Here is a 227,361-nt window from a genome sequence, read left to right as displayed (position 1 = left end):
CGACCCGCGCCTGAAGACGTGGCTCGCGTTCGCCGACCAGAAGATCGGCCAGATCGCCGTGCTCGCGCGCGGGCTGCGCGAAGGCCGCGACGCCGTCGAGCCCGAGATCGCGGCGGCGGCGGCGGCGCTCGCGGACCGCCGCTCCGCGCCCGGCGTGCACGACGATCGCGTGCGGGCCCGCACCGCGGCGCTCGCCGACGCCGACTTCGAGCGCGGGCCGGTCGCCGATCGCGTCGCCTCCCAGCGGAGGGCGCTCGGCCTTCCGCCGTTGCCGACGACGACCATCGGGTCGTTCCCCCAGACCGGTGACATCCGCCGCGCCCGCGCCGCCCACGACCGGGGCGAGCTCGGAACCGACGCCTACGAGCAGGTGTTGCGGGACGAGATCGAACGCGTCATCCGTCTGCAGGAGGAGCTCGGCCTCGACGTCCTCGTGCACGGCGAGCCCGAGCGCAACGACATGGTGCAGTACTTCGCGGAGAACCTCGACGGCTTCGCCGTCACGCGCAACGGATGGGTGCAGTCGTACGGCTCGCGCGCCACGAGACCGTCGATCCTGTGGGGCGACGTGTCGCGCCCTGCGCCCATCACGGTCCGCTGGACCACGTATGCGCAGTCGCTCACGCCGAAGCCCGTCAAGGGCATGCTCACGGGGCCCGTGACCATCCTCGCCTGGTCGTTCGTGCGAGACGACCAGCCGCTGGGAGACACCGCCCGCCAGGTCGCTCTCGCGCTCCGGGACGAGATCGGCGACCTCGAGGACGCGGGCGTGGGCATCATCCAGGTCGACGAGCCCGCGCTGCGCGAGCTGCTCCCGCTGCGGGCCGACGAGCGCGACGCCTATCTCGAGTGGTCGGTCGGCGCCTTCCGGCTCGCGACGGCGGACGCCGCCGCGGCGACGCAGGTCCACACCCACCTCTGCTACTCGGAGTTCGGCACCGTGCTGGAGGCGATCTCGGCGCTCGACGCCGACGTGACCTCCATCGAGGCGGCGCGCAGCCGCGACGAGCTCTTCGACGCGCTGTCGGGCTACGAGCGCGGCATCGGTCCCGGGGTGTGGGACATCCACTCGCCGCGCGTGCCGAGCGCCGAGGAGATCGCGGGCCGCATCGACCGCGCCGTGAGCGTCGTCGACGTCGACCGCGTCTGGATCAACCCCGACTGCGGGCTGAAGACGCGCCGGTACGAGGAGACGGTCGCCTCCCTCGCCAACCTGGTGGCCGCGGCCGGAGAGGCCCGCGAGACGCTCCTCGCGCGCGTCTGACGCGCCGAGGACGGCGAGAGGGGCGGGAGCCGACGGCTCCCGCCCCTCTCGCGCGTCGGGGACTCAGACGGCGCGCAGGATGGCCACGACCTTGCCGAGGACGACGGCCTCGTCCCCGAGGATGGGCTCGAACGCCGAGTTGCGCGGCAGCAGCCAGGTGTGGCCGTCGCGCTGCCGGAAGGTCTTGACGGTCGCCTCGCCGTCGATCATCGCGGCGACGATGTCGCCGTTCTCGGCGGTCGCCTGCGAGCGCACGACGACCCAGTCGCCGTCGCAGATGGCCGCGTCGATCATCGACTCGCCGCTGACCTTGAGCATGAACAGATCGCCCTTGCCGACGAGCTGACGGGGGAGGGGGAAGACCTCCTCGACCTGCTGCTCCGCGGTGATGGGGACGCCCGCCGCGATGCGTCCGACCAGGGGCACGAGGGCGGCGTCGCCCACGCTCGGGGCGGTGTCGGCGGGATTCTCCGTGGCCGTCCCCGGCAGGTCGATGAGGACCTCCATCGCACGGGTCTTGCCCGGATCGCGCCGCAGATAGCCGCTGAGCTCGAGCTGTCCGAGCTGATGCGTGACGCTCGAGAGCGACTTGAGGCCGACGGCGTCGCCGATCTCGCGCATGCTCGGCGGATAGCCGTTGCTCTGGATCGAACGCTGGATGACCTCGAGGATGGCCAGCTGCTTGTCGCTCAGGCTCTTCCGCCGCCGCGTCCGCGGCCTGCCGTCCAGCGTCTCCGCATCCGTCATGTCCATGCTCCTTCGCTGCCCCGCTCGAATGTCGGTGGTGCGTGATGTCGTTGTCCCGTCAAGGAGACGGTATCGGATCCGTGCGCAGTTTCGGGAGATTTGTTCGAGCGTGTCCCCGATCGGCTCGAATACGGTTCGAAGAGAAATCTTGACACGCCCCGAGTTCGAAGATAGGTTCGGAACATCGCTTCGGGTTCGTCTCTCCGGCCGAGACGGCGGACCCGAGGCGTTCCCACGGAAGGAGCCCGACATGAGCACGATCAGCATCGCCCAGGCACCCGCCACGCGTCTGCGCATCACCGCGCGCGGTCGCCGCGTCCTCACGGCTCTCGCGGCGGCGCCGCTCGTCGCGGCGATCGGGATCGGCGCGCTGAGCGGAGGGGCGGCCCTCGCATCGCGGGATGCCGGAGCGCCCGCAGGCACGTTCGACACGGTGACGGTCATGGCGGGCGACACCCTGTGGGGCATCGCCGAGGAGGTCGCGCCCGGCGCCGACCCCCGCGACGTCGTGGACGAGATCGCCCGTCTCAACCAGCTCTCCGGCAGCGGCGTCGTCGCGGGCCAGCAGCTCGCCATCCCGGCGGAGTACTCCGCCGGCGAATAGCGGGCGCCGTCGCGAGCCTTAGCATGGGTGGGGTGACCGTCTCCCTCGATGACCTCCCGTTGCGCGAAGACCTTCGCGGACAGCAGCCGTACGGCGCTCCGCAGGCTCCGCTCCCCGTCGCCCTGAACGTCAACGAGAACACGCACCCCGTTCCGGACGAGGTCGCAGACGACATCGCCGATTCGGTCGCCGTCGCGCTGCGCGATGTGAACAGGTATCCCGACAGGGAGTTCACGGCGCTCCGCGAGGGCTTCGCCGAGTACCTCGGCCACGGCGTGCAGCCCGAGCAGGTGTGGGCGGCCAACGGCTCGAACGAGGTGCTGCAGCACGTGCTCCAGGCGTTCGGCGGCCCCGGCCGCACCGCGTTCGGCTTCGCCCCCACCTACTCGATGTACACGCTGCTCACGCGCGGCGTCGGCTCCGCCTTCCTGTCGGGCGAGCGCGGACCGGGCTTCACCCTCACCGCCGAGAGCGCCGCCGACCAGGTCGCCGCCGCGGATTCCGACGTCGTCTTCCTCTGCGCGCCCAACAACCCCACGGGCACGCCGCTCGAGAACGACGTCGTCGAGGCGGTCTACGACGCGACGGACGGCATCGTGATCGTCGACGAGGCCTATCGCGAGTTCGCACCCCGCGACACCCCCTCGGCCCTGCAGCTGCTGCAGGGCCGGCCGAGGCTGGTCGTCTCGCGGACGATGAGCAAGGCGTTCGCCTTCGCCGGCGCGCGCGTGGGCTACCTCGCGGCCGACCCGGCCCTCGTCGACGCCCTGCGTCTCGTCCGCCTCCCGTATCACCTGAGCGCGCTGACGCAGGCCGCGGCGTCGGCCGCCCTGCGTCACGCGGACACGATGCTGGCGATGGTCGACGACATCGTCGAGCAGCGCGAGCGCATCTCCGCGACGCTCGAGGCGCTCGGCTACACGGTGTACCCGACCTGGTCGAACTTCGTCCTCTTCGGCGGAGTCGCCGATCCCCGGGCGACGTGGCAGGCGCTGTACGACCGAGGCGTCCTCATCCGCGACATCGGCATCCCCGGCCACCTGCGGGTCACGGCGGGCACGGAGGACGAGACGAGCGCCTTCCTCGACGCGCTCGCCGAGATCGGCCGCTGACGCGGGCCGGAGCGCTCCGCGCTGTCGCGGTTAGAATCACGTCATGACCCGAACCGCGCGCCGCACCCGTTCCACGAGCGAGTCGACGATCGAGCTCGAGCTCGATCTCGACGGCACGGGGAAGAGCAGCGTCGACACGAGCGTGCCCTTCTTCGACCACCTGCTCACGGCGTTCGCGAAGCACTCGCTGACCGACCTCACCGTGAAGGCGACGGGCGACACCCGCATCGACGCGCACCACACGGTCGAGGACACCGCGATCGTGCTCGGCCAGGCCATCCGCGAGGCCCTGGGCGACAAGTCCGGCATCTCGCGCTACGGCGACGCGCTCGTCCCGCTCGACGAGGCGCTGGCTCAGGCGGTCGTCGACGTCTCCGGCCGCCCGTACCTCGTGCACGCGGGCGAGCCCGTCGGGTTCGAGCTGCACCTCATCGGCGGCCACTTCACCGGCTCGCTCGTGCGGCACACCTTCGAGGCGATCGCGTTCAACGCGGGCCTCACGGTGCACGTCCGCGTGCTGGACGGGCGAGACCCCCACCACATCGCCGAGGCCGAGTACAAGGCGTTCGCGCGCGCGTTCCGCCAGGCCAAGGCGCTCGACCCGTTCGTCGACGGCGTCCCGTCGACCAAGGGGACGCTGTGACCGGCGGGCGTCCGAGCGTCGCCGTCCTCGACTACGGATCGGGCAACGTCCACTCCGCCGTGAAGGCGCTCGAGGCGGCGGGGGCGGATGTCCGGCTCACGCGCGATCGCGCGGTCGTGCTCGACGCCGACGGGCTGCTCGTCCCGGGTGTCGGAGCCTTCCAGGCGGTCATGGACCAGCTGCGCGCGATCGGGGGCGGCGAGCTCATCGAGCGCCGTCTCGCCGGCGGCCGGCCCGTGCTGGGCATCTGCGTCGGGATGCAGGTGCTGTTCGAACGGGGCATCGAGCGAGGCGTGGAGACGGAGGGCCTCGGCGAGTGGCCGGGCACGGTGGCTCACCTCGACGCCCCCGTCGTCCCGCACATGGGCTGGAACACGGTGGACGCGGGCGAGGGCTCGCGCCTCTTCCGCGGCCTCGAGGGCGAGCGGTTCTACTTCGTGCACTCGTACGCGGCGCAGCAGTGGGATCTCGAGGTGCACCCCCCGTTCCCGCAGCCCGCCGTGACGTGGGCCACCCATGGGACGCCGTTCCTCGCGGCGGTCGAGAACGGGCCGCTCGCGGCGACGCAGTTCCACCCCGAGAAGTCGGGCGAGGCGGGCATCCGGCTCCTCCGCAACTGGGTCGACGGTCTCGGCCGCGCCGCCGCCTGAGCGTCGAGTTGGAGTCGAGGACGAGACCGGTCTAGTCTCTTGACTCGTGCGTCGGCGGGAAATGCCTGCGAGCACGAGGTGATATGAACGATTTCGCGTCCACTCCCGCACTCACGCTGCTGCCCGCCGTCGACGTCGCAGACGGCAAGGCCGTCCGACTGACGCAGGGCGAGGCCGGCTCCGCCACGAGCTACGGCGACCCCTTGGAGGCCGCCGACAGCTGGAAGAGCCAGGGCGCGGACTGGATCCACCTCGTCGACCTCGATGCGGCGTTCGGCCGCGGCTCCAACGCGGCGGTCCTGCGCAAGGTCATCAAGCACGTGAGGGGCGTCAACGTCGAGCTGTCCGGCGGCATCCGCGACGACGACTCGCTCGAGGCGGCGCTCGACAGCGGCGCGCAGCGCATCAACCTCGGCACGGCCGCGCTCGAGAACCCGGAGTGGACCGCATCCGTGATCAGCCGCTACGGCGACTCCGTGGCCGTGGGCCTCGACGTGCGCGGCACGACGCTCGCCGCGCGGGGATGGACGGAGGAGGGCGGCGACCTCTGGGACGTCCTCGAGCGTCTCGAGGAGGCCGGCTGCAGCCGCTACGTCGTCACGGACGTCACGAAGGACGGCACGCTGCGCGGCCCGAACCTCGAGCTGCTGCGCGAGATGACCGCCCGCACCCCCAAGCCCGTCGTCGCATCGGGCGGCGTGTCCAGCCTCGACGACATCGTGGCGCTACGCGATCTGGTCCCGCTCGGCGTCGAGGGCGCCATCGTGGGCAAGGCCCTGTACTCGGGCGCGTTCACGCTCGCCGAGGCGCTGGATGTCGCCGGATACTGACGGCTCCGGAGACTCCGCCGGCGTCCCCTGGGCGGGGCGCCGGTTCCACCCGAACCCGAGCGCGGGCGACGACGGCTCCGCAGACCCGCGCCTCTGGGCGGCGCTGACCGCGTTCCGCTCGGGTGAGGGGGCGCAGCGGGACGTCGTGGACGCGCTGCGCGCGGCGCGTGTGCTCGTGCCGCTCCTCGCGGAGCGGGGTGACGAGGGCATCGGCGCGCACGGTCTCCCCGTCGACAAGACGCAGGAGCTCTCGATCGTGACGGTCGCCGCGCCGGACGGGCGGAAGGTGCTCCCGCTCTTCTCGTGCGTCGAGACGCTGACGGCGTGGGACGCGAGCGCGCGCCCGATCCCGGTGGCCGGCACGCGCGCGGCGCTCGCGGCGGCCGGGGAGGACACCGACCTCATCGTGCTCGACCCCGCCAGCCCGACCGAGTTCGTCGTGCGGCGTCCCGCGGTCTGGGCGATCGCGCAGGATCAGCAGTGGGACCCGGCGCCGGCGAACCCGGATGTCTTCCTCGGACTGCAGGACAGCATCGCCGGCGAGCTCGCGGTCGTCGATGTCGGCGTGGAGCCGGGCGACCCCGGTGCGCGCCTGGCCGGCCCCGAGCTGGTCGTGCGCCTGAAGCTCATCGCGGGCCTGGATCGAGCCGAGCTCGACGCGGTGCTGCAGCGCCTCGCGCGCCGATGGGCGTCGGATGACCGCATCGCCGTCCTCGTGGACTCGCTGAAGGTCACGCTCGACGCCGCCTGATCCTTCCCGCGCCGACCTGCCTCCACCCGTCAGCGCTCCCCGAGCCGCGGCCCCACCCGCGTCGCGACGGCTCACCTGCGCAGCCAGAATCCACATGCGCTGCGAGAGTCCGGTCGCCGGCCGCATCCTCACCGGCGAGCCGGACTCCCGCGGGACCGGATGGCGGGGCTGGGGGAGGGGACGGGCGGGTCAGACGACGGGGCCGGTCCACTTCTCGCCGGGCCCCTTGCCCGGTGCGTCGGGGATGGCCGACAGCTCGCGGAAGCGCAGCTGGAGGGAGCGCAGGCCGTCGCGGATGGGGCGGGCGTGCATGTCGCTGATCTCGGGAGCTGCGGCCGTGACGAGTCCTGCCAGCGCGTTGACGAGCTTGCGCGCCTCGTCGAGGTCGATGAGATCGTCGGCATCGGCCGAGTCGGCGAGCCCGAGCTTCACGGCTGCCGCGCTCATGAGGTGGACGCAGGACGACGCGATGACCTCGACGGCGGCGACGTCGGCGATGTCGCGGACCGCCGAGGTCTCGGCCGCGGCCCTGGCCTGCTCCTCCCACCGGGAGTGTCGTTCGGCGTCGAAGGGGGACTCGTCGGCGGGGATGGCGCTCATGGACCGCTCTCTGGTAGACTGTTGCGGGCTCCGGAGACGTCTTCCGGACGAAAGAGGAATTCAGTTCCCACCCGCGCTTGCCGTTCCAGGCTACCGGGTCACACGCACTCCGCTCGTGCCCGCACGAGTTGTCCAGGGTGTCGAGTCGATGCGTGCCGTCGTGCTCGGGTGGATGCTGATGAATCTCCCGCCCGCGCAGCGAACGTCGCCGTGCGGTGGCTCGAATCACGCACCCAAGGAGTTCCGCATCAGCGATCCCCGCACCAATGAGCGCATTCGCGTGCCAGAGGTCCGACTCGTCGGCCCGGCAGGCGAGCAGATCGGCGTCGTCCGCATCGAGGTGGCCCTGCGCCTGGCGCAGGACGCCGACCTCGACCTCGTCGAGGTGGCCCCCAACTCGCGACCTCCCGTGGTCAAGATCATGGACTACGGGAAGTTCAAGTACGAGGCCGCCCAGAAGGCCAAGGAAGCGCGCCGCAATCAGGCGAACACGGTCCTCAAGGAGGTCCGCTTCCGCCTGAAGATCGACCAGCACGACTACGAGACCAAGCGCAAGCGTGCGGAGGGCTTCCTCCAGGCCGGGGACAAGGTCAAGGCGATGATCCTGTTCCGCGGTCGCGAGCAGTCGCGTCCCGACCAGGGCGTGCGTCTGCTGCAGAAGTTCGCGGAGGACGTCGCGGAGCTCGGTTCGGTGGAGTCCCGCCCGACGATCGACGGGCGCAACATGGTGATGGTGATCGCTCCGCACAAGAACAAGTCGGAGGCGAAGGCCGAGCAGAACGCCGTCCGGGCCGCCAACAGGCAGGCTCAGCGCGAGGCCAAGACGCCCGCCGGGGAGACCCCGGCGGAGTAGTCCCGAGCACTTCCCGCCCCGGCGGGTTGCACACAACGTCGCCCTGCGGGGCGCAGACGTAAGGAATAGAGAAGATGCCGAAGCAGAAGACCCACTCGGGCAGCAAGAAGCGCTTCAAGATCACCGGCAGCGGCAAGATCAAGAAGCAGCAGGCCGGGATGCGCCACAACCTCGAGCACAAGTCGAGCCGCCGCACCCGCCGTCTGAACCAGGACCAGGTCATCTCGGGCAACGATCTCAAGGTCGTCAAGAAGCTCCTCGGTCGCTGAACCGCGACGCACGTTCGTTAGGAAGTATGAAGAATGGCTAGAGTCAAGCGCGCAGTCAATGCGCACAAGAAGCGTCGCGTCATCCTCGAGCGCGCCTCGGGTTACCGTGGCCAGCGTTCGCGCCTGTACCGGAAGGCGAAGGAGCAGGTCACCCACTCGCTCGTCTACGCGTACCGCGACCGCCGTCAGCGCAAGGGCGACTTCCGTCGCCTGTGGATCCAGCGCATCAACGCGGCGAGCCGTGCGAACGGCCTCACCTACAACCGGTTCATCCAGGGCCTCGGCCTCGCCGGCGTGCAGGTCGATCGCCGCATCCTCGCCGAGCTGGCCGTGAACGAGCCCGGCACCTTCGCCGCGCTCGTCGAGACCGCCAGGAAGGCGCTGCCCGGCGACGTGAACGCGCCGAGGTCGGCCGCGTGATCTGACACGATCAACGACAGGAGGGCGTCCCGCGAGGGGCGCCCTCCTTCGTGTCCCTAGACTTGACGCGTGCTCGAGAACCCCCGGTCGCCCCGTGTACGGTCCGTCGCGAAGCTCGCCAGGCGCGCGGCGCGGAAGGAGACGGGGCTCTTCCTCCTCGAAGGCCCGCAGGCGGTGCGGGAGGCCGTCGCCTTCCTCCCCGACGTCATCGTCGAGCTGTACGCCACGCCCACGGCGCTCGAGAAGCACGCGGATCTCCGCACCGCCCTCACCGACGCGGGCGTCGAGATCGAGTTCGTCACGGAGGCCGTGCTCGACGCGATGGCCGACACCGTCACGCCGCAGGGTTTCGTCGCGGTGGCGCGGCAGAACCCGACGGCGCTCAAGGACGTCTTCGCCTCGGAGCCCACGCTCATCGCGATCTGCGAGGAGGTCCGCGACCCGGGGAACCTCGGCACGATCATCCGTGCGGCGGATGCCGTGGGCGCCGACGCGGTCGTGCTCACGGGGCGGACCGTCGACCCGTACAACCCCAAGGTCGTCCGGTCGACGACGGGCTCGCTGTTCCACGTGCCCGTCGCCGTGGGCGCGGATCTCGCCGACGTCGCCGCCCGCGCGAAGGCGGCGGGGCTCGCGGTGATCGCGGCGGACGTCAAGGGCGAGGATCTGCTCGCGGCGCGCGAACGCGGGGCGCTCGCCCGGCCGACGGGATGGCTGTTCGGCAACGAGGCGCGGGGTCTCCCCGACGAGGCGCTCGCGCTCGCGGACGGCGCCCTGCGCCTGCCGATCTTCGGGCGCGCCGAGTCGCTGAACCTCGCCACGGCGGCGAGCGTGTGCCTGTACGAGAGCGCTTTCGCACAGCGCGCGGCGGGATGACGAGCGAACCGGCCCCCGTTACAACTCGGTAAAGCCTCCCGCGCGAAGGACAGCAGATCTTCAGGTTGTGTTTAGGGTAGACCGCATGGCTGAGCCCCTCGTCGTCGTGAAAGACGTACAGAAGCACTACGGCGAATTCCAAGCGCTGAAGGATGTCAACCTCACCGTCGACAAGGGGGAGGTCGTCGTCGTCATCGGTCCCTCCGGCTCCGGCAAGTCCACGCTGTGCCGCACGATCAACCGCCTCGAGACGATCACGAGCGGCACGATCGCGATCGACGGCAAGGAGCTTCCCAAGGAGGGCAAGGCCCTCGCGAACCTCCGCGCCGAGGTCGGGATGGTGTTCCAGTCGTTCAACCTCTTCTCGCACCTGACGATCCTCGAGAACATCACCCTCGGGCCCATCAAGGTGCGCGGCCTGAAGAAGGCCGATGCGGAGAAGGAGGCCAGGGCGCTTCTCGACCGCGTCGGCGTCGGCCACCAGGCGGAGAAGCTCCCCGCCCAGCTGTCGGGCGGTCAGCAGCAGCGCGTGGCGATCGCTCGCGCGCTGGCGATGCGTCCCAAGGTCATGCTCTTCGACGAGCCCACCAGTGCGCTCGACCCGGAGATGATCAACGAGGTGCTCGACGTCATGGTCGGCCTCGCGCAGGACGGCATGACGATGATCGTCGTCACCCATGAGATGGGCTTCGCTCGCAAGGCCGCCAACCGGGTGGTCTTCATGGCCGACGGGCAGATCGTCGAGCAGGCGAGCCCCGAGCAGTTCTTCACGAACCCGACCTCGGACCGTGCCAAGGACTTCCTCTCGAAGCTCATCACGCACTGACGACCCCGGCGCCGAACGACGACGTGCGGCCCGGTGAGACCTCAACCAACCAGGAGGAAGACACATGCGCAAGTTCCGCACCATCGCGAGCGTCGGGATCGCCACGGCGGCCCTGCTCGCGCTCACCGCATGCAACAGCGGCTCGCCCGGCAGCACGGGCGGCGACGGAGACGACAGCTCGACGGAGGACCTCTGGGAGGTCGCGACCGACGTCGACCTCCAGGACAGCCCGACGTACGACGACATGGTCGCGCGCGACGGTGTCGTCATCGGCGTCAAGGAGGACCAGCCCGGTCTGGGATACCTCGATCCCGCGACGAACGAGCGCTCGGGCTTCGACATCGACATCGCGCGCTGGCTGGCCGCGTCGCTCGGCTTCGACGACGACCAGATCACCTTCGAGGCGATCCCGTCGGCGAACCGCGAGCAGGCCATCATCAACGGTGACATCGACTACTACGTCGGCACCTACTCCATCACGGATGCCCGCAAGGAGCAGATCAACTTCGCCGGGCCGTACTTCGTCACCGGGCAGGGCCTCCTCGTGGCGGCGGACAACGACACGATCGAGTCCGACGCCGACCTGACCTCCGACGTGACGGTCTGCTCGGCGACGGGGTCCACGCCCATCCAGAACATCAAGGACAACTACGACGCGCAGACGGAGGAGTTCGACACCTACTCCCAGTGCGTCGAGGCACTGAAGTCGGGCCAGGTCGACGCGGTCACGACGGACGAGGCGATCCTCATCGGATACGCGGCGCAGGAGCCCGAGAACCTGAAGGTCGTCGGCGAGACCTTCAGCGAGGAGCGCTACGGCATCGGCCTCCCGAAGGGCGACACGGCCCTCACGGAGTACTTCAACACCGTGCTCACCGACGGCGGAGACACCTGGCAGGCGATCTTCGACAAGAACCTCGGCGCGTCGGGAGTCACGACGACGCAGCCCGAGGTCGACCCCGTCGACTGAACCGTCGATTCGGGGCGGCCGGACGCGCCGCCCCGAATCCTCGTCCTTGAGAGGATCCGCCTTGGGCATCATCATCGACAACCTCGATCTGTGGGGGGATGCGCTGTGGGGAACGCTCGTGCTGTTCTTCGCCGGCGCGGCCATCGCGCTCGTCCTCGGTCTCATCGTCGGTGCGATGCGCGTCTCTCCCGTGCCGATCGCGAGAGCGGTCGGCACCGTCTACGTCAACGTCGTCCGAAACACCCCGCTGACCCTGCTGTTCTTCTTCTTCGCGTTCGGCGTCCCGCTCCTCGTCGGAACGCGCGTGGACTTCCTCGCGCTGGGGATCTGGGCTCTCGGCCTCTATACGGCGACGTATGTGGCGGAGACGATCCGATCGGGGATCAACACCGTTCCCGTCGGCCAAGCGGAGGCGGCGCGGGCACTCGGCCTGACCTTCAGCCAGGTGATGACGCTGATCGTGCTCCCGCAGGCATCGCGCTCGGTGATCCCGCCCATGATGAGCGTGCTCATCGCCCTCCTGAAGAACACGACGGTCGCGGCGGGATTCTCGGTGCTCAATCTCGGCTCGATCCGGGCCTATCTGTCCGAGCGCGGTGAGAACGCACTCGGCGTGCTGCTCTGGGTCATGGTGATCTTCATCGTCCTCGTACTGCTGCTCGGCTGGTTACAGCGCTGGCTCGAGATCCGCTGGAAGGTGACGCGATGACCTCCGTCCTCTATGACGTCCCCGGACCGCGCGCGGTACTGCGGAACCGGGTCCTCGGCGTGGCGACGGTCGTCGTCGTCGCGGCCCTGATCGCCCTCGTCGTCTGGCGCCTGGCCGTGACGGGCCAGTTCTCGGCCGCCAAGTGGTCGATCTTCACGTACACGAACGTCTGGGTGCAGATCGGGCTGTCGGCGGTGCGCACCCTCGCCGCGTTCGCCGCGGCGGGAGTGGGGGCGATCGTCCTCGGCTTCGTGCTGGCGATCGCGCGCCTGTCCGAGCACCGGTGGGTGCGGATCCCTGCCACGGTCATCGTGGAAGTCCTCCGCGCCGTTCCCGTGCTGATCTTCATGATGCTCCTCTACTACGGGCTTCCCGTCATCGGCATCCGGCTCGACTCCTACTGGGCGGTCGTCATCGCTCTCGTCGCCTATAACGGATCCGTGCTGGCGGAGGTGATCCGTGCGGGCGTCGTCTCGCTGCCCGGAGGGCAGAGCGAGGCGGGGTACGCGATCGGGCTGCGCAAGAGCGGCGTCATGCGTCTGATCCTGCTGCCGCAGGCGCTGAGAGCCATGATGCCGGTCGTCATCGCTCAGCTCGTCGTGACGCTGAAGGACACCGCGCTCGGCTTCATCATCACCTATCCCGAGCTTCTCTACTACGCCAAGCTCATCGGATCGAACGCGGTCTACGGCTCGCCCCTCATCCCCGCCGCGCTCGTGTCCGGCTCGATCTACATCGCGCTCTGCCTCGGCCTGTCCTACCTCGCGCGCGTGGTGGAGAAGCGAACGAGCCGTGCCCCGGGCGTCGCCCGAACAGAGCCGATCGATCCGCGCAGGCATGAGGAGCAGACGGTCACGCAGGTGCTGTCGGCCCAGATCGACCCCCTCGACGTGCCCGGCGACGGCGGCCCATCCCGCTGACACGGCGAGTCCCCTCATGCGGGCCGACTAGACTCGTCTTCCGTGTCTGATGCTCCCGAGATCACCCCCGACGGGGTCGAAGCCGCTGTGGCGGACGCGCTCGCCGCGCTCGCCGCGGCCCCCGACACCGCGGCCCTGAAGGCCGCCCGTGCCGCGCATGCGGGGGAGGGGTCGCCCCTCGCCGCGTTCAACGCGCAGCTGCGGAACGTGCCGAAGGAGCAGAAGGCCGAGCTCGGCAAGCTCGTCGGTCAGGCACGCGGTCGCGTGACCCAGGCGCTCGTCGCGCGCGAGGCCGAGCTCGCCGACGCCGAGCTCGCCGCGCAGCTCGAGGCCGAGCGCATCGACATCACGGCCGTGGCGAGCCGCACCCGCACGGGCGCTCGGCATCCGCTCAACGTGCTGCAGGACGACATCTGCGACCTCTTCGTCGGCATGGGCTGGGAGATCGCGGAGGGGCCCGAGCTCGAGCACGAGTGGTTCAACTTCGACGCCCTGAACTTCGACGTCGACCACCCCGCGCGCCAGATGCAGGACACGTTCTTCGTCGACCCGGTCGAGCGCCATCTCGTCCTGCGGACGCACACGAGCCCCGTGCAGGTCCGCTCGATGCTCGAGCGCGAGGTGCCGATCTACGTGCTGTGCCCGGGACGGGTGTACCGCACGGACGAGTTCGACGCGACGCACCTGCCGGTGTTCACCCAGTTCGAGGGCCTCGTCGTCGACAAGGGCATCACGATGGCGCACCTCAAGGGCACGCTCGACCATTTCGCGAGGCAGCTCTTCGGGCCGGAGGCGAAGATGCGCTTCCGCACGAACTACTTCCCGTTCACCGAGCCGTCAGCCGAGCTCGATCTCTGGCACCCGACCTTCAAGGGCGGCGCGCGCTGGATCGAGTGGGGCGGCTGCGGGATGGTCAACCCCAACGTGCTGCGCGCGGCGGGCATCGATCCCGAGGTGTACAGCGGGTTCGCGTTCGGGATGGGCATCGAGCGCGGCCTGATGTTCCGCAGCGACGTGAAGGACATGCGCGACATGGCAGAGGGCGATGTGCGCTTCAGCGAGCAGTTCGGGATGGTGGTGTGATGCGCGTCCCGCTCTCGTGGCTGCGTGAGTACGTCGATCTTCCGCAGGGGACGACGCCCGAGGACGTGCTGGCCGCGCTCGTGCGCGTCGGCTTCGAGGAGGAGGAGGTCATCCGCTTCGACCTCACCGGCCCCGTCGTCGTCGGCCGGGTGCTCTCCTTCGAGGAGGAGCCGCAGAAGAACGGCAAGACCATCCGCTGGTGCCGGGTCGACGTCGGCGAGGCCGAGCCGCGGGGCATCGTGTGCGGTGCGGGGAACTTCTTCGCCGGCGACGAGGTCGTGGTGACGCTCCCGGGCGCCGTGCTGCCCGGTCCCTTCCCGATCGCGGCGCGCAAGACCTACGGACACGTGTCCGACGGGATGATCGCCTCCGCGCGCGAGCTCGGCCTCGGCGACGAGCACAACGGCATCCTGCGTCTCGTCGAGCTCGGGATCGACGCCGAGCCCGGCACGGACGCGATCGCGCTGCTCGGTCTCGACGACACGGCGGTCGACGTCAACGTCACGCCCGACCGCGGGTACGCCCTGTCCATCCGCGGCATCGCCCGCGAGTACGCGCACGCCACGGGAGCGGCGTTCCGCGACCCCGCCGACCGTCCGTGGGCGGAGGTCGAGCCGGGCGAGGGCTTCCCCGTGACGGTCGACGACCGCGCGCCGATCCGCGGCAACGTCGGGGCGAGGGAGTTCGTCGTCCGGGTCGTGCGCGGCGTCGACGCCTCGAAGCCCACGCCGCCGTGGATGATCACGCGCCTCGCGCTCGCGGGCGTGCGCTCGGTGTCGCTCCTCGTCGACATCACGAACTACGTGATGCTCGAGCTCGGGAACCCGATCCACGGCTACGACCTCGAGACCCTCTCCGGCGGCATCACGGTGCGCCGTGCGGCCGAGGGAGAGAGGCTCGAGACGCTCGACGGCCAGGTGCGCGAGCTCCACCCCGAGGACCTCGTCATCGCCGACGAGTCGGGGCCGATCGGTCTCGCGGGAGTCATGGGCGGCGCGAAGACCGAGATCGGCGCCACGACCCAGGACGTCCTCGTCGAGGCCGCGACCTTCGACCAGATCACGATCGCTCGGACGGCCCGCCGTCACAAGCTCTCGAGCGAGGCGTCGCGCCGGTTCGAGCGCGGTGTCGACCCGCTCGTCCCGTTCGCGGCGGCGCAGCGCGTCGTCGACCTTCTCGTCGAGCTCGCCGGCGGCACTGCCGACGCCCTCGGCGGCGCGCTCTTCTCCGAGCACGTCGCCCAGGGGATCGAGCTGCCCGCGGCGTTCGTCCCCGGCCTCATCGGCGTCGACTACACCGACGAGGAGATCGTCGGAGCGGTCGAGACGATCGGCGCCGAGGTCGCCGCCGTCGACGGGGGATGGCAGGTCATCCCGCCGTCGTGGCGGCCCGACCTCACCGACAAGTGGACGCTCGCGGAGGAGGTCGCGCGCATCCACGGGCTCGAGCGCATCCCGTCGGTCCTCCCCACGCCCCCGTCCGGGCGGGGGCTCACGCCCGCCCAGCAGGGGCGCCGCCGTGTCGCGAACGCTCTCGCGGCCGCCGGCTTCGTGGAGACGCCGTCGTTCCCCTTCACGACGGAGGCGCAGAACGACCTCCACGGCTCGGCGTCGGGCGAGCACCTGCCGAGCGTCAAGCTCGCCAACGCCCTCGACGGCCAGGCGCCGTTCCTGCGCAGGTCGCTCCTGCCCGGGCTCCTGCAGACCGCGCACCGCAACCTCTCCCGCGGGCTCACGGATCTCGCGCTCTTCGAGATCGGCGCGGTCTTCCTCCCCGAGGCCGGCAGGGCCTACGGCACCGACGCCGTCCCGCCGCTCGCCGTGCGCCCCGACGCGGCGACCCTCGCGGCGCTGGACGCCTCCATCCCGCCGCAGCCGCGCCGCGTCGCCATCCTGCTCGCGGGCAGCATCGCCCCCAAGCAGCCGGGCCGCGCCGCGGAGCCGGCAGGACTCGAGGTCGCGCTCGACGCCGTGCGCACGATCGCCGTCGCCGCCGGCGTGGAGATCGAGGTCGTGCAGGGCGAGCGCGCGGCGCTCCATCCGGGTCGCACGGGCGTCCTCTCCGCGCGCGGCGCCGAGGTGGGCTACGTCGGCGAGCTGCTGCCGCGGGTCGCCGCCGACGCCGATCTCGCCGGACGCGTCACGGTCGCCGAGATCGACATCGACGCCGTGCTCGGCCTCGCGGGCGAGCGCGTCGTGGCCGAGACGCTCTCGACGTTCCCCGCCGCGACGCAGGACGTGTCGCTCGTCGTGCCGGCGGACCTGCCGGCCGCCGATCTGCGGGCGGCGCTCGCGGAGGGCTCGGGCGACCTGCTCGAGTCGCTGCGCCTCGTCGACGACTATCGCGGTCAGGGCGTGCCGGACGGGACGAAGAGCCTCACGTTCGCCCTCCGGTTCCGCGCGTCCGACCGGACGCTGACCGCCGCCGAGGCGTCCGACGCGAAGCTCGCGGGCGTCGCCGTGGCGCGCGAGCGCTTCGGCGCGACGCTGCGCGAGTAGCGGAGACCGCGGGGTCGTCCGATGCGGATGGCCGCGAGACCGAGCGCCGGTCGGCGTGCGGGCCAGTGCCTGGTCGGCCGATCGAGCACGCCCTGCCCCTCGATCCGCGTCCCCCATCCGTCGGAGGAGAGGACGATGGAAGCGGTGCCCGCCGACTCGAGCGCCGCGTGCAGCGCCCCCGCGTGGGCGACGACGAGCATCTGCTCCTGCCCGACGCGTTCGCGCTCGGCCTCGAGGAGCGGCGACGTGCTACTGTCGTCCCCATGACCTCGTCCGCGACGCCCCTCACGCTCTCCCCGAGCGTCGTCGTCGCGCCCCGACGTCCGCGCGGCCGCCGAATCTAGGCGGCACCGCGAAGCCTCCGCGCGCACGCGCGGTCCGTCCGCAGGTGTCGCCGTCCCAGGCCCCCGCTCACGGACAATAAGGTAGAGGTCATGTCGTATTCGGTCGCCGTCTCCGGCGCTTCGGGCTATGCCGGCGGCGAGCTGCTCCGGCTGCTCGCCGCACACCCCGACGTCGAGATCCGCACGGTCACCGCGCACTCGAACGCCGGGCAGCCGCTCATCCAGCACCAGCCGCACCTGCGCTCGCTCGCGCATCTCACCCTCCAGGACACGACCCCCGAGAACCTCGCGGGTCACGACATCGTGTTCCTGGCGCTGCCGCACGGGCAGTCGGGCCAGTACACCGACGCGCTCGGCGACGCGGCGCTCGTCATCGACTGCGGCGCCGATCACCGCCTCACGGACGAGCGCGACTGGGACGCCTTCTACGGCGGCGAGTTCCACGAGCCCTGGACGTACGGCGTGCCCGAGCTCGTCGTCGGCGGGGCGAAGCAGCGGGAGCGCCTGGCCGGCGCGACGCGCATCGCGGCCCCGGGCTGCAACGCGTCCACCGTGAGCCTCAGCCTCGCGCCCGGGGTCGCCGCGGGAGTGGTCGACGCCTCCGACATCGTGACCGTCCTCGCCGTCGGCCCGTCGGGTGCGGGCAAGAGCCTCAAGACCCACCTGCTGGGCGCCGAGCTCCTCGGCACCGCGAACCCGTATGCCGTGGGCGGCACGCACCGCCACATCCCCGAGATCGTGCAGGCGCTGCGCGGCGCAGGCGCCACCGGCGATGTGCGCGTCTCGTTCACGCCCGTGCTCGTCCCGATGGCGCGGGGCATCCTCGCGACCTCGACCGCGCCCATCGCCGAAGGCGTCACCGACACGCAGATCCGCGACGCGTGGGAGCAGGCCTACGGGGACGAGACCTTCGTGCAGCTGCTCCCCGAGGGGCAGCTGCCGCGCACAGCCGACGTGACGGGGGCGAACACCGCGCTCCTCGGCCTCGTGATCGACCGCGCGGCGAACCGCGTCGTCGTCGTCGCCGCGGTCGACAACCTCGCCAAGGGCACCGCCGGCGCCGCGATCCAGTCGATGAACATCGCGCTCGGCCTGCCCGAGGGGCGCGCGCTGACCGTGAACGGAGTGGCGCCGTGAGCGTGACAGCACCCGCAGGGTTCGAGGCGGCCGGCGTCGTCGCCGGGCTCAAGTCGACCGGGAAGCCCGACGTCGCCGTGATCGTGAACCGGGGTCCGCTCAAGGCGGGCGCGGCGGTCTACACGTCGAACCGCGCGAAGGCGAACCCGGTCCTGTGGTCGCAGGAGGCGATCAAGGGCGGCGTCGTCGAGGCGGTCGTCCTCAACTCCGGCGGCGCGAACTGCTTCACGGGGGCGTTCGGCTTCCAGACGACGCACCAGACCGCCGAGAGAGCGGCGGAGCTGCTCGGCGTCGGTGCGATCGGCGTCCAGGTCTGCTCGACGGGTCTCATCGGGACGGGCGACGAGGCCTTCCGCGCGAAGGTCCTCGACGGCACCGAGAAGGCGATCGCCGCGCTGAGCGCCGACGGCGGCGAGGACGCCGCACGCGCCATCATGACGACGGACACGGTTCCGAAGATGTCTGTGCTCCGAGGCGACGGGTGGTCCATCGGCGGCATCGCGAAGGGGGCGGGGATGCTCGCCCCGGGCCTGGCGACCATGCTCGTCGTGATCACGACCGACGCCGTCCTCGACTCCGCGCAGGCCGACGCCCACCTGCGCGAGGCGACGCGCGTGAGCTTCGACCGGCTCGACTCCGACGGCTGCATGTCGACGAACGACCAGGTCACCCTGCTCGTGAGCGGCGCCTCCGGCGTCGTGCCCGACGAGACGGCCTTCGCGGACGCGCTCGCCGAGGTGTGCCGCGACCTCGCCCGCCAGCTGCAGGCCGACGCGGAGGGCGCGAGCCATGCGATCACGATCGAGGTCGTGAACGCGGCGAGCGAGGACGACGCCGTCGAGGTGGGCCGCTCCGTGGCGCGCAACAACCTGTTCAAGGCGGCCGTCTTCGGCAACGACCCGAACTGGGGCCGCGTGCTCGCCGCGATCGGCACGACCGAGGCCGACTTCGACCCGTACGACGTCGACGTCCTCATGAACGGTGTCCGCGTCTGCAGCGGGGGCGGCCCCGACCGTCCCCGCGAAGAGGTCGACCTCACGCCGCGCGACACGCACGTCGTGATCGACCTCCGCGTGGGCACGGCGACCGCCACCATCCTCACGAACGACCTCACGCACGACTACGTCCACGAGAACAGCGCGTACTCCTCATGACACCGATCGATCTCCAGGACACGACCCCCGAGGAGGCCGCCTTCAAGGCGACCACGCTCATCGAGTCTCTGCCGTGGCTCAGGCAGTTCCGCGATCAGGTCGTCGTCGTCAAGTACGGCGGCAACGCGATGATCTCCGAGGAGCTGCAGGACGCCTTCGCGCAGGACATCGCCTACCTCCGATACGTCGGGATCAAGCCGGTCGTGGTCCACGGCGGCGGCCCGCAGATCTCGAGCATGCTCGACCGGCTCGCGATCCCGAGCGAGTTCAAGGGCGGCTACCGCGTCACGAGCACGGAGGCGGTCACGGTCGTCCGGATGGTCCTGACCGGCCAGATCAACCCCCAGCTCGTCGCGAAGATCAACTCCTACGGTCCCTTCGCGGTCGGAGTCTCGGGGGAGGACGCCGGCCTCTTCGGCGGACGGCAGCGCGGCGTCGTCATCGACGGCGTCGAGGAGAGCCTCGGGCGCGTCGGCGACGTCGTCCGCGTCGATCCGACGCCGGTGCTCGACCACCTCAAGGCCGACCGCATCCCGGTCGTCGCGGGCGTCGCGCCCGACCTCGACCACCCCGGTCACACGCTCAACATCAACGCGGACGCCGCGGCGTCCGCGCTCGCGGTGGCCCTGGGCGCGCGCAAGCTCGTGGTGCTCACGGACGTGCCCGGTCTCTACGCGGACTGGCCCGACCGGGACTCGCTCGTCTCCCACATCCGGGCGCCGGAGCTGCGCGAGATGCTGCCCACGCTCGAGTCGGGGATGATCCCGAAGATGCAGGCGTGTCTCGACGCGGTCGACGGCGGCGTGCCGTCGGCGGCGATCATCGACGGGCGGGTGCCGCACTCGGTGCTCGTCGAGCTCTTCACCAGCAAGGGAATCGGAACGGAGGTGGTGGCCGAATGACCACCTGGCAGGATGACGCATCACGCGATCTCATGAGCCTCGGCGGGCGCCTCGCGCTGCTCACGCGCGGCGAGGGATCCTCCGTCTGGGACGACGAGGGGCGTCGTTACCTCGACTTCCTCGGCGGCATCGCCGTGAACGGCCTCGGACACGGCCACCCCGTCTTCGTCGAGGCGGTCTCGCGACAGGCGGCGACGCTCGCGCACGTCTCGAACTACTTCGCGAGCCCCGCCCAGCTGGAGCTGGCCGCGCGTCTCAAGCGGCTCGCGGGAACGGGGGAGAGCGGACGGGTCTTCCTCGCGAACTCGGGCGCCGAGGCGAACGAGGCGGCCATCAAGCTCGCGCGCCTGCACGGCGGCAAGACCGGGAAGACCTCCATCCTCGTGCTGAACGGCGCGTTCCACGGCCGGACGACGGGCACGCTGTCGCTCACGCCGAAGGCCGCCTACCAGGACCCGTTCCGCCCGCTGCTCCCGGGCATCCGGGCGATCGACCCGACGATCGAGGCGCTGGAGGCGGCCGTCGACGACACCGTCGTCGCGCTGATCGCGGAGCCCATCCAGGGAGAGGCGGGGGTCGTCCCGCTGCCCGACGGCTACCTCGCACGTGCGAGGGAGCTCACGTCGCGGCACGGCGCCCTGCTCATCCTCGACGAGGTGCAGACCGGGTCGGGGCGGACGGGGGAGTGGTTCGCCTTCCAGCGGGAGGGCATCGCACCGGATGCGGTCACGCTCGCCAAGAGCATCGGCGCGGGCTTCCCGCTGGGCGCGCTCATCACGTTCGGGGCCGCGAGCGACCTCTTCTCCCCCGGCACGCACAACTCGACGTTCGGCGGGAATCCGCTCGCGAGCGCGGTCGCGAACGCGGTCCTCGACCACATCGAGACCGAGGGGCTGCTCGACAACGTCGCCGCCCGCGGCGCGCAGCTGCGCGAGGGCGTCGGAGGGCTCCCCCTCGTGACCGGCACGCGCGGCGCCGGCCTCCTCATCGGCATCACGCTCTCGGCGCCCGTCGCCGGGGAGGTGCGCGCGGCGGCGCACGAGCGCGGCCTCATCGTCAACGCCCCCGCGGACGACGTCATCCGCATCGCCCCCGCCTACACGATCGGCGACGCCGAGGTGGAGGAGTTCCTCGTCCTGTTCGGCGAGGCGCTCGCCGCCGTCGCCGCGACCATCCCGACCCCCACGGAGACCCCCGCATGACCCGCCACTTCCTGCGCGACGACGACATCACGCCCGCCGAGCAGGCCGAGATCCTGGACCTGGCCGCCGAGCTCAAGAAGGACCGCTGGGCCGACAAGACCCTCGCGGGGCCCAAGACGGTCGCGGTGATCTTCGACAAGTCGTCGACCCGCACGCGCGTGTCGTTCGCCGTGGGCATCGCGGACCTCGGCGGCACCCCGCTCGTCATCACGACGGCGAGCAGCCAGCTCGGCGGCAAGGAGACGCCCGCCGACACCGCGCGGGTGCTGGAACGCCAGGTCGCCGCCATCGTGTGGCGCACCTACGCGCAGAAGGGCCTCGAGGAGATGGCGGCCGGCACGAGGGTGCCCGTGGTCAACGCGCTCAGCGACGACTTCCACCCGTGCCAGCTGCTGGCGGATCTGCTCACGCTGCGCGAGCACAAGGGCGAGCTGAAGGGCCTGACGCTGTCGTTCTTCGGCGACGGACGCAGCAACATGGCGCACTCCTATGCGCTCGCCGGCGCGATGGCGGGGATGCACGTGCGCATCGCCTCCCCGGAGGACTACGCGCCGCGGGCGGACGTCGTGGCGGACGCCGACCGCATCGGCGCCTCCACGGGCGGCTCCGTCGTGCTCCTCACCGACCCCCTGGAAGCGGCGGCCGGAGCCGACGTCGTCGTGACCGACACGTGGGTGTCGATGGGCAAGGAGGAGGAGAAGCTCGCGCGCCTGCGCGACCTCGGCGACTACAAGGTGACGCCGGAGCTCATGGGGCTCGCCGACGACGAGGCCCTCTTCATCCACTGCCTCCCCGCCGATCGCGGCTACGAGGTCGACGCCGAGGTCATCGACGGCCCGCAGAGCGTCATCTGGGACGAGGCGGAGAACCGCCTCCACGCACAGAAGGCGCTCCTCGTTTGGCTGATGCGCCAGGCGGACTGAGGAGCAGGATCGCGACCCGTCGGGCACGGCTCGACGGGGCGGGACGCGAGCGCGGCATCGACCTCGCCCGCGGCCTCGCGGTGATCGGGATGTTCGCCGCGCACCTCCTCGACACGTCGCCCTTCGACGGGGACGATCCGACGACGTGGACCGACGTCGTCAACGGCCGCTCCTCCATCCTCTTCGCGACGCTCGCCGGCGTCTCCCTCGCGCTGGTGTCGGGCGGCTCGACGCCGGTGGCGGGCACGCGGATGGACGTCGTCCGCGGACGCGTCGTCGTGAGGGCCGTGAGCATCTGGGCGATCGGGATCCTCCTCATCGCCCTCGAGACGCCCGTGTACGTCATCCTGCCCGCCTACGCGCTCCTCTTCCTCGCAGCGCTGCCCGTCCTGTCGCTGCGCGCGAGCACGCTGTTCGCGATCGCCGGCGCGGTCGCGGTGGCGGGACCGTTCCTCGTCTGGCTCATCGACACGTGGGCGGTCTGGGAGACGCCCGCGGGCGCTGCCCTCGAGCAGGCGACGGGATGGCACTATCCGTTCGTCCTCTGGTTCGCGTTCGTCGCCGCGGGGATGGGGATCGGCCGGCTGGCGTCGTCGAGGCCGTCGACCGCCGGCGCGCTCGTCTGCTTCGGTGCGGCTCTGGCCCTTCTCGGATACGGGATCATCGGTCGCTGGGCTCCCGTCGCGCCCGCCGAGACGGTGTGGTCGTTCGTGCTCTCGTCCGAGGCGCACTCGAGCGGCGTCGCCGAGGCCGTGGGATCCGGGGGGTTCGCGATCGCGGTCATCGGCGCGTGCGTGCTGCTGTGCGCCACGCCCGCGCGGTGGCTCGTCTGGCCGCTGCGGGCCGTCGGGTCCATGCCGCTGACCGCATACGCGGCGCAGCTGGTCGCCTGGGCCCTCCTCCAGCCGGAGCCGACGGTGCTGCAGCTCGGGTCCGACCTCGTCGCCTTCCGCGCGCTCGACCCGTTCTGGCCCCTCACGATCGCCACGATCGCGGCCTGTACGCTGTGGGCGCTCCTCGTGGGGCGGGGGCCGCTGGAGGCGGCGATCGGATGGGCGGCGAAGGCGCTCGTGCCGGCGCGCTGAGCGGTCGGAGGCGCGGTCAGGCGGCGGCGAACCTCTCCCGGCGCCTCCGCGCCTGGACGTCGGGGTCGGGCACGGGCGCGGCGTCGAGCAGTCGCCTCGTGTAGTCGGCGCGCGGGCGTGCGAGCACCTCCACGCGCGGGCCCTGCTCCACGACGACGCCGGCGTGCATGACCGCGACGTCGTCGGCGAGGGCGTCGACCACGGCGAGGTCGTGGCTGATGAAGAGGCAGGAGAAGCGCAGCTCCTCCTGCAGCCGTCGCAGGAGGTCCAGCACCGTCGCCTGCACCGAGACGTCCAGCGCGCTGGTGGGCTCGTCCGCGATGAGCAGCATGGGGTCGAGCGCGATCGCGCGCGCCAGGGAGACGCGCTGGCGTTGCCCGCCGGAGAGCTCGTGCGGATAGCGCCCGGACCAGCTCTCCGGCACCTCCACGGCGGAGAGCAGCTCCCGCACGCGCGTGCGCAGGGCGTCCCCGCGCAGACCCCGGTGGACGCGCAGCGGCTCGCCCACGGCGTCGGCGATCGTCCACCGCGGGTCGAGCGCGCCCATCGGGTTCTGGAACACGACGCCGATGCGGCGACGCAGGACGCGGAGCTCCTTCGGCGACGCGGAAACGACGTCGACCCCGTCGACGACGATCGTCCCGCGCCTCACGGGTGCCAGGCCGATGACGGCACGACCGATGGTCGACTTGCCGGAGCCGGACTCGCCGACGAGCGCGAGGATCCGGCCCTGCCCGATCTCGAGGCCGACCCCGTCCACGGCGCGGGCCGGCCTCCCGCCGCGCCGGTACTCGACGACGAGGTCGGAGACCGTCAGGGCCGGCTGCGAGGGCGTGCGCTCCGGCCTGTCCTCCGCCGTCAGCCGCGGCACGGCCGCGAGCAGCTCCCTCGTGTACGTCGCGGCCGGCCGGGCGAAGAGCGCATCGGTGGGCTGGGACTCCTCGACCACGCCGTGGCGCATGACGACGACACGGTCGGCGACATCGGCGACCACGCCCATGTCGTGCGTGATGAGGAGGACGCCCGTGCCGATCCGATCGCGCAGCCGGATGAGCACGTCGAGGATCTCGCGCTGCACCGTCACGTCGAGCGCCGTGGTCGGCTCGTCGGCGATGAGCACCTGCGGGTCGCACGCGAGGGCCATGGCGATCACCACCCGCTGGGCCTGTCCACCGGACAGCTGGTGCGGATACGCGCGCACGCGCTCCTCGGGGTCGGGGAGCTCCACCATCCGCAGCAGCTCCACGGCACGCTCCCTGCGCTGCGCGCCCGTCGTCTCCGGACGATGCCGCCGGAGCATCTCGCGGATCTGGTAGCCGACGGTGAACACGGGGTCGAGCGCTCCGAAAGGATCCTGGAACACCATGGTCGCCGTCACGCCGCGCACGGACGCGAGCACCTTGTCGCCGGCGCCCAGCACCTCGATGCCGCCGACCCGCACCGATCCCGTGCACACCGCGTTGTCCGGGAGGAGGCCGAGCACGCTCATCGCCGTGACCGACTTCCCCGATCCCGATTCGCCCACGACGGCGACGATCTCCCCGGGCATCACCGACAGCGAGACGTCCTCCACCGCCGGCACGACGCCGCCGTCGGACGTGCGGAACTCGACGTGCAGACGGGAGACGTCGAGCACGGGGCGATCGGGTGACGGCGGCTGCTTCACGTTCACGGTCGGTCCTGTCCTTCGGCCTCGTCGGGCATGTCGCGGTAGGCGCGCCAGTCGGCGACCATCTTGCGGTGGTAGTCCTCGAGCCACCGCATGTAGCGGTCGGCGTTCCGCAGGCGGGTGCGCGGTCCCGCGCTCCGGCCGGCCTCCAGCTGCATGCCCGTGCGGAAGACGTCGGCCATGCGGCGCAGGTAGGCGCGCTCGCCGAGGAGGAACGCTCCCCACACGTCGTCCTCGACCCGGTAGAAGTGCCGGCGGTCTCCCGGCACGGTGTGCCGGGCGATGAACCCCACCTGGGACAGCGCGCGCGTCGACATCGACACGGCGCCCGCGCTCGCGTCGAGCAGGCGGGCGATGTCGGTCGAGGAGAGGTAGGGCGCATCGCCGATGATGAGGAGACCGAGCACCCGGCCGTCCATCCTGCGCCCCTGCTGCACCTCCCAGACGGAGGCGAAGGACTCGATCCACGCCGCCATCGACGCGTCGAGGACGAGGTCCGCCGGACGTGCGCTCGGCTCCGCTCCCGCCTCCCCGGAGGCGGGAGCGGAGCCGGAAGGGTTATGCGTCATAGGGACAGTCTGCCGAGCCGCTCCTGCGGGCGCGTCTGCGACATCGCCTCGTCGAAGACCTCGAAGGGCCAGTAGGTCATGGATCCCAGCCGGATGCGGGCGATGCGGCCGTCGTCGTCGCGCACGACCGACACCGGCTCTCCGGTCTCATGGTACCCGGCGACGGGCTCGCGCACGAGGCGCCCGTCCTCGACGACCAGCCGCGTCGCGCCCGCCGCCGGCTCGGGGGCGCGCGACGCGACGACGTGCAGGATCCCTCCCAGATCGACCACGTCGACGACTCCCCAGAGGTTCGCGAAGCGGCCCGAGAACGCGAGCGCGTCCGGGACGCCCTCCGGCTCCTCCTCCGCCGCCGACCACGCGAGGGAGACGAGGTGCACGATCCCCGCCGAGAGAGGACCGGCCGGGCCGTCGACGTCGTTCGCGAGCACCGTCACCGTGAGGCCGTCGCGAGGATCGAGCCATGTACGCGTGATGTGGCCGGGGTATCCGCCCGAATGCCCGACGAGGTCGATCCCCGCGATCTTCTGCACGTCGAGCCCGAGCCCGTAGACGGACTCGGGCAGGCCGCGCATCGCGATCCGCGACTCTGGCCGCTGCATGAGCCGTTTCGACGCGTCGCTCAGCATCGACTCGTCGCCGTGCACGTGCGCCGCCGCGTAGCGCGTGAGATCGCTCGCGGTGGAGTACCAGCCCGTGGCGGCCGCCAGCGCGCGGGTGTCGACGTGAGGGATCACGCGTCGCGCATCCGCGTGCCCGATGCGGCCCGTGTGGCCGGCCGCGTATGCGTCCGCACGCGAGGGATCGTATTCGGGACCCGTCTCGCCGAGGCCGAGCGGACGGACGACGAGCTCCTCCGCGAGGTCCGCATAGCTGCGCCCGGTCGCCCGCTCCGCGACGAGGCCGAGAAGCGCATACCCGATGTTGGAGTACTTGAAGCGCTCGTTGGACGCGAAGACCCGCCCCTCCCGCCTGAGGATGCCGACGAGCTCTTCCGCGTCGGGGAAGTCGCGACCGCGCTGCCAGAAGTCGCCGTCGGACGAGTCGCGGATGATGCCGGCCTGGTGGCCGAGGAGCTCTCGCACCGTCACGGCGCCGGCCTCCGTCCCGGCGATCTCCGCGACGTGCCGGCCGGCGGCGTCGTCCAGGCGCAGCACGCCTCGCTCGGCGAGACGGAGCACGATCACGGCGGTCATCGTCTTCGAGTGCGACGCGATGCGGAAGAGGTGCCGAGGGGTGAGGGGCTCCTCCGTCTCGGCGTTCGCGAGTCCCCAGGCGTGCTCGAGCACGAGCTCCCCGCGGTAGGCGACGGCCAGCTGCACTCCGGTCGCTCCGCGGTAGCGGGCCTGATAGTCGCTCCACGAGGCGAGGAACGGGGCGATCTCGTGCAGGATCGCGAGCTTGCGCGCAACGCTGAGCGTCATGAACGGCCTTTCGGGTCGAGGGCGTCGCGGAGGATGTCGCCGAGCATGATGAGCGCGACCACCGTGACGGTGAGGAAGGCGGCGGGGAAGGCGAGCATGTGCGGGGCGGTCTGGAAGTACGTCTGCGCCGTGGAGAGCTGCAGCCCCCACGAGAGGGACGGCATCACGAGGCCCACCCCGAGGAACGTCAGCGTCGACTCCGCGACGATGACCGAGCCGACCATCGTCGTGGCGATCGCGAGGACGGGACCGAGTGCGTTGGGGAGGACGTGCGTCATCACGACGCGGCCATGGCGCAGCCCCATGGCGGTCGCCGCCTGGACGTACTCGCTCTCGCGCACGGTCCGGACCGAGCCGCGCACGAGGCGGGCGAGCGTGGGCCAGGAGAAGAGCGCGAGCACGAGGGACAGCAGGAGCGGGGTGCGCTCTCCGATCGCGGTGAGCACGACGATCGCGGCGAGGAGGAACGGGAAGCCCAGGAAGACGTCCGTGAGACGCGCGATGAGCGCGTCCGCCCATCCTCCCGAGTAGCCGGCGACGGTGCCGAGCACGAGCGCGATGACGAGGGTGACCGCCGTCGTGGTCAGCCCGATGAACAACGACGTGCGCGTGCCGAACAGCACGTTCGCGAGCAGGTCGCATCCCTGTGCGTCGGTGCCGAAGAGGTGCGCAGCGCTCGGCGGCTGCCGTGCCGTCGAGAGCTTGCACGCCCGGGGGTCGGGGTTCCCCGCCAGCGCGGCGATGGGCCCCGGGATCAGCGCGACGATCGTCAGGATCGCGAGCGCGGCGGTCGAGAGCCAGAACAGCGGTCGTCGTCTGAGGGTCTGCCACACGCCCCTGGCGCGGAGGGCGGGGGCGTCGACCGGGTCGGAGCCGGTGACGGTCTGGGCTGCGAGGAGCTCGCTCATGGTCGGTCGTCCTTCACTCGCGTCGTATGCGCGGGTCGAGGAGGGAGGAGAGGATGTCGACGACGACGCTCGTGAGGAGGAAGACGAGCGTGAGGGCGGTCGCCACGCCCACGACGGTGGGGCCCTCATGGGCGCGGATGGCCTGGAACATCAGCTGCCCGATGCCCGGGAGGTTGAAGATGCCCTCGATGACGACGGCGCCGCCGAGCAGATAGCCGAGATCGATCGCCAGGAAGGTCATGACGGGCCCGATCGAGTTGCGCATCACGTGGACGCCGACGATGCTCCGCTGCGTCATGCCCTTGGCGACGAGCGTGCGCACGAAGTCGCTGCGCATCGCGTCGACGACGTTGCCGCGCATGAGGCGGGCCACGCTCGCGAGGCCGAAGAGCGCGATGATGAGCGAGGGCAGCAGATAGGCCGTGGGCCACCCGGCGTCGGTCCCCGCGATGGGGAGCCATCGCAGCCAGAGCCCGAAGACCAGCTGCAGCGAGACGCCGAGGACGAACACCGGGACGCTCGTGGCGAGCACGGTGCCCACGAGGATCGCCCGATCGACGCCCCGCCCGTGGCGGAGCCCCGCGATGAGACCCAGCGCCATCCCGATGACGACCTCGAACAGCCACGCCGTGAGCGCCAGGACGATCGTCACGGGCCAGCGGACCTCCATGCGCTCGGAGACCGCTCGGCCGTCGAACGTCTCGCCGAGGTCGCCGGTGAGCACGCCCCCGATGTAGTGGAGGTACTGCACGACGAGCGGCTCGTCGAGGAGGTACTTCTCGCGGATGGCCGCGACCACGGCGCTCGAGAGCGGACGGTCTCCGCCGAGGGCGGCGACCGGGTCGCCCGGCAGCGCGAACACCATGGCGTAGATGAGGAACGTGACGCCGAAGAAGACGATCACGAGCTCGACCGCTCTCCGGAGAAGGAAGCGCCTCATGCCGGGACCTCCGCTCCGCGCGCGTTCAGCGACACCTCGGCGACCGCGAGGAGCGTTCCGTACTGCACTCCGACGAGCCGCTCGATCGGCAGCGCGCGCAGGCCGGTCACGGAGCGCGCCTCGTCGTACCATCGTTCGAGGTGGTCGTCGAGCCGTGCGAGCGCCGTCCTGACCTGCGGCGCCGCGCCGCCCGCCGCCGTCTCCGCCCTCAGCGCGCGTGCGAGGATCGATCCGAACCGCAGCCGGAACATGCGCACGTGGTCGGCGTTGGAGAAGAGCTCGGCCGCGGTGGCCAGCCGCGAGGGATCCTCCCGCGCGGCGCGTCCGCGCACCTCTTCTCCCATCGCCGGCATCATGCGGACGAACGCGACGGCCGCTCGGCGCAGCTGCGAGTCGATGCGCAGATGCGGCTCTGCGCGATCGAGCGCCTCCGAGAGCACGGCGTCGAGCTCGTCGAGCTGGCGGGCCCTGCGCTCCAGGATCTCGGCGTAGGCGAGCGTCGTGGGAGAGGCGTCGGCGCTGTCCGCGTGCGTCCAGTACGGCAGCTCGGCGACGAACATCGCCGCGTCGTGCCGGCCGGCGTAGTCGGCCATCCCGCCGGAGACGACGTGCGATGCCGGTTCGACGCCGAGCTCGTCGAGCACGTCGACGATCGCGCGCGACGACAGGGCCGGGTACACCGCGTCGGCCAGCGGTTCGACCCCGTCGAACTCCGGCTCCCCGCGGTCGAGAGGGATCTCCAGGTGCTCGGCGATCGCGTGCAGGGCGGGGATGGCCGCGGTCTCCCCGGCGGAGAGGTAGTAGTAGACCCCGCCCAGCTCGGCGTTGTGGAGGCCGGCGACGAGAGCGGGCCCCGTCTCGTCGAGCAGGCGCATCACGGCCTGCGCCTCCGGCATCGGGTCGTCGAAGACGATCCCCTTGTAGTCGAACGGGAACGACCACTCGACCTGCTCGGTCGGCGCGGGCCGGTAGAACCCGCGTGCGTACGCGATGCGATCCGACGGGTCGGAGAACCACGACTCGTTCAGCCGCGTGCCGTCGGGATCGATGCACGGGACGATGTGCCACGTCGCCGGGAGCTCTGCGGCGGGGCCGGCGCCCTCGGCCAGGTCGCTCAGCAGCCGCAGCGCCGTGTGGAAGCCGATCGGCTCGTTGGGGTGCACGCCGCCGATCACGACGACGGCGGGGCCTTCGCCGACGCTGTACGCGCGGATCGGCTCTCCGAGCCTGCTCCGTCCGATCCGACGTCGGCGCACCCTGTCCGGGTGCGCTGCGGCGACGGCGTCCGCCGCGGCCAGGAGGGCGTCGACGCCGGGGAAGGAGGCCAGCGGATCGAGGGCGTCGACGCGGGCGAGGACGCGTCGGAGGTAGTCGGGGTCTGTCATGGACGAGGGAGGTCCTTTCGGCCTCGGCGCCCTGCGGTCTCCGCCGGGACGGAGATCGCAGGGCGCTCGGATCAGTCGACCAGGACGATGTCCTTGTACGTCGGGTTGCCCACGGGCGAGTTGACGAGATCCGCGACGCGGTCGCTCGTGACGTAGGAGTAGGTCTCGAAGAACAGGGGGACGGCGGGGAACTCCGCCTGGATCAGCTCCTGCACGGCGACGTAGGCGCTGCCGTCCGTCGAGGGATCGGCGTCGGCGGCCTGCATCGCTGCGGCCACGTCGTCGCTGTACCACGGGATGCAGTTCGCGCAGCCTCCACCTTCGAGGAAGAACACGCGGAGGGTGGCCTGCTGGCTCGGGTACAGCGCTCCCCAGCGGGAGAAGAAGGGCCCGGAGACGTCGGCCTCGGTCCGACGTTCGAGGAACTCGGCCCAGTCGGAGCTCGGGGTCGCGACGGCCTCGACGCCGAGGTTCTGACGGAGGTTGTTCGCGATCGCCGTGTAGAGCTCGTCGAGACCGCTTCCTCCGGGATAGAGGATGTCGATCGTGCCGTCGAATCCTCCGGCCTCGTCGAGCAGCGCCGTGGCCGCCTCCGGGTCGTACTCGCAGTACGCGCCGCAGATGCCCTCGGGCGTTCCCGGCTCGATCGCCGGGGTCCACGCCGTGGCGGGCAGGTTGCCGCCGCCGTAGATGACCCCGTTGATCGTCTCGCGATCGATCGCCATGGAGATCGCCTGCCGCACGCGGATGTCCTGGTAGCGCTCGTCCCAGAGGGGGAGGCCGAGGAACGCGATGCCGGGCGCCTCGAAGCGGTAGAGGCGATCTCCGAAGTCGTCGGGAGCCTGGGCGAGCCGGTTCGCCGGCACGCTCGCCACGTCGATGTTGCCGGCGAGGACGTCGTTGTAGGCGGTCGCCGTGTCGGTGTAGGGCACGAACTCGATCTCGTCGACCGTCGGCTCATCGCCCGTGAAGTCCTCGTAGGCCGTGACCGTGATCGGCTCGGCCTCGACGTAGTCGCCCTCCATCTGGAACGGGCCGTTGCCGATCGGATGGCGGTTGTAGGCGTCCATGTCGTCGTACGCGCTCTGCGGCATGGGGTAGAAGGCGGTCTGAGCCTGGCTGAGCTGCACGGGGAACTGTCCGTCGGGCACCGTGAGGGCGACGGTGAAGGAGAGGTCGTCGTTCACCGTCAGGCCCGACATCTCGGTCGCCGTCGGCTCTCCCCCCGCGGGGTTGAGGTCCTCGTAGCCCTCGATGCCCACGAGGAGGCCCGCGTTCTCGAAGGCGTTCGGGCCGTACGCGACGTGGTTCCAGGCGTCGACGTAGTCCTGCGCGGTGACCGGCGTGCCGTCGTGGAAGGTGAAGCCGTCCCGCAGCGTGACCGTCCAGGTCCGCTGGTCGTCCGACTCGATCGACTCCGCGGCGACGTAGTCCATCGTTCCGTCGTTCTGGATGAACGTGAGAGGCGACCAGACCGCCATGTTGAAGTCGAACGCGACGGTCTGGCGGCCGGGGATGAGCTGACCGGGGTCGGTGACGGCCACTCGGATGCCCTCCGCCCCGGCCTCGCCGGCGTCATCGGCCGAGCCGCCGGCGCCGCACGCCGTGAGCAGGAGGGAGGCGACTGCGACGGCAGCCGCCGCGGTGCCGAGTCGGTGGGCGGCGCGGGGAGAGCGCTGTGGGCGCATGATGCTCCTCTGGGGAAGGGAGGGGATGGGGGAAAGGGAGGCGGAGACGGATGGGGAAGGGGAGATGGAGAACAGTGAACTCCCGCGTCACCGGCAGAACAAGACAAATATTCAGAATTTTCAATCCGCAATGAAAGATTGATCTGGCCGTAACACGGCGCCCTCCTCGCGCGACGCCGTCGACGGGACGGCCGTCGCGACGTCGGTAGGCTGTGGGAGTGAGCACAGGCGAGACGCACGGGACGAACGAAGGCGCGCTCTGGGGCGGACGTTTCGCGGGCGGCCCCAGTCCCGAGCTGCAGGAGCTGAGCCGCTCGACGCACTTCGACTGGCAGCTCGCCCTCTACGACATCCGCGGCTCCCATGCTCACGCCGCGGCCCTCGAGGCGGCCGGCTATCTGACCGCGGACGAGGCCGCGCGCATGCACGCGGGTCTCGACGTGCTCGCCGACAAGGTCCGCAGCGGGGAGCTCCAGCCGCGGCCCTCGGACGAGGACGTGCACGGCGCGCTCGAGACGGCGCTGCTCGACGAGGTGGGCGCCGAGCTCGGCGGACGCCTCCGCGCGGGCCGCAGCCGCAACGACCAGATCGCCACGCTCGTCCGGCTCTATCTCATCGACCACGCCGGCGTGATCGCGCGCGAGCTGCTGCAGCTCGTCGACGCGCTCGTCGCGCAGGCCGAGGCGCACCCCGCGGCCATCCTGCCCGGTCGGACGCATCTCCAGCACGCCCAGCCCGTGCTGCTCGCGCACCACCTGCAGGCGCACGGATGGCCGCTCGTGCGCGATCTGGAGCGGCTGCGCGACTGGCGCGCCCGCGCGGGCGTCTCGCCGTACGGCGGAGGGGCGCTCGCGGGATCGACGCTCGGCCTCGACCCCGCGCTCGTCGCGAGGGAGCTCGGTCTGGACCGTCCGGCGGAGAACTCGATGGACGGCACCGCCGCCCGCGACGTCGTCGCCGAGTTCGCGTACATCGCGGCGCAGATCGGCATCGACCTCTCTCGCCTGGCCGAGGAGATCATCCTCTGGAACACGCGCGAGTTCGGCTTCGTCACCCTCGACGACGGCTATTCGACGGGCTCGAGCATCATGCCGCAGAAGAAGAACCCCGACATCGCCGAGCTCGCACGCGGCAAGTCCGGCCGGCTCATCGGCAATCTCACGGGGCTGCTCGCGACCTTCAAGGCGCTGCCGCTCGCCTACAACCGCGACCTGCAGGAGGACAAGGAGCCCGTCTTCGACTCCGTCGCGGCGCTGGAGGTGCTGCTGCCGGCGTTCACGGGGATGGTCGCGACCCTCCGCTTCGACACCGAGCGGATGGCGTCGCTCGCTCCCGAAGGCTTCTCGCTGGCGACGGACGTCGCCGAGTGGCTCGTGACGCAGCGGGTCCCGTTCCGGGAGGCGCACGAGATCTCCGGCGCGCTCGTGCGCGCCTGCGAGGAGCGCGGCCTCGGCCTCGAGGACGCATCCGACGAGCTCCTCGCGGAGGTGTCGCCGCATCTGGCCCCCGCCGTGCGCGAGGTGCTCTCGATCGAGGGGTCCGTCGCATCCCGTTCCGGCGTCGGCGGCACGGCCCCCGAGAGGGTCGTGGAGCAGCGCGCCGAGCTCGTCGCGCGTGCACAGGCAGCCGTGCACGCTCTCGGCATCTGAGGCCCGCTTCACGACGGGGAGGCGGTGCGGGAAGCCCTAGGCTGGAGGGCATGACCGTCCCCGTGACATCCGTTGCCGCGCAGGCGAACGATCCCGCTTTCGAGAACGTCTGGGATGAGCTCGTCTGGCGCGGCCTCGTGCACGTGTCGACCGACCAGGACGCCCTTCGCGAGCTGCTCGCGGGCGAGCCGATCGTGTACTACTGCGGGTTCGATCCGACGGCGCCGAGCCTGCATCTGGGGAATCTGGTGCAGCTGCTCACGATGCGCCGCCTCCAGCTCGCCGGGCATCGGCCGCTCGGGCTCGTCGGCGGCTCGACCGGACTCATCGGCGACCCGCGACCGACGTCCGAGCGCACGCTGAACACCCGAGAGACCGTCGCCGACTGGGTGCTCAGGCTCCGGGCGCAGGTGGAGCGCTTCCTGAGCTTCGAGGGCGGCAACGCCGCGCGGATCGTGAACAACCTCGACTGGACGGCGCCGCTGTCGGCGATCGACTTCCTCCGCGAGATCGGCAAGCACTTCCGCGTCGGGACGATGCTGAAGAAGGACGCGGTGAGCGCGCGGCTGAACTCGGACTCGGGCATCAGCTACACGGAGTTCAGCTACCAGATCCTCCAGGGCCTGGACTACCTCGAGCTCTACCGTCAGTACGGCTGCGTCCTGCAGACGGGCGGCAGCGATCAGTGGGGGAACCTCACGAGCGGGACGGATCTGATCCACCGGGTCGAAGGGGTGTCGGTGCACGCCATCGGCACGCCGCTCATCACGAACACGGACGGCACGAAGTTCGGCAAGAGCGAGGGCAACGCCATCTGGCTCGACGCCGAGATGTGCAGCCCGTACGCGATGTACCAGTTCTGGCTCAACACCGACGACGCGGATGTGATCGAGCGGCTCAAGATCTTCACGTTCCTCACGCGCGAGGAGATCGAGCAGTACCGGGAGCTCGTCGAGGGCGAGCCGTTCCGCCGCGCGGCGCAGAGGCGCCTGGCGCGGGAGGTGACGACGCTCGTGCACGGGGAGGAGTCGACGGCGGCCGCGATCGCGGCGTCGGAGGCGCTCTTCGGGAAGGGCGACCTGACGGCGCTCGACGCCTCGACGCTCGCCTCGGCGCTGGGGGAGCTCCCGCACGCGAGCGTCGCAGCGGGCACGCCCGTCGCGCAGGCGCTCGTCGAGACCGGGCTCGTCAGCTCGGTCTCGGAGGCGCGTCGCGCGATCGCCCAGGGCGGGGTGGCGCTCGACGGCGAGAAGGTCGACTCGGATGACGCCGTCGTCGGGGGAACCCTCCCGGGCGGGGTGTCGGTGCTCCGCCGGGGCAAGAAGGCCTTGGCCGGCCTCTTCGTCACGGGCTGAGCGCCACGGAGGAGTGCCGTGCGGTCGTGAGCGGGCGTCCCCGCGGGGACGCGTCGTGGGTCGCGTGAGGCGGCGCCCCGCGACACGCCCGGCGGTGGTGCGGTTTGCCGCACCGTTCGCATCGGCGTAATGTTGTCCTTTGTCGCCGCCAAGTGGTGTGGTCGAGCCGGTAGGCTCCCTTCCCCAGGATGGCGGCGGAGAACATGGTCTCTTCCTGGTGGTTCGTTTCGGATCGTCGGGTGGGGGGTGTGGGTGCCCCGGAGGGCTCGGCTGTGTGGTCGGGGGCTGGGTGTGTCTGATCTTTGAGAACTCAACAGCGTGCACTTGTCAAGTGCCAAATTTTATCCTCGTCTCGGTTTTTTCCGGGGTGAGAATTCCTTTGGATCAATGGGGGATCATCTTTTTGGTGGTTTCTTTTTTTGGTCAGTTTCAAGCTCGCTTGTCCTGGTCTTTGGGCTGGGGTGGGTTTTGGTTTTTTTGGAGAGTTTGATCCTGGCTCAGGATGAACGCTGGCGGCGTGCTTAACACATGCAAGTCGAACGCTGAAGCCCCGCTTGCGGGGTGGATGAGTGGCGAACGGGTGAGTAACACGTGAGTAACCTGCCCCTGACTCTGGGATAACAGCCGGAAACGGTTGCTAATACTGGATATGCATCATGGCCGCATGGTCTGTGGTGGGAAAGTTTTTTCGGTTGGGGATGGGCTCGCGGCCTATCAGCTTGTTGGTGGGGTAGTGGCCTACCAAGGCGTCGACGGGTAGCCGGCCTGAGAGGGTGACCGGCCACACTGGGACTGAGACACGGCCCAGACTCCTACGGGAGGCAGCAGTGGGGAATATTGCACAATGGGCGGAAGCCTGATGCAGCAACGCCGCGTGGGGGACGACGGCCTTCGGGTTGTAAACCTCTTTTAGTATCGAAGAAGCCCTTCGGGGTGACGGTAGGTGCAGAAAAAGCGCCGGCTAACTACGTGCCAGCAGCCGCGGTAATACGTAGGGCGCAAGCGTTATCCGGAATTATTGGGCGTAAAGAGCTCGTAGGCGGTTTGTCGCGTCTGCTGTGAAATCCCGAGGCTCAACCTCGGGTCTGCAGTGGGTACGGGCAGACTAGAGTGCGGTAGGGGAGATTGGAATTCCTGGTGTAGCGGTGGAATGCGCAGATATCAGGAGGAACACCGATGGCGAAGGCAGATCTCTGGGCCGTGACTGACGCTGAGGAGCGAAAGGGTGGGGAGCAAACAGGCTTAGATACCCTGGTAGTCCACCCCGTAAACGTTGGGAACTAGTTGTGGGGGCCTTTCCACGGTCTCCGTGACGCAGCTAACGCATTAAGTTCCCCGCCTGGGGAGTACGGCCGCAAGGCTAAAACTCAAAGGAATTGACGGGGACCCGCACAAGCGGCGGAGCATGCGGATTAATTCGATGCAACGCGAAGAACCTTACCAAGGCTTGACATACACCGGTAACGGCTGGAAACAGTCGCCCCTTTTTGGTCGGTGTACAGGTGGTGCATGGTTGTCGTCAGCTCGTGTCGTGAGATGTTGGGTTAAGTCCCGCAACGAGCGCAACCCTCGTTCTATGTTGCCAGCACGTTATGGTGGGAACTCATGGGATACTGCCGGGGTCAACTCGGAGGAAGGTGGGGATGACGTCAAATCATCATGCCCCTTATGTCTTGGGCTTCACGCATGCTACAATGGCCGGTACAATGGGCTGCGATACCGTGAGGTGGAGCGAATCCCAAAAAGCCGGTCCCAGTTCGGATCGTAGTCTGCAACTCGACTACGTGAAGTCGGAGTCGCTAGTAATCGCAGATCAGCAACGCTGCGGTGAATACGTTCCCGGGTCTTGTACACACCGCCCGTCAAGTCATGAAAGTCGGTAACACCTGAAGCCGGTGGCCTAACCCTTTTGGGAGGGAGCTGTCGAAGGTGGGATCGGTAATTAGGACTAAGTCGTAACAAGGTAGCCGTACCGGAAGGTGCGGCTGGATCACCTCCTTTCTAAGGAGCATCTGGGCATCTCTGTTCTCACGTGTGTGGGGGTGGGGGTGTGCAGGGGGCCAGGTCATCACCGGATGTGTGGTGCTGGTCGCTCATGGGTGGAACATTTGACAAGGCGCCTCAGTCGGCTAGGTCTTCTCAGTACGTCATGCTTCGGTGTGGTGGGAACGGGGGGTCTGGTTCGGGTGGGGCGTGTGCACGTTGTTGGGTCCTGAGGGCTCAGGCGTCCCCTGTTGTGGGGGGTGGTTGGTCTTCGTTGGGCCTCGTCTGAACCGGTGTGTGCCGGGGTGGGTGGGGTTCCGCCCGTACTTTGAGAACTACACAGTGGACGCGAGCATCTTTTAGAAAGAATGCGAACACACATTTTTGCTGTGCCCTTTTGGGGGTGTGGTGGGGTGTGTGGCTCATGTTTTGTCAAGTCTTTAAGAGCAAACGGTGGATGCCTTGGCATCTGGAGCCGAAGAAGGACGTAGCAATCTGCGATAAGCCTTGGGGAGCCGATAAGCGGGCTGTGATCCGAGGGTGTCCGAATGGGGAAACCCCGCCAGGCGGTGTGAGTCGTCCTGGTGACTCCTGTCTGAATATATAGGGCGGGTAGAGGGAACGCGGGGAAGTGAAACATCTCAGTACCCGCAGGAAGAGAAAACAATTGTGATTCCGTGAGTAGTGGCGAGCGAAAGCGGAGGAGGCTAAACCGGGCGTGTGTGATAGCCGGCAGGTGTTGCACGTTCGGGGTTGTGGGACCGTTTTGAGACTGCTGCCGTGGTCTCGATGGTATAGAAGCGTATAGGCGAACGGCTTTGAATGGCCGGCCGGAGTGGGTGGTAGCCCCGTAGCCGACATGCGTGTTCTTCCATGAGTGGTATCCCAAGTAGCACGGGGCCCGTGAAATCCCGTGTGAATCTGCCAGGACCACCTGGTAAGCCTAAATACTCCCAGATGACCGATAGCGGACTAGTACCGTGAGGGAAAGGTGAAAAGTACCCCGGGAGGGGAGTGAAAGAGTACCTGAAACCGTTTGCTTACAACCCGTCGGAGCCTCCTTGTTGGGGTGACGGCGTGCCTTTTGAAGAATGAGCCTGCGAGTTAGTGATACGTGGCGAGGTTAACCCGTGTGGGGGAGCCGTAGCGAAAGCGAGTCTGAACAGGGCGTTTGGAGTCGCGTGTCCTAGACCCGAAGCGAAGTGATCTATCCATGGCCAGGCTGAAGCGTCGGTAAGACGTCGTGGAGGGCCGAACCCACTTAGGTTGAAAACTGAGGGGATGAGCTGTGGATAGGGGTGAAAGGCCAATCAAACTTCGTGATAGCTGGTTCTCTCCGAAATGCATTTAGGTGCAGCGTTGCGTGTTTCTTGCTGGAGGTAGAGCTACTGGATGGCCGATGGGCCCGACAAGGTTACTGACGTCAGCCAAACTCCGAATGCCGGTAAGTGAGAGCGCAGCAGTGAGACGGTGGGGGATAAGCTTCATCGTCGAGAGGGAAACAACCCAGACCACCATCTAAGGTCCCTAAGCGCGTGCTAAGTGGGAAAGGATGTGGAGTTGCTGTGACAACCAGGAGGTTGGCTTAGAAGCAGCCACCCTTGAAAGAGTGCGTAATAGCTCACTGGTCAAGTGATTCCGCGCCGACAATGTAACGGGGCTCAAGCACGCCACCGAAGTTGTGGCATTCATATTTTTGACCGGCCTGTTCCTTTCGGGGGGCGGGTCCAGTTGTGTGGATGGGTAGGAGAGCGTCGTGTGCGGGGTGAAGCGGCGGAGTGATCCAGCCGTGGACGGCACACGAGTGAGAATGCAGGCATGAGTAGCGAATGACGTGTGAGAAACACGTCCTCCGGAAGACCAAGGGTTCCAGGGTCAAGCTAATCTTCCCTGGGTAAGTCGGGACCTAAGGCGAGGCCGACAGGCGTAGTCGATGGACAACGGGTTGATATTCCCGTACCGGCGAAGAACCGCCCAAGCTGATCCAGTGGTGCTAAGCGCCCGAGCCATCACACCGGGTCCTTCGGGACTCATCGTGGTGGGGAGCGCGTGACCCCATGCTGGTGCGGTTAGCGTGTTAACAGGTGTGACGCAGGAAGGTAGCCCAAGCCAGGCGATGGTTGTCCTGGTCCAAGCATGTAGCCCGACTTCTAGGTAAATCCGGGAGTCTTACAGGGTGAGATGTGATGGGGATGAAAAGTGGGTGATCCTCTGCTGCCAAGAAAAGCATCGACGCGAGGTTCGAGCTGCCCGTACCCCAAACCGACTCAGGTGGTCAGGTAGAGAATACTAAGGAGATCGAGATAATCGTGGTTAAGGAACTCGGCAAAATGCCCCCGTAACTTCGGGAGAAGGGGGGCCACCCGCTTATACCAGTTTTCCTGGGAAAGGGTGTGGTGGCCGCAGAGACCAGTGGGTAGCGACTGTTTATTAAAAACACAGGTCCGTGCGAAGTCGCAAGACGATGTATACGGACTGACGCCTGCCCGGTGCCGGAAGGTTAAGAGGACCGGTTAGCCCTTTGGGGCGAAGCTGAGAATTTAAGCCCCGGTAAACGGCGGTGGTAACTATAACCATCCTAAGGTAGCGAAATTCCTTGTCGGGTAAGTTCCGACCTGCACGAATGGCGTAACGACTTCCCAGCTGTCTCAACCACGAACTCGGCGAAATTGCATTACGAGTAAAGATGCTCGTTACGCGCAGCAGGACGGAAAGACCCCGTGACCTTTACTATAGCTTGGTATTGGTGTTCGGTGTGGCTTGTGTAGGATAGGTGGGAGACTGTGAAGCGGCCACGCCAGTGGTTGTGGAGTCGTTGTTGAAATACCACTCTGGTCATTCTGGATATCTAACTTCGGACCGTGATCCGGTTCAGGGACAGTGCCTGGTGGGTAGTTTAACTGGGGCGGTTGCCTCCTAAAGAGTAACGGAGGCGCCCAAAGGTTCCCTCAACCTGGTTGGCAATCAGGTGGCGAGTGTAAGTGCACAAGGGAGCTTGACTGTGAGACTGACAGGTCGAGCAGGGACGAAAGTCGGGACTAGTGATCCGGCAGTGGCTTGTGGAAGCGCTGTCGCTCAACGGATAAAAGGTACCTCGGGGATAACAGGCTGATCTTGCCCAAGAGTCCATATCGACGGCATGGTTTGGCACCTCGATGTCGGCTCGTCGCATCCTGGGGCTGGAGTAGGTCCCAAGGGTTGGGCTGTTCGCCCATTAAAGCGGTACGCGAGCTGGGTTTAGAACGTCGTGAGACAGTTCGGTCCCTATCCGCTGCGCGCGTTGGAAGTTTGAGAGGATCTGACCCTAGTACGAGAGGACCGGGTTGGACGAACCTCTGGTGTGCCAGTTGTACCGCCAGGTGCATGGCTGGTTGGCTACGTTCGGGATGGATAACCGCTGAAAGCATCTAAGCGGGAAGCCGGCCTCAAGATGAGACTTCCCTGCCCCTTTGAGGGTGTGAGGCTCCCAGCAGACTACTGGGTTGATAGGCCAGATGTGGAAGCACGGCAACGTGTGGAGCTGACTGGTACTAATAAGCCGACGACTTGAAAACAACATGACTCATCGTCGTTTTTTCGAGAGTGCGTGTTCGCGTCCACTTTGTGGTTCCCGATGTATGGGCACCCGTATAGTTTCATAGAGAAGCTTGATGTTCCGAAGCATCGCAGAGTGTTTCGGTGGTCATAGCGAGAGGGAAACGCCCGGTCACATTCCGAACCCGGAAGCTAAGCCTCTCAGCGCCGATGGTACTGCAAGGGAGACCTTGTGGGAGAGTAGGACACCGCCGGACTAAACCTAGACGAAAAGGCCACCCAACGAAGGATGGCCTTTTCGCATTTACACGGTCGTCAACCAGGAGCGGACATGCCGAACGACGGAGAGAAAGAGCGTCCCGAGGGCAAGCCGGATCGCCGTGGCGGCGCGGATCGGCGCGGTGACCGTGACTCCGGTGAGCGTCGTCCGTACCAGCGCGATGACCGCAACAGCGGTGAGCGTCGTCCCTACCAGGGTGGGGGACGTGATTCGGCGGAGCGTCGTCCCTACCAGGGTGGTAGCCGCGATAACGGTGAGCGTCGTCCCTACCAGGGCGGTGGCCGTGACAGCGGTGAGCGTCGTCCGTATCAGGGTGGTGGCCGCGATAACGGTGAACGTCGCCCGTATCAGGGTGGGGGCCGTGACAGCGGTGAGCGTCGTCCGTACCAGCGCGATGACCGCAACAGCGGTGAGCGTCGCCCGTACCAGGGTGGGGGACGTGATTCGGCGGAGCGTCGTCCCTACCAGGGAGACAGCCGCGCCCACGGCGACCGTCGCCCGCAGAGCCGTGACGGACAGGCGGGCCCGCGTCGTCCGTACGATCGAGACGGACGTCCGTCGCGACCTCGTTACGAGGACGATCCGTCCCGTCCCCCGCAGCGTGTGCGCATCCCCGACCCGGAGCTGCCCGATGACATCACGCCGAGCGACCTCCCGTCGAGCGCACGCAACGAGCTGAAGACCCTCAGCAAAGAGAACGCGGAGCGTGTCGCCCGTCATATGGCGATGGCCGTGCGCCTCATCGACGAGGACCCGGATCTTGCGCATGAGCACGCGCTGGCTGCGGTACGTCACGCCGGCCGGATCGGTATCGCTCGGGAGACCCTCGCGGTCACCGCGTACTCGAAGGGCGACTTCGCGCTTGCGCTGCGCGAGCTCCGCACACATCGCCGCATCACGGGCCGCAACGACAACGTCGCGCTCATCGTCGACAGCGAGCGCGGCGTGGGCCGTCCCGAGAAGGCGCTCGAAGAGGGCCGCTCGGCCGACCGGTCCGTCCTCGACACCGCGACCCGTGTCGAGCTCGCGATCGCGATGTCGGGTGCGCGTCTCGACCTCGGCCAGACCGAGCTCGCGCTGCACGAGCTCGACATCCCGGAGCTCGACCCCGACCGTGCGTTCGAGTGGAGCCCCGGGCTCTTCGGAGCACGGGCGAACGTGCTCGAGGATCTCGGACGCTCCGAGGAGGCCGCGTCATGGCGCCGTCGGGCCGAGATCGCGGAGGAGGCCCTCGGTCTGAACGACCAGGCCGACGCCGACGACTACGTGTTCGTCGACGACACCGACACGGAGCTCCTCGTCGAGGAGGGGGCGCAGCCCGGGCAAGACGAGGAGGACGCGTCGTCGGAGCCCGTCGAGCCCGATGACGCTCCCGACGACGCCGAGGAGCCGACCCGTTCCGCGGACGTCTCCGAGGCGGCATCCGATGTCGTCGAGACCTCCGGCGACGCATCGGGCATCGCCGATGCCATCGACGCGGCGGATGCCGAGGAGGCGGAGCGGACCGAGGACGATTCCGACGACGAAGACGTGCAGAGCGCCGCCGGGGACGCGCCGGACGCCGACACGGATGCGGTCGTGCCCGAGCAGCCCTCCGACCACGGCGACGACACGTTCACGATCGAGGACGAGGTCACCGAGATCCTCGTCGCCGCAGGCATCGAGGGAGCGGAGGACGTCGTCCTCGGGTCCGATGACGCGGCCGACGAGGAGACGCCCGACGCGGACACGGCGCCGGACGACGTCGACCCGGCCGGTGCGCCCGCCGACGGCGCAGACGACGCTCGGGGCCCCGAGGAGGACAAGCCCGATGGCGCTCTTTTCTAGGAGGTCCGACGGCGTCGCGCCCCTCGAGGGCGTCGACGTCGTCCTCGCCGATCTCGACGGCGTCGTGTACGCCGGGCCCGGCGCTCTGCCGCATGCGGTCGAGAGCCTCAACCGCGCGGTGGACGAGGGCCGCCGCCTCGGGTTCATCACGAACAACGCGTCGCGCACCGACGCGTCGGTCGCCGCGCACCTGAGCGATCTCGGGATCCCGACGCGAGCGGATGACGTCGTCACGAGCCCGCAGGCGGCGATGAGCCTTCTCGCCGATCGCATCCCGGCGGGGTCGACCGTGCTCGTCGTCGGGGGAGAGGGACTCGTCGTCGAGGTCGAGAAGGCGGGCTTCGTCGTCACCCGCAGCGCGGACGACGCGCCCGCGGCGGTCGTCCAGGGCTTCGCCCCCGAGGTCGGATGGACGCAGCTCGCGGAGGCCGCGTTCGCGTTGGCCGTCCCCGAGGAGGAGGGCGGCATCCCCTGGATCGCGACGAACACGGACTGGACGATCCCGCAGGCACGGGGGATCGCCCCGGGGAACGGCACCCTCGTGTCGGCCGTGCACACCGCCGTCGGCCGGCTGGCCACCGTGGCGGGGAAGCCCGAGGCGCCGATCTTCCACGCCGCCGTCGCCCGGTTCGGCGCGCAGAAGCCGTTGTTCCTCGGCGACCGCCTCGACACCGACATCATGGGCGCGCAGGCGGCGGGCATCGACTCCGCCATCGTGCTGACCGGCATCGACAGGCCCAAGCACATCCTCGCCGCGCCGTCGCACTCCCGGCCGACGTACATCCTCTCCGATCTGCGCGAGCTCTTCGAGCCGTATCCCGTCGCTCGCGTCAAGGGCGACACCGTGTGGGTGCGGGATGCCGCGGTCCGCATCGACGGCCCCGACGTGCGCGTCGTCAGCGAGGGCGGCAGCGACGTCGACCTGCTGCGGGCGGCGTCGAAGGCGATCTGGGACACCGATCGGCAGATCTTCGGCTTCCGCGTCCCCGAGCGCCTCTACGAGGATCGCTTCTGAGGCGGCCCGGCGCCCGCAGAGCGCCTGCCCGTCGCGTTACCCTGAACGGATGACGGATGAGGACGGCGACACGGGCCTGGTCAGCAGGCTGAAGGTCATCGAGGAACAGCCGCTCGCGACGCGGGCGACGGCGTATGCCGCGCTCCACGACGAGCTCGCGGCACGACTCGAGTCAGCGCCCGGCGAGGGCTCCGCATCGCGATGACGCAGCGGCTCGACGCGGCCCTCGCGGAACGGGGGCTCGTGCGATCGCGAACGCATGCGGCCGCTCTCATCGCCGATGCCGCCGTGCGCGTCGACGGCCGGGTCGTGACCAAGCCCTCGACGCGCGTGGAGGCGGACTCCGACCTCCAGGTGGACGCCGCCGACGACTACGTCAGCAGGGGCGCGCACAAGCTCGTCGCCGCGCTCGACGCCTTCTCGGTCGTCGTGGACGGGCGCCTCGCGCTCGACATGGGCGCGTCGACGGGCGGGTTCACGCAGGTGCTGCGCGAGCGCGGCGCGGCGCCCGTCATCGCGGCGGACGTGGGGCACGATCAGCTTTCCCCCTCGGTGGCGGCCGACCCCGGGGTGCACGCCCTGGAGGGGTACAACGTGCGGTTCATGACGCCGGAGAGCCTGGCCCGGGCGAGCGGAGTCGACGACACCCCGGCCGTGATCACGGGCGACCTCTCCTTCATCTCGCTCACGCACGTCCTGCCCGCCGTGTCTCTGGTCGCCGCTCCCGGCGCCGACGTCCTGCTGCTCGTCAAGCCGCAGTTCGAGGTGGGGCGCACGGGCGTCCGCGGCGGGGTGGTCGTCGATCCCGTCCTTCGCGTCGACGCGGTGCGCACGGTGCTCGCCGCCGCATGGGCCGCCGGGCTCGGAACCCTGGGCGTGCGACGCTCGCCCCTCGAGGGATCGCACGGCAATGTCGAGGTGCTCGTCCACATCTCCCCGGGACGCGGGTCGGATCCGACAGAATGGGAGGACGCCATCGCGCACGAAGGGGGAGGACGATGACCGAGCGCAAGATCCTGATCGTCGCTCACGCCTATCGCGACGACACCGTGCGCGCCGCCTCACGCGTCGTGGAGTCCGTGAGCGCGGAGGGGGCGACGCCCGTTCTCGCGCCGGAGGACCGCGCCGAGCTGTCGGCGGTCGCGCCCGCGCTGGCGGACGTCGACGTCCTCGGCCGCGACATCGCGCTCGCCGACATCGACATCGCCATCGTGCTGGGCGGCGACGGCACCATCCTGCGCGCCGCGGAGCTCGTCCGCGAGGGCACCGCCCCCGTGCTCGGGGTGAACATGGGGCACGTCGGGTTCCTCGCCGAGATCGAGCGCGACGACATGGACGAGGCCGTCCACCGCGCCATCCTGGGCGACTACGCGGTCGAGGAACGGCTCGCTCTCGCCGTCTCGGTGAAGGACAGGGACGGCCACGTCGTCTACGAGACATGGGCGCTCAACGAGGCGGCCATCGAGAAGGACCAGCGGGAGCGGATGATCGAGGTCGTCGTCGAGGTCGATCGCCGCCCGCTCACGGCCTACGGTGCCGACGGCGTCGTCATCGCGACGCCGACCGGGTCGACCGCGTACAACTTCTCCGCCGGGGGACCCGTCATCTGGCCGACCGTGCAGGCGATCTCCGTCGCGCCGCTGTCGGCGCACACCCTGTTCTCCAAGCCGCTCGTCGTCGGTCCCGACCACGCGGTGGCCGTCGAGCTGCGGGCGGGGTCCGTGGGGTCGGCCGTGCTCTGGTGCGACGGCCGGCGCTCCCATCCGCTGCCCGCGGGCGCCCGTGTCGTCGTACGCCGATCGGCGAAGCCGGTCCGCCTGGCGCGGCTGCACCCGGCGGCGTTCACCGACCGCCTGGTCCGCAAGTTCAAGCTGCCCACCGAGGGGTGGCGCGGGCCGAGCGAGCTCAATCCGACGGCGGCCGTGACGCTCCCGGTCACGGGGGCGTCCGAGTGATCGAGGAGATGCGCCTGCGCGACCTCGGCGTGATCGCCGAGGCGGCGCTGCCGATGGGCTCCGGCTTCACCGCCATCACGGGCGAGACGGGTGCGGGCAAGACCATGGTCGTCACCGGTCTCGGGCTCCTGCTCGGCCAGCGGGCGGACTCGGGCGTCGTGCGCGCCGGCGCGTCGCAGGCCTCCGTCGAAGGCGTGTGGGTCGTGCCGGAGGAGGGCGCGGTCGCGGACCGCGTGCGCGAGGCCGGGGGCGAGCTCGAGCCGATCGGCGGCGGGAGCGCCGAGCTCTACCTCTCCCGCTCCCTCGCCGCGGAGGGCCGCAGCCGCGCGAGCGTCGGCGGCCGTGCGGCTCCCGCCGGGGTGCTGGCCGATCTGGCCGACGCACTCGTCGTGGTGCACGGGCAGGCCGATCAGCTGCGGCTGAAGTCGGCGGCGGCGCAGCGCGATGCGCTCGACAGGTTCGCGGGCGACGCCGTGCGGGACGCGCTCGCGGCGTATCGCGAGGCGTGGGACGGGGTCCGGGCGCTCGACCAGGAGCTGGATCTCCTCGTCGCCCAGCGCGCCGCCCGCGCCGCCGAGGCCGAGTCCCTGCGTGCCGCGCTCGCGGAGATCGAGCAGGCGGAGCCCGCCGAGGGTGAGGACGTCGCGCTCGCCGCGCGGGCAGAGCGCCTCGCGAACGCCGAGGAGCTGCGATCGGCGGCCGCGGTCGCGCGCGAGGCGCTGTCGAGCGAGGAGGGACTCGCCGACGTGTCCGGCCTCGTCGGCGAGGCGAAGCGCGCTCTCGAGCGCACGGGCGATCCGGTGCTCACCGGGCTCGCGGAGCAGGTCGCCGACCTCGGATACCGGGCGGCCGACCTGGCGGTCGAGCTGTCGGGGTTCCTCGCCGACCTCGACGAGGCCGGGCCCCAGGAGCTCGCCGCGGTCGAGGAGCGCCGCGCCGTGATCGGAGCGCTCGTCCGGGCGCACGGATCGCTCGACGCCGCCATCTCGCTGCTCGACACGGGGTCGGCGCGCCTCGCGGAGCTGGACGACGACGGGGACCGCGTCGAGCGGCTCACGCTTGAGCGCGACGAGCTCCGCGAACGCCTCGATGCCGCCGCCGGCCTGGTCACGGCCGCGCGGACGGAGGCCGCCGCGCGGCTGGGGACCGCCGTCACGGAGGAGCTGCATGCGCTCGCGATGCCGGATGCGCTCCTCGTCGTGGAGGTGGCGCCGGGACCGGAGTCGGCATCCGGGCGGGACGACGTCGCCTTCCGGCTCGCCCCGCATCCGGGCGCCGAGCCCCGTGCCGTGTCCCGAGGGGCGTCGGGCGGCGAGCTCAGCCGCGTCATGCTCGCGATCGAGGTCGTCATCGCCGAGACCGACCCCGTCCCCACCTTCGTCTTCGACGAGGTGGACGCCGGCATCGGCGGCGCGGCGGCGATCGAGGTCGGCAAGCGCCTCGCCCGTCTCGCGCAGTCGTCGCAGGTCATCGCCGTGACGCACCTCGCGCAGGTCGCGGCGTTCGCGGGCAACCACCTCAGCGTCGTCAAGGCCCACGACGGGTCCGTGACGAGCTCGAGCGTGCAGCGGCTCGAGGGAGCGGCGCGGGAGGCGGAGATGGCGAGGCTGCTCTCGGGGCTGCCCGACAGTGACGCCGCGCTCGGCAACGCCCGCGAGCTCCTCGAGCTGGGGCGCAGGGAGGCTCCGCAGGCCGTTTGACGGTCGACGCCATGCCGGATCCCGCAGGATGCCCGGTCGTCTGTCGATGCTCGTGCACCGGCGCGGGGACGAGGCGTCCCGCGTGACACGATGAGGTCATGATCGACCCCGCCCCCTCGCCCGCCCGACTCGCACCATCCACCGCGCTCGCGGTCTTCTGTATCGTCGCGGGGCTCATCGGATGGGCCGTCTCCTTCCTGCTCTACCTGGAGTACATCGGACAGCTCACGGATGCGGAGCCGCTCATCAACTGCCAGCTGAGCGTGATCGTCACGTGCGGCCCGAACCTCCTCTCGCCGGGCGGCAACCTGCTGGGCTTCTCCAACTCGATCATCGGCATCGTGCTCTTCCCCGGCGCGGTCTACGCCGGCGTCAGCGCGTTCGCCGCGCGGGGCGGGCTGCGCCGCTGGTACTGGCGCGTCTACGTCTCGTTCGTCGCCGCGGCCTTCGTCTTCGTGCACTTCCTCGCGTACCGGAGCATCTTCGAGTACGGCTCGCTGTGCCCCTGGTGCATGGTCGTCTGGCTCGTGACGATCCCGCTGCTCTGGTTCACGCTGGGATGGTCGCTGCGCGACGGCGTCTGGGGTCGCCCCGCGCGCCGCGTCGGCGAGGTGCTGCTCTCATGGGCGCCGCTCGCGGTCGTCCTGGACTACGTCGTCATCGTCGTCGCCGCCCAGCTGCGCCTGGACGTCCTGGGCACGTTCTGACGCCCGAGGGCCCGCTCGGCGGGTGCGGACGATGCGCGCAGACGAGCTGTCGCGCGCCACGTCCGCATCACATCCCGGGCTGTTAGCATTGAAGCCCGTGATGCAGACATCTGAGGCGCGGCGCGACCACACCACCAAGCACATCTTCGTGACGGGCGGTGTCGTCTCCTCGCTGGGCAAGGGTCTCACGGCGGCGAGCCTCGGAAATCTGCTGACGGCGCGAGGTCTGCACGTCGTCATGCAGAAGCTCGACCCCTATCTCAACGTGGATCCGGGCACGATGAACCCGTTCCAGCACGGCGAGGTGTTCGTCACGGACGACGGCGCCGAGACCGACCTCGACATCGGCCACTACGAGCGCTTCCTCGACATCAACCTCTCGCAGGCGGCCAACGTCACGACCGGCCAGATCTACTCGCAGGTCATCGCGCGCGAGCGCCGCGGCGAGTACCTCGGCGACACGGTGCAGGTCATCCCGCACATCACCGACGAGATCAAGCGCCGCATGCGCCTGCAGGCCGAGGATGACCCGAAGCCCGACGTCATCATCACCGAGGTCGGCGGCACGGTCGGCGACATCGAGTCGCAGCCGTTCCTCGAGGCGGCGCGCCAGCTGCGCCACGAGCTCGGGCGCGACAGCGTCTTCTTCGCGCACGTCTCCCTCGTGCCGTTCATGGGCGCGTCCGGGGAGCAGAAGACCAAGCCCACCCAGCACTCCGTGGCCGCGCTGCGTCAGCTCGGCATCCAGCCCGACGCGCTCGTGCTGCGCAGCGACCGGCCCGTGAGCGAGGGCAACCGCAACAAGATCGCGCTCATGTGCGACGTCGACGTCGAGGGCGTCGTCAACACGGTCGACCTGCCGAGCATCTACGACATCCCGTCGACCCTGAACGACCAGGGGCTCGACGCGTACATCGCCCGTCGTCTCGGGCTCGCCGAGAAGGCCGGAGAGGTCGACTGGACGCGCTGGAGCCGGGTGCTCCACGCCGTGCACAACCCGAAGCACGAGGTGACCATCGGGCTCGTCGGCAAGTACATCGACCTGCCGGACGCCTACCTCTCGGTCACGGAGGCGCTCAAGGCCGGCGGGTTCGCGCAGGAGACCAAGGTCAGCGTCCGCTGGATCCCGTCCGACAGGTGCGAGACGCCGGAGGGCGCGAAGGAGCAGCTCGCGGAGCTCGACGGGATCTGCGTGCCGGGAGGCTTCGGCATCCGCGGGATCGAGGGCAAGCTCGGCGCCCTCCGGTTCGCGCGCGAGCAGGGGATCCCCACCCTCGGCCTCTGCCTCGGCCTGCAGTGCATGGTCATCGAGTACGCCCGCGACGTCGCGGGCATCGACGGCGCCTCGTCGAGCGAGTTCGACCCGGAGACGACCGCGGCCGTCATCGCGACGATGCAGGAGCAGGTCGACATCATCGACCACGGCGACCTCGGCGGCACGATGCGCCTGGGCCTCTATCCCGCACGGCTCGCGGAGGGGTCGCTCGCGGCGGAGCTCTACGGCTCGACCGACGTGCAGGAGCGCCACCGCCACCGCTATGAGGTCAACAACGCCTACCGCGAGCAGCTCGCCGACGCGGGCCTCGTCTTCTCCGGCATCAACCCCGACCTCGACCTCGTCGAGTTCGTCGAGCTGCCGCGCGACGTGCATCCGTACTACATCGCCACGCAGGCCCATCCCGAGCTCCGCTCGCGTCCCACCGACCCGCACCCGCTCTTCCGTGGGCTCGTGGGCGCCGCCGTCGAGCGCAGCCGCGCGAGCGAGCTGTTCGACGTCGAGAACGACTGACGGGGGCTCCGATGGCCGATGCGGGGTCGCTGCGCGACGAGCCGTCCGAGGTCGAGGTCGTCTCGCACGACGTCGTCTTCGAGGGCAGGGTGTGGGACATCGTCTCCGAGCGCTTCGCGTACGGGGACGGCGAGCTCACGCGAGAGTTCATGGCGCATCCGGGGGCGGCCGCGATCGTCGCCGTCGACCCGGAGCGCCGGGTGCTGCTCATCCAGCAGTACCGGCATCCGATCGGCGAGCGCGACTGGGAGCTCCCCGCGGGGCTCCTCGACGTGGCGGGGGAGAGCCCCCTCGAGGCCGCGCGGCGCGAGCTCGCCGAGGAGGCCGATCTCACCGCCGGTGTCTGGGACGAGCTCGGCGCCGTGCACCTCTCGCCCGGCGGCAGCTCGGAGCTCATCCACCTCTTCCTCGCGCGGGAGCTGTCCGCGACGGAGGCCGCCTTCGCCCGCGATGCCGAGGAGGCCGGCATCGTCGTCGAATGGATTCCGCTCGACGAGGCCGTGCGGGCCGTGGTCGACGGACGCTTCCGCAACGCCATCACGGGCATGGGCGTCCTGCTCGCCGCGGAGCGCCTGCGCGGAACGGATCGCTAGGCGGACCGGATGCGTCCCGATCGCGCGATCGACGCGTACCTCCGGCATCTGACGATCGAGCGCGGGCTGTCGGATCACACGATCGCCGCCTATCGCCGCGATCTGGACGGCTACGCGCGATGGCTCGAGGAGCACGGCGTCGACGACGCCGGCGCCGTCACCTCCGCCGTGGTGGCCGAGTTCGCGGCGGCGCGGGCGTCGGAGCAGCCGCCGCCCGCGGCGTCGTCGCTCGCACGGCTGCAGTCGTCGGTGCGGGGGCTCCATCGCTTCCTCACGCGCGAGGGGCTCAGCGCCGACGACCCGTCGCAGCGGCTCCGCCCGCCCAAGCAGGCGCAGCGGCTGCCCAAGGCGCTCACGATCGAGCAGGTCGAACGGCTGCTCGCCGCGCCGTCGCCGGAGGAGCCGCTGGGGATCCGCGACAGGGCGCTCCTGGAGCTGCTCTACGCGACCGGCGCGCGCGTCTCGGAGGCCATCTCCCTCGACGTCGACGATCTCGCGGGCGGCGAGGCGCTGCGCCTGCGCGGAAAGGGGTCGAAGGAGCGCATCGTGCCGGTCGGCTCCTTCGCGCGCGCGGCGCTCGACGCCTACCTCACGCGCGTGCGCCCGCAGCTCGCGGCGAAGGGGAGGGCGACCGCCAAGCTGTTCCTCGGCGCCCGCGGCGCGCCGCTGTCGCGGCAGAGCGCCTGGCTCGTCATCCAGGCCGCGGCCGAGCGTGCGCAGCTCGCCGCGCACGTCTCCCCGCACACGCTGCGGCACTCGTTCGCGACGCACCTGCTGCAGGGCGGGGCGGACGTGCGCGTCGTGCAGGAGCTGCTCGGCCACTCCTCCGTCGCGACGACCCAGATCTACACCCACGTCACCGTCGACACGCTGCGCGACGTGTATGCGACGAGCCATCCGCGCGCCCGCTGACGACGTCCGACGATCACGAAAGCATCACGAAGGCCGGCGGTCGGTCAGGATCCCCGCGCGAGCGCACACATCCGATACGAGAGCCTCGTCGCTCGCCGCCTCCGACATCATCCTTCAGGCGGATGCGCCGCGCGACGGGGCGTTGCGACGATGACATGACCAGCCCCGCGCACAGCGCGCTCCTTCGGATAGGGAAACGATGCGAATCACACGCCCCCTCGTGCTCACGGCCTCGGCGGCCCTCCTGGCCGCCACGCTCTCCGCCTGCTCGGAGGGAGGCGGAGGCGGCCTGACCTACGAGGACTCTCCTCTCAACGAGTATCTGTCCGCGGCGTGGGGCGACGACCAGTCGCCCGAGGAGTACGAGAAGCAGTACGAGGAGCAGAGCAGGCAGGCCGAGGAGCTCATCGCGGAGTGCATGGCCGCGGAGGGGTTCGAGTACACGCCCAACACCGGATCGGGCGGCGCCGTCTTCTCCTCGTCCGACGACGAGTGGGATCCCGACTCGCGCGAGTGGGTCTCGCAGTACGGCTACGGCGTCTTCACCGACCCCTGGGCGGACGAGGAGCCGATCGCGGAGGAGGAGTACGTCGATCCGAACGCCGACTACGTCTCCTCGCTGTCGGAGTCGGAGCAGATCGCCTACAACGAGGTGCTCAACGGCGAGCAGCCCCCGGAGGAGGCGTACGACGACCCCGACTTCGACTGGGACGGCTTCGACTGGGACAGCCTCGAGCCCGGCTGCTACGGCAACGCGTGGGAGGAGGTGCAGGGCGAGGACGCCACGCAGGCCCTGTACGAGGAGTACCAGCCCCTCATGGACCGCATCAACCTGATCTACGAGGGCCTCCAGGACTCGCCCGAGATGAGCGACCTGAACGCCGAGTGGGCGTCGTGCATGGCGGATGCGGGCTTCGCCGGCTACACCGCGCAGACGGACGCCTCGCAGGAGTTCTACGACGCGCAGGACGCGTTCTACACCGAGCAGAACGCCCAGTCGGAGGAGCTCGACTGGGACGACGCGACCCAGGAGGAGATCGACGCCTTCTCCGAGGAGACGGATCCGTCCAACTCCCCGGAGTGGAAGGAGAAGGCCGAGCGCGAGATCGAGGTCGCCCTCGCCGACCTCGACTGCAAGGAGGAGACCGGGTACAGCGATGAGAGCCTGCGCATCCAGTTCGCGCTGGAGGAGCAGTTCATCGCCGACAACGAGGCCGAGCTCGAGGCCTTCAAGGCCGCCGCAGAGCAGGCGGGCTGAGTGGCGCTGCGAGGTCGGCGCTCCCGAAAGGGCGAGGGCGCAGACGAGGAGAGCGTGACAGAGCCGATCCCCGCCGAGCGGAGGGACGACGACGTGCCCGTCGTGGAGGGCGAGGCGACCGACCCCGTCTTCGGCGAGGTCGTCACCGGCGACGGCGGCGAGATCGAGAGGGCCGCTCGTCGGGAGGAGGGGGCGGCCAACGGCGGCTGGGGGCGCGTGCTCCGGGGCAACAGGACGCTCTGGATCGTCGCCGGGGCGTCCGCGGTCGCCCTCGTCGCGGGGCTCGTGCTCGGGCGATTCGTCATCTCGCCGCTCGACGCGGCCGCCGGCGCCGGGGCGCCCGAGCCCGGGCTCGTGACGGTGCCGGTGGAGTACGGGGAGCTGAGCAACGACGTCACGCTGCGCGGCGACGTTGGATACGCCGACGCGGTCGAGCTGAAGCTCGACACGACGTCGTTCGAGGGAGCGGCGATCGTGACGGGGCAGGTGCCGGAGGTCGGCGCCGAGCTCTCGGCGCTCTCCATTGCCCTCGAGGTCACGGGACGGCCGGTGATCGTGCTGCCCGGGGAGCTGCCGGCGTACCGCACGCTCACGTTCGGCGTCTCGGGCCCCGACGTGCAGCAGCTCAAGGCGGCGCTCGCCGAGGTGGGCATCGAGCCGGGGGACCGCGAGTCGGACGTCTTCGACGAGGCCGCGGCGAACGCGGTCGGCGAGCTGTACCGCCAGGCCGGCTACCCCGCGCCGACGGCGACCGAGGGGCCGGATGCCGTGCGTGCGGCGGAGGACGGCGTCCGCGGCGCCGAGCAGGCGCTCGCCGACGCGCAGAAGGCCCTGAACGAGGCCGCGGCCGGCCCGAGCGATATCGAGCGCCGGCAGGCCGACAACGAGATCGCGAGCCTGCACCGGCAGATCGCGGCGGTCGAGAGCGAGGGCGCGGACGCGAGCGACCTGCGCGACCAGCTCGCCATCGCCGAGATGCAGCGTCAGGCGCTCGACGCGCCCCGGGACACGAGCGCGGAGCAGTCCCTCGTCGACGGCGCGGCGGCACAGGTCGCCGCGGCGAACGAGGAGCTCGTCTCGGCGCGGCAGGGCGCGCTGCCGTATCTCCCCGCCAGCGAGGTGCTGTTCCTCGCGGAGCTCCCGCGACGCGTCGACAGCGTCGAGGTGGAGCGAGGCTCGTCGCTGGAGGCCGCGGCCATGACCGTCTCGGGCGCGAGCGTGAGACTCACCGGCTCGGCGGCGAACGCGGACGTCGAGCTCCTCGAGGTCGGCGACGAGGTGTTCTTCGAGCTTCCCGACGGAGAGGACCACCGCGCCGTGATCTCCGACATCGCCGAGGGCGACGACGGCGCGCGCTCCACGTTGCAGTTCGAGCCGGATCCGCTCACCCCCGAGCAGATGGAGGCCGTGCAGGGCACGAACGTCCGCATCCAGATCCCCGTCGGCGCGACCGACGGGGAGGTGCTCTCGGTCCCGTACGCGGCGCTGACCGCGGGGCCCGGCGGGGAGTCGCGCGTCGAGGTCGTGACGGGCGACCCCCGCGACGGGGATCGTGCCGAGACGCGTCTCGTCGTCGTCGAGACGGGGCTCGCGGCAGGCGGGTACGTCGAGGTCGCGCCGGTCGACGACGAGCTCGCGGAGGGCGACCTCGTGGTGGTCGGTTCGTGACGGCGCCCGTCGTCGAGCTCAGGGACGTCACGCGCTCGTTCCCCGGGCCTCCCGAGGTGCAGGCGCTCAAGGGCGTGTCCCTCTCCCTCGAGCAGGGGGAGTACGTCTCCATCGTGGGGTCGAGCGGGTCGGGCAAGTCGACGATGCTCAACATCCTCGGACTGCTCGATCGTCCGACGGTCGGGGAGTATCGCCTGTCGGGTGCGCTCACGGGTGCGCTCACGGACGACGAGCGCGCCGCCGTGCGCGCCCAGTTCATCGGGTTCGTCTTCCAGGCGTTCCATCTCATGCCGCGGCGGACGGTGCTCGACAACGTCCTCATGCCGATGCTCTACAGCGGAGTGCCCCGCGCCGAGCGCGAGGAGCGCGCGCGGGCGGCCCTCGACCGCGTCGGGCTGCACCACCGCACGTCCTTCCTCCCCGGCACGCTGTCGGGCGGAGAGCGGCAGCGCGTCGCGGTCGCGCGCGCCGTCGTCAGCTCGCCGCGGCTGCTGCTCGCGGACGAGCCGACGGGGAGCCTCGACGAGAGGACGTCGTCCGAGGTCATGGCGCTCTTCGAGGAGCTCCACTCCGACGGGCTCACACTCGTCGTCATCACGCACGACAGCGCGATCGCCGAGCGCGCCGCGCGCAGCATCCGCATCTCCGACGGCCGGCTGAGCGAGGTGGCATGAGCACGTCGACGGAGGGCGTCGGGACCGAGGAGACGCCGGGTCCCCCGGAGGAGACGAAGACGGCCGGGCGCGCCGCGCGGAAGGCGAAGCGGCGGCGCGGCAGGAAGACGGACGCACCCGTCGCCGACGGGAGCGCGCCGAGCGCCGCCGACCTGCTGCGGCCCGTCGCCCGCCCCGATCGGTTCTCGGCGAGCGACCTCGTCGTCGAGGCGACGACCGACATCGGGTCGCGCCCCGGGCGGCTCGTCATGACCGTCCTCGGCACGGTGCTCGGGATCGGCTCGCTCGTCGCGACCTGGGGCTTCGCGCAGACCGCGGCGGGTCAGATCGCGAGCCAGTTCGATGCGGTCGCCGCCACGCAGGTGGTCATCACGCCCGCGACGACGCAGACGAGCGGCGGCAACTCCGCGGCGACGGGGCGGCTGCCGTGGGACGGCCCGGAACGCGTCGGGCGGCTGGCCGGCGCGGAGGACGCGGCGCTCGTCGGCGAGGTGGACCTCGGCGAGGCCGAGATCACCGCCGTTCCGCTGAACGACCCGTCCGCCGCGACGACGGCGCCTCCGCCGCTGCTGGCGGCCTCCGCGGGGCTGCTCGACACGGTCGGCGGGGAGCTCGTCGGCGGGCGGATGTTCGACGAGGGGCACGACGCGCGCGGCGATCGCGTCGCGGTGCTGGGCGACCGGGCCGCGGAGCGGCTGAGCGTCGCGGGCGTGGACCAGCAGCCGTCGATCTTCATCGACGGCCTGGCATATGCCGTCATCGGCATCGTCGGCGAGACGGCGACCCGGTCCGACGTCCGCGATGCGGTGGTCATCCCGAACGGCGCAGCTCGCGCGGACTTCGCGCTCGGCGCGCCGAGCGAGCTGCTCGTGCGCATCGCCGTGGGCGCGGGGCCGCAGATCTCCGAGCAGGCCGCGCTCGCGCTCGCGCCGCAGAACCCCGACTCGATCGAGGTGCGGGCTCCGGCCGGACGCTCCGAGCTCGGCAGCGCCGTGCAGTCGGACGTGAACGTCGTGTTCCTCATCGTCGGCGCGGTCTCGCTCCTGGCAGGAGGCCTCGGCATCGCCAACGTCACACTCCTGTCGGTCATGGAGCGCGTGGGCGAGATCGGCCTGCGCCGGGCGCTCGGGGCGACCCGACGGCAGATCGCGGCCCAGTTCACGGTCGAGTCGATCGTCATCGGGCTGCTCGGCGGCCTCATCGGCGCGGCGCTCGGCGTGCTGGCCGTGGTGGGGGTCGCCGCGCTCCAGCAGTGGACGGCCGTGGTCGATCCGCTCGTCGCGTGCGCGGGCGTCGTGCTGGGCGCGCTCGTCGGATGGCTGTCGGGCTGGTACCCCGCGCGGCGGGCCGCGCGCATCGAGCCGGTCGACGCCCTCCGCGGGGCCTAGGCCGGTTCGGCGCGAACTTCGCGGCGCCGGGCCCGTCGCACGGCGCGTGCGACGGGTCGGCGACTAGACTCGTCCGGACGGCAGGAATTGGTTCGCCATCGCGAAGGCAGGAGTTTCGGTGACGCGCAAGGCCCAGCAGGACGAGGGACCGATCGGTCCGACCGGTCGTCCGTACCACGGGTTCCCGACGCCGCCGAAGCTCGACAGCCACGGCCCGGCGCGCATCATCGCGCTGTGCAACCAGAAGGGCGGCGTCGGCAAGACGACGACCACCATCAACCTCGCGGCGTCGCTCGCGGAGTACGGGCGGAAGGTGCTGGCGGTCGACTTCGACCCCCAGGGCGCCCTCTCGGCCGGCCTCGGCGTGCCGACCCACGACGTGACGACGGTCTACGACCTGCTGCTGGAGCCCAAGCGCGACGCGCACGACGCGATCGTGCACACGGCGGTGGACGGCCTCGACCTCATCCCCGCGAACATCGACCTCTCGGCCGCCGAGGTGCACCTCGTCAACGAGGTCGCCCGCGAGATGATCCTCGCCCGCGTGCTGCGGGGAGTGGCCAACGAGTACGACGTCATCCTCATCGACTGCCAGCCCTCGCTCGGCATCCTCACGGTCAACGCCCTCACCGCCGCGCACGGCGTCCTCATCCCGCTCGAGTGCGAGTTCTTCGCGCTGCGCGGCGTCGCGCTCCTCATCGAGACGATCGACAAAGTCCGCGACCGCCTGAACCCCGCGATCGAGCTCGACGGCCTGCTCGCGACGATGTACGACTCCCGCACGCTGCACTCCCGGGAGGTCCTCGAGCGCATCGTCGACGCCTTCGGCGACACCGTGCTCGAGACGGTCATCGGGCGCACCGTGAAGTTCCCCGACGCCTCGGTCTCCGGCGTGCCGATCACGGAGTTCGCCCCCGAGCACCCCGCTGCGCAGGCGTATCTCAGGCTCGCACGGGAGCTGGTGTCCCGTGGCGCCGTCGCCTGACGAGGCCCAGCCGCTCGATCCCTCCGCCGCGGCAGGCGAAGGGCAGGAGGACACGACGGCCGAGCCCGGGACCGGCTTCCGCGTCTCCCTCGGGAACTTCGACGGCCCCTTCGACCTGCTGCTCTCGCTCATCTCGAAGCACGAGCTCGACATCACGGAGGTGTCGCTCAGCCGGGTGACGGACGAGTTCATCGCCTACCTGCGCGATCTCGGTCCGGACGAGGAGCTCGAGCAGGCGAGCGAGTTCCTCGTGGTCGCCGCCACGCTCCTCGACATGAAGGTCGCGGGTCTCCTGCCGCAGGGCGAGCTCGTCGACGCGGAGTCGGTGGCGCTGCTCGAGGCGCGGGATCTGCTCTTCGCGCGGCTGCTGCAGTACCGCGCGTTCAAGGAGGTCTCCTCGTGGTTCCGGTCTCGGCTGCAGGCGGAGGACCGCCGGCACGTGCGCACCGTGCCGCTGGAGGAGAAGTACCGCGCGAAGGCGCCGGAGCTCGTCTGGACGCTCACGAAGGAGGACTTCGCCGCCCTCGCGATGCTCGCCTTCGCCCCCAAGGCCCTTCCGCACGTCGGCCTCGACCATCTGCACGCCCCGCTCGTCTCCATCCGCGAGCAGGCGGCGGTCGTGGTGACGCAGCTGCGCTCGCGCGAGACGATGAGCTTCCGCGAGCTCGTGTCGGGCATCGATCAGTCCGGCGTCATCGTCGCGCGGTTCCTGTCGGTGCTCGAGCTCTACCGGCACGCGGCGATCACGTTCGAGCAGCTCGAGCCGCTGGGCGAGCTCACGCTGCGGTGGACGGCGGAGCACTGGTCGGATGAGACACTGGCGACGCTGGGGGCCGACTATGACAGGTGATGCGACCCGTGCGGCGGGACGACGAGCGGATGGCGGAGGAGGACGACGATGAGCGACGAAGGAGCGGAGCAGGCCGAGACGGCGGATGCCCCGCGCCCCCTCGGCACGGTGGCGCAGCGGCTGGAGGCGATCCTGCTGATCGTCGACGAGCCGCAGAGCGTCGTGAGCCTCGCGACGGCGGTCGGCGCGCCGGTGCCGGCCGTCCGGCAGGCGATCGAGACCCTCGTGGCCGACTACGACGGCGAGGGCGCGGGCCCTCTCCGGGGCTTCGAGCTGCGCGAGGTCGGCGGCGGGTGGCGGCTCTACGTGCGCGAGCGGTTCGACGACCTCGTCGCCGAGTTCGTGGGAGGCCAGGCGCCGGCCCGGCTCTCGCAGGCGGCCCTCGAGACCCTCGCCGTGATCGCCTACAAGCAGCCCGTCACGCGGTCGCAGGTGGCGTCCATCCGCGCCGTCAACGTCGACTCGGTCGTCCGCACGCTCCTCGCGCGCGGCCTCATCACCGAGCTCTACGCCGACCCCGAGACGGGCGCCATCAACTACGGCACGACCGACATGCTGCTCCAGCAGCTCGGCGTCAACGCTCTGGACGAGCTGCCGCCCATCTCGCCGCTGCTGGACGACGGCGCCGACGGATTCGAGGAGCTCACCGCATGAGCGAGGCAGAGGGCATCCGCCTGCAGAAGGTGCTGGCGAACGCGGGCGTGGCGTCGCGGCGCGTGTCGGAGCAGCTCATCGTCGAGGGCCGCGTGCGCGTCAACGGCGTGATCGTGTCGGAGCTCGGCGCGCGCATCGACCCGGAGAACGACCTCGTCGACGTCGACGGGACCGCCGTGCAGCTCGACGCGACGAAGCGCTACGTCATGCTGAACAAGCCCACGGGCGTCGTGAGCACCATGAAGGACGAGCGCGGCCGCGCCGACCTCCGCCGCTTCGCGGAGGAGTGGGAGGAGCGCCTGTACAACGTCGGCCGCCTCGACGCCGACACGAGCGGCCTGCTCGTGCTGACGAACGACGGCGAGCTCGCCCACGTGCTCGCGCATCCGCGCTTCGGCGTGACGAAGGTCTACATCGCGAAGGTCGAAGGTCGCGTGACGGCGCAGACCATCGCGAGGCTCACGCGCGGGATCGAGCTCGACGACGGCCCCATCGCGGCGGACAGGGCGCGGCTGCTCGACGCGTCGAGCGGGTCGAGCCTCGTCGAGCTGACCCTGCACTCTGGCCGCAACCGCATCGTGCGACGCATGCTCGCGGAGGTCGGCCATCCCGTCGCCGAGCTCGTCCGACGCCAGTTCGGGCCGCTGCACCTGGGAACCCTCCCAGTGGGACGCACGCGGGAACTGACTAAGGTGGAGCGTGGCGCGCTGCTGACCCTGTCGCGTCGAGAGCCGGATGCTCCGCCCGCCGAAGGCGTCGAGACTCCGGAATCGGAGGAGCAGGAGACCTCGTGAGCGATACCGTCATGCCGACAGGCGCCGCCGGGCACGACGCGGCGTCGCCCGTCGTCCCCGGGCGCGCGGCCCGGGTGAGCGGGACGGTGCGCATCGTGGGGTCCGGCCTGCTCGGCGCGAGCATCGGACACGCGCTGCGCCAGCAGGGCGTCGACGTCGCCCTCGCCGACACCTCGCCCTCGCAGCTACGGCTCGCGGTCGACTACGGCGCGGGGCGTGCGGCGTCGGATGCGGACGAGCCGTCGATCGTCGTCGTGTGCGTGCCGCCGGACGTCGTCGCCGACGTCGTGTCGGCGGAGCTCGCGCGCTTCCCCCGCGCCGTCGTGACGGACGTCGCCTCCGTCAAGCTCGAGCCCCTGCGCGCGCTGCGCGCCCGCGGCGTCGACCTGACGCACTACATCGGATCGCACCCGCTGGCGGGACGCGAGCGGGGCGGGGCGATCTCGGCGCGCGCGGACATCTTCGCCGCCCGCCCGTGGGTCATCTGCCGCGACGGCGAGACGCCGGCGGCCGACCTCGCGCTCGTGGAGGACCTCGCGCTCGACCTCGGCGCCGTCCCGATCGAGATGACGCCGGAGGAGCACGACCGCTCGGTCGCGCTCGTCTCGCACGTGCCGCAGGCCGTGGCCTCCCTCCTCGCCGCGCGTTTCGCCGACGCCCCCGAGCTGTCCCTGAGCCTCGCGGGCCAGGGCGTGCGCGACACCACGCGCATCGCGCACTCCGCGCCGGAGCTGTGGGTCCAGATCCTCGGCGCCAACGCCGGCCCCGTCGTCGAGGTGCTCGACGCGCTCGCGGCCGACCTCGCCGACGTCGCCGACGCTCTCCGCCGTCCCGACGCTCCCGGTGCGCGGCGCGTCGTCGCCGAGGCCGTCCGGCGCGGCAACGTGGGCGTCGAGCGGCTCCCCGGCAAGCACGGACAGCGACGCCGCTTCGAGTCGCTCGTGGTGATGGTCGACGACACGTCCGGCCAGCTCGGGCGCCTCTTCGGCGACCTGGGCGAGCTCGGCGTGAACGTCGAGGACTTCCGCCTGGAGCACTCGCCCGGCGCACCCGTGGGCCTCGCCGAGATCGCGGTCGACCCGTCCGTCCTCGGCGGCGCCGTCGAGGGCCTCGAGAGCCGGGGATGGCGGATTGCGAGCACCAGTGACTGAGCCGTTCTTCGTCGGCATCGACGGTCCCGCCGGCGCCGGCAAGTCGAGCGTGTCCAAGGAGAGCGCCCGCCGCCTCGGGTACGGCTACCTCGACACGGGGTCGGTGTACCGCGCGCTCGCCTGGCACGTGCGCGACGCGGGCGCGTCGACGGACGACCCCGACGCCGTGCTCGCCGCGTTCGACTCGTTCCGGCCGGGCGTCTCGCTCGACCCCGACGTGCGCACCGTGCGCGTGGGGGAGACCGACGTCACCGACGCCATCCGCACGCCGGAGACCTCCGCCGCCGTGAGCGGCGTCGCGCGCGTGCTGCCCGTGCGCGAGCGGGTCAACGCCCTGTTCCGCTCTCTCGTGGCGGCCTCCGGTCTTCCCGGCGTCGTCGTCGAGGGCCGTGACATCACGACCGTCGTCGCGCCCGACGCGCCCGTGCGCATCCTCCTCACCGCCCATCCCGACGTGCGCGCCGCGCGTCGCTCCGCGGAGCTGGGGGACGCGGACACCGCGGGCGTCGCCGCCGCCCTGCGCAAGCGCGACGCCTCCGACAGCAAGGTCGTCGACTTCCTCCATGCCGCACCCGGCGTGGCCGTCGTCGACACGACCGATTTGGATTTCGACCAGAGCGTCGCCGCCGTGCTCTCGGTGATCGACGAGAAGACCCACAGGGGAGGCCAGGATGGCCACTGAGAACGAGTACGAGGGCGCGCCCGATCGCCTTGCCGAGAAGCTCGCGGAGCTGGACGAGGAGCTCGTCGAGCGCCGCGCCGAGACGCTGCGTGCGAGCCTCGCCGACTACGAGCTCGACGACGAGGACGCCGCGCTCCTGGCCGGCCTGCACGACGAGGGCGACGGCATCGAGTACCTGCCGGCGCTTCCGGTCATCGCGATCGTCGGGCGCCCGAACGTCGGCAAGTCCGCGCTCGTGAACCGCATCCTCGGACGCCGCGAGGCCGTCGTCGAGGACACGCCGGGCGTCACGCGCGACCGCGTGACGTACAAGGCCGAGTGGCTCGGACGGCGGTTCTCCGTCGTCGACACGGGTGGATGGGAGCCCGACGCGAAGGGCATCGACCGCTCGGTCGCCCTGCAGTCGGAGGTGGCCATCGAGCTCGCCGACGTCATCCTCTTCGTCGTCGACGCGTCCGTCGGCGCGACCTCGACCGACGAGCACGTCGTGCGCCTGCTGCGCAAGACGTCCAAGCCCGTCTTCCTCGTCGCGAACAAGGTCGACGACGCCCGCCACGAGCCGGAGGCCGCCGCGCTCTGGAACCTCGGCCTCGGCGAGCCGCACCCCGTCTCGGCCATCCACGGCCGCGGCGTCGCGGACCTGCTCGAGGCCGTCCTCGCCAAGACGCCCGATGTCTCCGCCGTCGCGAAGCACGAGATCGGCGGGCCGCGTCGCGTCGCCATCCTCGGGCGCCCGAACGTGGGCAAGTCGTCGCTGCTGAACAAGGCGGCGGGGGAGGAGCGGGTCGTCGTCAACGAGCTCGCCGGCACCACGCGCGACCCCGTGGACGAGGTCGTCGAGCTCGGCGGGAAGCTGTGGCGTCTCGTCGACACCGCGGGCATCCGCCGTCGCGTGCACATGGCGCAGGGCGCCGACTTCTACGCGTCGCTGCGGACCTCCGCCGCGCTCGAGAAGGCGGAGGTCGCCGTCGTCGTGCTCGACGTGACGCAGCCCATCAGCGAGCAGGACGTGCGCATCATCGACCTCGTGCTCGAGTCGGGTCGCGCGCTCGTCCTCGCCTTCAACAAGTGGGACACGCTCGACACCCCCGAGATGATCGACAAGGAACGCCGCCGGTACCTGGAGCGCGAGATCGAGCGGGACCTCGCGCACGTCGCCTGGGCGCCGCGCGTGAACATCTCGGCGAAGACCGGGCGCCGCCTCGACAAGCTCGTGCCCGCGCTGGAGCAGGCGCTCGCGTCGTGGGACCAGCGCATCCCGACGGGCAAGTTCAACGCGTTCGTCACGGAGCTCGTCGCCGAGCACCCGCATCCGCTCCGCGGCGGCAAGCAGCCGCGCATCCTGTTCGGCACGCAGGCGGCCACGCGCCCGCCGACCTTCGTGCTCTTCACGACGGGCTTCCTCGACCAGGGCTACCGGCGCTTCGTGCAGCGCCGCCTGCGCGAGCTGTACGGCTTCGAGGGGACGCCGATCGTCATCAACATGCGCGTGCGCGAGAAGCGGCAGCGCCGGTAGCGAGGGCCGGCGCCCCGTGTGACAGCGGGTGACGTCGTCGCGTCGCAGGCCGGGAGCGGACGGGCATACCGTGTGGGTATGACCGTCCGCCCCGACAAGCACGATCCCGCCACCCTCGCCTTCGCCTCCCAGGCGGTGCACGCCGGCAACCGCATCGATGAGGGGACGGGCGCCATCCGCACCCCGCTCGTCCTCGCGAACTCGTATGCGCTGCCGGACGACCCGTCACGGATCGACTGGTCGGGCACCGAGGTGCCGCTCTACACGCGCAACTCCGGAGCGAATCAGATCGCGCTGCAGGAGAAGCTCGCGGCGCTCGAGGGCGGAGAGGACGCGGTCGCGCTGGCCACGGGCGTCGCCGCGCTGCACGCGGTGTTCTTCACGTTCCTGGACAGCGGCGATCACATCGTCGTGGCCGACGTCACGTACGAGGCGACGTGGCGTCTGTTCACCGAGCTGCTGCCCCGGAAGTACGGCGTCGAGGCGACGTTCGTCGACGCGTCGGACCCGGCCGCCGTGCGCGCCGCTCTGCGCGACAACACCCGGCTCGTGCACGTCGAAACGATCGGAAACCCCACGACGAAGGTCACCGACATCGCCGCGGTGGCCGAGATCGCGCACGAGGCCGGGGCGCTGCTGTCGGTCGACTCGACGTTCACGCCGCCGCCGCTCTACCGTCCGCTCGCCGATGGGGCCGACCTCGTCGTCCACTCGCTGACGAAGTACGTCAACGGGCACGGCGATGCGATGGGCGGTGCCGTGATCGGGCGGCGGGAGCACATCCAGCGGATCAGGGCGGACGCCATGGTCGACGTCGGCGGGGTGATCTCGCCGTTCAACGCCTGGCTCATCGGGCGGGGCGCGATCACCCTGCCGCTGCGCCTGCGGCAGCATCTCGACACGGCGCGGCGTCTGGCCGAGCTGCTCGATTCCGACCCGCGCGTGGCATATGTCGCGTATCCGGGCCTCGCGTCGCATCCGCAGCACGAGGTCGCGGCGCGTCAGTTCGGCGGGCGCGGGTACGGCGGCGTCATCGCGTTCGCCGTGGACGGCGACCCCGAGGCGCAGAACCGCTTCGTGGCGAACCTCCGCGTCGTCACGTCGGCGGTCTCGCTCGGGCATGACGAGTCGCTCATCGTGCACGTCGGGACGGACGGCCCGCGCGTGGCGGCGTATCCGGAGGCGTTCCGGCGCTACGGGCACCTGAGGTTCTCGGTCGGGCTGGAGGACCCGGACGACCTCGCGGCGGACCTGAGCACGGCGCTCGACGCGACCTTCGGCGCGGCGTGAGCGGGGTCGCCTCGGATGAGCCGCTCGTGATCCGCCGTTCACGGGGGTGTGCGAGGCTGTGAGGATGACCTCGGTTCCCCCACGCCCTCCCGGACCACGAGACCCCGGCGACGCCTGGGTCGTCGCGGAGACGGGGGAGCGGTACTGGGGGCGTTTCGGCGCCGCGGGCCTGCTGGCGTTCGACCCCGAACGCGGCGTGCTGCTGCAGCACCGCGTCGGATGGAGCCACCACGGCGGGACGTGGGCGCTGCCCGGCGGCGCCCTGCACGAGGGCGAGGGCCCGCTGCTCGGCGCGATCCGCGAGTCGCAGGAGGAGGCGGGCGTCCCCGACGGGGCCGTCGTGCCGCGGTTCACCCACGTCTACGACGTCGGCGTGTGGCGGTACACGACGGTGGTCGCGGACGTCGCCGAGCCGTTCGAGCCCGTCATCAGCGACCCCGAGAGCCTGGAGCTCGCCTGGGTCGCGCCCGGCGACATCGACGATCTGCCGCTGCATCCCGGCTTCGCCGCGGCCTGGCCGCTGCTGCGCTCGCAGCTGGCGGTCCGCCCGGCCGTGCTCATCGATGCCGCGAACGTCGTCGGATCGGTTCCGGACGGCTGGTGGCGCGACCGCGAGGGCGCCGCCGTGCGCCTGCGCGACCGGATCGCTTCGCTGGCCTCGACGGGCCTGCCCGCCGAGGCGCTGAGCCTCGTGGGCGAATGGTGGTTCCCCGGCTTCGAGCTGGTCGTCGAGGGCGTCGCGCGCGGCGTGCACGGTGCGGACGGCGTCCGCGTCGTCGCGGCGGACGGCTCGGGCGACGACGCGCTCGTGCGCCGCGCCGCGTCGGATGCGGAGGACGGTCTCCGTGTCACGGCGGTGACGAGCGACCGCGAGCTGCGCGGGCGGCTCGAGGGCGTCGGGGCGCGCGTGGTCGGGACGCGGTGGCTGCTCGACCTGCTGGGCTGAGCGCGGCCGTCGCACGGCGGGCCGATGCGCGCCGGAGTCGGGCCCGTCCGGTGACGCGGCGCCCTTCCCGGGCGGCGTGAGCGGGCTCAGTCGCGCCCGAGCAGGCGGTCGATCTCGCGCCTGTCGCGCTTCGTGGGGCGGCCGGCGCCGCGGTCGCGTGTGACGATCGGCGCGACGAACTCCCGTGGCGGCGGCGGGGGAGTGCGGTCTTCGTAGGCCGTCGCGGCGATCGGGGCCCCGACGCGCTTCTGCAGGAGCTGGCGGACGAGGAGGATGCGGTCGAAGCCGCTGATGCGCACGCGGACCTCGTCGCCGGCCTTCACGTTGTAGGCGGCCTTCACATGGTCGCCGTTGACGCGGACGTGGCCACCGCGGATGGCCGTGGTCGCGGCGGAGCGTGTCTTGTAGACGCGCACGGCCCACAGCCATACGTCGACCCGGACGGACTCGCTCATCGTCCGTCCATCGTACGGCGGCGCCGGATGGTCTCGTTCAGCGGGCGGGGACGGGTTCGAGCGTGCTCGGCCGCTCAGCGTGCCGGCGCGGGCGCGGGCGCGAGCGCTCGTGAGACGACGGCGCGCGTCGCGGTCGGGCGCGCGACGACGTCGAAGCCGGCGCGCTCGAAAGTCGACAGGGTTCCGACGTAGAGGTCGTTCGTGTTCGTCTTGCCGGCAGCATCGGTGTCGATGGGGTACGCCTCGAGGACGCGTGCGCCGTTCTCCGCCGCGTACCCGATCGCGGCGTCGAGGAGCGCGCGCGTCACGCCCTGTCGTCGATGCTCTCGTCGGATCGAGAAGCAGGTCACGGCCCAGACGGAGGCGTCGTCGAGCGGCTCGGCCGACCCGCTCTTGACGATGCGCATGCGGCCGAGGCGGTGCTGCGCCGTACGAGGCCCGACGCGGACCCAGCCGGCGGCCTCGCCATCCGCGTACGCCACGATGCCCGGGGGAGGGCCCGCGTCGATCTCGTCGCGCAGCATCGCCTCGCGCTCGGGCACGGTTGTCCTCCGCCAGTCGGCGTTGCCGAGCATCGGCCAGATGCACTGGCAGGTCCTGCCGTCGCCGCCGCCCGTGAGAGCGGTCTGCACGTCGCCCCAGAGGGCCGGTGTCGCCGGACGTGTCGTGATCTGCACCATGGTCCGACGGTAGCGCTCATCGCCGACACTCGCGGGGTCAGCGCGGTTCGCAGCGCGCTCTGGCACCGGGTAGACTGTTCGAGTTGTCCGCGCTCGCGGGGACGACGGGATGTGGCGCAGCTTGGTAGCGCACCTGACTGGGGGTCAAGGGGTTTACCCCGATCTGGTCGGCCCGAACAACTGAAAATCGATGCCACGGGCTGTGGCGCAGCTTGGTAGCGCACCTGACTGGGGGTCAGGGGGTCGCAGGTTCAAATCCTGTCAGCCCGACAGAAAAGCCCTGATGAGAAGCCATTTTCATCAGGGCTTTGTCATGTCTTCCGACGGGTTTTTGTTGGTCCCCCTCTGGTCCCCTCGCCGAGGCATCGATGCCTGCTCACAGACGTCGGAGGGCATATCTGGCTCTCTGGAGGTCGTTGCCTGTGGATAAGGGGACCAAAAGGGGACCAGAGCCTCCGATCGTGGCTCCCGGCTACCCGTCACAGTGACCTCGAGGCCTCGCGCCGGCTCGTTCTGCTGGCCTTGGCGGATCGGGCAAGGAAGGCGTTGGCCTGCTCCGCAGCGGAGGCGAGATGGCGGTCGTCGGGGTGCAGGTATCCGCGTGTGGTCTCGACGGAGGCGTGGCCGAGGATGTCCTGGAGGACGTGCAGCGGGATGCCTGCGTCCGCCATCCAGGTCGCGCCGGTGTGCCGGAGCCCGTGGCGGGTGAGATCAGGCAGGCCGAGATCGCTGACGATCTGGTCCCAGTTCGTCGCGTCCCGCACGGTCGCGGTCGTGAGAGCGCCGCCCTTCGGGCCGACCAGCAGCCGGTCCTCGGGCTCCTTGCCTTCCGCGAGGCGTTTCAGGATCGGTCGGAGCGGGTCGAGGATCGGGACGCGGCGTTCTCTCCGGCCTTTGGTCTGCTTCGTGATGAGCCCGCCTTTGCCGGGGTAGGTCTGTCGCGCGATCACCACGATGTTCTTGTCGAACCGGACGTCACCGGCCTGAAGACCCGAGACCTCGGATGAGCGCGCGGCGAGGAGGGCGGCGAGCATGACGAAGTCGGAGTACGACTGGTGAATCTTCCCGCAGGCTTCAGCGAGCTTCGTCAGCATTGCCATGTCGGGGATCGCATGGGCACGTGGGGAAGCATCCTCCGCGGGCTGAAGGCGGAAGGCGTTGCGGTTCAGGCTGCGTTTGGCACGGTTCTTCGCCGGGTTGATCGGGATGAGCCCATCGCGCACTGCTTCGTCAAGGACACGTACGAGCGGGGCGATCGAGTTCTTAATCGTCGAGGCCCCGTGCTGTTTCTCCCAGGCGTCGATGGTGCGGTCGATGATCCCGGCGGTGATCTGCGTGACCGGCAGGTGTCCGAGGGCAGGCAGCACGCGGAGCTTGAGCCCGTACCCGTAGGTCTCCCCGGTCGAGGTGGGGTCGAGGCCGCGCGCCCATCGGTCGCCGATCGCGGTGACGAACTCGGTGAGCGTCATGGACACGTCCATGCCCTTGGCCGATGACTGCCGCAGCGAGTCGAAGAACTCATGCGCTGCAGCCTCGTCGGCGACGATCTCGGAGCGGATGATGCGGCGTTTGCTGATCGGGTCCGTCCAGCGGGCACGGGCGCGGATGCCGTAGGAGCGACGTTCCAGGTCGGTGGAGATCCTCACGCCGACCGGAGGTACCGGCTTCGGCTGCGCTTGTGGGAGCGGGTCAGCCTTCCGGGGCATGGTCGTGCTCCAGCCCCGCCAGCCAGGCGTCGACCGCCTCGATGCGGTACCGGGCGATCCCGCCCAGCCGCAGGAACGGCGGCCCCTGGCCGGCGGAACGCCACCTCGACAGGGTTGACTCGGACACCTTGAGATAGGCGGCGATCTCGCGACTGTCCATGAGAGGCGAGACCACGATCGTGGCGGCGTTATCGCTCATGCGACTTCTCCGGTGTTCGGGTCGAGCCCGGCATAGAAGTCGTCCTCGGCCTGGCGGCGCGCGGCGACATCGTCGAGGACGAACTGTACGAAGTCCTGATCCCGGTGAGCGATGATCGTGTCCTCGACTGGACCTGCCGGGTCCTCGCCGGGCCAGGTGGTCTGCCGGGTGGGGCGGTCTCGGTCGAGACGGGTTCCGGAAGCGGCGACCCAGTCGCGGAGCCGCTGGCGGGCGTCGGCGAAGTCGCGATGCCAGCCCAGCGGCGCGGAGCCGTTCTGCTCCGGGTCGTAGGCGGACAGCCAATGCAGGTGCAGCGCGCTCAGCTCCCACACCAGCTCCGGGTGGCGGTGCCAGAACGGCGGAACCACCGAAGCAGGCAGCCCGTAGGTGCGGCGGAGCCAGTCGACCCAGCGGTTCAGCTCCAGCCACTCGGCCTCCGCCTCCTCGCTGGTCAGGAGGTTCCAGTTGATCGGGTGCGGAGGCTCCGGGATCAGCGGCCCGTCGAACTCCTCGGACTCTTCGTCCAGGTCCGGCTCGTCGGTCTCGGGGGCGGTATCGTTCTCGTTCATCACGGTCACCGCCGTTCAGAGCCCGAGCGTCGGGGCGGCGCCCGAGCTCTCGCGATGAGCTGCGCCGGCCGCCTGTACCACAGGCTCCTGCGTCGTGGCGGGCTGGCGGCGGGTGCGGTCGACCTCGTAGCTCGTGCGGGCGAGGTCGTGACCGAGCTTCTTCGCCACGAACTCATCGGCCTTGACCACCTCGCCTTCCGGCGTGGCGCGGTCGTACTCGCGGGTGTAGCCCTCGGCGACGAACTTGTCGCCCTTGGCGAGCCGGTCGTGAGCTCGCTCGGCGGTCTTCTTGAACGCCACGAGGTCGTGGAAGGTCGTCTCGGTCTGCGTGAACGACCCGTCCGGCTCCTTGCGATAGTGCTCCTGCCCGATCTTGGCGTAGAACCGGGCATCGCCACGCTCCGTGTAGGTGAGCTGCGGGTCGGAGGCGATGAACCCCGAGACGGATTCCTGCGTGTGGAGAGCCATCGGACTGCCCCTCTTTCTGACATCGGTGGCGACCCCACGACGGGGCCGCTCTGTCAGGCAGGTGCGCCAGGCGGCTCCTCCGAGCGGTGCTGCAACGTCGCCTCGATGTCGGCCCGGTCAGCGCGCAGCTCTTTCGCGTCGGGCCGGTCGGTCCAGGTCCGCATCCGGGTGACGATGGGCGGTGCGGACCGCAGCAGCACCAGTGCAGTCCCGAACGGGAGGGTGCGGATCGTGTCGGGCGGCATGATCGGCACGCGGCGGATGGAGCGTTGTGCGGAGCGGGAGCCGTGGTCTCCCACCGTGGTGGAGTCGGTCACCTCGTCGCGTTCACCGATGAGCGTGGTGAGGTCATGCAGATCCTTGGAGTTCGACGCTCCGCCGAGGACGATCTTGACGATCGAGGCGTCCCAGATCGCGCCGGCCGCGTTCTCCGACCACTTCTCCCGCGCCTGCGCGAGCGACTGGAGTACGGGCATGGTCGTGATCCCGGTTCCTCCGCCCTCGGCCATGAGCGTCGGCAATGACGGCAAGGGTGCGAGGTTGCCGACCTCATCGAGCGCGAGCAGCAGTGGCGGGTCGAGGCGGGCGCCTGGGCTGGTCGCGGCCAGACGGCGGGCGGCTTCCACGACGTCTTCCACGAACGCCGCCACCAACGCAGCGCTGTTGTTGGCGCCGGCTCCGGTAGCGAGGAGGTAGAGGGTTCCTCGGTCGCGGAGGAACGCTTCGGGGTCGAAGTCCTCGCCCTCGCGCGGCGATACGGCGTCGAGCACGCGCGGGTCTGCGAGCGCGGCGAGGGCGAGCGAGACGCCTTGCCAGATGGAGTCGCGCGTGCGGGGGTCGGAGTCGATCATCGCCTGCAACGAGTCCGCCCACCCGGCCGCGGCTCGCGGGTTCGCGGTGAGGATCGCCACCGCGTCCGCGGCGGTGGAGGGGTCGAGGGTCCAGCGGAACAGCTCCGAGGGCGTCCGGTGGTCGAGGGCGGCAGCATGGAGTAGCGCTTGGAGCGCGGTCCTCGTCTTGCCCTCCCAGAACCCGCCTCCCTCGACCCCGCCGGCCGAGAGACCGGTGCCGGCAGCAAGGCCGGTCGCGCGGATCATCGCCGTCAGCGGGTCCTCACACCCGCGGATGGGTGACCACCTGAGCCCGGCGGGTAGGCCTTTGGCGAGGTGCTGCGGGTCGAACACCGCGACCGGGCCGATCTTCTGCCGGGCGCGGAGGGTAGCGGTCAGGTTGTCCGGCCGCGTCGATGTGGTGACGACCGCGCCAGGCGCGTCCAAGATGGCGTTGATGACAATGTGGGCGCCCTTGCCGGATCGGGGTGGGCCGATCAGCAGGATGCTGTCCTCGACGGACGCCCACACGCTGGTGCCCCGTGAGGCGCCGATCCGGTAGCCGACATCCTGCGGGCGGGGCTTGTTGAGGGAGGGCCGCAGGTGACCCGCCCGGCGCAGCAGCGCCGCCTCTGAGGCGGCCTTGGCGACTTCGCTGCGGGTGGCGATCCCGGCGATGCGGTACGGATCGGTCTTCACTCGGCGGCCGTGCTCGCGGAAGAACCGCCATGCCCACCAGCCGGCCACCCCGGCGCCGAGGACCAGCAGACCGGCGGTGATCCAGTACGCGACGACGTTCAGGCCGGGAGCGTCGAGCGCGGCAGCGGGGTCGCCGGGGTGCAGCAGCACACCCAGGCCCGCGTCGATCCCGCCGGTGGGCTGGCCGGTCCCGGTGATCCAGGCGGCGACGGACCCGGCGCCGCGGAGGATGGCGGCGAGGACCGCGGCGCCGATGAGCAGGCCGATGCCGAGGTTGCTCAGCTCGTCCCCGAGCGACCCCGCAGGTCGGGGCGTGCTCATTGCGGGTGCCCGATCGTTAGGGTCCCGGAGACGCGGCCGAACAAGATGACCTCGCGGGTCGGACTCCTGCTGATCTGGCGGGCCTCGATGAGGCCGCGCATGGTGCCGTCCGGGGCGGCGTCGCCGTGGGCGATGACGACGGCGATCGCCACGTCCTCGCCCGGCACGAACCCCTCCCCGTGCAGCGCGACGAGCCCCGCCGCCGGCCCGCGGGACGGCGGCTCAGATGCTGCCTCTGGATCGGGTTCGGTGCGGCGGCGTCGGCTCGGGGTGATGATGTCGGTGAACACGGTCCCGTCCGCTTCGCGCACCTCGACCCGCACCGGCGAGCGGCGCAGGTCGGTGAGCTGATCGAGGACACGGGCGAAGTCTTCCCGCCGCCACGGCGGTGCGAACGGCTCCGGCTCGAACGGCGCCCTGTCGACAGTGACCGTCATGCGGCCGTCCTCGGTGATCGTGATGGCGACGAGCGGGAGCACGACCGGCACGCCCGCCTCCCGGTGCGCGGGCGGCGTTGAGGGGATGGCGCGCTTGTAGCGGGGCCGGGGCATCACGCCTCACCGCCCGTCATGGGAAGCGTCAGTGTGGATGACGCTTGCTCAGCCTGGGTGAACTTCTGGGCTTCTGCGGTCATGCGGCCGGTCGTATCGAACGCGGCAAGCTCAGCGGGGTGGAGCTGATGCTGCACGACGAAGGAGCGGTCCTTGATCCGCCAGAGCCCCTGCCCGGTCCCGAGACCGGGGAGCAGCTTCTGCTCGGTGCCGGTGAGCCCGAGCGCGAGGGCGGTGGAGCCGAGCTGGTCCGGCTCCTGCCGGTAGACGATCCTGGTCTCGGCGTTCGCCAACAGCGACGAGGCGAGGGCGCGCATCGCGGTCCCGGCATCGCCGACGTTGTCCAGGTCGGAGAGCTTGTGGAAGACGAGCATGTTCGCGATCCCGAAGTGCCGTGCCAGCCTCCACTGGGCGTCCATGCGGCGAAGCAGCGCCGGATACTGCATGAGCCGCCACGCCTCGTCGTAGATCACCCATCTCTGCCCGCCCGCCGGGTCGGACAGGGCGGACTCCATCCATGCGGATGAGCAGGTCATCAGCACCGAGATCAGCGTGCTGTTCTCGGCGACCCGCGACAGGTCGAGCGACACCATCGGCAACGACGGGTCGAACCTGACCGTTGAGGGGCCGTCGAACAGGCCTTGGAGGTCTCCCGCGACGAGCCGACGAAGCGCGTGACCGACAAGACGACCGTCTTCCGCGAGCCGCCCGTCCTCATCGTCCCCCGTGTTGGGGTTGAGGATGCGGTCGACGACCATCGGCAGGATAGGCACCTCGGCGCTACGGACGGCGTCCCGGAGGGCGAGGTCGATCGCGGTGTGCTCCAACGGCGAGAGCGGACGGTCCAGCACGGTCTCCGCGAGGGCGCCGATGAGGTCGCGGCGGCGGGAGGCGACCTGCATCGCCCACGCCGCATCCGACACCGCAGAGGGCCGGTGGCCCTCATCGAGCGGGTTCAGGCGATTGCGCAGGCCGTGGCCGAGGATGATCGCCCGCCCGCCGACCGCCTCCGCGACAGCCGTGTGTTCGCCCTTGGGATCGCCGGGGACGTAGACCCTGCGTCCGAACGGCAGGCTGCGCGTGTACAGCGACTTCGCCAGGGACGACTTGCCGCTCCCTACGATGCCGGCGAGCACGACGTTCGGTGCCGTGATGAGGCCTCGCTGATAGAGCACCCAGGGGTCGTAGACGAACGATCCGCCGCTGTAGAGGTCTTGGCCGACGAAGACGCCCTGGCTGCCGAGGCCGGCTTCTGCGAGGAAGGGGTACTGGCCGGCGAGCGTCGCGGAGGTGTCTTGGTGCTTGGGGAGTCGGAACCGGCCCGGCGTCCGCAACGCCGCAGGCCCGGCCTCGCCGGAGGCGGGCAGGTAGCTCGTGTTGCGGCGTTCGGCCTGCTCCGCCTCCCACTTCGCCTGAGCTTGTACCTTGCGATGCTGGCGGGCATCGGTCTCGACTTTCGCCGCCGCCTGTCTGCGGGCCTTGCGTTCCCGGCGTCGTTCGCCTTCGGGCCCGACGAGCACGGCGGTGTGCAGGCGGCTGTCGTCCTGCCCGGTCACAGCGCCAGCCCCTGGCCCTGCGCGGAGGCGGCGCCGGTGCGGCGGGTGAACCAGTCGGCCCCGTCTCGCGCCCGGCTGACAGCGGGGCCGATTGCGCGCGTGGACTTGTGCGCGGCGCGTTCCGCTTCCCGCCTCGACTCTGATGCGGGTGCGGAGGCTGGGGTGTCGATGCCGAGGAGTGCCGGGTCGGGCACGGTGTCGTGCTTGCGCAGCAGCGAGACGTGCCCGAGGAAGGGGTTGTAGGTGAGCGTGTAGACGTCTCTGATCGCCACCTTGTCGAGCGCACCTGCTGGGGGTTCGTCGTAGACGTACCCGTTCTCGAGCGCGGCCTGCGTCGTCTCCTCGCCGTAGTCGTGCCCGGCCAGGTGCTCGATCGCTGCATCCGTCCCGTCGCGGTCGATCATGTCCAGCACCTCGTCGGCCTCGGAGCCTTCCAGGAACACGACGCTGACCCACCGCATCGCCGGGCCTTCCTCGACGGCAGGTGCGGGGTGCCAGGCGATGCGCCCGGAGTGCTGGGAGGCGGCGTCCAGCCGCCACTCCACGGTGTCCAGCAGGGTGCCGGCCTGGTGCAGCTCGTCGGCAGCCGCGAGGGCCGAGGTCGCACCGGCGGCCTGGTTCCCGGCGTCGTCGTGCGCGATGCCGCGGGAGCGGATGTGGGCGGTGGCGAGCTGGTCGAGCACTTGCCGCAGCGACCTGACGCCGGCGAGCAGATCGCCGATCACCGGGAAGGTGTCGGCGGGACTCTCGAACGTGCGGGTCGCATGGGCCAGGCCCCGCAGCGCGGCGGACGCCTCGGCGGCGTCCGCGAGCGGGTCATCGAAGGTCGGCATGATCAGGGCTCCTCACAGGAAGGCGTGACGGTCGATGAGCAGGTGCGCCGAGTCAGACCGGCCGGCATAGCGGCAGCGCGGCAGCGGTGAACGCCTGTGCCTGCTGGCCGACGAGCCGCCTGGTCTCGCAGGACGCTTGGATCGCCGCCTGCTCGACCGCGGCCACCGCGGCGTCGAGCTCGTCCACGGTCGGCGCGGACACGGAGACGAGTCCGGAGACGCGCAGGACGCCGTGCCCGGCCGTCAGGTCCGCCTCTTGCTGGAGCACGTCGTCCAGCTCGGCGCTGCTAGCCGCGTCTTCGATCTGCCCGATCTTGCGCCGCTGGGCCGCGTCCGAGATGAGCTCCGTCTTCTTCTTCCGCAGATCCCGCGCAGCCTGGTCAGCACGCACCGGGGTGTAGTGCAGGGCGAAGGTGCGCAGGATGCCATTGGACAGCACGAGCGGGGCCAGGAATCCCGGATAGACCGCGGACCTGGGCCATTCGGTGATCCACAGCACCGCATGGTGCGCGGAGTCCGACCGCAGCCGGTCCCAGGTCTCGGTGACCGCGACCGGGCCGGCGGTCGCCAGGTCGCGGCCCAGGTCCCCGTGCCGCTCCAAGGCTGGTGCAGCAGCGGGGTCGTAGGCGGAGCGGAGGACGACGGCGACCTCGCCGGGCGTCAGCCACCCGGTCGACGTGAGCTCGGCCGCGCGCAGCGCCGTGGTCAGCGTGCTCATCTCCTGCCGCAGCACCGCGGCCGCACCGCGTATCCCGCCGCCGCTCGTCCTGATCTGCCGGGCGGCGGCCTTCATGTCGAGCGCGAGCGAGATGGTCGTCGCGTGGCGTTCTCCGGCGGGGCCGGCTCGGTCGATGAGCTCGGCGTAGGTGGTCGCGGCCCAGGAGCCGTCATCAGTGCCGTGCGTGCGCCACCACTCCGCCAGCCCCGTCCCGGAGTCCGGCAGAGTCCGCTCGGACACCTGAATCCGCGCGATCCGCCCGGACCTGCACGCGGCGGCCAGCACGCGGCCCCACCCGGAGACGCGGCGCTGCTGCTCACCCGGATCGAGCAAGACGAAGGCGGGGTGGGAGACACCGAGGATCGCGGTGAGGGTCTGCGCGTGCGGATCGTGGACCATCGCCGCGCCGGTCTCGGGGTCCTCCCACTCCCGCAGGCTCGCCGCATCTCCAGGGAGTGCGAGGGTCCCGGCAGGGCGGGGCTTGATGACGCAGCGCCGGTAGACGAGCTGCCCGAGATGGGTCCGGGCGGCCCAGCGGGCGAGGATCGGCACCCACTCGATCACCTTCCGGCCCCCAGCAGGGATCATCGCGAGCAGGGCGCAGGTCCCCCAGACGGGTGTAGTCCAGGCGAATCCCATCCCGCCGGCGGCGTAGAGGGAGAAGACGACCGTGAGCACCGCAACGCCGAGGACGATGAGCTGCGGCAGGGACAGGCCGAGCATGATGCCGCGCTTGGCGAGCCGGGAGAACTGCACCGGCGCCAGCGGGTAGTCGCTAGTCGAGTTCGTGACCATCAGGGGTTACTCCTTCCCGGCCGGTGCGGATGATGGCGGCGGCGGGTCCTGCCGACGCCGAGGCGCGGGAGACGGCGGCGTGGCCGGAGGCGGTGTCGACGGTGCGGGACGCGGCAGTGTGCCCTGCGACGGAGGCGGGGATGCCTGCTCGGGCGCCGCGCCGGCCTGGCTGTCCGCCGCGCCGCCCACCGCTTTGCCTGCCTTCGGGCCAGCGGTCGCTGCGGCCTTGACCACGGCGGCTCCGACGACCACCGCGGCACCGACAGGCCCCGCGGCCGCACCGGCACCAGCCGCGCCAGCGCCGGCAGCTCCGGCACCCGCTCCAGCCCCTGCTCCGGCACCGGATGTAGCGGCGCCGGTGCCCGCCGTGCCGACTCCCGTGCTGGCGGGGGCCGCGGTCGGTGCGCCGGGAGGAGGAGGTGGGGGCGGTGTCGAGCCTCCGCCCGCGCCGCCTCCACCGCTCGAGGGCTTGCTGCCGGGGTCGGTGCCGCTGTCGAGGACCTTCTTGGCCGTGTCGGCCTGCGGGGCGGACGGCACCGGCACGGGCCGGTTCAGCGCGGACTTCGCCTCCTGCTCGGAAGACATCGCGTGGTACATGTCGAAGCCCACGAACGACAGGAACTTGTAGGTGATGTAGGGCGCGAACGCGGCGATGAACATCAGCACGACGCCCGCGATCGGGTCGGAGATGGAAGCCAGGTCTGCCTCGATCGGCGCCGAGACCTGCCCGATCGCGACGAGGAAGATCACGACGAGGACGAGCTTGGAGAAAATCAGGGCGATCACGAACGCCGCCCACTTGGCGAACCACCCCTTCGTCGCATCCCACGTCGCCCCGGCCAGGGCGACCGGACCGAACACGACCGCCACCAGCAGCAGCGCCTTACGGATCAGCAGGGAGAACCACACGATCGCCGCCGCCGAGATGGCCAGGCCGGCGAGGAAGATAGTCAGGATCGCGCCGACACCGGGGGTTGCGATGTTGATCCCAGCGAGGCCGGTGGCGAGGAGCCCGATCTGGGTCCCCATTCCTTCCATCGTGTTGCCAGTGGCCTGCACGATCCCGACGGCGAGCCGGTCGGTGATTTCCAGCAGCAGCGCGGTAAGCGTGATGACCAGGAAGCTGCCGAGCACGGACTTCGCGAGCCCGAGGGCGGCGCGGGACAGGGCGGTGGGGTCGCGGTGGATGAGGCCGATGATGAGCTGGAGGCAGAAGAACACCAGCATCACGAACACGGCGACGCCGAAGAGGACGTTGTAGACGCCGACGTACTCCGGGCTGGTGACATCCACGAGGGTGGTGGTGTCGAACACGGTCCAGACCGCCTCGAACAGCCACGCGGCAGCACCAGCCATCGCCTGAGCGAGCCAGTCGAACGGCGCCGCGATCAGCGAGGCGGCGCCCTCGCCGACCGCGTCGCACACGGAGGAGATGACCGGGACATCGCAGATACTCACCGCACCTACCCCCGCAGGTGGTGGCGTGCTGTTCGGGTGGTCATCAGACGGCCTGCCCGACGCCCCAGAAGAAGTTGATGAGCGTGACTGCGGCACCGCAGATGATCGCCGCCCCGCACGAGACGAGGACGCCGACCTTCCCGCGCGAGGCGAGGTGCGGGTTGGAGGAGTTGGCGCCGAAACCCCACACGATCGCCGAGACGATCAGGGCGAGGACGGAGAGGATGAGGCCGACCGTCATGACGGCGCCGACGATGATGCGCAGTTGCTCGATACCGGGAAGGCCCGAGCTGTTGGGGTCGATGTCGATCACGATGCGTGCTCCTGACTGTTCACGGGGACGTGGGCTTCTGCCAGTCAGGTGCGCACCCACTCTCTCGCCGTCCGCCAGGGGCGCTCTGTGTGTGGTCTCGCATCGCGGGGTGGCTCGATGGATGAGGCGGGGCGGCATGCGAGCGTCGCGTGGCGCGAGTACATCGACGCGGCCACGGAACAGGGTCCGTGCACTCTCACGCTGTGTTGAGGTGACACGTGATGGCGTGCCCGTTGCACTATGGGAAAGTCGGTGACTGAGAGATTCGGACAGAGCATGAAGCCACGGAGAGCGCAACGGCCACAAGGTCCCCCGGAAGGATCGCCCCCAGCAGCCGCGACCACCGGGAGCGAAGACGTCGCTGACGAACCCTCCAGTGGGACAGCGATTCGCGGGATCGGCAAAGGATTTCGCTGGTACGACCTCCCCTATCTCCTTCTGCGCGGTCTTCAGCGTTCAAACGTGGAGCCGTGGATTCCAGCTCGTTGGCGCGTGAAGATCCGCGAGATGTCGAACTTCCTGTATCAGACGCACCACACGCGTGAACGGCGCCATGGGGACGAGCTCTATCGTTTCGACCAGATAGAGCTGCCTTTGGGGGAGGGCGTGACGATGCCATACGCATCGCTCGTTGAGTACTTCACGGCAAGTGGTGTTCGGGGACTGCACAAGGCGATCCGGCGGTCTGGTTGGGACGGTGCTCGGTTCCTTGGCATGGACCCAGGCGGAACAGAGACGGTCACCTCATCACGCCGCGGCGACGGCCGGACATGGTGGCGGATGGCGGAGCTGACATCGAGGTCAGCCGAGTACACGTCCATCGATGCGCAGCGGGCAAAGCTGCCTGCTGGCGTCAAGAGCATCAGCTTGATAGGCGTGTCGATCGGCAAAGGGATAACCGCCGTCGTAGCCGGGTTCTCACTTGACGAGTCCGTGTCCACTCGACTCAACGAGCAATTGCAGGCATCGCATCAGCACGAAGTGATCAGGAGGAAGGGTCAAATGGCGGTTTCGCAACCGCCGAAAGCCGTCCTGCACTACCGGACACAACGCGCTCGCAGCGAGGTGCATCGCGAGCTCCGTCGTTGGATGAGTCGTACGCTACCCGGAGCTTTCGCACGCGCTCGCCATCCTCAACCCCTCTTCGACGTCATCTTCTTCAACGTCGCTGACCCCGCGGTCGACGATGGACAACCCTCTCGCCGTGAGAATGATGCATTGCGCGCGATGGGACTGCACGAGCACGTTCCGTACCAAGTGACTAGTGAAGAATTGCCGGGACTCCTCCTGCAGGAGCCCGTATCTCGAGACTGGGCACCGGATACTTCGGAGAACGTCTGGTCTCTATGGGGGAATCGCGGCGCGGCAGCCCGCATAACGTCAGGGACTGGGCACTCCGGAGTCGAATCCGCCGGCTACTTCGTAGGTTCTCGATCGACCGACTTCATGGCAAGGTCGGGCCTCACGGCGCTTCTACGCCTTCTACGCAGCAATGCATCTATTGCTCACGACAACGCTCGCGAACTTCACGGTGGTACAAGCAGTCGCGACCTGAAACGGCTTCGCATACGCACCCTCACCACGAGCCTCGATCTCGCGACGCTTGAGGAGGACCTCAAGCTATACAACCGTCGACGATGGAGAGACCGCGAGCCGGTCTTCTATCTCGACTACACAACATGGTTCAAGGAACGGGACAAGGAGGAGGGGCGCAAGCCCCTCAAGCCCGTCAACCTGAACAAGCAAGAACGGAAGAATCAAAGGCGTCTTGCTCGCGAGCTGGTCGAGTTTGACGCGGAGTACCGCGAGGTGCTGAGTACCGTCGCGTCCCTTGGCGCGTCGCTCGATTCACGCCGAGTTCAGCGCGTTGCGATTTGGGTTTCCGTCGTATCGGTGATCGTAGCGCTGGTTACGTTGTGGGCGACACAGGAGTCACCACCGGACCTCGTCGGGCTCAACTGCTCATTCCTAGGAACGCTCGGCTGGGGACTTTGCTGACACACAATACGTTCGTATCGGTCCGATGCGGTGGCCGCGCCGGACGCCGCCACCGATTGGCTCAACACGATCGAGCAGCTACAGTCCCGCCCCTACGTCAAGGAGGAAGTTCACCCAGGTGACTCCGGCGCCGGCCAGCGCCGCCGCGCCGAGGGCGACGAACAGCCCGGTGCGGGCTTTGGTCGCGGCCTGGTAGTTGCCGCTGGAGGAGGCGATCGCCCAGATGATGGCGCAGACGATGAGCATGAGCACGGCGGTGGCGAGCACGAACATGAGCAGCGCGCCGACGATGGCGCGGAGGTCTGCGGCGCCGCCGACGCCGCCGAAGTCGGGGAACACGTCCATCACGCACCTCCGGCGGTGCAGGTGGCGGGTGCGGCCTCGCCGCCAGTGATGCCCTCGGCTCCGTGCTGGGTGAGCCAGGTGTCGGAGTCCACCGCCTCGGCGCCTGCGCCGCCGGGGTGGATCTGCAGGTGGAGGTGCGGGCCGGTCGAGTGTCCCGAGGAGCCGACGTCACCGATGTGCTGGCCCGCGGCCACGGTGTCGCCTTCCACGACGTGGAAGCCGTGCGACCACATGTGCACGTACATCGACGCGACCCGCTCGCTGTGGACGGTGTGCTCGACGACGATGACTCCGCCGCCCGCATCGGTGTAGTCCGCGCGCACCACGACGCCATCTGCGACGGCGTAGATGGGGGTGCCGTCGGGTGCGGCGAAGTCGCTGCCTGCGTGGAAGCGGCGTTCGCCAGTGATCGGGTCGCTGCGCCAACCGAACGGGCTCGTCCTGACCCAGGTGCCCTCGGGAAGCGGGAACACGATGCGCGTCGTCTCGGGCACGACCGGCGCCTCGCCGCTGTCGCCGCCGTGGCCGGAGGGGGCGGGGCGGGTGAGCGCGGCGAGGATCGCTTCGGCCACCGGCTGATAGTTCTGATACCTGTCCGGGTAAGCGCTGACCTCGACCGCCTGCGCGGCCTCTCCGGGGTCCATGTGCTGCCAGCCGGGGATATCGAGCAGGCCCCGCGGCGAGGGATAGTTCGGGCCGGACTCGCCGCCGTAGAAGGCTCGAGCTTGGTAGTCCGGGTCCATGAGCTCGGAGACCGTGCCCCACCCGCTGGCGGGCCGCATCTGGAACAGGCCGAGGGAGTCGTGGTCTGATCCGTTCCCGTCGTTGGGGTAGTTCGCGGACTCGGGGTAGGCGCTCGTGTTGGCGAGCATCCGCAGGGTCGACTCGGTGAGCGCGGCCATGAGCGCGATGACCACGCCGTCGCGGCCGACGCCGGCGGTCTGGCCGCCGACCGTGATGATCGTCGCGGCGTGGGTGAGCTGGGTCCGGTTCAGCGTGACCGTCTCCCCGTTACGGGTGGTGGCGGTCAGCGAGTCCGGGATCGGGCCGACATTGAGCGACCCAGGTGTGCAGACGGCGGCGGTCGCAGAGGTGCCGCCGAGCGTGGCGACGCCCAGCAGCGCCGTGGAAGGCCCGAGCAGCAGCAGCGTGAGGGCGAGGAGCGCGAACTTCTTCACAGCAGACCACCCGGCTCAGCGCAGCGGGTTGTCGAGCTGCGAGAGCCGCAGCACCTCGCACGACCCCGAACCGGCACCGCGACCGGGCGAAGGCGGGGTACAGGCGAGGAACACGGTGAAGGAGACCGGGCGGGATGCCTCGACCGGATCGGTGCCCAAGATGCCGTCCCGGTGCCGTGTGCCCTCGATCGTGTAGGAGACCGCGCCAGCCGGTATCTGACCTGGGGCAGCTTGCTCGACCGCGGTCTCCCACGCCTCCGGGACGAACACTTCGTCGATGGTCAGCCACTGGCGCGTGGCGTACTGGCGGAGCTGCGCCCACGCATCGTTCGTCGGAAGGTAGGCCCGCACGTCACCGACGAAAGCGTCGGCCTCGCTGCCGTGCGCGGCGTCCGCGAGCACCTGCGCGTAGTCCGAAGGAGCGTGCCCGGTCGTCGTGTCCCAGGTGAACAGCGCCTGCGCGACCGCTTGGGCGAACGCCACCGGCCCGAGGCTCTGATCCAACGGCTCGAGCTCTCCGTCTGGCGTCGGGCTTGGCGTGACCGGGGCGGTGGTGGAAGGCCGCCCGCTCGGCATCGGGTCGGTCGGGGCGGCGGGGCCGCGGACGAGTCCGTAGATGCCGGCTCCGACGAGGATGAGCAGGGCCAGTCCACCGCCAGTAGCGGCGATTAGCATGCGACGACGGCGGCGGTCGTCAGGCGAGGCGGGGTCCATGAGCACGAGGTCCTTCCCGGACGGCAACAGCGGATGCGTGGTCGCCAGGAAGGTGCACACGACGGCACCCACATCCGCGGTTCAGGCGATGTGCTCGGCCCGGTTCTGCCGTGCAACGCGGGCGGCGTCAGCGAATGCGACAGTGCCGAGAACGGTCTGCTCGAAGCCGGCCCACTGCTCGGCGGTGAGTGCCGGGCCTACGCCGGCCGGGTCGTAGTGGGTCCACCAGTGGGCCATGTCGTCCCAGGTGGCAAGGAACACGGTGAGCGGGAACGGCACCGGCTCGCCGGTCTTCACCGCCGTCAGCGTGGGCCGCTTTGGCTTCTTCTTTCCGGCGGCCTTGGCGGCCTTGACCCGGGCGAGCGCGGCCTGCGCCAACTGCTCCAGCTCCGCGGCCCGTGCCTCCCGCTCCGCGGCCCGCACCGTCTCGGCTTCGGTACGGGCCTGCTCGCGGAGCCCGGCAGACTGGGCCGGGTCGGCGGCGAGCTGGTCGAGCTCCGCCAGCGACAGCTCCGCGTTCACGCGCAGGTGCGACGGGTACACGCTGCCGCCTGCCCGCAGTCGTGCGACCTCCTCCGCGGCTTGTCGACGCACCGAGGCGGGCTGGGACGCATCGTTGGCGATGTCCTCGATCCGGCCGATGCGCTCCAGCGTCTTGTGGGAGTCGCGGCCGGTGACCATGCGGGCCGCTTGCACGCGGGCCTCACCGACCGGGGTGTCCCACGGTTCCGGCAAATTGCCGGAACCGTCTTCTCCGCCGTCGCCGGCCTGCCGGAAGCGGGTGGCCTCCTGTCGGCGTGCGGCGTCCTCGGCCAGCAGGGTCTTCAGCTCGCGGTAGAGGGCGGCGGCTTCGAGCTGGGTGAGGGGCTTGTGGAGCTGGTTGTCGTCCTGCTCCGCGAGGAGCTGCCCGAGCCGATCGGAGACCCCAGAGCGCACCCACACGTTGACGGTCTTGATGCCGAGCAGCTTGATCGCCGCCAGCCGTCGGGCTCCGCAGATCAGGTGCCCGTCGAGGGTGACCGTGATCGGCTGCAGCAGCCCGTGGCGGCGGATCGATTCGACCAACGGGGTCAGGTCGCCGTGGTCGTGCCGGTGCCGCGCTCCGACGATGATCGAATCGACCGCACGCTCCAGCTCGATACGGCCCTCCAGCGGCGTACTCATGACTCGTCGTTCCCGATGCGTGGGGCGGCGAGCCCGGCGGTGATGACGAGGTCGTCGTCTGTGAGGAGTGCTCGCAGCGGCTGGCCGATCAGCAGGCGGCGGAGCATCCCGCGCCCGGCGTTCGTGTGCGCGAGGGTCGGGTCGGGGTTGCCGAGCATGATCCGCAGCAGCGCCGTCCACGACGCACCCGGCAGGTCGAGGAGGGCGCGGGCCTGCCGGTCGCGGCGCAGCACCTCGAACGCCGACGCCCGCGACACTGACTCCGCCAGCCGCGTGGTGATGTATTCAACTACCGCGCGTGCTGTCGAGGGGGCCCAGCCGACCCACGAGAGGAACGCGATCGTGTCCTCGACGGCGGCGGTGACGTTCATCGGCCGCTCCCGCACCGGACGCTCGTCGTCCAGGTCGTCGGTGTCGGTGAACGGGTCGAAGCAGAATGCCGGGTGGTAGTCGGGCAGGGGGTTCTCGCGGTCGCTGAACCGCTCCGCGTCGTGGAACACCGAATACTTCGGGCGGCGGGCCTGGTGGACGGAGCACAGCAGCCCATTGCCGCGTTCTTCGGCGGTGCAGGTCACCTGTACCGCCCGCGTCACCACCGCCCACGGGTCCTCCGCTCGGCGCGTCGCGGCTCCCCGCATCGCCTCGAACGCGGCCGATGCGGCTTCCCACGGGTCGAGGCCGTGCTTGCGGGCGAGGGCGGCGTACTTGTTCGCGGCGTGCTCCATCAGCGCCGCCGCCTCCGGGTCGTTCCGCCACGCCCCGCGGCCGGCTCGGTGAAGCCGGTTCAGCAGGGCGCGCAGCGCCTCCGAGTTCTCGAAACGATTCCGTTCGGTTCTCGTGCCAGTGGTCGTCTGCATCAGGGCACCTCCTGACAGGCAGGTGCGCACACGCTCCCCAGCAGGCGTACTCACGGATCGGCCGGATGCGTGCACGGCGGCTACCCCAGCCCGATCCCGGAGCGTGACACCCACGAGAACCGCTCCCCGCCACCGCGGCCGAACGCGGTCACCGGAGGCAGCTTCCGCGCGCGCTCGCTCACGAACCGCGCACCCGACCGCGCCCCGGTCCTCGTCGCCCGGTACGCCTGGCCCGGTACCCTGCGGGCGCGGCGGGCGAGCTCGGCCTGGAAGCCGATGCCCCGCCCCGCCATCCGCGCCGAGTGCGACGCCACGAGGTCGGTCGGCCGCACCCACTCCACCCCCGGCCGTGCCTTCCTGGCCGCGTCCTTCGCCTTCGAGTCCTTGGTCAGTGACGGGTCGCGGTGCCGGGCCAGCGCCGACGCCTCGCTTTCACGCGGCGTCTCATCGGCACGGTCCTGATCGCGCTCGCGCAGGGCCGTGGCTGTGGCTGTGGCTGTGGGCTCGATGTTCGCGTTCCGGTCGTCGTTCATAGCGTCTCCTGTTCGTCACGGGTGGTGAGTTCGGGCCGCGCGAACCAGCGGCCCACGGTGGAGGGGTGCACGCCGAGGTGCCGGGCGATCGCTTTGTTAGACCAGCCCTCCTCGGCCCTCAGCCGCGCCGCCAGCTCCCGCACTGGCGCCTGCTCCGGCTCTGGCTCTGGAATGACGGCCTGCAACTCAGGCCGACCGCGCTCCGGCGCCGTCTTGTCTTCGTCGGCGAGGGGCGGCGTGGCGCCCTCGGATGCCGGGCGGGTGAGGATGACGGTGAGGTGCGTGATCGCCAGGAGCACCAGCGGCGGCACCGCCGCGACGGACGCGGCGAGCACCCCCGGCACATCGGCATCGGCGGCGACGACGGCGTGGATCGCGTTCGCGGTCACCGAGACGAGGGCGCCGGCGGCGAGCAGCGCCCACGGGTACAAGGCCGATCGCTGCCGGGCGAGCGCGACAACAGCGACGGTCGAGACGACGATGATGCCGTCCACGATGAGCGGCCACGCCCACGCCTGCCCCGCGTCGATGCCGGAACGGCGAGCGAGGTCCGCCAGGGCGGTGAAGGAGAGCCAGAACGCGCCGGCCGCGATGAGTACCGTCCCGGCAACCGCCGTCGCCACCGCGACCCGCCCGCCCCGCGTCCTCGCCGGCGCCTGCGGGTTCATGAGAGCACCTGCCCCGCAAGACGCGGCACCCGCCGCGAGGCATCGCCCTGCCCGGCGGTGGATACTGCGGGCTGGACGTGAACGGAACGGTAGGCGGAGCGGATCGTCGTCTCGACCTCGCGTGGCGGTAGCCCGGCCCGTTCGCCGGCCGGGGCTAGGACATCGACCATCTCCGGTAGCGATAGGCCCGCCTCGGCCAGGCGGCACGAGGCCCAGAACAGGCCCCGGTTGCGCTCGCCCTCGGCACGCATGGCCACCCAGGCCGCCAATCGCTGCGCGTCCCCCGAGCGGATCGGGCCACTCACCCGGTGCACGGCAGGTTCGGGGCGCGGGTCGAGAAAGTCCCGCAGTGCCGCCGCGTCGACCGGGGCGATCTTTCCCGTGGCGGGGGCGATCAACTCATAGCCCTTGCGATGCTCGCCGACAACGATGACCGAGGGTGGGACGATGATGTAGCCGCCGTCGCCACGGAAGTCCACGTGCGCCTTCGCCGCCTGCCACGATCGCTGCGGCCGGTCCGGATCGGCCGGGAGGTAGAAGTGCGCACCGCCCGACGCGGAACGCACCACGCCCAGCCAACCCGGCAACAGCCCGGCACGACGGGCGCGCTCGAACGCGACGAAGCCGTCGCCGCCGGGCTTGCGGTCCACATCGACGACATCGACCCCGGACGTGGTGCCGGTCGGGACGCCGATGTTCGCAGACGGCCACCGACGCCACCACGCCGCGACCTGCCGAGCATTGGTGGTAGCCATCCGGAAGCCGCCAGGGCGGGACTTCGGGTTCTCCTCGTCCGGCTTCAGCAGCGGGTTCTTCGCCCCAGGCACGCACGGGAAAACCGGTACCTCCGCCGCCGCGAGACGAGCCGCGGCGTGCGGCAACGACAGGCCGTTGAGCGAGGCGAGGACGCTGGCAACGCTCATGACAGACTCCTCACCACGGAGTCGGCGGCACGAGACGAACGCACCGGATCGACCGGCGCGGAGGCGGTCCGCTCCGAGCCGGCTCCGCGCGGTGTCGCGGCGGGCTCGCGGGTCAGACCGGGCGGGTCGCCGGTGCCGACCTGCGCGGTGTCGAGCGCGTCGAGGATCGTCCCGGCGGCCTTACGGACTCGCTCGCCGGTGGCCTGCACGACCTCGGTCGGCTCCTTGTCCTCGACCGTCCCTGCCCAGCCCGAGACATACGGGATCGTGTAGGCGGTGGTGTCCATGCCGTGCGCGGCACCGATCATCAGCGCCACGGACTCGGCCTCGACCTCGCCGATCCCGCGATGCCCGGTCGCGCCGGGATTGTGGGGACCGTGCAGCTTCACATGCGCCAGCTCGTGCGCGAGCGTCTTCACCTGCGCCGCATCGTCCATGTTCGTGCGCACGGCGACCGTGCGGTTCGCGTAGTCGGTCAATCCGTTCGCGCCGCGGATCATGCCCTCGTGCTCCACACGCAGCACCGCGAACCCCTCGGCCTCCACCAGCGCGGCCAGCCCCTCCCACAAGCTCGCGGGTGCCTGGCCTTCCAGCAGCGTCGGCGTCGGGCGCTCGGGCACGGCATCACCGCTGGTCTGCGACACGTCCCACACGTAGGCGGGCTTCGCACCCACCATGCGCGAGCGCACGACCTCTCCGGGCCTCGGCTTCTCGAACCGGCCCAGCCGGTGCCACGAATCGGGATCGGCCGGGTTGCTCGACGCGAACCGTCTCGTCACGGGAGCGAAGATCACGTAGCCCGGCTGGCCCCGCTCCACCTGACGGCCCAGGGACTGCCACTGCTTGTACCCGGCTACGTAGGACGGCTCCGGCGAGGCGACGCGGCCAGCGTCGAAGGCATCGAGGTGCTGGGAGAAGATCAACAGCGCGTTGAGGAACGACCGCGCCCGGAACCGGGCAGCGAACTCCAGCGCATGCTTCCAGTCCTCACCCGACACGAGCTGATCGACCGCAGCCGTCACCCGCTCATGAAGCTGCTCGAGCTTCGCTTCCCGCGCAGCCCGTGCCTCCTCGTCCGTCGCCATCATCGACCTCCTCCCGGCGTCGCCTGCACGCCCTGGAGAGGGCGGCGGTGCATCGATAAGGTGCGCCAGGAGAATCTGCAGTGGTGTCGAGACGGTCAGCGGACTACGAGGTCGGAAGGTTGGCCGTCAGGAGAACCTGTGGTGCGCCTGACGCAGGACATACCGGATTACCGGGAATCTCTAGCCCGGTGGGGTTCGGATACGGGATGCTCCCGATATCCCGCTCACGATGCTCAGATCGGGAGCGTCTCTCTTAGCTCATGCGGAGCGTCAGCTGGCGGTACCGCCTGGGTGTCATCCCCACGTACTTGCGGAACTGCTGGGCGGCGTGGCCGCGGCTGCGCCAGCCGACCTGCCGCATCGCAGTCTCGATCGGCAGGTCGGTGTCCCGCAAGCACTTGGCAAGGTGCTCCGCGCGCAGCATCGTCAGGTACGCCAGCGGCGTCTTCCCGTAGGCCTCAGCGAATACGCGGCTGAGCTGCGAAGGCGACAGGTGCACATGTGAGGCAAGAGCATCGAGAGTCCAGCGTGCTTCCGGTGCCTGACGCAGCAGCTCGGCAGCCCGGCGAGCCTCTGCACGCAATGGCGCGAACTTTCGTTGCCGTGGCAGCGATGGCCGGATGTGCGCACGCTGCGACGCCGATATCCGCACCGGGGAGACCCTCATGAACGGCGAGATCGTGTGAGCGATGCTGAACCACACCGCCTGCATCCGGTAGAAGTTCCGCGCGAAGCCGCCGTCGACGCTCCGCTCGACCAGCTCGTCCAGCCAGGGCATCAGCATCCCGGCGCGCTCCTCGCCCAGGCGGAGTATCTGCGCGGGCTCTGAGTAGACGGTCTCAGCGAGCTCCTGGGCTTCGAGACGGTCCTGCAGCAGGGCAGCGTGCTGCCAGAACACCTGATCGATCACATAGTCGGTGTCCAGGTAGACGGTGGTGGCAGTGACGTGCCCTTCGGGCTCTGCTCCGTGCAGCACGTTCGCGCCGACGATCACCGCGTCCCCGACGTTCACGGGCTTCTGCCCGAACTCGCTGAACAGTATCGCCGAGCCCGACCTGACGACGATTACCCTGACACAGTCGAAGGCCACCGGACCGATCGGCGAATGGGCTGTCCCGGTCCGCGCCAGGATCGGCTGGTGATCGTTCGTCCTCGACGGCATTGGCACGGCTTCTCACCTGAGGCTCATCAGCCCGCATCTGCCTGGGGACGGGCGCGCCTACTGGATTCGCGATAGGCCCATGGCGTGTTACCGGTGAACTCCCGGAACGCCTCATTTGCGCGGCTTCGGCTGCGCCATCCCGCCCTCCTGCCGGCCTCAGCGACCGTCGTGTCGGTCTCGCGGAGGATCTTCGCCATCCTTTCGACCCGCAGCATTGTGAGGTACGCATGAGGCGTCTTTCCGAAGGTGGCGCTGAACACCCGCGTCAGCTGCCTCACGGACAGGTTCGCCGTCGCGGCCAGCTCCGGCAGCGTCCAGTCCCGGGCGGGGTCCTGGTGCAGCGCGTCGCGGACGGCGAGCAGCTCGCCTCTTATCGAGACGAAGCTGCGCCCGCGGGGAAGGGTCGGCCGGGCGAGTGCTGGTCCCGTTGCTTTCGCTAGGCCCGGCGTCACCCGCAGATGCGGGTTGAGGACATCGGCGATCAGCAGCCACAGCGCCTGCATGCGGAGGAAATGTCCTCCGGCATCCTTGCTGGCACTCAAAGCCGCCATTTCATCCAGCCACGGCATGAGCATGCCGACCCGGTCCTCTCCCAACCTGATCACTTGCGCAGTCTGGGAAAAGAGCCCGGCGAAGAGCTCTTTCGCGTCCAGCCGGTCGTGCAGGGCGTGCGCATACTGCCAGAAGATCTGATCAGCGACGTAATCGGGGTCGAGGTGGACGACGGTGCTCGTGACGTGGCCATCCGGCTCCGTTGTGTAGCGGACGTTGGCGCCCAGGAGCGCGACATGGCCCAGGGCAACAGCCTCGACGCCGAATTCCCCATGGAGGAGGGCGGAACCATCGCGGATGACGACGACATTGATGCAGTCGAACGCGGCTGGCTCTGAGACGCGGTGGAATGAGCCCGTGCGTACCAGGATCGGCGAGTAGTCCGGGCTGCGTGGCGGGCCTGTCGCCGACGGCTGGAGTTCATTGCGCTTCGTCGTCATCGGTCACGCCCTCGCTGGCTCGGGCGTCTGCAGTCCGCTGCGAACGTCTTCGAGGCCCAGACCAGCCAGTCGGTAGCTGATTCCCCGGGCATCCACGAAGACGGCAGCAACGGCGACCATGACGTGAACCGGCCCCAGGATGGCCAGAGGGAAACCGGCGAAGAGCAGCGTGGGAACGACTGCCTGCACAGTGGTACCTCTGACGATGCAGCGCATCCTCGGAGCGTTCCGAGAGACGGGGCGAAGGTAGACCGTCCTCTGCCCGAGCGAAGCGCCCGTGCCGATGAACGCCGGAGCGAGCGCGATGAGAACTGCCGCTGCCCATGCTCCTGTGAAGATCACGCGTTCCAGTTCGAGGAGCTGCGACGCGGTGAAGTCGGCATCGGATGCTCTGCTCGTTACGGAGTACACGACTGCGGCGATCGTCCCGCCCACTGCTGCGCCGCCGGTCAGATACCAGGCATCCAGCATCATGCCGAGCAGACGGCGACCGCGAGTCACGGGTCGCGCTCTGTCTCGCTGGGCGAGGAGGTGGGCTTTGGTGGACAACAGCCGGGGGGTGAGCCGCTCCAGCGCGATCCCGACGAGCGCTCCGGCGCTATTGGTGGCCAAGTCGGTCACGTCGGCGAAGCGATACGGGCAGGGAGCCAGCCCCCAGTTCCCGGTCAGCTGCGTCAGTTCGATGAGGATCGAGACCCCGACGGCGGCGCCGAGCACTGTGGGCCGTGAGCACTCGAAGACGCGGCGGGCGATGAGGCCGAAGGGGACGAACAGCACCATGTTGAGCGCGAACTCCCAGACCACCCAGTCTCCGGTGAGCGCGATCACGCCTCGCTCCCGGATGACCGCTGTCACTTCGCGGGGGAACCGCAGCGGATCGAGCAGCGGGCGGACGTGGTGGGCGGTGCAGTAGTCCTCGGAGAAGTCGGGCAACGGGAAGACCGTGAAAGCCACCAGGCCCGCGGCGTAGACGAATGCAGTGACGGTCCAGACGGTTCTGGCTCCATTGAATCGGCCGTAGCGGCGGTACTGCCACAACACGAGGGGCAGGAAGCACACGGCCGAGACAACGAGGCCCACGACGACGGAGACGACGACTTGCTCGCTCATCTCAGGGACCTCGCGCTGCCTCGCTCGTGATCAGCCGAAGATCAGCTGCTTGATGTGGTCGATCACCTCGTGGAGCTCGTCGTAGTCCCGGATGGCGGGATCGGCGACGACGAAGTTCCACATGGTGGCGATGCCGGCGAGCAGCGCGAAGATGATGACGGAGACGATCAGTCCTGTCACCGCGGTCGCCGTACCGCGAGTGCTTCCGCGTAGTCCGAGCCCTGCGATGACCGCTCCGCCCCCGGCGATGAGCGCGGGGAAGAAGCCGACATACGGGATCAGCAGGAAGACGGGCGAGAAGAAGAGTGCTGCGCCTGCGAGGACGAGCGCGACGACACCGCTCGGGGTCGCGGACCGTCCTGTCGCCGGTGGTGCGGAGTGGGCGGGCTGGTGCACGTGCACCAGCGGTGGCTGCGGGGTGGACATGGCTGTTTCCTTCCTGGAGGGGGTCAGATGCGGGTGTCCCGGCGGTTCAGGACGAGCGTGGTCAGCGCGATCAGCAGCGCGGTCAGGACCGCTGAGGCCACGACGATCCCGGCGACGTCCTCTGGTGTGATCGCGCCGCTGTCGGCAAAGGAGCCGGTGCCCAGCAGCGTTGTCCGGGTGGCGAGGCCGTAGGGCGAGACGAGTGCGGCGTTGCCGAGCATCAGGAGCGCTGCGGTGGAGATCCCGGAGAGGACCAGTGCCACGGCGACGGGTGCTGCGAAGGAGCGCAGGAACATGGACAGCGCCGATTGGAGCGCGGCAGCCGGGATGGTGGCGAGCACCAGGAGTCCCGCCACGCCGATGTGCTCGGCGGGGAGCACTCCGGGCAATCCGAAGGCGAGCTTGCCGACCGCGATCACCGCGAGCACGAGCACGATCTGCATGATCGCGGTGAGACCGGCGACGACCCCGGCTTTGGCGACCACGATGCTCAGCGACCGCGTGGGCCCGCTCATGAGGGCGTTCCAGTTGCTGCCACGGTGTTCTGCGCGCCAGACGAGGGAGCCCAGGATGGCGATACCGATCGCGAGCGGGAACAGGCCGTAGAAGCCCACGGACTGCAGCCACACGGTGTCCCAGCCGTTCTCGGGCTCCGTGCCGCGTGCGAGCTGGGTCGCTGCGCCGGCGAGTACCAGGACGATCGGCAGCAACACGACGATCGGCCAGGCCAGTGATCGCTTGAGCTTGAGGAGTTCGGCGGATATCGCACGCATGATCAGGCCTCCTGACGGTCGAAGCGGTGAGTGAACAGGAGGAATAGCCCGCCGACGATGATCGCGAGCACAAGGATGCTCGGATAGGAGAGAGGAAGCGCGACGAACCGGTCGCCCTCGTAATCGGCGGCTCTTGCCAGGGCGTAGTACCCCCACGGCGTCACGTGGGCCAGCGTGGCGGGAAGCCCCTGCGAGAACACCGCTGCCACGCAGCCCAGGGCACCGATCCCGAGGGCCACGAGCTGGTTCTCGACCTTTGCCGAGAGCAGGATGTGCAGGGCGAGGACAGCGAGGTTGACCACGAGCATGCAAAGGATGAAGCCGCTCCAGTGGCCGAGAGGGAGCGACACGCGGATGCCGGCCAGGAGCCTGCCCGCGCCCAGCACGATGATCCCGGTGCCGAGCGTCACCGCCGTCACGATGCTGCCGAGCGCGATGAGCTTCGCCCGGCACACCGCACCGGGGGTGAGACCCGAGGTCGACTGCAGCAGCCAGCCGTTGCCCTGATGCTCGATGTCGGTCTGCCGTGAGGCCAGGACCGCCAGCAGGAGCGGGGAGACAAGTGGAATCCCCAGGGACATCCCGGCGAGCAGCGCGTTCCACGCCCCAGCCTCGTCAGGCGAGAACCCGGGGCTGGAGACGACCGTGTAGAGCGCGAGCACGACCACGGCGATCACCATGGCGGCCGCAATCAGGCCGATGCGGAGGTGCCGCATCTTGGCGAACTCGCCGGCCACTGCGCGGGCGATCACAGCTGGCCTCCGGCGGTGAGGCGCATGAAGACGTCCTCAAGGGTCTGCTCGTCTCGCCGAACGCCGTAGACGCCCACTTGCTCGCCCACGAGGGCGGCGACTATCCCTGCGGTCTGGCGATCATCCAGCCGGGGAACGGCGACCTCGCCTTCCTCGGTCAGCCGTGCGTCGAAGGAGCTGAGCCTCGATGTGGCGCGCTGAGGGTCGCTGCAGGTGAAGATCACGTCTGGCGTGGATGCGGCCATCAGCTCTGCACGGGTGCCCTGGAAGATCATCTGGCCCTGGCTGAGGATGCCCAGTACGGTGGCGGTCTTGTCGATCTCGCCAAGCAGATGCGACGACACCATGACGGTCACACCGCCCTGTGCGAGGCGCCGCAACAGGACGCGCATCTCCTCGATGCCCGCCGGGTCCAGTCCGTTGGTCGGCTCATCGAGGATGAGCAGCCTCGGCTGCCGGGCCAGCGCCATCGCGATCCCGAGACGCTGCTTCATTCCCAGCGAGTAGTCGCGAACCCTCTTGCCCATCTGATCCTGCAAGCGCACGGCGTGCACGGCATAGTCGACCTGCTGCCGGTTCAGACCCAGAAGCCGCTGGACGAGTCGCATGTTCTCCGCGCCGGTGAGGTGCGCGTACCCGGGGGGCGACTCGATCAGCGATCCGACGCTGCCGAGCAGTTCCCGCCGGGTGCCGCGCGTCATGGGCTGGCCGAGCACGCGGACCTCGCCGCTGGTGGGCCGGATCAGCGAGAGCAGCATCTTCATCGTCGTGGACTTGCCGGCCCCGTTCGGGCCGAGAAAGCCGTACACGGACCCTTGGGGGATGCGCAGGCCGAGATCCTCGACGACGGTGCGATCGCCGTAGCGCTTGGTCAGGTTCGAGGTCTCGACTGCATAAGCCATGCCCTCAACGATTCCCGCGCGGAGACGCGACGTCGTCTCGCCTCGGGCATATCTTCCGCCTACCACCTAAGGCATAGATGGCGACCCGATGCGCTATGGGCGGGAGATGCCGAAGCGCATCACGCAGTGAGTCAGCCGCTTCCTGGGGTGATCAGACCGGTCTCGTAGGCGAGTACCACGGCCTGGACGCGATCGCGCAGGCCGAGCTTGGTGAGCACGTGGCCGACATGGACCTTCACGGTTCCTTCGGTCAGCACCAGCTCGTCGGCGATCTCCCGGTTCGACAGCCCCCGGGCGACCAGGCGCAGGACCTCGTCTTCGCGGGGGGTGAGGTGCTCGAACGAGGCTGCTCGCGATGCGCTGTCATCGTGCGTGCCCCGCGTGCCCGCCCGGGTGAACTGCTCGAGCAGCCTTCGGGTGGTGCTCGGTGCGACCACGGCATCCCCGTCGTGCACGTGACGGATCGCTGACGCGATCTCCTCCAACGGCGCATCCTTCAGAAGGAACCCGGAGGCACCCGCATGAAGAGCCTCATAGGCGTACTCGTCGAGGTCGAATGTCGTCAGGACCAGAACCCGCGGCGGATCATCCAGCTGATTGATGCGCAGGGTGGCGTCGATGCCGTTCACACGGGGCATCCGGACGTCCATGAGCACGACATCCGCCGGGTGCTCGGCCAGCACCGCGAGCACCTCATCCCCGTCAGAAGCCTCGCCCACGACCTCGATCTCGGGCCGGGAGCTCAGGACCATCCGGAAGCCCATCCTGATCATCTCCTGGTCATCGACCAAGACCACGCGGATGCTCATAGGCCTGCGCTCTCCTTCGGCACGGTCGCGTTCACCTCGAAGCCGCCGTCCGGGCGTGCGCCGGTCCGCAGCACGCCCTGATGGGCGGCGACCCGCTCGCGCATGCCGATCAGGCCATGGCCACCCTGTGCAGCGGCATTCTCAGCTGGCCCGGCTCCGTCGTCGCTGACGCTCACGCGGATCATGTCCTTTTCGTGCCGCACCATCACGCGCACCTCCGTCACCGAGGGGCCGGCATGCCGGCGCACGTTCGTCAGCGCCTCCTGGACGACGCGGTACACCGTGAGGTCCACGCTCGCGGCCACAGGACCGGGCTGTCCCTCCACGCTGAAGGTCACCGGCAGGCCAGCCGCAGCAGAGTCCTCGATGAGGCGGTCGAGCTGAGCGATCCCGGGCTGGGGTGCCCGTGACCCCGGCTCACCGTCACGTAGGACCCCGAGCATCCGGCGCATGTCTGCCAGCGCTGTGCGGCCGGTGTCTCGGACGGCCAGCATGGCGGTCTTGGATTGAGCGGGCTCGGCGTCGATCGTCGTCGCCGCGCCATCGGACATCACGACCATCACGCTGAGGCTGTGAGAGACGACATCGTGGATCTCGCGGGCGATCCGCGTGCGCTCCGCGGTGGCGGCCATCGCTGCTTCCGCCGCCTTCTCCCGCTCGAGCTGCTCGGCTCGTTCGTGCAGGCTGCCGATGTAACGACGACGGGTCTGGACCAGACGCCCCCACGTCCACGCCCACGCGATGACGGCGATGAGGACTCCCACGTCACCGATGCTCAGGTGGCCCAGCGATAGAGCGGGGCCTACGGCGATGAGCAGCCACGCGACAGTGACAGCAGCGGCGGCTGCGGAAACCTGCCAGCGCATGCGGACGGCGAGGTTGTATACGGCGAGCAGCAGCAGCACGTCGGCCACCAGCAGCCCGACGCCGAGCCCGATCTGCGCGAAGGCTGCCGCCTGGATGCAGGCGTAGACCAGGAGCGGGCGGCGTCGCCGCCACAGGTACGGCGCGCACAGTGCCACCGACAGCGCCAGAGACGTCCCTGGCCACAGGCCTTCCGGCACGGAGCCGAACTGGATCGGCAGGTTGTAGGCGAAGATCGCGAGTACCACGACCAGGTCGATAAGGCGGGGATGCTGCCGGAACCACGTCCCACGGCCCCGCTCCTCACCGCCGCCAGGCAGGGCTCCGCCGCCGCGGTCCCGGCCGGCGGTGCCTCCATCCATGGCCAGGGATTCTACCGTCGGACTTCTCGCGGGGCCTGGGGTCGTATGCCGCTCGACTGCGACTTCAGCCGCGGTTGCAGTACGTCTGGCAGCGACGGGCGCCGGGAACCGGAGGCGCGGTGCGTCATCCGACGCAGCGCGTAGAGGGCGAGAGCTGTCGCGGCAACAGCCCACGCGCCGAGCACGAGAGCCGTCTCGGCAGCCCTCCAGCTTTCCCCGATCTCGAACGATGCGATCTCCTCCGGGAGAAGTGCCGAACGCATTCCCAGCCCGAGCCAGTACAGCGGCAGGCACTGCCCGACCACCTGGAGGCCGGTGCCTTGCAACGCGAGCGGATAGAAAATACCGCACACCGCGGTCATTCCCATCAGCAGCAGCGACAGGAGGCTGAGCTGCCTTGGCTGTTTGACCAGGCCACCGATGGCGATGCCCAGGGGGAGCATTGCCGCGATGCCCAGCGGCAGCACCCACAGCAGGCTCAGGACCCTCAGCGGATCGGGGGCGAAGCCGTCGAAGAGGACGACAGCGAGAGTCATGACCACGACGAAGGTCACCAGCGTCAGCGCCGTCTGGCTCAGGATCTTTCCGACCAGGTAGCCGACCGTCCCGTGCGGGACAGTCCTCACGCGCAGCAGCGTGCCATCCTCCCGTTCGGTGAGCAGCGCCGAGGCAACCCCCATCAGGCTCGTGAACAGGATGTTCATCGCGACGATCCCGGGAATCGCGTACATGCCCAGGGACGGACCGTCCTCAGCGACGCGGAAGTCGCGCAGGAAGTACATCACCACGATCGCGATCGTCGGGAAGAAGACGTAGTTCGCGATCAGGCTCAGCCCCTGACGCAGTTCGATGGCACCGCGGGAGACTCCGGCGCTCAGCGCGGTGAGGGGGAATCTCATGCAACCACGTCCTGCGCCACCGGCTTTCCGACGTTGATCCGCGACTCATCGCTCACGAGATCGAGGTAGGCGCTCTCCAGGCTGGGCCGCACCACCTCCAGCTGGGTGATCTGAGAGCGATCGGCGAGCACCTCGTGAACGAAGGCCTCGACCTCATCGGCGGGAACGTCGTGACGGTATTCGCGTCCGTGCAGACGGTAGGAGACGACAGCACGGCTCGCGAGACGGGCCTTCAGCATCGCCGGGGTGTCGTCGATGACGATCCGGCCGTGATTCAGGATCGCGATCCTGCTCGCCAGCCTCTCCGCCTCGGCGAGGTCGTGAGTCGTCAGGACGATGGCGGTGTCGCTCGTCTGCGAGATCTGCCAGATCGCCTGATGGAATCCTTGGCGGGCCTCAGGGTCGAACCCCACGGTCGGCTCGTCTAGGAACAGCAGCTCAGGATTCCCCACCAGCCCGATCGCGACATCCAGCCGGCGCCTCTGGCCGCCGGAGAGCTTGGCGATGCTCGTCGAGGCTTGCTGCTGGAGACCGAACTGCGCGAGCAGCCGCCCGGCGGGGATCGGGCGAGGCCGCGCGGGCGTGCTGTAGGGCTTGTAGTAGCGACCGAGATGCTCAAGGAGTTCACCGACGCGCCAGCGCCGATGGTCTCTCCAGTCCTGGAGCACGATGCCGAGGCGGGCGCGCCAGCGCTCGTCGCCGTGCTGAGGGTCCTGTCCGAGGACTCGGACAGTGCCGGAGGAGCGGCGCCGGAAGCCTTCAAGGATCTCGATTGTCGTGGTCTTGCCCGCACCATTGGGCCCGAGCAGGCCGAGGATCGTTCCCCGGTCGATGCGCAGGTCGATGCCGCGCAGGACGTCGCGGGTGCCGTAACGCATGCGAAGGTCACTGATCTCGACCGCGGGGGAGTGGCCATCGTGCATGCGGTGCTCCTCTCATGGTCCGGGCATGCTGATCGGAAGAACGGCCCGGTACGAGACGACGCGTGTTCGCCTCGTACCGGGCCGGTTGGGCTGAACGGCACAGATCACGGTGAGTGATCCTCGAGCGGGAGGATCTGCTCATCGTGCGGGCCGATGAACTCGCCCGTGTCGTGGTGGAAATCTCCCACCTGCACAAGCGCCGGTGCCTCGTACTTGCTGGTCATTGCTGTCACCTCCTCTCATCGTTCTCGGCGCGACAGGAGCTGTCGCGGGGCGTTCAGGGGCGGTCCGCCAGGGGCCACCAGCCCTCGGCCGACGTGCCGATGCCGGCGCCGGTCACGGCAGCGAAGCTGCCGAGCTCGACGAGGGCGGGAGCCTCGTAGGTCTTGTCCATCACGGTTGCACCTCCTCTCGTGACGCGTTGGGAAGTTCGACCGGCCGGAGGGACGGTCGACGGCTCGGTTGCACCTTGAAGAACGCCTTGTAGTCCGTCTCGTCCATCGGCTCGTCGACGATGCGTCCTTCGGCTTCGACCCAGGCGTGAGCTGCGAACGGCGGAACGGCGAGTACCCCGACCGCCCAGGTGGGCCAGGTGCTCCGCTGACGGCACACGAGCGCGACAGCTATCGACCGGAGCAGGCACGCTGTGCCTCCTCTGCAGTAGGCGCTCACAGTCAGGACCTGATCGCGCGCGAGCTTCGTCTCGGCGTAGCTGGCGGGCGCCGCACCGGTCGCCACCCTCTCAAGCCATGTGCGCATCTTGTCCGGGGACCGTCCCTGAATCGCCCGGGCGCCGATAAGCGCCGCCTGGACTTGCACGCGTTCAATGAATGTGAGCCGGGCGGGTGTCTCGGGGAGCACTTCACTCATAGCGCCCCCAGCTTCTGCAGGCTGGCCGAGATGACCTCGATGTCCTGGCGAGCGCGTACTTCGTCGATCTCGTAGACGTCGACAAGGTCGCGCACGGCATCTTCCACTGAACCCCCGCTGTCGAGCACGGCGACGACTCGCGATGCGCTCTCGTTCAGATGCCAGTAGGCCCCGGTCCTCTCGTTGAGGATGACGTCGCCATACTCGGTCGACACACGGTGAAGCGACGGGTTCCTGGTTTCGGGTGTGTTCGTCACTTCTGCTCCTGGATGTCTAGAGAGGAAAGAGATGACCCGGATCTCTGAGATTGGGCGAATATCGCCGCGTCAGTGAGCGCGTGGATGTGACTCGAAGGAGTGGCGGTGGATGACGGCGAGGCGTTCTCGAAGAGCGCGTCCCTGTCGACGTAGCCCGAGTCCAGAACGCCCGACTCCTCCCAGAGAGCGCGGAGCGTCTCGTAGTTCGCCGCGTATCCCCGGACCGCCTGGGGCGCGCCCCCGATCTTGTTCGTGCGCCGGAGGTAGTCGGCCGGGAGCAGGCCTGCCATCGCCTCCTTGATCAGCGGCTTCCAATCGACCGGCGTGTCGCGCTCCTCGTACCTCACGGAGAAGACTGCCTCGACGACGCGGTCGTCCAGCAGCGGTGAGTCGTAGGAGACTCCCATGGCGTCACCGATCAGCCCCATGCTGCGGGCCAGCCGGCCGGCTTGCCTCACGGTGAAGAGGTCGAAATGACCGGCGATTCCTGGCGCGAGCGGCTCCGCATCTTCTGCGGCCGAATGCAGGCGGCGGAGGATCTCGTTTCGCCCATCCGCTGTCAGCCAGGGCGGCAGGGTGACCGGCACGGACCAGTCATTTGACCGAGGCAGCTGGGGTGGCTCGACTCCGAGCTCGGCGTCCCCGATGCTGTCGAGCAGCCAGCGACGGTACGGCCGGCGGTCCGCAAGCTGCCGCGCCGTCGTCCTGGCGGGCACGCGGGACGGAATGTCTTCGGCGCGGGCCCTCGACCAGGCGAGAGCCGGTCGTGACCTGGCGAGGGTGTGATTCCACGCTCGCACTCCCCGGAACAGGTGGTCACCTCCGAGACCGTTGATGTGTACCGACACGTCCCGTTCGAGGTCGTCACGGAGCATGTGCCTGACCCGCGGGATCGTGCCGCCGGCCTGTGTCGGTTCGTCGAGGGGAACACCGAGACCGTAGAGGTCCTCATAGAAGCCCGGGATGCCTGCTGTCGAGAACACGACATGCTCGCTGATCGAGCTCATGGCCGGGAGTGCTCGCTTCGCCCAGTCCAGGTCCTCGCGTCCTCCGGGGTCCTCTGTGAAGAATGTGCGAGCGATCAATGGCCTGCCCGATTGTGCCGCGAAGTAGCACAGCGGCGTCGAGTCCAGCCCGCCCGACAGATCACACGCGAACGTGCCGCTTGGGGGCACCCGGACGGCCACCGAATCGGCGATCGCCTCGCGGACTGCCGCAGCACCTTCACGGCGGTCCAGGACAGGGGCAGGGCGCGACCACCAGCTCTGCGTGCTCACGCGCTCGTCAGCGTCGACGATGATGAACTGGCCGCCCGGGACCGCCGATATCTCGCGCCACATCGGAGCCGAATCGACGGGATGCGGCACGCCCCGGCTGAGACGCAGCGCCACCGAGCCGTCGTCGAGAGCGAAACCTCCGAGACGCGCGAGGACATCCGCGCGGTCCGCGACGACAGGTACGCCGTGGATCATGCTCCAGAACATCCGGCGGCTCTCGAGTGCAGGGGCGCTGGCATACAGAGAGCCCCGGAAGATGCCGACGACCGAGAAGCTCCCCGCGTAGATCTTCTGGATCCTGGCGAAGTCACCCGGGGAGCGCGCAGATCTCACTGACCGATCGAGCTGCGCCTGATCGGCGCCGACGGGGCCGATCACGGCCGCCGTTCCGTCGGAAGAGATCAGGAACGGGAGATGGTCCGGGGCGCTGGCCACGAGCCATGGCCGGCCAGAAGGATAGAGGAGCCGATGAGTTGCGTGGCCGACCTGTCCCTCAATCAGGCGGGCGGCACGATCCGTATCCGGCAGTGCGATCACGAATGACTGAATCGACTCCACCTGGCCAGCACCTCCGTCACCATCACCCGTTCGCCTGACGGTCGTCGTGACCGGCGAGGGTCGACCGGCCGCCATGCTCGATTCGATGTCGGGATCGAGAAGGCGTCCGCTTCTGCGTCGTCCCGATGTCGTGATAGAGGTCTACGCGCCTCGTACATCGGGCGGTCGACGGAACCCCGGAATCCGACCTCATAGCGAACACTGATGTCGTGATCCCGGACGCAGGAGTCCGTGCGAGGCGGTACGTCAGGTCTGCCACGCGCTGCTCGCTGCCGTGAACTCGATATCGGGCTGCTCAACTTCCAGGTGCTCGCGCCGCCTCCTGTACCCGGTCTCGCACCGGCGGCGCCGCCCTGTCGAGCAGCCCTCCCGAATCTCGTATCGGAGCCAACACGCCTCTTGCAGATCGAGGTTGAGCCCGCCGTCAGCGGGCCGCTGCTCACCTTGTGAGCAGACGGAGAAGGGCGGCCTGGGTGACGGTCTCGATGCGCGTGATGTCGGCGGGCGACGGTTACAAGTACCTGCTGCGCACAGTCGCGGCCAGCGACGGCGACCGCTCGCTCTCCACCCCGCTGACGCGTTACTACAACTCCGAGGGCACCCCGCCGGGCCGGTGGCTCGGCGCCGGGATCGCCACGCTCGGCAGTGGGCGGATCAGCGCAGGCGATCACGTCTCCGAAGTCCAACTCCAGCTCCTGGTCGGTATGGGCCGTGACCCGATGACGGGGGAACCGCTTGGCCGTGCGTACCCCGAGTACCGAACCGTGGCTGAGCGGATTGAGGCGCGCACCGAGGCGCTTGATCCATCCCTCGGGCCGGCGTCACGTGCGGAGGCGGTCGTGGCGATCGAAGCGGAGGAGGCCGAGCGTGGGACGCGACGGGCGGTTGCGGGGTTCGACTTCACGTTCTCGGTCCCGAAGTCCGCGAGCGTGCTCTGGGCGGTTGCGGATGCCGGGACGCAGACGTTGATCGCGGACGCACACCATGCGGCGGTTGCGGAGGTCGTTGCGTTCATGGAGCGGGAGGTTGCAGCCACGCGCACGGGCGCAAGCGGCCGCGACGGCGCGGTTGCGCAGGTCGATGTCGCAGGTCTGATCGCCACCGCGTTCGACCACTACGACAGCCGGGCGGGCGACCCCCATCTGCACACGCACGTCGTCATCAGCAACAAGGTCCAGGCCGTCCTTGACGGGAAATGGCGCAGCCTGGATGGGCGGCCGATGCACGCGGCTGTCGTCGCGCTCTCCGAACTGCACGAGGCGGTCTTCGCGGACCACCTCACCCGAATGCTCGGCGTCTCTTGGGAGGCGCGGGATAGAGGCCGCGACCGGAACCCCGCCTGGGCGATCACCGGGGTGCCGGAGGCACTGGTCAAGGAGTTCTCCACTCGTGCCCGGTACATCGACGCCGAGACCGATCGCCTCATCGACAACTACGTCTCCGAGCATGGGCGGCGGCCGTCGCCGGTGACGATCATGAAGCTCCGCGCCCAGGCCACGCTCACCACTCGGCCGGAGAAGGAGGTGTGGTCGCTGGCTGACCTCACGGCCTCGTGGCGGGAGCGGGCCGGGAGGGTGCTCGGGGAGGATGCGACCTCGTGGGCGCGCGGCGTGACGGTGAACGATGAGCCGTTGCTGCTGCGCGCCGATGACGTGCCGCTCGACGTGGTCGCCTCGCTCGGGCGAGACGTGGTGGCCGCGGTAGGTGAGAAGCGCTCCACCTGGCACCGGTGGAATCTCACCGCTGAGGCGGCGAGGCAAACGATGGATTACCGGTTCGCGTCGACCGAGGATCGCGAAGCCGTCGTCGGACTGGTCGTGGATGCCGCCGAAGCAGCGTCGCTGCGCCTGACCCCGCCGGAGCTCGCATCTAGCCCGGCGGAGTTCCGCCGACCGGACGGCACGAGTGTGTTCCGTCCGAAGCACTCCGCGCTGTTCTCCTCCGAGGTGCTGCTGGCTGCCGAAGACCGCCTCCTCGAGCGCGCCCGCACCACCACTGCGCCGACGGTTCCGCTGACCACCGTCGAACGAATCACGAAACGCCCCGACAGCAAGGGGCGGATGCTCGGTGACGACCAGGCAGCCGCGTTGACGAAGGTCGCGCTCTCGGGCCGGATGGTCGATGTGCTGGTCGGCCCGGCCGGTGCGGGGAAGACTACGGCGATGTCGGCGTTGCGGCGGGCGTGGGAGCACGAGCACGGGCGCGGCAGCGTGGTCGGGCTCGCGCCGTCCGCGGTCGCCGCGCAGGTTTTGGCTGATGACCTCGGCATCCAGACCGAGAACACGGCGAAGTGGCTCGACACCCACGACCGCACCGGGGAGACGTTCCGCAAGGGACAGCTCGTCATCGTCGACGAGGCGTCCCTGGCGGGCACGCTCTCCCTCGACCGCATCACCACATTGGCGGCGGAAGGCGGGGCGAAGGTGCTGCTGGTCGGGGATCACGCCCAGCTTCAGTCCGTTACAGCCGGGGGCGCGTTCTCCCTCCTCGTCCGCGACCGCGACGATGTCCCGGAGCTGTTCGACGTGCACCGGTTCGTGAACGTGTGGGAGAAGACCGCATCCCTCGCGCTGCGGTACGGCCGCACCGACGTCATCGACACCTACGCCGAGCACGGCCGCGTGATCGGCGGGGAGACAGAGGAGATGATCGACGCCGCCTACACCGCCTGGCGTACGGACCCCCTCGACGGGCGAGCCAGCATCCTCGTCACCGACTCCAACGAGTCCGTCCAGGCGCTCAACAACAGGGCGCGCGCTGATCTGATCCTCGACGGCACCGTGAACGCCCGCCGCGAGGTCGAGCTGCACGACGGCACCCGTGCCGCGGCCGGGGACACCGTCATCACCCGCCGCAACGACCGCCGCCTGCGCGCCGGCCGGTCCTGGGTCCGCAACGGCGACAGGTGGAACGTCACCGAGGTCCGCGACGACGGCGCTCTTACCTTGCGCCGCGCCGGGCGTACGTGGGGCGCATCGGTCGTGGTCCCGGCCAAGTACGCGGCCGAACATCTCGACCTCGGCTACGCCATCACCTCCTACCGGGCGCAGGGCATCACGGTCGACTCCTCGCACGTCCTGGCAGACGCGTCGATGACCAGAGAGACGTTCTACGTCGCCATGACACGAGGCCGCAAGCAGAACATCACCTACGTCGCCATCGACAAGCCCGACCCCGCCCACGACGGACCACACCCCGGCGACAACACCGAGGCCACTGCCCGCTCGGTGCTGTTCGGGGTGCTGCAGCACGTCGGCGCCGAGCGGTCCGCGCACGAGACGATCACCGTCGAGCAGAACACGTGGGGCTCGATCGCGCAGCTCGCCGCAGAATACGAGACCCTGGCCGCTGCCGCACAACACGACCGCTGGGCCACACTCATCCGATCGTCTGGGCTCAGCAACGACGACGCAGACGACACGATCTCCTCACCCGCATTCGGAGCGCTGACCACCGAGCTGCGGCGGGCAGAGGCGAACCAGCACGACATCGACGCCCTGCTGCCGCGCCTCGTGGGAGCACGCGGGTTCGGGGACGCCGATGACATCGCGGCCATCCTTCACTACCGCGTCGCTAAGGCGACCGCCCGACCTGGAGGGTCCGGTCGCACGCGGAAGGCACCACGCTTGATCGCCGGCCTCATCCCCGAAGCCACTGGCACCATGCCATCGGAGATGCGGCAGGCACTGGCAGAGCGGCGCAACCTCATCGAGACCCGGACCGACGCACTCCTCGACAACGCGCTCACCGAGAAACACGAGTGGATCACGAAACTCGGCGTCCAGCCGAAACAGGCACGAGCAGCCCACGAATGGCGGAACGCCGCGCGCACCATCGCTGTCTACCGCGACCGCTACGGCGTCACTGGGCCCCCACCCCTCGGAGCACCCGCCGAGACCGAGACGCAGAAGCTCGACGCCGCCCGCGCCCGTGCCGCGCTCGACAGGGCACGAAGGCTAAGTGATCTCCGAGTAGCAGTCCAGGAATTGGGTGGTACGGCGCCACCAGCTCAGAGAAGTCGCACTCTCTAGAATCTGGACGCACGGAGGTTCGTGAGCTGCGCGAAACTACGCCTCTCTGTAATGCAGCCTTCGCAAGTGGGACACCTGATCGACACCCGGGAGCCGTGTCCCGAACCGTGCCCAGTGCCCGTTGCAGACATGCAGCCCTTCTATGATGCCTTGGTCGCCGTACTGGTACATGAGCCAAAGATGAACATCGGAAAGCGGAGCGTTCAGCTGTGGCGGAATGAGGTCGCGCGGGTCAGGCGGCGTGGCAAAACTGGCGAACGCGGCCGTCAGATTGCCGGGAGGACCGAACGGGTACATAACCAGATGCTTGTTCGGATACCCGATCAGCTTGTCCGCCAGAGCCTGCACGCCGCCGCGCTTCTGCGCATCAACGATTCGCAGCGATCGCCGAATCAACTCCCACGGATCATAGGACGACGGCGCATGCTCGATTGACCACCGGATCTGATGTACTCCTGCGTCCGGATGGAAGCAGGACTGAACGCACATCGCTCGGACACCATCGTCGTAGGCGCCAAGACCGAGGAACGGAGCGGTACCTGGGTCGTCGAACGATTGATGCTGGGTGAGTGACGGCCAATGAAAGACGCAACCGGCTTCCTCGACCCACCGGACGATGTCAGCGCCGATCTTGCTGCGTACATCTTTCGTGACGCCTCCCAGCACCGTGTATGGGATTATCACCCATACGCAATGAGGCAGGCGCGGCTCAACCAGTGGCTCGAGGCGTCGTTCAGCTTCGCGCACGGCGGGCAGGACGGTAGTAATTACCTCCGCGACATGCTTGCCGTCGGCAGAGAGCAAGTCGGGCATGCTCGGCCTCGAACCATCGTCATAGACACAGAAATCGACACCGAGCTCGCCGACGAGCATGAGCCTCGCGTGCTCCTCTTCAACTTTGCTCACGATCCGCTGCCCCTCGCTGCTGCTTGCCCGTGTCATCCATAGCTGACACGTCACTAGCGAACCAGAGTTTGGGACGAGACGTACCCAGCGCGCCAGAGGAGAAGCGAAGGGGGCGTGAGCCGCAGAAGCGCGTGCCCCTCCCGTCTGGGCCTGCTCCGGGGGGAGCGGATGCCACAATGAAACATGTCGTCTGCACGCTCCAAGCCGCTGCGTTTGCTCGAATCGGTGCCGAACAAGGTATACAGCCGACTGATTGTCCGCTATCCGTATCAAACGAATCGCGACTACGCGCTGTCCTACCGCTTCGCGGCGAAACGCCTCGCCGAAACTTTCACAGGGGACACCATTGACGACCTCATCCTGCTCCCGTTCCTCACTCTCTACAGACAGGCGTTCGAGCTTGAGCTAAAGAACCTCATCCAGTTCTTGGTGAGCACCCGCATGACCTACGTCGAAGGAAGAACGTCAGAGCTCGAGCAAGCGAGATCAGACGAGCGGTTCAAAGAGCTGGGGCACAACCTCCATAAGCTCCTCAACGAGGCCAAGAAGCACTACGACGCGCTCGACCTGGATGAATCGTTCCCGCCGGAGGTGGAGAAGCTCATCGCTATGCTTCATGAGGCAGACAAGAGCGGCACCGCGTTTCGGTATGCGGGTCAGTTACCCAACACCCAGGAGCACGCTGACTTCCCCGACCTCGCCGCGCTGCTCGAGCAGCAGTACGACAATCTCACCGTCATCACGGACTACGTTGACGGGCTGTACTCGGCAGGCCCGACACTCAACGAGCTCGCTGGAGACTACTACTGAGCGAAAGCACTGTACGTAGGACGCAAGAACGGGTATCGCGCCTGGTGCGACTTCCTCACAGGAGAGCATTCAGAAGGAGCGAACCGACGCCTCCTGTCGTGCCGGACGGCCGAGCCCAACTCCGTGTTCGATGGTGCTTCGGCTCGTCTCAGTCGACCGGTCGAGGAGCGCTGTCACGTCTTGAACCCGGGTCACGAGGGACGCGATGCCTTCGCGCAGGAGCCGGTGCGTGCCGGCACTGGACACGCTGGTGACCGGACCGGGGACTGCGCCCACGGGTCGCCCGAGCTGCGCGGCGCGGGCGGCGAGGTTGAGGGAGCCGGAGCGGTAGCCGGCTTCCACGACGACGGTCGCACCGGAGAGGGCGCCGAGGATGCGATTGCGGGCGAGGAAGCGCCACTTGCTCGGTGTCGCGCCGGGCGGCATCTCGCTGGCGAGAAGCCCGAGGTCTCCGACTCGTTCCAGGAGCTCACGGTTGCCGGACGGGTAGAGCCGATCCAAGCCGCCGACCATCACGGCGACAGTCTGCCCACCGGAGGCGAGCGCGGGTCGGTGTGCGGCGGCGTCGATACCGTAGGCGCCGCCGGCCACGATGATCCGCTCGGCATGCGTCAGATCGGAGGCGAGCTCGCCCGTGACGTGCTCGCCGTAGCTTGTGGCGGCGCGGGCTCCGGTGACCGTCACGCGATCACTCAGCGGAGCAGTGAGGAACGATGTTGCGCCGCGCACCCACAGGGCAGTCGGGGTACGCTCGCCCAAGTCGTTGAGCGCGGCCGGCCAATCATCGTCTCCAGGGATGAGGATGCGCAGCCCGAGACGGTCGCTCTCCGACAGCGCCTGCGTGACCGTGCGGGCATCCATTCGTGGGGCAACCTTGTTGCGCCACAGCCCCGCCTCGATCGCATCCACCTTCTTCGGGAACGCACCGGTACCAGCTGCCAGGCGCACAGTCTCCACGGTGCCGACCGCGGTGATGAGCCGGCCGGTCACCGCGTCATCGGGCTCCAAGGTTGCAGCCAGAGTCACCCGCGCGGCGCGCTCATCCTTGGAGAGAGAAGTGATTGTGGCCATGCCGGCTCCCGTCCGTGTGTGCCAGACAGGTGCGCGAGCGCCACCCGAACGAGCGGGCGCACCTCTTACGGATGTCTCCGGGGAGTCGTACCCTGGGAGCGAGGCAGATTCCTCCTTGATATGGCGTCCCACTACGGACAGGCCCCCGGGCCACTCTCTACGCACTGTCTCGACACCTGACCGTGCCACGAGAGGAAACGCCATGATCCGGCTGCTTTGGGCGCTCAGCGCCCACGCCCGCTACTACCTGCGGCGCTACATGCCCACCAACATCGCGCTCGACGCGATCCGCACCCGCCGCGGCCTGAAATGGGGCACCCCCGCGATGCTCCTCGCCGCGCCGTACTTCCTCGCCGCGAACTACTGCCTCACCCTGATCGAGGACGGCGGCCCCGGCTGGCTGAACCTCCTCGTGCTCCTGTTCTGCTGGAACGCGCTCAAGTTCCTCATCATGGGCCCGATCAGCGTTGTCCTCCTCGTCCGCGCTCGCCTTGAGGAGTCGGCAACCCGACGCCGCGACCACCGTACACGTCGGCCGATTGAGCCTGCTGAACCGACAACGGCGCGCATGCCATAGGAACTGCATCGCGACCTCGCCCGCACCGTTCGAACAGCGACGCCGCAACGGCAGGCGCTGATTCGCGTGCCGGGCGGCGGGCAACTCGACGGGGAGCAGGGCGGGAGAACAGACCCGGTCATCTGTCCTTCGAGACTGGAAGGATGAATCAACACCAGTCCAGCCCGCACGGCCTGGAACCGCTCCTGAACATCGACGAACTCGCCGACTACCTCGGCGTCCCCGTCTCCACCATCTACGACTGGCGCACCAACGGCAAAGGCCCCCGCGCCTACCGCTTCGGCAAGCGCATCATGTTCGGCATCACCGACATCCGCGCCTGGATGGACACCATGCGCGAGGCCGCCGCCTCTACCGGGGCTGCCACCTTTCCCGGAGCAGGGGAGGGCGCGCGTGGGTAGGCCCCGCACACCCATCGGCACCTTCGGGATCATCGCCACCCGCGCCCAGCCGAACGGCAACCATGTGGCCCGCGCCCGGTACCGGGACTGGGATGGCACCAACCGACTCGTCCAAGCCACCGGCGCCTCACGGGCCGCCGCGGAGCGCAAGCTCAAGCAGAAGCTCGCCGAACGCTCCCTCTACCAGCCCGGATTCAACGGGATGAGCGCCGACAGCTCGTTCCCGGAGCTCGTCACGTACTGGCTGGAAGACATGGAGATCGAAGACCGCCTCTCCCGAACCACGAGGAATCTCTACGAGCGCGACATGCGCGCCCTCGTCCTCCCTGCATTCAAAGACCTCACCCTCCGGGAGATCGGGGTCGCCCGCTGCGACTACTTCCTCAAACGACTCGCTAAGCGCAGCTACAGTCGGGCCAAGCACGCCCGCGTCGTCCTCCGCCTCGCACTCGCGCTCGCGGTCCGTCACGAGATCCTTCCTCGCAACCCGATGGATCACGTCTCTCGGCTGCATCGGAAGAGGACCATCCCGGAGGCGTTCACCATCGGCGAGGTGCAGGACATCCGCGCCGCGATCAAGGCTTGGGAGTCCCGGCGGATACTGGCGGGACCGAGGCCGGATAGGCAGCTCGGGCAGATCGTCGAAGTCATGCTCGGCACCTCTGCGCGTATCGGCGAAGTCCTCGCCATCCGCCTCCAGGATCTCGACATGGACGGCCCGATCCCGACAGCGCGGATTGCCGGGACGATTATCAGTCGCAAGGGCGAGCCGACCCACCGGCAGGATCATCCGAAGACGGATCGCTCGGTTCGCCGCGTCGCGCTGCCGTCGTTCGCGCTGCAGGCGATCCGCTCGCGCCTGTTGCGTAGCGGCGACACCGAACCGGCCACGCTCCTGTTCAGCACGCGTGTGGGTACGCCCCACACGACGAACAACGTCCGCCGGCTCCTGCGCGACGTGATGGACGCAGCCGGGATCGAGAACGTCACCCCACACCGCTTCCGCCGCACCGTCGCGACCGTCGTCAACGACGCACAAGGCGTGCTCCTCGCTTCGGAACTCCTCGGGCACACCGACCCGCGGATCACGATGCAGCACTACATCCAGCGCAACGAGACCGTGAACCCCGCCACCGCTGAGCACCTCGAACGCGCGTTCGGGCGAGCGGTGTGACCGTCGAGAGCTTCTCGGCCGCTGTCAAGGTGGGGTGAATCTCTAGGCGATCTTGGGGCGGGATGGACTAGCTACGTGCGCAGGAGTGCTTCCGGACTCAACGAGCACACGCCCTACCTGGCTCCGCGCGGCCAGATCCCGCTCGCGATAGGCTGTGAAGGTATCGCTAGCACTACGATGGGGGTTTTGCCTTGACACCGTCCGATGACGCGACCTCGGTCCCTGCCCTTCGGGTGAAGCAGTGGCTTCCGGAGTGGGACAAGGTCAACTTTGACGAGGGTCAGAATCAATCCCGGCCAGGCCCGCACTTCTATCTCTTCTCGATGTCTGCAGCTCAGTTGCGCAAGCTTTCCGCTATCTACCGGCGTGATACGGATTCGATGACGCCGCGCAAGGACGATCTGGGCATTCAACGGCGTCACGACAAAGAACGAAGCGCCGAAATTCGGCGGTACGTAGCTGAGGGTTTTCCTCGCTCAGGTTTGAGCGACGTGCAGAGAAAAGACCCGTCGAACGAAGGCCTGCGTAAGCCTGGATGGCTGCCTACCGCCGTCGTGGTGAACATTCTCGAGACTGGCGATGAGCGAAACGGTCGAAAGATCGACGCTGATCACGCTGTGCGCGTGCAAGATAGTTCAGACGGCTCCTTCTCCCTGCTGACACTGCCCGAAGCGATTGACGAGGCATTGCCTCCAATCGAGGTTATCGATGGGCAGCACCGGCTATTTGCCTTTGATGATGATGATCCGAATGTGGCTGATTTCGAGTTGCCTGTTGTGGCATTTCATGGTCTCGATATCTCCTGGCAGGCGTACCTCTTTTGGACGATCAACATCAAGCCCAAGAAGATCAACGCTTCATTGGCCTTTGACCTGTATCCACTGCTACGCGAACAAGACTGGCTAGACAGTGGTGATCGAATCCTTGTCTACAGAGAAAGTCGTGCGCAGGAGCTGACTGAAGTTCTCTGGGCTACGCCTGAGAGCCCATGGTTCAAACGGATCAATATGCTAGGCGGACCGCGCAAGGAGAACGGTCCCGTCACTCAGGCCGCATTCGTTCGCAGCCTAATAGCGAGCATGGTTAAGCCTTGGGAACCGTCTGGGAGAAACCGCGTGGGTGGCATTTTTGGAGGCACCCCAAATCAGAATGATGGGCTTGCTTGGTCGCGCTTGCAACAAGGCGCGTTCCTTGTGACTGCTTGGCGTCTTCTGGCGGAAGCGGTTCAACAGAGCGATTGCGCCTGGGCTGCAGAGTTGAGGATTCAGCGAGCGGAACTAGAACCTGCGGACGGCGACCCTGCCTTCAGCGGGGGGTTCAGCTTGTTGGCGACTGACCAGGGAGTCCGTGGATTCCAATCGGTCGTCAATGACCTCTGCTATATCCGGCAGACGAAACTTGGGCTTACGGACTGGCGCGATTCTGGTGATCTTGCGGACGTGTCAGCTGAGAACGTACGCGAAGTCGCGTCCACCCTCCCGGAGCCTATTCATGCGTTCCTGAAGGAGATTGCTGCTGGACTTTCGACATACGATTGGCGCACGAGTAGCTTCCCGAACCTCCCGGAGCAGGAGAGACTCGCGAAAGCTGCTCTCCGTGGTAGTGGTGGCTACAAGGAACTGCGCGACCAGCTCCTCGCTCATCTTCGCAAGCATGGTGGAGAAGCAGTCATCTCGGCGGCCGATGAACTGGCAGGCTGGGCGTAGTGGCGCATCAAACGCAACCGTTTGGTGCCAGTCATTTGGCGACGGTCCAGTCAGCGGATCGGAGCACAATTGCTGCGGCACTTGGGGGTGTGCTCCCGCTCTCGGGAGAGCGCTGGTTTCCGCGAGGGAACGGATACCTTCCAAACGCAGGGGCTCGCATCGAAGCGGACAGCAAGGCGATCCCTGCTGGGCGGAGGCTGAACTTCGTTCGGTATATGGCGGGATCCACATTTGCCCATTGCGGTGACGCCTGGGGATTTCTTGGGCGCGCGTTGGACTCTCTTCTGCATGGTGATGTCGGCGGCGCGGTCCACCTCACTTACTACGCAGAACTCCGCGCGGCCCTTTCTCTGCTTGCGGGTGAAGGAATCTACGTAGGCAACCGAACTCATTTTGCGATCAGCTCTATCGGAGTCCAGCCGTTTGGTGGCTCTGCAGGTACCCATTCTGTCGCTTGGCAAGCGCTCCAAGCTTGGACCGACAGCAGTCGCAGTCAGGACCTGCTTGGAAAGATCATCCGCCCGGGCGGTGAGCCTTTTGCAGATTGGGTTGACTCTCTAACCGCTCAAGCGGCGCGTGCCAAGATTGATGACCTTTTCAGGCTCATGTCTCTTGATCTGCGCAAGTTCGATCAGGACCATCATCGAAGGAACGTCGTCAGCTACAACCCGAGTCGCCTTCATCCGAAGGATATGACGGCGGAGCAGGTTCGAGATCTCGCGACTGATGTCTGGCAGGCTCTCGAACCAGGTCGATCGGGGACGTTTCCAGTTTTGGATGATGCCCTGCTTCCCGAGTTGCTTAGATCGATCTATGTTTCAATCCGACGGAAGACCTCGTGGTCAGAGTGGGTTGCTGAGCTCGCTCCCGCCTCGCAGCAAGGGACTGCATTGCTTTCTGCGCTCCAAGCGAGCAACTCCAAGACGCAAGCTACGGGTCTAGTTGGCGCCATTTATGAGTCACGCGTGGCGGAAGTTAATCCGGCGCTCTACCTTCGGCCGATGGTGGCTCGAACCGTTCTTCTATTGCGTGTAGCGACGGGATCAGCGATTCAACTGGTGCGGGAGAGTGGGCACTCGTCCACAGCTCTGCGGCCGTGGCTGGACTCGCTGGCGTTGTCTCGCGGTTATTGGTCCGACGAGTCACCGCTTGAGGACGCGCTCGATCTCTGGGCGGACGTAGAGTTAGCGATCGAGGAGGCCGAAGTCGCTGACGTGGATTCACTCCACGGCTTGCTACGTGGATTGCCAACAGCAACACGCACTTTTGGGCAGGCAGAGAGAGTGCCAGTCTGGAGCTTCGCGTGAAGTATATGGGCAGTAAGACTTCGTTGCTTGCTGGTGAACTGGGCGAGATTATTCTTCGGGAAAGCGAGTCGGCCGAACGATTCGTCGATCTCTTCGCAGGATCGGGGGCTGTAGCGCACTTTGTTGCGCAACGCACGTCATTGCCAGTGCTGACCGTTGATCTTCAGGAGTACGCACGGATCTTGGCGGCCTCCGTGATTGAGAGAACGCGGAGCCTCGCGAGCGACCCAGCTCTGGCTAAGTGGTTGGAGCGAATCGCGGAACCAGATGCGAGCGGCAACAAGCCAGCATTGTCCAAGGCCGAGGTGCTGCGACAGCGGGTCGCGAGCGAGGCGAGCGCGGAAGGATTCATCACTCGGCACTACGGTGGCCACTACTTTTCGCTGGCCCAAGCCAGAGAGTTCGATCAGCTGTACGCCTCGTTGCCTAACGAGGAAGGTGTACGCACAACCGCGCTCGCGGTCCTGCTACAGGCGGCGAGCATCTGCGCGGCAGCTCCGGGACACACGGCGCAGCCGTTCCAGCCGACTGACTCCCTCTTGCCGTACATATCACAGTCCTGGTCACGCAGCGTCCGTGCGACATCCCGGAACGTGCTCGAAACCATCGCACCGCTGCACGCGAACCAGGTCGGCGAGGCAGTTACGGGAGATGCTGAGACTGTTGCGGCATCACTCACTTGTACGGATCTTGTTTTCTGTGACCCGCCATACTCCGCAGTTCAGTACAGCCGTTTTTATCATGTCCTCGAAGGAATTGCCCGAGGCGGATGGCCCGCGGTGGAGGGTAAGGGGCGTGCGCCTGCGCAGTCTTCGAGAAAGGCCTCAGCGTTCAGCATGAAAAGCAAAGCGAAGTCAGCGATGCGTGATCTCCTCAAAGTGCTACGAGAGAAGGATGCTCGGGCAATCGTCACCTTTCCAGACGCTGATGCCAGCAACGGGCTCAGTGGAAGCGACATCATTAGTATCGCCGACGAGGATTGGTACGTAGATACTCGTTACGTTGATTCGGTTCATAGCACATTGGGTGGGTCAAACGCCGAGACCGGGCGAGGTGGGCGCCGAACCCTAAAGGAGGCGGTCATCTTGCTCTCGCCGAAGAGATCGTTGATTCCTGTGATGCCGACTCGACCTATCGAGGTAGGGAATGCCAGCGAACCACAGTTGATGGTTGCGGTTGGCACGTGACTTGATCTACTAGTTCATGTCGCTCGCGGAGAACCCCTTGACTCGGTCAACGCACCTAAGGCGTCCGGGTGAGCGAACGCGCGTACGGTAACTTCGACGTGCGCTGTGTGCGACCCATGCGCGACTGATCTAGGGGGACCAGAAGGGGACCAGAATCATGAAATCCATGCATTTCGTGACGTGCTCTGCATGATCTGAGGCCCGGAAACACGCGGATTTCGCTCCCTAAGGATGCGTCTGGACGCCTGGGGGTCAAGGGGTCGCAGGTTCAAATCCTGTCATCCCGACAAAAAGCCCTGGTGAGAGGCAACTGTCACCAGGGCTTCGTCGTTCCTGGGAGTGGTCACTGGCTGGTCCACTCTCTCGATCTGCTCGATCCGTACGCCGCCGAAGTGGACCAATCCCGTTCGGCGTTCTCGCCAGCGAAGTGCACCAGAAGGTGCCCGTGGAGTGGACCAGAATCCGGGCAGGACAGTGCTCCGGCCCTCTCTTGGAAGGTCGGAGCGTGGGTTCGCGGGCGGTCACAGGCGGGGTCCGTCGCGGCGGGTGGTGTCCCTTCTGGTGGGTGCTGCGGAGAGGAACTGGTTGGCCTGTCGGGCGGCTTCGGCGAGGTGTCGATGGTCGGGGTGCAGATAGCCCTTGGTGGTCTCGATCGACTGGTGCCCGAGGATCTCTTGGAGCACGTGCAGGGGAATGCTGATGATTTGGTTGACTCCAGGACTGCTTGAGCTTGCGGGCTTGGGCGGGAAAGGATGGCAGTCATGCCGGTCAAATATTCGGATGAGTTCAAGCGGGACGCGGTCGCGCTCGTGGTGACCCAGGGGATGTCGCAGAAGCAAGTGTGTGCGGATCTGGGGATCTCGAAATCCGCGCTGCAGGCATGGGTCCGCGGCGCGCAGCTGCGGGATCGCGGGATCGAGCCCGCCCCAACCGGGAACGTGGACATGCAGCGTGAGCAGGCGAAGATGCTGAAACGGATCCGCGAGTTGGAGATGGAGAACGAGGTGCTCCGGCGGGCGGCGGCGTATCTGTCGCAGGCGAACCTGAAGATCGGGTCTGCTAGCCCAAAATAGTGTTCCCGCTCGTCCGTGAACTGGCCGCGACCGACGCTCCTTCCCGGGTGTCGGTCGCGGGGGCGTGCAGGGTCCTCGGCTTCTCCAAGCAGGCGTACTACCAATGGCTCGCGAAGCCCGTCAGTGACCGCGATTGGGACGAGGCGCATTTGATCAACGCGGCCCGGGATGTGTGGGACGAGGACCGGTGCCAGGGGTATCGGCTCATCTGCGACGAGCTCGTCGATGACGGGTGGCAGGTGTCGGAGCGGCGAGTGTGGCGGGTGTGTTCGCAAGAGGGCATGTTCTCGGCCGCGCATCGACGCAAGGGCAAACGCAAACACCGTCGGCCGGGTCCGGCCGTCCACGACGATCACGTGAGACGGGACTTCACTGCCCAGTCTCCGAACCAGCTCTGGCTCACGGACATCACTGAACACCGAACTGCCGAGGGGAAGCTGTATCTCTGCGCGGTCAAAGACGTGTTCAGCAACCGGATCGTCGGGTATTCCATCGACTCGAGGATGAAGGCCTGGCTGGCCGTGAACGCGCTCGAGGACGCGATCAACCGGCGCGAAAACCCGACCGGAGTGATCGTGCACTCGGACAGGGGCAGTCAGTTTCGTAGCCGACGCTTCCGGCGAGCACTGCGTCGACATCATCTGCGAGGTTCGATGGGCCGTGTCGGGGCCTGTGCCGACAATGCCGCGATGGAGAACTGGTTCAGCCTGCTGCAGAAGAACGTCCTCAACCAGCAGCACTGGGCCACCCGCGACGAACTGCGCCTCGCGATCGTGCACTGGATCGAAGCCCGCTACCACCGACGCCGCCGTCAACGCCAACTCGGGAAGTTGACCCCCATCGAATACGAAGCAATCATGAACACCACCGCCGACCTGGCGGCATAAGGAAACGAGTCAACCAAACCATCAGCATTCCCCTTGCATGAAGCGGTCCGCTCACCGGAAACCGCCCAGATACGGTTCAGATCGGACGTCATTCATCGTGCAGCAGTCCCCCGGCGTTCCTGCTTGTGCCGCCGTCGCACTTTGTCGCGGTCGGCTCTGGCGGCTTCGACGGCGCGCTCGGCATCGATCACACGGCTATCACTCTCTGCCTATCGTGCCGCTGCCTACGCTGCCCAGGCGGGTAGCGCCTCGGGGGTGCGGGGCGGCTCACCCCAGGCATCGCGGACCTGCGCCCTGGCGGTGCGCACCTGTTCGGCCGCGGCGTGGTGCTCAGTGCGTGCCTTTCGCCTGCCGAACCGTCCCGCAGTGGTGAGCCGGGCACCCACAGCCGCTTCGGCCTGCATGGCTGCGAGGTAGGCCGCACCATCATTCTCAGCCTGCACGATGAGTGGCTGGGCGACCTCTTCACGTACCCGCTTTGCCTCGTTCTCGGCGCGATGGAGCACGTCGGCCTGTTCGTCGTCCTCAGCTCGGTGCGCGGCACGTTGGGCATCGAGGCGCGCGGCGACCTGTTCCCACCGTTCCGCCGAGCGCTCGGCGCGCTCGGCCTCCTGGTCGTGGCGTGCGAGCTCGTCGGTGACCAGCTTGACGGGGCCATCGCTGAGGAGGCCGCGCACGGCTTCGGTGGCTTGGGCGGTGGCGTGGTCGAGGCCGCGGTCTGCCGGGGGCGTTTGACCCCTGGTTTTGGACACGCTGTTTCCAGCACGACGCTGGGTGAGTCACTATGCGCCCGCGCGACCCTCGCCCCGCGCCCGCGTGTGCCACGCGGCGGCGGTCTCCGAAACGACGTCGGTCCACGCAGTCGGTGGGACGCCGAGGCGTTCGGTGGTCTCCGATCCGTCGGAGACGAACGGCGCGTCGAACTGGTACAGCACGCCGACGACCTCCCTCACCAGTGGGACGAACGGGCTCGCAGTGCGCAGCACCCACCGCGGTATGCGCTGGAGCCGCGGTTCTGCGAGCCCGATCTCCGTGTGCAGGGCCTGCAGGACCTGGCGCACCGTCTGTGGCGGGTTGGAGGGGACGATCCATGCGGAGCCCCACGCCTTCTCGTTCTGCCCGAGCGCGGACAGGGTCGCCGCGACGTCTTCGATCGCGGTCCAGGTGTGTGGCTGGTCGGGATCGGCGAACACCCTCGCGGTGCTGCCCGCGAGGGTCGCGTCGGCGTACATCGCCAGCAGGCCGTTGCCGACGGGAAGCGTCGGGCCGATGTAGTCGGATGCCCGGGCCTCGGCCACGCGCACTCGTCCAGCTTCGTGCGCGGCCAGCGCATCGTGCCACATCCTCGTCCGAAGCGCGCCCTTATGGTCGGAAGGGCGCAGAGGAGTGGAACGGTTCATGGGCTCGCTCACCGGTCCGTAGCCGTAGAGGTTGCTCGCGGTGACCAGCACCGCCCCTGTGCGCTCGGCCGCCGTCAGGAAGGCCGCCGCGAGCGGAGGCCACTCGCGCTCCCACGCCTGGTATGCGCCGGGGTTGGCGCAGTTGTACAGCACCTGCGCTCCGCTCGTCGCGGCGGTGAGCTGCTCGGGGTCGGAGGCGTCCGTCGCGACGAACTCGACGTCGGCGATGCCGGTGTCGCGGCCCGAGCGGGTGAGCACCCGCACGCGCTTTCCCTCGCGGGAGAGGCGTACCGCGAGCGCCGTGCCGACCGGGCCGGCGCCGACGATCACCTGGAGGGAGTCGGCCGCATCCATGCGGTCATCCTTCCACGTCCTCTCGTCACGTCTTCACGACCGGCGGAAAGTCGCCATCGGCGCTCGGCCCGGCGACGACGCCGGGGTCGTCGCCGGCCCGCAAAGCGAGCGTCGTGCGGACGGGCTATGAGCGGCTGCGTCGTCGAGATCGCGCGGCGATCGCCCAGATCAGCAGGATCAGGAGGGCGACGACGACCGCGGCGGCAGCCCAAGGGATCCACGGCGGTATGGTCTCGGCCGGGTCGGGGGCGTCTGCCGTCTTCGGGCTGGTGAGCGTCAGATTCGCGGTCGCTTCGCGAGTCGTCATTCCGCTCGTGAGGGAGAGCGTCACATTCCACTCGCCCGCCGAGAGCGCGGAGTCTGTCGTGGTCCGGACGGCTCCGCTCTGCCCGGGGCCGAGCGTGAGGTTGTCGGCGGAGAACGGGCCGGCCGACACCCCGCCGCTCGGCGTCTCGAGCGTCGCCTGACCACCGAGATCGACGGCCGTCGTGCCGGTGTTCGTGACCTGCGCGACGATCGCGGGCAGGCCGTCGGCTCCGAACTCGAAAGCAAGGGCACCGATCTCGAAATCGGGCGCCGGGCCATTGCCCTCGCCGACGGTCAGATAGACGCGCACACCCACCCTGTTCGCGAGGGTGACGGAGTCTTCGGTGTCGGCGGACCGCAGCTCCGCCCAGATCGCCGCGTAATACTCGCCCTCCGGTGCGTCCGTGGGCACGCTGACCGTGATCGGCACCTCTGCGCTCACGCCGGGCTCGAGATCGATCTCGGTCTCTCCGGCTGTGATCCACGAGGAGATGTCGGGACCGTCTACCCCGTCCACGGTGAAGGCTCCGTCGGAGATCTCCGCTGCGCTGGCATAGACGAAGACGTGCTTGTCCGTTGCGGACGGGTTGTCGATCTGCACCGTCCGTCGGATCTGATCGCCCGGCGGAACATCACCGACGAGGTAGGCGCGCGAACGTGCGTCGCTCTGATCCCCGTCGGGGACCAGCCGGATCCCCACGCTGTCGTCGTCGCCGGTCGCGGCAGACGCGGTCGTCGCGCCCCAGGCGACGGATCCCAGAGAGATCGCGATCAGCAGGATGGCGCGCATGCGGATGGTCGAGAACGCTGAGCGCACCGTCGGTTCCTTCTGTCTGTGTGTCGTGTCATTCCCGGGACGTGCTCTGCGGAGTGTGCCGTCACCGTGACCGGCACACTCCGGGCCTCACTCAGATGACCGAGTGCGTGAGCGTCGCGGAGTACTCGTCGGCCAGGGCATCGCTGGGGATGACCAGGGTGACGTCGGCGGTCCAGCTCGCGGTGTTCACGCCCGTGACGCCCGTGGCGGTCTGCACCGTGCTCGGGCCCGCGCCAGTTGCGGTGGCGGCCACCACGGTGACGGTTCCGCTGGTCGTCGCGGTGCTCGGCACGTAGGTGAATCCGCTCACGGGAATGGCGGATCCACTCACATTCGCGCCCGTGAAGTCGCTGATCGACACGGATGTCACCCAACCGAGCACATCCGCGCGCTCGTCGGTGACGGTCACGGCGTCAAGGGAGGCATTGGCGGTCGTTCCGGGAGTGTTGGACCCCAGATCGAGGGCCGCGGGAGCGGTGATCGCGAGGGCGCCCGCAGCCACCTCGGCCGTGACGGGCGTGTCCTGGTCGTCCGCGGCTGCTGTCTGAGCGCCGACGCCCAGGAGAGCGACAGCCGCGAGGGCTCCGAGAGTGGCTGGAATGGGCTTGCGCATGATGATTCCGATCTTCGTTAGACGATCGTCTAACGAACTCTCAGTCTGTCACGATGTCCGTCGTTATGGTGAGCGTTTCGACATCGGCTCTCACCGGGCGCGTGGCGTTGACGGCATCGTCGTTCACAGAGGCCCCGGGGTAACGTGGACGGGTGCCGATGCGTGAGGAACAGAAGGCTCAGACGCGGGAGCGGATCCTCCGGGCGGCGGCCGGCGAATTCGCATTGCATGGTTATGCGGCTACGAGCTTCTCGTCGATCGCTGCGGCGATGGGGCAACCGAAGTCGGCGTTGAGCTACGCCCACTTCCGGTCGAAGGAAGAGCTGGCCGGTGCCGTGGTCGACCGGCAAGCCGAGGTCTGGGAGCGTTTTCGTCGTCGCGCAGAAAAGACGGAGGGCCCCGGCCTGCCGCAGCTGCTCAGCGTCCTGCTCACAGCCGCCTTGGACTCGCGCACGAACGTGTTCAGCCCTGCTGTCGTCAGGCTCATCCTCGAAAGCCGACGTCTCGGCACGTTCCGTGTTCCCGACCTCTCCTTCAGCTGGTTCGAATACGCGGATGCGCAGATGCTCGCGGCGACACGAGCAGGCCAGTTCCAGCCGTGCGTCGACACCGTCCAGACGGGCCGGCTCATCATCACCGCAAGCTTCGGCCTGTTCGAGGCGCAGAATCACGGCTTCCACGCCGACGACACCGAGTCGTCGTTCCGCGATCTCTGGCGTCAGCTGCTGACCGGTGCCGGTGCACAAGACCCCGACGGGATCCTCCGAGCGACGAGGTCCTTGCTCGACGGCTCGTAGGGGGAAGAGCTCTTTCGCCGTCGCTTTCCCGATGAGAGCGGGATGATCATGAGGTGGCGTGACGTCGATGCTCTCCACGTTCAGGCGTGGCGAGATCCCATGCAGACGTGGATCTCACGATGCGCTCGTCGAGCCGATCGCGCGGCCCGTGATCATGGCGACGGGGACGTGCCCGGCGGCGAGCACGAGGGCGGCCACCGCGATCCAAGGGCTGCCGAGCCAAGCCGCAGCGGCGAGGAAGACCACCGCGATGAACGCGCTCCGCCGGGCATGGGAGACCGAGCGGGGTCGAGGTTCGGTCGTGGGGCTCGCCCCGTCCGCGGTCGCAGCGCAAGTCCTCGCCGATGACCTCGGGATCGAGGCGGAGAACACTGCGAAGTGGTGGGATACGCACGTGCGCACCGGCGCCACGTTCCGTAGGGGGCAGCTGGTCATCGTGGACGAAGCCTGGGTCTGGTGTAGGAACAGGTGACAGTTCTAGTTAGGCCGCGAGGGCCAGGTCGTTGTTCATGATGGTCTCGAACTCGATGGGCGTCAAACGGCCCAGGCGGACCTGTCGACGTCGCCGGTGATAGGTCCGCTCGATCCAGGTCACGATCGCGATGCGCAGCTGTTCGCGGGTGGCCCAGGAGCGCCGGTTCAGGACGTTCTTCTGCAGCAGGCTGAAGAACGATTCCATCGCCGCGTTGTCGCCGCAAGAAGCGACCCTGCCCATCGAGCCGACGAGATTATGGGCAGCGAGTTCGCGGCGCAGCTTCCTGCTTCGAAACTGCGACCCTCTGTCCGAATGAACGATGCAGCCGTTCACGTTTCCGCGCATCCGGACAGCGTTGCGGACAGCGCGAACCGCGAGAGATGCCTTCATGCGCGAGTCGATCGAGTAGCCCACGATCCGGCCGCTGAAGGCGTCCTTGACCGCGCAAAGATAAAGTCGGCCTTCGCTCGTTTTGTGTTCCGTGATGTCGGTCAGCCAGAGCTGGTTCGGTCGGGAAGCGACGAACTGGTGACGCTCCCGGCCGTGCTCGTCGATGACGACACAGAGATCGTCATGAACAGCAGGGCCAGGCTTCTTGCCGTTCTTGCTCCGCTTCTTCCCGAACACACTCCACCAGCCGTTCAACGATGCGATCCGCCACGCCGTCCGATCCGCCATCGGCTCGCCCTCGTCGCGGGCTTCGTCGGCGAGGAGCCGATACCCGAACTCCGGGTCGTCACGGTGAGCATCGAACAGCGCGTTCGCACGATACGCCTCCTCCAACTCCCGCCTCGTGACGGGGTTGTTCAGCCAGCGGTAGTACGGCTGACGAGCGAGCTTCAATACCCGGCACGACACCACGACAGGAATCCCGTCCGCGGCGAGCTCGCTCACGAGCGGGTACATCATTTACCCGGCAGATGAGCCTGAGACAGATACGCGGTCGCGCGACGCAGGACCTCGACCTCCTGCTCGAGGAGGCGATTGCGCTTACGGAGCTCACGCAGCTCCACGGACTCCTGCTTCGTCTCACCCGCCTGTTCGCCGGCCTCGATGCGGGCTTGCCGCATCCACTTGTCCAAAGTTCCGACATGGACGCCGAAGTCCTTCGCGATCTGCGCGAGCGTCACTTCCGGATCACGATTCTCCGCAACGCGGATCACGTCGCCGCGGAACTCCTTGGGAAACGGCTTAGGCATGATGACATCCTTCCAGGCCAGCCCTCCGGGCTAGCCACGTTCGATGTCACCTGTTCCTGCACCAGACCCCACCTCCCGCACATGGCGTGCTCTCGACCGCGACACCGCGAGCCGGCCGAGCCCGTCGGTGCGCCGGAACGAGACGAGACGCACGCCGTCCATCCGCGCACCCGGGATCGGATCCGCGTCTGAGAAGACCACGAGGTCGACGGCGACGCCGAGGCGCACGAGCGCGGGGAGGAGCGCCGCATAGTGCCGCCCGATGCCGCCGGTGTAGCCCGTCAGGCCCGCATACTCCGTGGTCGCGACGAGCCATCGTTCCCGCCGGCCGCCCGAGGATGCGGATTCCATGACGGAAGGCTAGGCGACGCCGAGGACCGATGCGTGTCCCTTGACAGCACGACCGACGTCTCCGCTCGCGCCGCAATAGCTATGCTAGCATAGCTATATGATCATGGTCTGGTGGTCGTCGAGCGCATCGCGCACGACGACCGGTCGGATGTCGCCCGACGGGCGCACCGATCCCGCCGTCTCGCTCGGCACCCGCCGGACCTCCTCACCCTCCGTCGGGCTTTCGACGTCGTCGTCGCCTCGACCCCATGCGTACGAGCCAGGGCGTGCCCGCAGCGGCGCGGACGCCCTTCGCGGCCCCTAGGAGAAAGAGGACAACCATGAACCAGACGAGGGAATTCGACATCGTCGTCTTCGGCGCGACCGGCTTCACCGGCCGTCTCGTGGCGGAGCACCTGCTGCAGAAGCACGGTCTCGGCGGTGAGGTCGCGTGGGCGATGGGCGGCCAGTTCGAGGCGGATCTCGTCGAGGCGAGGGACGCGATCGGCGCGCCCGAGGACACGCCCTTCGTCATCGCCGACGCCAAGGACCCGGTGTCGTTGCGGGAGATGGTCGCCCGGACCAAGGCCGTGATCACCACGGTCGGCCCCTACCGTCTCTACGGGTCCGATCTGGTGGCCGCCTGCGCGGAGTCGGGGACGGACTATCTCGACCTCTCCGGCGAGTCCCACTGGATGCGCCGCATGATCGACGAGCACGAGGCGCGGGCCAAGGAGAGCGGTGCGCGGATCCTGTTCGCCTGCGGTTTCGACTCCATCCCGTCCGACACCGGCGTCTGGTTCTGCCAGGACACGGCGCGCACGGCGCTGGGCGCACCGGTCCCGCGCGTGAAGGGGCGCGTCCGCGCGTTCAAGGGCGGAGTCTCCGGCGGATCGATCGCCAGCATGAAGAGCACGGCGGAGGCGCTGGAGGACGATCCCTCCCTGGCGGAGGTGGTCAACAGCCCGTTCGGCCTCACCCCCGGCTTCGAGGGCCCCGCCCAGCCCTCGGGGGCGGTGCCGACGACGGACCCCGATGTGGGGGCGGTCGTCCCGTTCATGCTGGGGGTCGTCGACACCCAGGTCGTCCATCGCTCGAACCTGCTCCTGGAGCACGCGTACGGCCGCGGGTTCGTCTACGACGAGATGATGGTCGCCGGGGAGGAGCCCGGCGACGAGGACGGGCCGGGAGCCTCGCCGGACGCCGATGCCCCGTCCCCGGCGGCCCCGAAGCCGGGCGAAGGGCCGCAGGACAGGCAGGCGGGATACTTCGACCTGCTCCTCATCGGCATCGCGCCCGACGGCCGTCAGGTGCGCGTGTCGGTCAAGGGCGACGAGGATCCCGGATACGGCTCGACGCCCAGGATGATCGCCGAGAGCGCGATCTGCCTGGTCACGGAGGCCGACGCCGTCCCCGGCGGCTTCTGGACGCCCGCGGCAGCGCTTCAGGGACGCCTCGTGGAGCGGCTGCAGCGGTACGCCGGACTGACCTTCGCCGTGGAGGGCTGACCGGGGGCGCGGCGCGGAAGGACGCCCTGCCCGGCCTGGCGCGAGCAGGCCCGGCAGGGCCGTCCCGACCTGCCGTCCCGAGCGTGCGCTTCGTCTCTCCGGCGCTGACGCCGGCCGTCGCCACGAGACTCCATCCGCCCGGTTTGTGACGTTCGTGCCGCCGGACACGTCTTACGAGTGTCGCTGGCCGCAGCGGCCCGCATCCAGGGGTGCGGCAGAGCGGAAGCAACGAAGGAGCACGACATGTCGAATGTGACCGGCGGGATCCGGCCCGACGGCGAGACGGAGATCGACGACGGCGTGGTCGCGAAGATCGTGGGCATCGCGGCCCGCGGGGTCGACGGCGTGCACGCCCTCGGGGGTGGGGCCGCGCGGGCGGTCGGCGCGATCCGCGACGCGTTCGACACGTCCGATCCGTCCCAGGGCGTCAGCGTCGAGGTGGGGGAGACGCAGGTGGCGGTGGACGTCACGATCGTCGCGGAGTATCCGGTGGCGCTTCGCACCGTGGCGGACGAGGTGCGTGCGGCGATCTCTCAGGCGGCTCAGGATCTCATCGGGCTCGACGTCACCGAGGTGAACGTCGCGATCGACGACATCCACATCCCGTCCGAGGACGACGACGGGTCCGAGCCGGCGCGAGCCGAGTGAAAGCAGCCGTCGACGACGCGACGCGGGATGTCCGCGACGGGTCGGCGGCCCCCGAGGGAAGGCAGAGACGGATGAAGAAGAACCTGTTGATCATCGCGATCCTCGTGGTCGCGTCGTATCTCGTGGGGGTGGAGTCGGCGAAGTCGCGAGGCAAGGGCTACGAGGACCTCCGTCATCAGGCGGAACGGCTGTGGACCAGCCCGGAGGCGAAGAAGTCGCGTCGTCGCCTGGCGAAGAAGGCCCGGAAGTCGATCGAGAAGACCCGGAAGCAGCTGGGGAAGCTCGGCGATTGATCTGACGGCGCAACGACGCCGTCACGTGCACGGCCATCCGGACCCGGGGTCGTGAAGAAGAGAGAAAGGAAGCAGACATGAGCGCTCAGGACAAGATCAAGGCCGCCGCCGACAAGGTCGCCGGCAAGGCGAAGGAAGCGGCCGGTCACGTCTCCGACAACGACAAGCTCGTCGCGGAGGGCAAGGCGGACCAGGCCAAGGGCGACATCAGGAAGACGGCCGAGGACGTGAAGGACACGTTCAAGAAGTGAGCTGTGCGCGGGGAGGCGCGGGATCCATTCCGGCGTCTCCCCGCGATCGTCGCCGTGTGTGGGTGTCCTACGGGCACGGCGCACGGTCGCGCGGGATGACTGGATGGACCATACAACCTCCGTGCGCGCGACATGTCTCCGAGGCATCGTGTGGCCAGCGGCGGCGCGTGAGCGCCGTCGTGGGCCCTCATGGGGGAGGGCCTCTTGCGTGAGGGGGGGCATGCATGGGCGGCGAGCACGTCCGTAGTCTTCTCGACCATGCCGACGACGGCATCGTGGCCGGTCGTGCCGCCGACGGCGATCAGGCCGCGTTCGCGGTGCTCGTCCGCAGGTACACGCCCATGATGCGGGCGTGCATCCGGCGGATGCTGAGGGGAACGGCCGACGTCGACGACGTCGTGCAGGAGGCTTTCATCGCCGCCTGGAGGGGACTTCCCGGGCTGGAGGACCCGGCGGCGGTGAAGAGCTGGCTGATGAGGATCGTGAGCCGCAAGGCGGTGGACCGCATCCGCGCGGAACGGCCGCGGGCCGACGTCGACGACGCCGAGCTGCCCGCCCCCGCGGACGCCTCTCCTCCGCGGGTGGCGGAGGCGCACGAGGAGCTCGAGGCACTCGGCGACGCGCTGCGCGAGCTCCCCGTCGCGCAACGCGAATGCTGGGTGCTGCGGGAACTGGCCGGTCTCACCTACGACGAGGTGGCGGAGGAGATGAGCGTCCCCGTCACCACCGTCAGGGGACTCCTGGCGCGTGCCAGGAAGGACGTCATCGCGCGGATGGCCGACTGGCGCTGACCCGCCGGAGCCGCCCATCGTCGCACTCCCTCCCGCTCCGCCGCAAGCCGCTTGCGGCGTCACAGATCGTCGTCTTGTGTGGACGGAGGAGCGGGGACGAGTGCTCTCCGTGCGAGAAGGGACGATCATCATGGCGACGATCACCGTCGGAACCGAGAACAGCACGCCCGTCGAGCTCTTCTACGAGGATCACGGCACGGGCCAGCCCGTCGTGCTCATCCACGGATACCCCCTCGACGGCTCGTCGTGGGAGAAGCAGACGGCCGCGCTCCTCGACGCCGGCCACCGCGTGGTGACGTACGACCGCCGGGGGTTCGGCAAGAGCTCGAAGCCCACGGAGGGCTACGACTACGACACGTTCGCCGCCGACCTGAAGACGCTGCTCGAGACGCTCGATCTGAGGGAGGCCGTGCTCGTCGGCTTCTCGATGGGCACGGGCGAGGTCGCGCGCTACATCTCCCGCTTCGGCTCGGAGCGCGTGGCGAAGGCCGTGTTCCTCGGCTCGCTCGAGCCCTTCCTGCTGCAGACCGACGACAACCCCGATGGCGTGCCGCAGTCGGTGTTCGACCCGCTGCTCGCGGCGGTGACGAAGGACCGGTACGCCTTCTTCGCCTCGTTCTTCCACGACTTCTTCAACACGGACGACTTCCTCGGGAACCGTCTGAGCCCCGAGGCGCTCGAGGCGAACCGGCAGCTCGCGTACACGGCCTCGGCCTATGCGTCGATCGCCGCGCAGCCGACGTGGCTCACCGACTTCCGGGACGACGTCCCGCGCATCGACGTGCCGTCGCTCATCGTCCACGGCACGGCCGACAACATCCTGCCGATCGACAACACCGGCCGTCGCTTCGCCCGGGCGCTGCCGACCGCGGAGTACCGCGAGATCGAGGGGGCTCCGCACGGGCTCCTCTGGACCCATGCCGACGAGGTGAACGCGATCCTCCTCGAGTTCCTCGGCCGCTGAACCCCGCAGGCGCGGCCCTCCGTACGGTGCAGCACGGCGACGGCGTCGAACGACACGGCGCCCGGGGATCGTGCACCGGGACCACGCCGTCGCGCCCCGTCTGCGGCTGGAGCTCGTCCCATCCGTCCTGCGTCAGGCCGTGCGGTGATCCCGGTAGTACGCGAGCAGCGCCCGCGTCGAGGCGTCCTGGTCCGCGAGCGCGTCCGCATCGCCCTCGATGGCGGGCGCGATCTGCAGCGCGAGCTGCTTGCCGAGCTCGACGCCCCACTGGTCGAAGGAGTTGATGCCCCACACCGCGCCCTGGGCGAACACGATGTGCTCGTAGAGGGCGATGAGCTGGCCGAGGACGGAGGGGGTCAGGGCCGGGCCGAAGATCGACGTCGTCGGGCGGTTGCCGGCGAACGTGCGCGCCGCGACGAGCGCGCCCGTCGTTCCCTCCGCCTCGACCTCCTCCGCGGTCTTCCCGAAGGCCAGCGCCTTCGTCTGCGCGAGGAAGTTCGCGAGGAACAGCCCGTGCACGTCCCGCTCGCCGTCCCGAAGGGGGTAGGCGGGATTCGCGAACGCGACGAAGTCGGCGGGGATGAGGCGCGTGCCCTGATGGATGAGCTGGTAGAAGGCGTGCTGGCCGTTCGTCCCCGGCTCGCCCCAGAAGATCTCGCCCGTGTCGGTCGTGACGGGCGAGCCGTCCCAGCGGACCGACTTGCCGTTGGACTCCATCGTCAGCTGCTGCAGATAGGCGGGGAAGCGGTGCAGCTGCTGCGCGTAGGGGAGGACCGCGTGGGTCTGGGCGCCGAGGAAGTTCGTGTACCAGACGTTGAGGAGGCCCATGAGCGCGGGCACGTTCCGCTCGAGCGGCGTCGTGCGGACGTGCTCGTCGACGGCGTGGAAGCCCGCGAGCAGCTCGCGGAACACGTCGGGGCCGAGCACGACGGCCAGCGACGTGCCGATCGCGGAGTCCACCGAGTAGCGGCCGCCGACCCAGTCCCAGAAGCCGAACGCGTTCCGGGGGTCGATGCCGAACGCCTCGACCTTGTCGAGGGCGGTCGACACGGCCACGAAGTGATGCGCGACGGCGTCGGCGCGCGACGTCTCGTCGGAGCCGGTCGCGCCCTTCTCCTCCAGCCGCGTCCACAGCCAGTCGCGGGCGAGGCGGGCGTTCGTGAGCGTCTCGAGCGTCGTGAAGGTCTTCGACGCGACGATGAACAGCGTCGTCTCGGCATCGAGGTCGGCGGTCTTCTGGGCGAGGTCGGTCGGGTCGATGTTCGACACGAAGCGCGCCTCGAGCCCGGCGTCGGCATACGGCTTCAGCGCCTCGTAGACCATGACGGGGCCGAGGTCGGAGCCGCCGATGCCGATGTTCACGACGTGCGTGACGCGCTTGCCGGTCACGCCGACCCAGTCGCCGCCGCGGACGCGCTCGGCGAACGACGAGACCTCGTCGAGGACGGCCTGGACGTCCTCGTCGATCCGCTGCCCGTCGACGACGAGCGCGGGCGAGGAGCCGGCAGGCCGTCGCAGCGCGGTGTGCAGGACGGCGCGGTCCTCGGTCGTGTTGATGTGCTCGCCGGCGAGCAGGGCGGCGAACCGCTCGGCGACGCCGGTCTGCTCGGCGAGGCGCACGAGCGCGGCGAGGACGTCGTCGGTCACGAGGTTCTTCGAGAGGTCGACGTGCAGATCGGCGAGCGGCAGGCTGAGACGCTCGGCGCGCGTGGGGTCCTCGGCGAACCATGCGCGCAGATCGGGGGAGAAGCTCGCGCGGAGCGCATCGAGCTCCGCCCAGGCCTCGGTGGACGTGGGGTCGACGGGAGCGGTCATGATGCAACCGTACCGAGTGCCGCGAGCGCCCGGCCGCCGTCCGGCGGGAGATCCCGGAAACACGACGGAAACACGCCGTCCTCATCTCGCTAACGGCGCCCTCCTAGTCTCGCCAGGCAGGCAGGCAGATGCGCCGCGCAGCGAGCCCCATGGAGGAGCACATGAAGATCCTGAAGAACCCCGCGCTCCAGATCGGGGTCGCCGCGATCGCGGGGATCGTCTTCGGGCTGATCGCGGGCGAGTGGGCGGCCAACCTGACGTTCGTCGGAGACCTGTTCATCCGCCTCATCCAGATGTCGATCGTGCCGCTCGTCATGGCGTCCGTCATCGTCGCGACCGGCTCGATGACGGGGAAGGGCGCCGGCCGGCTGGCGTTCCGGACGTTCGCGTGGATGATCGGCTTCTCCGTCGTCGCGGCCGTCCTCGCCTGGGGGCTGAGCGTGCTGTTCCGGCCCGGCGACGGCATGGTGTTCGCCGGCGAGCTCGACCCGTCGCTGCAGGACTCCGCGACCGAGACCACCGGCTGGCAGGAGACCGTCCTCGGCTTCGTCTCGACGAACATCTTCGAGGCGATGTCCACGGCGTCCATGGTGCCGATCATCGTCTTCTCGCTGCTGTTCGGAGCGGCGCTCAACAGCTCCGTCGCGAGGACCGGGAACCGTCTCGTCCTGGGGTTCTTCGACCAGCTGCAGCAGATCGTGCTCACGATGATCCGGTTCGTCATGCACATCGCGCCGATCGGCGTGTTCTGCCTGCTCGCCGCCCTCGCCGGAGACGTCGGGTTCGCCGTCGTGACGACGGCGCTGAAGTACCTCGGGACGACCCTCGTGGGCGTCGTCGTCCTCCTCGTGCTGTTCGTCGCCGTGGTCGCGGCGCGCACCCGGCTCAGCCCTTGGAAGCTCCCGCGCAAGCTCGCCGAGCAGACCGCCATCGCCGTCACGACGACGAGCTCGGCCGTCACCTTCCCCACGGTGCTCCGCAACGCCGTCGAGAAGGTCGGCGTCAGCCAGCGTGTGGCGAGCTTCACGCTCTCCGTGGGGCTCACGATGGGCTCCTACGGCGCCGTGCTCAACTACATGATCGTCGTGATGTTCCTCGCGCAGGCGGGGGACGTCGCGCTCACGCCGGGCCAGATCGTCCTGGGGATGGCGTTGGCCGTGCTGCTCAACATGGGCACCATCACGGTCCCCGGCGGCTTCCCCGTCGTCGCGATGTTCCTGGCGACCTCGCTCGGGCTCCCGTTCGAGGCGGTGGGGCTCCTCATCGCCGTGGACTGGTTCGCCGGCATCTTCCGCACGTTCCTCAACGTCAACGGCGACACGCTCGTCGCGATGCTCGTGGCGGACGCGAGCGACGAGATCGACCGCGACGTCTACGACGGGAAGAGGACGGCCGACGCGGTGAGCGTCGACACGGCCGCCGACGAGGAGCGGCTCGAACGCGCGGACCGCGCCGACTGAGGCCGCGCCGCCGCCGGGACCGCGTCAGCGCCTTCCCGCGGGAGACGAGGGCTCTCGAGAGTCGTCTCCGACGATTTCGTGACATCCGTCCCCGTCGCCGCGTCCTACCGATATCGCCGCGCCCCGGCTCCGAGCCGGCTCGACGAGGCGGCCGCTTCGGAGAGGCAGCGAGGAGAGCACCGTGGACCCGACGGCAGGACCGAGGATGTCAAGCGCGACGTGGAGTCGATCCCGCTGTGGCAAGATGCGGTCCAGGGCATCAGTGCCGCGCCGGCTCGCTGTCGGTCGCACACTCCGGGGGGAGGAGCAGGGGATGAACGGAGGGTCGTCGTCGGATCGGCTGGAGGAAGCGGATGACGGGATCGTCGTGGGGCGTGCGGCGGACGGCGACGTCGCGGCCTTCACGGTCCTCGTGCGTCGCTACGCTCCTCTCCTGCGCGCCTATACGCGCCGGATGCTCGCAGGCACCGCCGACGTCGACGACGTCGTGCAGGAGTCGTTCGTGACGGCGTGGCAGCGGCTCCCCGACCTGGACGACCCGTCGAAGGTCAAGAGCTGGCTGATGCGCATCGTGAGCCGGAAGGCCGTGGACCGCCTGCGCGCGACGCGTCCGGCGGAGGACATCGACGCGATCGAGCGCAGTGCCCCCGACCATGCCGGCCCCGCGCAGGTCGTCGAGGTGCGATCCGAGGTGGAGGCGCTCGGGGCGGCCCTGCAGGAGCTGCCGCCGTCGCAGCGGGAGTGCTGGATGATGCGCGAGCTCGGCGGCTACGGCTACGACGAGATCGCCGCCGAGCTGGACCTCCCCGTCTCGACCGTGCGCGGCCTTCTGGCTCGTGCGCGCAAGTTCATCATCGTGCGGATGGAGGCCTGGCGATGACCCAGGACGACCGACCGGACCTCGACGCGGAAGCGTGGGGACTCGAGCCGGAGGACCTCGACGGGCACACCCTCGAGGAGCTGAGCGACTACCTGGACGCCGGTCGGCGGCCGGAGGACCCGTCCATCGAGCAGTCGCCCGGGTGCCAGCTGGCGTTGCAGGCGATGGAGCGCCTGCGCGACATCACGCCCGCGCTGTTCGCGGCCGACACCGCGGCCGAGCCCGCGGTCGACGAGCGCTGGGTGCAGCGTGTGCTCGGCTCCATCGCGCTCGACGCGCGCGCAGGGAGGCGGATCCCGCTCGCGTCCGAGGACGACGCCCTCGACCTCGGCCTGACCGAGGGCGCGGTGAGGGGGCTCGTGCGGGCCGCCGAGACGGCCGTGCCGGGACTGCTCATCGGGCGATGTCGCCTCGAGGGCGACGTCCTCACGCCGTCCGCGCCTCTGCGCGTCACGGTCGACGTGAGCACGCCGTACGGCACACCGATCGCCGAGGCGGCGGAGAGGCTCAGGGGTGAGATCGACCGGCGCCTCGCGACGCACACGGAGCTGCGCGTCGTGGGGATCGACATCACGGTGAAGGACGTCGCCGGGCCCGGTGCGGACCCGGCGGGGGAGGGACGATGAGCGTGCAGCGCCGGACGGAGATCGCGCGGGCCGTGCAGGGTGCCCTCGAGTCGACGCCCGGCGTCACGGGGCTGTTCCGCACCGGGCCGCTCATCGCACGCGTGGTCGACGCCGGCGCCGAGCTGCTCGGATGGCGCGACGCCGAGCGGCCGTTCGTCGACCTGAAGGACGCCGACGGCGAGCTGCGCGCGATCGCGTCGATCGGCGTGGACGTCGCCGCTCCGGCCGCGGCGACGTGCCGGCTGGCCGCGGAGAACGCGTCGGGCGCGCTGGCGGCGCTCGGCGCCGGAGACGTGACGATCGAGCTGACGATCGTGCTCATCAACGAGCCGTGACCCGGCGAGGCGGCCGCGGCGACCGGTCAGCGGTCGGCCGCGGGGCCTCCGGCGATCTCGTTCCACACCGTCCGCATGTGCGAGCGCGAGTGGCGCTCGGCCGCCTCGGCGTCGCCGGCGGCGATCGCCTGCGCCGTCAGGAGATGGTCCTCCAGCGTCCCGGGGACGGGGGTCCCCGGCGTCATCCCGAGGTTCGTGCGACCGCTCAGGACCTCGTGCACGGGCGTCTCGAGCGCCGTCAGCAGCGGGTTGCCGGACGCGGCGAGGAGCGTCCCGTGGAAGGCGAGGTCGGCGTCGAGATACGGTGCCGTGTCGCCGAGGCCGCGGCCGCCGAGATCTCCGAGCGTCTCGGCGAGTCGCAGCAGCTCCGCCCGCTGCCCGGGCGTCGCGCGGGTCGCCGCGAGCCGGGCCGCCATCGGCTCGACGGAGACGCGCAGCTCCATGAGGGACTCGAGCTGCTGCTGACGGAAGGGTCCCGCGAGATTCCACTGGATGAGCTGCGGGTCGAACGCGTCCCAGTGCTCTCGGGGCAGCACGGTGATGCCGACCCGTCTCCGCGATGCGACCATCCGGATGCTCTCCAGCACGCGCACCGCCTCGCGCACCACGGTCCGCGAGGCGCCGTACTCGCTCTCGAGCCGTGCGAGCGTGAAGACGGCGCCCGGGCGCGGGTCTCCCGACGCGATGCGGCGACCGATGTCGTCGAGCACGTCGTGGTGCACTCCTCCGTGCACTCCGATGGCCATGTCGCTCCCTTGCTCCCGGAATAGGTAGTATCTTACCGTCGCGTTAAGTACTACTTTTTGATCCCGACCTCCGCGCAGCATCGCGCGCCCCTCGATTTCAACGGAGAAACCCATGGAAGAGTGGACCCAGACCCTGGGGACCGGACCTCTGCTCGCGATCGCCGCCGCGGCGGTCGCGCTGATCCTGTTCCTCGTCATCAGGATCCGGCTGCATCCGTTCCTCGTGCTGGTCGTCGTGTCCCTGCTGACCGCGGTCGCCACGGGCATCCCCGCCGGCTCCATCGTCGACGAGGTGCTGGTGGAGTACTTCGGCTCGACGCTCGGATCGGTCGCCCTCCTCATCGGGCTCGGGGCGATCCTCGGCCGCCTCATCGAGTCGAGCGGAGGCGCCAAGGTGGTCGCCGCGCGGATGGTCGAGGTCTTCGGCGAGAAGCGGGCGGCGTTCGCCCTCGGCATCACCTCTCTCATCCTCGGGTTCCCGATCTTCTTCGACGCCGGGCTCATCGTCGTCCTGCCGATCATCTTCGCCGTCGCGCGACGCATCGGGGGGAAGAACCTTCTGCTCTACGGGTTCAGCGGCGCCGCGGCGTTCTCGGTCATGCACGTGTTCCTGCCGCCGCACCCGGGCCCCGTCGCGGCGACGGAGTTCTTCGGAGCGAATCTCGGCGTCGTCATGCTCATCGGCCTCGTCATCGCGTTCCCGACCTGGTACCTCTCCGGCTACCTGTGGGGGCGGTTCGTCAACGGGCGCTACCCGATGATCGTGCCCGACCTCTTCGGGGCGACCGACGACGACCAGCCGGAGAACCCGCCGTCGGCGGGCACGGTGATCGCGGTCCTCGTGCTCCCCATCCTGCTCATCTTCCTGAACACGGGGCTCGACGCGCTCGCCTCGGTCGGCGTCGTCGACGCGACGGAGACGTGGGTGCAGGCTCTCATGCTCATCGGGACATCGCCCATCGCGCTCCTCATCACGGTGCTCGTCGCCCTCCTCGTCCTCGGGAGGTTCCGCGGAGCGAACGGATCCGCGCTGGAGAAGCTCGTGGAGGGCACCTTCGGCCCCGTCTCGTCGGTCATCCTCATCACGGGTGCCGGCGGCATGTTCGGCGGGGTCCTGCGCGCCTCGGGCATCGGCGACGCGCTCTCGAGCACCCTCGCCGATCTCGGCCTGCCGCTGATCTTCGCCGCATACGTCATCGCCGTGGTGCTCCGCGTCGCCCAGGGATCGGCGACGGTCGCCCTCGTCACGACGGCCGGGCTGCTCGCCCCCGCGGTCACGACGGGCGGCTTCGGCGTCGTGGACACCGCGGCCATCACCCTCGCCGCGGCGGCCGGATCGGTCTTCGCGAGCCACGTCAACGACTCGGGGTTCTGGCTCGTCGGCCGTCTCATGGGCATGGACGTCAAGACGACGCTCAAGACCTGGACGGTCCAGCAGGCGATCGAGTCGGTCGTCGGCTTCGCGCTCGTGCTCGTCGTCTACGCGATCTTCTGAGAGGCGCCGGCATGGACGACATCTTCGACGTCACGGGGCGTCCCGCCCTCGTCGCGGGCCCGGGTCCGATCGGCCCGCGGGAGGAGACATGACGACACGAGCGCGTGAGGCGCGACGGGACGCCGTGATCGGCGTCGACATGGGGACGACGGCGACGAAGGCCGTCGCCTACACGGTGGACGGCACGCAGATCGCATCGGCCTCGCAGGGCTATCCGCTCGAGGAGCCCCACCCCGGACACGCGGTGCAGGACCCCGACCTCATCCTCGGAGCCGTCTACCAGTGCGTGCGCGAGGTCGTCGCCGAGATCGGCGCCGACAGGGTGGCGGGCCTGTCGTTCTCCTCGGCGATGCACTCGCTCCTCGCCCTCGACGCGCAGCTGCGGCCCATCACCTCCGTCGTGACGTGGGCGGACACCCGCGCCGCGGCCCAGGCCGAGCGGGTGCGCGCGTCGTCGGGCGGCCTCGCGCTCCACCGGCGCACGGGCACTCCCATCCACCCCATGTCGCCGCTCACGAAGCTCATCTGGTTCCGGGAGCAGGAGCCGCGCATCCGCCAGGACGCGGCGATCTGGGCGGGGGTCAAGGACTGGGTGCTCCTGCGGATGTGCGGAGCCCTCGTCGTCGACCACTCGCTCGCCTCCTGCTCGGGGCTCATGGACATCCACCGGCTCGCCTGGGACGACGAGGCGCTCTCCCTCGCGGGGATCCGCGCCGAGCAGCTGCCCGAGCTCGTGCCGACGACGACCGTCCTCGACTCGCTGACGGAGGAGGGCGCGGCGGCCACCGGCCTGCCGCTGTCGACGCCCGTCGTCGTGGGCGCGGGCGACGGCCCGCTCGCGAACCTCGGCGTGGGCGCCGTCCGTCCCGGGGTGGCCGCGTGCTCGATCGGCACGAGCGGCGCCCTGCGCGTGGCCGTCGACCGGCCGGCGGTCGACCCCCGCGGCGGCGTGTTCTGCTACGCCCTCACGGAGAGCCGCTGGGTCATCGGCGGTGCGATCAACAACGGCGGGGTGACCCTCGACTGGGTGCGATCGGAGATCGCGGGCGGTCACGACATCTCCGCGGCGGAGCTGCTCGACGCCGCGTCGACCGTGCCGGCGGGATCGGGCGGCCTCCTCATGCTGCCCTACCTCCTCAGCGAGCGCGCGCCGCACTGGAGCAGCATCGCGCGCGGATCGTACATCGGCCTGACCCGGGCGCACCGGACGGAGCACCTCGTGCGCGCGGCCGTGGAGGGCGTCGCGCTCCAGCTCGCCCTCGTGCTGCAGTCGATGCGGGCGGCCGATCTCGAGATCGACGAGATCCGCGCGACGGGCGGCGTCATGCGGCATCCGCTCTGGCAGCAGACCCTCGCCGACGCCTTCGGCTCGCCGATCGGCCTCCTCGAGGGCCAGGAGGGGTCGAGCTACGGCGCCGCCCTGCTCGGCATGGAGGCGCTCGGCCTCGTCGAGTCGATCGACGTGGCCGCCCAGCACCTCCCCGTCGACCGCACCGTCCGCCCGCATCCGGGCGATGCCGCGGTGTACGCGGCGCTGCTGCCGCTCTTCGACGAGCTCTACGAGGCGCTGCTCCCGACGCACACGCGCTTGCGGCGCCTCGCTCCGTCGCTCCCGATCTCGTTCTGACCGGAGCCCCCCGCCCGCCCGACGCGGGAGCCGGGCCGACGCCGACGGCCCGCGGCGAGCACGACGGCCTGGACCGAATACGATGACAGGGTGTCGTCCGGGAAGAAGAGCAAGCGGGTGAAGCCGAAGAAGTCCTGCTGCGCGTCGAAGCCGCGCTGCACGCGCTGCCCGATCCGCCTGCTCGCCGAAGGACGGCTCGACCCGGCCGATGCGAAGAAGATCTTCGCCGACGACCGCAACCGCAAGCAGGCGAAGAAGGCGAAGCTCGACATCCCCGCCCGCTGAGCGCGGGGAGGAGCGGACGCACACATCCGAACGAGGGGATGACATGGCAGGTGACAGGATCGCGATCGTGTGGAACCCGTCGAAGGTGAAGCGCGAGGATCTCGAGCAGGCGCTGAGGGCGGCGCACGGCGGCGAGTCCGCCGAGGTGAGCTGGTGGGAGACGACCCGCGAGGACGCCGGGCAGGAGGTCGCGGGCGACGCGCTCGCGTCCGGCGCGGACGTGGTCGTCGCCGCAGGAGGTGACGGCACCGTGCGCGCCGTCGCCGAGCGGCTCGCACAGCCGGACGCCGAGGCGGAGCTGGCCATCATCCCGCTCGGCACGGGCAACCTGCTCGCACGCAATCTCGAGGTGCCCCTCGGCAACCTGTCGTCCGCGTTCCGGCGGGTGCTCACCGGCGAGGCGCGCACGATCGACCTCGGCTGGGTCGAGGCCGAGATCGACGGGTCCGCCCAGCGCAGGGCCTTCGCGGTCATGGCGGGCTTCGGCATCGACGCGCACATGATCGTGGAGACGGACGACGATCTGAAGGGCCGGGTCGGCTGGCTCGCCTACGTCGAGTCGCTCGGCCGCGCCGTGAGCGCGAGCGAGGTCGTCGAGCTCGAGATCTCGGTCGACGGCGGCGAGGCGGAGAGCGTCGCGGGGCACACCCTGCTCGTCGGGAACTGCGGCATGCTGCAGGGCGGCTTCACGCTGCTGCCCGACGCCGACCCCTCCGACGGCGAGCTCGACCTGCTGCTGCTCAGCGCGGAGGGCGTGGCCGGATGGCTCGACACCTTCCGCTCCTTCGTCTGGGACAACGGCATCCGGCGTCTCCTGAGCCGTTCCGAGCGCGCCGAGAGCGCGGAGACGACGACGCACGCGCGGGCGAGGAGCGTCCGGGTGGCGCTGCCCGAGCCCCGCGTGCTCGAGATCGACGGCGAGGACCTCGGCGAGGTGCGCGCGTTCTCGATCGAGATCCAGGCCGCCGCTCTCCGCATCCGCTGAGCCCGAAGCATGCAGGGCCGCGGCCCGGGGCATGCAGGGCCGCGCGGGCGGCGCAGCGCTCAGGGCAGGCGGATGGTGCCCGTCCCGGAATGCTCGCGCGGCATGCGGTCGCGCTCGTAGGTGATCGTCGAGTGGCCGTGCGGGGCGGGGACGCCGTCCTCGTCCATGTTGACGAAGACGATCTTCTCGATCGTCAGGATCGTCTTGCGCGTGATCATGTTGCGCACGACGGCGCGCATCGTCATGGACGTGCGGCCGAAGTGCGTCGCGATGAGGCCCATCTCGACGAGGTCGCCCTGCTGCGCCGACGCCTCGAAGTTGATCTCGGAGATGAACTTCGTCACCACCCGGTAGTTGCCGAGCTGGATGATGGCGTAGATCGCCGCCTCCTCGTCGATCCATTTGAGGAGGCTGCCCCCGAAGAGCGTCCCGTTCGCGTTGAGGTCCTCGGGGCGCACCCACTTGCGGGTGTGGAAGTTCATCCGGCCGTCGTCTGCGGGAGTGCTCATCGCCCTCCAGCGTACGCCCGTCGTCTCGGACGGTCGCACGAGACGACGCGTGGAACGATGGAGGGATGAGCTCCGCCAACCTCACGCGCGAAGAGACGGTCGCGCGATCCGCGGTCGTCGCCGTCCACGCCGTCCGCGTCGAGCTCGACGTCACCGGAGCGGTCGACGCCGAGTGCACGGGGTTCCCCACGACGACGACGCTCGAGTTCGACGCGACGGCCGCGAGCACCTGGATCGACTTCGTCGGCGAGGCCGTGCACCGTGTGACGGTGAACGGCGTCGGACGGCCCGTCGAATGGGATGGCGCCCGCATCCGGATCGCCGGTCTGTCCTCCTCGAACGAGGTGGTCGTCGAGGCGACCGCCGCCTACAGCCGCTCCGGGGAGGGCCTGCACCGCTTCGTGGACCCCGTCGACGGCGCGACCTACCTCTACACGCAGTACGAGCCGGCCGATGCGCGCCGCGTCATGGCGTGCTTCGAGCAGCCCGACATGAAGGCGCGGCACACGTTCTCGATCGCCGCGCCGGACGGATGGCGGGTGCTGTCGAACCAGACGGCGGTGTCCTCGCGCGAGCGAGACGGCGTGCAGGAGATCGAGTTCGCCCCCACCCCGCCGATCTCGAGCTACGTCACCGCCGTCGCCGCGGGCCCGTATCACCGGGTCGAGGGGGAGTGGCGCCGTGACGGGCAGGTCGTCCCGCTCGGCGTCCTCTGCCGGGCGTCGCTCGCCGAGCACCTCGACGCCGACGAGATCCTGGAGGTCACGCGGCAGGGGCTCGACTTCTTCACGGGCGCCTTCGGCTACGACTACCCCTGGGGGAAGTACGACCAGGTCTTCGTGCCCGAGTACAACCTCGGCGCCATGGAGAACCCCGGCCTCGTGACCTTCACCGAGGCGTACGTCTTCCGCGGGGCGTCGACCGCCGCGCAGCACGAGGGCCGCGCGAACACGATCCTCCACGAGATGGCGCACATGTGGTTCGGCGACCTCGTGACGATGCGGTGGTGGGACGACCTGTGGCTCAAGGAGTCGTTCGCCGACTACATGGGCGCGCACGCGGCGGTCGCCGCGACCCGCTTCACCGACGCCTGGGTGACGTTCGCGAATCGCCGCAAGGCCTGGGCGTACCAGCAGGACCAGCTGCCCACGACCCATCCGGTCGTCGCCGACATCCCCGATCTCGAGGCGGCGAAGCTCAACTTCGACGGCATCACCTACGCCAAGGGCGCGTCGGTGCTCAAGCAGCTCGTCGCGTTCGTCGGCGAGGAGGCGTTCTTCGAGGGCGCCCGCCGCTACTTCGCCGCGCATGCGTTCGGCAGCACGACGCTCGAGGACCTGCTCGTGCAGCTCGCGGACGTCTCGGGCCGCGACGTCCGCGCCTGGTCGCGTGCGTGGCTCGAGACGACGGGCGTCTCGACGGTCTCCGCCGAGCGGGGAGACGCGGGCGGGCTCGTCGTCGTGCAGACCGACCCGAGGCCGCACCGTCTGTCGCTCGGTCTGTACGCCTTCGCGGACGGCCGTCTCCGGCGCAGGGCGGCCGTCGACCTCGACATCGCGGACGAGCGCACCGAGGTCGCGCTGCCCGTCGTCCCCGACGCCGATCTCGTCCTCGCGAACGACGGAGACCGCTCCTACGCGAAGGTGCGGCTCGACGACCGCTCGGTGGACGCGGCCGCCTCGGGGCTCTCGACGCTCGACGACGCGCTCACGCGCGGACTCGTGTGGTCCGCGCTGTGGAACGCCGCCCGCGACGGAGAGCTGCCGGCTGCGCGCTACCTCGAGATCGTGCGGCGTCACGCCCCGGCGGAGACGAACATCGCCCTGCTGACGGGCGTCCTCGCCAACGCGGCCTTCGCGGTGGCGCACTACGTCGCCGACTCGGCGCGTGCTGCTGAGCGGCGTGCCTGGCTGGAGACGACGTGGCAGGGGATGACCGGCTCCGCTCCCGGCGGCGACGCGCAGCTCGCGTGGGCCAGGACGCTCGGCGCGGCCTCCGCCGTCGACGACGCACACGCGGCAGACCTGGCGGCCATCCTCGACGGCTCCGTCGCGGCGCCGCGGGGACTCGCGCTCGATCCCGAGCTGCGCTGGTCGTGGCTCGCCGCGCTGGCGGCGACCGGTCACGCCGACGAGGCGATGGCCGACGCCGAGCTCGCCCGCGACGCGACGGCGTCGGGCCGCACGGCGCGCATCCAGGTGCTCGCCTCGCGACCGGAGCCGGAGGTCCGCGCCGCGGCGTGGGACGCGGCGTGGGACGACACCTCGCTCACGAACGATCACCTGAGCGCGACGATCGCCGGCTTCCGCGCCGGAGACCGGCGCGATCTCGTCTCGCGTCTCGACGCGGAGTACTTCGCGCGTATCCGGGCGGCGTGGGAGGCTCGCAGCATCGAGATCGCGCGGCGTCTCGTGACGGGGCTGTTCCCCGCCGCGGAGTCTCTCGAGCCGGTGGACGCATGGCTCGCGGCGAACGCCGACGCGCCGGGCGCCCTGCGCCGGCTCGTCGTGGAGCAGCGCGACCATCTCGCGCGCGACCTGCGTGTGCGCGCCGCACAGAGGGGCTGAGCGGCACGGAGGCGCCGATCGGGTCCGGATGACGAGATCGCCCCGGTCTCCCGCGCAGAACGGGTCGATCCCGTCATCCGAGCCAGCGGATCCGGCGTCCGCCCGCGGTCAGAGTGCGAGGCCCACGGCCAGGGCGAGCACCCCCAGGGCGGGCACGACGCCCTGCTTGAGGGCGGACGAGGCCTTGTCGGGGCTGGAGAGGAGCAGCACGAGGCTCGCGGCGATCATGGAGCCCGCTCCGGCGAACACGAGCGTCGCCCCCACGGCGGTCGCGCCCGCCGTGAACAGGACGATGCCCAGGGCGACGAGGACGGCGAGGAACAGGTTGTAGAACCCCTGGTTGAAGGCGAGGTCCTTCTGCGCCTCCGCGGCCTCTCGTGAGGGCAGGCCGAAGATCGCGATCGCCCGGTCGCTCGTCCACGCGATCGACTCGAGGAAGAAGATGTACACGTGCACGAGCGCGGCGACGCCGGCGAGCACGAGTCCTGTGATGATCATGGTGTCCTTCTCTCCGTGGGGTGACCGTTGAAACCTACCTCGCGACGGCGGGACGCATCCGGAGGGCGACCGGGACCGTCCGGACGGAGACGACGGGCGAGGGCCCGAACGCGGGTCGCGGACGCTGCGCGATCCGCGGAAAGGTCACTGTTCGCTGTATAGTCGGGTCATGCTGACGATCGCGACTCGCGTCGACGTGATGAACCGGCTCGGCCGGGCCATGGCAGACCCCACGCGGTCGCGAATCCTCCTGGAGCTCCTGGGCGGGCCCGGCTACCCGGCGCGCCTGTCGGAGTCGCTGGGGCTGACGAGGACGAACGTCTCGAACCATCTGGCGTGCCTGCGGGGCTGCGGGATCGTGGCAGCGACGCAGGAGGGCCGGCGGACCCGGTACGAGATCGCCGACCCGCACCTCGCCCGAGCGATCTCGCTGCTGGTCGACACCGTGCTCGCCTACGACGACGGCGCCCCGTGCGCGGATGCGGACTGCGACGTGCCGTTGTGCTGCGGTCCGGGCGGGGAAGGGACCCCGGCGCGGTGAGCGAGGAGTGCTGCGGTCCCGATGAGCCGCGCGGGGCCGCGACGGGGCGGGGCGGGGAGCTCGCCGGCGATGAGGACGCGCACGGGGTCCGATCGCCGTGGTGGCGCGACGCCGCGTTGCTGCCCGCGGCGCTCTCCGGGGCGCTCCTGCTCGCCGGGTACGCCTTCGAGTGGTCGGGGCTGTGCCTCCCCGCGCTGGCCCTGCAGGGGGCGGCGCTGCTCGCGGGCGCCTGCACCTTCGTTCCTGGCGCGGTCCGTCGCCTGCGGGGTGGGCGGCTCGGCGTGGGGCTGTTGATGACGATCGCCGCGATCGGCGCGGTGCTGCTCGGACACGTCGGCGAGGCCGCCGCGCTGGCGTTCCTGTTCTCCCTCGCCGAGGCACTCGAGGACCGGGCGATGGACCGCGCGAAGGACGGCCTTCGCGCCCTGCTCGCGCTGATCCCCGACGCCGTGCGCGTGTCTCGTCTCGGCGGCGTCGTGACGATCCCCGCCGCGGATGTGCGCGAGGGCGACGTGCTCGTCGTCGGCGCCGGAGAACGGGTCGCCACGGACGGCGTGGTCGTGGCGGGCCGGTCGAGCCTGGACACGTCCGCGGTGACGGGCGAGTCGATCCCGGCCGAGGCGGGGCCGGGCGACCGGGTCGTCGCCGGCTCGGCGAACGGGTCCGCGACGTTGCGGATCGAGGCGACCGCGGACGGCCGCGACAACTCGCTGACCAGGGTCGTCGCCCTGGTCGAGCAGGCCCACGCCCGCAAGGGCGAACGCGCGCGTCTCGCGGACCGGATCGCCCGACCCCTGGTCCCCGCCGTCCTGGCCGCCGCGGCGCTCGTCGCGCTGTTCGGCGTGGTCGTCGGCGATCCGTGGACCTGGATCGAACGCGCCCTCGTGGTGCTCGTGGCCGCGTCGCCGTGCGCCCTGGCGATCGCGGTCCCGGTGACGGTGATCAGCGCGATCGGAGCGGCGTCGACGTTCGGCGTCGTGATCACGTCCGGCGAGGCGTTCGAGCGGCTCGGCACGATCCGCGTCGTCGCCCTGGACAAGACGGGCACCCTCACGCGCAACGAGCCTGCCGTCGTCGACGTGCGACCCGTCGCCGGCGTCAGCCGCGACGACCTGCTCGGCTGGGTCTCGGCGGTGGAGGCGACGAGCGCCCACCCGCTGGCCGCGGCGATCGCCGCGGCCGGGCCGGGCGCGGCGCCCGCCGCCGACGTGGTCGAGGAGGCGGGGCGCGGCGTCACCGGCCGCGTCGGTGCCCGGCACATCCGCGTCGGCAGCGCGCGCTGGCTCGATCCCGCCGGGCTCCGCGCCGCGGCCGAGTCGATGGCTGCGCAGGGGATGACCGTGATCGTGGTCGAGGCCGATGGGACGCTCGCCGGCCTGATCGGGGTGCGGGACGAGCTGCGTCCCGAGTCGGCGGAGACCGTGCGGATGCTGCACGCCCAGGGCATCGACACGGTCATGCTCACCGGCGACAACGACCGCACCGCCCGCGCGATCGCCCGGCAGGCCGGCATCGCGGACGTTCGGGCCGAGCAGCTCCCCGCGGACAAGGCCGACGCGATCGCCGCCCTGGTCGCGTCGCGGCCGACCGCGATGGTCGGGGACGGCATCAACGACGCACCGGCCCTCGCGACCGCGACCGTCGGCATCGCGATGGGCGTGAGGGGATCCGCCGCGGCGATCGAGTCCGCCGACGTCGCCTTCACCGGCCACGACCTCCGCCTCATCCCCGGGGCGCTGGCGCACGCCCGCCGCGGCCGGCGGATCATGACCGCGAACATCGGCCTCGCCCTGGCGATCATCGTCGTGCTGTTCCCGCTGGCCCTGTCCGGGGCGCTGGGACTCGCCGGCGTCGTCCTGGTGCACGAGCTCGCCGAGGTCGTCGTCATCCTCAACGGCGTCCGCGCCGCCCGCCGTCCCGCCGCGCCGCGGGAGCCCGCACCGGCTCCGGAACCCGAGCCCGCCCGCACCTGATCGTCCCCTCGCACGGTCGGCCCGGACGTCTCGGGCGGGCGCATGCCGTCTGGTCCGTCGCCCCGCCGCGTGTGCGCGGCTCGGTCGTCCGACGAAATCGAGAAGCGTTATCATTGTCACATGGCGATGACAGCACAGGAAGCGCAACTCTCCCCGATCGCGGAAGCCGGTGCCCTCGAGCCCGCGGCTGCGCTGTTCCACAGCTTCGGCGACCCGTCGCGGCTCGTGATCCTGCTGCATCTGCAGCTCGGCGAGCACCGTGTCGTCGATCTCATGGCCCACCTGGACCTGTCTCAGAGCACGGTCTCCAAGCATCTGACCTGTCTGAAGGACGCCGGCATCGTCAGCGTCCGGCCGGAGGGGCGGGCCTCGCTGTACTCGCTGGCGCATCCCGAGGCGCTGGTGCACGTCTTCGCGGCGGCGGAGAAGCTGCTCGCGCTGACCGGGGCCGAGGTGGCCCTGTGCCCCGTGCACGGCACGGAGACCGTCGCCCGGCGCGGCGAGCGACGCCCTGATGTAGGCGAGGGGTAGATAACATCGCCAAATAGCGATATGATCGCCCCATGAACACCGCTGAGGGGCATTTCCGTCCGACGTGCAGGGGGGCCCGCTGATGGGCGCGGGTCACGACCACGGACCGTCCCCTGACGGGGCCGGGGTGCCGGGGGACTACCGCAAGAGGCTCGTGATCGCCTTCGGGATTACGTTCACGGTCTTCGTGGCCCAGGCGGTGGGGTCGGTTCTCACGGGCAGCCTCGCCCTGCTCACCGACACCGCGCACATGCTCACCGACACCTCGGGTCTCCTGGTCGCGCTCGTCGCCGCGACCCTGATGCTGAGACCTCCCAACTCGCAGCGGACCTGGGGATTCCGGCGCATCGAGGTCATCGCCGCGCTGGGCCAGGCGACACTCCTGCTCGCCGTCGGCGTCTACGCCGCGATCGAGGGCATCCGGAGGCTGTTCGAGCCCCCCGACGTCCCGTCGACCGAGCTTCTCGTCTTCGGCATCATCGGCCTGGTCGCCAACGTCCTCGCCATCTCGGTGCTCGCCTCCAGCAGGGGGGCGAACTTCAACATGCGCGCCGCGTTCCTGGAAGTCCTCAACGACGCCCTCGGCTCCATCGGCGTCATCGTCGCGGCCATCGTGATCGCCACCACGGGCTTCCAGCAGGCCGACGCGCTCGCCGGTCTTCTCATCGCGGCGCTCATCGTTCCCCGCGCCTTCAAGCTGATGCGGGAGACGACGAGCGTGCTGATGGAGTTCACGCCGAAGGGCCTCGACCTCGACGAGGTCCGCAGGCACATCGTGGAACTCGACCACGTCAAGGACGTCCACGATCTCCACGCGTCGACCGTCGGCACGGGCCTTCCCACTCTCACGGCCCATGTCGTCGTGGAGGACACGTGCTTCACGGACGGACACGCCGCCGAGGTCCTCCACGACGTCAGGGACTGCGTGGCAGAGCACTTCGACGTCGCGGTCCACCATTCGACCTTCCAGATCGAGACCGAGCACATCAGCGACCACGAGCCCGAGTCGATCAAGCACGCGTAGGGCTCACGCGGTGCGCGGCCACCACGGCGGCATGTGGCGCGCGATCACCCGAGAGAAGGCCTCGTCGTCCTCGTCGTCGCCGTCGGCCCAGAGGAGGACGGCCCCGACGACCCCGCCGGAGACGAAGGCCGCGGCGACGGCATCGTCGAACGGCTCGTCGAGTCCCCGTGCCCGGAACGCGGCGATCGCTTCCCGGGCACGGTCGTCGAAGAGCGTCATGAGCCGCCTGCGGAAGCTCAGCGAGACGTCGGAGGCGAGGAGCGCGCGGAGGCTGCGGCGCTCGCGGCGGACGCCGCGCAGGACGGATGTCGTCGCCTCGGCGTAGCGCGCGGCGAGATCCGCGAGCGACTGCTCCTCCCGGGACGTCACGGCGCTCGCCTCGTCGAGCAGGCTGGCGTACATGTCGGCGGCCACGTCGCCCACGTTCGCGTAGTGGCCGTAGAACGTCGTGCGATGCACGCCCGCCTCGCGGCAGAGCTCGGCGACGCCGATGTCGGTGAGCTCCTCGCGCGTCAGCAGCGTGCGCAGCGCCTCCTGGAGCCGACGGCGGCTGCGGAGCGCACGAGGATCTTCCGACATCCCCCCAGTCTGCCCGATCGTCATGGGCGACGACCCGGGGCTTGACGGAGGGCGCTCCTAGGATGGGAGCGCCCCCTCTCACGGAGTACAGCATCTCGATGACCCCCGCCGTCCGACGCCTCGCCGGTCTCGCCGCCGACGTGCCCGTCGCGGGATGGCTCGTCGTCGTCTGCGCCGTCGTGCGGACGCTCGCCGCGAGCGTCGTCGCACTCGCCGCGGGTCGCGGGGTCGACGCGGTCCTCGACGGACGGGATCCTGCGCTCCCTCTCGCAGTCGCCGCGTCGGCTCTCGTCCTCGCCGCCCTCATCGGTGCGGCGGAGGGCGTCCTGCCGGCCGTCGCGCAGGGGAGCGAGGAGCGCCGGTGGCGGGCGAAGGTCGTGCGCGCCCAGCTCGGCGCCCCGATCGACGCGGATGAGAGCACCGGGACGAGCGTCGCACGCGCGACGGAGGAGGTCGAGCGCTTCGCGCACTACCGGGCGTCGTTCCTGGGGCCGCTCATCGGCGCCGTCGTCGTCCCGGTCGTCGTCCTCGTCGTGATCGCCGTCTTCGTGTCCGCGGGGGTGGCGTTCCCGCTCGCGGTGTGCGTGGCGCTCATCCCGCCGCTCGTCGCGTGGTTCATGACGCGCTTCCGGACGGGCAGCGGGCGCTTCCGGATGATCTCCGGGCGGCTCACGGCGGCGTTCCTCGAGACGATCCGCGCGCTCGGCGTCGTCCGCCTCCTCGGCGCCGAGGGCCAGCGTCGAGCTGCGCTCGCCGCGCAGGCGGAGGCCCTCCGCTCCGAGGCGATGCGCCTGCTGCGTCGCAATCAGATCGTCCTGCTCGTGACCGACGCGGTCTTCGGCGTCGTGATGCTCTCGCTCGTGGGCGTGCTCGCCGTCGCCGGCGTGTCGCGCGGGGCGCTGACGGCGGGCACGGCGTTCGCGCTGCTGATGCTCACGGTCTCCCTCCGCGAGCCGGTCGATCGGCTGGGGCGCTCGTTCTACGTCGGTCTCGCGGGCCGGGCGGCGGGCGAGCGCGTGCGCGCCGTGGCGGAGGACCCCGTCGGCGGGAGGGGCGTCCGCGAGCCCGGAGCCCCCGCTGCGCTGGACGGCGAGGACGTGCGGGTCGAGCGGGGCGGGAGGATGGTCGTCGACGGCGCCGACCTCGCGATCGGCGAGGGGCTCACGGTCGTCGTCGGCCCGTCCGGCGCGGGGAAGTCGTCGCTCGCTCTCGCCCTCTCGGGGCTCGTCCCCGCCTCGGGCATCCGGCTCGACGGCGAGCCCGCGACCCCGGCCGATCTGCGCGAGGTCGTGTCGTACGTGCCCCAGCGGAGCACCCTCTTCACGGGGTCCGTGCGGGAGAACCTGCTTCTCGGCGGCCCCGGCGCGTCGGACGACGAGCTGAGGGACGTCCTCGTCGCCGCGGGCTTCCCGCGCGGGGGAGCGGAGCTCCCCGACGGCCTGTCGACGTCCGTCGGCGAAGGGGCGCGCGGGGTCTCCGGCGGCCAGGCGCAGCGCATCAGCATCGCGCGGGCCCTGCTGACGGGGCGCGACGTCCTCGTGGCCGACGAGCCCACCGCCCAGCTCGATCCGGCGTCGGCGGCGCAGGTCGTCGAGACGCTGCGCCGCGTCGCACGGCGCGGGCGCGTCGTGCTGATCACGCACCGCGTCGCGGAGGCGGAGGACGCCGACCGCGTGACGGTCGTCGAAGCGGGGCGCGTCACCCACTCGGGGCCGCTCGACGCGGTGCGCCGGGAGAGCGGCTTCCTCGCCGCCGCGTTCGCCGCCTCGGCGTCCGATGCGTCGGAGGCCGACGGGAGGGACGGATGATCCGCCGTCTGGCTCGCATCGCCCTCCCGGCATGGCCGTGGCTCGCCGCATCGCTGCTCGCCCGCGTCGCGGGGCTCGCCGCCGGGGTCGCGCTCCTCGCCGTGCCGGCGTGGGGCGCCGTCGTCGCGGTCGACGGCGACCTCGACGTCGTCCTGCTCGCCGTCGTGCTCGTCTCCCTCGCCGCGGCGAAGGGCGTGCTGCGCTACCTCGAGCAGTTCCTCGGCCACCGTGCGGCCTTCGACCTCATCGCCGACATGCGGCTGCGGTTCTACGACGCCGTCGTGCCCCTCGCTCCGGGCGAGCTCGAGGCGGACTCCGGCACGCTCGCCTCGATCGCCGCGCGGGACATCGACCGCGTGGAGGTCTTCTTCGCCCACACGATCGTCCCGGCGCTCGCCGCCGTCCTCGTGCCGGGCGCTGTGACGGCGTGGGCGTTCCTCACCGGCCCCGTCGAAGGGGCCGTCGTCCTCGGCGCGTTCCTCGTCGGAGGCGCGGTCGTCCCGCTCCTCGGCCGACGCGCCTCGGCCCGAGCGGCGCGCGGGCTGCTGGCCGAGCGCGCGGCGATCGCCCAGCACGTCGCCGAGGACGTCGCGGGCCGCGCGGAGATCCGTGCCCTGCACGCGGAGGAGACCCGCCTCGCCGCCCTCGACGACCTCTCGGCCCGCGCCGGCCGGCATCTGCGCGCGAGCGGCCTCGTGCAGGCGCAGAGGGCGTTCGCCGGACTGCTCTGGCCGTCCGCCGCGGTGCTCGCGCTGCTCGCCCTCGGCGCCGCAGCGCCGGAGCACCGCCTCGTGCTCGCCGCGGCGGTGATCGGCGCCGCCCCCGCCCTCACGGCGGTCGAGGCGTTCGCGCGGAGCCTCCCGCTGGCGCTCGCCGCCGCCCGGCGGTATCTCGGCGTGCTCGACCGCGTTCCGGCGGTCGCAGACCCCGTCCGCCCGTCGGTCCTTCCCGAAGGGCCCCTCCCCGTGCGCGTGGACGCCGTGCGCTTCCGGTACCCGGGGTCGGACGCTCCCGTGCTCGACGACGTGTCCCTCGACGTGCCGGCGCGGGGGCGTGTGGCGCTCCTCGGCCCGAGCGGGAGCGGGAAGTCGACGATCGCCTCGCTCCTGCTGCGCGTGCACGATCCCGAGCACGGCCGCGTGCTCGTCGGCGGCGTCGACGTCCGCGACCTCGCCCTGGGCGACCTGCGGCGGGCCGTCGCGCTCGTCGAGCAGCGCACCGTGCTCGTGAGCGGCACGGTGCTCGACAACCTGCGGCTCGGCGCCCCCCGTCTGACCGAGGCGGAGGCGTGGTCCGCGCTCGAGGACGCGTCGCTCGCCGACGACGTCCGCGCCCATCCCGACGGTCTCGACGCGCGCGTGGCGGAGGACGCGCTCTCCCTCTCGGGCGGCCAGCGCCAGCGGCTCGGCCTCGCGCGGGCGCTCGCCCGGCGGCCGCGCGTGCTCGTGCTCGACGAGGCCACCTCCCACCAGGACGTCCTCACCCAGCGGGCCATCCGGCTCGCGATCGCGAAGCGTCCCGATCTCACGGCGGTCGTCATCGCGCACAGGGCCGACGCCGTGGCGGGCATGGACCGCGTCATCCGGCTCCGAGGTCGTCCGGTGCGTTCGCGCAAGACCTTGACACCGCACGACCGCGCCCCGCAGGCTCGCAACGCCGACTGCGCGGCGCCCACCCCCGAAGGAGACTGATGCAGCACCACACCAGGACCAGCGGACGGGTGATCGGCATCGCGATCGCCGCCGCGCTCGGCGGATTCCTCTTCGGCTTCGACACCGCCGTGATCAACGGCGCCGTCGATGCCCTCGCCGCCGACTTCGCGCTCGAGGCCGCGCTGAAGGGCTTCGCCGTCTCCTCGGCCCTCCTCGGATGCGTCGTCGGCGCCTGGTTCGCGGGATCCATCGCGAACCGCTGGGGGAGGGTCCCCGTGATGCTCGTCGCGGCCGTGCTCTTCTTCGTGTCGTCGATCGGGTCGGGCTTCGCCTTCGGCGTCGTCGACCTCATCGTCTGGCGCGTCGTCGGCGGCATCGGGGTCGGCGCCGCGTCGGTCATCGCGCCGGCGTACATCGCCGAGGTCTCTCCCGCGCGCATCCGCGGCAGGCTGGGATCGCTGCAGCAGCTCGCGATCGTCCTCGGCATCTTCGCCGCCCTCCTCTCCAACGCACTGCTCGCGGCGATCTCCGGCGGTGCGAACGAGGTGCTGTGGTGGGGCGTCGACGCCTGGCGGTGGATGTTCCTCGCGGAGGCGGTGCCCGCGGTCGTCTACGGCGTCATGTCGCTCCGCCTGCCGGAGTCGCCGCGGTACCTCGTCCGCAAGGGCGACTATGACAGGGCGTCCCAGGTGCTCCTCGACTTCACGGGCGAGCCCGACGTCAACCTCAAGATCCAGCAGATCCGCGACTCGCTCGACAGCGAGAAGCGCGAGTCGCTGCGCGACATCGCGGGGCCCGTGCTCGGGCTCAAGCCCATCGTCTGGATCGGCCTGCTGCTGTCGGTGTTCCAGCAGTTCGTCGGGATCAACGTCATCTTCTACTACTCGACGACGCTCTGGCGCTCGGTCGGGTTCGACGAGTCGAGCGCGCTGACGACGTCCGTCATCACGTCCGTCACGAACATCGTCGTGACGATCGTCGCCATCCTCCTCATCGACAGGGTCGGGAGACGTGCGCTGCTGCTGACCGGCTCCGTGCTCATGACGATCGCGCTCGGCACGATGGCTCTCGCGTTCTCCTTCGCCGACCTCTTGACCGCGGCGGACGGCACGACGAGCGCCGAGCTCGCGGCGCCGTGGTCGATCGTCGCCCTCGTCGCGGCGAACCTGTTCGTCGTCGGCTTCGGCGCCACGTGGGGCCCGGTCGTCTGGGTGCTGCTGGGGGAGATGTTCCCCAACCGCATCCGTGCGAGCGCCCTGGCGGTCGCGGCGGCGGCGCAGTGGCTCGCGAACTTCTTCATCTCCACCACGTTCCCCGTCTTCAGCGGCATCAGCCTCACCTTCGCCTACGGCTTCTACGCCTTCTTCGCGCTCGTGTCCTTCTTCTTCGTGCTGTGGAAGGTCCCCGAGACGAAGGGCCGGGAGCTGGAGGACATGGGCTAGGAACCAGCTGGCAACGCGCATCCCGGGGGTGTCGCTCAGGTCAGCGGTGCTCGTCCGACTTAGGCTCGGTACGCCATGATCCGGTTCGAACACGTCACCAAGCGCTACAAGGGCACGGCCAAGCCTGCCCTCAGCGACATCGACTTCGAGATTCAGCGCGGCGAGTTCGTCTTCCTCGTCGGAGCCTCGGGCTCGGGGAAGTCGTCCTGCCTCCGTTTGATCCTGCGCGAGGACGTCCCGTCGTCCGGGCGCGTGGTCGCCCTCGGTCGCGACACCAAGACGCTCACCACGCGACGCACGCCCTACTTCCGGCGGCACATCGGCGCCGTCTTCCAGGACTTCCGGCTGCTGCAGTCGAAGACCGTCGCGCAGAACGTCGCCTTCACCCTGCAGGTCATCGGCCGGTCGCGCGGGTTCATCAAGCAGGCGGTGCCCGACGCGCTCGAGCGCGTCGGGCTGGCGGGCATGGGCAAGCGGATGCCGCACGAGCTCTCGGGCGGCGAGCAGCAGCGCGTCGCCATCGCCCGCGCGCTCGTGAACCGCCCGCAGCTGCTCCTCGCCGACGAGCCGACGGGCAATCTGGATCCCGGGACGTCGGTGGACATCATGCGCATCCTCGCGCAGGTCAACGCCACCGGCACGACCGTCGTGATGGCCACCCACGAGGCGACGTTCGTCGACCAGATGCAGCGGCGCGTGATCGAGCTGAGCGAGGGAGTCCTCCTCCGCGACGAGCGGCACGGCGGCTACGGCGACACGTCGGTCGTGCGGACGCTGCGACCCGAGACCGAGCGGGGAGCCGCCGCGATCGCGGCGCTCACGGCCGTGCTCGAGGTGCAGCGCGAGGTGACGGAGGGCTCCGCGGAGGCCGCCGTCGACGCGACCCAGCGCGCCGTCGACGCGGTCGAGGAGGTCGTCGACGTGATCGCCGCTCCCGCGCCGGCTCCCGCGCGCCCCGCGGAGGCCGCCGACGCCGCGATCCCGCCGATCGAGCCGGCGAGCGGGGATCCCGTCGCCGAGCCCGTTCCCGTCGCCGAGCCCGACGCCGCCGCCGGCGAGCAGCCGGAGGACGACGGGGCCGACCGCACGCCGTCCGTCCCGCACGTCCCCGTCGACGAGCTCGGCATGGCCGATCGCCTCGGCCTGAGGCCGCGCGACGACGACGAAGTGGGGCCCACCTCATGAGATTCGGCCTCATCCTCGGCGAGGCGCTCCAGGGCCTGCGCCGCAACGCGTCCATGGTCGTCTCGGTGATCCTCGTGACGTTCGTCTCGCTGACCTTCGTCGGAGCCGCCGTGCTCATGCAGACGCAGATCGCGAAGACCAACGCCTACTTCCAGGACAGGGCGCTCGTCGACGTGTACATGTGCTCTCCGCTCTCGACGGGGGACACGTGCGTCGACGGGGCCGCGACGGACGAGCAGATCGAGGCCGTGCGGGCCGAGCTCGACGGGCCCACGCTCGCCCCGCTCATCCAGGACTACACGTATCTCACGCCGGAGGAGGCCTACGACTCGCTCGTCGAGAACCTCGGCGAGGACTACGCGAGCCTCCTCACGGCCGAGCAGACGAGCGCCGAGTTCCACGTCAACCTCGTCGACCCGAGCCAGTCCGACGTGATCGTCGAGGCGTTCACGGGGGTCCAGGGGGTGGAGGAGATCACCGACCAGCTCGAGTACCTCGATCCGCTGTTCGCGACGCTCACGATCGCGACGTACATCGCCATCGGCATCGCCGCACTCATGCTCGTCTCCGCCGTGCTGCTCATCGCCACGACCATCCGCCTCTCCGCCTATGCGCGGCGACGCGAGGTCGCGATCATGCGGCTCGTGGGCGCGTCGAACCGGTTCATCCAGACGCCGTTCGTGCTGGAGGGCGTCTTCGCCGCGTTCATCGGGGCCGTGCTCGCGAGCGCGGCCGTGCTCGCCGGCGTGCACTTCGGCGTGAACGGCTACCTCTCGAGCGAGATGTACGCCATCCCATGGGTCGGGATGGTCGAGGCGTGGGCCGTCGTTCCCGTGCTCGTCGTCATCGGCGTCGTGCTCGCCGCGCTCTCGGCCGGCTTCGCCATCCGCCGCTGGCTCCGGGCCTGAGCGCCTTCTTGCTAAGGTGGAGGGCTGCGCCGTCGAGAACGAGGAGGTGAGCGCATGCCCCGCGAACAGGGTGAGAAGGTCGTCGCGACGAATCGTCGCGCGCGTCACGAGTACGCCGTGGAGAAGACCTACGAGGCGGGTCTCGTGCTCACCGGCACCGAGGTCAAGTCGCTGCGGCAGGGGCGGGCGAACCTCTCCGACGGCTACGCGTACATCGACGGCGGGGAGGCGTGGCTCGACGCCGTGCACATCCCGGAGTACTCGCAGGGCACGTGGACGAACCACTCCTCGAAGCGCGTCCGCAAGCTGCTGCTGCACCGCGACGAGATCGTGAAGATCAGCCACCAGGTGTCGGCGGGCGGCTACACGCTCGTCCCGCTGCGCCTGTACTTCCTCGACGGCCGGGCGAAGGTCGAGATCGGCGTCGCGAAGGGGAAGCGCGAGTTCGACAAGCGCCAGACGCTGCGCGAGCGCCAGGACAAGCGCGAGGCCGAGCGCGCCATGCGCCTGCGCAATCGCGTGGGGGAGTAGTCCACAGGCGTCTACGCCACGGTCGCGCGGGACCCTAGTCTGTCGCGATGGATGTCGCCGTGTTCATCGCCGCCCTCGCGTACGGAGCGTTCCTGGTCGTCGGAGCGGTGCTCATCCGGATCGACGTCCAGGAGCACCGCCTCCCGAACCGCATCGTCGTCCCGTCGATCGTCGTGCTGACGCTGCTCGTCGCGGCGCATGCCGTCGCGAGCGGGCGGGCCGCGCCGCTCGGCGAGGCGGTCGCCGGCGGTCTCGTCCTGGGCGCGTTCTACCTCGCGCTGCGCGTCGCGCACCCCGAGGGGATGGGCGGCGGCGACGTGAAGCTCGCGATCCTCGTCGGGGTCTTCCTCGGATGGCACGGATGGGCGGCGCTCGCGGTCGGCGCGGCCGCGGCGTTCGTCTTCGGGGCCGCGTGGGCGCTCGTGCTGCTCCTCACGCACCGCGCCGCCCGGGACACCCGGATCGCCTTCGGCCCCTGGATGGTCCTCGGCGCGTGGGCGGGACTCCTCGTGGCCTGATCCGCGTGGGGGTTGATCGCGTGACGCGCGCGGTCGGTAACGTTGCAGTCATGTCGACGGTCGAGAAGTGGGTTCGCGGAGTGATCGCGTGGGTTCTGAGCCTCAGGGTCGTGAGAGCCGCCCTCCTGTTCTCGGAGCAGCGAGGAGGCCTCCTCGCCGCGGCGGTCACGTTCCGGGCCCTGTTCTCGGTGTTCGCCGCCGTCGCGCTCGGCTTCTCGGTCGCGGCGATCTGGCTGAGCTCCCGTGACGACCTGTGGCAGGCGCTCATCGACGCGGTCGGCTCGGCCATCCCCGGTCTCGTGGCGGACGGCGACGGGGGCGGCATCATCGACGCGGACAGCCTCGGCGGCTCGCTCGGCGGGAGCGTCTGGCTCAGCGTCATCTCGGCGGCGGCCCTCGGGTGGGCGGCGATCGGGGCCATCGGCAACCTGCGCACCGCCATCCGGGCGATCGCCGGGACCGCGCACGACGATGTCCTCGTCGTCTGGCTCATCCTGCGCGATCTCCTCTTCGCCGTGTCGGTGGGCGTGCTGTTCGCGGCCGCGGCCGTGCTGACGTTCCTCGGCTCCGCCTTTCTCGGGACGGTCCTCGGATGGCTCGGGCTCGCGGACGGGGGCTGGGCCGCCGCCTTCACGTGGGCGGTGGCGATCCTGACGACGTTCCTGCTCGACGCGGTGATCGTGGCGCTGGTCTTCCGCCTGCTCTCCGGCGTGAAGGCGCCGCCGAAGGCGCTCTGGACCGGCGCGCTGATCGGCGCCGTCGGCCTGACGGTCCTGCAGCAGCTGTCGGGCCTGTTCGTCGGCGGAGCCGACCGGAATCCGCTCCTGGCCTCCTTCGGCTCGCTCATCGCGCTGCTGCTCTGGTTCAACCTCTCCGCACAGGTGATCCTCATCGCGTGCACCTACATCATCGTCCGCGTCGAGGAGAGGGAGAACCGCGTGGGCGAACGGTACGGCGCCGAGACGTTCGCCCAGCGGAAGGTGCGCTCGGCCGAGCGCGACGTGCGCGTCGCCCTCGGCGCGCTCGACACGGCGCGCGCGGCGGAGCAGACCGAGCGCGAGAAGCTCGCCGCGCGTCTATCGTGAGGGTATGGCCATCGCACGATTGCACGGCGGACCCCTCGACGGACAGGTCCTGCCCCTGGAGAACCCCGACCTCGACCGCCTGATCGTCCCCTATTCGGAGACCCAGGTCGTCTACCAGCGCTCCGGCGCCGCCCAGAACAACGGCGCCGACGACGGGCCGACGGAGACGGCGTTCCTCTTCCTCGAGGAGGAGGGCGATCTCGTCGAGGACGGCGAGGACGACGAGGACGACGGCGCACGCTGACATGACGGAGCCCACGCGCTTCGTCGAGATCGAGCTCACCTTCGACGTCGACGACGGCACGGACGTCCCGTCCTGGAAGGACGTCCCCGGCGTGGCCTCGGTGACGGAGGGGGAGGAGCGCCATCTCGACGCGCTCTATCTCGACAGCGGCGATCTCGCGCTCTCGCGGGCCGGTGTCGCGCTGCGTCGCCGGACGGGAGGACCCGACGCCGGCTGGCACGTCAAGGGCCCGCTCGTCGAGGGGGCGCGGCTGGAGCTCGGCTGGCCTCTCGGAGAGGACGAGGACGTCCCGGGCGCCGTCGCCGCCGAGATCGCGCGGTGGACGACGGATCCGCTCCTGCCGCTCGCCCGGATCGTCAACGACCGCACGGCGTACGAGCTGCTCGACGCCCGGGGCGGCGTCCTCGCCGAGTTCGTGGACGACCGCGTGCGCACGACCGACCTGCGCGCCGGCGACGAGCGCGCGTGGCGCGAGTGGGAGGTCGAGCTGGGGCAGGCGGCGCCGGCCGAACGGGAGGCGTTCTTCGCTGCCGTCGCCCGGGCCGCCCACGGGGCGGGAGCGCGCGAGGCGTCGAGTGCGTCGAAGCTCGCGCGCGCGCTCGGCCGCTGACGGCACGCCTGCCGGTCCGACGCGCGAAGAGGGCGCCCGTCCGACGGGACGGGCGCCCTCTTCGCGCGTCGGGATCGATCAGAAGTTGATCATGTGGCCCGTGAGGCCGTGGAAGCCCTCCTGCAGAGCCTCCGAGAGCGTCGGGTGCGTGTGCACGTTGCGCGCGAGCTCGTGGGCCGTGAGGTCCCACTTCTGCGCCAGCGTCAGCTCGGGGAGCAGCTCCGCGACGTCGGGGCCCACGAGGTGGGCGCCGAGCAGCTCGAGGTGCTCGGCGTCGGCGATGAGCTTGACGAATCCGACGGGCTCGCCCAGCCCGTGCGCCTTGCCGTTCGCCATGAACGGGAACGTCGCCACCTTGATCTCGCGACCGGTGTCCTTGGCCTGCTGCTCGGTCAGGCCGAAGCTCGCGACCTGCGGCGAGGTGAACACCGCGCGGGGCATGAACCGGTAGTCGCCGAGCGGCTGCGTCTCGGCGCCGCCGATGGTCTCCGCGGCCACGACGCCCTGCGCCTCCGCCACGTGCGCGAGCTGCAGCTTGGCGGTGACGTCCCCGATCGCGTAGATGCCCTCCACGTTGGTGCGCAGGTGGTCGTCGACGTCGATCGCACCGCGCTCGGTGAGCTTGACGCCCGTCTTCTCGAGACCGAAGCCCTCGACGTTCGGGGTGAAGCCGATCGAGAGGAGCGCCTTGTCGACCGTGATCGACTGCGTCTCCCCGCCCGCGTTGGGCGTGTACGCGACGGTCACGTCCGAGCCGTTGTCGACGACCGACTCGACCTTCGTCGAGGTGAGGATGTCGATGCCGTAGCCCTTGTACTGCTTGGCGATCTCCTTCGACACGTCGGCGTCCTCGTTGGGGAGCACGCGGTCGAGGAACTCGATGATCGTGACCTTCACGCCGTAGTTCGACAGGACGTAGGCGAACTCGATGCCGATGGCGCCCGCGCCGACGATGACCATGGAGCCGGGCAGATCGCGCGAGAGGATCTGCTCCTCGTACGTCACGACGTTGTCGCTCAGCGTCACCCCCTGCGGCAGGCGGACCTTCGAGCCCGTGGCGACGATGGCGTTGTCGAACGTGACCTCCTCGGTCTTCCCGTCCGAGGTCGTGACCGAGATGGCCTTCGGGCCGGTGAAGGTGCCGCGGCCGTCGTACTCGGTGACCTTGTTCTTCTTCATGAGGAAGTGGATGCCCTTGACGCGGCCGTTCGCGACGTCGCGCGAGCGGTCGAACGCCTTGCCGTAGTCGAGGCTCACCTCGCCCGAGATGCCGAAGAAGTCGGCCTTGTGCTTGAGCGTGTGGGCGAGCTCGGCGTTCTTCAGGAGCGCCTTCGAGGGGATGCAGCCGACGTTGAGGCAGACACCGCCCCAGTACTTCTCTTCGATGATGGCGGTCTTGAGACCGAGCTGGGCGCTGCGGACGGCGGCGACGTACCCGCCGGGGCCCGCGCCGAGGATGACGACGTCGTAATGAGCCATGGGACCAACCCTATCTGTGTGCGGAGGACGGAAGCGCGCGCCGGGAGCGCGCGACGGTTCAGGAGGAGCGCCGGGAGCGCGCGACGAGGAAGGCGATGAGCGCGCCGCCGGCGGCGGCCACGAGGACGCCTCCGACGATCCAGGGAAGGGCGCGGACGAAGCCGCTCTCGGCCGTGTCGTCCGCCTCCGAGGCGCTCGGCGACGGCGAGGCGTCCGCCGGCTCGTCGGTCGGCGCCGCGCTGGCGGTCGGCTCGGCGCTCGCCGTCGGCTCCGGCGTCCGGGCAGCGGGGACGGCCTCCGTCGCCGTGAAGCGGATGACCTGATCCTCGCTGTGCGAGTCGCCGTAGGTGACGCTCACGATCATCGTGTACTCGCCCGCCGGGGCGCCCTCGGCGTCGATCGCCTGCGTGAGCAGAGGTCCCTCGGCGACGGCGTCGCCCTGCGCGTAGTCGGTGCACGCGTCCTTGTCGATCGGGATGTTCCCGGGCGCCGCCTCGGAGATCCCCTCGCACGAGGAGTCGGTCACGAAGACCGACTGGGGGGCTCCCTCGAGCAGTGTGCCGCTGAAGGTCAGCGAGATCGACTCCGGCAGCGTCTGGACGGTCTCCCCGTCGGCGGGGGACGAGCCCGCGAGCGCGTCGTGCGCCGATGCGGGGGCTGAGACGAGCAGCGGGCCGAGGAGGGCCGTCGCGAAGACGGCCGAGGCGGCGACGATGCGGGACGGACGGCGGACGCGGGGGGTTCGATGAGTAGCCATGGCGCTACGACGATATCGCCGATTCCTGGGCGGCGCTTCCGATCAGGACGGGCACCCGGCAGACTTGTCCGAGGGTCCTCGGACGCGGCCGGAGGCCGTTCGCGGTGCAGGACCGATCCGATAGGGTGGGACGAAAGGGAGGTCGAGCGTGTCAGATGCGCAGTACCGGTCGGATCCGGCCTCGATCCGGCGAGACGCCGGCTCCTCGTCGGCGGGCCACGACGGGTCGGGGGACGTCACCCAGACATTCGGCCACGAGGCCGATCTGTCGTTCGTGCCGTTCGCGGGCGAGCTGTCGTCCTCGGAGCTCGAGGCGGTGGGGGCGCTGCCCTCCGGAGCGGCGCTCCTCCTCGTGCGCTCCGGCCCGACGGCGGGATCGCGCTACCTGCTCGACGCCGACGTGACCACGGCCGGCCGTCATCCCGAGGCCGACATCTTCCTCGACGACGTGACGGTGTCGCGTCGTCACGCGGAGGTCACGCGCGACCGCACGGTCTTCGAGATCATCGATCAGCGTTCCCTCAACGGCACCTACGTCGACGGGGAACGCGTCGATCGCGCGGTGCTGCGCAACGGTGCGGAGGTGCGCATCGGCAAGTTCCGTTTCAACTTCTTCGCCTCCCCCCGAGATCTTCCGGGGGCCGGCGCCTGATGGCGGCCGCTGCCGCGGAGAGAAGTGCGTCGGCGGCGCTGCTGAGCATCGGCCAGGTGCTCGCGAAGCTCACGCCGGACTTCCCGAACCTCACGTCGAGCAAGCTCCGCTACCTCGAGGAGCAGGGCATCGTGTCGCCGAGGCGCACGCAGTCCGGCTACCGGAAGTTCTCGCCGGAGGACGTCGAGCGACTGCGGCTCGGTCTCGTGCTGCAGCGCGACCACTATCTGCCCCTCAGCGTCATCAGAGCGCACCTCGACGACGTCGAGGCGAACGGCGGGGGCCAGCTGCCGCTGCCGACGTCCATCCACTCGGCGACGCGGAGCGTCACGCGAGCCGATCTGCTCGCCGCCGCCGGCGCGGCCCCCCAGCTGCTGAACGATGCGATCAGCATCGGCCTCATCCAGGCGTCGGACGCCTATGACGAGCATGCCGTCGCGCTCATGCGCGCGCTCGTCGCGCTCGATCGGCACGGCATCGAGCCACGCCATCTGCGCGCCGTCCGGCAGAGCGCCGACCGGGACGCCGACCTCGTCGACAAGGCGCTCACGCCGCTCATCCGCCGCTCCGACGCGCGCTCGCGGGCGAAGGCGGGCGAGCTCGGACCCGAGCTCGCCGCGCGACTCGACGAGGTGCGGGGGATCTTCGTGAGGCAGGCGCTGTCGCGCATCCTGCCGTGATCCCCGTGAGCCGTTCATAACGTTCGATCACGCTTGCCTCGACACGCCGCCGGGGAACGGCGGATGTCATTGCCCGGGACTGCGACCTGCCATACGGTGGACAGGAATCGAACGTGAGGAGTAAGGGTCACGATGGCTGAGGATCCCGTAGGGAACGGCTTCACCGCCGAGGTGCTCTTCACCGACGGCCTGCCCCAGCTCGACCCGCAGACCGGCTACCGGGGTGCGGTGGCGGCGCGCGCGGCCGGCATCACGTACCGTCAGCTCGACTACTGGGCGCGCACCGAGCTCGTCGTGCCGACCGTGCGAGGCGCGTCGGGGTCCGGCTCGCAGCGGCTCTACGGCTTCCGCGACATCCTGGTGCTCAAGCTCGTCAAGCGGCTCCTCGACACCGGCATCTCGCTCCAGCAGATCCGCATCGCCGTCGAGCAGCTGCGCGTCTCCGGCATCCGCGATCTCGCCGGCACCACGCTCATGAGCGACGGCGCCTCGGTCTACCTCTGCACGTCGAACGACGAGGTCATCGACCTCGTGAGCCGCGGCCAGGGCGTCTTCGGGATCGCGGTCGGCCGCGTGCTGCGCGAGGTGGAGTCGACGCTCGTCGACTTCGATCCCACGGCTCCCGACCCCGTCGACGAGCTCGCCGCCCGCCGGTCGCAGCGCTCCGCCTGAGACGCGCTCGCCGGCCCACCGGCTGCTCCGCCGGAGGCGGCCCGCGGTCGTGGCCGCCTCAGACGAGGAAGAGGCCGGGCCCCGCGGGGCCCGGCCTCTTCCTCGTCTGCTCCGCCCTATTCGGCGACGGGCGCGCCCTTCTCCGCGGCGGCGATGCGGCCGGCACGGATGATCCGGTCGAGGAGCTGGTCGAAGTCGTCCGCGAGCTCCTGCGCCGACTCGCCCGGCCAGACGTGAAGCGGCTTGGCGGCGCCCTGCGCCTGCTGCAGCGAGGTCCGCTCCGGCAGCTGCGGGGAGAGCACGAGGGGGCCGAACATGTCGCGCAGCTCCTTGATGCGGAACTGGTGCTCGATCGACTGCGGACGTACGCGGTTGACGACGATGCCGAGCGGCTGCAGGCGGGGGGAGAGCCCGCGGCGGATCTCCTCGATCGCACGGAGCGCGCGGTCGGCGGCGGCGACCGAGAAGAGGCCGGGCTCCGTCACGACGGCGACGCGGTCGCTCGCGGCCCATGCCGTGCGCGTGAGCGCGTTGAGAGACGGCGCGCAGTCGATGAGCACGAGGTCGTAGTCGGCCTCGACCGATGCGAGGGCCTCCTCGAGCTTCCAGACGTCGCGGACGGTCGGATGCGGGCCGTCGTAGTTGATGGCCGACGGGCTGCCGATGAGGACGTCGATGACGCCCGCGTGCACCTTGGTCCATCCGCTGGCCGTGATCGCCTGGCGGACCACCTTCTCCTTGGGGTTCTCCAGCACGTCGGCGACGTTGAGATGGCCTGCGATCTGGATGTCGAGGCCGGTCGACACATCGGACTGGGGGTCGAGGTCGACGACGAGCGTCCGGATGCCTCGCGAGAAAGCCGCTGAGGCGAGCCCGAGGGTCACGGTCGTCTTGCCGACGCCTCCCTTGAGAGAGCTGACGCTGAGTACGTGCACGCCTCCTAACCTACCCTCCTCTAAGCTGGGCACGAGCTCAGCCCGTCGATGCGCCGGGCTCGGAAGTGCCCCGCCGTCGCCGAGGAGGCGTATGTTCTCGAAGGTTCTCGTGGCCAACCGTGGCGAGATCGCCATCCGCGCGTTCCGCGCGGCGTACGAGCTCGGAGCCCGCACGGTCGCGGTCTTCCCGTACGAGGACCGCAACTCGCTCCACCGCCTCAAGGCGGACGAGGCGTATCAGATCGGAGAGGAGGGTCATCCGGTCCGCGCGTACCTCGACGTGGACGAGATCGTCCGCGTCGCGCGGGAGTCGGGAGCGGACGCGATCTACCCCGGCTACGGCTTCCTCTCCGAGAACCCCGAGCTCGCGGCGAAGGCCGCGGAGCACGGCATCGCCTTCATCGGCCCGTCCGCCGCCGTCCTCGAGATGGCGGGGAACAAGGTCACGGCGAAGGACCACGCGATCGCCGCCGGGGTGCCGGTGCTGCGTTCGACGCCGGCCTCGGACGACGTCGACGCGCTCGTCGCGCAGGCGGACGACATCGGCTTCCCGCTCTTCGCGAAGGCCGTCGCGGGCGGAGGCGGCCGGGGCATGCGCCGCGTCGAGACGAAGGACGAGCTCGCGCCCGCGCTCGCCGAGGCGATGCGCGAGGCCGACAGCGCCTTCGGGGATCCCCGCATGTTCCTCGAGCAGGCCGTGCTGCGCCCCCGGCACGTCGAGGTCCAGATCCTCGCCGACAAGACCGGGGAGACCGTCCATCTGTTCGAGCGGGACTGCTCGGTCCAGCGCCGTCATCAGAAGGTCATCGAGATCGCGCCCGCTCCGAACCTCGACGACGAGGTCCGCACCGAGCTGCACCGTCACGCCGTCGCCTTCGCGCGCTCCATCGGGTACGAGAACGCGGGGACCGTGGAGTTCCTCCTCGAGACCTCGGGCCCCCGGTCGGGAGAGATCGTCTTCATCGAGATGAACCCCCGTATCCAGGTGGAGCACACCGTGACGGAGGAGGTCACGGACGCCGACCTCGTGCAGGCGCAGATGCGCATCGCCTCGGGCGAGACGCTCGCCGGCATCGGGCTCCGCCAGGAGGACATCCGCCTGCACGGGGCGGCGCTCCAGTGCCGCATCACGACGGAGGACCCCGCTCAGGGCTTCCGCCCCGACACCGGCAAGATCACGACCTACCGCTCGCCGGGCGGCGCGGGCATCCGCCTCGACGGCGGCACGACGGCGGCGGGCTCACAGGTGAGCCCGCACTTCGACTCGATGCTCGCCAAGCTCACGTGCCGCGGCCGCGACCACACCGCCGCGGTCCGCCGGGCCCGTCGCGCGCTGGCCGAGTTCCGCATCCGCGGCGTCGCGACGAACATCCCCTTCCTGCAGGCCGTGCTGGAGGACCCCGCCTTCCTCGCGGGCGATCTGTCCACCTCCTTCATCGACGAGCGGCCGGATCTCGTCCGCGGACGCGAGTCGAAGGACCGGGGCACCAAGATCCTGAACTGGCTCGTCGACGTGACCGTCAACAAGCCCCACGGCGAGAACCCGATCGCGATCGACCCGCGTGTGAAGCTGCCGTCGATCGACCTCTCCGCCGAGCCCGCAGCAGGGTCGCGGCAGAGGCTGCTCGAGCTCGGTCCCGTCGGCTTCGCCCGCGCTCTGCGCGAGCAGAAGGCCCTCGCCGTCACCGAGACCACGTTCCGCGACGCGCACCAGTCGCTGCTGGCCACGCGCGTGCGCACGAAGGACCTGCTGGGCGTCGCCCCGCATGTGGCGCGTCTCACCCCGCAGCTGCTCTCCGTCGAGGCCTGGGGCGGCGCGACATACGACGTCGCGCTCCGCTTCCTCGGGGAGGACCCCTGGGAGCGTCTGGCGAAGCTGCGCGAGTCCCTGCCGAACATCGCCATCCAGATGCTCCTGCGGGGGCGCAACACGGTGGGGTACACGCCCTACCCCGCCGAGGTCACCGACGCGTTCGTCAGGGAGGCGGCGGCGACGGGCATCGACGTCTTCCGCATCTTCGACGCGCTCAACGACGTCTCGCAGATGCGCCCGGCGATCGACGCCGTCCTCGAGACCGGCACCACGGTCGCGGAGGTCGCCGTCTGCTACACCGGCGACCTCCTGAACCCGGCGGAGGACCTCTACACGCTCGACTACTACCTCGGCCTGGCCGAGCAGATCGCCGAGGCGGGCGCGCACGTCCTCGCCATCAAGGACATGGCGGGGCTGCTGCGGCCGGCCGCGGCGGCGAAGCTCGTCGAGGCGTTCCGGGCGAACTTCGAGCTGCCGGTGCACGTGCACACCCACGACACGCCCGGCGGGCAGCTCGCGACCCTGCTCGCGGCCAGCGCCGCGGGCGCGGACGCCGTCGACGCGGCCTCGGCGGCGATGGCGGGCACGACGAGCCAGCCCTCGCTCTCGTCGCTCGTGGCCGCTCTCGTCCACACCGAGCGCGACACCGGCCTGGGCCTCCAGGCGGTCTCCGATCTGGAGCCCTACTGGGAGGCGGTGCGGCACCTGTACCGCCCGTTCGAGTCGGGACTGGCGGGACCGACGGGCCGCGTCTACGCGCACGAGATCCCGGGCGGCCAGCTCTCGAACCTGCGTCAGCAGGCGATCGCGCTCGGCCTCGCCGACGACTTCGAGCTCATCGAGGACATGTACGCCGCGGCGAACGAGATCCTCGGACGGGTCCCCAAGGTGACCCCGTCGTCGAAGGTGGTCGGCGACCTCGCCCTGCATCTCGCCGCGGTCAGGGCCGATCCCGCCGACTTCGCCGCCAACCCGGAGAAGTACGACGTGCCCGACTCGGTCGTGGGGTTCATGGCGGGCGAGCTCGGCGATCTGCCGGGCGGATGGCCGGAGCCCTTCCGCTCGAAGGTGCTCGCGGGCCGCGAGGTCAAGATCGGCGTCACCCCCATCACGGCGGAGGACCGGGAGGCGCTCGACGCGGATCCGGCCACGCGCCGGGCGACGCTCAACAGGCTGCTCTTCCCGCAGCCGACCCGCATCTACGAGGAGGTGCGCGAGACGTACGGCGACCTGTCGGTGCTCGACACCGCCGACTACCTCTACGGGCTGACCCCCGGCCGGGAGCACGTGATCGCCCTCGAGCGCGGCGTCGAGCTCTTCGCGGGGCTCGAGTCGATCGGCGCCGTCGACGACAAGGGCTTCCGCTCCGTCATGACCACCCTCAACGGCCAGCTGCGCCCGCTCTCGGCGCGCGACCGCGGCGTCGCGGTGGAGGAGCGCGAGGCCGAGAAGGCCGACCTCAGCCGACCGGGACAGGTCGCCGCCCCGTTCTCCGGCGTCGTCACCGTCAAGGTCGAGCCGGGGGACCGCGTCGTCGCGGGCCAGCCGGTCGCCTCGATCGAGGCGATGAAGATGGAGGCGGCCATCACGGCATCCGTCGACGGCCGGGTCGAGCGCATCGCGATCCCCGCCACCGCGCAGGTGGAGGCGGGCGACCTTTTGGTCGTCATCAGCCCCGCCGAGTAGCCTGGGTCGGGGCGTCGCGCCTGTCGCGTCCCACCCGGGAGAGAAAACACAGTGAATTCGGACCGCAACGGGCGGCCGGACGGGGAGTCGGAAGACAACGGACTCCTCGCCGAGGCCGGAATCGACACGACCGCGATCGGCATCCTCGGCACCCGCACGGCTCACGTCCGTGTCGTGCTGCCGCAGAACCTCGAGGACCCGGACGACGACCTGATCGACGACGCGCCGCGAGGCGACCTCCGCAGCGGGGGCATCGTGATCGAGCTTCCCACGGAGGAGCCGGACGACGACCTCGAGGTCGTCACGGGGGAGCTCGACGAGCACGCCGTCGCCGCCGCTCGCGTGGCGACGGTCGCCTCGGCGGCGGACGAGGAGCCGGCTCACGTCGTCGACGGGGCGGAGTCCGCCGAGGCCGACGACACGGCGGAACGCGAGCCTGCCGCGGAGGAGACGCCGGCCGACGACGGGCCCGCCGCGGAAAACGAGGGGCCGGGCGCCGAACGGCCCTCTCCCGAGGACCCGCGCACCGTGGACGAGGCCGCCGCCGACGAGGCGCTCGTGGACGACGCCCCCGCCGATGAGTCCTCCGAGGACGAGTCCTCCGAGGACGACGCCCCCGCGGAGGAGGCCCCGGCGGATGGGATCCCCGAGGATGACGAGCGGCCCGCGGCGGACGTCGTCGGCGGCAAGGGCGGACGCGACGCGCGCCCGGCCCACGAGGACGTCCTGCCCTCCGGATACGAGTCCGTCGCCGTGGGGCGGCGCCGCGTACGGCTCGAGCAGCCGGACGACGATGACGACACCGTGCCCGACGGAGGCACCGTGCCCGACGGAGTGGCGGCGCCCGACGTCGGGACGCCCGCCCACGGTGACGAGACCGACGAGCCCGCAGCCGCGGGAGAAGACGAGGACATGTCCGATTCCCCCGACGGCGGGCCCGAGCGGCCGCCGATCACCAGACCGTCGTTCATCGAGCAGCCGGCGCCGGCGCCGATCGAGACCGTGGCGGAGCCCGTCTCCCGTCGCGTCGGCGATGTGAACCGGAACACGGTGCGCGAGAGCGCCGACGTCCTGACGGCCGATCGTCTGCTCGACGCGAGCGCCGTGCACAAGCCCGAGCCGGAGGGGCCGTGGCGGCAGCTGCTGTACCGCGCCTCGGGCCGTCTCATCAACCTGGGGGACGGCAGGCAGGCGCGTGCGCGGAAGGAGCTGACGCGGCGGATCGCCGCCCCCCTCAGCGGCGTCGCGCGGTTCGTCCCCGTCCTCAGCCGCAAGGGCGGAGTGGGCAAGACGACCGTGACGGCTGTCCTCGGCATGGCGCTCGCGGATGCACGGGACGACCGGGTGATCGCCGTCGACGCGAACCCCGACCGCGGCACCCTCGCCGAGCGGATCGCACGGCCGAGCGGGAAGACCGTCCGCGACCTCGTGCGCAACCGCGACGCGGTGAACGGCTACGCCGACATGACCAGCCATGTCGTGCGCGACGAGACGCGGCTCGACGTGCTCGCGTCCGACACCGACCCGCACGTGTCCGAGGCGTTCGACGACCAGGACTATCGCGATGTCGCCGACGTCGCCGCGCACTACTACTCGATCGTGCTCACCGACTCCGGCACGGGCATCGTCCACTCGGTGATGGGCGCGACGCTCGATCTCGCGGATCAGCTGATCGTCGTCGCCGGTCTCAGCGTCGACGAGGCGCGTCTCGCGAGCGAGACGCTGACCTGGCTCGAGTCGAACGGCCACGCCGACAAGGTGCGCGACGCCGTCGTCGTCCTCAACCAGTCGACCGCGGGCACGCCGCTCGTGCGCCTGGACGAGCTCGACGCCCATTTCCGCAGCCGTGTGCGCGCCGTCGTGCGTCTGCCCTACGATCCGCAGCTCGCCACCGGCAGCGCGATCGCGTACGCCGAGCTGCGGCCCGCCACCCGGCAGGCGGCGCGCGAGCTCGCCGCGCGTGTCGTGGAGGGCCTCCGTCAGCAGGTGGACGCTTAGCCGTGCCGGCGCGAGACATCCGCGTCATCGGCGACCCCGTGCTCGCCCAGCGATGCGCCGAGATCGGGACGATCGACGACGGGGTCCGCGCGCTCGTCGACGACCTCCTCGACTCCGTCCGGCTCCCCGGCAGGGCGGGCGTCGCCGCGCCGCAGATCGGCGTCGGCGTCCGGGCCTTCAGCTACAACGTCGACGGCGCCGTGGGGTACGTCCTCAACCCGCGTGTCGTCGAGGTGCGCGGCGATCCCGTGCCGACGGGCGAAGGGTGCCTGTCGGTCCCCGGGCTGTGGCACGACGCGCTGCGTCATCCGTACGCGCGTGTCGAGGGCGTCGACCTCGACGGCGAGCCGGTCGTGCTCGAGGGCGAGGGGCTCTTCGCGCAGATGCTCCAGCACGAGACCGACCACCTCGACGGCATGCTCTACCTCCGGCGCCTCGCACCCGAGGACCGCAAGACGGCCATGCGCGAGGTGCGCGAGAGGATCTGGCTGGCCTAGCCGATCGCGACGTTCGTCGTCGTGATCGGCGTCTCGTAGATGCCGGCGATCTCCTCGGCGAAGTCGCGCATGATCTCCGCGCGCTTGATCGAGAGCTTCGGGGTCAGGTGGCCGGACGCCTCCGTCCACTCCGTGCCGAGCACGATGAACTTGCGGATGGACTCCGCGCGCGAGACGCGGCTGTTCGCCTCGTCGATCGTCCGCTGGATCTCGGCGCGCACCGTCGGGTTGACGGCGGCCTGCTCGAGGGTGAGGTCCGTGGCCTCGCCGTGCGTGGCGAGCCAGGCGGGCAGCATCTCGGGGTCGAGCGTCACGACCGCCGCGATGAACGGCTTCTGGTCGCCGACCACGACCACCTGCCCGACGATCGGGTTGGCCCGGATCGGGTCCTCCAGCGTCGTGGGCGCGACGTTCTTGCCGCCGGCCGTCACGATGATCTCCTTCTTGCGGCCCGTGATCGTGAGGTAGCCGTCGTCGTCGATCGCGCCGAGGTCGCCCGTCTTGAACCACTCGTCGTCGAACGCCGCCTCCGTCGCCTCGGGGTTCCGCCAGTACTCGCGGAACACGTTGATGCCGCGCACCTGCACTTCGCCGTCGTCGGCGATGCGGACGCCCACGCCGGGGAGCACGGGGCCCACCGTGCCGATCTTCGACTTCGCCGGCAGGTTCACGGTCGCCGGGGCCGTCGTCTCCGTGAGGCCGTATCCCTCGAGGATGCTGATCCCGAGGCTGTGGAAGAAGTGCCCGAGCCTCGGGCCCAGCGGGGCGGAGCCCGAGATCGCGTGGGTGACGTTGCCGCCCATGAGGGCGCGCAGCTTCGCGTAGACGAGCCGGTCGAAGAGGGCGAACCTGACCTTCAGGCCCAGCCCGATCCTCTCCCCGTCCTGCAGGCGACGCGAGTGCTCGACCGCGGTCTTCGCCGCCGCGCGGAAGATGCGCCCCCTGCCCTCGGACTCGGTCTTCTGCTCCGCGGAGTTGTAGACCTTCTCGAACACGCGCGGGACGGCGAGGAGGAACGTCGGCTTGAACGAGCCGAGCGCGGACACGAGCTGCTTGGTGTCGGGCTGGTGGCCCGTGCGCACGCCCGCGTAGACGCAGAGGATCGAGATGAAGCGCGCGAACACGTGCGCCGTCGTGATGAACAGCACGGTGGACGCATCGGGCCGCAGCACGATCTCCGAGAGGGCGCTGGCGGAGTTGCGCGTGAGCTCGACGAAGTTGCCGTGGGTCAGCACGCACCCCTTCGGACGGCCCGTCGACCCGGACGTGTAGATGAGGGTCGCGATGTCGTCGCCGTTGGCGATCGTGCGCCGGCGCTCGATATCCTCGTCGGGGACGTCGGCCCCGCGCTCGGCGAGCACGTCCAGGGCGCCTTCGTCCATCCGCCACAGCTCGCGCACGAGCGGCAGGTCGCCGCGCACCTCCTCGAACCGCCCGGCGTGCGCCGCGCTCTCGACGACAAGCGCCGTGGCCCCGGAGTCGGAGAGGATCCACTGGATCTGGGCCGGCGAGCTCGTCTCGTACACGGGCACCATGACCGCGCCGGCGAAGAACAGGCCGAAGTCGACCACGCTCCACTCGTAGGTGGTCCTCGCGAGGAAGCCGATCTTGTCGCCGGGCTGGACGCCGGCGGCGACGAAGCCCTTCGCGAGCGCGACGACATCCTGATGGAAGGTGCGGGCCGACACGTCGCGCCATCGGTCCGCGCCGTCGGGCACGCTGAAGATGGGGCGGTCGGGGGTGTCCGTCACCCGCTCGATCAGAAGGTCTGTCACGTTCGCCGAGGGATCGGCGGGGACGATCGCGGGCGTCGACGTCTCGGTCACGGCATCTCCTTTGGCACCGGTGCGGATGCAGCGAGTATATGCCGCCGTGCGCCCATCCCCGCTGCACGTTCATGGTTTCCCACAAGGTTAGACTTCTCGACGCGCGGACACCGACAGGGGGAGCGGCTGTTGTTCTACTGGCTCATGAAGTACGTCTTCGTCGGACCCCTCGTGAAGGCGGTCTTCCGGCCGTGGGTCATCGGAGCGGAGAGGATCCCCGCTCAGGGCGCCGCCATCCTCGCGAGCAACCACCTCTCGTTCGTCGACTCGGTCTTCCTGCCGCTCCTGCTCGACAGGCCGGTGTCCTTCCTCGCCAAGGCGGAGTACTTCAGCGGCAGGGGCGTCAAGGGCTGGGCCACGAAGTGGTTCATGCGGGGGACGGGCCAGATCGCCCTCGACCGTTCCGGCGGACCGGCGTCGGAGGCGGCGCTCAACACCGCCCTGCAGGTCGTCGGCAGGGGAGACCTGCTCGGGATCTATCCCGAGGGCACGCGGAGCCCCGACGGCAAGCTCTACCGGGGGCGCACCGGCATCGCCCGGATGGCTCTGGAGGCGAAGGTGCCCGTCATCCCCGTCGTCATGGTCGACACCGGGGACGTGCTGCCGATCGGCTCCAAGCTGCCGCGGATCATGCGCGTCGGCGCGGTCATCGGGGAGCCTCTCGACTTCTCGCGGTACGCGGGCATGGAGAGCGACCGCTACGTGCTGCGCTCCGTCACCGACGAGATCATGGTGGCGCTGCACCGGCTGGGCAACCAGGAGTACAGCGACGAGTACGCCTCCACCGTGAAGAACCGCCTCGCCGGCGTCTGAGCGGAGGCGGCTCTGCGCGGGGGAGGCTGCGCGGGACGATAACATCGGATAATGCCCGAAACGCTCGACGCTCTCGACGCCTGGAAGTCCCTCCCGATCAAGCAGCAGCCCGAGTATCCGGACGCGACGGCCGTCGCAGAGGTGGCGGCGGAGCTCGCCGCCCTCCCGCCTCTCGTCTTCGCCGGCGAGGTCGACACCCTGAAGGCGCGGCTGGCCCAGGCGGCGTCCGGGCACGCCTTCCTGCTGCAGGGCGGCGACTGCGCCGAGACGTTCTCGGGAGCGACGGCGGACAAGATCCGCAACCGCGTGAAGACCGTGCTGCAGATGGCCGTCGTCCTCACCTACGGCGCCTCGATGCCCGTGGTGAAGATGGGCCGGATGGCCGGGCAGTTCGCCAAGCCCCGATCGAGCGACATCGAGACGCGCGGCGACGTGACGCTGCCGGCCTTCCGGGGCGAGATCGTGAACGGCTTCGACTTCACCGCGGCCTCGCGCGAGGCGGACCCCCAGCGGCTGCTGCAGGCGTACCACACGTCGGCGTCCACGCTGAACCTCATCCGCGCGTTCACGCAGGGCGGCTTCGCCGACCTGCGCGAGGTTCACTCGTGGAACAGGGGCTTCGCCGAGAACCCGGCGAACAAGCGCTACGAGGGTCTCGCCGCCGAGATCGACCGCGCGATCAAGTTCATGGAGGCGTGCGGCGCCGACTTCGAGGAGCTGCGACGGGTCGAGTTCTACACGGGGCACGAGGGCCTGCTCATGGACTACGAGCGTCCGCTCACCCGCATCGACTCGCGGACGAGCGAGATCTACAACACGTCGGGGCACTTCCTCTGGATCGGGGAGCGCACGCGCGAGCTCGACGGCGCGCACGTGGAGTACTTCTCGCACATCCGCAACCCGATCGGCGTGAAGCTCGGTCCCACGACCTCTCCCGAGACCGCCCTCGCCCTCATCGACAAGCTCGACCCGGAGCGCGAGCCCGGTCGCCTCACGTTCATCACGCGGATGGGCGCGGGCAAGATCCGCGACGCGCTGCCGCCGCTGCTGGAGGCGGTGAAGGACTCGGGCGCGCAGCCGCTCTGGGTCACCGACCCGATGCACGGCAACGGCATCACGACGCCCACGGGCTACAAGACCCGCCGCTTCGACGACGTCGTCGACGAGGTGCGCGGCTTCTTCGAGGCGCACCGCGCCGTCGGCACCTTCCCCGGGGGCATCCACGTCGAGCTCACCGGCGACGACGTCACGGAGTGCCTCGGCGGGGCCGAGCACATCGACGAGGCCACTCTCGCGACCCGCTACGAGTCGCTGTGCGACCCGCGCCTCAACCACAAGCAGTCGCTCGAGCTGGCCTTCCTCGTGGCCGAGGAGCTCGAGAAGCGCTGACGACGGGGGCCGCAGCGCTCGGCTCGCGCCCGCGCGATCGGAACGAGCCGGATCAGAACGAGCCGGTGATCGTGAGGGTGATCGAGGTGCCGGCGCGCTGAGCGCTGCCGCCCTCGGGGCTCATGGCCGTCACCTGGGTGAAGCTGTCGACGACGGCGTCCCACAGCCCGTTGTACGACGTGGAGAAGCCCGCGCCCTCCAGCGTCGCCTTGGCCTCGTCGCGGGTCATGCCGACGACATCGGGCACTTCGAACAGCTGCGGCCCGAGCGACGTCACGAGGCGCACGGTGTCGCCCGGGCGCCAGCTGCCGCCGCCCTCCCGCTCCAGGTAGTAGACGACCGCCCCCTCGGGAACCGTCTCGCTGTACTCCTGCGACGCGACCTCGGTTCCGACCCCGACCGCCTCGAGCGTCGATGCGGCCTCCTCGGAGCTCATGCCCACGACGTTCGGCAGGGAGCCGATGGACACCGTGAGCTGGGCCGTGTCGCCCTGGTGCACCGTGCATCCGCCGGAGCAGTCGACGGGGTCGCCGCCCGCGGCGGGCGCGATGCTCACGCCCAGCACCGTGCCCTCGGCGTCGTCCGCGAAGAGCGGGGTGTCCTCGTCCGCCACGGCGATGACGTTCTCGGACAGGATCGCACGCACCTCGTCCGACGACAGTCCGGCCAGCTGACCGATGTCGGCGGTCGACGGGCCGGACGACGTGATGACCGTCACCGTGGTGTCGCGGTCGACGCGCGTGCCCGGCGTCGGCTCCGTCCGGATGACCTCTCCGACCGGAACGTCGAGGGCGCTCTCCCGGCTCTCCGTCGCGAGGAGCTCCCGCTCTTCGAGCACGCCCTGCGCCTCGGCGTACGAGAGCCCCTGCAGCTGCGGCACGGCGACCATCGATCCGGGCCCGGACCCCCACCACCATCCGGCCGCCCCCGCGCCGAGCGCGAGCAGCACGGTCAGGACGAGGAGCCACGCTCCGCGGCTGCTGCGACGCCTCGATCTGCGGCGCAGCGTGGCCGCGTTGTCGGGCTCGTCCGCGGTCGCGGAGCCGGCGGTCGAGGGCAGGACGGAGGTCGGCGAGTCGGGGATGACCCTCGTCTGCCCGCCCGTGGCGGGAGCGCTCTCCTCCTCGACCGCGTCGGGGAAGCGGCTCGCCGGCGCCGTGCGCGTCGGCAGAGGGGAGACGCCGAGCTCCCGCTCGATCTCGCGCAGGCGCGTGAGCATCTCGTTCGCGTCGGTCGGCCGTTCGTCCGGCTCCTTCTCGGTCGCCCACAGCACGAGCTCGTCGAGCTGCTCGGGGACGCCGGGGTTCTTCACGCTCGGACGCGGGACGGACTCCATGGCGTGCTGATAGGCGATCTGCATGGGCTGCTCGCCCTTGTAGGGCTGCTCGCCGGCGAGCATCTCGTAGAGCATGATGCCGAGGGCGTAGATGTCGCTGCGCGTGTCGGCCGTGCCGCGCGTGACGAGTTCCGGGGCGAGGTAGGCGATCGTGCCCAGCAGCTGCTGCCCCGTCGCGGTGTTGGCCGACGTCGCCCTGGCGAGCCCGAAGTCGCCGATCTTGATCCGGCCGTCCTCGGCGAGCAGCACGTTCTCGGGCTTGACGTCGCGGTGGATGAGCCCGGCGCGATGCGCGGAGGACAGGCCGGACAGCACCGCGTCCATCACGGTGATCGTCTGCGTGACGGTGAGCCGCCGCTGCTCCTTGAGCAGCTCCCGCAGGGTGATCCCCGGGAGGTACTCCATCACGAGGTAGGCGAGCTCGCCGTCCTGACCCTGGTCGAACACGTTGACGACGTGCGGGTCGGAGAGCCGCGCGGCCGTCCGCGCCTCCTGGATGAACCTGCTCTGGAAGACGCTGTCGTCGCTGAGGTGGCTGTGCATCACCTTCAGGGCGACACGGCGCTCCAGGCGGAGGTCCGTCGCGACGTACACGGTCGCCATCCCGCCCCGCGCGATGCGTCCCCGGACCCGGTAGCGGTCGTCGACAAGCCGCCCGATGAGGGGGTCGACCTGCTGACTCATGGACACCGCCCAATTCTACGAAAGCGCCCCTGAGACGGCCGTGACCGCCGCGCCAGGGCGGCGGTCACGATGGGATGACGATCCGGCGCGCCTCGCGCGGTCTCAGCCGAGCTGGGCGAGCCAGGCGTACGCCTGCTGCTCCCAGCGGCCGTAGCGGTCGGGGAAGGCCGAGATCTGCACGGTCTGCGCGACGGTGCCGAAGTCCGCGTCCTGCCAGCCGGGGATGTCGAGGAGACCGCGGGTGGTGGAGCCGTTGGGGTCGTTCGGGCCGCCGAAGAAGACGCGGATGGAGTAGTCGCGGTCGAGGATCTGCTCCTCCGAGCCCCATCCCGTGCTGGGCCGCTGCTGGAACAGGCCGAGCGAGTCGCGGTCGCCCCAGTCGACGTTGCGCAGCGAGGACTCCACCATGGCCGTCGCGAGCGCGATGGCGATGCCCTTGTCGGGGATGCCGAGCTCGCGTCCGATGCGGATGATCAGCTGTGCGTTCTCGGTCTGCGGCGCGTTGAGCGAGGAGGTGAGCTGATCCTGCGGCGAGTCGTAGATCGACGGAGGGGAGGAGGGCTCCTGCTCCTCATCCGCCTGCGGCTCGGCGGTGCCGCCGGGGGCGGGGATGATGATCTTCTGCCCCGGGTAGATGATGCTCGAGCCGTTGAGGCCGTTCGTGGCGAGCAGCTCGCTCACGCTGATGCCGTGCTCCTGGGCGATGCTCCAGAGCGTGTCGCCGGCCTGCACGACGTAGGACTCCTCCGAGGGCGCGGCCTCCGGAGCCGGAGCGGACTCCGGGGCCTCCGGCTGCGTCTGCGGGACGGCGCTGCTCGCGACGACGAGCTTCTGCCCGGGGTAGATCGCGGCGTCGGAGCCGAGCTCGTTGAGAGAGACGATCGTGTCCACCGACGTGCCGTAGCTCTGCGCGATCGACCACACCGTGTCGCCCGACGCGACCGTGTGCGACTTCGTCGAGGACGTCGCCTCGATCTCCTGGGCCGACGTGGAGGCGGCCGGCTGCGCGGACGAGGACGCCGTCAGCCGGAGGACCTGGCCGGGATAGATGGTGCTCGACCAGCTCAGTCCGTTCCACGTGAGCAGATCGACCGTGCGCAGTCCCTGGCGGATGGCGATGCCGGTGATCGTGTCGCCGGCCTCCACCGTATAGGCGGAGGCGGCCGCCGCCGCGGGGCGGAAGACGGCCTGCGCGGAGGCGATCCGCGGGGCGGTGCCCGCCGCGAGGGCGAGGTTCCCCTGCGTGTGCCCGAAGGCCGACGACAGATCTCGCAGCCCCTCGCGAGGCTTCACATCGGCCGCGACGGCCGCCGCAGGAGCTCCCAGGGAGACGGCTATGGCGCCGGTGACGGCCATGGGAACAGTGGTGAGCAGGTCGCGCCGGCGGCGCGGAGACAGATGATGCACGTCGAACCCCCAACGATCGGACGACACTCACGCTGTCACGGAAGTATTACGAAGTCAACTGCTGATATCTTCCGTGACGCATGGGAGAGATGAGTTCAGTGGTGTCGATGTTGCCTGTGTGAAAAGGGCGGGGAAGGTGTGGTCGCGCCGCCGCCGTCGCGGATGAGAGCATGGAGGGGTGACTGCCCAGACCCCGGCGACGGTTCCCACCGACTGGCTGACCATCCCCGACCTCGTCGACGTGCTCGGAGAGCCGCAGGGCCGCGTCCGGCGCCTTCTCGACGAGCACGTCCTCATCGGCTCGCGCCGCGACGGCCCGCTGAAGGTCCCGGCCGTGTTCATCGTGGACGGGCATCCGCTCGCCTCGCTGCGCGGCACGGCGATCGTGCTGGCCGATGTGGGGTTCAGCGACGACGAGGCGATCGACTGGCTGCTGACCGCGGACGACGTCATCGGCGCGGCGCCGATCACCGCGCTCCTCGCCGGGCGCAAGAGCGAGGTGCGCCGCGTGGCGCAGACGCTGGCCTGAGCGGCGCGGGCGTCAGGATCGTCGCCGCGTCGCGGCCTCGACGAGCGCCTGCAGCTCGGAGGCGGCGTCCGCGTCGAAGCGCGCCGACGAGAGGGCGAGCCCCGCCTCGTCGGCATACGCCGTGATGAGGTCCTCGACGCGGGAGAGGGCGCCGGTCGCCACGATCGTGTCGCGGAGGGCGTCGATCTCATCGTCGTCCAGCAGCCGGTCGCCGAGCAGGGCGTCGATCTCCTCGCGCGCAGAGGTGCCGGCCGCCTCGCGCGCGTACGCGATGAGGAGCGTGCGCTTGCCCTCCCGCAGATCGTCGCCCGCGGGTTTGCCCGTCTCCCTCTCGTCGCCGAAGACGCCCAGCACGTCGTCGCGGAGCTGGAACGCGAGCCCGAGAGGATGCCCGATGTCCGCCAGCGAGGCGAGCTGGTCCTCGTCTCCGTCCGCGAGGCTCCCGCCGATGACGAGCGGCTGCTGCACGCTGTAGCGTGCCGACTTCAGCGAGGCGATCCGCAGTGCGCGTCCGGCGTGCTCATGCGCCGGCGTGCGCGGCCATGCCGACTCCTCGGCGACGTCGAGGAACTGCCCGACCATGACCTCGCGGCGCATGCGTCCGTACTCGGCGCGCGCACGCGCGGTCGGCGCGTCGAGCAGGGCGAGGGCGGCGTCGAACAGGTCGGCGCTCCACGACAGCAGCAGGTCTCCCAGCAGCACGGATCCGGCGCGGCCGAACGCCGCCGCGTCGCCCGTCCATCCCGCGTCGATGTGCCAGGCCTCGAGGGCGCGGTGGGCGGAGGGACGGCCCCTGCGGGTGTCGGAGTTGTCGATGAGGTCGTCGTGGACGAGGGCCGCCGCCTGGAACACCTCCAGCGACGCGCACGCGTCCACGACGGACGCGGGGACCTCGCGGCCGCCGGAGACGGCCCGCCAGCCGGTCGCGCAGAAGCGCCCGCGCAGACGCTTCCCGCCGGCCAGCGCGGCGGCGGCCTGCGCGACGAAGCCCTCCGCCTCGTCGCCGAGCCCCGTCGTCGCCGCCCCCTGCGCGGCCGAGAAGCTTTCGAGTCGCTGGGAGATCGTGTCGATCAGGCGGGGGAAGCTCGTCACAGGCCTAGCCTAGTGAGGACTCGCGGCGATAGAATGGACCACGAGTTTCACCCGAGGGGGACACCATGCCACTCTCCGAACAGGAGCAGCGCCTTCTGGATGAGATGGAACGCCATCTCATGCAGAACGACGCGGACGTCGTCAGCGCCTCGGCCGGTGGTCGCGCGCTGAGCTATCGCAACCTCATCTACGGCGCGATCCTCGTGCTCGCGGGCCTCGCCGCCATCGTCGCGGGCATCGCCGTCTGGAACGGCGCCCTCGTGCTGGGAATCGTGCTGGGGGTGGCGGGCTTCGCCGCGATGCTCGGCGGCGTCATCCTGGGCACCACGCCGGGCAGGGGAACGGATGCGCGGCCTGCGCCGGGCGCGGCGCGCGAGCCCTCCCGCCCCGCGCAGAGCGCGAGCTTCATGGATCGCATGAACGATCGCTGGGACCGCCGCCAGCAGGGGCAGTAGCCCTCCCACTCTCTCGACGGAGAAGCGCCGACCTTCGGGTCGGCGCTTTTTTCGTGCCCGGACGTCTCCGGGTCGGGGATCGTCCTCCACTGGGCCTCCCTTTTGCTCCACCCGCCCTCTTCTCCGAAACGACGGGGATGCAGGCGGAATCCCTTCCCTGGGAATGCGCATGTGGTCCTAGACAGTGGGGGAAAGTGGAGTAAAGTGGAGCAAACCTCGGGTTGGCCGGAACGAAGGGGGGTGATGGCCGATGCTGCTGGGCACGCATACCCCCAAGCTCGACGACAAAGGCCGCGTCATCCTCCCCGCGAAGTTCCGCGAGGAACTGGCCGGAGGCATCGTCGTGACACGCGGACAGGAGCGCTGCCTGTACGTGTTCAGCACGGCGGAGTTCGAGCGCGTGCACGAGCGGATCCGCGAGGCCCCCCTCACGAACAAGCAGGCCCGCGACTTCCTGCGCATGTTCCTCTCCGGTGCGAGCGCCGAGACCCCCGACGGCCAGAACCGCATCACCGTCCCGTCGCACCTGCGCAGCTACGCCGGGCTCGAGAAGGAGCTCGTCGTGACGGGTGTCGGGGCGCACGCGGAGATCTGGGACGCGGTCGCGTGGAACGCCTATCTGGAGAGCAACGAGGAGACCTACTCCGACCTGGAACAGGAGGTGATCCCGGGACTGTTCTGACCTCGGTTGTGATCCCCACCCGCAGCCCTGATGCCACTTCCCCGGCAGCAGGTCGCGCGGATGGGAATCAGAGCCGAGGACGGAGCGGGGGAACGCATCATGAGCATCCGCGACATCCACACTCCGGTCCTCCTCGAGCGCTGCCTCGACCTGCTCGGTCCGGCGTTGCAGCACGACGGGGCCGTGTACGTCGACGGCACCCTCGGCATGGGCGGACACGCGGAGGCCTTCCTCGAGCGGTTCGGCGGCATCCGGCTCGTCGGCCTCGATCGCGACCCCGCCGCCCTGCGGATCGCGGGGGAGCGGCTCGAGCGCTTCGCCGACCGCACTGCTCTCGTGCACACCGTGTACGACGGCGTCCGCGACGCCCTCGAGGAGGCCGGCGAGGACCATGCGGACGCCGTCCTCTACGACCTGGGCGTGTCGTCGCTCCAGCTCGACGAGACCGATCGCGGCTTTGCCTACGCCAAGGACGCTCCGCTCGACATGCGCATGGACCCCACCGGCGGCGTCACGGCGGCCGACGTCGTCGCGACCTACAGCGAGGGCCAGCTGCGGCGGATCTTCGAGCGCTACGGCGAGGAGAAGCTCGCGGCCCGCTACGCGCGCTTCATCGTCGGCGCACGCGACAGGGCGCCGATCGAGCGCTCGGCGCAGCTGGTCGAGATCCTCACGGCGGCGACGCCCGCGGCCGTGCAGCGCGCCGGCCACCCGGCCAAGCGCGTGTTCCAGGCGCTCCGCATCGAGGTGAACGGCGAGCTCGCGGCGCTCGAGCGCGCCATCCCCGCCGCCCTCGGCGCCCTCGCCGTGGGCGGACGCATCGCGGTGCTGTCGTACCAGTCGCTCGAGGACCGCTTCGTGAAGCGGCTGTTCGCGGAGGCGACGGCGTCGAAGGCGCCGGCCGGTCTCCCCGTGGAGCTGCCGGAGCACGCACCCGAGTTCCGCCTGCTCGTGCGCGGCGCCGAGCAGGCGGGCGAGGCGGAGTCCGCATCCAATCCGCGCGCCAGACCGGTGCGTCTGCGCGCGATCGAGCGAGTGAGGGAGGCATCATGAGCCTTGCCGTCCAGAGCGCGGCGACGACCGCTCCCGCACGACGCTCCGACGACGAGCGCCGCCCGGACCTCCGTCCGGTCGAGGCTCCGGCGCGCCGGAGGCGTCCGCGCCTCGCCTACGCGATCGTCGCGGTCGTCGGCGCCGTGCTCATCGCCGTCGCGCAGATGGCGCTGTCGGTCATGTCGACGCAGAGCACCTTCGAGATCGCCTCGCTCGACGCGCAGAAGCGCGAGCTCACGCTCGAGGCGCAGACGCTCTACGACGAGGTCGCGGGCCTCGGCTCGCCGCAGAACCTCGCCGCGCAGGCCTCCGCCCTCGGCATGGTGATCGACGCGGCGCCGAGCTACCTGCGCCTGAGCGACGGCGCCGTCGTCGGCGGCGGCCAGGCGGCGGGGGACGCGTCGACCGTCGACGCCGGATCGCGATCGGCGGTCGGCAACGCCTTCCTCGCCGACACGCAGGCGTCCTCCGCGGAGGACGCGGCGGATGAGGCACCCTCGGATGAGGCCGTGTCGGGCGAGGAGGCCTCCGGCACGCAGGGGGAGGACGCCGTGGAGGAGGAGCCGGTCGAGCCGCAGCTGCCGCCGGCGATCACCGACGGGCTGCCGAGCCCCGCCACGCACTGACCACCGGCACCATCCACCCGACACGGCGACACCACCAGGGGGCCAGATGCACGCGAAGACCCGTCGAAGCGCCAGACGCCGCACGGCCGTGGCGGGCGCCGCCGTCGTGGTGATCGTGGCCGGCTTCGCGGTGAGGCTCGTCGACATCCAGGTGGTCAACGCGCAGGAGCACCTCGACAACCGAGCCGCCTACAGCGGTCTCACGTCGACGCAGACGCTCTACGGCACGCGCGGATCCGTCACGGACACGAACGGCACCGTGCTCGCGAGCAGCACCGTGCGCTACAGCGCGCAGTTCGACCCGAAGCTCGTGACGGACATCGAGCACACGGACGACGACGGCGAGAAGCGCACCGTGACCTGGGAGGAGTCGTCCGAGGACATCGGGGCGATCGTCGGCCGGAGCGGAGACGAGGTGCGCGCGATCGTCGCGGACGCCCTCGCCGACGATCCCGAGAGCCGCTACGCCGTGCTGTCGCGCGACCTCTCGACCCAGCAGTACCGCGACCTGCTCGCCCTGGGCCTTCCGTACCTCTCGTTCGAGCCGCTGCAGTCGCGCGCCTATCCGTACGGCGCGGTCGCCGGGAACCTCCTCGGGTTCGTCGACACGGACGGCGAGCCGCTCGCGGGCCTCGAGGCGGCCGACGACTCGTGCCTGCAGGCGGAGGACGGCTCGCTCAGCTACCAGCAGGGGTCCGACGGGCTCATCATCCCCGGCACGGAGACGACCGAGCCGGCCGTCGACGGCGGCACGCTGCAGCTGACGCTCGACGCCGACCTCCAGTGGTACATGCAGCAGATGATCGCCGAGGAGGTGGCGAACCAGAAGGCCCAGGCCGGAGCGGTCATGGTCGTGGAGGTCGCCACAGGGGCCGTCCGCGCCGCCGCGGAGTACCCCACCGTCGACCCCAACGACCCCTCCGCGAGCGACGAGGACGATCGCGGCTCCCGGATCTTCTCGACGACGTTCGAGCCCGGCTCGACGTTCAAGGCGATCACGGCGGCGACGCTGCTCGACCAGGGCGCCGTCACTCCGGAGAGCTCCGTGACCGCATCGAGCAACGAGACGTTCCCCAACGGCGCGAGCGTGGGCGACTCGTTCGCCCACCCGGCGTACGACTACACGCTCACCGGTGCGCTCATCGACTCGTCCAACGTCGCGCTGTCGAAGTTCGGGGAGCTCGTGCCCGACGAGACGCGCGCGGAGTACCTCGAGAGGTTCGGCGTCGGCACGGCGACCGACATCGGCTTCCCCGGCGAGGAGTCCGGCTACCTCATCCCCGTCGACCAGTGGGACAACCAGACGCACTATGCCACGACGTTCGGCCAGGCCTTCACGACGACGATGCCTCAGGTCGTCAACGCCTATCAGACGCTCGCGAACGGAGGCGTCCGCGAGCCGCTGCACCTCGTGGAGTCGTGCACCGCGGCGGACGGCACGGTGATCGAGCCCGAGCTGAGCGATCCCGTCCGCGTCGTGGGAGAGGAGGCCGCCGACACGACCATCCAGCTGCTCGAGAACGTCGCCACGCAGGGCACGCTCGCCGACCAGGTCGCCGTCGACGGCTACCGGATCGCCACGAAGACCGGAACGGCGCAGAAGCCCGCGGCGGGCGGCGGGTACAAGGCCGGGGTCTACTACACGAGCATCCTCGGAGTGGTGCCCGCGGACGACCCGCAGTACGTCGTCATGGTCACGCTCGACGAGCCCACGCGGGTAACATCGTCTGCGGCCACGGCTCCCGCCCTGCAGAAGGCGATGACGCAGGTGCTGAAGAACTACCGCGTGATGCCGTCGGAGACGACAGAAGAGCCGCTTCCCAAGTTCGCCGAGTGACGCGCAGCGCGCGGAGGATCCCCTTTCATGATCGCTTTGTCCTTGGCCGAGATCACGGCCGCCGTCGGCGGGAAGCTGCATCTGCACGGTCCCGACACCCCTGAGACGACCGTCGAGGGCGTCGTCGACACCGACTCCCGCGGCATCGGGCCCGGCGGCGTCTTCGTCGCGAAGCCGGGCGAGGTGACGGACGGGCACCTGTTCGTGGGCAAGGCCGTCGATCAGGGCGCGGTGCTCGCCCTCGTCGAGCGCGTCGTCGACGAGCCCGTCACGCAGATCGTCGTGCCCGACGTCGTCGTCGCGCTCGGCGAGCTCGCGCGCGAGGCGGTGTCGCGCGTGCGCGCGTCCGGGCGCCTGCGGATCGTCGGCATCACGGGCTCGAACGGCAAGACGACGACGAAGAACATGCTCGCCGCGATCCTGCGAGAGGAGGGCGAGACCGTCGCGCCCGTCGGCTCGTTCAACAACGCCGTGGGCGCGCCGCTGACGATGCTGCGCGTCACGCACGACACCCGGTACCTCGTCTGCGAGTTCGGAGCCGACGCGCCGGGGCAGATCGCCCGTCTCGCGGGACTGGTCAGCCCCGACGTGGGCGTCGTGCTCATGGTCGGGATGGCGCACGCGGGCGGCTTCGGCGGGATCGACGCGACCGTGAGGGCGAAGTCCGAGCTCGTGTCGGCCGTCCGCGACGGCGGAACGGTCGTGCTCAACGCCGACGACCCCCGTGTCGCGGGCATGGCGCCGATCGCCGAGGCCCGGGGGCTGGACATCCGGTGGTTCGGCGAGGGCGGGACGGCCGACGTGCGCGCGGACGGGCTGAGCGTGACGGCCGCGGGGACGGACGCCGTCGTCACGGCGGGGGAGCAGTCCCTTCCGCTCCACCTCCAGGTGCTCGGCGCCCACCACGTCAAGAACGCCCTCGCGGCGGCGACCGCGGCGGTCGCGCTCGGAGTGCCGCTCGCCGACGCCGTGGCGCGCCTCGAGACGGTGTCGCTCGCCGAGCGGTGGCGGATGCAGGTCCTCGGATCCGAGCGCGTCCGCATCATCAACGACGCCTACAACGCGAGCCCCGACTCGATGCAGGCCGCGCTGCGGACGCTCGCGCAGATCACGGGACCGGACGAGCGGATGGTCGCCGTGCTCGGCGCCATGAGCGAGCTGGGCGAGTACGCCGTCGAGGAGCACGACAAGATCGGGCTGCTGGCGGTGCGCCTGCGCATCCCGCGCATCGTCGTGGTCGGGCAGGAGGCCCGTGCGCTCTTCCTCGCAGCGGTCGCGGAGGGCTCCTGGAGCGACGAGGCCGTGTTCTTCGCCGACGCCGACGAGGCGTACGAGTACCTCCTCGGCGAGCTGCGGGACGGCGACCGCGTGCTCGTGAAGTCGTCGAACTCGGCGGGACTCAGGTTCCTCGGCGATCGTCTGGGAGAATCGTTCTCGTGAGATCACTCCTGACGGCCGCCGCGATCTCACTCGCGTTCACGCTCTTCCTGACCCCGCTCTTCATCCGGGCCTTCCGCCGCTGGGGCTGGGGCCAGGTCATCCGCACCGACGGCGAGAACTTCAACGCGCCGAAGCACGAGCTCAAGCGCGGAACGCCGACGATGGGCGGCGTCGTCTTCATCGTCGGAACGATCGTGGGCTACCTCATCGGCGCCTACACGGGCTACAACCCGCCGACGGCGTCGGGATGGCTCGTGCTGTGGATGATGGTCGGGTTCGGCGCCGTGGGATTCATCGACGACTTCCTGAAGGTGCGGACGCAGCACTACGCGGGCCTGTCCGGCTGGAAGAAGATCGCCGGCCAGATCCTCGTGGTCATCCCGTTCGGGATCGTCGCGCTGAACTTCGCCGACGTGTACGGCCAGACTCCCGGCAGCCCGTTCATCTCGTTCTTCCGCGACATCAACGTCCTCGGGTTCATGGCGCTCGGGCCCGTGCTGGGATGGATCCTCTACCTCGCCTGGCTGTCGCTGCTGGGGGTGGGGTTCTCGAACAGCGTCAACCTCACGGACGGGCTCGACGGCCTCGCGGCCGGCGCCGGGGTCTTCGTCGTGGGCGCCTACAGCCTCATCGCGTTCTGGCAGTTCAACCAGACCTGCACGGGCGTCCGCCTCGCCGAGGACTACCAGCAGGCGTGCTACGCCGCGCGGGATCCGCTCGACATCGCGATCGTGGCCGCCGCCTTCGTCGGCTCGCTCATCGGCTTCCTGTGGTGGAACGCCCCCAAGGCCAAGGTCTTCATGGGCGACGTCGGCTCGATGGCGATCGGCGGCGTCGTGGCCGCCCTCGCCATCCTCACCCGCACCGAGATGCTCGGCGTTCTCATCGCGGGACTGTTCATCATGTCGTCGGGATCGGTCATCCTCCAGCGCCTGTACTTCAAGGCGACGAAGGGCAAGCGGCTCTTCCTCATGAGCCCGCTCCATCATCACTTCGAGCTGCGCGGATGGCCCGAGGTCACGATCGTCGTGCGCTTCTGGCTCATCGCGGGCCTCCTCGCCGTGAGCGGCGTGGGGCTCTTCTACGTCGAATGGCTCTCCCGGGTATGACCGACGCGCAGGACGCCGCCTCGCGGCTCGACTCCCTCACGAGCTGGAACGCCGACTGGAAGGGCCTGCGCGTCGCCGTGCTGGGGCTGTCCGTCACCGGCTTCTCCGTGGCCGACACGCTCGCCGAGCTCGGCGCCGAGGTGCTCGTCGTCACCGAGTCCTCGACGGAGGAGTACGCGCGGCTCGTGCCGATCGTGGGCGCCCGCCTCTGGGAGGGCTCGCTCGACGCCGTGCCCGGAGAGCTCGTCGACTTCGCGCCCGACGTCGTCGTCGCCTCGCCCGGCTTCCCCCCCTCGCATCCCGTCGTCCGCTGGGCGCGGGACGCCGACGTCCCGCTGTGGGGGGACATCGAGCTCGCGTGGCGCGTGCGCGACAAGGTGCTCCGGCCCGACGGCACGCCCGCCGAATGGGTGCTCGTCACGGGGACGAACGGCAAGACCACGACCACGCGACTGGCTGCGACGATGCTCGTCGAAGGCGGGCTGCGTGCGGCGCCGTGCGGCAACATCGGCGTCCCCGTGCTCGACGCGGTGCGCGATCCGGCCGGCTTCGACGTGCTCGTCCTGGAGCTCTCGAGCCATCAGCTCTGGTATCTCGGGCTGAACGACGGCCCCGGGTCGCCGAGCCCGCACGCCGCGGTCTGCCTCAACCTCGCGGACGACCATCTCGAGTGGCACGGCTCGTTCGACGCGTACCGCGATGCGAAGGCGGTCGTCTACCGCGGCACGAAGGCCGCGTGCGTCTACAACAAGGCCGACGAGTCGACGAGGCGGATGGTCGAGGACGCGGACGTCGTCGAGGGCGCGCGCGCCGTCGGCTTCGACCTCGGCGTCCCGGGCCCGAGCGACCTCGGCGTCGTCGACGGCATCCTCGTCGACAGGGCGTTCCTCGACGAACGGCGCACGGCGGCGCTCGAGCTCGCGACGGTGGCGGACCTCGCGGCGCGCGGGCTCGCCGCGCCCCACATCGTCGCGAACATCCTCGCGGCGGCGGCGCTGGCCCGCTCCCTCGACGTGGCGCCCGTGGCCGTCGGCAGGGCCCTGCAGGGCTTCCGGCTCGATCCGCACCGGATCGAGGTCGTCGCCTCGGACGCCGGGGTGACGTGGATCGACGACTCCAAGGCGACGAACCCGCATGCGGCCGCGTCGTCGCTCGCGGCGTACCCCGGGGCGGTCTGGATCGTGGGGGGCCTGCTCAAGGGCGTGGACGTCTCGGGGCTCGTCTCGGACCGTGGCCGCGGCCTCCGCGCCGCGATCGTGATCGGCGTCGACCGCGCGCCGGTGGTCGATGCGTTCGCGCGACACGCGCCGGGGGTTCCGGTGTTCGAGGTCGACGACGCCGACACTGAAGACGTCATGGCGCGGGTCGTCGATCTCGCCTCGGCCGTCGCCGTCGCCGGCGACACGGTGCTGCTGGCGCCGGCCGCGGCCTCGTTCGACCAGTTCCGGAGCTATGGCGACCGCGGCGACCGATTCGCCGCCGCGGTGAGGAGACGGATCGGGGAGGGGAGCGGAGATGGCTCGCACGACCACGGCCCCGGCCACGGCTGACGACGAACGCAGACTGCTGTCGGCGCGCGTCTCACTCGGCAAGGCCTTCACGCCCGTCCCCGTTGAGTTCCTCCTCATCGCCTCCGCCGCGCTCCTCCTGACGATCTTCGGGATCATGATGGTGATCTCGGCCACGGCCGTCAGCTCCATGCAGGCGGCGAACAACCCGTACAACGACGGGCTGCGGCACGCGATCTTCGCGGCCGTGGGCGTCCCGCTCATGTTCGTCGTCAGCAGGTTCTCGATGAGCTGGCTGAAGCGCCTCGCCTGGCCCGTGCTCATCGGCGCGATCCTCCTGCAGCTGCTCGTCTTCACGCCGCTCGGGCTCGATGTCGGCGGGAACCTGAACTGGATCGACTTCGGTTTCATGACCGTTCAGCCGTCCGAGTTCATCAAGCTGGGCCTGGCCGTGTGGTGCGGCTTCATGCTCGACCGAAAGCGCGCCGTGCTGGGGCGGTGGAAGCACGTGGCCGTCCCGCTCGCCCCCGTGGCGCTGGTCGCGATCGGCACCGTCATGGCGGGTCGCGATCTCGGCACCGTCATGGTCATGGCGCTGCTCGTGCTGGGGGCGCTCTTCTTCTCCGGGGTGAAGCTGCGCTACTTCATCCCGCCGGTGCTCCTGGCGGCGGCCGCCGTCGTCGCGTTCGCGGTCGCGAGCCCGAACCGCATGACGCGCATCATGAGCGTGTTCGATCAGAGCTGTCTCGACGCGTACCTCGACGAGTGCTACCAGCCGCTGCACGGGATCTGGGGTCTCGCGAGCGGAGGTCTCCTGGGCCTGGGCCTGGGCAACTCGAAGGAGAAGTACGACTGGCTGCCCGCGGCCGCCGACGACTACATCTTCGCGATCGTCGGGGAGGAGCTGGGGCTGCTCGGCTGCCTGGCCGTGCTCGCGCTCTTCGTCGTCTTCGCGATCGGGGCGTTCCGGATCGTGGGCCGCGCGCACGACCTCTTCGTGCGCGTCGTGGCCGGCGGCATCGGCGTGTGGATCATCGGGCAGGCGCTCATCAACATCGGCGTGGTCCTGCGCGTCTTCCCGGCGCTGGGGGTGCCGCTGCCCTTCCTCTCCTCCGGAGGGTCCTCGCTCATCGCGGTGCTGCTCGCGTGCGGGGTGCTGCTCGCGTGCGCGCGCACGCTGCCGGACGCGCCGGATCGTCCGTCGCGGCGGCGCGCGGCGGCCTGACGGGCCGCCTTCGAGTCCGGCGCGGCCACGACCCCCGTGCGAGGATCGAGGGGTGACGACATACCTCCTCGCCGGCGGCGGCACCGCCGGACACGTGAACCCCCTGCTCGCGGTGGCCGACGGGCTGCGGGCCCGGGACGCCGCGGACGAGATCCTCGTGCTGGGGACCCGCGAGGGACTGGAGTCGAGACTCGTCCCCGAGCGCGGATACGAGCTGCTCGTCGTCGACAAGGTGCCGTTCCCCCGTCGTCCGGACGGATACGCCCTGCGCTTCCCCGCGAAGTGGCGCAAGGCCGTCGGCGATGTCCGGCGCGACATCCGCGAGCGCGGCGTCGACGTCGTGCTGGGCGTCGGCGGCTACGCGGCGGCTCCCGCCTACGTCGCCGCACGCAGGGAGGGCGTGCCGTTCGTCGTGCACGAGGCCAACGCCCGCCCGGGGCTCGCGAACGTGCTCGGAGCGCGCAGGGCGGCGTCCGTCGGCGTCGCGTTCGACGGGACGCCCTTGAAGCGGGGAGAGGTCGTGGGGATGCCCCTGCGCCCCGAGATCGTGGACCTCGACCGTGCCGCGACGCGCCCCGCGGCGGCGGAGCACTTCGGGCTCGATCCCGAGAGGCCGACGCTCCTCGTCTTCGGCGGATCGCTCGGGGCGCGGCGCCTCAACGACGCGATCGGCGGCTCGTGGCAGGAGGTCCTGGACGCCGGGTGGCAGCTGCTGCACATCACGGGGGAGAGGTCCGACCTGGCCGACCCGGGCGTCGCCGGGTACGCCGTGCGCCGGTACATCGACCGGATGGACCTCGCCTTCGCGGTGGCCGACCTCATCGTGTCGAGGTCGGGGGCGTCGACCGTGAGCGAGGTCAGCGCGCTCGGCATCCCCGCCGTCTACGTGCCGTACCCCGTCGGCAACGGCGAGCAGCGCCTGAACGCGGCATCGGCCGTGGCCGCCGGCGCCGCGGCCGTCGTCGACGACGCGGCGTTCACGGCGGAGAAGGTGCGCACCGACGTCCTGCCCCTGCTGCGGCATCGCGATCGCATCGCGCGGATGGCGCGGGCCGCCGCCGGCGTCGGAACGCGCCGCGGCACCGAGAACGTCATCGCGCACCTCGACCGGGCCCTGGGGGCCTGAGACACCGGCGCCGCACCGGGGCACCACGCCTTCGCCCGACGTGGACCGTGCCTCCGCGCGCCACGGGCCCGATGCGGGAGCGGCCGCTTAGACTCGACGGGTCATGATCAAGCCCGACCTCACAGCCCCCGTCCCCGAGCGCATCGGCGCCGTGCACTTCATCGGCATCGGCGGCTCGGGCGTCTCCGGCCTCGCCCGCATGTTCCTCGCCGCGGGGATCCCCGTGTCGGGGTCCGACCGCGCCGAGAGCCAGAACACCCGTGACCTCGAGGCGCTCGGCGCGACCGTGCGCATCGGGCACGACGCCGCCAACGTCGGCGACGTCGACACCGTCGTCTACACGGGGGCGATCTGGCCGGAGAACCCCGAGTACCTCGCCGCGAAGGAGCGGGGTCTCGCCGTCATCCACCGGTCTCAGGCGCTGCACCACCTCATCCGCGGACGCCGGCTCGTGTCGGTGGCGGGCGCCCACGGCAAGACGACGTCGACGGGCATGGTCGTCACGGCCCTGCGCGCGCTCGGCGCAGATCCGAGCTACGTGAACGGCGGAGTCATCCAGCAGGTCGGGGCGTCGAGCGGGGTCGGCTCCGACGAGCTCTTCGTCATCGAGGCCGACGAGTCGGATGGCACCTTCCTGCTGTACGACACCTCGGTCGCCCTCATCACGAACGTCGACGCCGACCATCTCGACCACTACGGCTCGCACGAGGCGTTCGACGACGCGTTCGTGCGCTTCGCGGACGAGGCGCGCGAGGCGGTCGTCATCTCCTCGGACGACCCCGGCGCGCGGCGCGTCGCGGCCCGGGTCTCGCACGGGGGGGTCGTCACCTTCGGCGAGGCGGAGGACGCCGACGTGCGCGTGGTCGACATCGTCACGGACGGACCCGTCGCCTTCACGCTCGTCCACCGGGGCGAGCGCGCCTCCGGCCGGCTCGCCGTGCCGGGGCGCCACAACGCGGTCAACGCGGCGGGCGCCGTCTCGGTCCTCCTGACGCTCGGCTACGATCTCGAGCCCGCGCTGCGCGCCGTCGAGACGTTCGGGGGCACCGTGCGCCGCTTCGAGCTGCACGGGGTCGAGCGCGGGGTGAGCGTCTTCGACGACTACGCCCATCACCCCACCGAGGTCGCCGCGGCGCTCGCCGCCGCACGAACGGTCGTGGGGGAGGGACGCATCATCGCCCTCCACCAGCCGCACACCTACTCGCGCACGAGGCTCATGGCGGGCGAGTTCGCGAGGGTCCTCGAAGGGCTCGCCGACCACACGGTCGTGCTCGACGTCTACGGCGCCCGCGAGGACCCGATCCCCGGCGTCACGGGCGAGCTCGTCAGCGCGGCGTTCGACGACGCGTCCCGCGTGCGCTTCGTCTCCGACTGGCAGGAGGCGGCCGACTATACGGCCTCGATCGCCCGAGAGGGCGACTACGTCGTCACGCTCGGCTGCGGAGACGTCTACCGGATCATCCCGCAGGTGCTCGGCGCCCTCGAGCGCACGGACGACGTCGCCGGCCAGGCGGTCTAGGAGATCGGCATGCGGCGGCCGGGGCCTCTTCCCCCCTCCTCGACCGGCCGGGAGGCGACGTCGTCCGCCGAGGACGAGGAACGCATCCTCTCCCGGCGGCGGGCCACGATGAAGCGTCTCGGCATCGACGCCGAGACGCGCGAAGCGCAGCGCGGCGACGAGTCGTCCGAGACCGCGCCGATCGTGACGCTCCGGCCGGAGGGCGACGCCGCCGACCCGGACGACGGGAGCCGGGCCGGGGGATGGCGTGCGGTGTGGCGGGCGACACGGGCGCGCCGCAGGGCGATGCGGGCGGAGATGCGCCGGTTCACGGCGCGCTCCCGACGGCGCCGTCTGATCTGGACGGTCGCGATCGGCGCGCTGCTGCTCCTCGTCGCCGGGAGCGCGGGGGCGGCGTACAGCCCGCTGTTCGCCGTCGAGGAGATCACCGTCGAGGGAGCGGAGCAGCTCGACGCCGCCGCGGTCGAGGCCGCGCTCTCCGATCAGGTGGGAACGCCGCTCCCGCTCGTCGACCACAGCGCGGTCAGGGCCGCGCTCCTGGGCTTCCCGCTCATCGAGACCTACACGCTGGAGGCGAACCCTCCGCACGACCTCGTCGTCCGCGTGGTCGAGCGGACCCCGGTGGGCGTGATCGAGTCGGAGGCGGGGTTCACGACCGTCGACGCCGCGGGCGTCGCGCTGGCGACGGCGGGAGAGCGCCCGGCGGGCCTGCCGCTCGTCTCCACGCCCGACGGCGCGGGGTCGGATGCGTTCCTGGCCGTGGGCCAGGTGCTGCGCTCGCTCCCCGACGACCTGCGGGCCCAGGTGACGGCGGCCTCGGCGACGACGACGGAGGACGTCACGCTGACGCTCGGCGACGGCGGGCCGCAGGTCGTCTGGGGGAGCGTCGACGACTCGGCGGAGAAGACCGTCGTCCTGCAGAGCGCGATGGAGGCGAGCCTCCCGGAGGGAGTGACCGTCTACGACGTCTCCGCGCCCGGCACCCTCATCGTCCGCTGAGGCGGCATCCGTCGCGGATCCCGGCTTTTTCTGCCGACACGCCCGCCCGCATTCCCGCGCCAGCGGGCGTGCGGCACGTAGCGTCGAGCAAGGAAGAAATACATACCGGGCAATACTTTAACCCTCTACTTGAACGTGAAGGTTGACGTCCCGGTGAAGCTTGGGGTCGATACGGAGGCCGGCATGAGCCAGAACCAGAACTACCTCGCCGTGATCAAGGTCGTCGGCGTCGGCGGCGGTGGCGTCAACGCGGTGAACCGCATGATCGAGCTCGGGCTTCGCGGCGTCGAGTTCATCGCGGTGAACACCGATGCGCAGGCGCTTCTCATGAGCGACGCGGACGTGAAGCTCGACGTCGGACGCGAGCTCACGCGCGGGCTTGGCGCAGGCGCCGACCCGGAGGTCGGCCGCCGCGCGGCGGAGGACCACGCGGAGGAGATCGAGCAGGCGCTCGCGGGCGCCGACATGGTCTTCGTGACCGCGGGCGAGGGAGGCGGGACGGGCACCGGCGGGGCCCCCGTCGTCGCGCGCATCGCGAAGTCGATCGGCGCGCTCACCATCGGCGTCGTGACGAAGCCGTTCTCGTTCGAGGGGCGTCGGCGCCAGAACCAGGCCGAGATCGGCGTGGCCTCGTTGAAGGAGGAGGTGGACACGCTCATCGTCGTGCCGAACGATCGTCTCCTCGAGATCAGCGACCGGGGGATCTCGATGGTCGAGGCGTTCGCGACCGCCGACCAGGTGCTCCTCGCCGGCGTGCAGGGCATCACCGACCTCATCACGACCCCCGGGCTCATCAACCTCGACTTCGCCGACGTCAAGTCGGTCATGCAGGGCGCGGGCTCCGCCCTCATGGGCATCGGCTCCGCCCGCGGCGCCGACCGCGCCATCAAGGCCGCCGAGCTCGCGGTCGAGTCGCCCCTGCTGGAGGCGTCGATCGAGGGCGCGCACGGCGTCCTGCTGTCGGTGCAGGGCGGGTCGAACCTCGGCATCTTCGAGATCAACGACGCCGCGCAGCTCGTCAAGGAGGCCGCGCATCCCGAGGCGAACATCATCTTCGGAACGGTCATCGACGACACGCTCGGCGACGAGGTGCGCGTGACGGTCATCGCCGCCGGGTTCGACGGCGGAGAGCCCCAGTCGCGCGTGGAGGTGCCGGCCTTCAGCGGCCGCGCCGAGCCGCAGAAGCCCACGTCGCCGCCCGTCGCGGGGGTGTCCGGCGACGCTCGGAAGCCCGCGGAGTCGGACGGGGCGGCGAAGCCGGAGCGTGAGTCGGTGCCCGTCGCGGCGGCCGGCCCCGTGCTGCCCGACTCGAGCGGCTTCGACTCGGCGTTCGGCGAGGACGACCTCGACATCCCCGACTTCCTCAAGTAGTCGTGTCCGACCTGGTCGCGCGTCTGGCGGATGTCGACGCGCGGATCGCCGACGCGGCGCGCTCGGCCGGGCGGGAGGCGGGGGAGATCACCCGGATCGTCGTGACGAAGTTCCATCCCTCGTCCCTCGTCCGAGAGCTCCACGGCCTCGGCGTCGGGGACGTCGGCGAGAGCCGGCAGCAGGAGCTGGCGTCGAAGGCGGAGGAGCTCTCCGGCCTCGAAGGGCTGCGGTGGCACTTCATCGGGCAGCTGCAGACGAAGAAGGCGCGATCGGTGCGCCGGTGCGCAGCCGCCGTCCACTCGGTCGACCGCGACCGGCTCGTGGAGGCGCTGGACGCGGCCGCGGCGCCGGGGGACGCTCCGCTCGACGTGCTCGTGCAGGTGAACCTCACCGACGACCCCGCACGCGGCGGCGTCGATCCCCGAGGCCTCTCCGCCCTCGCCGAGCGGGTCGCGTCCGCGCCGAGCCTCGCTCTGCGCGGGGTGATGGCCGTCGCGCCGCTCGACGAGGCCCCGGCCTCCGCCTTCGAGCGGCTCGCGGGATACTCCGGGCTCGTCCGCGCGGTCGAGCCCGCCGCCACCTGGATCTCCGCCGGCATGTCGGCGGACCTCGTCGAGGCCATCGCCTGCGGCGCGACACACCTGCGGATCGGAACCGCAATCACCGGCCCGCGTCCAGCGCGGGGTTAGCCTCAGACAAGACGCGAAGACAACGGAGGACGCCATGGCGAACCCGCTCAAGAAGACGATGGTCTACCTCGGCCTCGCCGACGAGGAAGAGTACGAGGAAGAGGCAGCGACGCAGCCTCGCGCGCACCGCGAGGAGCGGGCGCTGCGCGAGGAGCGCGCGCATCGAGAGGAGAATCTCATCGAAGACGCCGCTCCCGCACCGGTGACGCCGCTGCGCCGACCCTCCGTGGTGCGCCAGCCGGCATCCGGGGCGGTCAACGAGATCGTCACGGTGCACCCCAAGCAGTACCGCGACGCGCAGACGATCGCCGAGCACTTCCGCGACGGCATCCCCGTGATCATCAACCTCTCGCAGATGAGCGACGCCGACGCGCGCCGCCTCGTCGACTTCGCGAGCGGTCTCTCGCTGGGCCTGTACGGACGTATCGAGCGCGTGACGAGCAAGGTGTTCCTGCTCTCGCCGGAGAACATCGCCATCTCCGGGGACGGCGGGATCGCCCACGCCGACATCGAGTCGGCGCCCTTCGCGCAGTCGTGACCCGACCGCACGCCGGGATGGGGCAGAATCGTACGTCGTGAGCATCATCGGACTCGTCGGGTCGATTCTGAACTTCGCCCTCCTGCTGTACATCTTCGTGCTCTTCGGGCGGCTCATCCTCGACTACATCCCCCTGTTCAACCGGGAATGGCGTCCGCAGGGGGCCGTTCTCGTCCTCGCCGAGATCGCGTACACGCTCACGGACCCGCCGATCAAGGCGTTCCGGAAGGTCATCCCGCCGTTGCGGGTGGGCGGGATCGCGATCGACTTCGCGTTCGCGTTGACGATGCTGCTGTGCTTCATCCTGCTCTCCGTCACCCGAACGCTCTCCTACCTTTAGCGTCACGCGCCGCCCCCGGATCGGCAACGTCCGGGGGCGGCGGTTATGCTGTCAACCACGGACTGGTGCCAGGGCTCGTTCCCGACCGCCGACCGAGTACTCATCGAAAGAGGAGCCAACACCATGGCATTGACCCCGGATGACGTCGTCACCAAGCAGTTCCAGCACGTCCGGTTCAAGGAGGGGTTCGACCCGGACGAGGTCGACGACTTCCTGGATGAGATCGTCGTCGAGTGGCGTAAGACCATCGAGGAGAACGAGCAGCTGAAGTCGCAGCTCGCGAAGTACGAGTCCGGCGAGGCCGCTCCGGCCGTCGAGGCCGCTCCCGCGACGGAGCCCGCGCCCGTCGAGGAGCCCGCCCCCGTCGTCGAGCAGCCTGCCCCCGCCGCCGCTTCGGGCGTGTCGACCACCGCGACCAGCGCCGCGAGCATCATCGAGCGCGCGCAGCGCCTGCACGACGAGCACATCGCCGAGGGCCAGGCCCACGCCGAGCAGATCGTCTTCGAGGCGAAGTCGCAGGCCGGCCAGATCGTGGCCGAGGCCGAGGCCAAGCAGCGCGAGATCACCGCGAAGCTCGACAGCGAGCGCAAGACGCTCGAGGGACGCATCACGGAGCTCCGCCAGTTCGAGCGCGACTACCGTCAGCAGCTGCGCAGCTACTTCGAGACCAAGCTGAAGGACCTCGACGCGTCGAACACGGGCGCGGGCTCGACGCCCGTCTCGGCCATCGGTCTGTAAAGCCCGGCCTTGTCGGGCCGAGCCCCTCTTCGTGCGGCGGCGGCCGGCACCACGATCGCGGTCCTCGCGGTCCTGGTGCTGGCCGCCGATCAGTTCTCCAAGCAGCTGGCGATCGGCGGCCTGACCGAGCGGGAGAGCGTCCCGGTGCTCGGCGACGCCCTCCAGTGGTACCTCGTGTACAACCCCGGTGCGGCGTTCTCCCTCGGCGAGGACGTCACCTGGGTCTTCACGATCGCGATGGCGATCGTCGCCGTCGCCATCGTCTGGATCGCGATCACGAGGGTGCGCTCGTGGACCTGGGCGATCGTGCTCGGACTCCTCCTCGGCGGAGTGCTGGGCAATCTCACCGACCGGCTCTTCCGCGAGCCGGGTTTCGCCGTCGGGCACGTCGTCGACTTCATCCTGACGCCATGGATGTGGTTCTGGACGACCCCCGCGATCTACAACGTCGCGGACGTCTTCATCGTGACGATGATGATCTCCGTCGCCCTCCTCACACTGCGGGGCATCCGGTTCGACGGCACGCGGGAGAGGGACCACGCCCGGGCGGCTGCAGCCGAGGAGCGCGCGGCGGTCGCCGACGACCCGGCGCGTGCCGACGATCCCGTCGCCCTTGCGGCCTCGGACGTCCGCGACGACGAGAGCCGCGCCGCAGCGGCGGAGGCTGTGACTCGCGACGATGCGGCGCCGGCCGTTCCCGAGATCGACGGCGGCGACGCGGAGCGCCGCGGATGACGCAGGCGCGTCGTCTCCCGATCCCGGAGGGCCTCGACGGCACGCGCGTCGACGCGGCCCTCGCGAAGCTGCTGGGGTTCTCGCGGACGTTCGCCGCGGAGGTCGCCGAGGCTGGAGGCGTGCACCTCGACGGCGCGCCCGCGGGCAAGTCCGATCGCGTGATCGCCGGCTCCTGGCTGGACGTCGAGTGGCAGCCGAAGGAGGAGCCGCGCGTCGTGGCCGTGGAGGTCCCGGATCTCGGGATCGTCTTCCAGGACGACGACATCGTGGTGGTGGACAAGCCGACCGGCGTGGCTGCGCATCCCTCCGTCGGATGGGAGGGCCCGACCGTGCTCGGCGCGCTCCTTGCGGCGGGGGTGCGCGTCGCGACGAGCGGGGCCGCAGAGCGGCAGGGCATCGTCCATCGGCTCGACGTCGGGACGAGCGGCCTCATGGTCGTCGCGAAGACGGAGCAGGCGTACACGCTGCTCAAGCGCGCGTTCAAGGAGCGCACCGTCGACAAGGTCTATCACGCGGTGGTCCAGGGGCATCCGGATCCTCTCTCCGGCACGATCGACGCGCCCATCGGGCGTCATCCGAGCCATTCGTGGAAGTTCGCCGTCACGCCGGACGGCAAGGACTCGGTCACCCATTACGAGACGATCGAGGCGTTCCCCGGGGCCTCGCTGCTGGAGATCCACCTCGAGACGGGGCGCACGCATCAGATCCGCGTGCACATGGCGGCGCACCGGCATCCGTGCGTCGGCGATCCGCTGTACGGCGCGGACCCGACGCTGTCCGCGCGGCTCGGGCTGACGCGTCAGTGGCTGCATGCCCACGAGCTCGCGTTCTCCCATCCGGCGACGGGGGAGCGGGTCAGATTCACGTCCGCGTATCCCGATGACCTCGCTCACGCCCTCGCCATCCTGCGCAGCGCCTGACCCCGTCCTCACCCGTCCTCGCCCGCCCGCATCCGGCCGCCAGCGAGGCTCCACGCGAGCGGCGACAATCCATCGCCGCCGCGGGGATCCCGCCGGCGCACGCATTCTCGCCGTGAGGAAGGCCGCTCGCGGGGACGGATGGCGGGCGCGCCCGACACGCGGCGGCTCCGCGTCGGGGGCCGACCGTAGACTCGACGCATGGCGTCTGACTCCTTCGTCCACCTGCACGTGCACAGCGAGTACTCGATGCTCGACGGAGCGGCGAAGCTCGGCGCCATGACGAAGGCCGCCGCCGACTACGGCATGCCGGCGATCGCGGTGACCGACCACGGCAACACCTTCGCCGCGTACGAGTTCTACAGGTCCGCCAAGGCAGCGGGCGTGAAGCCCATCATCGGCCTCGAGGCGTATGTCACCCCGGGAACCCACCGCAGCGACAAGTCGCGCGTGCAGTGGGGGTCTCCCGACCAGAAGAGCGACGACGTGTCGGGCGCGGGCGCGTACACGCACATGACCCTGTTCAGCGAGACGACCCAGGGCATGCACAACCTCTTCCGCCTCAGCTCGCTGTCGAGCATGGAGGGCTACTACTTCAAGCCCCGCATGGACCGCGAGCTGCTGCAGACGTACGGCAAGGGGCTCATCGCGACGACGGGATGCCCCTCGGGCGAGATCCAGACGCGCCTGCGTCTCGGGCAGTACGACGCGGCGCGCGCCGCCGCGGCCGAGTTCCAGGACATCTTCGGCAAGGAGAACTACTTCGCCGAGATCATGGACCACGGCCTCTCCATCGAGCGGCGCATCATGAGCGACCTGCTGCGCCTGGCGAAGGACCTCGGCATCCCGCTCGTCGCGACGAACGACTCGCACTACACGCACCAGCACGAGGCCGATGCGCACGCGGCTCTCCTCTGCGTGCAGTCGGGCTCGACGCTCGACGACCCGAACCGGTTCAAGTTCGACGGCGACGGCTACTACGTCAAGACGGCGCAGGAGATGCGCCAGCTGTTCCGCGACCACCCCGACGCGTGCGACAACACGCTGCTCATCGCCGAGCGCTGCGACGTCGAGTTCAACACGGCGGCGAACTACATGCCGCGCTTCCCCGTGCCGGACGGCGAGACCGAGGAGAGCTGGTTCGTCAAGGAGGTCGAGAAGGGGCTGCACTACCGCTACCCGAACGGCGTCCCCGACGCGTCGCGCAAGCAGGCCGAGTACGAGATCGGCATCATCACCCAGATGGGGTTCCCCGGCTACTTCCTCGTCGTCGCCGACTTCATCAACTGGGCCAAGGACAACGGCATCCGCGTCGGCCCGGGCCGCGGCTCGGGCGCGGGGTCGATGGCCGCGTACGCGATGCGCATCACCGACCTCGACCCGCTCGAGCACGGCCTCATCTTCGAGCGCTTCCTCAACCCCGACCGCGTCTCGATGCCCGACTTCGACGTCGACTTCGACGACCGCCGACGCGGCGAGGTGATCGACTACGTCACCGCCAAGTACGGCGCCGAGCGCGTCGCGCAGATCGTCACCTACGGCACGATCAAGTCGAAGCAGGCGCTCAAGGACGCCGGTCGTGTGCTGGGCTTCCCCTTCAGCATGGGGGAGAAGCTGACGAAGGCCATGCCGCCGGCGGTGATGGGCAAGGACATGGCGCTCGACGGCATGTTCAACCCGGAGCATCCTCGCTACAAGGAGGCGGGCGAGTTCCGCTCGGTCATCGAGACGGATCCCGAGGCGCGCACGGTCTTCGACAGGGCCGTGGGGCTCGAGGGACTGAAGCGCCAGTGGGGCGTCCACGCCGCCGGCGTCATCATGTCGAGCGAGCCGCTCATCGACATCATCCCGATCATGCGCCGCGAGCAGGACGGCCAGATCGTCACGCAGTTCGACTACCCGGCGTGCGAGTCGCTCGGCCTCATCAAGATGGACTTCCTGGGGCTGCGCAACCTCACGATCCTGTCCGACGCCCTCGACAACATCCGCAGCAACCGCGGCGAGGAGGTGGACCTCGAGCACCTGCCGCTCGACGACAGGGCCGCATACGACCTGCTCGCCCGCGGGGACACGCTCGGCGTCTTCCAGCTCGACGGCGGGCCGATGCGGTCGCTGCTGCGCCTCATGAAGCCCGACAACTTCGAGGACATCTCCGCCGTCATCGCCCTGTACCGGCCCGGCCCCATGGGCGCGAACTCGCACACGAACTACGCGCTGCGCAAGAACGGCCAGCAGGAGATCACGCCGATCCACCCCGAGCTGGAGGAGCCGCTGCGGGAGATCCTCGACACGACCTACGGCCTCATCATCTACCAGGAGCAGGTGATGGCGATCGCCCAGAGGGTCGCGGGCTTCAGCCTCGGCCAGGCCGACATCCTGCGCCGGGCGATGGGCAAGAAGAAGAAGTCCGAGCTCGACAAGCAGTACGAGGGCTTCGCGGGCGGCATGACCGAGCGCGGCTACGGCGAGGGCGCGATCAAGGCGCTGTGGGACATCCTCCTGCCGTTCTCGGACTACGCCTTCAACAAGGCGCACTCGGCCGCGTACGGCGTCGTGTCGTACTGGACGGCGTATCTGAAGGCCCATTACCCGGCCGAGTACATGGCCGCCGTACTCACGAGCGTCGGCGACTCGCGCGACAAGCTCGCGATGTACCTCAACGAGTGCCGTCGCATGGGCATCCACGTGCTCCCGCCGGACGTCTCGGAGTCCATCAACTTCTTCGCGGCCGTCGGCGACGACATCCGCTTCGGGCTGGGCGCCATCCGCAACGTCGGCACGAACGTCGTGGACGGGATCGTCGCGGCGCGCGCGGAGGGGCCCTACACCGACTTCCACGACTTCCTGCGCCGGGTGCCGATGCACGTGACGAACAAGCGGACCGTGGAGTCGCTCATCAAGGCCGGCGCCTTCGACACCATGGGGTCGACCAGGCGCGCCCTCGTGGAGATCCACGAGCAGGCGGTGGAGTCCGCCGTGACCGACAAGCGCAACGCCGCCGGGGGAGCGATCGGCTTCGACTTCGACAGCCTCTGGGACGAGCCGGAGGCGGTGCAGAAGGTCCCGGAGCGGCCGGAGTGGACGAAGAAGGACAAGCTCGCCTTCGAACGCGACATGCTCGGCCTGTACGTCTCGGACCATCCGCTCGCGGGCCTGGAGGTGCCGCTGGCCAAGCACCGCTCGATCACGATCAGCGACCTCCTCGCCTCGGAGGACCTGCAGGACGGAGACCAGGTGACCGTCGCGGGCCTCGTCACGAGCGCGCAGCACCGCGTGGCGAAGTCGAGCGGGAACCCCTACGGGATGATCACCGTCGAGGACTTCGACGGCGAGGTCACGGTCATGTTCATGGGCAAGACCTACACGGAGTTCCAGCCGATCCTGCAGCAGGACTCGGTGCTCGCGGTGCGCGGCCGGGTGTCGCGGCGCGACGACGGGATGAACCTGCATGCGCAGTCCGCCTTCGTGCCGGACGTGGGGGGGGTGGAGGCGTCAGGGCCGCTCACGCTGCTGCTGCCCGAGCAGCGCGCGACCGAGCGCGTGGCGAACGACCTCGTCGACGTGCTCCGGCGCCATGCGGGCGACACGGAGGTTCGGCTGAAGATGCATCGCGGACGCGCCGCGAAGGTGTTCGAGGTGCCGATCCCGGTGTCGATCACGGCGGAGCTCTTCGGAGACCTCAAGGCGCTGCTCGGCCCGCAGTGCCTCGGATGAGGACGGTCGTCCTCGTCCGGGCCGTGACGGAGAGCGTTCCCCGTCGGGGAGGGCCCCGCGGGAAGTAGGATCGAGCCGCAGCGCCTCCGACGGAAGGAAACCACGGTGACAGACCAGTATCCGGGGCAGACGCCTCAACACGCCCCCGATGCCGCCCGGCAGGACGCCGGCACCGGCGGGCAGCCGCAGAGCGGGGTCGGGCCGTTCACGCCGCGCGAGCTCATCATCGTGATCGTCGGCGCCCTGGCGCTGCTGGCCTCGTTCTTCTCCGTCTACCGCTTCTCGTTCCTCCCGATCTGGGCGAACGGACTGGAATGGATCCTCGCCGCGCTCCTGCCGGCGGCGGGCACGTTCCTGGTGCTGCTGCGGCGCCTCGCGCCCACGGCGATCACGCGCGTCGGCTCGCTCGGCATCGACCAGTTCGCGTCCGTCGCGTTCTCGGTGGGAGCCGTGTCATGGGTCGGCCAGCTCGCATGGGGCGTGCAGGGCGGCGAGTGGTACACCACCTGGGTGCCGTGGATCGAGACGCTGCTCCTGCTCGCCGGCGTGTTCTTCACGGTCGTCGCGCCTTTCGTGCCGCCGTTCCGGGAGGACTTCGAAGGACGCGAGGAGCGCGCGGCGCATCCCGCGGCGCGCGCGCCGCGGCCCGTCGTCCACGCCCCCAAGCCGCAGCCCGCACCGGCGTACTCGAGCGGATGGCCGCAGCAGGGGCAGGGATACGGGCAGAGCGGGTACGGCGCCTACGGCCAGCAGCCCGCATACGGCGCGCCGCAGGCGGGATACGACCCGCAGAACCCCTACGCGTCGCAGCAGGGCCCCGCGCCCTACGGGCAGCCCTATCCGTACGGGCAGCAGCACGCGCCTCAGGGAGCGACGGGCGCGCAGCCCGGGTACGGCTACGTCGTCCCGGGGGAGGAGCAGGCTCCGTCCCCGCAGCCCGCCGACCCGTCGGACGAGCAGGCGCCGGCGCCCGTCAACCCGTATCTCTCCGTCTCCCCCGTGGCGGAGGGCGCCGACCCGGCCGATCCGGCGCCCGCGGACGCGGAGCAGGACGAGATCGCCGACGTCGACGTGACGGAGCCCGACGCGGAGCAGCCCGCTCCCGAGGACGCCGCGCACGGCGGGGCCGACGAGCTCTCGCGGCTCGTGGCGCAGGCGGATGCCTCGCTGCCGGGCGAGGCGCCCGCGGCGGCATCGCAGCAGCCGTTCTGGGCGCTCGTGCCGGTCGAGCGCGACGTCGTCGACGAGACGGGGGCGCCGCTGTTCCGCATCGGCCCGACCGCGTGGGCGCTCGTGCTGGAGGACCGCGGCGAGGTGTTCGTCGTGCGCGACGACGACGGCCGTGTCGGCTTCCTGCACGACGTCTCGGGCGTCACGCGCGGCTGACCGAGCGCTCGCGACGTCGTCCTCGTGAGGCCGCCGTCGCGGAACGGCGGGCGGCCGCGGGATAATCGATGCATGCGCATCATCGATCTCCGCGGCCGCACGCTCACGCGGGCCGAGCTCCTGGCCGTCGTCCCCCGCGCCGCCGAGGCGCTGCAGAACGCGGCGACGGTCGCGACCGAGATCGTCGCGGACGTCCGCGCGCGGGGCGAGGAGGCGCTTCGCGAGCAGGCCGACCGGTTCGATCGCGTCTCGGGCCACGCGGTACGCGTTCCCGCTGCGCACATCGCCGAGGCCGTCGGAGGGCTCGATCCCGAGGTGCGCGCCGCTCTCGAGAAGGCCATCGTGCGGGTGCGCGAGGCCTCGGCCGCTCAGGTGCCGGAGGCGCGGACCACGCGGATCGGCGACGGCGCGCGCATCGTGCAGCGCTGGCAGCCGGTCGCGCGCGCGGGCGTCTACATCCCCGGCGGCAAGGCGGTCTATCCGTCGAGCGTGGTCATGAACGTCGTCCCGGCGCAGGTCGCGGGCGTCACGAGCATCGCGCTCGCCTCGCCTCCCCAGTCCGATCAGGGCGGCCGCGTGCACCCGACCATCCTCGGCGTGGCCGGGCTCCTCGGCATCGACGAGGTCTACGCCATGGGCGGCGCCGGCGCGATCGGAGCGCTCGCCCTCGGGGTGCCCTCGCTCGGGCTCGACCCGGTCGACGTCGTGTCGGGGCCGGGCAACAACTTCGTCGCCGCCGCCAAGCGCGTCGTGGCGGGCTTCGTCGGGACGGATGCCGAGGCGGGCGCCACCGAGATCCTCATCGTCGCCGACGGGTCGGCGGATGCCCGACTCGTGGCGTACGACCTGGTGAGCCAGGCCGAGCACGACGAGCAGGCGTCCGCGGTCCTGGTCACGGCCTCGCAGACGCTGGCGGCCGCCGTCGCCGCCGAGCTCGAGCGCATCGTCCCCGCCACCCGTCACGCCGAGCGGGTGACGACGGCGCTCGCGGGCGAGCAGTCGGCCGTCGTCCTCGTCGACGACGAGGCCGCCGCGGAGGCGTTCAGCAACGCCTACGCGCCCGAGCACCTCGAGCTCCACATCGTCGACGCCGTGGAGGCCGCGGAGCGCTACACGAGCGCCGGTGCGATCTTCATCGGCGGTTTCGCCCCCGTGAGCCTCGGCGACTATCTCGCCGGCTCGAACCACGTCCTGCCCACGGGCGGGCAGGCGCGGTACGCGGCCGGGCTCGGATCACACACCTTCCTGCGCCCGCAGCAGCTCGTCGAGTACGACCGCGACGGGCTCGCCGAGGTGGCCGACGCCATCGTCGCCCTGGCGGAGGCAGAGGCGCTGCCGGCGCACGGCGAGGCCGTCACCGCACGGTTCGCAGGATCCGCCGAGTAGGCTCGTCCGGTATGCACTGCCCGTTCTGCCGCCACGGCGACTCCCGCGTCATCGATTCGCGCACCAGCGACGACGGACTGTCGATCCGCCGCAGGCGCCAGTGCCCGCAGTGCGGGGGGCGGTTCTCGACGATCGAGACGGCGAGCCTCAACGTCATCAAGCGGTCGGGCGCCGTCGAGCCCTTCAGCCGCGACAAGGTCGTCGCCGGAGTGCGGAAGGCGTGCCAGGGACGCCCGGTCACGGATGCCGACCTCGCGATCCTCGCGCAGAAGGTGGAGGAGGCGGTGCGGCAGACGGGGCTCAGCCAGATCGACGCCAACGACATCGGCCTCGCCATCCTCGGCCCGCTCCGCGATCTCGACGAGGTGGCCTATCTGCGGTTCGCGAGCGTGTATCAGGCCTTCGACTCGCTCGAGGACTTCGAGTCGTCGATCGCCGACCTGCGTGCGGACCACGCGCGCGAGGTCGCGGCCGGGACGCCCGACGCGAGCTGACCGCCGCACCGGATAACCTGGCGGAGATGTATCCCCTCCTCTTCCGCCACGTCCTCACGCGCCTCGATCCCGAGTTCGCGCACCACCTGGGCATGCTCGTCGTGCGCGTCCTCGGCTCACCGCCCGCGTCGTGGGTCGTCCGCGCGCTGAGCCGCCCCGATCCGTCCCTCGCCGTCCGGGCCCTCGGGCACGAGTTCCCGACGCCGTTCGGCGTGGCCGCGGGCTTCGACAAGGACGTCGTCGGCGTGAGGGGGCTCGACGCGCTCGGGTTCGGCCATGTCGAGGTGGGCACGCTCACGGCCATCCCGCAGCCGGGAAACCCGAGGCCGAGGCTGTTCCGCCTCGTGCCCGACCGCGCCCTGGTGAACAGGATGGGCTTCAACAACAAGGGCGCCGCGGCGGCGGCACGGCGCCTCGCGCGTCTGCGCCGAGGAGGCGCCGTCGTCGGCGTCAACATCGGCAAGAGCCGCGTGGTCGCCGTCGAGGACGCCGCGGCCGACTACGTCGCGAGCGCGCGCACGCTCAGCCCGCTCGCCGACTACCTCGCCGTGAACGTGTCCTCGCCGAACACACCGGGACTTCGCGGGCTGCAGGCGGTCGAGACGCTGCGTCCCCTCCTCGCGGCGGTCGCGGAGGCGGCGGGAGACACGCCCCTGCTCGTCAAGATCGCCCCCGACCTGCCGGACGAGGAGGTCACGGCGCTCGCCCGCCTCGCCGTCGAGCTCGGGCTGGCGGGTCTCATCGCGACGAACACCACGATCTCCCGCGAGGGACTCACGTCCGATCCGGTGACGATCGTGGCCGCGGGGGAGGGAGGGCTGTCCGGCTCCCCGCTCAAGCAGCGGTCGCTCGACGTGCTCGCGCTCGTGCGCACGGCCGTCCCCGACCCCGGCTTCTGCGTCGTCTCGGTCGGCGGCGTCGACGACGCCGAGGACGTGCAGCAGCGCATCGACGCGGGGGCGACGCTCGTGCAGGGCTACAGCGGTTTCATCTACGAGGGACCGTTCTGGGCGCGCCGCATCAACCGCGACCTCGTGCGCCTGCGCTCCGGCCGCTGACGGCGTCGACGGAGAAGCCCCGGAGCCGAGCGGCTCCGGGGCTTCTCCGTACCGGGATCAGGACGGGTACTGTCCGCGCCCGACCTGCGCCTTCGGCAGGCGCATGAAGCGCATCTGAACCGAGCGCATCGCCGCGTACCACCCGATGCCCTTCTCGACGTTCTGCTTGCCGCCGAACTTGTCCGCGACCTTCCTCTTGACGCGGTTCGACAGGACGACCATGTCGCCGACGGCGAAGAGGATGAAGATCCAGAGCACGACGAACGACCAGTACTGGGTCACGTACGTGGGGATGAACGTCGCGACGATCACGAGCACCATCATCGGCATGAGGAACTCGCCCAGGTGCCATCCGGCATCCGTCCAGTCTCGGGCGAACTTCTTCTGCGGTCCCTTGTCGCGCACGGGAAGGTACTTCTCCTCGCCGTTCGCCATGCCGACGCGGGCGCGCTCCTGGCGGGCGCGCAGCTCGGCCTTGGCCGCCTGACGGCCCTCCTTGGTGTCGGGCACGAGCGGGCGGCGGTTGGCCGCCTCGCGCTCGGCGCGCGTCGGAGTCGGACGGCCCTTCCCTGTGGGGGGCGTCGTCGACGACGCGTCGTTCTCTGCGGAAGGGGTCTTGACCATGGCCTACCTCGGAAGTCTCGTCGCGGAATATCCCTAAGATTACCGGTATGACCTCCCAGCTCCCTGCGGAACGACAGCTCATCGAGGCCGCGGAGGGGGGCATCCCCTCCGCGCTCGCGGATCTCGGGCGTCTCGTGCGCATCCCGGGCATCGCGTGGCCGTCCTTCGACCAGGAGCAGCTGCAGCGCAGCGCGCGGACGATCGCCGAGCTCGCCGAGGGCGCCGGGGTGTTCGACGAGGTGCGCGTCCTGTCGGCGACGATCCCGGGGACGGGGGAGCAGGGGCAGCCGGCCGTCCTCGCCACGCGCGCCGCCCGTCGCGGCAGGCCGACCGTGATGCTCTACGCGCATCACGACGTGCAGCCTCCGGGCGACGAGGCGCTGTGGGAGACCCCGCCGTTCGAGCCGACCGTGCGCGACGGGCGCCTCTACGGCCGCGGCGCTGCGGACGACAAGGCCGGTGTGATGACCCACATCGCCTCGCTCCGCGCGCTGCGCGAGACCTACGGCGACGACCTCGACCTCGGCCTCGTCCTCTTCGTCGAGGGGGAGGAGGAGTACGGGTCGCGCTCGTTCACGCAGTTCCTCTCGGACAACGCCGAGGCGATGCGCTCCGACGTCATCGTCGTCGCGGACTCGGGCAACTGGGACTCCGAGACCCCCGCGGTCACTGTCTCGCTGCGGGGGAACGCGAAGTTCCACCTCACGGTGCGCACGCTCGACCACGCCTCGCACTCGGGGATGTTCGGCGGCGCGGTGCCCGACGCGATGCTCGCGACGATCACGCTGCTGGCGACGCTGTGGGACGAGGCGGGCTCCGTCGCCGTCGAGGGGCTCGTCGCGCGGGACGCCGGGACGCCCGCCTACGACGAGGAGACGCTGCGCGGCGAGACGGGGCTGCTGCCGGGCGTGCAGCCGATCGGCGACGGCACGATCCTCTCGCGCATCTGGAACAAGCCGTCGATCACCGTGACGGGCGTCGACTTCACGAGCGTGGACGCCGCATCGAACACGCTGTCGCCGGAGGTCACCGTGGTCGTGAGCGCGCGCGTGGCACCGGGCCAGAGCGCACGGGACGCCTACGCCGCGATCGAGCGCCACCTGCGTGCGCGCGCGCCGTTCGGCGCAGAGCTGAGCTTCAGCGACGTCGACCTGGGAGACGGCTTCCTCGTCGACACGAGCGGATGGGCCGTCGAGCTCGCGCGCGGAGCGATGCGGGACGGCTACGGCAAGGAGGCCGTGGACTACGGCGTCGGGGGATCCATCCCGTTCATCGCCGATCTCGTCGAGCGCTATCCCGAGGCGCAGATCCTCGTCACGGGTGTGGAGGATCCGCACTCGCGCGCGCACAGCCCCAACGAGTCGCTGCACCTCGACACGTTCCGACACGCCGTCCTCGCCGAGACCCTCCTGCTCGCGCGGGCGAACGAGCGCACGGGCTGAGCCCGTCGCGATCCGCCGAGCCCTTTCCCCGGTTCCGGCGTTACGATGGAGCCCTATCGCCGCCCGCGCGCGGCCGTCACGAAGGAGCGTCATGACAGACACGACACTTGCCGCACCCGCTGAGACGCGCGCTCACGGCGTGAGCCTCAGCGAGGCCGCAGCCGCGAAGGTGAAGAGCCTGCTCGAGCAGGAGGGGCGCGACGACCTGCGCCTGCGCGTGGCCGTGCAGCCCGGGGGCTGCTCCGGCCTCATCTACCAGCTGTACTTCGACGAGCGCTCTCTCGACGGCGACGAGACGGTCGACTTCGACGGCGTCGAGGTCATCGTCGACAACATGAGCGTGCCGTATCTCGACGGCGCGTCGATCGACTTCAAGGACACGATCTCGGAGCAGGGCTTCACGATCGACAACCCGAACGCCTCGGGATCGTGCGCCTGCGGCGACAGCTTCCACTGAGCCGGTCCCCGAAGAGCCCCGCGCCCCGACGGCGCGGGGCTCTTCGCATGCCCGGAGCGGCTCCCCGATATCGGCCACGCGCTGGGAGCATGGCCAGAATCCGATGTGCGGTTGCCCTAGACTTGTCCGTGCCCTATCCACGTTCGAAAGGTGAGTTCGTGCCGTCGAAACGCCATCTCCGCTGGGCTGCGATCCCCGTGATCGCCGCGGCAGCCGTCGCTCTCGCCGGGTGCACGCCCACGGAACTGAACGGATACCTTCCGGGATTCGACGAGTCCGGGATCCCCGCGACCAACCAGACCGAGCGCGTCGCATCGCTGTGGGTCGGCTCCTGGGTCGCGGCCCTCGTCGTGGGCATCATCACCTGGGGGCTCATGCTCTGGGCGATGGTCGTGTACCGCCGTCGCAAGGGCCAGACGGGCCTGCCGGTGCAGCTGCGCTACAACATGCCCATCGAGATCTTCTTCACCTCGGTGCCGCTCATCCTCGTGCTCGGCCTGTTCGCCTTCACGGCGCGCGACCAGGCGGTCATCGAGGAGCCGCACGCGGATCCCGACGTCGAGATCACCGCGATCGCGAAGCAGTGGGCGTGGGACTTCCAGTACGAGGGCGAGGCCGAGGACGGCTCCGACACCGTCTGGACCATGGGCATCCAGGCCCAGACGGACGCGGACGGCACCGTCGACGAAGACCAGATCCCGACGCTCGTCCTCCCGGTCAACGAGCGCGTGACGATCGATCTGCAGTCGCGCGACGTCATCCACTCGTTCTGGATCATCGACTTCCTCTACAAGAAGGACATGTACATCGGGCACGACAACTCGTGGTCGTTCATCCCGACGCGTGAGGGCGAGTACAAGGGCAAGTGCGCCGAGCTGTGCGGCGAGTACCACTCGATGATGCTCTTCAACGTCAAGGTCGTCAGCGCGGAGGAGTACGCCGCCTACCTCGACGAGCTCGACGCCAAGGGGCAGACGGGCGACATCACCGACGCGTACGACCGTCTCGCCAACAGTCCCGGCACCGGGCCTGCGAACACCACGGAAGAGGAGCACTGATCATGGCGACGGACCGTCCGGCACCGCTGCCCGCTCGCCAGGCTGCGCTTCTCAGCGGCTCGCGCGTGGAGCACAAGGGCAACATCGTGGTCAAGTGGATCACCTCCACCGACCACAAGACGATCGGGTACATGTACCTCATCACGTCGATGATCTTCTTCTGCCTCGGCGGGGTGATGGCCCTCATCATCCGCGCCGAGCTGTTCGCCCCGGGGATGCAGATCATCCCGACGAAGGAGCAGTACAACCAGCTCTTCACGATGCACGGCACCGTGATGCTCCTCATGTTCGCGACGCCGCTGTTCGCGGGCTTCGCGAACGTGCTCCTGCCGTTGCAGATCGGTGCGCCCGACGTGGCGTTCCCGCGACTGAACGCCTTCGCCTTCTGGCTGTTCAGCTTCGGCTCGATCATCGCCGTCGCGGGCTTCCTCACGCCGCAGGGCGCGGCGTCGTTCGGCTGGTTCGCCTATCAGCCGCTCGCCAACGCGTCGTTCACGCCGGGCATCGGCGGCAATCTCTGGATGCTGGGTCTCGGCATATCGGGCTTCGGCACGATCTTCGGCGCCGTGAACTTCATCACGACGATCATCACGATGCGCGCACCCGGCATGACGATGTGGCGCATGCCGATCTTCACGTGGAACACGCTCATCACGAGCCTGCTCATCCTCATCGCGTTCCCCGTGCTCGCGGCCGCCATGTTCGCCGCGGCGTCGGATCGCCTCTTCGGATCGCACATCTACGACCCCGCCAACGGCGGCGTGCTCCTCTGGCAGCACCTGTTCTGGTTCTTCGGCCACCCCGAGGTGTACATCATCGCGCTGCCCTTCTTCGGCATCGTGTCGGAGATCTTCCCGGTGTTCAGCCGGAAGCCGATCTTCGGATACAAGACCCTCGTCTACGCGACGATCGCGATCGCGGCCCTGTCGGTGTCGGTCTGGGCCCACCACATGTACGTCACGGGCGCCGTCCTGCTGCCGTTCTTCGCGCTCATGACGATGCTCATCGCCGTTCCCACGGGGGTGAAGATCTTCAACTGGATCGGAACGCTGTGGCGCGGGTCCGTGACGTTCGAGACGCCGATGATCTTCGCGCTCGGGTTCCTCGTGTCGTTCGTCTTCGGCGGGCTCACGGGGGTCATCCTGTCGTCGCCGCCGCTCGACTTCCACCTCAGCGACTCGTACTTCGTCGTGGCGCACTTCCACTACGTGGTGTTCGGCACGGTCGTGTTCGCGATGTTCGCCGGCTTCTACTTCTGGTGGCCGAAGTGGACGGGCAAGATGCTGAACGAGCGCCTCGGATACGTGCACTTCTGGATGCTCTTCATCGGCTTCCACATGACGTTCCTCATCCAGCACTGGCTGGGCGTGGACGGGATGGTGCGGCGTTACGCCGATTACTCGGAGGCGGACGGGTGGACCTGGCAGAACCAGCTCTCCACGATCGGATCGATCATCCTCGGCGCCTCCCTCCTGCCGTTCTTCCTCAACGTGTGGATCACGGCGCGCACCGCTCCCAAGGTCACCGTCAACGACCCCTGGGGCTACGGCGGATCGCTCGAGTGGGCGACGTCGTGCCCCCCGCCGCGCCACAACTTCACGTCGATCCCGCGCATCCGCAGCGAACGGCCGGCGTTCGATCTGAACCACCCCGAGGCCGGCATCCCCGTCGGGGTCGGTCCGGCGAAGGACGCGCCCGACGCGCCCGCCGTCGACCTCGCAGACGGAAAGGTGAAGTAATGCGCTCTCATATCGCCATCTGGTGGCTGCTCACCGGGTTCTTCCTCCTCTGCTTCGGCGTCTACCTCGGCTGGAGCGTGGCGTACCTCGGCCACATCGAGTGGACGGGCACCATCGCGCTGCTCTTCTCCGCCTTCATGGCGGCGCTGATCGCGTTCTACGTGCAGGTCGTCTACCGGGGCCAGAAGGGCACGGAGCTCCCCGAGGACCGTCTCGACGCCGAGATCGACGACGGCGAGGCCGAGCAGGGCGAGTACAGCCCGTGGTCGTGGTGGCCGCTCGTCCTCGGATCGGCCGTCGCGGTCGCGGTGGTCGCGCTGGCCACGGCGCACTTCCTCATCCCGGTCGCGGTCGGACTGCTCGTCGTCGGGCTGTTCGGCTGGGTCTTCGAGTACTACCGCGGCAACTTCGCCCGCTGAGCGGAGCGCACACGCAGAGCTGGGGCCTCGGTCCGGACCACCGTCCGGGCCGAGGCCCTTCTTCGCGCCCGGCAGCAGCCCGACCCCGCTCGGGGTCGCTCTGCGATTCGTTCCCTCGGTGAGAGAATCGGGTTGTGGGATCGCAACCCGATCAGGAGCTGACGCGGTCGCTCGAACCGCTTTTCGCGGCCGAGAACGCACGCGACTGGCAACGCTATGCCACGTTCCTGCATCCCGAGGTCGTGTGGACCCTCGTCGATGGAGCCGATGAACGCAGGATCGTGGGGCGTGAAGAGTATCTCGCCGTGATCCGCCGAGCGTATGAGGGCGTGTCGACCAGGTTCCGATGTGTCGACATGATGATCGACGAAGGTCGGGCCCGGGTTGCCTCACTGCTGATCAGCGACACCGGGGACCGTTCTCTAGACGTGTTCGATCTCGAAGATGGACTGATCCGTCGCGAATGGGAGTTCTTTCTCGGCAGGGAATGATCTCGGTGGCAGAACGAGGACTGCCCAGAGCGCGGCGAGGCGCGGGGCGCTCGCGCGGGATCGGGGCTCGTCGACGTGGTGTGCCGGATCGCAGGGCCTGTCGCGGCCGGAGGGAAGGCAGAGGCCCCGGATCCTGAGCAGGATCCGGGGCCTCTGCGAGAGCGGGTCTCTAGCCCCTCTCCTCGCCCTGTCCGGGCTCGAGCGCGTCGTCATCCGATGCGCGTCGGTCCTCGCCCGCCTCGAGCTCGCCCTGAGCGTCGTGCGGATCGCCGTACTCGTGGAGCGCGTGCCTCTGGTGCTCGAGCGCCGCCCGGTACTCCGTCTCGGTCACGGGGGCGAGGCGGTCCTCGAAGAACCAGCGCGACAGCGACGCGCGCAGCTTCTGGCCGACGCCGATGCGTCCGTTGTCATCGGGCCGGACGACGAGGGGCTCATACGTCTCCTCGGCGACGAGCTTCCAGCGCTCGTATGCGTCGACGGGCTTGTGCACCTCGCGGTACTCGCCGCCGGGCAGCCGGACGATGCGGCCCGACTCGTAACCGTGCAGCACGATCTCGCGGTCCTTCTTCTGCAGCGCGAGGCAGACGCGCTTGGTGACGAAGTAGAACACGACCGGAGCGAGGATGAGCGCGGCCTGGAGGAAGTGGATGACGCCCTCCATCGTGAGGCGGAAGTGCGTCGCGATGATGTCGGACGACGCAGCCGCCCACAGCACCGCGTAGAACGACACGCCTGCGGCGCCGATCGCGGTGCGCGTCGCCGCGTTGCGCGGACGCTGCGCGATGTGGTGCTCGCGCTTGTCGCCCGTCACCCACGCCTCGATGAAGGGGTAGACGGCGACGAGCACGATGAACGCCCCGAGCACGACCAGCGGGACCAGGATGCCGAGCGACAGCGTGTAGTTCCCCAGCTGGATGTCCCAGTTCGAGGGCGCCAGGCGCAGAGCGCCGTCCGCGAAGCCGATGTACCAGTCGGGCTGGGTTCCGGCGGACACGGGGGAGGGGTCGTAGGGGCCGTAGTTCCAGATCGGGTTGATCTGCACGAGCGATGCGATGAGCACGATCGCGCCGAAGACGATGAAGAAGAAACCGCCCATCTTCGACATGTAGACCGGCATCATCGGGTAGCCCACGACGTTGCCGTTCGTGCGGCCGGGGCCGGCGAACTGCGTGTGCTTGTTGACGATCATGAGCAGCAGGTGCACGGCGATCAACGCGATGATGAGCAACGGCAGGATCAGGATGTGCAGCGTGTACAGGCGGCCGACGATGTCGGTTCCGGGGAACTCGCCTCCGAACAGCAGGTACGACGTCCACGTCCCGATGAGCGGGATGCCCTTGATCATGCCGTCGATGATCCGCAGGCCGTTGCCCGAGAGGAGGTCGTCGGGGAGCGAGTAGCCCGTGAAGCCCTCGCCCATGGCGAGCACGAAGAGCACGAAGCCGATCACCCAGTTGAGCTCGCGCGGCTTGCGGAACGCGCCCGTGAAGAAGACGCGGAGCATGTGCACGCCGATGCCGGCGACGAACACGAGCGCGGCCCAGTGGTGGATCTGCCGGACGAGGAGCCCGCCGCGGATGTCGAAGCTGATGCGCAGCGTCGACTCCATCGCCGCGGACATCTCGATGCCGCGCATGGGCGCGTACGCGCCGTAGTAGTACGTCTCGACCATCGACGCCTGGAAGAAGAACGTCAGGTACGTACCCGAGATGAGCACCACGACGAACGACCAGAGCGCGATCTCCCCGAGCATGAACGACCAGTGGTCGGGGAAGACCTTGCGTCCGAGCGCCTTGACGAAGCCCGACAGGCTCGTGCGCTCGTCGAGGTAGTTCGCGGCGGCGCCGACGAACCGTCCGCCGAGAGGCTTCTCCTGCGTCTCCGGCGTCTTGTCAGTGACGGTTGCGGTGCTCAATGACGCTCCCAGAAGCTCGGGCCGACGGGTTCGGTGAAGTCGCTCTGCGCGACGAGGTAGCCCTCGTCGTCGACGGTGATGGGCAGCTGCGGCAGGGGGCGGGCCGCGGGACCGAAGATGACCTTCGCGTGGTCGGAGACGTCGAACTGCGACTGGTGGCAGGGGCACAGCAGGTGGTGCGTCTGCTGCTCGTAGAGCGCGACCGGGCAGCCGACGTGCGTGCAGACCTTCGAATAGGCCACGATGCCGTCGTACGACCAGCTCTTTCGATCTTCGCTCTCGGTGAGCTGCTCGGGAAGCAGGCGGACGAGCAGCACGATCGCCTTCGCCTTCTCCTCGAGGTAGCCGTCATGGTGGCTGAGCGTGGCGAGCGACGCAGGGATGATGTGGAACGCCGAGCCGAGCGTGACCTCCGACGCCTTGACGGGCGTGCCGTCGGGGTCCCGGACGAGGCGCTCGCCTTCCTGCCACATGGTCTCGCCCAGCAGCTCGACCGGATTCTGCCCGTCGTTCGGCGCCAGATTCCGGAACAGCGTGATTCCGGGGATGATGCTCGCCGCGAGGGCCGCGAAGAGCGAGTTGCGGATCATCTTGCGACGCCCGAAGCCCGACTCCCGGTTCGCGTCGGCGAAGGACTGCACGACCGCAGCCCGGGTCTCCTCGCTGCCGCGCGTCGGGTGCCGTTCCTCGATGACCTCGGCGTCGTCCATGAGCGCCTTCGACCAGTGGATCGCGCCGATGCCGATCGCGAGCAGCGCGAAGGCGATGCCCAGGCCGATGAACAGGTTGTTGTTGCGGATGGACGCCATCGAGCCGTCCTCGATGGGGAACAGCATGTAGGCGGCGACGGCCCAGATGCTCGAAGCCACCGAGAAGTAGAAGAGCCCGTAGACGATACGGGCCGCGCGCTTCTCGGCCTTCGGATCCTTGTCGGTGATGCGCTTCCGGTGCGGAGGGAGTCCCGGGTTCTGCACAGGGTCGGAGACCGCGACGGCGAGACCGGCGGAAGGCTGCGGCGCCTTCTCGACGGCCTGCGTGTCGTGCTCGTGTGCCATGTCTGTCCTCGCCATGTCCTCTTCGTCCGCCATGCTCAGTTCGACTTCGCCGTGATCCACACGGTGATCGCCACGAGACCGCCGATGCCGAAGATCCACACGAACAGGCCCTCGGCCACGGGGCCGAGCGAACCGATCGTGAACCCGCCCGGGGCTTCGGCCTCCTGCTGGTAGAGGAGGGCCGAGATGATGTCGCGCTTGTCCTCGGGCGTGAGGTTCAGGTCGTTGAACACGGGCATGTTCTGCGGGCCGGTGACCATGGCCGCGTAGATGTGCAGCGCGCTCGTGTCCTGGATGTCCGGGGCCCACTTGCCCTCGGTCAGGGCGCCGCCGGCGGCCGCGACGTTGTGGCACATGGCGCAGTTGATGCGGAACAGCTCGGCGCCGCGCGAGACGTCGCCTTCGCCGTCGAGGAGCTGGTCGGAGGGGAAGTCCGGGCCGGGCGCGACCGACTGGACGTACTCGGACATCGCGAGGATCTGCTCCTCGGTGAACTGCACGGGCTTCTGGTCGGCCTGCGGGCCCTGCATCGCCATCGGCATGCGGCCGGTCGACACCTGGAACTCCACGGCGAGCGCGCCGACGCCGTACAGGGAAGGGCCGTTGTCGGTCCCCTGCAGATCCAGGCCGTGGCAGGTGGCGCAGTTGGCCTGGAACAGCTTCTCGCCGTCTTCGGCCGTCAACGTCGTCGTGGCCGCCGACGTCTCGGTCGTCGCCGCCAGCGCCGCCGACGCGCCGGCGTAGATGCCGCCCGACAGGATGAGGCCGATGCCGATGAGCGCAGCCGCCGCGAGGGGGCTGCGGCGACCGTTCGAGCGGCGCTGTTTCTTCTCTCGTGCCATAAGGGTGTTGTTGCTCCGCTCTTACTTGAGGAAGTAGATGACCGCGAACAGTGCGAGCCAGACCACGTCGACGAAGTGCCAGTAGTACGACACGACGATCGTGGTGGTCGCCTCCTTGTGCGTGAACTTCTTGACCGCGTACGCGCGCCCGATCGTGAACAGCATCGCGACGAGCCCGCCGGTGACGTGCAGGGCGTGGAACCCGGTCGTGAGGTAGAAGGCCGAGGAGTACGCGTCGGCGTTGTAGGGCATGCCGTGCGCGACGAGCTGGGCGTACTCCCACACCTGGCCCGAGACGAAGGTCGCGCCGAGCGCGAACGAGAGCCAGAACCACGGGACCATGCCCCAGCTCTTCCAGCCGGCGCCCTTGACCGTGTAGGGCTGCATGCGCTCGGCGGCGAAGACGCCCATCTGGGCCGTCACGCTCGAGAGCACCAGGATGATCGTGTTGCCGAGCGCGAACGGGACGTTCAGGAGATCCGTGCGGCTCGCCCAGAGCTCAGGGGAGGTGCTGCGCAGGGTGAAGTAGATGGCGAACAGACCGGCGAAGAACATGACCTCGCTGCCGAGCCAGACGATCGTGCCGACGGCGACGGAGTCGGGGCGCTTCACGGTTCTCGGCGCTGGGGCGTACGTAGCTGAGGTCGTCACCCGTCCATTATGGCCGATCCCGGCGGGTGATTCTGGCACCGAAGCGTATCGGAACGCCATCGTTTCGACTTAGGGTGACCTTATCAGCGGCTGTGAGTGTGCTTCGCAAGCGCCGTAAGATCGAGGTCATGACCGACGAACTCACGTGGCCTTCGATCCTGACCACGGTGCTGGCACGACAGGATCTGAGCGTGTCGGAGGCGACCTGGGCGATGCGACAGGTCATGCGGGGCGACGTCACGCCGGCTCAGCTCGGCGGGTTCCTGCTCGCCCTTCGCGCGAAGGGCGAGAAGGTCGAGGAGATCATCGGCTTCCGCGACGCGATCCTGGAGGCGGCCGTGCCGCTGCCGGTCGACCCGAACGTGCTCGACATCGTCGGCACGGGCGGCGATCGCTTCGGCACCGTGAACATCTCCTCGACCGCCGCCATCATCGTCGCGGCCGCGGGCATCCCCGTCGTGAAGCACGGCAACAAGGCGGCGAGCTCGAAGTCGGGGGCGTCGGACGTGCTGAGCGCCCTCGGCATCGACCTCCGGCTTCCAGCCGAGGCGGTCGCGAAGGTGCTGGACGAGGCGGGCATCACGTTCGCCTGGGCCGCCGCGTTCCATCCCGGCTTCCGACACGCCGGCCCCACGCGCGCCGAGCTCGGCGTGCCGACGGTGTTCAACTACCTCGGCCCGCTCGTCAACCCCGCGCGCGCGGAGGCGAACGCGGTCGGCGTCGCCCAGATCGAGAGCGTGCCGCTCATCACCGGCGTCTTCCGGACGCGCGGTGCGACCGCCCTCGTGTTCCGCGGCGAGGACGGGCTCGACGAGCTCACGACCACCGGCTACAGCCGGATCTGGGAGATCTCGAACGGCGACATGCACGAGTTCGACGTCCATCCGCGCGATGTCGGGCTGCCCTCGGCGCGCATCGAAGACCTGCTCGGCGGCTCGCCGGAGCACAACGCGGATGTGCTGCGCCGCACTCTCGCAGGAGAGCGCGGGGCGGTGCGCGACGTCGTGCTGCTCAACGCGGCGGCGGGCATCGTGGCCTTCCGCCTGTCTCAGGACCCCACGCAGGCGCAGCGGAACATGATCCACCGTCTCACCGAGGCGCTGGAGGAGGCCGCGGCGGCCGTCGACGACGGCCGCGCGGCGGCCAAGCTCGACGACTGGGTGGCGGCCACGCAGCGCTTCAGCGCCGCGTGACGGCCGCCGCGCAGCGGACGGGGCGCGCTTTCCCCTGGTTCGTCGTCATCGCGCTGCTCACGGCGTCGCTGACGCTGCGTGCGCCGATCCTCGCGGTCACTCCCGTCCTCCGCGACATCGAGCGCGCGTTCGGCGTCGACGCCACGACGGTCTCCCTCCTGACGACGCTGCCGATCCTCATGTTCGCGGCGGTCACCCCGATCGCCGCGCTCGTCATCCGGCGGGCCGGCGCGGAGATCGCGCTGCTCGTCTGCCTCTCCGCGACGGTGGTCGGAACGCTGCTGCGCGTCATCCCCGGATTCGGATGGATGCTCACGGGGATGATCGTCATCGGTGCGGGCATCACGATCGGCAACGTCGTGGTCCCCGTGATCATCCGCCGCGACGTCCCCCCGGGACAGGTCGCGGCGGTGACGGCGGGCTATGCCGCCCTGCTCAACGTGGGATCGCTCATCGTCACGCTCGGCACGGCGCCGCTCGCGCGGCAGATCGGCTGGTCCGCCGCCATCCTGTCGTGGATCTGGATCACGCTGCTCGGGCTGGTGCTGTGGCTGCTGCACATGTGGCGCGACCGCGTGCCGGGCGAGACCTGGGCGGAGCGCTACTCGGGCGAATCGGGCGGTGCCGCCGCGTCCGCCCGTGAGGACATCGTCCTCACGGGGCCCGTGCCGACCGTGTCGGGCGACCGATCGCTCCTGCGCAGGCCGATCGTGTGGCTTCTCGTCGCGACGTTCTGCTGCCAGTCCGCCGGCTACTACGCGCTCTCGACCTGGCTGCCCACGCTCATCGGCGAGACGACGGGGTCGGACGCGACCCAGGCGGGTGCTTTCGCCTCCATCTTCCAGGGCGCGGGCATCGTCGGCGCCCTGCTCGTGCCGCTGCTCGCCCATCGGCTTCCGATCGCGGCACCGGCGGCCGTCGTGAGCGCGTGCTGGCTGGGGCTCTCGGCGGGCCTGCTGTTCGCCCCCGACCTCTTCCTGCTGTGGACGGCCGTGGGCGGCGTGGCGCACGGCGGAGGATTCGTCGTGGTGATCACGGTGCTCGTGAAGAACGCGCGCACCGACGCCGAGGCCGGGGCCGGATCGGCGCTCGTGCAGGGCGGCGGCTACGTCTTCGGCGCGCTCGGCGCACCGGTCATCGGCGCCGTCCACGAGGCGACGGGCGGATGGACGGCTCCGCTGGGCGTGACGCTGTCGCTTGCGGCGGGCTTCACGGTCTTCCTCGCGAGCGCGATCGTCGTGTCGCGACGCTGAGCCGGTCCGCTGCTCAGCGGTCGAGCGCGGCGATCGCCCGCGCCATCGACGTGCCGAGGGCCCACCGCTCCGCGAGGGCGACCGCGCGTGCGCGCCGGGCGTCGTCGAGGGCGCGCAGTTCGCCGTCGACGACGCCGAGGTCCAGGTCGCGCACGACGGCGACGACGCGCGGGGCGACCTCGAGGTAGTCCGCGCCCGCGACGATCCTCGCCGCCTGCGCCCGCGTCATCCCCACGCCGTCCGCCGCAGCGGCGCGGACGCCCGCGAGATCGCCGTGCGCCGCGAGGAGCGCCGCCGCGGTCTTCTCCCCGACGCCGGCGACGCCGGGAAGGCCGTCGGAGGCGTCGCCGCGCAACGTCGCGAAGTCGGCGTACTGCCCAGCGCGCACCCCGTACTTCTCGAGGACGACCTCCTCGGAGAAGATCTCGAGCCTGCTCATCCCCTTGACCGTCGAGATCACGCGGACGCGGCGTTCGTCGTCGACGAGCTGGAACAGGTCGCGGTCTCCGGTGACGACGTCCACGGGCATCGTCGCCTGCGACGCGAGCGACCCGATGACGTCATCGGCCTCATGATCCGCGGCGCCGACCACGGGGACCCCGAGGGCGGAGAGCTCCTCGCGGATGATCGGGATCTGCGCGTCGAGCGGATCCGGAACCTCCTCGACGTCGGGGCCGGCGGGCACCGCCGCGACGACGCGATGCGCCTTGTAGGACGGAAGGAGGTCCACGCGCCACTGCGGACGCCAGTCGTCGTCCCAGCAGGCGACGAGGTGCGTGGGCTCGTACGTCGTGACGAGCTTCGCGATCATGTCGAGGAGCCCGCGCGCCGCGTTGACGGGCGTGCCGTCGGCGGAGCGGACGGTGACGGGGACACCGTGGAAGGCGCGGAAGTAGAGGCTCGCGGTGTCGAGCAGCATGAGGCGCGGGGTCGTCACACGCTCATCCTGCCAGGGGAGGGCCGTGATCGTCCGCCTGCGTCGCCTCGTCGTCAGCAGCCGGGGCCGGCCGGGTTCTCGATGCACGACCTCTCGACGAGCGCCGTGTGCGCCTCGACGACGCGCACCGACGAGGCGGGCGAGGACGTCGTCACGAGACCGTCGACGGGGTAGGCGCCCCACACGCCGAAGTCGACGACGGCGTTGTACGACACCGAGGCGACCACCGTGTACGTGCCGCGCGACGCGTACGCATGGCTCGTCGCGGTGGCCGAGAACTCGGGGAGCCCCTGGTCGCTCCACGACGAGCCGCCGGAGGAGGAGGTGCGGACCGTCCCGTCGCCGAAGTCGAAGGCGAACGACGCGGGCGTGAAGACGACCCTCACCGGGAGGCCGAAGAGCGACCCTCCCGCCACATGCTCCTGCGCCGGAGCGACCACGTTCATCGGCATCCCCACGACGGCGACGCCGTCCGGCTCGGTCGCGACCGTCAGCGGAGCCGGAGCGAAGGCGAGAACGTCGCGCTCGCCGATGGGAGGGATGACGGGCGCCTCCGGCGGATCCTCTTCCTCCTCCGGCACGGACCTGTCGAGGAAGCACCGCAGACGCTCCGTCCCCAGCGTCTCGACCCGGCACTCGTTCCCCTCTCCGGGGGAGCCGCCGCCCTCGTCGTATGCATCGGAGTCACGGTCGTCGATCGGCCGATACGGAGCCCGCTGCGGAGGCTCGGACCCCGGCCGGTGGTGCTCCGCCTCGATCTCGACGTGATCGCCCTCGTTTCGCGTCTCGGAGCAGAGACCGATGAGCGTTTCTTCTGGGGTGCAGGTCGAAACCAAGGAAGGTGCTGTCGCTACTGGCAAAGAGAAAAAGCAAGATAGAATTGTTGCAATTTTTACTTGGTGACTCAGCATGGATTATCGCTATTCTCGCTTGCTGAGATTTTCAATGTATTATCGGCGGATGTGAGTTCAATCTTCAGCGAGTAGATCGAGGGAGTGTCTTCGGGGGTGACGTCACCACCATTGCTGTCAAGTATTCGTGCGTTCGTTGCATCCATGCATACGATCGCGTCGACCTGAATTGCGTCCGCAATTCTGGTTGTTGTTTCAGGAGTAAAAGAAAGGATATCCAATGATCCTTGGATTGTCTGTTTAGATTGTTCTAGTATTTCACGAGTGCGTTGATCTGATTCAAGAACTTCGCCGATCAGGAATGATTGTGGATCGGCCTCTTCGTCGCCGGCATTCCGGGCGTTGAGGGCGTCGATGTACGCCCGGTAGGTCTCCTCCGCGGCGGCGAAGGCCTCCTCCTCCGTCGCGAATCCGGTCGGAGTGGGGGTGGGGCCCGGGTCGGGTGTGCATCCGGACAGCGCGAGCGCGGCGATGAGCGCTGCAGGGAGAACGGCGAAGGGGCGACGCGTCGTCATGGGCACCACGGTAGCGAGGTCGCGCTCAAGCCGCGAAAGTTATCCACAGCCCCGAAGCGGTCAGCGGAAGTCGCGCGAGGTGTGCTTCACCCCGACCCTGAGGTCCTCGAAGGCGTCCGCGAGCAGATTCACGACGCCTTCCGGCGAACGTTCGAGGACGCCTCGGGCGATGAGCGCCGGGCTGTCGCGCAGCACGCGGCGGTATCGGTTCCAGACCCCCTTCGAGCAGACGACGTTCATGAGGCCGTGCTCGTCCTCGAGATTGAGGAAGGTGATCCCCGATGCGGTCGCGGGACGTTGCCGGTGGGTGACGAGACCCGCGACCTCGATGCGGCGGCCGTTCTCGTGGTCGCGCAGGGCCGCCGACGGCAGCACTCCGCGCTCGTCGAGGGAGTCGCGGTAGTGCGTGAGCGGATGGTCGTCCGTGGAGACGCCCGTCGCCCACAGGTCGGCGGCGAGCCGCTCGTAGCTCGACGGGTCGGGGAACAGCGGCGGCTGCACGGCCGGGACCGTGCCCGGCAGGAACTCCGGCCGGTCGAGCGCCGCCGGGCCCGCCATCCAGATCGCCTCGCGCCGGGTCATCCCGAGCCCCTCGAACGCTCCGGCGGTGGCGAGCGCCTCGATCTGCCCCTGGGAGACGCCGGTACGCCGGACGAGGCCGGGCAGGTCGGCGTACGGGCCGTTCTCGTCGCGCTCGGCGACGATGCGTTTCGCCGTCTCGAGCCCGATGCCCGTGACGCCGGCCAGCCCCAGACGCACGGCGTGTGCGGCGTCCCGGCGATGCGCGTCCGATTCGTCGGGGGCATTCCTGTCGAACGTCCCGACGGGCGGCTGCGCGCGGTCGGTGCAGGCGTCGCGGCCCGTCGGAGCCCTCGGCGACACGCCGCCGGAGTCGGGGCTGTGCACACGGCGTCGCGCGTCGGAATCCGCGTCGGACGCCTGATCGAGCGGCTCGAGCACCTCCGTCGCCCCCGACAGGTTGATGTCGGGGCGCCGCGCCTGCACGCCGTGACGGCGCGCATCGGCGGTGAGGGTCTCGGGGGAGTAGAACCCCATGGGCTGCGAGCGCAGGAGGCCGGCGAGGAACGCCGCGGGATAGTGCAGCTTGATCCACGACGAGGCGTACACGAGCAGGGAGAACGACAGCGAGTGCGACTCCGCGAAGCCGAAGTCGGCGAACGCCCGGATGCGTCCGTAGATGTCGTCGGCGAGCACTCCCGTGATGTCGTGTTCGGCCATCCCCGCGTAGAGCTTCTCCCTGAGCGACTCGATCTTCTCCAGGCCGCGTTTGGATCCCATCGCCCGGCGCAGCGTGTCGGCGTCCTCGCCCGAGAAGTCGCCCACGGCCATCGCCATCTGCATGAGCTGCTCCTGGAAGATCGGCACGCCGAGGGTACGCCGGAGCACGTCCTTGAGGAGGGGATGCGGGTACTCGACGACCGCGTCGATGCTCTCCTCGTCGCTCAGCCCGGGATGCTCCCTGCGGTGCGCCTCCAGTGCCGCCTTGCGCTGGACGAACGGATGCACGGCGCCGCCCTGGATGGGACCGGGGCGGATGAGCGCGATCTGGACGGCGAGGTCGTAGAAGCTCCGCGGCTGCAGGCGGGGGAGCAGTCCCATCTGCGCGCGCGACTCCACCTGGAACACCCCGATCGAGTCGGCGCGACACAGCATGTCGTAGACCGCGGCCTCCTCCTTGGGGATCGTGTCGAGCTCCCACCTCTCGCCCGTGGCGTCGCGGATGATGTCGAAGCAGTGCTGGAGCGCCGCGAGCATCCCGAGCCCCAGCAGGTCGAACTTGACCAGGCCCATCCATGCGGCGTCGTCCTTGTCCCACTGGATGACCGTCCGCTTCTCCATGCGGGCGTGCTCGATCGGCACGACCTCGCCGACCGGGCGCTCGGTGAGCACCATGCCGCCGGAGTGGATGCCGAGGTGCCGCGGAGCCTTGAGCAGCTCCGTCGCATAGGCGATCACCTGGTCGGGGATGTCGTGGTCGGGGCCGGTCTCGAGCGACGCCCCCCATCCCTCGACCTGCCTCGACCAGGCGTCCTGCTGTCCGGGGGAGTAGCCGAGGGCCTTCGCCGTGTCGCGGACGGCGTTCTTCGGCCGGTACTGGATGACGTTGGCGACCTGGGCCGCGCGATCGCGGCCGTACTCGTCGTAGACCCACTGGATGATCTCCTCGCGGCGATCGGAGTCGAAGTCGACGTCGATGTCGGGCTCCTCGTCGCGCAGGGCGGAGAGGAACCGCTCGAACGGCAGGTCGAAGAAGATCGCGTCGATCGCCGTGATGTCGAGCAGGTAGCAGACGGCGCTGTTCGCGGCGGACCCGCGCCCCTGGCAGAGGATGCCCAGGCGTCTGGCCTGGGCGACGATGCCGTGGACGATGAGGAAGTAGCCGGGGAAGTCCTTCTGCTCGATCACCCCCAGCTCCTTCTCGACACGTTCGCGGACCTCCTCCCGCCGCCCGGGATACTTGCGGTCCACGCCCTCCCACACGAGCTGCCGCAGGGCGGACATGGGGGTCTGGCCCGCCGACGTCCTCTGCCTCGGCAGTGCGGGCCTGGCCCGCCGCAGCGGGAAGGCCAGCTCGTCGGCGAGCGACACCGTGCGCCCGACCGCGCCGGGATGGCGGGCGAAGATCCGGGTCATCTCGGCGCCGGAGCGCAGATGGGCGGATGCGTGGGACGGCAGCCAGCCGTCGAGGTCGTCCATGCTGCGGTTCGCGCGCACGGCGGCCACGGCGGCGGCGAGCTGCGCATCGCGCGGAGCCGCGTAGTGCACGTTGTTCGTCGCGATCGTCGGCAGGTGCAGTTCCGCAGCGAGCGAGGCGAGCGCGTCGTTGCGTCGCGAGTCGAGCGGATCGCCGTGGTCGACGAGCTCGACGAAGACGTTGTCCCGGCCGAACAGCGAGACGAGCCGTTCGAGCTCCTGCCGGGGCGCCTCCGGGCGGCCGGACCCCCGGAGGGCGCCCTCGAGCGCCTGCCGCACGGAGCCTTTGCGGCATCCCGTGAGCACGGCCCAGTTCCCGTCGGAGCGCTCGGAGAGCTCGTCCGGATCGTAGAGCGGCCGACCCTTCTCGCCGCCGCGCAGCTGCGCATGCGTGATCGCGCCGGCGAGCCGGTGATACCCCTCCTCGCCGCGGGCGAGGAGGAGCAGGTGCGAGCCCGCCGGGTCGGGATGCCCCTTCTGCGGCTCGGTCAGGCCGAGCGAGAGCTCGGCCCCGAACACGGTCTTCACGCTCGTCGCCTCCGCGGCCTCCGCGAAGCGCGCGAGCCCGTAGAACCCGTCGTGGTCGGCGAGGGCGAGCGCGTGCAGGCCGAGACGCTCCGCCTCCTCGGCGAGGGCCTCGGGGGAGGAGGCGCCATCGAGGAAGGAGAACGACGAGTGCGCATGCAGCTCGGCATAGGGCACGGCGTCGGGCGGGCGCTCGATCTTCGGCGGAGCGTACGCACCGCGCTTGCGGCTCCACGCGGGGCTGTCGCCCCCGTCGGCTCCGACGGGGGCGGGATCGGGCCGCCGGCCGCTCAGGGTGCGCTCGAGCTCCGACCAGGGGACGGGCGGGTTGTGCCATCCCATCAGGCGTACCTCCCCTCGATCCGCCAGCGGCCGTCCTCGAGCACGAGGAGCCACGCCGTCTGCTCGGCGTCGATCACCTGGAAGCGATGCGCTCGCCGCATCCGTTCGCCGTCCCATCCCCGTTCGATCACGGGCCACGGGCCCGCCCATGCCGTGATCCGCCGGCCGTCGATGACGGCGGGCGGAGCGGTGAGCATCCCGCGGTCGTCGACCGCGATCTCCGTTCCGCCGTCGGCGGTGACGTGGGCTCCCCGCGGGCTGCGGAACACCTCGCTCGGCAGAGGCTGCGGCAGCGAACCCGGCCAAGGGGCGTCCCGCTGCTGTGCGGGGCGCTCGCCGTCTCCCCAGGGCACGCGCGTCTCGCGCTCCTCGAGCCAGCGTCCGCCGCCGATCGCCGGGACGACGACGCCGCGGTGACCGAGCATCGCCTGCACGCGCGACATGGCGTGGTGCAGGCGCTCGTCGGGCCCGTGACCGATGAGCGCCGGCCGGTGATGCGCGCTGTCGTCGACGGTCTCGGGATCGATGCGCACATGGGAGATGGCGCCGACGAGGCCGTCGCTCTGCTCGGCCGCCGCCTGCAGCTGCCAGCGCACCCGGTCGACGAGAGAGGCCGCGTCGAAGCGGGTCGGGTGCAGCCAGACGCGATCGCTGCGCGCTCCGCGGTCGTCGGTGAGGGTGATACGCACCTCGGTGCAGACCAGGCTCCTCTCGCCGAGCGCTGTGCAGACGTCATCGCATGTCTGACGCACGGCGAACGCGATCTGATCGGCGAGATCGAGCGGCGGTTCGAGGGCGAGATCGCGTGCCAGCTCGGGCGGCGGGATGCGCGGCTCGATCGGCCGGGAATCCGCGCCGCGAGCGAGAGCGTGCAGTCGCGCGCCCTGCTCGCCGAGGCGGGCTCGCACCTGCTCGGCGTCGAGCGCGGCGAAGGCGCCCAGCGTCTGCACGCCGAGCCCGGGGAGCAGCCCGACGAGGGTCTCGTCCTCGATCGACGCGATCGACAGCGGGGAGAGGAAGGCAGCGGAGGCGCCGGGCGGGACGATCCGGACGGGGGCGTCGGCGCTCGTCAGCCGCGCGGCCCGCTCGGCGGTGAAGACGCCGTCGGCGACGCCGGCGCGAGAACGGGGGAGACCGAGCGCGGTCAGCGCATCGAGCAGTGCGAGCGCGGCCTCCTCTTCGCCGCCGTAGAACCGAGCGGGTCCGCGGGCGCGGACGGCCGAGAGGCCGGGCCGCAACGGCTGCACGCCGGGGGCGAGCTCGTCCAAGCGCGTGAGCACGGGGAGGAAGGAGCGCTCGTCGCGGCCGGGGTCGGCCGCCGCGACGCGCAGCGACGGGCACGCCGCCTGCGCGTCACGGCGCCGTTGTCCGCGTCGCACGCCCTCGGCGCGGGCGGACGCCGAGCAGGCGACGACCCGGTTCGCGTGCATGATCGCGATGGGCGGTCCGGCTGCGTCCGGGACCGGGAGAGCCTCTGTCGCGGGGTCGCGAGCGGCCCGGCGTGCGGCGTCGCGCGAGACGGTGCGCAGATACGCGGTGACGGGCCAGTCGGGCAGCCAGATCACGATGGCCCTGGTCATTCGACCGCCGCCAGCCCGCGCCGATCGGCGCGCCTCGCCTGCTCGACGGGGACGGGTGCGGGGCGTGGAGCGGCGACGGGCGCCCCGTGCGGCCCCGGCAGCTGGACGCGCACGCGCTTGGGCACGGGGGAGCGTCTGCCCGACGCCGAGACCGTGACCGTACGCGAGGAGAGCATCCCGTGGCCCTGCCCGAGCCCCGACCACACCGGATCCTCCAGATGCAGTGTCGCCTCCGCCTGGGGCCAGCGCCCTGCGACGAGCAGGACGCCCCCTCGGTCTCGGAGCCGGGCCGTGAGGCGCGCGATCTCGGCATCGCGGGGAACGCCGGGAGGGCGCACGGCGACGACGGGGAAGACCTCGGCGATCGCCGACACCGCGGACAGCCAGCGGTCGCCGGGATCGGGCACGAGCGCGAACCGCGAGAGGTCGACGCCCGACGACTCCGCGGCCTCGGCGGAGAAGTCGGGCATGCCGACGACGGCGCACCACGATCCCGCTCGCGACGGCTCGGCGAGCAGGGCGAGCAGCAGGCTCGTCGACGGATCGAGCGTGTACACGGCCCCCGGCCGCAGACCGCCTTCGGGGAAGAGCGACGCGAGCGCGTCGTGAACGGGCAGCGCCCTGACCTGGGCGCTCGCCCGCTGCATCCTGCTGATCTCGGTCTGCAGACGCAGCACCTCGACCGGAAGTGCCATCCCCACCTCGTCATGATAGAAGCTATGTTCGATGAACTCCAGAGAGTCTTTCGAACACTAGTTCCCTGCTCCGACATCGGTATCGGAACGAGGCGGGGCTCAGGGGCGGTCGGCGAGCGCCTGCTTCGGCGCGGGCAGCAGAGCGGAGGGGTCCGTGGGCTCGAGGCGTGCGCCCGTCAGCGCACCTCGACGAACGAGCCGTCGGCGGCGAACTCGACGGACGACGTGTCGTAGTCGCCCGGGAGGTAGATCGCCAGGGTCACGGGATACGCCTCGCCGGCGACCGGCCAGCGGCGGACGACGAGATAGGGCGCGTGCTCCGAGTCGGGCACGACGTCCGTCCGCTCATACGACTCGTCGAGCATCCGGGGCGCGCGATCCCACGCCACATCGTCGAGACGGAACACCTCGAGCTCCGGATCGGTCGGCTGGATGATCGACGGACCGTCGTTCGTCGCGGCTCCCCTGCGGTACGAGTAGGTGTCGAACGTCGAGGCCCCGGGTGCCGTCGCCATCTCGGCGGAGACGAAGTCGGTGTAGACCGTGATGTCCACCGACTCGTCCGTTCCCGAGGCCTCCTCGATCGCCGCGAGCGCCTCCTCGAGCCGCCCGGGAGCGAACATCGAGGAGTGGTCCTCCCCTGTGACGAGGTCGAGGGCCCTTCTCTCGACCTCGTCGGACGCCGGGAGGAGGACGGCCGCGGCGCCCGCGGCGAAGAGGCCGGCGTACGCGAGGAAGCGCCATCCGCGTCCCTCGGCTCCGATGCCGATGAGGGGGCCGTCCCGTCTCCCGTGCTTCTCGGCGGCCTTCGGGTCATCGCGCCACTCGGGGAGCCGCTCGCGTGCCGGGAGGGAGGAGACGCGTGCGTCGAGATCGGACAGGGGGCGATCCACGATCACGACATCGGGGGAAGCGGCCTCCACCCGCACGACCGCCACCGCCGAGCCGGGCTGCCTGCGCGGGATGTCGACGATGTCGACGATCTGCTTGATGGTCGTCCTGTAGGCGGCGCGGTCGCCTGCGGAGACGGAGAGATCGATCTCGCACAGCGGCTGGTCGTTGATCGTCGTGCCCGTCCGGCGCAGGGCGTCGATGCGCGCGGCGCCCAGGCGCCCGGCGTCGATCGCCTCCTGGATCCGCTGCGGAGTCGCGCGTGCGAGTGGGCCGAACGTGCGAGCGACGAGGATGAGCGGGAGGAGGAGCGAGATCACGACGATCGCGGTGATCCAGACCCACGTGTACCGATCGTCGATGAGGATGCCGAAGAGGACGGCCGCGGCGCCTGCGCCGAGGACGAACGCCGTGAGAAGTCGGATCACCACTCCACGGTATCGGCAGGCTGAGCGTCTCCGCGCGCCGCCATGACCGCCCCGCGAGCGGGAATGGCGAAGGGGACGGATCTGTTGTAGCCTGAGATGCTCGGGTGCGCCCGAGCGGCGCCGGAGACGGCGATGGAAACTCCACAGAGCGACAGCGGTTCCCTTCATGCGAAGGATCCACGGGGATGATCGGTTTCGACATCGCTTGTGAATCTGCGAGAAGCGGGCCGAGGATGCAGGGTTATCTCGTAAACGCTCCCTGCAAACCAATAAGTGCCGAAACCAAGCGCACTGACTTCGCCCTCGCTGCGTAAGCGAGCCCGATAGTCCGTCAGACCGTGGTCGATCCCGACACGGATCCTGGCGTCATCTAGGGATCTTGCCGTGCGGCAGTGTCGAGATGCCGTATGGGACTTTTTCTCGGCTGGGCTCGTCGACTTAGGTGTCTGTGACAAAGGTCGGAGCCGAGCAGAACGCTTTCACAGACTGCGCCCGGAGAAGCCCCAGAGACTCAGCGATGGACGGGGGTTCGATTCCCCCCATCTCCACGAACGGCTGTCGCATGTGGATGACCCCCTTGATGCCTTACGAGAGTAGGCGTCAAGGGGGTTTTTCTGTGCGTTGGAGTGTCTCGAACGGCGTCCAGGCCCGACGGCGCGTCGATGGCCGCGTCGAGCTCCGTGTGACGGCGGCGTCACTCGAATCGGCGCGTGCGTGCAAGATCTGCGTCTCGTGCGACATGGACATAATGTGATGACTGTGCGCGCTGCGGCCGGCGACGATTCTCGGGGGGCGACGGTGACGGATGAGTTCCCGACGGGGGAGGGAGACATCGCCTGGTTCACTGAGGTCGTCCGCGCGCATTCGACGGCTCTCGTGAAGTACTTCGCGCGCCGCGGTCCTCGGCAGGACGCGGAGGATCTCGCCGCCGACGTGTTCGCCGTCGCATGGCGGCGGCGTGCCGATGTGCCGCGAGATGCCGTGCTGCCCTGGCTGTACCGCACAGCTGGCTTCCTGCTCGCGAACGCGCGTCGCAAGCGTGTCGACGTCGTCGTCGCTTCCGTGCCGGATGCCGGCGGTTCACGGGTGGGGGACCATCCCGAGCTCAGCGTTCTCTTCGACGACGAGCTGCGCGGCGCTCTCGCGAGCGTGGGAGAGCGCGACCGCAGGATCCTGCTGCTGCACGCCTGGGAGGGCCTCGACGGCGAGGAGCTCGCTGCGGCGCTCGGGGTCTCCCGATCTGGTGCGGAGTCCGCTCTCTCTCGTGCGCGGAAGCGTCTGCGCGATGCGTGGGGGAATCGGCTGTCCTTCTGAACCGATGCAAGACCGGGACGCCTCCCGACATAGGCAGGGGAAAGAAGCGATCGCGGAGGAAGACATGACAGACGAACTCGATCCGATCTCGCGGCTGCGCGCGGTCGATCCCGCTCTCGACGTCGAGGCATCCGAGGGGCTCGTGGACCGCATCGTGGACTCGGCCACGGCCCACGAGCGGCGCGACGCGGACACCGCCGTCGACCTCGGTGCGGAAAGAGCCCGGCGCAGGCGAAAGCGCATCCTCGCGAGCACGGGCGTCGCCGCGTCGATCGTGGCGGCGCTGGCGATCGGCGGCATCGCCGGCTACGCACTCGTTCCCGAGGGGCGGGAGACGGCCGCCGAAGACGCCGTGAACGACGAGGAAGGCGCAGCACCGCCGATCACCCTCGACGGACCGCGGGGCGGAGCAGAGGGCGCGGCACCGGAGCTCGGTGCGGACACCGGTCTCACCACGCGCTCGCTGAACGACTTTGAGTACGGCTACGGAGGACGCAACGCCTTCCACGCCGGCGCTCTCTTCTCCTCGGCCGCGACGACCGCGACCGGCTACGCCTACGACGGTCCCTCATCGTCCAACGTCGAGACCGTGTCGGCGCTCGCCGCCGCTCTGGACGTCGACGGCGTGCCGGAGATCCGCGACGGGTCATGGGTCGTGGGCGCCGAGGACGGGGTCTCCCCGTCCTTGTCCGTCTACCTGGACGGGACGCTCTCGTTCTTCTACTACGACCCCACGTTCGACCCCTGGGCGTGCGGCGACGACTGTGATCCGCCGACGGCGGACGCCGCCGTCGGCGCGCTGCGTGACGTGCTCGCGGAGGTCGGCCGGGACCCGGACGCCTTCGAGTACACGTCGGAGACGTGGGGGGGCTCGTCGACGCACATGGCGTACGCGTGGCCGGTCATCGACGGGCAGCGTCTCGACCAGCCGTGGATTCTCGAGCTGGCGCAGGAGGGTGTGTACAGCCTCCAGGGCGGGCTCTCGAGCGTCGTGCCGCTCGGCGAGTATGCGGTCGTGAGCGCGCAGGAGGCCTTCGAACGGCTCTCCGACCCGCGATTCGGCGCCCAGATGACCGCTTTGCCGTACGCGGAGCGCGAGGAGGACGCCGCCGTGGACTGGAGTCCGCCGACGGCGGCCCCCGAACTTCCCCCGGACGGCGCGGCCTTGTCATGGCCGGTCGACGACGTCGAGCTCGTCTCGGTTCGTCTCGGATGGGCGAGCCGATGGCAGTCGGACGGCAACGTCCTCGTCGTGCCGACGTACGCGTTCACCGACGCCGGCGGAGGCACGTGGTCTGTCATCGCCGTCGCGGAGTCGAGATTGGACTTCGCGGTCGAGTGAGACCTCTCGTCTTCGGGGGATGAGGCGGACCGAGATCCGATCCGCGTCGTTCCCGACGCGCTCAGGGGCCGCTCCGGGATCTCCCGCTCGCAACGGCCGTTGCCGTCTCGTCCTTCCGGAGCCGCAGCCCGATGACACGACGGTCGCTACGACGTCGCGTGCTCCTCGACGAGGGTGATGCCGCCGTGCACGTTCGCGGAGGTCGCGAGCCGTTCGAGCCATTCCCGGTTGAGATGCGACGGTTCGGGCTCGTCGAACTCGAACCGGAGGGGGATGGCGGGATGGATCCAGATGACGACCCGTCCTGCGTCGTCGCCGTCCGCCGGGCGGCAGGTGACGGCGAACCCCTCCTGCCTGCGGAGCTTCGTGATGATGACCGTCTTCAGGTGTGCGAGCGTGCGGTCGTCCAAGTGGACGGGCTCCGACGAAGCACCGTAATAGAGAACCCCCATGGCAACAGAGTAGGCAGATTCGCAAAAGCATGCCGGAATATTTCGTAGGGGCGCACGCCGCACGAATGTCCCGGAGGTCCGACTCAGCCGCTCCAGGTGATGACGTCGAGTCCGTTCTTCGTGTCGGAGAGCTCCACCCATCCGTCGCCGAAGGCATAGGTCATGCCGTAGCCGTCCTCGTCGGACCATTCCGCCGACGGCATGCCCTCGGTGACGTAGACGATGCCGTCGTCGCCCTCCTCGCGGACCCACCCCTCGGCGACGAGATAGTCCTGCAGCTCCGTCGACTGCTCGTCGTCGACGGGTGCCCATCCGTACATCTGCACGAGATCGTTCGCTCCGACGTCGAAGTTCCCCCACTTGCAGCTGACGCCGCCCGTCAGCTCCG

The 227,361-nt window shown here is 70.0% G+C and carries 215 protein-coding genes, 1 tRNA gene, 3 rRNA genes, 1 other RNA gene and 2 pseudogenes (2 of these 222 only partly in view); 138 read left to right on the top strand and 84 right to left on the bottom strand.

The features are described 5' to 3' along the window. Positions 1 to 1,264, top strand: partial view of a 5-methyltetrahydropteroyltriglutamate--homocysteine S-methyltransferase gene (gene metE / locus N8K70_RS11545; protein WP_317138485.1) — the 3' portion only. 1,052 nt of this gene lie to the left of the window's left edge; only the last 1,264 of its 2,316 coding nucleotides appear in the window; the start codon falls outside the window, past its left edge; the stop codon is at positions 1,262 to 1,264. 63 nt (positions 1,265 to 1,327) lie between these two features. Here the strand turns inward: metE and lexA are convergent, their stop codons facing one another. Further along, the gene (lexA, locus tag N8K70_RS11540; RefSeq protein ID WP_317138484.1) at positions 1,328 to 2,011 is read right to left on the bottom strand and encodes a transcriptional repressor LexA; all 684 of its coding nucleotides are present in this window, start codon (positions 2,009 to 2,011) and stop codon (positions 1,328 to 1,330) included. Between the two features lie 250 nt (positions 2,012 to 2,261). Here lexA and N8K70_RS11535 point away from each other — a divergent pair, with 250 nt between their 5' ends. From N8K70_RS11535 to N8K70_RS11510, 6 genes are all read left to right on the top strand, one after another. Next, positions 2,262 to 2,615, top strand: coding sequence for a LysM peptidoglycan-binding domain-containing protein (locus N8K70_RS11535; protein ID WP_317138483.1), 354 nt, complete (start codon positions 2,262 to 2,264; stop codon positions 2,613 to 2,615). A gap of 32 nt (positions 2,616 to 2,647) precedes the next feature. Then, the gene (locus N8K70_RS11530; protein ID WP_394357780.1) at positions 2,648 to 3,727 is read left to right on the top strand and encodes a histidinol-phosphate transaminase; all 1,080 of its coding nucleotides are present in this window, start codon (positions 2,648 to 2,650) and stop codon (positions 3,725 to 3,727) included. A gap of 43 nt (positions 3,728 to 3,770) precedes the next feature. After that, positions 3,771 to 4,370: an imidazoleglycerol-phosphate dehydratase HisB gene (gene hisB / locus N8K70_RS11525; protein WP_317138481.1), complete on the top strand. Its 600-nt coding sequence runs from the start codon at positions 3,771 to 3,773 to the stop codon at positions 4,368 to 4,370. Continuing rightward, positions 4,367 to 5,020 (top strand): imidazole glycerol phosphate synthase subunit HisH, encoded by a 654-nt coding sequence (hisH, locus tag N8K70_RS11520; protein WP_317138480.1) that lies wholly within the window; start codon positions 4,367 to 4,369, stop codon positions 5,018 to 5,020. Before hisB ends, hisH begins: the two co-directional genes overlap by 4 nt. Before the next feature lie 83 nt (positions 5,021 to 5,103). Further along, a complete protein-coding gene (priA, locus tag N8K70_RS11515; RefSeq protein ID WP_317138479.1) occupies positions 5,104 to 5,850 on the top strand; it encodes a bifunctional 1-(5-phosphoribosyl)-5-((5-phosphoribosylamino)methylideneamino)imidazole-4-carboxamide isomerase/phosphoribosylanthranilate isomerase PriA in 747 nt (248 codons plus the stop codon). Continuing rightward, positions 5,834 to 6,601, top strand: a complete 768-nt coding sequence (locus N8K70_RS11510; RefSeq protein ID WP_317138478.1) for an SseB family protein — start codon at positions 5,834 to 5,836, stop codon at positions 6,599 to 6,601. Before priA ends, N8K70_RS11510 begins: the two co-directional genes overlap by 17 nt. Before the next feature lie 189 nt (positions 6,602 to 6,790). Here N8K70_RS11510 and N8K70_RS11505 read toward each other — a convergent pair whose 3' ends face one another. Then, positions 6,791 to 7,201, bottom strand: coding sequence for a DUF1844 domain-containing protein (locus N8K70_RS11505; RefSeq protein WP_317138477.1), 411 nt, complete (start codon positions 7,199 to 7,201; stop codon positions 6,791 to 6,793). A 178-nt stretch (positions 7,202 to 7,379) separates the two neighbouring features. Here N8K70_RS11505 and infC point away from each other — a divergent pair, with 178 nt between their 5' ends. The 17 genes from infC (at position 7,380) to N8K70_RS11420 (ending at position 23,372) form a co-directional block, all read left to right on the top strand. Further along, positions 7,380 to 8,054: a translation initiation factor IF-3 gene (gene infC, locus N8K70_RS11500; RefSeq protein ID WP_317138476.1), complete on the top strand. Its 675-nt coding sequence runs from the start codon at positions 7,380 to 7,382 to the stop codon at positions 8,052 to 8,054. 74 nt (positions 8,055 to 8,128) lie between these two features. Beyond that, positions 8,129 to 8,323 carry a 50S ribosomal protein L35 gene (rpmI, locus tag N8K70_RS11495; RefSeq protein ID WP_067026090.1) on the top strand — a complete coding sequence of 65 codons (195 nt, stop codon included), beginning with the start codon at positions 8,129 to 8,131 and terminating at the stop codon, positions 8,321 to 8,323. A 33-nt stretch (positions 8,324 to 8,356) separates the two neighbouring features. Next, entirely contained in the window at positions 8,357 to 8,743 is a 387-nt protein-coding gene (gene rplT, locus N8K70_RS11490; protein ID WP_317138475.1) for a 50S ribosomal protein L20, read from the top strand. Between the two features lie 69 nt (positions 8,744 to 8,812). Then, the gene (locus N8K70_RS11485) at positions 8,813 to 9,619 is read left to right on the top strand and encodes a TrmH family RNA methyltransferase (RefSeq protein ID WP_317138474.1); all 807 of its coding nucleotides are present in this window, start codon (positions 8,813 to 8,815) and stop codon (positions 9,617 to 9,619) included. An 85-nt stretch (positions 9,620 to 9,704) separates the two neighbouring features. Beyond that, the gene (locus N8K70_RS11480; protein ID WP_317138473.1) at positions 9,705 to 10,445 is read left to right on the top strand and encodes an amino acid ABC transporter ATP-binding protein; all 741 of its coding nucleotides are present in this window, start codon (positions 9,705 to 9,707) and stop codon (positions 10,443 to 10,445) included. 64 nt (positions 10,446 to 10,509) lie between these two features. Next, complete coding sequence (locus N8K70_RS11475) at positions 10,510 to 11,415, top strand: glutamate ABC transporter substrate-binding protein (protein WP_317138472.1); 906 nt, start codon at positions 10,510 to 10,512, stop codon at positions 11,413 to 11,415. Positions 11,416 to 11,476: 61 nt separating this feature from the next. After that, positions 11,477 to 12,124 (top strand): amino acid ABC transporter permease, encoded by a 648-nt coding sequence (locus N8K70_RS11470; protein WP_317138471.1) that lies wholly within the window; start codon positions 11,477 to 11,479, stop codon positions 12,122 to 12,124. After that, complete coding sequence (locus N8K70_RS11465) at positions 12,121 to 13,044, top strand: amino acid ABC transporter permease (protein WP_317138470.1); 924 nt, start codon at positions 12,121 to 12,123, stop codon at positions 13,042 to 13,044. The genes N8K70_RS11470 and N8K70_RS11465 overlap by 4 nt, the downstream gene beginning before the upstream one ends. 42 nt (positions 13,045 to 13,086) lie before the next feature. Then, positions 13,087 to 14,127, top strand: a complete 1,041-nt coding sequence (gene pheS, locus N8K70_RS11460; protein ID WP_317138469.1) for a phenylalanine--tRNA ligase subunit alpha — start codon at positions 13,087 to 13,089, stop codon at positions 14,125 to 14,127. Beyond that, on the top strand, positions 14,127 to 16,625 hold the full coding sequence (gene pheT, locus N8K70_RS11455; RefSeq protein ID WP_317138468.1) for a phenylalanine--tRNA ligase subunit beta: 2,499 nt from the start codon (positions 14,127 to 14,129) through the stop codon (positions 16,623 to 16,625). Before pheS ends, pheT begins: the two co-directional genes overlap by 1 nt. Before the next feature lie 167 nt (positions 16,626 to 16,792). Next, positions 16,793 to 16,969, top strand: coding sequence for a hypothetical protein (locus N8K70_RS11450; RefSeq protein ID WP_317138467.1), 177 nt, complete (start codon positions 16,793 to 16,795; stop codon positions 16,967 to 16,969). Between the two features lie 90 nt (positions 16,970 to 17,059). Beyond that, positions 17,060 to 18,106 (top strand): N-acetyl-gamma-glutamyl-phosphate reductase, encoded by a 1,047-nt coding sequence (argC, locus tag N8K70_RS11445; RefSeq protein ID WP_317138466.1) that lies wholly within the window; start codon positions 17,060 to 17,062, stop codon positions 18,104 to 18,106. Then, the gene (gene argJ / locus N8K70_RS11440) at positions 18,103 to 19,260 is read left to right on the top strand and encodes a bifunctional glutamate N-acetyltransferase/amino-acid acetyltransferase ArgJ (RefSeq protein WP_317138465.1); all 1,158 of its coding nucleotides are present in this window, start codon (positions 18,103 to 18,105) and stop codon (positions 19,258 to 19,260) included. Before argC ends, argJ begins: the two co-directional genes overlap by 4 nt. Continuing rightward, positions 19,257 to 20,162: an acetylglutamate kinase gene (gene argB, locus N8K70_RS11435; protein WP_317138464.1), complete on the top strand. Its 906-nt coding sequence runs from the start codon at positions 19,257 to 19,259 to the stop codon at positions 20,160 to 20,162. The genes argJ and argB overlap by 4 nt, the downstream gene beginning before the upstream one ends. Further along, positions 20,159 to 21,364, top strand: coding sequence for an acetylornithine transaminase (locus N8K70_RS11430; RefSeq protein ID WP_317138463.1), 1,206 nt, complete (start codon positions 20,159 to 20,161; stop codon positions 21,362 to 21,364). The genes argB and N8K70_RS11430 overlap by 4 nt, the downstream gene beginning before the upstream one ends. Then, positions 21,361 to 22,287, top strand: a complete 927-nt coding sequence (gene argF, locus N8K70_RS11425; protein WP_317138462.1) for an ornithine carbamoyltransferase — start codon at positions 21,361 to 21,363, stop codon at positions 22,285 to 22,287. Before N8K70_RS11430 ends, argF begins: the two co-directional genes overlap by 4 nt. After that, a complete protein-coding gene (locus N8K70_RS11420; RefSeq protein WP_317138461.1) occupies positions 22,263 to 23,372 on the top strand; it encodes a heparan-alpha-glucosaminide N-acetyltransferase domain-containing protein in 1,110 nt (369 codons plus the stop codon). Before argF ends, N8K70_RS11420 begins: the two co-directional genes overlap by 25 nt. 16 nt (positions 23,373 to 23,388) lie before the next feature. Here N8K70_RS11420 and N8K70_RS11415 read toward each other — a convergent pair whose 3' ends face one another. The 7 genes from N8K70_RS11415 to N8K70_RS11385 all read right to left on the bottom strand — a co-directional run bounded on the left by N8K70_RS11415 (position 23,389) and on the right by N8K70_RS11385 (position 31,955). Then, a complete protein-coding gene (locus N8K70_RS11415) occupies positions 23,389 to 25,044 on the bottom strand; it encodes an ABC transporter ATP-binding protein (RefSeq protein WP_317138460.1) in 1,656 nt (551 codons plus the stop codon). Beyond that, the gene (locus N8K70_RS11410; RefSeq protein WP_317138459.1) at positions 25,041 to 25,610 is read right to left on the bottom strand and encodes a GbsR/MarR family transcriptional regulator; all 570 of its coding nucleotides are present in this window, start codon (positions 25,608 to 25,610) and stop codon (positions 25,041 to 25,043) included. Before N8K70_RS11410 ends, N8K70_RS11415 begins: the two co-directional genes overlap by 4 nt. Then, on the bottom strand, positions 25,607 to 27,034 hold the full coding sequence (locus N8K70_RS11405; protein ID WP_317138458.1) for a serine hydrolase domain-containing protein: 1,428 nt from the start codon (positions 27,032 to 27,034) through the stop codon (positions 25,607 to 25,609). Before N8K70_RS11405 ends, N8K70_RS11410 begins: the two co-directional genes overlap by 4 nt. Further along, positions 27,031 to 27,942, bottom strand: a complete 912-nt coding sequence (locus N8K70_RS11400; RefSeq protein WP_317138457.1) for an ABC transporter permease — start codon at positions 27,940 to 27,942, stop codon at positions 27,031 to 27,033. Before N8K70_RS11400 ends, N8K70_RS11405 begins: the two co-directional genes overlap by 4 nt. 13 nt (positions 27,943 to 27,955) lie before the next feature. Beyond that, on the bottom strand, positions 27,956 to 28,882 hold the full coding sequence (locus tag N8K70_RS11395) for an ABC transporter permease (protein WP_317138456.1): 927 nt from the start codon (positions 28,880 to 28,882) through the stop codon (positions 27,956 to 27,958). Further along, complete coding sequence (locus tag N8K70_RS11390) at positions 28,879 to 30,267, bottom strand: M14 family zinc carboxypeptidase (protein ID WP_317138455.1); 1,389 nt, start codon at positions 30,265 to 30,267, stop codon at positions 28,879 to 28,881. Before N8K70_RS11390 ends, N8K70_RS11395 begins: the two co-directional genes overlap by 4 nt. A 71-nt stretch (positions 30,268 to 30,338) precedes the next feature. Then, the gene (locus N8K70_RS11385) at positions 30,339 to 31,955 is read right to left on the bottom strand and encodes a peptide ABC transporter substrate-binding protein (protein WP_317138454.1); all 1,617 of its coding nucleotides are present in this window, start codon (positions 31,953 to 31,955) and stop codon (positions 30,339 to 30,341) included. A gap of 218 nt (positions 31,956 to 32,173) precedes the next feature. Here N8K70_RS11385 and argH point away from each other — a divergent pair, with 218 nt between their 5' ends. From argH to rrf, 5 genes are all read left to right on the top strand, one after another. Beyond that, complete coding sequence (gene argH, locus N8K70_RS11380) at positions 32,174 to 33,604, top strand: argininosuccinate lyase (RefSeq protein WP_317138453.1); 1,431 nt, start codon at positions 32,174 to 32,176, stop codon at positions 33,602 to 33,604. Positions 33,605 to 33,654: 50 nt separating this feature from the next. Continuing rightward, positions 33,655 to 34,959: a tyrosine--tRNA ligase gene (gene tyrS / locus N8K70_RS11375; RefSeq protein WP_317138452.1), complete on the top strand. Its 1,305-nt coding sequence runs from the start codon at positions 33,655 to 33,657 to the stop codon at positions 34,957 to 34,959. A 474-nt stretch (positions 34,960 to 35,433) separates the two neighbouring features. After that, positions 35,434 to 36,960 (top strand): 16S ribosomal RNA (locus tag N8K70_RS11370). 412 nt (positions 36,961 to 37,372) lie between these two features. Further along, positions 37,373 to 40,496 (top strand): 23S ribosomal RNA (locus N8K70_RS11365). A 120-nt stretch (positions 40,497 to 40,616) separates the two neighbouring features. Further along, positions 40,617 to 40,733: ribosomal RNA gene (rrf, locus tag N8K70_RS11360) — 5S ribosomal RNA — on the top strand. The 16S, 23S and 5S rRNA genes sit together here, the layout of an rRNA operon. Before the next feature lie 47 nt (positions 40,734 to 40,780). Here rrf and N8K70_RS11355 read toward each other — a convergent pair. Continuing rightward, entirely contained in the window at positions 40,781 to 41,242 is a 462-nt protein-coding gene (locus N8K70_RS11355; protein WP_317138451.1) for a hypothetical protein, read from the bottom strand. 117 nt (positions 41,243 to 41,359) lie between these two features. On the opposite strand from N8K70_RS11355, the gene N8K70_RS11350 reads away from it, so the two are divergent. From N8K70_RS11350 to N8K70_RS11240, 23 genes are all read left to right on the top strand, one after another. Continuing rightward, positions 41,360 to 42,583 carry a prolipoprotein diacylglyceryl transferase gene (locus tag N8K70_RS11350; protein WP_317138450.1) on the top strand — a complete coding sequence of 408 codons (1,224 nt, stop codon included), beginning with the start codon at positions 41,360 to 41,362 and terminating at the stop codon, positions 42,581 to 42,583. Further along, positions 42,567 to 43,598, top strand: coding sequence for an HAD-IIA family hydrolase (locus N8K70_RS11345; protein ID WP_317138449.1), 1,032 nt, complete (start codon positions 42,567 to 42,569; stop codon positions 43,596 to 43,598). The genes N8K70_RS11350 and N8K70_RS11345 overlap by 17 nt, the downstream gene beginning before the upstream one ends. Before the next feature lie 49 nt (positions 43,599 to 43,647). After that, entirely contained in the window at positions 43,648 to 43,803 is a 156-nt protein-coding gene (locus N8K70_RS11340; RefSeq protein ID WP_317138448.1) for a hypothetical protein, read from the top strand. Then, positions 43,800 to 44,600: a TlyA family RNA methyltransferase gene (locus N8K70_RS11335; protein WP_317138447.1), complete on the top strand. Its 801-nt coding sequence runs from the start codon at positions 43,800 to 43,802 to the stop codon at positions 44,598 to 44,600. Before N8K70_RS11340 ends, N8K70_RS11335 begins: the two co-directional genes overlap by 4 nt. After that, positions 44,597 to 45,553 carry an NAD kinase gene (locus tag N8K70_RS11330; protein ID WP_317138446.1) on the top strand — a complete coding sequence of 319 codons (957 nt, stop codon included), beginning with the start codon at positions 44,597 to 44,599 and terminating at the stop codon, positions 45,551 to 45,553. The genes N8K70_RS11335 and N8K70_RS11330 overlap by 4 nt, the downstream gene beginning before the upstream one ends. Beyond that, positions 45,550 to 47,253: a DNA repair protein RecN gene (gene recN, locus N8K70_RS11325; RefSeq protein ID WP_317138445.1), complete on the top strand. Its 1,704-nt coding sequence runs from the start codon at positions 45,550 to 45,552 to the stop codon at positions 47,251 to 47,253. Before N8K70_RS11330 ends, recN begins: the two co-directional genes overlap by 4 nt. A gap of 98 nt (positions 47,254 to 47,351) precedes the next feature. Then, the gene (locus N8K70_RS11320; RefSeq protein WP_317138444.1) at positions 47,352 to 47,960 is read left to right on the top strand and encodes a vitamin K epoxide reductase family protein; all 609 of its coding nucleotides are present in this window, start codon (positions 47,352 to 47,354) and stop codon (positions 47,958 to 47,960) included. A 100-nt stretch (positions 47,961 to 48,060) separates the two neighbouring features. After that, on the top strand, positions 48,061 to 49,749 hold the full coding sequence (locus tag N8K70_RS11315; RefSeq protein WP_317141223.1) for a CTP synthase: 1,689 nt from the start codon (positions 48,061 to 48,063) through the stop codon (positions 49,747 to 49,749). An 11-nt stretch (positions 49,750 to 49,760) separates the two neighbouring features. Then, positions 49,761 to 50,342: an NUDIX hydrolase gene (locus N8K70_RS11310; protein ID WP_317138443.1), complete on the top strand. Its 582-nt coding sequence runs from the start codon at positions 49,761 to 49,763 to the stop codon at positions 50,340 to 50,342. A gap of 9 nt (positions 50,343 to 50,351) precedes the next feature. Continuing rightward, complete coding sequence (gene xerD, locus N8K70_RS11305) at positions 50,352 to 51,254, top strand: site-specific tyrosine recombinase XerD (protein ID WP_317138442.1); 903 nt, start codon at positions 50,352 to 50,354, stop codon at positions 51,252 to 51,254. A gap of 199 nt (positions 51,255 to 51,453) precedes the next feature. Continuing rightward, positions 51,454 to 52,512: a hypothetical protein gene (locus N8K70_RS11300; protein WP_317138441.1), complete on the top strand. Its 1,059-nt coding sequence runs from the start codon at positions 51,454 to 51,456 to the stop codon at positions 52,510 to 52,512. 54 nt (positions 52,513 to 52,566) lie between these two features. Next, the gene (locus N8K70_RS11295; protein WP_317138440.1) at positions 52,567 to 54,180 is read left to right on the top strand and encodes an efflux RND transporter periplasmic adaptor subunit; all 1,614 of its coding nucleotides are present in this window, start codon (positions 52,567 to 52,569) and stop codon (positions 54,178 to 54,180) included. Then, positions 54,177 to 54,854: an ABC transporter ATP-binding protein gene (locus N8K70_RS11290; RefSeq protein ID WP_317138439.1), complete on the top strand. Its 678-nt coding sequence runs from the start codon at positions 54,177 to 54,179 to the stop codon at positions 54,852 to 54,854. Before N8K70_RS11295 ends, N8K70_RS11290 begins: the two co-directional genes overlap by 4 nt. Next, positions 54,851 to 56,242: an ABC transporter permease gene (locus N8K70_RS11285; RefSeq protein WP_317138438.1), complete on the top strand. Its 1,392-nt coding sequence runs from the start codon at positions 54,851 to 54,853 to the stop codon at positions 56,240 to 56,242. The genes N8K70_RS11290 and N8K70_RS11285 overlap by 4 nt, the downstream gene beginning before the upstream one ends. 118 nt (positions 56,243 to 56,360) lie before the next feature. Next, complete coding sequence (locus tag N8K70_RS11280; RefSeq protein ID WP_394357779.1) at positions 56,361 to 57,227, top strand: ParA family protein; 867 nt, start codon at positions 56,361 to 56,363, stop codon at positions 57,225 to 57,227. Next, entirely contained in the window at positions 57,211 to 58,077 is an 867-nt protein-coding gene (locus tag N8K70_RS11275; RefSeq protein ID WP_317138437.1) for a segregation and condensation protein A, read from the top strand. The genes N8K70_RS11280 and N8K70_RS11275 overlap by 17 nt, the downstream gene beginning before the upstream one ends. Positions 58,078 to 58,125: 48 nt before the next feature. Further along, positions 58,126 to 58,731 (top strand): SMC-Scp complex subunit ScpB, encoded by a 606-nt coding sequence (scpB, locus tag N8K70_RS11270; protein WP_317138436.1) that lies wholly within the window; start codon positions 58,126 to 58,128, stop codon positions 58,729 to 58,731. Beyond that, positions 58,728 to 59,525, top strand: a complete 798-nt coding sequence (locus tag N8K70_RS11265; RefSeq protein ID WP_317138435.1) for a pseudouridine synthase — start codon at positions 58,728 to 58,730, stop codon at positions 59,523 to 59,525. The genes scpB and N8K70_RS11265 overlap by 4 nt, the downstream gene beginning before the upstream one ends. 11 nt (positions 59,526 to 59,536) lie before the next feature. Continuing rightward, the gene (locus tag N8K70_RS11260; protein ID WP_317141221.1) at positions 59,537 to 60,676 is read left to right on the top strand and encodes a prephenate dehydrogenase; all 1,140 of its coding nucleotides are present in this window, start codon (positions 59,537 to 59,539) and stop codon (positions 60,674 to 60,676) included. Then, positions 60,669 to 61,358, top strand: coding sequence for a (d)CMP kinase (gene cmk, locus N8K70_RS11255; protein WP_317138434.1), 690 nt, complete (start codon positions 60,669 to 60,671; stop codon positions 61,356 to 61,358). Before N8K70_RS11260 ends, cmk begins: the two co-directional genes overlap by 8 nt. Continuing rightward, positions 61,348 to 62,874, top strand: coding sequence for a ribosome biogenesis GTPase Der (der, locus tag N8K70_RS11250; RefSeq protein WP_317138433.1), 1,527 nt, complete (start codon positions 61,348 to 61,350; stop codon positions 62,872 to 62,874). Before cmk ends, der begins: the two co-directional genes overlap by 11 nt. 78 nt (positions 62,875 to 62,952) lie before the next feature. After that, positions 62,953 to 64,164 carry a trans-sulfuration enzyme family protein gene (locus N8K70_RS11245; RefSeq protein WP_317138432.1) on the top strand — a complete coding sequence of 404 codons (1,212 nt, stop codon included), beginning with the start codon at positions 62,953 to 62,955 and terminating at the stop codon, positions 64,162 to 64,164. A 64-nt stretch (positions 64,165 to 64,228) separates the two neighbouring features. After that, positions 64,229 to 65,110: an NUDIX hydrolase gene (locus N8K70_RS11240; RefSeq protein ID WP_317138431.1), complete on the top strand. Its 882-nt coding sequence runs from the start codon at positions 64,229 to 64,231 to the stop codon at positions 65,108 to 65,110. Between the two features lie 86 nt (positions 65,111 to 65,196). On the opposite strand, the gene N8K70_RS11235 is transcribed toward N8K70_RS11240, so the two are convergent. Next, positions 65,197 to 65,565 (bottom strand): RNA-binding S4 domain-containing protein, encoded by a 369-nt coding sequence (locus tag N8K70_RS11235; protein WP_317138430.1) that lies wholly within the window; start codon positions 65,563 to 65,565, stop codon positions 65,197 to 65,199. A 74-nt stretch (positions 65,566 to 65,639) separates the two neighbouring features. After that, positions 65,640 to 66,245: a GNAT family N-acetyltransferase gene (locus N8K70_RS11230; RefSeq protein ID WP_317138429.1), complete on the bottom strand. Its 606-nt coding sequence runs from the start codon at positions 66,243 to 66,245 to the stop codon at positions 65,640 to 65,642. Positions 66,246 to 66,441: 196 nt separating this feature from the next. Between N8K70_RS11230 and N8K70_RS11225 the strand changes: the two genes are divergently transcribed. Then, positions 66,442 to 66,515, top strand: a tRNA-Pro gene (locus N8K70_RS11225). A gap of 209 nt (positions 66,516 to 66,724) precedes the next feature. Here N8K70_RS11225 and N8K70_RS11220 read toward each other — a convergent pair. From N8K70_RS11220 to N8K70_RS11170, 11 genes are read right to left on the bottom strand one after another with little or no spacing between them, the layout of a single operon-like run. After that, positions 66,725 to 67,891, bottom strand: coding sequence for a tyrosine-type recombinase/integrase (locus tag N8K70_RS11220; protein ID WP_317138428.1), 1,167 nt, complete (start codon positions 67,889 to 67,891; stop codon positions 66,725 to 66,727). 43 nt (positions 67,892 to 67,934) lie between these two features. Continuing rightward, the gene (locus tag N8K70_RS11215; RefSeq protein WP_317138427.1) at positions 67,935 to 68,150 is read right to left on the bottom strand and encodes a helix-turn-helix transcriptional regulator; all 216 of its coding nucleotides are present in this window, start codon (positions 68,148 to 68,150) and stop codon (positions 67,935 to 67,937) included. Beyond that, the gene (locus tag N8K70_RS11210) at positions 68,147 to 68,719 is read right to left on the bottom strand and encodes a hypothetical protein (RefSeq protein WP_317138426.1); all 573 of its coding nucleotides are present in this window, start codon (positions 68,717 to 68,719) and stop codon (positions 68,147 to 68,149) included. The genes N8K70_RS11215 and N8K70_RS11210 overlap by 4 nt, the downstream gene beginning before the upstream one ends. A gap of 15 nt (positions 68,720 to 68,734) precedes the next feature. Next, positions 68,735 to 69,187: a single-stranded DNA-binding protein gene (locus N8K70_RS11205; protein ID WP_317138425.1), complete on the bottom strand. Its 453-nt coding sequence runs from the start codon at positions 69,185 to 69,187 to the stop codon at positions 68,735 to 68,737. A gap of 53 nt (positions 69,188 to 69,240) precedes the next feature. Further along, positions 69,241 to 71,037: a type IV secretory system conjugative DNA transfer family protein gene (locus N8K70_RS11200; protein ID WP_317138424.1), complete on the bottom strand. Its 1,797-nt coding sequence runs from the start codon at positions 71,035 to 71,037 to the stop codon at positions 69,241 to 69,243. Next, entirely contained in the window at positions 71,034 to 71,588 is a 555-nt protein-coding gene (locus N8K70_RS11195; RefSeq protein WP_317138423.1) for a hypothetical protein, read from the bottom strand. The genes N8K70_RS11200 and N8K70_RS11195 overlap by 4 nt, the downstream gene beginning before the upstream one ends. After that, positions 71,588 to 73,144, bottom strand: coding sequence for an ATP-binding protein (locus tag N8K70_RS11190; protein ID WP_317138422.1), 1,557 nt, complete (start codon positions 73,142 to 73,144; stop codon positions 71,588 to 71,590). Before N8K70_RS11190 ends, N8K70_RS11195 begins: the two co-directional genes overlap by 1 nt. Beyond that, the gene (locus N8K70_RS11185) at positions 73,141 to 73,977 is read right to left on the bottom strand and encodes a hypothetical protein (RefSeq protein WP_317138421.1); all 837 of its coding nucleotides are present in this window, start codon (positions 73,975 to 73,977) and stop codon (positions 73,141 to 73,143) included. Before N8K70_RS11185 ends, N8K70_RS11190 begins: the two co-directional genes overlap by 4 nt. A 52-nt stretch (positions 73,978 to 74,029) precedes the next feature. Continuing rightward, positions 74,030 to 75,490 (bottom strand): SCO6880 family protein, encoded by a 1,461-nt coding sequence (locus N8K70_RS11180; RefSeq protein ID WP_317138420.1) that lies wholly within the window; start codon positions 75,488 to 75,490, stop codon positions 74,030 to 74,032. A 6-nt stretch (positions 75,491 to 75,496) separates the two neighbouring features. Continuing rightward, positions 75,497 to 76,948 carry a conjugal transfer protein TrbL gene (locus tag N8K70_RS11175; RefSeq protein WP_317138419.1) on the bottom strand — a complete coding sequence of 484 codons (1,452 nt, stop codon included), beginning with the start codon at positions 76,946 to 76,948 and terminating at the stop codon, positions 75,497 to 75,499. A 43-nt stretch (positions 76,949 to 76,991) separates the two neighbouring features. Continuing rightward, positions 76,992 to 77,261 carry a DUF6112 family protein gene (locus N8K70_RS11170; protein ID WP_062764860.1) on the bottom strand — a complete coding sequence of 90 codons (270 nt, stop codon included), beginning with the start codon at positions 77,259 to 77,261 and terminating at the stop codon, positions 76,992 to 76,994. 492 nt (positions 77,262 to 77,753) lie between these two features. On the opposite strand from N8K70_RS11170, the gene N8K70_RS11165 reads away from it, so the two are divergent. Beyond that, entirely contained in the window at positions 77,754 to 79,259 is a 1,506-nt protein-coding gene (locus tag N8K70_RS11165) for a hypothetical protein (protein WP_317138418.1), read from the top strand. Positions 79,260 to 79,337: 78 nt separating this feature from the next. Here the strand turns inward: N8K70_RS11165 and N8K70_RS11160 are convergent, their stop codons facing one another. The 25 genes from N8K70_RS11160 to N8K70_RS11040 all read right to left on the bottom strand — a co-directional run bounded on the left by N8K70_RS11160 (position 79,338) and on the right by N8K70_RS11040 (position 99,641). After that, positions 79,338 to 79,604: a DUF6112 family protein gene (locus N8K70_RS11160; protein WP_317138417.1), complete on the bottom strand. Its 267-nt coding sequence runs from the start codon at positions 79,602 to 79,604 to the stop codon at positions 79,338 to 79,340. Continuing rightward, positions 79,604 to 80,782 (bottom strand): M23 family metallopeptidase, encoded by a 1,179-nt coding sequence (locus N8K70_RS11155; RefSeq protein WP_317138416.1) that lies wholly within the window; start codon positions 80,780 to 80,782, stop codon positions 79,604 to 79,606. The genes N8K70_RS11160 and N8K70_RS11155 overlap by 1 nt, the downstream gene beginning before the upstream one ends. A 15-nt stretch (positions 80,783 to 80,797) precedes the next feature. After that, positions 80,798 to 81,568, bottom strand: a complete 771-nt coding sequence (locus N8K70_RS11150; RefSeq protein WP_317138415.1) for a hypothetical protein — start codon at positions 81,566 to 81,568, stop codon at positions 80,798 to 80,800. A 9-nt stretch (positions 81,569 to 81,577) separates the two neighbouring features. Next, positions 81,578 to 82,660, bottom strand: a complete 1,083-nt coding sequence (locus tag N8K70_RS11145; protein ID WP_317138414.1) for a ParB N-terminal domain-containing protein — start codon at positions 82,658 to 82,660, stop codon at positions 81,578 to 81,580. Next, complete coding sequence (locus N8K70_RS11140; protein WP_317138413.1) at positions 82,657 to 83,517, bottom strand: hypothetical protein; 861 nt, start codon at positions 83,515 to 83,517, stop codon at positions 82,657 to 82,659. The genes N8K70_RS11145 and N8K70_RS11140 overlap by 4 nt, the downstream gene beginning before the upstream one ends. A gap of 80 nt (positions 83,518 to 83,597) precedes the next feature. Further along, a complete protein-coding gene (locus N8K70_RS11135) occupies positions 83,598 to 84,050 on the bottom strand; it encodes a hypothetical protein (protein ID WP_317138412.1) in 453 nt (150 codons plus the stop codon). Continuing rightward, positions 84,047 to 84,718 carry a DUF2637 domain-containing protein gene (locus N8K70_RS11130; protein WP_317138411.1) on the bottom strand — a complete coding sequence of 224 codons (672 nt, stop codon included), beginning with the start codon at positions 84,716 to 84,718 and terminating at the stop codon, positions 84,047 to 84,049. The genes N8K70_RS11135 and N8K70_RS11130 overlap by 4 nt, the downstream gene beginning before the upstream one ends. Next, positions 84,715 to 85,641, bottom strand: a complete 927-nt coding sequence (locus tag N8K70_RS11125; RefSeq protein WP_317138410.1) for a bifunctional DNA primase/polymerase — start codon at positions 85,639 to 85,641, stop codon at positions 84,715 to 84,717. Before N8K70_RS11125 ends, N8K70_RS11130 begins: the two co-directional genes overlap by 4 nt. Next, positions 85,638 to 86,729 carry an ArdC-like ssDNA-binding domain-containing protein gene (locus N8K70_RS11120; protein WP_317138409.1) on the bottom strand — a complete coding sequence of 364 codons (1,092 nt, stop codon included), beginning with the start codon at positions 86,727 to 86,729 and terminating at the stop codon, positions 85,638 to 85,640. The genes N8K70_RS11125 and N8K70_RS11120 overlap by 4 nt, the downstream gene beginning before the upstream one ends. Positions 86,730 to 86,979: 250 nt before the next feature. Next, positions 86,980 to 87,888: a helix-turn-helix transcriptional regulator gene (locus N8K70_RS11115; RefSeq protein WP_317138408.1), complete on the bottom strand. Its 909-nt coding sequence runs from the start codon at positions 87,886 to 87,888 to the stop codon at positions 86,980 to 86,982. 26 nt (positions 87,889 to 87,914) lie between these two features. Beyond that, positions 87,915 to 88,880, bottom strand: coding sequence for a helix-turn-helix transcriptional regulator (locus N8K70_RS11110; protein ID WP_317138407.1), 966 nt, complete (start codon positions 88,878 to 88,880; stop codon positions 87,915 to 87,917). A gap of 3 nt (positions 88,881 to 88,883) precedes the next feature. After that, the gene (locus N8K70_RS11105) at positions 88,884 to 89,990 is read right to left on the bottom strand and encodes a VanZ family protein (protein ID WP_317138406.1); all 1,107 of its coding nucleotides are present in this window, start codon (positions 89,988 to 89,990) and stop codon (positions 88,884 to 88,886) included. Positions 89,991 to 90,020: 30 nt separating this feature from the next. Further along, entirely contained in the window at positions 90,021 to 90,416 is a 396-nt protein-coding gene (locus tag N8K70_RS11100; RefSeq protein WP_317138405.1) for a hypothetical protein, read from the bottom strand. Between the two features lie 23 nt (positions 90,417 to 90,439). Next, a complete protein-coding gene (locus tag N8K70_RS11095) occupies positions 90,440 to 91,189 on the bottom strand; it encodes an ABC transporter permease (RefSeq protein WP_317138404.1) in 750 nt (249 codons plus the stop codon). 2 nt (positions 91,190 to 91,191) lie between these two features. After that, the gene (locus tag N8K70_RS11090; protein WP_317138403.1) at positions 91,192 to 91,926 is read right to left on the bottom strand and encodes an ABC transporter permease; all 735 of its coding nucleotides are present in this window, start codon (positions 91,924 to 91,926) and stop codon (positions 91,192 to 91,194) included. A gap of 11 nt (positions 91,927 to 91,937) precedes the next feature. Next, the gene (locus N8K70_RS11085) at positions 91,938 to 92,843 is read right to left on the bottom strand and encodes an ABC transporter ATP-binding protein (protein ID WP_317138402.1); all 906 of its coding nucleotides are present in this window, start codon (positions 92,841 to 92,843) and stop codon (positions 91,938 to 91,940) included. Between the two features lie 131 nt (positions 92,844 to 92,974). After that, positions 92,975 to 93,652: a response regulator transcription factor gene (locus tag N8K70_RS11080; protein WP_317138401.1), complete on the bottom strand. Its 678-nt coding sequence runs from the start codon at positions 93,650 to 93,652 to the stop codon at positions 92,975 to 92,977. Beyond that, a complete protein-coding gene (locus N8K70_RS11075; RefSeq protein ID WP_317138400.1) occupies positions 93,649 to 94,878 on the bottom strand; it encodes a sensor histidine kinase in 1,230 nt (409 codons plus the stop codon). The genes N8K70_RS11080 and N8K70_RS11075 overlap by 4 nt, the downstream gene beginning before the upstream one ends. Before the next feature lie 11 nt (positions 94,879 to 94,889). Next, positions 94,890 to 95,777 carry an ABC transporter permease gene (locus N8K70_RS11070; protein WP_317138399.1) on the bottom strand — a complete coding sequence of 296 codons (888 nt, stop codon included), beginning with the start codon at positions 95,775 to 95,777 and terminating at the stop codon, positions 94,890 to 94,892. Continuing rightward, a complete protein-coding gene (locus N8K70_RS11065) occupies positions 95,774 to 96,700 on the bottom strand; it encodes an ABC transporter ATP-binding protein (RefSeq protein ID WP_317138398.1) in 927 nt (308 codons plus the stop codon). Before N8K70_RS11065 ends, N8K70_RS11070 begins: the two co-directional genes overlap by 4 nt. Positions 96,701 to 96,804: 104 nt before the next feature. After that, positions 96,805 to 96,924, bottom strand: a complete 120-nt coding sequence (locus tag N8K70_RS11060) for a keywimysin-related RiPP (protein ID WP_317138397.1) — start codon at positions 96,922 to 96,924, stop codon at positions 96,805 to 96,807. 53 nt (positions 96,925 to 96,977) lie between these two features. Then, the gene (locus N8K70_RS11055; RefSeq protein WP_317141220.1) at positions 96,978 to 97,094 is read right to left on the bottom strand and encodes a keywimysin-related RiPP; all 117 of its coding nucleotides are present in this window, start codon (positions 97,092 to 97,094) and stop codon (positions 96,978 to 96,980) included. Further along, a complete protein-coding gene (locus tag N8K70_RS11050) occupies positions 97,094 to 97,570 on the bottom strand; it encodes a lasso peptide biosynthesis B2 protein (RefSeq protein ID WP_317138396.1) in 477 nt (158 codons plus the stop codon). The genes N8K70_RS11055 and N8K70_RS11050 overlap by 1 nt, the downstream gene beginning before the upstream one ends. Then, the gene (locus tag N8K70_RS11045; protein ID WP_317138395.1) at positions 97,567 to 97,827 is read right to left on the bottom strand and encodes a lasso peptide biosynthesis PqqD family chaperone; all 261 of its coding nucleotides are present in this window, start codon (positions 97,825 to 97,827) and stop codon (positions 97,567 to 97,569) included. Before N8K70_RS11045 ends, N8K70_RS11050 begins: the two co-directional genes overlap by 4 nt. Next, complete coding sequence (locus N8K70_RS11040) at positions 97,824 to 99,641, bottom strand: asparagine synthase-related protein (RefSeq protein WP_317138394.1); 1,818 nt, start codon at positions 99,639 to 99,641, stop codon at positions 97,824 to 97,826. The genes N8K70_RS11045 and N8K70_RS11040 overlap by 4 nt, the downstream gene beginning before the upstream one ends. Positions 99,642 to 100,147: 506 nt before the next feature. Here N8K70_RS11040 and mobF point away from each other — a divergent pair. After that, positions 100,148 to 103,693 carry a MobF family relaxase gene (gene mobF, locus N8K70_RS11035; RefSeq protein ID WP_317141219.1) on the top strand — a complete coding sequence of 1,182 codons (3,546 nt, stop codon included), beginning with the start codon at positions 100,148 to 100,150 and terminating at the stop codon, positions 103,691 to 103,693. Positions 103,694 to 103,729: 36 nt separating this feature from the next. Here mobF and N8K70_RS11030 read toward each other — a convergent pair whose 3' ends face one another. Further along, positions 103,730 to 104,599 carry a hypothetical protein gene (locus N8K70_RS11030; RefSeq protein ID WP_317138393.1) on the bottom strand — a complete coding sequence of 290 codons (870 nt, stop codon included), beginning with the start codon at positions 104,597 to 104,599 and terminating at the stop codon, positions 103,730 to 103,732. 225 nt (positions 104,600 to 104,824) lie between these two features. On the opposite strand from N8K70_RS11030, the gene N8K70_RS11025 reads away from it, so the two are divergent. Beyond that, complete coding sequence (locus N8K70_RS11025; RefSeq protein WP_317138392.1) at positions 104,825 to 105,409, top strand: hypothetical protein; 585 nt, start codon at positions 104,825 to 104,827, stop codon at positions 105,407 to 105,409. A 69-nt stretch (positions 105,410 to 105,478) separates the two neighbouring features. On the opposite strand, the gene dprA is transcribed toward N8K70_RS11025, so the two are convergent. Further along, positions 105,479 to 106,480: a DNA-processing protein DprA gene (gene dprA / locus N8K70_RS11020; protein WP_317138391.1), complete on the bottom strand. Its 1,002-nt coding sequence runs from the start codon at positions 106,478 to 106,480 to the stop codon at positions 105,479 to 105,481. A 202-nt stretch (positions 106,481 to 106,682) separates the two neighbouring features. Between dprA and N8K70_RS11015 the strand changes: the two genes are divergently transcribed. From N8K70_RS11015 to N8K70_RS10990, 6 genes are all read left to right on the top strand, one after another. Next, entirely contained in the window at positions 106,683 to 107,057 is a 375-nt protein-coding gene (locus N8K70_RS11015; RefSeq protein ID WP_317138390.1) for a sulfate permease, read from the top strand. A 143-nt stretch (positions 107,058 to 107,200) separates the two neighbouring features. Further along, entirely contained in the window at positions 107,201 to 107,458 is a 258-nt protein-coding gene (locus tag N8K70_RS11010; protein WP_248540684.1) for a helix-turn-helix transcriptional regulator, read from the top strand. After that, on the top strand, positions 107,451 to 108,632 hold the full coding sequence (locus tag N8K70_RS11005; protein ID WP_317138389.1) for a tyrosine-type recombinase/integrase: 1,182 nt from the start codon (positions 107,451 to 107,453) through the stop codon (positions 108,630 to 108,632). Before N8K70_RS11010 ends, N8K70_RS11005 begins: the two co-directional genes overlap by 8 nt. A 233-nt stretch (positions 108,633 to 108,865) precedes the next feature. Further along, the gene (locus tag N8K70_RS11000; protein WP_317138388.1) at positions 108,866 to 110,338 is read left to right on the top strand and encodes a DGQHR domain-containing protein; all 1,473 of its coding nucleotides are present in this window, start codon (positions 108,866 to 108,868) and stop codon (positions 110,336 to 110,338) included. A gap of 215 nt (positions 110,339 to 110,553) precedes the next feature. Then, entirely contained in the window at positions 110,554 to 111,645 is a 1,092-nt protein-coding gene (locus tag N8K70_RS10995) for a hypothetical protein (protein ID WP_317138387.1), read from the top strand. Positions 111,646 to 111,650: 5 nt separating this feature from the next. Further along, positions 111,651 to 112,832, top strand: a complete 1,182-nt coding sequence (locus tag N8K70_RS10990; RefSeq protein WP_317138386.1) for a DNA adenine methylase — start codon at positions 111,651 to 111,653, stop codon at positions 112,830 to 112,832. A gap of 521 nt (positions 112,833 to 113,353) precedes the next feature. On the opposite strand, the gene N8K70_RS10985 is transcribed toward N8K70_RS10990, so the two are convergent. Next, complete coding sequence (locus tag N8K70_RS10985) at positions 113,354 to 113,515, bottom strand: hypothetical protein (RefSeq protein WP_317138385.1); 162 nt, start codon at positions 113,513 to 113,515, stop codon at positions 113,354 to 113,356. Between the two features lie 78 nt (positions 113,516 to 113,593). Between N8K70_RS10985 and N8K70_RS10980 the strand changes: the two are divergent. Beyond that, a pseudogene (locus N8K70_RS10980) lies at positions 113,594 to 114,792 on the top strand (IS3 family transposase). Between the two features lie 224 nt (positions 114,793 to 115,016). Here N8K70_RS10980 and N8K70_RS10975 read toward each other — a convergent pair. The 4 genes from N8K70_RS10975 to N8K70_RS10960 form a co-directional block, all read right to left on the bottom strand. Beyond that, positions 115,017 to 115,544, bottom strand: a complete 528-nt coding sequence (locus tag N8K70_RS10975; RefSeq protein WP_317138384.1) for a hypothetical protein — start codon at positions 115,542 to 115,544, stop codon at positions 115,017 to 115,019. Between the two features lie 30 nt (positions 115,545 to 115,574). Beyond that, positions 115,575 to 116,546, bottom strand: coding sequence for an NAD-dependent epimerase/dehydratase family protein (locus tag N8K70_RS10970; protein ID WP_317138383.1), 972 nt, complete (start codon positions 116,544 to 116,546; stop codon positions 115,575 to 115,577). 124 nt (positions 116,547 to 116,670) lie between these two features. Next, entirely contained in the window at positions 116,671 to 117,669 is a 999-nt protein-coding gene (locus tag N8K70_RS10965) for a COG1361 family protein (protein WP_317138382.1), read from the bottom strand. 91 nt (positions 117,670 to 117,760) lie between these two features. Beyond that, positions 117,761 to 118,282, bottom strand: a complete 522-nt coding sequence (locus tag N8K70_RS10960) for a hypothetical protein (RefSeq protein ID WP_317138381.1) — start codon at positions 118,280 to 118,282, stop codon at positions 117,761 to 117,763. 158 nt (positions 118,283 to 118,440) lie between these two features. On the opposite strand from N8K70_RS10960, the gene N8K70_RS10955 reads away from it, so the two are divergent. Continuing rightward, the gene (locus tag N8K70_RS10955; RefSeq protein ID WP_317141218.1) at positions 118,441 to 119,079 is read left to right on the top strand and encodes a TetR/AcrR family transcriptional regulator; all 639 of its coding nucleotides are present in this window, start codon (positions 118,441 to 118,443) and stop codon (positions 119,077 to 119,079) included. Positions 119,080 to 119,193: 114 nt separating this feature from the next. Here N8K70_RS10955 and N8K70_RS10950 read toward each other — a convergent pair whose 3' ends face one another. After that, positions 119,194 to 119,325: a hypothetical protein gene (locus N8K70_RS10950; protein ID WP_317138380.1), complete on the bottom strand. Its 132-nt coding sequence runs from the start codon at positions 119,323 to 119,325 to the stop codon at positions 119,194 to 119,196. On the opposite strand from N8K70_RS10950, the pseudogene N8K70_RS10945 reads away from it, so the two are divergent. Next, a pseudogene (locus N8K70_RS10945) lies at positions 119,306 to 119,527 on the top strand (AAA family ATPase); the annotation flags it as partial. The gene N8K70_RS10950 and the pseudogene N8K70_RS10945 sit on opposite strands and share 20 nt — an antisense overlap. A gap of 33 nt (positions 119,528 to 119,560) precedes the next feature. Here the strand turns inward: N8K70_RS10945 and N8K70_RS10940 are convergent. Both N8K70_RS10940 and N8K70_RS10935 read right to left on the bottom strand, forming a co-directional pair. After that, a protein-coding gene (locus N8K70_RS10940; RefSeq protein ID WP_317138378.1) for an IS3 family transposase occupies positions 119,561 to 120,753 on the bottom strand; the annotation gives its coding sequence in 2 pieces (ribosomal slippage) (positions 119,561 to 120,463 and positions 120,466 to 120,753; 1,191 coding nt in all). 30 nt (positions 120,754 to 120,783) lie between these two features. Further along, a complete protein-coding gene (locus N8K70_RS10935) occupies positions 120,784 to 121,104 on the bottom strand; it encodes a hypothetical protein (RefSeq protein ID WP_317138377.1) in 321 nt (106 codons plus the stop codon). 320 nt (positions 121,105 to 121,424) lie between these two features. Here N8K70_RS10935 and N8K70_RS10930 point away from each other — a divergent pair, with 320 nt between their 5' ends. The 6 genes from N8K70_RS10930 (at position 121,425) to N8K70_RS10905 (ending at position 125,538) form a co-directional block, all read left to right on the top strand. Next, positions 121,425 to 122,591, top strand: a complete 1,167-nt coding sequence (locus tag N8K70_RS10930; protein ID WP_317138376.1) for a saccharopine dehydrogenase family protein — start codon at positions 121,425 to 121,427, stop codon at positions 122,589 to 122,591. A gap of 243 nt (positions 122,592 to 122,834) precedes the next feature. Beyond that, positions 122,835 to 123,239, top strand: a complete 405-nt coding sequence (locus N8K70_RS10925) for an Asp23/Gls24 family envelope stress response protein (protein WP_317138375.1) — start codon at positions 122,835 to 122,837, stop codon at positions 123,237 to 123,239. 71 nt (positions 123,240 to 123,310) lie between these two features. After that, positions 123,311 to 123,532 carry a hypothetical protein gene (locus N8K70_RS10920; RefSeq protein WP_317138374.1) on the top strand — a complete coding sequence of 74 codons (222 nt, stop codon included), beginning with the start codon at positions 123,311 to 123,313 and terminating at the stop codon, positions 123,530 to 123,532. A gap of 77 nt (positions 123,533 to 123,609) precedes the next feature. After that, on the top strand, positions 123,610 to 123,783 hold the full coding sequence (locus N8K70_RS10915; protein WP_317138373.1) for a CsbD family protein: 174 nt from the start codon (positions 123,610 to 123,612) through the stop codon (positions 123,781 to 123,783). Positions 123,784 to 124,007: 224 nt separating this feature from the next. Next, entirely contained in the window at positions 124,008 to 124,574 is a 567-nt protein-coding gene (locus tag N8K70_RS10910; protein WP_317138372.1) for an RNA polymerase sigma factor, read from the top strand. 130 nt (positions 124,575 to 124,704) lie between these two features. Further along, positions 124,705 to 125,538, top strand: coding sequence for an alpha/beta fold hydrolase (locus N8K70_RS10905; RefSeq protein ID WP_317138371.1), 834 nt, complete (start codon positions 124,705 to 124,707; stop codon positions 125,536 to 125,538). Positions 125,539 to 125,670: 132 nt separating this feature from the next. Here N8K70_RS10905 and pgi read toward each other — a convergent pair whose 3' ends face one another. Further along, positions 125,671 to 127,353 (bottom strand): glucose-6-phosphate isomerase, encoded by a 1,683-nt coding sequence (gene pgi, locus N8K70_RS10900; RefSeq protein ID WP_317138370.1) that lies wholly within the window; start codon positions 127,351 to 127,353, stop codon positions 125,671 to 125,673. A 161-nt stretch (positions 127,354 to 127,514) separates the two neighbouring features. Here pgi and N8K70_RS10895 point away from each other — a divergent pair, with 161 nt between their 5' ends. From N8K70_RS10895 to N8K70_RS10880, 4 genes are all read left to right on the top strand, one after another. After that, on the top strand, positions 127,515 to 128,813 hold the full coding sequence (locus tag N8K70_RS10895; protein ID WP_317138369.1) for a dicarboxylate/amino acid:cation symporter: 1,299 nt from the start codon (positions 127,515 to 127,517) through the stop codon (positions 128,811 to 128,813). A gap of 313 nt (positions 128,814 to 129,126) precedes the next feature. Beyond that, complete coding sequence (locus tag N8K70_RS10890; RefSeq protein ID WP_317138368.1) at positions 129,127 to 129,693, top strand: RNA polymerase sigma factor; 567 nt, start codon at positions 129,127 to 129,129, stop codon at positions 129,691 to 129,693. Next, a complete protein-coding gene (locus tag N8K70_RS10885) occupies positions 129,690 to 130,319 on the top strand; it encodes an Asp23/Gls24 family envelope stress response protein (protein ID WP_317138367.1) in 630 nt (209 codons plus the stop codon). The genes N8K70_RS10890 and N8K70_RS10885 overlap by 4 nt, the downstream gene beginning before the upstream one ends. Next, positions 130,316 to 130,654, top strand: coding sequence for a hypothetical protein (locus N8K70_RS10880; protein ID WP_317138366.1), 339 nt, complete (start codon positions 130,316 to 130,318; stop codon positions 130,652 to 130,654). Before N8K70_RS10885 ends, N8K70_RS10880 begins: the two co-directional genes overlap by 4 nt. Before the next feature lie 26 nt (positions 130,655 to 130,680). Here the strand turns inward: N8K70_RS10880 and N8K70_RS10875 are convergent, their stop codons facing one another. Further along, positions 130,681 to 131,400 carry a FadR/GntR family transcriptional regulator gene (locus N8K70_RS10875; RefSeq protein ID WP_317138365.1) on the bottom strand — a complete coding sequence of 240 codons (720 nt, stop codon included), beginning with the start codon at positions 131,398 to 131,400 and terminating at the stop codon, positions 130,681 to 130,683. 112 nt (positions 131,401 to 131,512) lie between these two features. Between N8K70_RS10875 and N8K70_RS10870 the strand changes: the two genes are divergently transcribed. The 4 genes from N8K70_RS10870 (at position 131,513) to N8K70_RS10855 (ending at position 135,792) form a co-directional block, all read left to right on the top strand. Next, positions 131,513 to 132,895, top strand: coding sequence for a GntP family permease (locus N8K70_RS10870; RefSeq protein WP_317138364.1), 1,383 nt, complete (start codon positions 131,513 to 131,515; stop codon positions 132,893 to 132,895). 88 nt (positions 132,896 to 132,983) lie between these two features. Beyond that, positions 132,984 to 134,522, top strand: coding sequence for a gluconokinase (locus N8K70_RS10865; RefSeq protein ID WP_317138363.1), 1,539 nt, complete (start codon positions 132,984 to 132,986; stop codon positions 134,520 to 134,522). 90 nt (positions 134,523 to 134,612) lie between these two features. After that, positions 134,613 to 134,807: a hypothetical protein gene (locus N8K70_RS10860; RefSeq protein WP_317138362.1), complete on the top strand. Its 195-nt coding sequence runs from the start codon at positions 134,613 to 134,615 to the stop codon at positions 134,805 to 134,807. Between the two features lie 43 nt (positions 134,808 to 134,850). Beyond that, positions 134,851 to 135,792: a diacylglycerol/lipid kinase family protein gene (locus tag N8K70_RS10855; protein WP_317138361.1), complete on the top strand. Its 942-nt coding sequence runs from the start codon at positions 134,851 to 134,853 to the stop codon at positions 135,790 to 135,792. 59 nt (positions 135,793 to 135,851) lie between these two features. Here N8K70_RS10855 and N8K70_RS10850 read toward each other — a convergent pair whose 3' ends face one another. Next, positions 135,852 to 136,301, bottom strand: a complete 450-nt coding sequence (locus N8K70_RS10850) for an acyl-CoA thioesterase (RefSeq protein ID WP_317138360.1) — start codon at positions 136,299 to 136,301, stop codon at positions 135,852 to 135,854. A 65-nt stretch (positions 136,302 to 136,366) separates the two neighbouring features. Here N8K70_RS10850 and pepN point away from each other — a divergent pair, with 65 nt between their 5' ends. Beyond that, positions 136,367 to 138,868 (top strand): aminopeptidase N, encoded by a 2,502-nt coding sequence (pepN, locus tag N8K70_RS10845; RefSeq protein ID WP_317138359.1) that lies wholly within the window; start codon positions 136,367 to 136,369, stop codon positions 138,866 to 138,868. A gap of 108 nt (positions 138,869 to 138,976) precedes the next feature. Here the strand turns inward: pepN and N8K70_RS10840 are convergent, their stop codons facing one another. Next, complete coding sequence (locus N8K70_RS10840; protein WP_317138358.1) at positions 138,977 to 139,366, bottom strand: DUF1304 domain-containing protein; 390 nt, start codon at positions 139,364 to 139,366, stop codon at positions 138,977 to 138,979. Positions 139,367 to 139,535: 169 nt separating this feature from the next. On the opposite strand from N8K70_RS10840, the gene cmtR reads away from it, so the two are divergent. The 4 genes from cmtR (at position 139,536) to N8K70_RS10820 (ending at position 143,435) form a co-directional block, all read left to right on the top strand. After that, positions 139,536 to 139,907 carry a Cd(II)/Pb(II)-sensing metalloregulatory transcriptional regulator CmtR gene (gene cmtR, locus N8K70_RS10835; protein ID WP_317138357.1) on the top strand — a complete coding sequence of 124 codons (372 nt, stop codon included), beginning with the start codon at positions 139,536 to 139,538 and terminating at the stop codon, positions 139,905 to 139,907. Further along, positions 139,904 to 141,880, top strand: coding sequence for a heavy metal translocating P-type ATPase (locus N8K70_RS10830; protein ID WP_317138356.1), 1,977 nt, complete (start codon positions 139,904 to 139,906; stop codon positions 141,878 to 141,880). The genes cmtR and N8K70_RS10830 overlap by 4 nt, the downstream gene beginning before the upstream one ends. A 120-nt stretch (positions 141,881 to 142,000) precedes the next feature. Further along, positions 142,001 to 142,411, top strand: coding sequence for an ArsR/SmtB family transcription factor (locus N8K70_RS10825; protein WP_317138355.1), 411 nt, complete (start codon positions 142,001 to 142,003; stop codon positions 142,409 to 142,411). 82 nt (positions 142,412 to 142,493) lie between these two features. After that, positions 142,494 to 143,435: a cation diffusion facilitator family transporter gene (locus tag N8K70_RS10820; protein ID WP_317138354.1), complete on the top strand. Its 942-nt coding sequence runs from the start codon at positions 142,494 to 142,496 to the stop codon at positions 143,433 to 143,435. Positions 143,436 to 143,438: 3 nt separating this feature from the next. On the opposite strand, the gene N8K70_RS10815 is transcribed toward N8K70_RS10820, so the two are convergent. Beyond that, the gene (locus N8K70_RS10815; RefSeq protein WP_317138353.1) at positions 143,439 to 144,014 is read right to left on the bottom strand and encodes a TetR/AcrR family transcriptional regulator; all 576 of its coding nucleotides are present in this window, start codon (positions 144,012 to 144,014) and stop codon (positions 143,439 to 143,441) included. A 98-nt stretch (positions 144,015 to 144,112) separates the two neighbouring features. Between N8K70_RS10815 and N8K70_RS10810 the strand changes: the two genes are divergently transcribed. The 10 genes from N8K70_RS10810 to N8K70_RS10765 all read left to right on the top strand — a co-directional run bounded on the left by N8K70_RS10810 (position 144,113) and on the right by N8K70_RS10765 (position 153,997). Further along, entirely contained in the window at positions 144,113 to 145,822 is a 1,710-nt protein-coding gene (locus N8K70_RS10810) for an ABC transporter ATP-binding protein (protein WP_317138352.1), read from the top strand. Then, positions 145,819 to 147,513, top strand: coding sequence for an amino acid ABC transporter ATP-binding/permease protein (locus N8K70_RS10805; RefSeq protein WP_317138351.1), 1,695 nt, complete (start codon positions 145,819 to 145,821; stop codon positions 147,511 to 147,513). The genes N8K70_RS10810 and N8K70_RS10805 overlap by 4 nt, the downstream gene beginning before the upstream one ends. Then, a complete protein-coding gene (locus N8K70_RS10800; RefSeq protein ID WP_317138350.1) occupies positions 147,513 to 148,916 on the top strand; it encodes a sugar porter family MFS transporter in 1,404 nt (467 codons plus the stop codon). Before N8K70_RS10805 ends, N8K70_RS10800 begins: the two co-directional genes overlap by 1 nt. Positions 148,917 to 148,991: 75 nt before the next feature. Beyond that, positions 148,992 to 150,101 (top strand): cell division ATP-binding protein FtsE, encoded by a 1,110-nt coding sequence (ftsE, locus tag N8K70_RS10795; protein WP_317138349.1) that lies wholly within the window; start codon positions 148,992 to 148,994, stop codon positions 150,099 to 150,101. Next, positions 150,098 to 151,009 (top strand): permease-like cell division protein FtsX, encoded by a 912-nt coding sequence (gene ftsX / locus N8K70_RS10790; RefSeq protein WP_317138348.1) that lies wholly within the window; start codon positions 150,098 to 150,100, stop codon positions 151,007 to 151,009. Before ftsE ends, ftsX begins: the two co-directional genes overlap by 4 nt. Before the next feature lie 54 nt (positions 151,010 to 151,063). Continuing rightward, positions 151,064 to 151,540, top strand: coding sequence for an SsrA-binding protein SmpB (gene smpB, locus N8K70_RS10785; RefSeq protein ID WP_317138347.1), 477 nt, complete (start codon positions 151,064 to 151,066; stop codon positions 151,538 to 151,540). 47 nt (positions 151,541 to 151,587) lie between these two features. Next, a complete protein-coding gene (locus N8K70_RS10780) occupies positions 151,588 to 152,058 on the top strand; it encodes an A24 family peptidase (RefSeq protein WP_317138346.1) in 471 nt (156 codons plus the stop codon). Between the two features lie 50 nt (positions 152,059 to 152,108). After that, positions 152,109 to 153,143, top strand: coding sequence for a YihY/virulence factor BrkB family protein (locus N8K70_RS10775; protein WP_317138345.1), 1,035 nt, complete (start codon positions 152,109 to 152,111; stop codon positions 153,141 to 153,143). 4 nt (positions 153,144 to 153,147) lie between these two features. Then, positions 153,148 to 153,387, top strand: a complete 240-nt coding sequence (locus N8K70_RS10770) for a response regulator (protein WP_317138344.1) — start codon at positions 153,148 to 153,150, stop codon at positions 153,385 to 153,387. A gap of 1 nt (position 153,388) precedes the next feature. Beyond that, entirely contained in the window at positions 153,389 to 153,997 is a 609-nt protein-coding gene (locus N8K70_RS10765) for a CYTH domain-containing protein (protein ID WP_317138343.1), read from the top strand. A 78-nt stretch (positions 153,998 to 154,075) separates the two neighbouring features. Here N8K70_RS10765 and lpdA read toward each other — a convergent pair whose 3' ends face one another. After that, a complete protein-coding gene (gene lpdA / locus N8K70_RS10760) occupies positions 154,076 to 155,476 on the bottom strand; it encodes a dihydrolipoyl dehydrogenase (RefSeq protein WP_317138342.1) in 1,401 nt (466 codons plus the stop codon). A gap of 58 nt (positions 155,477 to 155,534) precedes the next feature. Further along, positions 155,535 to 156,233 carry a copper resistance protein CopC gene (locus N8K70_RS10755; RefSeq protein ID WP_317138341.1) on the bottom strand — a complete coding sequence of 233 codons (699 nt, stop codon included), beginning with the start codon at positions 156,231 to 156,233 and terminating at the stop codon, positions 155,535 to 155,537. A 184-nt stretch (positions 156,234 to 156,417) separates the two neighbouring features. Here N8K70_RS10755 and N8K70_RS10750 point away from each other — a divergent pair, with 184 nt between their 5' ends. From N8K70_RS10750 to N8K70_RS10740, 3 genes are all read left to right on the top strand, one after another. Further along, complete coding sequence (locus N8K70_RS10750; RefSeq protein ID WP_317141217.1) at positions 156,418 to 156,885, top strand: FHA domain-containing protein; 468 nt, start codon at positions 156,418 to 156,420, stop codon at positions 156,883 to 156,885. Next, the gene (ftsR, locus tag N8K70_RS10745) at positions 156,885 to 157,565 is read left to right on the top strand and encodes a transcriptional regulator FtsR (RefSeq protein ID WP_317138340.1); all 681 of its coding nucleotides are present in this window, start codon (positions 156,885 to 156,887) and stop codon (positions 157,563 to 157,565) included. The genes N8K70_RS10750 and ftsR overlap by 1 nt, the downstream gene beginning before the upstream one ends. A 132-nt stretch (positions 157,566 to 157,697) precedes the next feature. Beyond that, positions 157,698 to 158,237, top strand: coding sequence for a MerR family transcriptional regulator (locus tag N8K70_RS10740; protein WP_317138339.1), 540 nt, complete (start codon positions 157,698 to 157,700; stop codon positions 158,235 to 158,237). Positions 158,238 to 158,353: 116 nt separating this feature from the next. Here the strand turns inward: N8K70_RS10740 and N8K70_RS10735 are convergent, their stop codons facing one another. Continuing rightward, positions 158,354 to 159,172: a ParA family protein gene (locus N8K70_RS10735; RefSeq protein ID WP_317138338.1), complete on the bottom strand. Its 819-nt coding sequence runs from the start codon at positions 159,170 to 159,172 to the stop codon at positions 158,354 to 158,356. 91 nt (positions 159,173 to 159,263) lie between these two features. Between N8K70_RS10735 and N8K70_RS10730 the strand changes: the two genes are divergently transcribed. From N8K70_RS10730 to N8K70_RS10720, 3 genes are read left to right on the top strand one after another with little or no spacing between them, the layout of a single operon-like run. Beyond that, positions 159,264 to 162,671 carry a pyruvate carboxylase gene (locus N8K70_RS10730; RefSeq protein ID WP_317138337.1) on the top strand — a complete coding sequence of 1,136 codons (3,408 nt, stop codon included), beginning with the start codon at positions 159,264 to 159,266 and terminating at the stop codon, positions 162,669 to 162,671. 51 nt (positions 162,672 to 162,722) lie between these two features. Further along, complete coding sequence (locus N8K70_RS10725; RefSeq protein ID WP_317138336.1) at positions 162,723 to 164,669, top strand: nucleotide-binding protein; 1,947 nt, start codon at positions 162,723 to 162,725, stop codon at positions 164,667 to 164,669. A gap of 2 nt (positions 164,670 to 164,671) precedes the next feature. Then, positions 164,672 to 165,166, top strand: a complete 495-nt coding sequence (locus N8K70_RS10720) for a peptide deformylase (protein WP_317138335.1) — start codon at positions 164,672 to 164,674, stop codon at positions 165,164 to 165,166. Here N8K70_RS10720 and N8K70_RS10715 read toward each other — a convergent pair. Further along, on the bottom strand, positions 165,163 to 166,992 hold the full coding sequence (locus N8K70_RS10715) for an AMP-dependent synthetase/ligase (RefSeq protein WP_317138334.1): 1,830 nt from the start codon (positions 166,990 to 166,992) through the stop codon (positions 165,163 to 165,165). The two genes, N8K70_RS10720 and N8K70_RS10715, sit on opposite strands and share 4 nt — an antisense overlap. Before the next feature lie 129 nt (positions 166,993 to 167,121). Between N8K70_RS10715 and N8K70_RS10710 the strand changes: the two genes are divergently transcribed. Together N8K70_RS10710 and N8K70_RS10705 are read left to right on the top strand one after the other, a co-directional pair. Further along, a complete protein-coding gene (locus N8K70_RS10710) occupies positions 167,122 to 167,805 on the top strand; it encodes a lysophospholipid acyltransferase family protein (RefSeq protein WP_317138333.1) in 684 nt (227 codons plus the stop codon). A gap of 51 nt (positions 167,806 to 167,856) precedes the next feature. Further along, positions 167,857 to 169,194 (top strand): class II 3-deoxy-7-phosphoheptulonate synthase, encoded by a 1,338-nt coding sequence (locus N8K70_RS10705; RefSeq protein ID WP_317138332.1) that lies wholly within the window; start codon positions 167,857 to 167,859, stop codon positions 169,192 to 169,194. 52 nt (positions 169,195 to 169,246) lie between these two features. On the opposite strand, the gene pknB is transcribed toward N8K70_RS10705, so the two are convergent. Both pknB and N8K70_RS10695 read right to left on the bottom strand, forming a co-directional pair. Further along, entirely contained in the window at positions 169,247 to 171,214 is a 1,968-nt protein-coding gene (pknB, locus tag N8K70_RS10700; protein ID WP_449406851.1) for a Stk1 family PASTA domain-containing Ser/Thr kinase, read from the bottom strand. Positions 171,215 to 171,316: 102 nt separating this feature from the next. Continuing rightward, the gene (locus N8K70_RS10695) at positions 171,317 to 172,570 is read right to left on the bottom strand and encodes a LysM peptidoglycan-binding domain-containing protein (RefSeq protein ID WP_317138330.1); all 1,254 of its coding nucleotides are present in this window, start codon (positions 172,568 to 172,570) and stop codon (positions 171,317 to 171,319) included. A gap of 229 nt (positions 172,571 to 172,799) precedes the next feature. On the opposite strand from N8K70_RS10695, the gene N8K70_RS10690 reads away from it, so the two are divergent. After that, positions 172,800 to 173,150: an Rv2175c family DNA-binding protein gene (locus N8K70_RS10690; protein ID WP_317138329.1), complete on the top strand. Its 351-nt coding sequence runs from the start codon at positions 172,800 to 172,802 to the stop codon at positions 173,148 to 173,150. Positions 173,151 to 173,162: 12 nt separating this feature from the next. Here the strand turns inward: N8K70_RS10690 and N8K70_RS10685 are convergent, their stop codons facing one another. Beyond that, the gene (locus N8K70_RS10685) at positions 173,163 to 174,242 is read right to left on the bottom strand and encodes a polyprenyl synthetase family protein (RefSeq protein WP_317138328.1); all 1,080 of its coding nucleotides are present in this window, start codon (positions 174,240 to 174,242) and stop codon (positions 173,163 to 173,165) included. Between the two features lie 65 nt (positions 174,243 to 174,307). On the opposite strand from N8K70_RS10685, the gene N8K70_RS10680 reads away from it, so the two are divergent. The 24 genes from N8K70_RS10680 (at position 174,308) to N8K70_RS10565 (ending at position 201,187) form a co-directional block, all read left to right on the top strand. Further along, positions 174,308 to 174,697, top strand: a complete 390-nt coding sequence (locus tag N8K70_RS10680; RefSeq protein WP_317138327.1) for a DUF3040 domain-containing protein — start codon at positions 174,308 to 174,310, stop codon at positions 174,695 to 174,697. 250 nt (positions 174,698 to 174,947) lie between these two features. Further along, on the top strand, positions 174,948 to 175,379 hold the full coding sequence (gene mraZ / locus N8K70_RS10675) for a division/cell wall cluster transcriptional repressor MraZ (RefSeq protein ID WP_317138326.1): 432 nt from the start codon (positions 174,948 to 174,950) through the stop codon (positions 175,377 to 175,379). 99 nt (positions 175,380 to 175,478) lie between these two features. Then, on the top strand, positions 175,479 to 176,432 hold the full coding sequence (gene rsmH, locus N8K70_RS10670; protein ID WP_317138325.1) for a 16S rRNA (cytosine(1402)-N(4))-methyltransferase RsmH: 954 nt from the start codon (positions 175,479 to 175,481) through the stop codon (positions 176,430 to 176,432). Next, on the top strand, positions 176,429 to 177,058 hold the full coding sequence (locus N8K70_RS10665; RefSeq protein ID WP_317138324.1) for a hypothetical protein: 630 nt from the start codon (positions 176,429 to 176,431) through the stop codon (positions 177,056 to 177,058). The genes rsmH and N8K70_RS10665 overlap by 4 nt, the downstream gene beginning before the upstream one ends. 46 nt (positions 177,059 to 177,104) lie before the next feature. Beyond that, the gene (locus N8K70_RS10660; protein ID WP_317138323.1) at positions 177,105 to 178,895 is read left to right on the top strand and encodes a peptidoglycan D,D-transpeptidase FtsI family protein; all 1,791 of its coding nucleotides are present in this window, start codon (positions 177,105 to 177,107) and stop codon (positions 178,893 to 178,895) included. Positions 178,896 to 178,922: 27 nt separating this feature from the next. Beyond that, positions 178,923 to 180,335 (top strand): UDP-N-acetylmuramoyl-tripeptide--D-alanyl-D-alanine ligase, encoded by a 1,413-nt coding sequence (locus N8K70_RS10655; protein WP_317138322.1) that lies wholly within the window; start codon positions 178,923 to 178,925, stop codon positions 180,333 to 180,335. Continuing rightward, positions 180,332 to 181,444 carry a phospho-N-acetylmuramoyl-pentapeptide-transferase gene (gene mraY, locus N8K70_RS10650; protein ID WP_317138321.1) on the top strand — a complete coding sequence of 371 codons (1,113 nt, stop codon included), beginning with the start codon at positions 180,332 to 180,334 and terminating at the stop codon, positions 181,442 to 181,444. Before N8K70_RS10655 ends, mraY begins: the two co-directional genes overlap by 4 nt. Further along, complete coding sequence (gene murD, locus N8K70_RS10645) at positions 181,441 to 182,994, top strand: UDP-N-acetylmuramoyl-L-alanine--D-glutamate ligase (protein WP_317138320.1); 1,554 nt, start codon at positions 181,441 to 181,443, stop codon at positions 182,992 to 182,994. The genes mraY and murD overlap by 4 nt, the downstream gene beginning before the upstream one ends. Further along, complete coding sequence (gene ftsW / locus N8K70_RS10640) at positions 182,960 to 184,177, top strand: putative lipid II flippase FtsW (RefSeq protein WP_317138319.1); 1,218 nt, start codon at positions 182,960 to 182,962, stop codon at positions 184,175 to 184,177. The genes murD and ftsW overlap by 35 nt, the downstream gene beginning before the upstream one ends. 52 nt (positions 184,178 to 184,229) lie before the next feature. Next, positions 184,230 to 185,303: a UDP-N-acetylglucosamine--N-acetylmuramyl-(pentapeptide) pyrophosphoryl-undecaprenol N-acetylglucosamine transferase gene (locus tag N8K70_RS10635; protein WP_317138318.1), complete on the top strand. Its 1,074-nt coding sequence runs from the start codon at positions 184,230 to 184,232 to the stop codon at positions 185,301 to 185,303. A gap of 103 nt (positions 185,304 to 185,406) precedes the next feature. Further along, the gene (gene murC / locus N8K70_RS10630) at positions 185,407 to 186,822 is read left to right on the top strand and encodes a UDP-N-acetylmuramate--L-alanine ligase (protein WP_317138317.1); all 1,416 of its coding nucleotides are present in this window, start codon (positions 185,407 to 185,409) and stop codon (positions 186,820 to 186,822) included. A 9-nt stretch (positions 186,823 to 186,831) separates the two neighbouring features. Further along, positions 186,832 to 187,821, top strand: a complete 990-nt coding sequence (locus N8K70_RS10625) for an FtsQ-type POTRA domain-containing protein (RefSeq protein WP_317138316.1) — start codon at positions 186,832 to 186,834, stop codon at positions 187,819 to 187,821. Positions 187,822 to 188,004: 183 nt separating this feature from the next. Beyond that, positions 188,005 to 189,192: a cell division protein FtsZ gene (ftsZ, locus tag N8K70_RS10620; RefSeq protein WP_317138315.1), complete on the top strand. Its 1,188-nt coding sequence runs from the start codon at positions 188,005 to 188,007 to the stop codon at positions 189,190 to 189,192. 2 nt (positions 189,193 to 189,194) lie between these two features. Continuing rightward, complete coding sequence (locus tag N8K70_RS10615) at positions 189,195 to 189,881, top strand: YggS family pyridoxal phosphate-dependent enzyme (protein WP_317138314.1); 687 nt, start codon at positions 189,195 to 189,197, stop codon at positions 189,879 to 189,881. A 34-nt stretch (positions 189,882 to 189,915) separates the two neighbouring features. Beyond that, a complete protein-coding gene (locus N8K70_RS10610) occupies positions 189,916 to 190,419 on the top strand; it encodes a cell division protein SepF (protein WP_317138313.1) in 504 nt (167 codons plus the stop codon). 37 nt (positions 190,420 to 190,456) lie between these two features. Next, the gene (locus tag N8K70_RS10605; RefSeq protein WP_317138312.1) at positions 190,457 to 190,759 is read left to right on the top strand and encodes a YggT family protein; all 303 of its coding nucleotides are present in this window, start codon (positions 190,457 to 190,459) and stop codon (positions 190,757 to 190,759) included. A gap of 123 nt (positions 190,760 to 190,882) precedes the next feature. Further along, positions 190,883 to 191,497, top strand: coding sequence for a DivIVA domain-containing protein (locus N8K70_RS10600; RefSeq protein ID WP_317138311.1), 615 nt, complete (start codon positions 190,883 to 190,885; stop codon positions 191,495 to 191,497). A gap of 9 nt (positions 191,498 to 191,506) precedes the next feature. Then, a complete protein-coding gene (locus N8K70_RS10595; protein WP_317138310.1) occupies positions 191,507 to 192,232 on the top strand; it encodes a signal peptidase II in 726 nt (241 codons plus the stop codon). Continuing rightward, positions 192,229 to 193,152: an RluA family pseudouridine synthase gene (locus N8K70_RS10590; RefSeq protein ID WP_317138309.1), complete on the top strand. Its 924-nt coding sequence runs from the start codon at positions 192,229 to 192,231 to the stop codon at positions 193,150 to 193,152. Before N8K70_RS10595 ends, N8K70_RS10590 begins: the two co-directional genes overlap by 4 nt. A gap of 198 nt (positions 193,153 to 193,350) precedes the next feature. Next, positions 193,351 to 196,863 (top strand): DNA polymerase III subunit alpha, encoded by a 3,513-nt coding sequence (gene dnaE / locus N8K70_RS10585; RefSeq protein ID WP_317138308.1) that lies wholly within the window; start codon positions 193,351 to 193,353, stop codon positions 196,861 to 196,863. 105 nt (positions 196,864 to 196,968) lie between these two features. Further along, positions 196,969 to 198,249, top strand: a complete 1,281-nt coding sequence (locus tag N8K70_RS10580; RefSeq protein ID WP_317138307.1) for a hypothetical protein — start codon at positions 196,969 to 196,971, stop codon at positions 198,247 to 198,249. 72 nt (positions 198,250 to 198,321) lie between these two features. Next, a complete protein-coding gene (hisD, locus tag N8K70_RS10575) occupies positions 198,322 to 199,635 on the top strand; it encodes a histidinol dehydrogenase (protein WP_317138306.1) in 1,314 nt (437 codons plus the stop codon). Between the two features lie 11 nt (positions 199,636 to 199,646). Continuing rightward, positions 199,647 to 200,129 carry a transcriptional regulator NrdR gene (gene nrdR / locus N8K70_RS10570; RefSeq protein WP_317138305.1) on the top strand — a complete coding sequence of 161 codons (483 nt, stop codon included), beginning with the start codon at positions 199,647 to 199,649 and terminating at the stop codon, positions 200,127 to 200,129. Between the two features lie 26 nt (positions 200,130 to 200,155). Beyond that, a complete protein-coding gene (locus tag N8K70_RS10565) occupies positions 200,156 to 201,187 on the top strand; it encodes a quinone-dependent dihydroorotate dehydrogenase (RefSeq protein WP_317138304.1) in 1,032 nt (343 codons plus the stop codon). Positions 201,188 to 201,244: 57 nt separating this feature from the next. Here N8K70_RS10565 and N8K70_RS10560 read toward each other — a convergent pair whose 3' ends face one another. Continuing rightward, positions 201,245 to 201,811, bottom strand: coding sequence for a DUF3043 domain-containing protein (locus N8K70_RS10560; protein WP_317138303.1), 567 nt, complete (start codon positions 201,809 to 201,811; stop codon positions 201,245 to 201,247). A 47-nt stretch (positions 201,812 to 201,858) separates the two neighbouring features. On the opposite strand from N8K70_RS10560, the gene N8K70_RS10555 reads away from it, so the two are divergent. The 6 genes from N8K70_RS10555 (at position 201,859) to N8K70_RS10530 (ending at position 207,417) form a co-directional block, all read left to right on the top strand. Then, the gene (locus N8K70_RS10555; RefSeq protein WP_317138302.1) at positions 201,859 to 203,253 is read left to right on the top strand and encodes a dipeptidase; all 1,395 of its coding nucleotides are present in this window, start codon (positions 201,859 to 201,861) and stop codon (positions 203,251 to 203,253) included. Positions 203,254 to 203,344: 91 nt separating this feature from the next. Beyond that, positions 203,345 to 203,710, top strand: coding sequence for an iron-sulfur cluster insertion protein ErpA (gene erpA, locus N8K70_RS10550; protein ID WP_317138301.1), 366 nt, complete (start codon positions 203,345 to 203,347; stop codon positions 203,708 to 203,710). A gap of 158 nt (positions 203,711 to 203,868) precedes the next feature. Beyond that, positions 203,869 to 204,768 carry an aa3-type cytochrome oxidase subunit II gene (gene ctaC / locus N8K70_RS10545; protein ID WP_317138300.1) on the top strand — a complete coding sequence of 300 codons (900 nt, stop codon included), beginning with the start codon at positions 203,869 to 203,871 and terminating at the stop codon, positions 204,766 to 204,768. Positions 204,769 to 204,770: 2 nt separating this feature from the next. Next, positions 204,771 to 206,507: an aa3-type cytochrome oxidase subunit I gene (ctaD, locus tag N8K70_RS10540; RefSeq protein ID WP_317138299.1), complete on the top strand. Its 1,737-nt coding sequence runs from the start codon at positions 204,771 to 204,773 to the stop codon at positions 206,505 to 206,507. After that, entirely contained in the window at positions 206,507 to 206,926 is a 420-nt protein-coding gene (gene ctaF, locus N8K70_RS10535; RefSeq protein WP_317138298.1) for an aa3-type cytochrome oxidase subunit IV, read from the top strand. The genes ctaD and ctaF overlap by 1 nt, the downstream gene beginning before the upstream one ends. A gap of 134 nt (positions 206,927 to 207,060) precedes the next feature. Continuing rightward, entirely contained in the window at positions 207,061 to 207,417 is a 357-nt protein-coding gene (locus tag N8K70_RS10530; RefSeq protein WP_317138297.1) for a nuclear transport factor 2 family protein, read from the top strand. 169 nt (positions 207,418 to 207,586) lie between these two features. Here the strand turns inward: N8K70_RS10530 and qcrB are convergent, their stop codons facing one another. The 4 genes from qcrB to ctaE are packed head-to-tail and all read right to left on the bottom strand — an operon-like array spanning position 207,587 to position 211,880. After that, a complete protein-coding gene (gene qcrB, locus N8K70_RS10525; protein ID WP_317138296.1) occupies positions 207,587 to 209,332 on the bottom strand; it encodes a cytochrome bc1 complex cytochrome b subunit in 1,746 nt (581 codons plus the stop codon). Then, entirely contained in the window at positions 209,329 to 210,387 is a 1,059-nt protein-coding gene (gene qcrA, locus N8K70_RS10520; RefSeq protein WP_317138295.1) for a cytochrome bc1 complex Rieske iron-sulfur subunit, read from the bottom strand. Before qcrA ends, qcrB begins: the two co-directional genes overlap by 4 nt. Positions 210,388 to 210,422: 35 nt before the next feature. After that, entirely contained in the window at positions 210,423 to 211,229 is an 807-nt protein-coding gene (gene qcrC / locus N8K70_RS10515) for a cytochrome bc1 complex diheme cytochrome c subunit (protein ID WP_317138294.1), read from the bottom strand. Positions 211,230 to 211,250: 21 nt separating this feature from the next. Next, positions 211,251 to 211,880: an aa3-type cytochrome oxidase subunit III gene (gene ctaE / locus N8K70_RS10510; protein WP_394357778.1), complete on the bottom strand. Its 630-nt coding sequence runs from the start codon at positions 211,878 to 211,880 to the stop codon at positions 211,251 to 211,253. A gap of 128 nt (positions 211,881 to 212,008) precedes the next feature. Between ctaE and trpD the strand changes: the two genes are divergently transcribed. Together trpD and N8K70_RS10500 are read left to right on the top strand one after the other, a co-directional pair. Continuing rightward, entirely contained in the window at positions 212,009 to 213,073 is a 1,065-nt protein-coding gene (gene trpD / locus N8K70_RS10505) for an anthranilate phosphoribosyltransferase (RefSeq protein WP_317138292.1), read from the top strand. Continuing rightward, entirely contained in the window at positions 213,070 to 214,326 is a 1,257-nt protein-coding gene (locus tag N8K70_RS10500; RefSeq protein WP_317138291.1) for an MFS transporter, read from the top strand. The genes trpD and N8K70_RS10500 overlap by 4 nt, the downstream gene beginning before the upstream one ends. A 13-nt stretch (positions 214,327 to 214,339) precedes the next feature. Here the strand turns inward: N8K70_RS10500 and N8K70_RS10495 are convergent, their stop codons facing one another. The 7 genes from N8K70_RS10495 to N8K70_RS10465 all read right to left on the bottom strand — a co-directional run bounded on the left by N8K70_RS10495 (position 214,340) and on the right by N8K70_RS10465 (position 223,865). Continuing rightward, the gene (locus N8K70_RS10495; RefSeq protein WP_317141216.1) at positions 214,340 to 215,245 is read right to left on the bottom strand and encodes a 5'-3' exonuclease; all 906 of its coding nucleotides are present in this window, start codon (positions 215,243 to 215,245) and stop codon (positions 214,340 to 214,342) included. A gap of 71 nt (positions 215,246 to 215,316) precedes the next feature. Next, the gene (locus N8K70_RS10490) at positions 215,317 to 216,099 is read right to left on the bottom strand and encodes a hypothetical protein (RefSeq protein WP_317138290.1); all 783 of its coding nucleotides are present in this window, start codon (positions 216,097 to 216,099) and stop codon (positions 215,317 to 215,319) included. 68 nt (positions 216,100 to 216,167) lie between these two features. Then, entirely contained in the window at positions 216,168 to 216,689 is a 522-nt protein-coding gene (locus N8K70_RS10485; protein ID WP_317138289.1) for a hypothetical protein, read from the bottom strand. A gap of 60 nt (positions 216,690 to 216,749) precedes the next feature. Beyond that, positions 216,750 to 220,271 (bottom strand): error-prone DNA polymerase, encoded by a 3,522-nt coding sequence (locus tag N8K70_RS10480; protein ID WP_317138288.1) that lies wholly within the window; start codon positions 220,269 to 220,271, stop codon positions 216,750 to 216,752. Then, positions 220,271 to 221,851, bottom strand: a complete 1,581-nt coding sequence (locus N8K70_RS10475; RefSeq protein WP_317138287.1) for a DNA polymerase Y family protein — start codon at positions 221,849 to 221,851, stop codon at positions 220,271 to 220,273. Before N8K70_RS10475 ends, N8K70_RS10480 begins: the two co-directional genes overlap by 1 nt. Beyond that, entirely contained in the window at positions 221,848 to 222,546 is a 699-nt protein-coding gene (locus tag N8K70_RS10470) for a hypothetical protein (RefSeq protein ID WP_317138286.1), read from the bottom strand. Before N8K70_RS10470 ends, N8K70_RS10475 begins: the two co-directional genes overlap by 4 nt. 176 nt (positions 222,547 to 222,722) lie before the next feature. After that, positions 222,723 to 223,865, bottom strand: a complete 1,143-nt coding sequence (locus N8K70_RS10465; protein WP_317138285.1) for a hypothetical protein — start codon at positions 223,863 to 223,865, stop codon at positions 222,723 to 222,725. Positions 223,866 to 224,046: 181 nt separating this feature from the next. Between N8K70_RS10465 and ssrA the strand changes: the two genes are divergently transcribed. The 3 genes from ssrA (at position 224,047) to N8K70_RS10450 (ending at position 226,521) form a co-directional block, all read left to right on the top strand. Further along, positions 224,047 to 224,416, top strand: a transfer-messenger RNA (tmRNA) gene (gene ssrA, locus N8K70_RS10460). A gap of 247 nt (positions 224,417 to 224,663) precedes the next feature. Beyond that, positions 224,664 to 225,179, top strand: a complete 516-nt coding sequence (locus N8K70_RS10455; protein ID WP_317138284.1) for an RNA polymerase sigma factor — start codon at positions 224,664 to 224,666, stop codon at positions 225,177 to 225,179. A gap of 64 nt (positions 225,180 to 225,243) precedes the next feature. Then, complete coding sequence (locus tag N8K70_RS10450; protein WP_317138283.1) at positions 225,244 to 226,521, top strand: hypothetical protein; 1,278 nt, start codon at positions 225,244 to 225,246, stop codon at positions 226,519 to 226,521. A 146-nt stretch (positions 226,522 to 226,667) separates the two neighbouring features. Here the strand turns inward: N8K70_RS10450 and N8K70_RS10445 are convergent, their stop codons facing one another. Next, positions 226,668 to 226,973 (bottom strand): DUF7882 family protein, encoded by a 306-nt coding sequence (locus tag N8K70_RS10445; protein WP_317138282.1) that lies wholly within the window; start codon positions 226,971 to 226,973, stop codon positions 226,668 to 226,670. Positions 226,974 to 227,056: 83 nt separating this feature from the next. Further along, on the bottom strand, positions 227,057 to 227,361 hold the 3' portion of the coding sequence (locus N8K70_RS10440) for a hypothetical protein (RefSeq protein WP_317138281.1). The gene runs 265 nt beyond the window's last position; 305 of the gene's 570 nt are visible here — the last part of the coding sequence; its start codon lies beyond the right edge, outside the window; its stop codon occupies positions 227,057 to 227,059.

This window comes from Microbacterium sp. AB, assembly GCF_032878875.1.
In the GTDB taxonomy this organism is placed as follows: Bacteria; Actinomycetota; Actinomycetes; order Actinomycetales; family Microbacteriaceae; genus Microbacterium; species Microbacterium betulae.
Note: the sequence above shows the minus strand (reverse complement) of the source record. Positions and strands in the feature narration are given on the sequence as shown.

Bases quoted from the DNA above. Each gene is read 5' to 3' on its own strand.
- lexA (WP_317138484.1), bottom strand. From the start codon at position 2,011: ATGACGGATGCGGAGACGCTGGACGGCAGGCCGCGGACGCGGCGGCGG.
- N8K70_RS11535 (WP_317138483.1), top strand. From the start codon at position 2,262: ATGAGCACGATCAGCATCGCCCAGGCACCCGCCACGCGTCTGCGCATC.
- hisB (WP_317138481.1), top strand. From the start codon at position 3,771: ATGACCCGAACCGCGCGCCGCACCCGTTCCACGAGCGAGTCGACGATC.
- priA (WP_317138479.1), top strand. From the start codon at position 5,104: ATGAACGATTTCGCGTCCACTCCCGCACTCACGCTGCTGCCCGCCGTC.
- N8K70_RS11510 (WP_317138478.1), top strand. From the start codon at position 5,834: ATGTCGCCGGATACTGACGGCTCCGGAGACTCCGCCGGCGTCCCCTGG.
- N8K70_RS11505 (WP_317138477.1), bottom strand. From the start codon at position 7,201: ATGAGCGCCATCCCCGCCGACGAGTCCCCCTTCGACGCCGAACGACAC.
- infC (WP_317138476.1), top strand. From the start codon at position 7,380: ATGAATCTCCCGCCCGCGCAGCGAACGTCGCCGTGCGGTGGCTCGAAT.
- rpmI (WP_067026090.1), top strand. From the start codon at position 8,129: ATGCCGAAGCAGAAGACCCACTCGGGCAGCAAGAAGCGCTTCAAGATC.
- rplT (WP_317138475.1), top strand. From the start codon at position 8,357: ATGGCTAGAGTCAAGCGCGCAGTCAATGCGCACAAGAAGCGTCGCGTC.
- N8K70_RS11480 (WP_317138473.1), top strand. From the start codon at position 9,705: ATGGCTGAGCCCCTCGTCGTCGTGAAAGACGTACAGAAGCACTACGGC.
- N8K70_RS11475 (WP_317138472.1), top strand. From the start codon at position 10,510: ATGCGCAAGTTCCGCACCATCGCGAGCGTCGGGATCGCCACGGCGGCC.
- N8K70_RS11465 (WP_317138470.1), top strand. From the start codon at position 12,121: ATGACCTCCGTCCTCTATGACGTCCCCGGACCGCGCGCGGTACTGCGG.
- pheT (WP_317138468.1), top strand. From the start codon at position 14,127: ATGCGCGTCCCGCTCTCGTGGCTGCGTGAGTACGTCGATCTTCCGCAG.
- argC (WP_317138466.1), top strand. From the start codon at position 17,060: ATGTCGTATTCGGTCGCCGTCTCCGGCGCTTCGGGCTATGCCGGCGGC.
- argB (WP_317138464.1), top strand. From the start codon at position 19,257: ATGACACCGATCGATCTCCAGGACACGACCCCCGAGGAGGCCGCCTTC.
- N8K70_RS11430 (WP_317138463.1), top strand. From the start codon at position 20,159: ATGACCACCTGGCAGGATGACGCATCACGCGATCTCATGAGCCTCGGC.
- argF (WP_317138462.1), top strand. From the start codon at position 21,361: ATGACCCGCCACTTCCTGCGCGACGACGACATCACGCCCGCCGAGCAG.
- N8K70_RS11410 (WP_317138459.1), bottom strand. From the start codon at position 25,610: ATGACGCATAACCCTTCCGGCTCCGCTCCCGCCTCCGGGGAGGCGGGA.
- N8K70_RS11405 (WP_317138458.1), bottom strand. From the start codon at position 27,034: ATGACGCTCAGCGTTGCGCGCAAGCTCGCGATCCTGCACGAGATCGCC.
- N8K70_RS11400 (WP_317138457.1), bottom strand. From the start codon at position 27,942: ATGAGCGAGCTCCTCGCAGCCCAGACCGTCACCGGCTCCGACCCGGTC.
- N8K70_RS11395 (WP_317138456.1), bottom strand. From the start codon at position 28,882: ATGAGGCGCTTCCTTCTCCGGAGAGCGGTCGAGCTCGTGATCGTCTTC.
- N8K70_RS11390 (WP_317138455.1), bottom strand. From the start codon at position 30,267: ATGACAGACCCCGACTACCTCCGACGCGTCCTCGCCCGCGTCGACGCC.
- N8K70_RS11385 (WP_317138454.1), bottom strand. From the start codon at position 31,955: ATGCGCCCACAGCGCTCTCCCCGCGCCGCCCACCGACTCGGCACCGCG.
- tyrS (WP_317138452.1), top strand. From the start codon at position 33,655: ATGACCGTCCCCGTGACATCCGTTGCCGCGCAGGCGAACGATCCCGCT.
- N8K70_RS11345 (WP_317138449.1), top strand. From the start codon at position 42,567: ATGGCGCTCTTTTCTAGGAGGTCCGACGGCGTCGCGCCCCTCGAGGGC.
- N8K70_RS11340 (WP_317138448.1), top strand. From the start codon at position 43,648: ATGACGGATGAGGACGGCGACACGGGCCTGGTCAGCAGGCTGAAGGTC.
- N8K70_RS11335 (WP_317138447.1), top strand. From the start codon at position 43,800: ATGACGCAGCGGCTCGACGCGGCCCTCGCGGAACGGGGGCTCGTGCGA.
- N8K70_RS11330 (WP_317138446.1), top strand. From the start codon at position 44,597: ATGACCGAGCGCAAGATCCTGATCGTCGCTCACGCCTATCGCGACGAC.
- N8K70_RS11320 (WP_317138444.1), top strand. From the start codon at position 47,352: ATGATCGACCCCGCCCCCTCGCCCGCCCGACTCGCACCATCCACCGCG.
- N8K70_RS11315 (WP_317141223.1), top strand. From the start codon at position 48,061: ATGCAGACATCTGAGGCGCGGCGCGACCACACCACCAAGCACATCTTC.
- N8K70_RS11310 (WP_317138443.1), top strand. From the start codon at position 49,761: ATGGCCGATGCGGGGTCGCTGCGCGACGAGCCGTCCGAGGTCGAGGTC.
- xerD (WP_317138442.1), top strand. From the start codon at position 50,352: ATGCGTCCCGATCGCGCGATCGACGCGTACCTCCGGCATCTGACGATC.
- N8K70_RS11300 (WP_317138441.1), top strand. From the start codon at position 51,454: ATGCGAATCACACGCCCCCTCGTGCTCACGGCCTCGGCGGCCCTCCTG.
- N8K70_RS11285 (WP_317138438.1), top strand. From the start codon at position 54,851: ATGAGCACGTCGACGGAGGGCGTCGGGACCGAGGAGACGCCGGGTCCC.
- scpB (WP_317138436.1), top strand. From the start codon at position 58,126: ATGAGCGACGAAGGAGCGGAGCAGGCCGAGACGGCGGATGCCCCGCGC.
- N8K70_RS11265 (WP_317138435.1), top strand. From the start codon at position 58,728: ATGAGCGAGGCAGAGGGCATCCGCCTGCAGAAGGTGCTGGCGAACGCG.
- N8K70_RS11260 (WP_317141221.1), top strand. From the start codon at position 59,537: ATGCCGACAGGCGCCGCCGGGCACGACGCGGCGTCGCCCGTCGTCCCC.
- der (WP_317138433.1), top strand. From the start codon at position 61,348: ATGGCCACTGAGAACGAGTACGAGGGCGCGCCCGATCGCCTTGCCGAG.
- N8K70_RS11245 (WP_317138432.1), top strand. From the start codon at position 62,953: ATGACCGTCCGCCCCGACAAGCACGATCCCGCCACCCTCGCCTTCGCC.
- N8K70_RS11240 (WP_317138431.1), top strand. From the start codon at position 64,229: ATGACCTCGGTTCCCCCACGCCCTCCCGGACCACGAGACCCCGGCGAC.
- N8K70_RS11235 (WP_317138430.1), bottom strand. From the start codon at position 65,565: ATGAGCGAGTCCGTCCGGGTCGACGTATGGCTGTGGGCCGTGCGCGTC.
- N8K70_RS11230 (WP_317138429.1), bottom strand. From the start codon at position 66,245: ATGGTGCAGATCACGACACGTCCGGCGACACCGGCCCTCTGGGGCGAC.
- N8K70_RS11215 (WP_317138427.1), bottom strand. From the start codon at position 68,150: ATGAGCGATAACGCCGCCACGATCGTGGTCTCGCCTCTCATGGACAGT.
- N8K70_RS11210 (WP_317138426.1), bottom strand. From the start codon at position 68,719: ATGAACGAGAACGATACCGCCCCCGAGACCGACGAGCCGGACCTGGAC.
- N8K70_RS11205 (WP_317138425.1), bottom strand. From the start codon at position 69,187: ATGGCTCTCCACACGCAGGAATCCGTCTCGGGGTTCATCGCCTCCGAC.
- N8K70_RS11200 (WP_317138424.1), bottom strand. From the start codon at position 71,037: ATGAGCACGCCCCGACCTGCGGGGTCGCTCGGGGACGAGCTGAGCAAC.
- N8K70_RS11195 (WP_317138423.1), bottom strand. From the start codon at position 71,588: ATGCCCCGGCCCCGCTACAAGCGCGCCATCCCCTCAACGCCGCCCGCG.
- N8K70_RS11185 (WP_317138421.1), bottom strand. From the start codon at position 73,977: ATGCCGACCTTCGATGACCCGCTCGCGGACGCCGCCGAGGCGTCCGCC.
- N8K70_RS11180 (WP_317138420.1), bottom strand. From the start codon at position 75,490: ATGGTCACGAACTCGACTAGCGACTACCCGCTGGCGCCGGTGCAGTTC.
- N8K70_RS11160 (WP_317138417.1), bottom strand. From the start codon at position 79,604: ATGGACGTGTTCCCCGACTTCGGCGGCGTCGGCGGCGCCGCAGACCTC.
- N8K70_RS11145 (WP_317138414.1), bottom strand. From the start codon at position 82,660: ATGAGTACGCCGCTGGAGGGCCGTATCGAGCTGGAGCGTGCGGTCGAT.
- N8K70_RS11140 (WP_317138413.1), bottom strand. From the start codon at position 83,517: ATGCAGACGACCACTGGCACGAGAACCGAACGGAATCGTTTCGAGAAC.
- N8K70_RS11135 (WP_317138412.1), bottom strand. From the start codon at position 84,050: ATGAACGACGACCGGAACGCGAACATCGAGCCCACAGCCACAGCCACA.
- N8K70_RS11130 (WP_317138411.1), bottom strand. From the start codon at position 84,718: ATGAACCCGCAGGCGCCGGCGAGGACGCGGGGCGGGCGGGTCGCGGTG.
- N8K70_RS11125 (WP_317138410.1), bottom strand. From the start codon at position 85,641: ATGAGCGTTGCCAGCGTCCTCGCCTCGCTCAACGGCCTGTCGTTGCCG.
- N8K70_RS11120 (WP_317138409.1), bottom strand. From the start codon at position 86,729: ATGATGGCGACGGACGAGGAGGCACGGGCTGCGCGGGAAGCGAAGCTC.
- N8K70_RS11115 (WP_317138408.1), bottom strand. From the start codon at position 87,888: ATGCCGTCGAGGACGAACGATCACCAGCCGATCCTGGCGCGGACCGGG.
- N8K70_RS11110 (WP_317138407.1), bottom strand. From the start codon at position 88,880: ATGACGACGAAGCGCAATGAACTCCAGCCGTCGGCGACAGGCCCGCCA.
- N8K70_RS11105 (WP_317138406.1), bottom strand. From the start codon at position 89,990: ATGAGCGAGCAAGTCGTCGTCTCCGTCGTCGTGGGCCTCGTTGTCTCG.
- N8K70_RS11100 (WP_317138405.1), bottom strand. From the start codon at position 90,416: ATGTCCACCCCGCAGCCACCGCTGGTGCACGTGCACCAGCCCGCCCAC.
- N8K70_RS11095 (WP_317138404.1), bottom strand. From the start codon at position 91,189: ATGCGTGCGATATCCGCCGAACTCCTCAAGCTCAAGCGATCACTGGCC.
- N8K70_RS11085 (WP_317138402.1), bottom strand. From the start codon at position 92,843: ATGGCTTATGCAGTCGAGACCTCGAACCTGACCAAGCGCTACGGCGAT.
- N8K70_RS11080 (WP_317138401.1), bottom strand. From the start codon at position 93,652: ATGAGCATCCGCGTGGTCTTGGTCGATGACCAGGAGATGATCAGGATG.
- N8K70_RS11075 (WP_317138400.1), bottom strand. From the start codon at position 94,878: ATGGATGGAGGCACCGCCGGCCGGGACCGCGGCGGCGGAGCCCTGCCT.
- N8K70_RS11070 (WP_317138399.1), bottom strand. From the start codon at position 95,777: ATGAGATTCCCCCTCACCGCGCTGAGCGCCGGAGTCTCCCGCGGTGCC.
- N8K70_RS11065 (WP_317138398.1), bottom strand. From the start codon at position 96,700: ATGCACGATGGCCACTCCCCCGCGGTCGAGATCAGTGACCTTCGCATG.
- N8K70_RS11060 (WP_317138397.1), bottom strand. From the start codon at position 96,924: ATGACCAGCAAGTACGAGGCACCGGCGCTTGTGCAGGTGGGAGATTTC.
- N8K70_RS11055 (WP_317141220.1), bottom strand. From the start codon at position 97,094: ATGGACAAGACCTACGAGGCTCCCGCCCTCGTCGAGCTCGGCAGCTTC.
- N8K70_RS11050 (WP_317138396.1), bottom strand. From the start codon at position 97,570: ATGAGTGAAGTGCTCCCCGAGACACCCGCCCGGCTCACATTCATTGAA.
- mobF (WP_317141219.1), top strand. From the start codon at position 100,148: ATGCGCGTGATGTCGGCGGGCGACGGTTACAAGTACCTGCTGCGCACA.
- dprA (WP_317138391.1), bottom strand. From the start codon at position 106,480: ATGGCCACAATCACTTCTCTCTCCAAGGATGAGCGCGCCGCGCGGGTG.
- N8K70_RS11015 (WP_317138390.1), top strand. From the start codon at position 106,683: ATGATCCGGCTGCTTTGGGCGCTCAGCGCCCACGCCCGCTACTACCTG.
- N8K70_RS11010 (WP_248540684.1), top strand. From the start codon at position 107,201: ATGAATCAACACCAGTCCAGCCCGCACGGCCTGGAACCGCTCCTGAAC.
- N8K70_RS10995 (WP_317138387.1), top strand. From the start codon at position 110,554: ATGGCGGGATCCACATTTGCCCATTGCGGTGACGCCTGGGGATTTCTT.
- N8K70_RS10990 (WP_317138386.1), top strand. From the start codon at position 111,651: ATGGGCAGTAAGACTTCGTTGCTTGCTGGTGAACTGGGCGAGATTATT.
- N8K70_RS10970 (WP_317138383.1), bottom strand. From the start codon at position 116,546: ATGGATGCGGCCGACTCCCTCCAGGTGATCGTCGGCGCCGGCCCGGTC.
- N8K70_RS10960 (WP_317138381.1), bottom strand. From the start codon at position 118,282: ATGCGCAAGCCCATTCCAGCCACTCTCGGAGCCCTCGCGGCTGTCGCT.
- N8K70_RS10955 (WP_317141218.1), top strand. From the start codon at position 118,441: ATGCGTGAGGAACAGAAGGCTCAGACGCGGGAGCGGATCCTCCGGGCG.
- N8K70_RS10935 (WP_317138377.1), bottom strand. From the start codon at position 121,104: ATGGAATCCGCATCCTCGGGCGGCCGGCGGGAACGATGGCTCGTCGCG.
- N8K70_RS10930 (WP_317138376.1), top strand. From the start codon at position 121,425: ATGAACCAGACGAGGGAATTCGACATCGTCGTCTTCGGCGCGACCGGC.
- N8K70_RS10925 (WP_317138375.1), top strand. From the start codon at position 122,835: ATGTCGAATGTGACCGGCGGGATCCGGCCCGACGGCGAGACGGAGATC.
- N8K70_RS10920 (WP_317138374.1), top strand. From the start codon at position 123,311: ATGAAGAAGAACCTGTTGATCATCGCGATCCTCGTGGTCGCGTCGTAT.
- N8K70_RS10915 (WP_317138373.1), top strand. From the start codon at position 123,610: ATGAGCGCTCAGGACAAGATCAAGGCCGCCGCCGACAAGGTCGCCGGC.
- N8K70_RS10910 (WP_317138372.1), top strand. From the start codon at position 124,008: ATGGGCGGCGAGCACGTCCGTAGTCTTCTCGACCATGCCGACGACGGC.
- N8K70_RS10905 (WP_317138371.1), top strand. From the start codon at position 124,705: ATGGCGACGATCACCGTCGGAACCGAGAACAGCACGCCCGTCGAGCTC.
- pgi (WP_317138370.1), bottom strand. From the start codon at position 127,353: ATGACCGCTCCCGTCGACCCCACGTCCACCGAGGCCTGGGCGGAGCTC.
- N8K70_RS10895 (WP_317138369.1), top strand. From the start codon at position 127,515: ATGAAGATCCTGAAGAACCCCGCGCTCCAGATCGGGGTCGCCGCGATC.
- N8K70_RS10890 (WP_317138368.1), top strand. From the start codon at position 129,127: ATGAACGGAGGGTCGTCGTCGGATCGGCTGGAGGAAGCGGATGACGGG.
- N8K70_RS10885 (WP_317138367.1), top strand. From the start codon at position 129,690: ATGACCCAGGACGACCGACCGGACCTCGACGCGGAAGCGTGGGGACTC.
- N8K70_RS10880 (WP_317138366.1), top strand. From the start codon at position 130,316: ATGAGCGTGCAGCGCCGGACGGAGATCGCGCGGGCCGTGCAGGGTGCC.
- N8K70_RS10875 (WP_317138365.1), bottom strand. From the start codon at position 131,400: ATGGCCATCGGAGTGCACGGAGGAGTGCACCACGACGTGCTCGACGAC.
- N8K70_RS10870 (WP_317138364.1), top strand. From the start codon at position 131,513: ATGGAAGAGTGGACCCAGACCCTGGGGACCGGACCTCTGCTCGCGATC.
- N8K70_RS10865 (WP_317138363.1), top strand. From the start codon at position 132,984: ATGACGACACGAGCGCGTGAGGCGCGACGGGACGCCGTGATCGGCGTC.
- N8K70_RS10855 (WP_317138361.1), top strand. From the start codon at position 134,851: ATGGCAGGTGACAGGATCGCGATCGTGTGGAACCCGTCGAAGGTGAAG.
- N8K70_RS10850 (WP_317138360.1), bottom strand. From the start codon at position 136,301: ATGAGCACTCCCGCAGACGACGGCCGGATGAACTTCCACACCCGCAAG.
- pepN (WP_317138359.1), top strand. From the start codon at position 136,367: ATGAGCTCCGCCAACCTCACGCGCGAAGAGACGGTCGCGCGATCCGCG.
- N8K70_RS10840 (WP_317138358.1), bottom strand. From the start codon at position 139,366: ATGATCATCACAGGACTCGTGCTCGCCGGCGTCGCCGCGCTCGTGCAC.
- cmtR (WP_317138357.1), top strand. From the start codon at position 139,536: ATGCTGACGATCGCGACTCGCGTCGACGTGATGAACCGGCTCGGCCGG.
- N8K70_RS10825 (WP_317138355.1), top strand. From the start codon at position 142,001: ATGGCGATGACAGCACAGGAAGCGCAACTCTCCCCGATCGCGGAAGCC.
- N8K70_RS10820 (WP_317138354.1), top strand. From the start codon at position 142,494: ATGGGCGCGGGTCACGACCACGGACCGTCCCCTGACGGGGCCGGGGTG.
- N8K70_RS10815 (WP_317138353.1), bottom strand. From the start codon at position 144,014: ATGTCGGAAGATCCTCGTGCGCTCCGCAGCCGCCGTCGGCTCCAGGAG.
- N8K70_RS10810 (WP_317138352.1), top strand. From the start codon at position 144,113: ATGACCCCCGCCGTCCGACGCCTCGCCGGTCTCGCCGCCGACGTGCCC.
- N8K70_RS10805 (WP_317138351.1), top strand. From the start codon at position 145,819: ATGATCCGCCGTCTGGCTCGCATCGCCCTCCCGGCATGGCCGTGGCTC.
- N8K70_RS10800 (WP_317138350.1), top strand. From the start codon at position 147,513: ATGCAGCACCACACCAGGACCAGCGGACGGGTGATCGGCATCGCGATC.
- ftsE (WP_317138349.1), top strand. From the start codon at position 148,992: ATGATCCGGTTCGAACACGTCACCAAGCGCTACAAGGGCACGGCCAAG.
- ftsX (WP_317138348.1), top strand. From the start codon at position 150,098: ATGAGATTCGGCCTCATCCTCGGCGAGGCGCTCCAGGGCCTGCGCCGC.
- smpB (WP_317138347.1), top strand. From the start codon at position 151,064: ATGCCCCGCGAACAGGGTGAGAAGGTCGTCGCGACGAATCGTCGCGCG.
- N8K70_RS10780 (WP_317138346.1), top strand. From the start codon at position 151,588: ATGGATGTCGCCGTGTTCATCGCCGCCCTCGCGTACGGAGCGTTCCTG.
- N8K70_RS10775 (WP_317138345.1), top strand. From the start codon at position 152,109: ATGTCGACGGTCGAGAAGTGGGTTCGCGGAGTGATCGCGTGGGTTCTG.
- N8K70_RS10770 (WP_317138344.1), top strand. From the start codon at position 153,148: ATGGCCATCGCACGATTGCACGGCGGACCCCTCGACGGACAGGTCCTG.
- N8K70_RS10765 (WP_317138343.1), top strand. From the start codon at position 153,389: ATGACGGAGCCCACGCGCTTCGTCGAGATCGAGCTCACCTTCGACGTC.
- lpdA (WP_317138342.1), bottom strand. From the start codon at position 155,476: ATGGCTCATTACGACGTCGTCATCCTCGGCGCGGGCCCCGGCGGGTAC.
- N8K70_RS10755 (WP_317138341.1), bottom strand. From the start codon at position 156,233: ATGGCTACTCATCGAACCCCCCGCGTCCGCCGTCCGTCCCGCATCGTC.
- ftsR (WP_317138340.1), top strand. From the start codon at position 156,885: ATGGCGGCCGCTGCCGCGGAGAGAAGTGCGTCGGCGGCGCTGCTGAGC.
- N8K70_RS10740 (WP_317138339.1), top strand. From the start codon at position 157,698: ATGGCTGAGGATCCCGTAGGGAACGGCTTCACCGCCGAGGTGCTCTTC.
- N8K70_RS10730 (WP_317138337.1), top strand. From the start codon at position 159,264: ATGTTCTCGAAGGTTCTCGTGGCCAACCGTGGCGAGATCGCCATCCGC.
- N8K70_RS10705 (WP_317138332.1), top strand. From the start codon at position 167,857: ATGCCCGAAACGCTCGACGCTCTCGACGCCTGGAAGTCCCTCCCGATC.
- pknB (WP_449406851.1), bottom strand. From the start codon at position 171,214: ATGAGTCAGCAGGTCGACCCCCTCATCGGGCGGCTTGTCGACGACCGC.
- N8K70_RS10695 (WP_317138330.1), bottom strand. From the start codon at position 172,570: ATGGCCGTCACCGGCGCCATAGCCGTCTCCCTGGGAGCTCCTGCGGCG.
- N8K70_RS10680 (WP_317138327.1), top strand. From the start codon at position 174,308: ATGCCACTCTCCGAACAGGAGCAGCGCCTTCTGGATGAGATGGAACGC.
- mraZ (WP_317138326.1), top strand. From the start codon at position 174,948: ATGCTGCTGGGCACGCATACCCCCAAGCTCGACGACAAAGGCCGCGTC.
- rsmH (WP_317138325.1), top strand. From the start codon at position 175,479: ATGAGCATCCGCGACATCCACACTCCGGTCCTCCTCGAGCGCTGCCTC.
- N8K70_RS10665 (WP_317138324.1), top strand. From the start codon at position 176,429: ATGAGCCTTGCCGTCCAGAGCGCGGCGACGACCGCTCCCGCACGACGC.
- N8K70_RS10660 (WP_317138323.1), top strand. From the start codon at position 177,105: ATGCACGCGAAGACCCGTCGAAGCGCCAGACGCCGCACGGCCGTGGCG.
- N8K70_RS10655 (WP_317138322.1), top strand. From the start codon at position 178,923: ATGATCGCTTTGTCCTTGGCCGAGATCACGGCCGCCGTCGGCGGGAAG.
- murD (WP_317138320.1), top strand. From the start codon at position 181,441: ATGACCGACGCGCAGGACGCCGCCTCGCGGCTCGACTCCCTCACGAGC.
- ftsW (WP_317138319.1), top strand. From the start codon at position 182,960: ATGGCTCGCACGACCACGGCCCCGGCCACGGCTGACGACGAACGCAGA.
- murC (WP_317138317.1), top strand. From the start codon at position 185,407: ATGATCAAGCCCGACCTCACAGCCCCCGTCCCCGAGCGCATCGGCGCC.
- N8K70_RS10625 (WP_317138316.1), top strand. From the start codon at position 186,832: ATGCGGCGGCCGGGGCCTCTTCCCCCCTCCTCGACCGGCCGGGAGGCG.
- ftsZ (WP_317138315.1), top strand. From the start codon at position 188,005: ATGAGCCAGAACCAGAACTACCTCGCCGTGATCAAGGTCGTCGGCGTC.
- N8K70_RS10610 (WP_317138313.1), top strand. From the start codon at position 189,916: ATGGCGAACCCGCTCAAGAAGACGATGGTCTACCTCGGCCTCGCCGAC.
- N8K70_RS10600 (WP_317138311.1), top strand. From the start codon at position 190,883: ATGGCATTGACCCCGGATGACGTCGTCACCAAGCAGTTCCAGCACGTC.
- N8K70_RS10590 (WP_317138309.1), top strand. From the start codon at position 192,229: ATGACGCAGGCGCGTCGTCTCCCGATCCCGGAGGGCCTCGACGGCACG.
- dnaE (WP_317138308.1), top strand. From the start codon at position 193,351: ATGGCGTCTGACTCCTTCGTCCACCTGCACGTGCACAGCGAGTACTCG.
- hisD (WP_317138306.1), top strand. From the start codon at position 198,322: ATGCGCATCATCGATCTCCGCGGCCGCACGCTCACGCGGGCCGAGCTC.
- nrdR (WP_317138305.1), top strand. From the start codon at position 199,647: ATGCACTGCCCGTTCTGCCGCCACGGCGACTCCCGCGTCATCGATTCG.
- N8K70_RS10565 (WP_317138304.1), top strand. From the start codon at position 200,156: ATGTATCCCCTCCTCTTCCGCCACGTCCTCACGCGCCTCGATCCCGAG.
- N8K70_RS10560 (WP_317138303.1), bottom strand. From the start codon at position 201,811: ATGGTCAAGACCCCTTCCGCAGAGAACGACGCGTCGTCGACGACGCCC.
- N8K70_RS10555 (WP_317138302.1), top strand. From the start codon at position 201,859: ATGACCTCCCAGCTCCCTGCGGAACGACAGCTCATCGAGGCCGCGGAG.
- erpA (WP_317138301.1), top strand. From the start codon at position 203,345: ATGACAGACACGACACTTGCCGCACCCGCTGAGACGCGCGCTCACGGC.
- ctaD (WP_317138299.1), top strand. From the start codon at position 204,771: ATGGCGACGGACCGTCCGGCACCGCTGCCCGCTCGCCAGGCTGCGCTT.
- ctaF (WP_317138298.1), top strand. From the start codon at position 206,507: ATGCGCTCTCATATCGCCATCTGGTGGCTGCTCACCGGGTTCTTCCTC.
- qcrA (WP_317138295.1), bottom strand. From the start codon at position 210,387: ATGGCACACGAGCACGACACGCAGGCCGTCGAGAAGGCGCCGCAGCCT.
- qcrC (WP_317138294.1), bottom strand. From the start codon at position 211,229: ATGGCACGAGAGAAGAAACAGCGCCGCTCGAACGGTCGCCGCAGCCCC.
- trpD (WP_317138292.1), top strand. From the start codon at position 212,009: ATGACCGACGAACTCACGTGGCCTTCGATCCTGACCACGGTGCTGGCA.
- N8K70_RS10495 (WP_317141216.1), bottom strand. From the start codon at position 215,245: ATGCTGCTCGACACCGCGAGCCTCTACTTCCGCGCCTTCCACGGTGTC.
- N8K70_RS10485 (WP_317138289.1), bottom strand. From the start codon at position 216,689: ATGACGACGCGTCGCCCCTTCGCCGTTCTCCCTGCAGCGCTCATCGCC.
- N8K70_RS10480 (WP_317138288.1), bottom strand. From the start codon at position 220,271: ATGGGATGGCACAACCCGCCCGTCCCCTGGTCGGAGCTCGAGCGCACC.
- N8K70_RS10475 (WP_317138287.1), bottom strand. From the start codon at position 221,851: ATGACCAGGGCCATCGTGATCTGGCTGCCCGACTGGCCCGTCACCGCG.
- N8K70_RS10470 (WP_317138286.1), bottom strand. From the start codon at position 222,546: ATGGCACTTCCGGTCGAGGTGCTGCGTCTGCAGACCGAGATCAGCAGG.
- N8K70_RS10450 (WP_317138283.1), top strand. From the start codon at position 225,244: ATGACAGACGAACTCGATCCGATCTCGCGGCTGCGCGCGGTCGATCCC.
- N8K70_RS10445 (WP_317138282.1), bottom strand. From the start codon at position 226,973: ATGGGGGTTCTCTATTACGGTGCTTCGTCGGAGCCCGTCCACTTGGAC.